Origin of the sequence: Streptococcus sanguinis (assembly GCF_008329445.1) — a bacterium.
Classification (GTDB): Bacteria; Bacillota; Bacilli; order Lactobacillales; family Streptococcaceae; genus Streptococcus; species Streptococcus sanguinis_O.
The window spans coordinates 173,014-370,163 of record NZ_VIBR01000003.1 but is presented as its reverse complement, the minus strand read 5'-3'; the positions used below and the strand labels follow the sequence as shown (position 1 = coordinate 370,163).

Below are 197,150 nucleotides of genomic sequence, written 5' to 3'. Positions count from 1 at the left end.
CTTTCGCGACAACTATATTAGTATATCACCTATACCTACTACCTGTCAATACCTTTTTTAATCTTTTTTGATTTTTTTTAAAGTTTATTTTTCAGTTCTAAGTATAAAGTTAATTTCTTTGTGAGCAGGAAGCTGGTTTATGTCACCTGAGTGTATGACTTTCTATAATCTAAAAAGGTTGAGAAAACTGCTCTCAACCCTCTTTTCTTACTTTATTTAACCTCTAAAAGGCCAATATCTCCATCCTCGCGACGATATATAACATTTGTGCTGCTGTCCTCAGCATCGGAATATATGAAGAAATCATGACCCAATAAATCCATCTGCAGAATCGCTTCTTCCAAGTCCATCGGCTTCAAATCTATGTGTTTTGAACGGACAACTTTTGACGGAACTTCTTCTGCTTCTTCAGCAAAGGAATCTGTGAAAAGCTGGCTTGTAGCAACTTTATTGCGATTCTTTCTTTCAATCTTGGTTTTATTTTTGCGGATTTGGCGCTCAATCTTATCTGTGACCAAATCAATTGATCCATACATGTCCTGAGAGATATCTTCTGCACGAAGAGTGATGGAGCCTAGCGGAATTGTTACTTCCACTTTCGCAGTTTTTTCACGGTAAACCTTGAGGTTCACACGCGCATCAAGTTCTTGCTCTGCTTGGAAATACTTCTCAATCTTCTCAAGTTTAGAAACTACGTAGTCACGGAGAGCATCTGTTACTTCTAGGTTTTCACCACGGATACTATATTTAAGCATATAAGTACCTTCTTTCTAAACATAAATGTTTTATTTATAATATCATTATAACGCTTTCATTCTTTTTTTGCAAATTTTTTCTTATCTTGCGATTGAAAATGTCAAAATTTCTTTCACTCCTGCTTCCAGCAAGATTTGCTTAGCCAATTGCAAGGTTTTTCCAGTCGTATAAATATCATCAACCAGCAAAATTTTATCTGGTAAATCAACTCCTTTCTTAACTTTAAAAGCCTGCTGCGTTCGCAGACGCTCCTCACGTGTCTTACTCGACTGTGCTAGGGTGTCTTTTTTCTCTAAGATATTTCTATATGATAAGTTTGCAGCATCTAAAATCCCCTGCACTTGATTAAATCCTCTTACTTGAAATTTTTTGTTACTCACTGGAATTGGAACAATGGTATGCTCTCTAAACATTTTGACTGCTTTTTTAGTTGCTTTTGCAAATACAAAACGCAATGCATAGTCTCCCTGAAACTTGTATTGACTGAAATAATCCTTCATTGCATCATTATAGGTAAATAGTGACTGATGCTGGACTTGATTCCCCTCTTCCTCCCACTTTTTGCAATCTGTACATAAATCTGATTGCGCGTTGCGAAAACAGCATGGGCAATGCTCTTCAGATATGCGTTCAAAATTTTGATAACAAGTGGAGCAGCAGCTTGGTCCTTCTTTTTTTAATAGAAAAAGCCGTAAAAAACTGCCTTTCTCCTTAATTTGCTCCTTACATAAAAGACACTCTGTCATAATCCCGCCTCCTTATTCATATCTCTCATTTCCCGAATTGCCTTTTCCATAGCAAGGGTAGTCCCATCATGAAAAAATAGCAACTGTCCAGTCGGTCTATCCATACTACGGCCAACTCGGCCTGAAATCTGAACCAGAGCACTACGAGTGAACAGGCGATGATTGGCTTCCAAGACAAAAACATCTACGCCAGGAAAGGTTACTCCGCGCTCTAAGATAGTCGTTGTCACCAAAATAGTAATCTCCTTGCGACGAAACTGCTCGACAATCTCCAGGCGATTTTCTGTTGTGGAGGCGACAAAAGCTAGCTTTTCATCTGGCAGAGCTATCTGCAAAGTCTGAGAAAAATCCTCTCCTCTTTGAATTTCTGCAGCAAATATTAAGAGAGGAAATTGGGTCTCCCTCTGTTTTTCTATATAGTTCAAAAGTTTAGGTGCTATTTTCTTCTTCTGAAGATGTTTTTGAAAATCGGATAACCAAACTTTCTGAGGGATGGTCAAGGGATTACCATGAAATCTTCTGGGAAGACTCAGGCGTTTCAGCTGGCCTTTTTGAACTCTTTTATCCAGTTCATCTGTGGAAGTGGCTGTCAGAAAAATAGTTGTAGCATCCTCTTTCACAGAATGCTCTACAGCGTGATACAACATGGGATTATCCACATAAGGAAAAGCATCTACCTCATCCACAATCAGCAAATCAAAAGCCCGATAAAATTTTAAGAGCTGGTGGGTGGTGGCAATCACCAAGGGGCTGCGAAAATAAGCTTCTGATTCCCCATGCAGAAGGGCTATTTCACAAGAAAAATCTTCTTTAAGGCGCCGATAAAGCTCTAAACAAACATCAATCCGCGGACTGGCTAGACAGACAGAACCTCCTCTATCAATAACTCTTGCAAGCACTTGGTAAATCATTTCTGTTTTTCCAGCGCCAGTAACAGCATGCACTAACGTATTCTGTCTTTTCTCTAAGGCATCAAGTAAGCCCTCGGAGACCTTTCCCTGAAACTCTGTCAGTTGCCCCTGCCATTTAAGCACTTGGTTTTTAGGAAAATCCTCTTGGGGAAAAGAGTAGAGTTTTTGGTCACTCCGTACCCGGCCCAATATTAAGCATTCTCTACAATAATAAGCTCCAACAGGTAGCTGATTTTCTCGTTCAATCAAGCTGTTGCAGCGTCCGCAGCGGAGCTTGCCTTTTTCTTCTCGGATACTGGGAATTTCTTTTGCTTGTGCTCGCAAGCTAGGCTCTAACTGATTTTCTGTAAATATCCGTCCTAAACAATCTTGTAACTCTAACATACTTATTTATTCGTAATTTTTTGGCAAAATTCGTCTTTTTTTGTAAAATATAGTTATGGAATTTAAGACAATTAAAGAAGATGGTATGGTTCAAGAGGAAATTAAAAAATCCCGCTTTATCTGCCATGTAAAACGAGTTTACTCTGAGGAAGAGGCTCGCGCTTTTATAGCTGCTATAAAAAAAGAACATTACAAGGCCACTCATAACTGCTCTGCTTTTATCATTGGGGAAAAGAGTGATATAAAGCGAACTAGCGATGATGGTGAGCCCAGCGGAACAGCCGGAGTTCCTATGCTGGGAGTCCTAGAAAAGCACAATTTGACCAATCTTTGCGTTGTGGTTACTCGCTATTTTGGCGGTATTAAACTCGGAGCCGGCGGTCTGATTCGAGCTTATGCCGGCAGTGTTGCTCTGGCTATTAAGGAGATTGGGCTGGTTGAAATAAAAGAACAGGCTGGCCTGCGCTTAAAACTGTCTTACAGCCAATATCAGGATTTTGCGAATTTTCTTAAGGTCCAAAACTTAGAAGAAACCGATACTATCTTTACAGAATTAGTTGATACAACCATTTATATTGACAAAAATATCAAAGAAACCACTAAGAGAAATTTAACAGAATTTTTCAACGGAAAAATAGAACTAACTGACTTAGGCTTGCGAGAAGTTGAGGTGCATGCTATACTAGATGAAGAAAATTAAAGGAGAAAATTATGGCATTTGGAAAATTAATGCAAGGATTAGCTGGAAATTTCAGCGAACAAAATGTTGATCAACTTTCAAAAGAATACGGACAATATTTACTTGAAGGTGAAGTTATCCAGAGCGGCTATACTCTGATTCGTGACTCTATCTTATTTACAAATATTCGTATTATTTTTACTGACAAGCAAGGAGCAACCGGCCGGAAAATGTCTGTGAAATCAATTTTTCTGATGAATATTATGGACGTTGATATGGAAACTGCTGGAGCTGGTATTGATGATAGTGAAATTACAATCACTTATTTAGACAATGCCTTTTTAAAAGCCCACAACGAGTTCCCTAAGAAACATAAGTTCGAATTTCCTAAAAAAGCAGATATTGCACCCTTATATAAATATCTATTTGAATTAGCCTATAATAATCGTTTGAAAATTAATGGTTTAATCTAATATAAAAAAATCCTATCACTTTGATAGGATTTTTATATTTTACAAAGCGCTTGTTTCATTTTATACTAATTCTATTAAATTATATTGAGGTATGTATTCTATGTCACGTATTTATCAAAACATTACAGAACTAATTGGGCAAACCCCCATCGTCAAATTGAACAACTTGGTTCCAGAAGGAGCTGCTGAGGTTTATGTGAAGTTAGAGGCTTTCAATCCCGGCTCTTCTGTCAAAGACCGTATTGCTCTCAGCATGATTGAGGCGGCTGAACGCGATGGCCTTATCAAGCCTGGCGATACTATCGTTGAAGCAACCAGCGGAAATACTGGTATTGGCCTTTCATGGGTCGGAGCAGCCAAAGGCTACAAGGTTGTCATTGTTATGCCTGAAACCATGAGTGTGGAGCGCCGCAAAATTATCCAAGCTTATGGTGCTGAGTTAGTCTTGACTCCAGGTAGCGAAGGAATGAAAGGCGCTATTGCAAAAGCACAAGAAATCGCACAAGAACGAAATGGCTGGCTGCCACTGCAATTTAATAATCCGGCCAATCCAGAGGTTCACGAACGAACTACAGGAGCAGAAATTATCGCTGCTTTCGGTGAAACCGGACTGGATGCCTTTGTAGGCGGTGTCGGAACTGGCGGAACTATTTCAGGTGTGTCTCATGCTCTCAAAAAAGTTAATCCGGACATCCAAATCTACGCAGTTGAAGCAGACGAATCTGCTATCCTTTCTGGTGAGAAGCCAGGTCCTCACAAAATCCAAGGACTTTCAGCTGGATTCATTCCAGAGACCTTGGATACAGCAGCCTACAACGGTATTGTCCGCGTAACTTCTGATCAAGCACTGGAATTCGGACGCTATATTGGCGGTCAGGAAGGCTTCTTAGTGGGAATTTCATCTGCTGCTGCTATTTTCGCAGCTATTGAAGTAGCAAAAAAACTAGGAGCTGGCAAAAAAGTCCTTGCTCTGGCACCTGATAACGGCGAACGCTACCTATCTACTGCTCTCTATGAATTTGATGCTTAGTTTTTTTGAAAAATATGTCCATTTCAACTTAGCAGTCGGCTATGAATTGAATAGCAATTCTATCTAAACAAAATATCCTGTTCTCTTATTGAACAGGATATTTTTTAAACTTTTTCTTCTTTTAAGAATTTTTTTGCCTCTTTGATCCAGATAGGCAGCTGTCTGCCTAAAGGCTCAAAACCAATTTTACAGCGGTCATTTGAAAAGCGGTGGCGTCTAGGGAGGCGGTGCTTTTCTTCTTCCAGGGTCCGCATGGACAGACTGGACTTCCCAGAAAATTCATCATAGTCCACAACCTGTACCAAGACTTGCTGGCCGATCTTTACACTATCATGGATATTTTCAATATAGCCTGGACGAATTTCTGAGATATGAATCAAGCCAATCGTTCCGTTTTCCAGTTCAACAAAAGCTCCATAAGGCTGAATCCCTGTGATTTTGCCTTTTAATTTATCACCGATTTTCATCAGTCTTCAACCTCAATCGTCTCAATCACAACATCTTCCACAGGCTTGTCCATAGCCCCCGTCTCAACAGCTGCAATCTTGTCCAAAACTTGGTAGGACGCTTCATCAGCCAGCTGACCAAAGACAGTGTGGCGCCGATCCAAATGCGGTGTTCCTCCCTGACTGGCATAGACTTCAGCGATAGCTTCAGGCCAGCCGCCGCGGCTCAACTCCTTAGCCGAATAAGGTAGATTTTTATTTTGAACAATGAAAAATTGACTGCCATTAGTATTTGGCCCAGCATTTGCCATGGAAAGAGCCCCACGAATATTGTAAAGCTCAGGTGAAAACTCATCTTCAAATTTCTCACCATAGATAGACTGACCGCCCATACCGGTACCAGTAGGATCACCACCCTGAATCATAAAGTCCTGAATAATACGATGGAAAATCACACCGTCATAGTATCCGACTTTAGCAAGAGCAATAAAGTTGGCTACTGTTTTTGGTGCCTGTTCCGGAAAAAGCTGAACTTTCATGTCACCATGATTAGTCCTGATAGTCGCTTTTGGACCTTCTGCTGCTGCAAGTTCTACTTGTGGAAAATGTAATTCTTTTTCTACCATACCTAACTCCTCTAAAGCGGCAAAAATACCGTCTTCTTCTACTGTTTTTGTAATATAATCTGCTCTTTTTCGCAGTTCTTCATGGGAAACGCCCATGGCAATGCCAATTCCTGCATAGTCAAACAATTCCAAATCATTGAGTCCGTCGCCAAAAACCATGACATTTTCAGGTTTGAAGCCCAGATGCTCGACAACCTTGGAAACTCCGGCTGCCTTGGAACCTTCTGTCGGCACGACATCTGACGAATGAGGATGCCAGCGAACCAAACGCAGATGCTCCGCTAACGCCTCTGGCAACTGCAGGCCATCTCCTCTATCCTCAAAAGTCCAAAGCTGATAAATATCCTTGTCTAAATGAAAGTCTGGATTTACAGGCAAATCTGGATAAACCACATCAATGGCCTCTGAAATCAGAGAATTTCGATTGGACAAGGCTGCTCCATGGCTGCCGACCAAACCATATTCAATTCCTTCCTCCCGAGCCCAAGCAATATAGGATGTCACTCTATCGGACGGGATAACCGTCTGAGAAATCACCTTCCCTTTGCTGTCTTCGACATAGGCTCCATTCAGCGTAACGAAAAAGTCTGGTTGCAAAGCTCTCAGCTCCGGCACGACACCAAACATTCCTCGACCAGACGCAATACCCGTCAAAATCCCTTTGTCTTTCAACTGCTTGAAAACTGTCTGGATAGAATCTGGGATAAAACCTGTATCCTTGACTCGCAGGGTATCATCTATATCGAAAAAGACAATTTTTATCTTTTTTGCCTTATACTTTAATTTCGCGTCCATATCTCCCCTTGTCCAATCTTAATCTTTTCTATTATACCATTAAAAGTCTTCTTGTGGGACAAGATGGTGCTGAAAAGCATAAACAACTGCCTGAGTGCGGTCGCTCACCTCCAATTTGGACAGGATATTGGAGACATGAGTCTTGACCGTTTTAAGGGAAATGAAGAGCTCATCCGCAATCCGTTGATTTTCATAACCCTTGGCCAAAAGCCCTAAAATATCACGCTCACGAGCTGTCAAATCCTCATGGAGCTCAATATGGTTACGATGATATTCCACCTTCTTGCTGACTTCTGTTTCAATGGCAAATTCTCCCTTGGCCACTTTTTTGACAGCACGGAGAATTTCTTCAGCGCTGGAAGTCTTAAGCATATACCCGTGAGCCCCTGCATCCAGAACAGGATAAATTTTTTCATTATCCAGATAAGAAGTCAAAATCAGAATCTTTGCTTCCGGCCATTCTTTTAAAATGGCCAGTGTCGCTTCGATACCATTCATCTCAGGCATGACAATATCCATGATAATCACATCCGGACGACTTGCCAAAGCCTGCTCAACTCCTTCTTTGCCATTAACTGCTTCAGATACTTCAGCTATATCCTCTTGCAGTTCCAGATAACTTTTCAATCCCAATCTGACCATCTGGTGGTCATCCACTAACAATATCTTCATGATCTTCTCCTTCTAGTAAAGGTATCGTGATTTCAATAGAAAGACCTTTTCTGGGGGCTGTCAAAAGCTTAAAAGTACCCGCCATATCCCGCACACGGTCTTCCATATTTTTCAAGCCGTAACTGAGTTCATCCTGGGCCAACGGATCAAAACCGACGCCATTATCAGATACCTTGATTTTAAGTTCATTAGGTGCCTGATAGAGGTAAATATCCAGCCGACTTGCCTGGGCATGCCGCAGTGTGTTGTTGATAATTTCCTGCATGATTCTGAAGACATGCTCCTCCATCTGTTTTGGTAGATGCCCAACCTGATGATTGAAGTGAACATCAATATCACTTTTATCAGTCAGCTCCTTGATAATCACATCCATACCTTCGACCAGAGTCTTATTTTCCAACTCTGTAGGCCGCAGGTGGAGCAGGAGAATCCGCAAATCCTTCTGGGCTGTGTCCAGAATATCTCCAATCCCCTTGAGCTGCTTTTGCAGTTTTTGTCCATCGAGCCGTTCTACATTTCCAGCCACTCCTGAAAGAATCATATTGGCTGCAAATAATTCCTGACTGACAGTATCGTGCAAGTCACGCGCAATCCGCCGCCGTTCTTTTTCGATAATTTTTTCTTCTGTCTGCAAGGTTTGGTTTTCAGACTTCTGGAGATTCTCTGTCAGACGATGCAGCCTTCTCTCGAGCTGATGCAGAGAGCGATCCAACTCGGGTTGGTCTGTCGGCTCCAGCCTCCGTCCATCCAGCAAACGCCGAAGATTTTTTTGCACATGGGCTACCGACAGATATTGGATCAAGCGAGCTGCTATCACAATCAGAATGGTCAGTGATAAACCAATAATCACAACAAAGAAAACGAAAGACTGCAACAGCTCCAAATCATTAAAGAGCTCCTGCCAAGTAAAATCAAAAATATTGAAAATATAATGAAAGATGATAAATAAGACAAAGAAAGTATAGAGGAGAATGAGAAAATAATTTGATTTCTTCACTTTCTGACAACCTCCACATTTCCTAAGAAGCTGACGAGGACAATCTTCACTGTCTTATTGGCCCGTTTATAGTCTGGTGTCGTCAGCGAAATGGTTTCATTGCGCAGCTTGCGGGATGGATGATGCAGAAAATTTAGCTCCCCGTAAAGAGTATTGATTTGCAGCTGAATTTCCACATCCAGCGGCACAATAATCTTGGTATCACCAAAACCTTTTCGAATGACAATGACGTTATCATGGTTGACTAAAATCACGTCTTCCAAATGAATGGTGTCTTTCCCAACAATGCGCAAGAGATTGATGTCGTGGAATTGACAGCTGTCCTTAGAAAAATGCTGCAGGTCCCCCAACCAGCGATTCTTTTCACTCTGAATTTCCACATCTTCTTCGTAAACGAGATGGGTTTCTTGATTTTCCTTATAGATATAAGGGTAGGCCACAATCATCCCATAAACCAGCGCGAATAAAAGGGCAGCAATGACGTAGGGATTGAGCATAATAATGAAAAACAGCATAATCATGGAAGCGACTAGCAGAAAATTCCCTTTTTGCTTGCCGAAGTAATAATAGAGCAGTAGCAAAAAAAGGACCAATATAATGACAACTCGTGAAAAATCAGCTGCCAACATGGTCACCAATGCCATGGATAATAAGACTGTTTCAACAAAGACAAATAATTGAACCTTCCACATAGCCGTTTCCTTTCTCTACCTTCCTATTTTAACAAAATTAGGCCAAAAAACCTCCGTCCAAGGCATGAAATGGGGAAATTTGTCCAGCAAAAAAGAAAAAACCATCCGTTTTAAGCTGAAAAACTTAAAATGGATGGTTTATTAATCAACCATCAGATGAGCTGGAACTAGTTCCATGTCCGCTATCTTCAGACGATGAGCTGCTCTTTGAGCTACTGCTAGACGATGATGATGACGAACTAGATGATGATGGTGTCGTTGCCTCTGTCACGTAAAGAGTGATCTTTTCATTAGACTTGAGGTCAATTGTCTGACCTGCGGCTGGTGACTGGGAAGTTACCAAATCTGCCTGAGTCGAAGTGACCGAACGGTCAACAACTCGTTCAATTCGAGAAGAAGAAATTCCCATTTGAATCAGGTAAGAACGAGCATTGGCGTAGGTGTACTGCATGCTGCCAAAGTCAGGCATGGACACACTAGTTACTTCTTTGGCCACTGTCAGCTTAATCTTATGATTAGAAGTCAAATCATAGGTCGAACCAGCTGCCGGCGACTGACGAATCACCTGACCTGGCTCGTACTCGTCCGATTCCTCCTCAACAATCTCAATCAATTTCTCAGGAACCTTAAAGTTTTCTTTCAAATCTTTGACGGCCGCATCTTTCAGTCTCTCAGTATAATCTTCCATCACAAAGGTCTTGGGCCCCTTGGAGATAATCAGGTCAATCTTGCTGCCTTCGCGGCGCTGACTATTAGCCTGTGGATCAGTTTTAATGACTTTGCCAGATTCGACATTGTCGCTGTATTCTTCCTTTTCCTCTCCGACAACCAGCTTCTTAGCTTCGATAGCGGAGCGAGCCTCTGCTACAGTCTGACCAGAAACATCTGGCACGCTGGTATTGGACGGGCTGTTATAGAGAAGGACGACAAAGGAGGCCAAAACCAATAGGACTGCAAAGAAAAGTACTTTGTAACGTGTTCTCAAACGACGTTTCTTTGGAACTTTCTTAACCGCATCAGCAGTCTCTTCCTTAACTTCATCCGCTTCCGTTTTAGCTGGAGTTGGCTTAACAGGTGGAACTGCCGGCTGCGATACAGGTGAGATTTTTGGCAAGGTCTTGGTGTCTGCTTTCGCAACATCATCAAAGACTAATTTCTTTTCATTACGGCGCTCATAAGATAAGCTGCTGGACAAATCGACATACATTTCTGCAACTGACTGATAGCGATCCGTCAGTTTTTTGGCTGTTGCCTTAATGACGACATTTTCCAAGGCCTGAGGAACATTAGGATTTTCAGAAATGATGGATGGCAGCGGCTTTTGGAAATGCTGCAGGGCAATCGTAACGGCACTATCCCCATCATAAGGGATATGACCAGTCAGCATTTCATAAAAAATAATCCCCATCGCATAAATATCACTCTGAACAGTCGCTTTAGAGCCACGTGCCTGCTCAGGCGATAGATAATGAACCGAGCCCAGCATAGAGTTAGTCTGAGTCAGACTAGTCTCTGCAAAGGCAACCGCAATCCCAAAGTCTGTTACCTTGGCATTGCCATCTGGGGTTAAGAGGACATTTTGTGGTTTCAGGTCACGATGGACAATGCCGCGTGTATGCGCCAAGCGCATCGCCAGCAGGATTTGTCCCATGATTCTGACTGCTTCTTCATTTGAAATCGGAGAATTCTCTTTGATATAGCGCTTGAGGTCAAGACCTGCCACGTATTCCATAGCCAGATACTGCTGGCCATCTTCTTCCCCAATATCAGTAATCCGAACGATGTGCGGATGGTCCAAGTCAGCCATCGCCTTGGCTTCCCGCTGGAAGCGCGCGACAGCGATAGGATCTGTCTGGTAATTGGTCCTAAGAACCTTTACCGCAACTTCCTCACCATCCAAAATCAAGTCCTTGGCCAAATAGACATCTGCCATGCCTCCGCGGCCAATCTGCTTGATGATTTTATATCGCCCGGCAAAGATTTTGCCGATTTGAATCATGCCTTATCCTCCTTGTCAAAGCGAACCAGAGCAACTGTGATGTTATCCAGTCCTCCAGCATTGTTGGCAAAGCGAATTAAGGTTTGTGTTTTTTCAGACAGGCTGATGTCGCTGGTGACAATGTCACAAATTTCACTGTCTGAAATCATATTGGTCAGACCGTCACTGTTAAGTAGAAGGTAGTCACCATCCTCCAAGGTAATCATGCCATAGTCAGGCTGTACTTCGTCTTTTTGACCAATAGACTGAGTAATTATATTCTTCTGCGGATGACGCTCTGCTTCTTCTGGAGTAATCTGTCCAGCTTTCAACAAAGCATTAACAAGCGAGTGGTCATTGGTCAGCTGACGGTATTCATCACCGTGAATCAAGCCGATACGAGAATCGCCGATATGAGCATAGATGGCTTGATTATCAATAATAGCCAAGGCTTCCAAAGTCGTTCCCATGCCCTTGTATTCTTCATCTTGACCAAATTGATGAATGCGCTGATTTTCCTCTTCCAAGTGCTCCGCAAACCATTCACGCACCTGATTCACCGAATCAATCTGTGTATCAACCCAGGCAGCTCCTAAGTCCGTCACAGCCATTTCACTGGCAATGTTTCCAGCTCTGTGACCGCCCATACCATCTGCCAAGATGATCAGGGTCTTGCCAGCCCGATTCACAAAAAGATTGGCATAATCTTGGTTATTTGTACGCTTTTGACCAACATCTGTTAATAATGAAATTTCCATACTGTCAGTTTCCTCCTCTTATTCCGATATCTTCCTAAATTGACTGATAAAAAATCCGTCGCTTTCATATAATTCCGGCGTAATTAAGATACAGCCGTCTTTGACGATATCTTTTCTTTCATGGTCTAATAAGACTTGCTCAAAGTTCGGATGACTGGCCAGAAATTTTTCGACAACCTCAAAATTCTCTTTGGCCATAATCGTGCAAGTACTATAAGCTATTATACCACCTTTACGTAGACTTTGACAAACGCTGTCTAGTATATCCAGCTGAATTTTTTGTAAATTCTCAAAATCTGCATTTTCTTTATTATATTTTATATCTGGTTTGCGGCGAATTAAGCCAATACCTGAGCAAGGAGCGTCCACCAAGATTTTATCGAAAGCATCTGGGCCAAATGTCTCAAACACTTTGGTCGCGTCCAGCTTTTTAGTGGTGATTTTATCTGCCAAGCCCAGTCTTTTTGCATTTTCTTCTACGAGTTCTAACTTATGATCATAGAGGTCCAAGGCTGTAATGTGGCCGCTCGTCAGATAGGAAGCCATGTGGACAGTCTTGCCCCCCGGTGCACTGCAAGCATCCAAAATCTGCTCCTCTCCTTCTATGGCCAGAGTAGGAGCCACAAGCTGGCTAGACTCATCCTGAATCGTAATCGCTCCTCTTTCAAAGAGCTGATGCCCAGCAAAATGTCCTTGTCTCTTAACCAAGGCTGACGGAGATAAAAGAGAGTCCTCAGCCCCTAAAAGCTGGCGAAGCTCTGCCTTGCGCGACATATCCGTCACGCGAATGCTGGCCTTACTTCGAACAAAGAGACTGGCAAAGATAGCTAGAGCCCTTTCTTCGCCAAACTCTTCTATCAGATCTTTGACCAGCCAGACCGGCAGAGAATACTGGATCGAGTAGCGCTTGTTTTTGCGCTTGATTGTTTCAAAATCAGACACACCCTCACGCTCAATCCTACGTAACAAGGCATTGACAAATTTCTCACTGCCACGCTTACGGATTTTCGCAATCTCAACAGCCTCATGAACAGCTGCATGTTGAGGGATTTTATCCAGATAGAGCATCTGGTACAGACTGAGCATAAGCAGAATGTAGAGCCAGTTATCCAATTTATCCCTATCCTCAATCAAATGGGATAGATACCACTCCAGTGTGATTTTCCGAGCAACTGTGCCGTAAACCAGCTCTGTTACCAGACCTTTATCTGCTTGACTCAGCAAGCTTTGATTCAGAGCCCGGTTTAAGGCGATATTGGAATAGGCTCCTTCTTCAAAAACTTCTTCCAAAATTTCCAAGACCTGCCAACGGGCCGTTTTTTGCTTACTTTCCAAAAGTATCTCCTAGGGACAGGCTGCGGCCCAGTCCATTCAAAAAATCAACGATAGCCATCTTGGGCTTACCAGCAGGCTGAACCGTCTTCAGCGAGAGGGCTCCCTTACCAGCTGCAACCACCAGTTCTTTTTTACTAATAGACAATATCTGTCCCGGCTGACCGCTGCCAGCTACCATATCTGCTTCATAAATCTTAAAGCGTTGTCCCTGCAGCAAGGTATGAGCTACTGGCCAAGGATACATGCCACGAATTTGATTGAAAATTTGTCGGTTTGTTTTGCTCCAGTCTATCCTCTCTTCTTCTGGGCTGATATTCGGAGAGAAAGTGACCTGACTAGGATCTTGCGGCTGAGGGATAATCTGCCCTGCCCTATAGGCTGGCAGCACATCCAATAACAGATCTCGACCAATAATCGCCAATTTTTCAAAGAGAGTTCCGACATTGTCAGTCTCTTCAATCTGCACCGCTCTGCTGGCTATCATGTCTCCAGCATCCATTTCCTTGACCATTTCCATAATCGTAACACCCGCTTGCTCATCACCATTGATCAGAGCATAGTGAATGGGCGCACCACCTCGGTATTTAGGCAGCAAAGAAGCATGAACATTCACCGCAAAGTCAACACTGTCCAGTAAGCAGCTAGGTAAAAACTGCCCAAAAGCAGCTGTGACAATACCATCTGCTTCTAAGTTCATCAACTCCTCTAAATCCGAGCTTTGAGCCAGCTTTTCCGGTTGATAAACTTGCAGCCCGTATTCCAAGGCCAATTCTTTTACTGGAGTCATGCGAATCTCTCTTTTACGGCCGACGGCACGGTCCGGCTGCGTTACCACTGCTAACACTTCATATTGACCGCTGTCCAGCAGCCCTTTTAGGACAGTCGCTGAGAAGTCCGGTGTTCCCATAAATATTATTTTCATCATTTTCAACTATTGATTCCTTCTTTGTTCCTTCCCTTATTATATCAGAAGTCGCCTGCAACAACCTTAATCTCGGCTAAAAAGCTTTACATAAAATTTTGTGGTTCATTATCAATTGTCAGACGTAAATCTTTATTGTCCCGATTCTGTGTCCAGTCCAAGACTTGATTTAGTGTCGCCTGCAGCTTGTCTTCAAAGCGATATTTGAGCAAAATCTGATAATGATAGAGATTGTGGGTACGAGCTATGGGCTTCGGCGTTGGACCCAAGATTTGCACTTTTTCTGACAGACCGCTCCGCAGAACATCCATAACCTCATAGGCTTTTCGCACTGCTGTCTCTTCATCCTTATGCGACAGAGTCAGGCCGACCGTAAAGTAATATGGCGGATAGCCTAGCTGCCGGCGGATTCCCATTTCATAAGCATAAAAGCCCTCGTAATCCTGCTGCTTGGCAAATTCAATGGCATAATGATGAGGATTGTAGGACTGGATAAAGACCTGACCAGCCTTTTCAGCCCGACCAGCACGGCCCGCCACCTGAGTCAGCAGCTGGAAAGTTCGCTCTGAAGAGCGAAAGTCCGGTAGATTAAGAGCAGTATCCGCATTGAGAACGCCAACTAGCGTCACATTTGGAAAATCCAATCCCTTGGCAATCATCTGGGTGCCTAAGAGAATATCTGCCTGACCCTGACCAAAGCTTTCTAAAATGGCTTCATGGCTGCCCTTCTTACGTGTCGTATCTACATCCATCCGCAAAATGCGAGCCTGTGGAAAGAGCTGAACTAACTCATCATAAGCTTTCTGCGTCCCAGTGCCATAATAGCGGATGCTGCGGCAGGCACAGTTTGGACAACTCTGAGGAATGTTCTTAGTAAAGCCACAGTAATGGCAGTTCATGGTCTTAGTGTCCATATGCAGGGTCAGAGAAATATCACAGTTAGGACAGCTGTCAACGGTCCCGCATTCCCGACACATAACAAAGCTGGAATACCCCCGCCTATTAAGCATGAGAACCGTCTGCTCTCCCTTATCCAGACGATCTTGAATAGCTTCTAGCAGGACTGGGGTGAAATTACTGGCCTCATGCTGTCCGATATAATCCCGAAAATCCACCACTTCCACTTGAGGAATCTGGGCCAGCGGATTTGCGCGCTTGCTGAGCAGCTGAAAATCATAGACACCACGGCTTGCTCGAGCACGACTCTCCAAGCTCGGAGTTGCCGAACCCAGCACTAGAACAGCTTGATTATACTGAGCTCGCAGGAGAGCAACCTCTCTAGCATGATAGCGAGGATTGGAATCCTGCTTATAAGAGGACTCATGCTCTTCATCAATGATAATGGCTCCAATATTTGTCAGCGGAGCAAAAATAGCTGAACGCGCGCCGACAACGACCTGAGCAGCTCCTCGCTCCACCTTGCGCCATTCATCATATTTCTCACCGTCAGACAGACCAGAATGCAAAATAGCAACTTGGTCACCAAATCTAGAAATAAAGCGATCTGTAACCTGCGGAGTTAGAGAAATCTCCGGAACCAGCATGATAGCGGTCTTGCCCTGGGCAAGTGCCTCTGCGATGACCTGCAGGTAAACTTCGGTCTTCCCGCTGCCAGTAACCCCTTCTAAGAGGACTGGCTGAGAATGACTCTGACCAATTTTCTGAGTGATTGCCGCAACCGCTGCGGCTTGTTCATCATTTAAGGTCAGGTTTTGCTGCTGCCGCTCCTTTTGGAAATAAGCAGCAGAACGGCTGATTTCTCTATCCTCAATGCTAATTAGGTTTTCTTTGATAAAGTAATTAATAATATCGCGCGAAAAGTTTTCTCGCAAATCAGCCAAAAGCTGGCTGTCCTGCTGCTCCAGCAAGACTTCTTTTAATGTTTGTTTTTTCTTAGCTTGTCGGGGAAGGTCATGATTTTGCAGAGCGGTATGATTGACCTGATACCATTTCTCAGTCTTAATATGTTTCTTGTCCGTCGCCTGATACTCCAGCCGAATACGGCCAGTTTGAGTCAGTCGCATCAGCTTGGCCTGGCTTTTCTTGTCCAAATCAGAAAAGCGAAGGCTGTCCTCCTGTCCAAAGATAGCTGAACGTTCCTCATCATTCAGCAGCTCCGTCGGATAGAGTAGTTTATCATAGCTGGAGTTGAGAAGACTAGGCAGCATGGCCTTTAAAAGGCTAATCTTATAGGAAAAGACTGACTTGCGCAGCTCGTCCGCCAGCCAGAGCTGTTCCTGATTCAGCACGGGACTGAAATCAAGGACTTCCGCAATCTCCTTTAGCTCTTCTCGGTCTCCCATCTCATCAAAGCCGACCACAATCCCCTGAATCAGGCGATTTCCCTGCCCAAAAGGGACATGGACCCGCATGCCAGCCTCCAGCATCCCTGCAAACTCTTCTGGAATAGCATAACTATAGGGCTTGTCCGTCTGCATCAGAGGAACATCCACAATAATCTTTGCTACCTTCAAATTCTCACCCCACTTTCCTCAACATCATTACAGAAAAAATAAGATTGAGCATCCCCAACCTTAAATCTTCTCACCTTCTTCTTTTTCTTTAGCGATTTGCTCTTTAATCTTGCGTTCTTCTTCTTCTTTACGAAGGCGCTCTTCTTCTGCCCGACGGCGAACAGCCTCGCGCTTGCCTTCTGGATCTGGATGGATAACAACATTACCGGATTCAATTTCTTCCAAAGCACGAAGAGTGGATTTGACAGACTTGAATTCCTGCGTAGCGGGAGCTCCAGCTTCAAGCTCATGAGCGCGCTTAGCTTCTAAAATAACCAAGGAATATTTTGACGGAACCTTGTCCAGCAAAGTGTCAATAGACGGTTTTAACATCATAATTTTCTACCTAATTTCTAACTTTCTATCGAATAATCGTTTCATTTTTTGGAAGCATGTCCTGATAACGGCCGATAACACGGTCTACTCGGAAATGCTCTGCTTCAATCACGCGCTTGACACGGTCGGCAGCTAGCGGCACCTGATCATTGACAATGGCATAATCATACTCGCGCATGAGGGCAATTTCTTCTTTGGCCTTTTCAATGCGTTGGGCGATAATCTCCGCACTGTCTGTTCCACGGCCGACCAAGCGGTCTTTAAGTTCTTCTAAGTCTGGAGGAGTCAAAAAAATAAAGACGGCATCTGGAACTTTTTTCTTGACTTGCAAAGCTCCCTGAACCTCAATCTCTAGGAAGACATCAATACCTTTATCCAGCGTTTCATTGACATAAGTCAGAGGCGTCCCGTAGTAGTTTCCTACATACTCTGCGTACTCCAGCATCTGGCCCTGACGAATCAGCTCTTCAAACTCCTCGCGAGTTCGGAAGAAATAGTCAACTCCATCCACTTCGCCTGAGCGCTGAGGACGAGTCGTCATGGATACCGAGTACTGAAATTGGTTATCAGTGCTTTCAAAAATTTCTCGTCTAACAGTCCCTTTTCCTACACCAGAGGGACCAGAAAAGACGATTAGTAAGCCTCGTTCCGTCATCATGTCTCCTTCACAGTCTTTCTATCTAGTGTAACAAAATTAGACTGATATTTCAAGAGGATAGGAAGAAATGTATGTGTCTAGAGTTTTGAGAAAATAGAAAAATAAGCAAGCAATCATACGGAAATCCAAATAGACCAGCAGAAAATTCAAGAAAAAAGCAATCTGTTACCAGACTGCATTTCTTCTTTATTTTGCGTAGTCAACGGCCCGCATCTCACGGATAACCGTTACCTTGATATTGCCCGGATATTCCAAGTTGTTTTCGATCTTTTCACGAACATCGTGCGCCAAAATCGTAATCTTGTCATCCTTAATCTTGTCCGGCTGAACCATAATCCGGATTTCCCGGCCGGCTTGTAAAGCAAAGCTGTTCTTGACACCCTTGAAGCTATTAGCGATTTCTTCCAAATCTTGGAGACGCTTGATATAGCTTTCCAGAGATTCACTGCGGGCACCTGGACGAGCAGCACTGAGAGCGTCTGCTGCAGCTACGATAACAGCAATGACACTTTCCGCTTCCACATCTCCGTGGTGACTGGCAATCGTATTAACAACAACTGGATGCTCCTTGTACTTACGAGCCAGTTCTGTCCCTATTTCCACGTGGCTGCCTTCAACCTCACGGTCGATAGACTTGCCAATATCATGGAGGAATCCAGCACGGCGAGCTAAATTGGCATTTTCACCCAACTCAGCAGCGATGATACCGGAAAGCTTGGCCACCTCAATAGAGTGTCGCAGGACGTTCTGACCATAAGAAGTACGGAACTGCAAGCGCCCCATGATTTTCATCAGATCAGGATGCAGGTTAGGTGCTCCGATTTCATAAGCTGCGGCTTCCCCGTACTCACGGATGCGATTGTCAATTTCCAGACGGTTCTTCTCAACCAACTCCTCGATGCGAGCTGGGTGAATACGGCCATCTTTCAAGAGTGCTTCCATGGTCATACGAGCAATCTCACGTCGAATCGGATCAAAACCTGAGAGAGTAACCACTTCAGGCGTATCATCAATGATGACATCAATACCAGTCAGACTTTCAAAAGTTCGGATATTGCGACCTTCACGGCCAATAATCCGACCCTTCATACTGTCATCTGGCAGATGCACCGTTGAGTTGGTTTGCTCAGCTACATAATCACCGGCAATACGCTGCATGGCTTGGACCAAGATATTCTTCGCAACCTTATCAGACCGCTCTTTGATATCTTGCTCAGCATCCCGAATTCTAGTCGCAATCTCTTTAGAAAGCTTGTCCTCGGTCTGCGTCAAAATAATATCACGCGCTTCTGTCTGCGATAGCGAAGCAACTCGCTCCAGCTCTGCTGCCTTCTGCTTTTCAAGTTCCGCTACTTGTTCTTCACGCGCATCAATGTGTTTAGATTTATCTGAGAGACTTTGTTCTTTTTGCTCCAAAGCCTTTTCTTTGTTGCTTAAATTATCGTCTTTGCGGTCAAGGGTAGAAGCACGCTCTGTCAAGCGGCTTTCGATTTGTTTTAACTCTTGACGTTCAGACTTAAATTCTGCATCAACTTGTTCACGATATTTTCTGGCTTCTTCTTTTGCCTCCAAAAGTGCTTCTTTTTTAAGCGAACTTGTTTCTCGCTTGGCTTCTTTGACAATCAAATCAGCTTCGCGTTCAGCCTGTCCGCGTAAATTGGTTGCTTCTTGTTCAGCATTTAAAAGAGTAAGCTCTGCAGCTTCTTTAGATGATTTCATCTTAGCCGAGACACTTACATATCCAATCACTAAACCAATGATGGCAGCAAAAACAGACATAATTATAGGAAATAGGTCCATGTTTTTACTCCAAATCTATTTAATTGTTGAATTCAAAATTCCATACTATTCTATCACAAATCTAAAAAATTCACAAACCTATTTTTTGAAAATCAAGAAAGCTTTTGTCCATTTTTTAGAGACAAAATCTTCGAAGTTTGTAGAAGCATGAGCACCAAAACCTTTTCAAGACATAAGTAGGATTATTCAAACTTTTCATTTTTCTAAGACGTAAACTTTATTCCCAAATAAAAATTTTTTATGCTATAATCAGAGAAGAAATTGTGTATATGAGACAGGCTTTTTCTTCGCTAACAAGACAAACCTTTGGCTTAATATCACTAGAAAAACCTTCTCGCACTCGCTACATTATAAAGGAGAAACCATGTCTAAAGAAGTTATCGTTGAAAGCTTTGAGCTGGATCACACCATCGTCAAAGCGCCTTATGTCCGCCTTATCGGAGAAGAAACCGGCCCTAAAGGCGACATCATTTCCAATTTTGATATCCGTCTGGTTCAGCCTAATGAAGATTCAATCCCGACTGCTGGCCTGCATACTATCGAGCATTTGCTGGCTATGCTGATTCGCAAGCGCATTGATGGTATGATTGACTGCTCGCCTTTTGGCTGTCGCACTGGTTTTCATATGATTATGTGGGGCCAACACAGCTCCAGCCAGATTGCTCAGGTCATCAAATCCTGTCTGGAAGAAATCGCTGAGTCAACTAGCTGGGAAGATGTCCCTGGAACAACCATTGAATCCTGCGGAAACTACAAGGATCACAGCCTCTTCTCAGCCAAAGAATGGGCTAAGCTCATTCTCAGCCAAGGGATCTCTGATGATGCCTTTGAACGCCATGTGATTTAAAACAATAAAAAGTTCTCGAAATCGAGAACTTTTTTTGTGCATGTATAATCAAATCCATCAACAGACTTGAAAGCCAGCTGCTGAAGAAATGTTCACAGATGACTAGAAATCAAGCGAATCAGCATGACCTGGTCCATTTCCAACAAAGTATCCAGTCTTACAGTTGATACTGAAAAGGTAGGTGCCGTCTGGCTTGAAGAGGTTATAGTAGCCGTTTCCTTTAATAATATTGACGCGTTCCAGGATATAGTTATCACCAGAAATATAACCACGCTCACGAGAAGTTTGCAAAATTTTCTCCAGAACGCCAGGGTTGAATGTCCAAGCTGGATTGTTGACGTCATCAATAGCCGCTTGGTTATAAGGGACTCGACTGAGATCTCTCTGCAGATTTACTCCATTGCTTGGAAGACCATAGCCAGAGTATGAGCTGGAAGCGCCTGAACCAGAAGCAGACGAGCTTGAACCGCCGCTTGTACCCGTACCGGTGCCTCCCTGATCAGTAGCAGGAGCCGGTGTTGGAATCTGTTGGCCGCGTCCTTGGGCAATCGCTGCTTTTAGAACTTCATCTAATTTAGCATTGCCACTTGATACATCTGAGAAGGTCGCATTGGTATTGGCCTTGGCTTCCTTGTTCAAGACGCCGTCAGTGATCGCTCCGCCATCAAACTGCGAATTGACACTTTGGATAGCTGAAATTTGTTTTACTAGGGAATCATACTTGCTCTTGGCTGCATCATAGTCTTTGCTGCCTTTTAGCTTTTCAAGTAAGGTTTTTAATTTTTCCAAGTCGCCAAATTTACTATTTTTGACAGCTGTCTGATTGCTATCTGTGAAGAATGCAGCATACTCATCATTAAAGGACTTCAAATCCTTGGCAATATTATCAGAGCTAGAGGAAGACGAGCTCTTTTTGCTGGACTGCGATGTTGAAGAACTGGAGCTTGTAACGGTCTTGTGGCCCCAATTATGCCCCAGAGCAAAGTAAAGCCCTGTGCCCGCTACAGCAATCCCTAAAAGTCCTAAGACTGGATAAAGGAAAGCTTTTTTCTTGTAGAAAGGCGTCTTAGGAACCTGTAATTCCTTCTCATCAAGCGGTTCTGGAATAGGACCGTAAGATGTCTTTTGAACGGGAGCAGCGGGAACCGCATCTTCCTGCTCTGAGCGTTGACTGCGAGAACCTAAGGGGTTTGGAGCTGCTTCTGGTTCACTTGCTGTCTCAGTGCCGGGCGACTGTGCTGTTGGAATCTCCTGCTCACTTTCAACCTCTTGCCGTCTTTCTTTGATGAAATCGGTCAAATCAGAAGTGGCTTGCTCAGCTTGAGCCGCTTCCTGCTCCTGCAGCTTTCTGATTTTCTGGGTTTCAAATTTTCCAGCTTCGATTTCCTGACGGTGCTGCTTGATATACTTATCCAGCACATTGTCGCTTTCATTCACACCGGCTTCCAGCTCCTCTTTTTTACGAGTAGCTTGACCGACTGTCATTTCCTTGGCCTCTTCAAAATCAAGGACCGACTCTTTCTTTTCTTCTTCCGGTGAGTAGTTTTCTTCTTTCGTCACGGCAAATCCTTTCTAATCTAACTGACGTTTAACCCGCTGGCCAAAATACTGATACAAATCAACTTTTAAAGTTCCATTATAAAGTTTGCGTTTTTTATCGGCCTGACTACCATATTTGCTTTCAAAAGCTTCATCGCTAGTCAGGATAAACTTGCTCCAGGTTTTGAGCGGAGCAAAAGTTTCTCCCATCTCCTGATAAAGACGAGTCACAGCCTCATCATCTAGGAGGCGCTCCCCATACGGCGGATTAGAGATAATCACACCATTAATCTTATCTGTATGCAAATCCTGCAGACGCATCTGCTTAAAGTGAATCTGCTCTGCTACTCCTGCTTGCTCAGCGTTTTTTTGAGCTAGCTCTACCATACGGCCATCGATATCCGATCCAGAAATATCCAGCTGGATGGTCTGATCAATCTGACTGAGTGCAGTCGAGCGAGCCTGAGCTACCAGGTCTTTATCCACCCAATTCCAGTCTTCAAAGGCAAAGGAACGATGGAGTCCCGGCGCTATCTTCATCCCGATCATGGCTGCCTCGATACAAAAAGTACCAGAGCCGCAAGTCGGGTCTATCAAAGGCTTATCTGGATACCAATTGGACAGGAGTAAAATGGCCGCTGCCATATTTTCCTTAATCGGTGCACCGCCTTTATCGACACGATAGCCACGTTTGAAGAGGCTAGACCCTGTTGTATCAATCATGACCGTCGCTACATCTTTTAGAATAGAAACCTCTATCCTAAACTCAGCTCCATTTTCCTGCAGGGGCACCCCTTCCGGACGTGCATAATGCTTCTGCAGCTTCTTGACAACTGCCTTTTTAGAAATAGCCTGAACACTAGGCTCATTGTGAAGTTTTGACTTGACACATTTGGCCTTGGAAATAGGAAATTTAGCTCCCAGCGGTAGATAATTCTCCCAATCCAGAGCAAAAACTCCCTGAAAGAGCTCTTCAAAAGTCTTGGCTGGAAAACTGCCAACTACAATCTTAATCCGATCGGCCGCGCGCAACCAGAGATTGGTTTGAATAATGGAACTGACATCACCCTCAAAGCGAACCCGGCCATTTTCGACCTGACAATCAAGTCCCAGCTCTCTGATTTCACGGCCGACGACAGCTTCTAGCCCTGCCGCTGCGGTCGCAATTAAATTAAATTTTTCTTTCATATTGGCTTTTTTAATGGATTCCAATCTATACAAACAAAGGGAGTGAGACAAAAATCGTGATTTCGTCACATCGATTTTCCTCACTCTCCCTTTTTAAATTTTGGGCTGAGAAGGTTTCGCTACCATTTATCAGCTAGCTCATTCCTTGAAATATCCATCAGACAAATGAAGCAACAGCTAGTTGAACTTGGCAGAGAATAGAGCGCTCAGCCACTCTCTTGCTATTCTATTATAAAATTTAAAGAGGACAGGACTTGCCGTCCCAGCCTCAGCCTATATGCAATTTTCTGTAAGCCATGTTTTGTTCCGGAAATGACTAGGTACCATTTCCTTCGATAATCATCTGTCTACTGTTTCCAGTCAGAGTGCTATGTTCGCTTCCACGCACTCCATGCCCCGACCAAAGTTTGGGTTGCTAGCTTGAGGGGTTTACCGCGTTCCACTTCTTCTGTTTCCAAAAGAACTACGTCACTGTGGCACTTTCAGACCTAATCAGACATATCCAAAGACTTAGCCTTTTCAGTCGCCGTAACGGAAAAATCCGTCCCTAGGCTTATTTCTTCGCCCAGCACAAACACTACCGGCATCACAGCCAGTGCTAGCATGGACTTTCCTCATGAAAATCTAAAATTTCCACGCGATTATCCAAAAATTGCACTGTTCTAAAAAGAACCATTATTCACGATCCAGAATTTGTTTTCCGAATACTTCCTTTTCAAGACGGTTCAAGCGCTTCAAGATATCAAAATTAGTCGCAGAAGTCATCTGAGGGAAGCTTTCTGCAGTTGACTGAGTCGCTTGTGTTGATTGGACAGGCTGAGTCGGCTCAACCGGTGCTTTTTCAACTGGCTTCGCAGCTAACTCTTCCTTGAGACGGCGATTCTCCTCACGCAGCTCCTTTACCAAGGCTGCATAAGTCTCATAATCCTTGATAATATCATCCAAAAACTCATCCACTTCGGACTTACTATAGCCGCGTACTTCGCGTTTAAAATCCTGATCAAAAATATCTTTTGCTGTAAAAATAATACTTGTCATCTTCTCTCTCCAATCTAGTTTATCATATTCAATTATAAACAAAATGCACTATAAAAATCAAGATTTATCATCTAATTTCCCGAAAAATTTTCGGCCACTTCATTCAGGTCATCAAATGTTAATTTTTTGATAAAATATTGTTCTTGTTTTTTCATTTCTTGGTAAAGATATTTCAGTTTTGTCTCCTGTTCTTCATCGTAAAACAGGTAGGCTCCGTCCGTATTTTGAATAATGAATTGATTGTAATCACGAAACTGGCTGGGATTTTGATAGGTCGGATAAGCATACTTGACGAAATCCGTCTGCTTAAAAGCAGCTAATTTTGCTTGATTGGCTTCGTTCCAATTTTCACCTTGATTCTCAAAGAGAAAGATGGTTGCCGTCTGAAATTCATAGTCCTTTTTTAGGTCATCAACAAGCTCCAAAACCCAAGACTCAAAGCCCAGATTGCCCATAAAAACCAGCCAGTCCACTCCATCCTCCAAAAAACGGATTAAGTCCCTTTTAGCGGCTTCTTTTATGATGTTTATTCTCATATCTTTTCCCGTCGAAATACCGATTTCAAAGGCTTTGTAGCCTGTAATTAGTAGACTGGTCATTTATTCTCCCTTAAAAAAGTTTTTTGTGGTATAATAGAGTGATGCTATTGTACCAATAAGGAGTTTTATGGTCAACTATCCGCATAAGCTAAAGGCAAAAAGCAGTATCAATAGGCCGGTTTCCGGCATGATTAACTTTGCCAACCGTGGGATGTCTTTTGAAAAGATGATCAACGAATCCAACAACTACTATCTTAGCAGAGGACTCGCTGTCATCCATAAAAAGCCCACCCCCATTCAGATTGTCAAGGTTGATTATCCACACCGTAGCCGAGCCAAGATTGTAGAGGCTTACTTTCGGCAAGCTTCCACAACAGACTATTCTGGCGTCTACAAGGGCCATTATATTGACTTTGAAGCCAAGGAAACCCGACAGAAAAAATCGATGCCCATGAAAAATTTTCATTCGCATCAGATTGAGCACATGGAGGCAGTCCTTGAGCAAAAGGGCATCTGCTTTGTCTTACTGCATTTTTCCAGCTTAAGGGAGACTTACCTGCTTCCCGCTTCTTATTTAATTGAGTTTTACAAGATCGACAAGGGAGGGAAGTCCATGCCTCTAACTTACATCCAAGAGCATGGTTATCCGATTGAAATGCAGCAGCTTCCCAGCATTCCTTATCTTGAAATTATCGAACAAAAACTACTAGGTGGTATTATAAATGAATAAACAAACTCTTATGCAGGCTTTAAAATATCTTGCAAGTGCACTTATAACCCTGCTTATGATTGGATTCGTGATTGGCTGTTTGGTATTTACCTACTATGCTGTCAAGGCTCCCAAGCTTTCTGAAAAAGACCTGATCGCAACCACATCCAGTAAGATTTTTGACAGCAATAACAATTTGATTGCGGACCTAGGCGCTGAAAAGCGGGTCAATGCTGAAACAAGTGAAATTCCTACGGATTTGGTTAACGCCATTGTCGCCATCGAAGACCATCGCTTCTTCAATCACCGCGGGGTGGACTTTATTCGGATTGCAGGTGCCCTTGTTAGCAACATCCGCGGAGGTCGCCAAGGGGGATCAACTCTGACCCAGCAGTTGATTAAGCTGTCCTATTTCTCAACTTCTTCTTCAGATGCGACTCTTTCACGTAAAATCCAAGAAGCTTGGCTGGCCGCTCAGCTTGAGCGTAAAGCGACCAAGCAGCAAATCTTGACCTATTATGTCAACAAAGTCTACATGTCTAACAGTAACTACGGTATGCAGACAGCAGCCCGAAGCTACTATGGCAAGGACCTAAAAGATTTGAGCTTACACCAAACGGCTCTGCTGGCAGGTATGCCTCAGGCACCGAATCAATACGACCCCTACACCCATCCAGAGGCTGCAACCAATCGCCGTAATCTGGTACTTCGTGAAATGCATGATCTCAAATACATCACAGATGAACAATATGAGCAAGCCAAAAACACACCTGTAACCGATGGACTTCAAAGCCTGAAAGCTTCCACTAGTTATCCCGCTTACATGGATAACTATATCAAAGAAGCAATTGAACAGGTTGAAGAAGAAACTGGTTATAATGTCCTGACAACTGGTATGGAAGTCTATACAAACGTCAACACAGAGGCTCAACAGAAACTCTGGGATATTTACAATACTGAAGACTATGTAGCTTATCCAGATGATGAAATGCAGGTTGCCTCTACAGTTATGGATGTCCAAACTGGTAAAGTCATTGCCCAACTCGGTGCCCGTCACCAGTCTACCAACGTATCCTTTGGGACCAACCAAGCTGTTGAAACCAACCGTGACTTCGGTTCATCTATGAAACCAATCACCGATTATGCTCCAGCTCTTGAAAATGAAGTCTATACTTCAACTGCTGCTCCTATCACAGATGCTCCATATAACTTCCCGTATTCCAGCACACCAGTTTACAACTGGGATAAGAAATACTATGGCGGGATGACCATTCAATACGCGATTCAGGAATCCCGGAACGTTCCTGCCGTGAAAACGCTGGAAGCCGTTGGTCTGGATGAGTCCCTCAAGTTCCTAAATCGTATTGGGATTAACTATCCTGAAATGTTCTATGTTAATGCCATTTCAAGTAATACCAGCAAATCCGGCAACGAGTACGGAGCCAGCAGTGAAAAAATGGCTGCTGCTTATGCTGCTTTTGCCAATGGCGGTACTTATTACAAGCCTCAGTATGTCAATCGCGTCGTCTTCAGTGACGGAACCGAGAAGACCTTCTCCAATAATGGTTCCAAGGCTATGAAGGAAACGACAGCCTACATGATGACCGATATGATGAAAACAGTCTTGCAGTCTGGTACAGGTACAAACGCTGCTATTTCTGGGGTTTATCAGGCCGGTAAGACCGGAACCTCCAACTATGCTGATGATGAATTAGCCAAGCTGACCAAGCCTTACTACTACTCTAGCATTGTCACACCAGACGAGCTCTTCGTTGGTTACACGCCTAAGTATTCAATGGCTGTTTGGACAGGCTACTCTAACCGCCTGACACCTATCCTTGATGACGGGGTTAAGGTAGCAACAGATGTCTACCGCGAAATGATGCTCTACCTAGCTCAAGATGGCTCTGCTTCAGAAGATTGGGAAATGCCAGATGGCCTCTACCGCAGTGGCTCTTATGTCTACCTCAACAGTGGTACTGGCTATAACCGTTACTACAATAACCAGCAGTACTATAACTATTCTAGCTATAGCAGTTACAGTACAGAAGCTAGCTCTGACACATCAGCTTCCAGTGAGCATTCTGGTGATTCAAACAATAGCTCTTCTAGCCACAATGACTCATCTTCCGGTGACGGTGGAAATGACTAGGGTTACGAAGATTAGAATACAAACTAAAAGAGTAAGAATTTTTTATTCTTACTCTTTTCTTATTCTCTCATCAAAGTTTACTTTGCCAAAGCCCCCATGGGATCCCATGGTGCTAGCACAAGTGGCTCTGCTTCATAAGCAGCTAATTCTGCGGCTGTCAGAAATTCTTTACGAACGACGATTTGATAGGTATATTCGTCCATCCAAGCGTCAGAGGCTACGAAATAGCCCTTGTTACCAACCTTTTCACCCCAAGAGTTTTCGACCTTCCATTTCTTATCCTTACCATTTTCATCCAAGTCTACCCCTGTCAAGACCATGGCGTGGGTCATGAGGCTTTCGCTATAGTCCAAGCGGCCAGCCTTGTCCTGAGTTAGTCGAATATCCATGCTGGCAGTGAAATCGTGCATCCCCTCAACCATAACACCAGCCTTACGATTGCTAGACTGAGCAACATCCGAACCAAACCAAACGGTCTCACCAGCCTGCATTTGCGCAATAGCCAGCTCTTTTAGTCGATTCATTTCAACATTCAAATAACGGACTGGCTTACTGCCAACGACATTGCCCAGCATCTCAACTGTATAGGACCTACCATAAGGCTTGTCTGCAGTCGGCGCATTGATGATAGAGACATAGTCATCTAGCTTTAGATCGACATATTTTTGATAGAAAGTCAGAGGTGTCAATCCGCTCTCGCTATGGAAATGATTGTCCTTATCGCGATAAGAAAAGTCAAACTGGCGAGGCGGCAAGCCTAAATTCATAGCTAGAAAGTTAAAGACTTCCTGTAGGAGTTCTTCTTTTTTAGTTTGAAGTTCAGCCGATTCTGCCCCTTCCGCTCTTAATTCTCGCAAAATCTGCGCATCTTGACGCAGGAGTTTATTGAGAATCTGATTGAGCTCGCGACTGTCACTGGAAGAGATTGACTCTGGATAGACCGACTTGGGTACGACCCCATATTTCTCAAAGAGGGAAACAACCATATCCCACTGACCGCCATCCTGCTGAGGCGTGTCTAAGAGAAACTTGACCTTGCGACTAGCCAATTCTTGGTCAGCTGTCGCCAGCACCTGCTCTAAGAACCAGTTGGATTTTTCATATTTATCCCAAAAGAAGGTATGGGCCTGAGATAGCTCAAAATCTTCCAATTGGAAGTTCGCAATCATCTTGTGGCGGAAGGTATTAAGAGCTGCAAACATCCAACAGCGCCCTGAAGCTTTCTGGTCACTGACCTTATCTTTCGTGAGATCTAGTGAAAAAACTGGTGTATTTTCCACGGCAGCGCTTCGCTTCTCCAAAGAAGTCAAAAGGCCATTGTGACTGATAGCATTTTCCATTGCTGCAAACTTGGGATTGGCCTCATAAGCAGCATACAACTTATCTGTAAAATCTTGTTCTAACGAATGCATAGAATCCTCCTTGTCATTATACATCTATTATAGAACTTTAAAAAAGGAGCGCAAGTAAAAAGGCTGGACAAAAGAGTCCTAGCCTTTTTCTAAATCGGATCTTAGGATTCCATAGACGGAAAAATCTTTGACTTGTCCTTTATGAAATACAGCCTGACGGAAAGAGCCTTCATAGCTCATGCCAGCTTTGGCCATGACACGCCCAGAAGCTGGATTGGCTGTTACAAATTTTGCTGTGACACGATTGAATCCTGCGTCTTGCAAGAGATAGATTAAAACAGCCTTCAAAGCTTCTGTCATCAGCCCTTGCCCCCAATAGTCTTTACTTAAAATATAACCGACCTCGCAAGCATTGACTGCCTCATCTCTATCTACCACACTAATATCACCAATCACTTGTTCAGTTTTTTCCTTCAGGCAGATGGCCCACTTGTAAAAATCCATGTTTTGATAGTTCTCAACCCAGCGAGCAATGGATTGTTGGGTGACTTCAGGACTCTCGTGAGCATACCAGGTCACATGCAGCAAATTATCCGGACGAGAAGCCCAGTTGTCGTACATAGCTTGAGCATCCGATTCCAGAAAAGGTCTTAGCAAAAGACGTTTGGTTTCAATGGACTGTGTACCTATCTTTTTCATAGCTTCCTCGTTTCTTAGCTCAAACTAAAAAGTTTCAATAGAGATTTTCACTTCCAAAATTCATCAAAAATCGTAATCGGCAAATGGCGTTTGTGCTGGCCTTTATGCCACCAAGATTCGATAGTTTCTTGGGCTTTGGCTGAAACGGACTTGCCTTCGAGATAATCGTCAATTTCATTATAGGTCACTCCCAGAGCGACTTCATCCGCAATCCCAGGCTTTTCTTCTTCCAAATCAGCCGTCGGCACCTTTTCATAGAGAGCCGGATCCGCTCCCAAGGCGGCCAAAAGCTGCTTGCCTTGACGCTTATTGAGACGGTAAAGTGGTAAGATATCTGCTCCGCCATCCCCAAACTTGGTGAAAAAGGCGGTGACATTTTCTGCTGCATGATCGGTTCCAATGACAGCTCCACTGTATGAACCGGCCAAAGCATACTGGGCAATCATACGGCTGCGAGCCTTGATATTGCCCTTGTTAAAATCAGAGACTTTGGTCCCCGTTGCCTCCACAGCCCTTGTCATGGCATCAGCAGATTCCTTGATATTGACTGTCAGACTGACATCAGGCTGGATAAAAGCCAGAGCTTTTTGCGCATCATCTTCATCTGCTTGGATACCGTAAGGCAAACGAACTGCGATAAAGCAATAGCTATCATCCCCAGTCTCAGCCCGCATTTCCTCTACAGCCAGCTGAGCTAAGCGGCCAGCCAAGGTTGAGTCCTGACCACCAGAAATTCCCAAAACATAACTTTTCAAAAAAGGGTGCTTTTTCAGATAGGCCTTGAGAAAATCCACCGACTTGCGGATTTCTTCCTCCGGATCAATGATTGGTTTAACGCCCAGTTGAGCGATGATTTCTTCTTGTAGACTCATTTTTCTGCTCCTGTCTGGTAGGCTTTCTTGCGCATCTGGTCAATCAAATCCATCTTATCCTGCCAGATATCTCGAGCCAGGTCAACTGGATAATCCTGTGGATTGAGAACTCGTTTGTACTCGTCCCAAAGTTTATCAAATTCCTTACGGGCATAGGCTTGAATCTCGGTCAGGCTCGGCTGAGAATAGACCAAATTTCCTTCTTGGAAAATATCCACCAAAAGCGGTACGGCATCAAAATTTTTGACCGTTTTATTGATGTAGGTATAGGTAGGATGGAACATTTCCAGCTCTTCCAAGCTATTGACATCAATGCCATCATAGGTAATGTAGTCTCCCTCAGACTTCTCTTTTTCGCGGCTGGTAATACGCCAAACCTGCTTCTTGCCTGGGGTCGAAACCTTTTCAGCATTATTGGACAGCTTGATGGTATTGCGCAATTCTCCAGTCTCATCTTCAATAGCAACAATCTTATAAACTGCTCCTAAAGCCGGCTGGTCGTAGGCCGTAATGAGCTTGGTTCCCACACCCCAGACATCTATCTTGGCCTTTTGCATTTTCAAGTTGAGAATGGTATTTTCATCCAGATCATTGGACGCATAGATCTTAGCATCTGGGAAGCCAGCTTCATCTAATTGCTGCCGAACTTTCTTAGAAATATAAGCAAGGTCTCCCGAATCAATGCGGACACCCAGAAACTTAATCTTGTCTCCTAGCTCACGCGCCACCCGAATGGCTGCCGGAACACCTAGGCGCAATGTATCATAGGTATCTACTAGGAAAACACAGTTATGATGAGTCTCAGCGTAAGCTTTAAAGGCTTCATAATCATTTCCATAGACTTGAACGAGAGCATGGGCATGCGTTCCCAAGACTGGAATATCAAAGAGCTTGCCAGCCCGGACATTGCTGGTGCCGTTCGCTCCGCCAATCACCGCTGCCCTAGTCCCCCAAATAGCAGCATCCATTTCCTGGGCCCGGCGCGTACCGAACTCCATCAGTGGCTCATCTTCGATAACAGAGCGGATACGGGCTGCCTTAGTGGCAATCAGGGTCTGAAAATTAACGATATTGAGCAGGGCAGTCTCAACCAGCTGACACTGAGCTAGAGGGCCTTCCACCTGCACGATTGGCTCATTGGCAAAAACCAAATCACCTTCCTGAACAGATCTTACTGTCAAGCTCATCTTGAGATTTCGCAAATAATCCAGAAACTCTCCATGATAGCCCAAGGTTTGCAAATAATCTAAATCGCTCTGGCTGAACGTCAGATTATTGAGATAGGAAATAATTCTTTCTAAGCCCGCAAAGACAGCGTAGCCGTTATTAAAAGGATTCTTACGGAAAAAAACTTCAAAAACTGCATGCTTGTTGTGAATATTTTGCTTGAAATAAACCTGCATCATGTTGATTTGGTACAAATCAGTGTGCAGCGTTAAACTATCATCTGGGTACATCTTCTTGCTCCTTTATGCTAGATACCTTATATTATATCATAATTCCAAAAAAGCTAAGCAAATCCTGTCAACTCACTTGAATAGACACACTTGCTTAGCTTATATTTTTATGCTTGCTCTGTAAGGTATTTGTAGGCTTCCTGACTGGCAATGGCACCATCGCCAACAGCTGTCGTAATCTGGCGCAGGTCTTTCTGGCGAACATCACCAACAGCGTAGATGCCAGCTACAGATGTCTTCATCTGATGATCCGTCAGAATCCAGCCAGCCTCATCAGTGATGCCCAAGTCCGCAGCAAATTCACTAACTGGATCTAGGCCAACATAGATAAAGATACCGCCAAACTCTGCCTGACTAACCTCACCTGTCTTGACATTCTTGAAAGTTACACCAGTCACCTTACGTTCATCACCATGGATACTTTCCACCACAGAATCCCAGACAAAGCGAATCTTTTCGTTGGCAAAGGCGCGATCCTGCAGCACCTTTTGTGCTCGTAGCTCATCACGACGGTGAACAATGGTCACACTTTTTGCAAAGCGCGTCAGGAAAATAGCTTCCTCTACCGCTGAGTCGCCACCACCGACAACCAGCAGGTCTTCATCACGGAAAAATGCGCCATCACAGACCGCGCAGTAAGAAACCCCGCGGCTGTTGTAGTCTTCCTCGCCAGGAACCCCCAGATGACGATGATTGGCACCAGAAGCAATGATGACTGTTTTAGCTTCAAAACGCTCATCCTCTGTGATGATTTCCTTGAAATCACCTCGGTCTTCAATTTTTTCTACTAGGCCAAATAAATGTTCAACCCCTAGATTCTCAAGAGGCTCAAACATTTTCTCTGCTAGCTCAGGACCGCTGATATTAGCATAGCCTGGATAGTTTTCAATGTCAGCAGTATTGTTCATCTGACCACCAGGAATACCACGCTCCAGCAGGGCAACTTTTAGGTTGCTGCGGGCTGCATAGAGGGCAGCGGTCATGCCGGCAGGCCCAGCTCCAATAATAATTGTATCGTACATAACTCTTCTTTCTCCTTGTTGTAACTAGAATTATTCTAACAACTTTTCTACAGTTTTACAAGCATTTAAGCTTTTAGGACAATGAGCAGGCCCAACGTCGCAAAAGACAGGACTGGAATCGTCATAATGACAATCAGAAGGACATCGTACAGATGGCTCTGGCGCTCCTTGGCTGTCTTGTCCTTGCGGCGAATCATCCGCAGTCCAATCCATAAACCCGCAATGATCCCTACACCGACTGCAGTATAAATCAAGCTCTCGATATAAAGTGCAAATATTTGATCTAACATGTCAACTCCTCAAAGGTCAATCAGCCTCATAGTGCAAAGAAAGGGAACAACTCCAAATCTAGCTGTCAGCATAAAACACCAACTAGATAAGAAAGTCTGCTCCACAGTATGCTAAGACTGAAAACAAACTCAGCTGGTCTAGCCAACTGAGCCTTCACTGTCTCTATTATATCAAATATAGGTCCGTTTGTAACTAGCAAAAAACTCCTTGGTTCTTTCTTCCTTTGGATGATGGATAATCTTATCTGGTGTCCCAGACTCTATGATTTTCCCCTTGTCCAAAAAGAGTACTCTATCCGCAACCTGAGCGACAAAGGACATATCATGACTGACCAGAATCATGGTCTGGCCAGACTTGGCTGCATCAGCGATCGATTTCTCTACTTCTCCGACCAACTCAGGGTCCAAGGCTGAGGTCGGCTCGTCTAGTAAAAGAACATCTGGCTTCATAGCCAAAGCCCTTGCTAAGGCTACCCGCTGCTTCTGACCGCCTGACAAATGTCTAGGATAGTGAGTTTCTCGGTCTGACAAGCCAACTTTTGCTAACTCTTCTTTGGCTATCTTAGTCGCTTCTTGGTCTGACAGTTTCTTAACTACCAACAGACCTTCCTTGACATTTTCCAGAGCCGTCCGACGGGAAAAGAGGTTAAACTGCTGAAAAACCATGGCTAGCTTGCGGCGCAGCAGCAAAATCTCATCTTTGGAAATCCTTGAAAAATCCACTTTGAAGCCGTCAATAGTAATCTTTCCGCTATCAGGCTGTTCCAGATAGTTGAGACTGCGGAGAAAGGTTGATTTCCCAGCACCCGAAGAGCCAATCAAAGCTACCACTTCGCCTTTTTGAATGTCCAAACTGAGATCATCCAGAACCTTTTGACCTGAAAAAGTCTTACTTAAATGTGAAATATTAATCATCAGATTCCTTCTCCTTCTGCTTGCTGAAGCGATTCAAATTTATCCGGCTGCTTGATATCCATCATCTTTTCGATCCAGCGGCCAAGTTGCTCAATGAGAATATTGACTGCCCAATAAATCAGCGACACCGAGATAAAACGCTCAAAGTAACGGTAATCTGCCCCCGCGATAGCCTGTGCCTTGGCAAAAATTTCCACTACACCAGCACTAAAAGCCAGAGATGTTCCCTTGGTCAAGCCAATCAGGGAATTAATCAGACTAGGTGTCGCGACTACTGCTGCATTGGGGATAATGACACGCATATAAACCTGCTTGTTGGTCATTCCTAAGCTGCGAGCAGCCTCGATTTCTCCCGGATCTACGGACAAAATTGCTGCCCGGATGGTCTCACTGGCATAAGCCGCTTCGTTGAAAGCAAAGGCAACAATCGCAAAGACAGACGCTGGAATCTCGTTGATATTAAAGCTTGTGCCATACTTCTGATTGATGGCCTTGAGCAATAAAGGAATCCCAAAATAGGTCAGCATGAGCTGGACCAGCAGCGGTGTTCCTCTCAGAAAGCTGACAAAGAAAGCCTGAATCGGATACAGGACTTTAACCCGATTAATCTTGACGATAGCAAAAACCATGGCAAGCAGAATACCAAAGACTGCACCACCCGCTGTCAAGAGAAGGGTGATTGGCAGATTTTGCAAAATGCCCGGAATGGCCTCAAAAACAGCCCTTAAACTAAATAATTTACCATCTGGAATGAACTTGAGGAACTCCTCATACCAACCAGTTGTCAGAAGATAAGTTGTAACCACCATTATTACTTCCTTTTCTTGATAATGAAATATTTTAACACAATTCTGGAACAAAACAAAGAATTTGCTTCGCTTTTATTGTCTTTTAGCAGTCAAAACATGAGTAGCTAGTGCAAATCTCGTGTTCCTTAATATCAAATAAGTCACACTAAGCCCAATATAAAAATAGACTAGTTTCACTAGTCTATCATATCTATCTCATAAAGACTAATATATTTTTCTTATCACAGCGATAAGAAAAGTATATCACTAAAAGCTTTGACGCTTAGCCTTACGCTCTGCCCGGCCACGTGCACGATTCTCTGCTCGCTTAGTTTTGCGGCGCTTTTCGTTCACTGCCCACTGGATTTTTTTCTTGTAACCTGGTTTGATTTTTTTCTTTTTCTTCTTGACCAGCCCCAGCATTTCCGTGTCCAGCTTCTCCCGGCTCTTTTCCCGATTGGCACGACGGTCTCGGTCATAGGTATCCTGAAACTCATCATCCTTTATCATCTTGGGAGTGAATTTGATCCCCATCTTTTCCAGTTCACGAATTTCTGAGTCATCACTCGGCTGGTAGAGGGTAATGGCTGTACCGTGAAGACCATTACGGCCGGTTCGACCTACCCGATGGACAAAGAAAGACAAGTCCTGAGGAATGGCATCATTGATAACATGGCTGACACCTTCGATATCAATTCCCCGCGCAGCCAAGTCAGTAGCGACAATATACTCAAAATCCAGATTCTTGACCTGATTCATGATGCGCTTGCGCTCCCGCGGAGCAATATCTCCATGAATTTTAGCAACTTTGAGCCCTTGAGCTGTCAGATAGCTGTGTAGCTCATCTGCCCTCATCTTGGTATTGACAAAAATCATAGCCAGATAAGGCTGCAGGAGCTGACTGATTTGATAAATCTGGGCATTCTTGTCTCGCCCCTTGGTTGACAGAAGCCAGTTTTCAATGGTGTCCGCAATGACCGTCTTGGTCTTAATCTGCTCAATGACTGGATTAGACAGGTATTTTTTCAAAAAAGGCTGAAGCTTCTGTGGAATGGTCGCTGAAAAAACGAGAAACTGCAGGTCTTTTGGCAGCCGGCCCGCAATCTTATCAACCGTCGCCAAAAAGCCCATGTCCAGTGTCATATCTGCCTCGTCAACGACAAAGGTCTTGGCCTTGTGAATAGCCAAATCGCCAGACTCTACCAAGTCATAAATCCGCCCAGGCGTTCCGATGACGATATGAGGCTGGCTAGACTCTAACTTTCCAATCTGACGAGCCTTGTCCGTCCCACCGACATAGTTGGCCACCCGAATCTCTTTTTCAGAAAAACTAGCTAACTGGCGAGCAGCCTGATAAATCTGCGCTGCTAGCTCCCGACTTGGGGCTGTAATGACAGCCTGCACACTGTCTGCCTCCTCATCCAGCATTTGAAAGATCGGCAGCAAAAACGTGTGGGTCTTACCAGAGCCTGTCTTGGACTCGCCGACCAAATCCCGACCTGACAATACCACTGGAATCAGCTTCTCTTGGACTGGAGTCGCTTCAACGAAGTTCAAATCCCTGAGCGCTTCCTGAATATAATCTTTAAACTTAAATTCTGTAAATTTCATCTTGTCCTCTATTCTATTATCCTAACTATTATACCAAAAAATTGACCATCCTGCTTACCCTCAAATCTAAGAAGCAGAAAAGCGAGCCAGAGACTCGCTTCTTGCTATAGATATAGGATAGCTAGGGTCAGGAGACTACCCACGATACCGATTCCCCAGAAGAAGAAATCGACTTTCCATTCGCTCCACTCCTTGCCGTGGCCAGTTAGGCCTCCCAACTCAAAGTGGTGATGAACCGGAGTCATCCGGAAGATCCGCTTGCCACCGGTCAATTTAAAGTAAGTTACCTGCATCATGACTGAGGTCGTTTCAAATACATAGACGATACCAATCAAGAGCAAAGTCCACTCTTGATGAAGGGAAATGGAGATAGCAGCCAGCATACCGCCCAAAGCCAAGCTTCCCACATCCCCCATGAAGATTTTAGCAGGCTTATGGTTGAAAACAAAGAAGCCTAGCAAGCCGCCAATCATGCTAATGATGATAATCAGAATATCAAAACGCTTCTGCTCAACAGCAATCACAGCATAGGCCACCAAGCTGATGACTACAGAAATGCTGGCCAAACCATCAATTCCATCCGTCAGATTGACAGCATTGGAGAAGCCAATCAGCCAAAAAAGGACGAAAAAGACATAGAGGAAGCCTATCTGGACAGGAACGGTGAAGACATTCAGCTGGTCACCTGCACCGTGCTGATTATAAAAGAAGTAAAAGACAACTCCGCCAACCAGCTGCAAAAACAGTTTCTGCTTGGGATTTAGACCCTCGTTGATCTTACGAAACACCTTGAGGAAGTCGTCTAAAAATCCAACAACACCGTACAGGACCAAGATAAAAAGAATCATGATGAGGCCGTTGGACAGCTGATGCGAAAACAGACCGATAACAAAGCTGGCCAAAACGGATGTCAAGAGAAAGACAGTACCACCCATGGTTGGTGTTCCGGCCTTGGCCTGATGCTGCTTGACATCTTCGTGCATCTGTTGACCTGTGATACGAGCCTTATGGTAAAAACGAATAAAGGCAGGAATGCCGATGATAGTTAGGATAAAAGTTACGATTCCTGCAATAAGAGCAATAAGCATATTAGTCTCCCATTGTAATTGTTATTTTCTTGAGATTTTTCAGCGAAGTATTGGTCTTCTCGCTCTGCTTGACGACCTTGGAGCCCTCTCCTTTGAAAGTGACTTCAATGCCCTGCCACTTCGCAAAACGTTCAACATTGCCCTTGGTCCAGCCGTACATATCGGGCAGACTTTCTAAATCATCTGACAAGATCAAAATCTGCTGATTGGCCTTGAGATTCTTGCCCTCTTTGACAGATACTTTTTTAATCTTGCCACCTGTTCCCAGCACAATTGGTTGGACTAGGTTGCGACGCAATTCATCTGCCAGACCGTCAGGACTGACTTGATGTTTCAGACCTAGTTGCTTGGTCAGATCTTCCAGTGATGGCATTTTATAGCTGGTTTCTTCAGTGACTGTTTCAAGAGCTGGAGTTGTCTCTGTCGTCAGATTAAGACTGTCTTTGAGAGCGACAGCTTCTTCCAAGACCGGATTGACCACTTCCTGCCAGAATATAGGCTGGAATTTTTCCTCAGGCTGCTGAACTGTCACATACATGATAAATTCAGGATTTTCTGCCGGCGTCATGACAACAACTGAATAGATATTGTCATTCTCACCCTCTAGATAACCATTTTCAGAAGCGATCTGAGCGGTCCCTGACTTAACAGCTACATTCTGACCAGCCACTTGAATAACAGGCTCGCCACCGACATTCAGGGTTCCTTTGTAGGGGTCTGTTCCGACTTGAACCATATAATCCCGAGTGGTTTGAGCTACTTTTTCTGAGACAGGATTTCCGATAATTTCCGTCGCAGTCTTACGAGCTGTATTGGTTTTAGGATCATGGATAGCATTGATAAACTTAGGCTCAACCATGACACCATCATTGGCAACGGACGAGAAGGCGCGCAGCATCTGCACCTGGGTCACACCAATCCCTTGACCGAAAGAACTCATGGCAATAGTTACATAGTTATCACCTGGCAAGGAGCCATAGGTTTCATTACCCATACCAAAACTAGTCGGCAGACCAAACTTAAACTTACTCAAGTAGTCCAGCCACTTGTCATTGCCCATTTTCTGCTCCAGGATAGTCATACCGACGTTACTGGAATAGGTAAATCCTTGGGCAAAGGTCAGGGTTTCCCCTTCTGAAATCCCCATGTTGACGTTCCAGTCTCGAATGGTCGCATCCATAACCTTGTACTCTCTACTGTCAAAAGTATCATGAGGATTAAAGCTACCATTTTCAATAGCTGAAGCCAGGGTCATAACCTTCATAGTAGATCCAGGCTCATACTGGCCTTGGTAAAGCATGGTGTTCCAGTTGCCCAGATTTTTCTCATTCAAGCCTTCCTTGGTATCTGCATTATAGGTCGGCCTTTGAGAAGTGGCTAGGATTTCACCGGTCTTAGCACTGACCAAGGTCGCATTGACAAACTTACCTTTGACTTTTTCCTGGAAAGCGTTCATACGTGTTTCCAGGTAGGTTTGCAAATCAGCCGACAGCGTTGTATAGACGTCCTTGCCGTCTTCTGCTTGTACAGAGACCTTTTCTGAGCCAGGTACAACATTACCATTTCGGTCTTTTTCATAGGTCACAACCCCATTCTGACCAGCAAGAATCCTATCCAGTGCCTGCTCCATGCCAGAAGTCCCTTTCAGCGTCTTATTGCCTTCCTTATCCTCCTGCAGCTGGGCAAGACCGATAAACTGGGAGGCAAAGACACCGTTACTATAACTGCGGTTGGGACTAGTAGTAAAGTCAATTCCTTCAATACCAGCAGCTTCAAAGGCTTCCCGCATGGCATTCATATTACTGTAGGTAATGCCATTACCCTGTGCCCCGAAGGAAACCTGCTTGAGATTTTTCTGAGACAGCTGGGTTTTGACGTAGTCCTTGTCCAGCTCTAGGTATTGATTGAAAATCTCTGCCACCTTATCATACTGGGATTCTTCTACGTAGAGAATCTTGCCGGTAGCTGACTTGTAACTCTTGTCAATAATGGCATAGACATTATAAGTCGTGGCATCCTCTGCAATGGGAACTCCATTTCGGTCATAGATTGTTCCCCGCCGAGCAGCGACTGTGACCGTCTTTTGATGGACCACTTCTGCACCCTTTGATAGATTAACACCGAACTTCTGGTCTGTCCCGATAATGATGGCAAAATTAATCAAGAAAACGAAAAAGAGAAAGATAGCTAAGATGCTCATGCTCTTTCCCACTTGCCGCCGATTGTATTCAGGGGTTTGCCTATTTTTCAGGGCGTATTTTTTAATTCTTTCAAAAATTCTATTCTTCATCCGTTGAACTCACTGTTTTACGATTTCCCTTCTGGAGTTTCATATCCTGAGAGCTGGCCAGCTGGGACAGCCTTTCATAGCGGGTCAGTTCATTGACTTCCTGCTTGATGTCGGCCAGTTCTGTCTGCTCCGCTTCAATCTGTGTATTGACTTCCGTCAAATCCCGATCCACCTGCAATAGCTTGGTCTGCATAAAGACGATGCTGACTGCTAAAATAATGGCAGTCAAAACGATAGAGCCGTAAAAAGCCTTCTCAACTCGGGAAAATTTTCGCATCTGATCTTGAAGCGGGTTTGGTCTTTTTTCTGACATTTCTTCCTCACTTGTGTATCTTACGGGCCACGCGCAGCTTGGCGGAATGAGCCCGGTTATTGCTTTCTAATTCTTCTTTGCTTGGTAAAATTGGTTTGCGGCTGACCAGCTCCAGCTTAGGCTGCAGCTCATCAGGTATAAAGGGCAAGCCTTTGGGAACATCCACTGTCGACGCCTCCTTGAAAAGCTGCTTGGTCAAACGGTCTTCCAGCGAATGAAAAGTAATGACCGCAATCCGGCCGTCCACCGCTAGCAGATCAATGGCCTGCTGAATGGACTCATCCGCTGCGCCCAATTCATCATTGACTTCAATCCGAATAGCTTGAAAAATCTGCTTGGCCGGGTGGCCTTTCTTCTTCAGCTCCTTAGCTGGCTTAGCTGACTTGATAATTTCAGCCAATTCTGTCGTTGTTTCAATAGGCTTGATACTTCTAGCCTGCTCAATCTTGCGAGCAATCTGCTTAGAAAACTTATCTTCGCCGTATTTAAAAAAGATTCGTACTAAATCCTGATAGCTATAATGATTGACAACATCAAAAGCTGTCAAGGCAGCCTCGCGGTTCATGCGCATATCCAAAGGCGCATCCTGTTTATAGGAAAAACCACGCTCACGCTGATCCAGCTGTGGGCTGGAAACGCCTAAATCATAACAAATTCCATCAATTTCTTCCACACCGGCTTCTTGCAAACGGCTCTTGAGGTGGCGGAAATTGTCCTTGATAAAGGTCACCATCCCCCGCTCTACATAAGGAGCCAAACGCTTTTTAGCATTGTCAATAGCCGTCTGGTCCTGATCAAAAGCATAAAGATGCCCCTCATCTCCGAGCTGGCTCAAAAGATATTCGCTGTGACCAGCACCGCCAAGGGTCGCATCGATATAGATGCCGTCAGGCTTAACCGCCAACTGGTCAACCGTTTCATGAAGAAGAACCGTAATGTGATGAAATTCGTTTGTCATATCTTACTTATTATATCACATTCAAAAGCAAAAAAAAATTTAAAAGAAAAAGTAAGCGGATGAAATCCTTTTTAAAATTTTTTTGTCAGATATACTTGACACTTTTTCTAAAAAGTATTATACTAGCATAAAATAAAAGTCAAATATAACTGACAAACTTGCTGAAAGTTATCAGTTATAGTATTAGAAAGGAAGGGTGTAATGAATCGTGTCAAAGAATTTCGAAAAGAAAAAAAGATGTCTCAGCTAGAGTTGGCCAAATCTATCGGGGTATCGCGGCAAACTATCAATATGATTGAAAATAACAAATACAACCCCACCCTCGAGCTCTGTATCAATCTGGCTAGAGCGCTGGATACTGACCTCAACGCCCTCTTTTGGGATCCCCAGCTGACAGATGAAGATTCAGAGGACTAAGAATTCTTCCCTGTAGCAAATTTCATACCTAAAGAAAGGACTCAAACATGAAAAAAGAAACATTCTCAGACAAGATGATCAAACGATTTTACGGCATTACCGGACCTTTGGACGAGCAAAAGCGCCAACAGGCTGAGCATCTAGGAAATATAGGCTTCATTTGGCTTTTCTTTATTCTGATTTTTGGCAATGCCATCGCCTTTCCCCTAGCCTTTCGCTGGCCCAAAATTATCGCTGTTGCCTATCCTATCCTGCTGGAAATCCTTATCCTCGGCTTCTGTGTCTATATAGTCATTCAAGCACGGCGCAAAGGAATTGATGACCTAGAGCTAGGACTTCAGGATGAAAAAGAAGAAAAAGCTATGAAACATGCTGGTCTCAAAGCAGGTTTCTCCTATTGGCTGCTCTTTTACCCTCTCTTCGGCATCATGATAGCTGTCATGGAAAAGAAAGATATCCTACAAGTTTTGCTTCAGCCTAAACTCATTATAACTGGATTAGCCGCAGGCCTTGGATTTGGACTGATGATGCATTTTATTTCTAAAGGAAAGATTCGTCAAGCACAAAAAAAGGAGGAAGAAGACCTATGAGACTCAATCTCAAAGAAAAAATGGATCTAGGGATTCTGTCCCTCATTACTGCCATCGCTGCTTATTTCTTTTTCCGTATCACGGAGCCTTGGATTTTCTGGCTGGATGTAGCAATCATCGCTAGCTGCATCTATGTAGCTCTCCGTATTTTGAAAAAACGTAAACAAGAATAAAAGAATCCCTCGACAGGAACTTTCTAGCTTCCTAGCGAGGGATTTTTTTATATTTTTACTTAAGACTCTGGGTCATCCAGACTACGGCCGTGAAGGCCTTTCTCGCGCTGAACTTGACGCAATTTTTCAGGCGTCACATCATTGCCATCCTCATCAACAATCTTAATGCCTTCGATGTGATGGCGAACAGAACGACGGTAGCCTTCGATGTACTCTTCACGAAGCTTGGCTTGTTCCACTTTTTCCTCAGCAGTTAGACCTTCAGCTTTTTTCTTTTTAGCCAGTTCATTGATACGTTCAATTTTTTTAGGATCCATGATTCTACCTCTCTCTTACCTTTTATTTGGTATTAATCTGATTAAACTGCGCCAACTGTCCCGCTTTAGCCGTCAAAGACGCCAGAAGAGCTAGACGATTATTACGTACAGTCTCATCTTCAGCCATGACCATGGTATGGTCAAAGAAAGCATCGATAACTGGACTGAGTGTAAAGAGTTGGTCCAGATTGGCAGCTAAGTCAGGCGTCAGCTCCACTTCTTCAATAGCAGCTGCCAAGTCTTTTTCCTCTTGATTTTCAAAGAGTGCTGGATTGACAGCTGTCTGCCCTTGGGCTTTCTCAGCTAGATTAAAGACCCGAGACAGGCTTTCGACTGCTGACTTGAAGTTGTCTTCCTGAGCTTTTTCTGCTAGGAGTGCAGCTGTTTCTACCAAATCGCGTACGACAAAGTTAGTGCTTTGAAGAACAGCCGTCACGATGTCTTTGGGAATGCCTCGATCCATCATTTTCTCAACACGAGCACGGAAGAAGTCCAGCACGGCCTCTTGATTGTCATAGCTTAGACTATCAAACTTGAGTTCGTAAAGTCGACCAAGAAGCTGAGCCAAGTCGATGTTCCAGCCAAACTTGTCCAAGATACGCACAACCCCCTGAGTCGCACGGCGCAAAGCATAAGGGTCATTGGAACCGCTCGGAATCAAGCCAACTGAGAAGAAGGACAGAATGGTGTCCAGCTTATCAGCCAGCGCCAAGACCGCTCCGACCTTGGTATCAGGCAATTCGCCATCAGCTGAAGTCGGCATATAGTGCTCCCGAATAGCAGCTGCTACCGCAGCATTCTCATCAGCCAGAAGAGCATACTTCTCACCCATGATACCTTGCAGCTCATCAAATTCACCAACCATGCCAGTCAGCAGGTCAAACTTATAAATAGCCGCTGCGCGAGCCAAATCAGCTGCCTCATCAGCATCCAATCCTGCTTCTTGCGCCAAGAGAGCAACAATCTTACCAGTCCGCTCCATGTGCTCTGCCAGAGAGCCAATTTTTTCATGGAAGGTCACATTGCTCAGTTTGTCAACCAAGTCGGCAATAGCTAGTTTTTGGTCTTCCCGCCAGAAGAATTCCCCATCTTCCAGACGAGCTACCAAGACTTTTTCGTTTCCTTTTATGACATTTTCTAAATGCTCTGCATTTCCGTTACGGACAGAGATGAAGTGTGGCAAAAGCTTGCCTTCACTATCGCGCACAACAAAGTAACGCTGGTGCTCTTTCATGGAAGTCACCAAAACTTCTTCTGGCACCTCTAAATATTTAGCATCAAAATTACCTAGGAAAGCAGTTGGATATTCTACCAGATTCAAGACTTCATTGAGCAAGTCTTCGTCAATCTCGATAGAAACCCCGCGCTCCTCTTCCAGTGCTCGAATCTGCTCGACAATCATATCTCCCCGCTCAAGAGGATTGGCAATGACAAACTGAGCCCGTAGATCGTCTTCATAGGAATCTGCTGAAGCAATCTCTGTTTCTTTCCCCAAGAAACGGTGTCCACGGCTAGTACGGCCGCTCTTGATGTCCAAGAAATCCAAATCAAAGGCCCGCTCATCTAAGAGTACAGTTAAGGTGTGGACCGGGCGGATGTATTCAAAGGTGTTGTTGGCCCAGTGCATGCTGACAGGGAAGGTCAAAGCTTGCAGAACTTCCGTCACCGCTGGGATAATCTCCTCTACCGGACGACCGACCTCTTCCTTGGTTACATAGACGTATTCCTCACCCTTAATTTCGCGGAAAGTAATGTCCTCAACTGTCAATCCCTTGCCACGAACAAAGCCTTCTGCAGCCTTGGTAAAGTTGTCGTCAGCGTCCAGAGCAATTTTCTTAGAAGGGCCTTTGAAATCTTCGGTCAAATCAGACTGCTTATCCGCCAAGCCAACCACGCGCACCGCCAAACGGCGAGGCGTAGAGAACATTTCAATTTTCTCAAAGGTCAGACGATGGTCTGTCAGGAAGGCTCCCATCTTGTCGCGCAACTGCTTCATGCTCGGTGTCACGACATAGGCTGGCATTTCCTCCAAGCCTAATTCAACTAATAAATTTTTTACCATGATTATACTCCCTCCTCACAGCGTTGTACTATAACTTTTATAATTTTAGTTAAAGTATAGGTGGGAGTTGATACCTCCTGATTATCATTTTTATAGGGAACAAAAAAATATTCAGCCTCTAAATTCTCAAGATTTTTTTTGCATGCTTCCCAATCATTACGAGAAGAGACTGACCATTTAAACGAGATTGTTTTATTGGTAATATGAGGGAATGTAGTATAAATTTGGATTTTCCTTGGCATTTTTTCCTCTTTTAAATTTTTATCAAGACTTTCGTGATCAACTTTACCTTCTAATTTTTCTAACTCTATGTCAAATATTAATGGAATTGAGGGCTCTGGAAATTTAGGAAATTTATCAGTAGTAATCATTATTCTCCCTCCTCTGCCAAGAGTTTCTCGCGAGTCTCTGCATCCAAAAGCGGATAGCCTAGACGCTTGCGCTCAGCCACAAAGGTCTTGGCCACAACACGCGCCAGATTACGAATACGGGCAATATAACCAGCCCGTTCTGTCACAGATACGGCTCCACGCGCATCCAAGAGGTTAAAGGTATGCGAGCATTTGAGAACATAGTCATAGGCTGGGTGCACCAGATGCTCGTCCAGACAGCGCTTAGCTTCTGCTTCAAACTTTTCAAAATTCACCAGGAGCAAGTCTTGGTCGCTGACCTCAAAACTGTACTTGGAATGCTCATACTCAGGATGAGTGAAAATTTCGCCGTACTTAACGCCATCAGCCCACTCAATGTCGTAGACTGAGTCCACTTCTTGGATATAAGAAGCCAGACGCTCCAGACCATAAGTCACCTCAGCAGTCACCGGCTGAGTTGGTAGACCTCCGACCTGCTGGAAGTAAGTAAATTGAGTGATTTCCATACCATCCAGCCAGACTTCCCAGCCCAGACCAGCCGAGCCAGTTGACGGATTTTCCCAGTTATCCTCAACAAAGCGGATATCGTGCTCCAGCGGATTGATGCCCAAGAGCTCCAAAGACTGCAAGTAAAGTTCTTGGATATTGCTTGGTGATGGCTTCATAACCACCTGAAATTGATGGTGCTGGTAAAGACGGTTCGGATTTTCCCCATAACGGCCATCTGCTGGCCGGCGAGACGGCTCTACATAGGCCGCATTCCAAGGCTCTGGCCCAATAGCCCGCAGGAAGGTATAGGGACTCATCGTTCCCGCCCCCTTCTCATTATCATAAGCCTGCATTAGCATACAGCCCTGATCATTCCAGAACTGCTGTAAAGTCAAAATTATTTCTTGAAAGGTAAGTTTCTTAGACATTTGTTACTCCTTAATTTGTTTATATTTCTTTGTCTATTATTTTCTGTTCTATGAACCAATCCAACAAGGGAAGTGTTTTATCTGTGTTTGCCCACCGATGATAAGAATCAAAGACCGCTTGCACACTGCCTAGATTTTCTACTAGCTTGTCGACGGTCAAAAAACTGCGCCAGTATTCGTAAAAAATACTAGCATAATTCCCTTGATAAGTTGAAGAGCCGAAATCATTCAATGAGTGCCAACCGTACTTTTTCTGAAAGAGCTCAACAAGAGACTGATTACAAGCTTTTTCCACTCGAAATTCCTCATCTGTAAAGAAATACTTGCGGCTAATATACTCAACCATCCCTTCTTCAAACCAGATATAGGCACCGTATCCATCAAAGTCATCTAAAAAATGCTCCGACCAATGAGCTAACTCATGGCCCACAATCTGCAAGAGGGAATTTCCTGACAAACACTGATAGTGGTTTGCTATTGCTTGAGTTTGGTGAGAGGACTCGTAATTCTCCAACTGAAGAAGATATAAATCTTTCCAAACCGTCAATTCGGGAGTCATAACCATCCGCTTATCATTTGTATAGGCCGGCACAGGAATTTCACGAATGATCTGCGTAGCAGAATCAAAATCGGACCAAATGATGGCTTGCGGCAAGTCATAAACCGCAAACTCGTCTTTTAAAAATGTTAGATAATCCTGCAACCTTGCGGCATTCTTTACGACGAAATCTCGAAAAGCTGCTAATTGGTTCTCGTCTTTTACAAGATAAAGGTTCTCCACGAATCTCCTTTCTTTCGAACAATAGACTCAGTACGCAAAAGAACCACATCCGACACTCCTAAGCTATTTCACCTAGGGGCGTCAAGACGCGGTTCCACCCTAATTTATTACTTCATTACTTTAAAAATTATAACCGAAAGCGCCATCTGCACTGCTTCCCTATCCGGCTCACACTATCCCGAACTCGCTAAAAAGTAGACAATGAGAATTCTTTCTAAAAAAGATTATATCAGAAAATAGGGCCAATGTAAAATACTTATCGAAAAATCCCTCAAGTTTCAACTTAAGGGATTTTAACTGACTTGAAAACCAATTAGACTTGTTTAGGTTTTTTCGGTTTAACTACTCTTGGCTTTCTGCCATCAAGCTTTCTCTTGGCTGCTCTGAGATTGGCAATGGCTTCTTTGACATCTTCCTGGCTGGCACCTGGATTATCCAAAACTTCCTTAGCCTGTGCATAAGCTTCTAGATAAGCCGCCTTAACCGCGTCAGTCGCATAGATAAACTTATTGCTGATGGCTTGGTAATGCACTTCATCATCGACTAGCTTCTTGAGATTGGTAAAGTTAGTCGCCTTACCGTCCAGCTTCTTCTCTGCTGTAGTCAGCTGAGCCAGGGCTGTATCAATTTGCTCCTGGGTCACCTTGTCCTGTACCAAGAGCAGAGCCACTGCTTGGAAGGCCTTGTCATAAGCGCGACGAGTCCTATCCTTAGCATTGGCATAAGCTCCTGTCTTAGTAGTAGCTGCATAAGCTTCCACAGCCGCCTTAACCGCAGCAATATCAGAGTCCTTGCCGTCTAGATCAGCAGATGCTGTTTCTAGTTTTGCTCTTACGGCATCGACTTGCGCTTGGGTCAGTTTGCTTGTCAAGGCTTCCTTGGCTGCCTGATATGCTTGGTCGTAGGCCGTGCGCTTCGCTGCAGAAGCATTGTAATATTGAGCAGTTCCGACCAGACTAGACTGCTGATTGACAGCTGCCAGCAAGCCTGACTTGACGATAACTCCTAGCTTCAGCAGGTTATTCTTGCCTTCTTTGACCTCGACAGTCGGCTCATTTTCCCAGAGCTCATAGCCAGTCGGCAGGTTAACAAAGACTGAGTAGAATCCAGCTGCTACGGATCTTCCGAAAGCATGCTTGCCAAACAGTTCTGCTGGAAGCGTATAGGCATCGCCATTATTATTCTTGAGAACCACTTGGGTATTCTTCGGAACAGCTTGATCAAAGGCAACGCTGACCGGTGCAAAGACCAGCTTCTTGACTAGAAACTCAATCGTCTTAAAGCTATCTTGGGCTGTCAGCTCAAACTCCTGAGTCAGATCGCTGTAGAAACGAAGCCCATCCTTATCATAAGTAAAGATCTCTGCTGTATAGCGGCCAAATGGCAGAGCGTTGATTTGCTTGCCCTTGTCCAGTTCGACATACTTGCCCTTGCTATCCTTGATTCGATAGACAAAAGTTGACGATACATCCTGACGTGTATTAGCATCTACCAGAGCGACACGGATGCGACCATCATTTTCAGCACTGACTAGCTCTGACAAAGCTATGGAATCACGGTTCCCCGCATAGTCCTCTACCACATAGAAAATCTTAGACTTGTCCACTCCTTTTGGCAAGGTGTAGCTGCCATCCGCATTGGCTGAGATGTAAACTCGACGCTCGTAATCACGCTCAATGCCAAAATCATCCACGGCTTTATAGGTCTCTTTCCCTTTTTCATCTGCTTGAAGATAGAAGACCTGTTCTCTCAAAATACCACCGTTGCCGACATCTTTTGGCTTTCGAGCCGTAAAGGTTTCCGCACCATCCTTGGTACTTATATAACCTGAACTAATCAAAGGTTTCTGCGTATCGATCTGCAGCTTAAAGCTAATCTGCTGCTCTTTAGCACCTGGTACATCTGGAGTATAGCGAACCACATAGGTATAGAGGCCATCTTCCAACTTCTCACCCTTGCTATCACGACCATCCCAGTATGTATCTTCTAGTAGGTAGGACTTAGGATTGTCTGACTGACCACTATAATAGTTCTTACGGCCTTCTCTAATCGTGCTGCTCTGCCAGATTGGGAAGCGATAGTCCCTATCATCTGCCGTATAGACACTAGCTGTCAGATTATTGATATTGCGATAGAGAACTGTCCGATACTGGATGCTGTCTTGATTACCATCTCCATTAGGTGAAAAGGCCAGGCGAATCTTGCCATCCGCTCCTAGCTGCAACACATGCTTACCATCCGCATTTTCTGCAGTTCCCAGTACAATTGAGCTGCGAGCAGCTGTTCGACCGGTAGAGTAGAGTGTATCATTTGACTCTGTCACAAGGGAAGAGACATTGTCATCAGACAGAATACTCTTGTCCTCTGGCACTGGGTAATAGAAGCCTGACTTGCCTTCTTGGACCAGATCATAGATTGGTCTTTCTACAGCTGGCAGATCTTGGAATTGCCCGCGGAAGCCCATGAATGGCAGACTAACCACATCGCCGTCATCCGCTGGATCCACAAACCGGACAAAACCTTCTAAGAAATAGCCATTTGGCATCTGCTTAAGCAGCTCTTCCGCAAACTTAGCAGTATTTACCTTGACCGTTACTTTCTGGCTGCTGTGAGCCTTGACAGTAACTTCTGGCCAGACCGTTTCAGTTAGTTTGCGAGGTGTCAGGGTAAAGTAGCCATCCTTGACCGCATCCGTGTTGGTATTGACAATCATCTTCAGCGTCCGGTCCTTATCAGTGATATTATGAACCGTAACATCAAAAGTGAAGCTGTCTTGAACATTGCCCAAGGAAACGCTAGGATATTGGTTATCCCCTGTCACATAGAGGCCGGTAGAAATAGCCGCTGCCGTATCTACGATACCAGCTCCCTGCTGACGCGGAGAGGTATAGACACCAGTTTCCTTGTTGATGTGCAGCTTGGCTGTTGACATGATGAGGGCTTTGACCAAATCAGCATTCTGGGCAGGTGTTAAGTCTGGATAGTGCTGAAGGAGATATTCCTTGACCAGAGCCGCTACACCAGCCACATGAGGCGTAGCCATACTGGTGCCCTTCATAGAGCCATAGGTATTGTCATTAAGCGATGAGTAGATATCGCCACCTGGCGCTGTCACATCTGGCTTGAGCAAGCCATCTGTCGTTACACCCCAGCTAGAGAAGTCAGACAGACTACCTGCTCCTGGATGCGGCCGATTGACCTTAAGGCCATTAAAGACCACCTTGTAATTACCAGCTGCCAAAGCCTCTCCATATTCCTTACTGATAAAGGCTGACGGAACCTTTTTAGATTCACTGTCCAGGCTCATAGTAAGGTTAGCTCCGTCGACATTATTGTAGATTAGAGCACCAACAGCACCATGGCTAATGGCATTTCTGACCTTTTCAGCAAAGGTAAAGGAACCACGCTGGATAAGGGCCAGCTTCCCTGTCAGATCCTTACCAGCAAAGTCCTCTTCACGACCAAGACCAACATGGACATACTCATATTCCTTGCCCTTTTCAAAGGTTGCATTTGTTTCACCCATGGAGTAGCTGAAATGACCGTTCAAAAGCTTATCGTTCTTTTCCAGACCACGAACTTCCATGACTTCCTCTGTCAGAACAGTGTTATTGACAGAGGCGACTGAGATAGAGCTTTCTGCTGTTGAAGGATTGCCAACTAGACCATAGTCTGGATTTTCAACCAGCGGTTTAGAGTATTCACTTCCGAAGGTGTTATCATTACCCGCCGCAATGATCACACTCACTCCCTTAGCTCGAGCGCGCTCAATAGCAGCCTGCAGACTAGGGCTGACATCAACCGTCGAACCTGTTGCTGAGCCTAGACTCATATTGATGGTATCAGCTCCCAAAGCCACCGCATCATCAATAGCCTTGATATAGATAGCGTCGCTAGTTGTGCGTTGACGGTCTGAGAATACCCGCATAAACATAACTTGTGCTTCTGGCGCAACACCATAGACATACTCATCATTAGGAGCTTTCTTGTTGGGATTTCCCGCTGTAATCCCTGTCACGTGCATACCATGTGAGTAACTGTTCTTTTCCTTGACATTGTCATCACCGTCGATATAGTTATAGGCATAGACAACCTTGTTGTTGTACCATTTCCCGTAGTCAATACCGGCCTTTTTCTTAGCCTCTTCCAAAGCCGCCTCTGTCTGATACTTGGCCTTTGACGGATCAGAAATCTTCAGAACCTCGTGATGGACATCCAGACCTGAGTCGATAATGGCTACCACACGGCCTTGACCTTTGTAGCCTTGAGACCAGGTTTGAGGAACCTTAATAATCTCATTGGTACTGATGCTGCTTGGCTTAGCATCGCGAGAAGTTGGTGACTCTGCTACTGCATCAGGATTAGCAGCAGGCTTTTCTGAGTTTGCGGCTGACGGAGACTCTGCTGTCGGACTAGCTGGAGCTGTTGGCTTGGTCTCTGTGGTAGATGGCTGAGTTACCTTCTCAGCACTTGAAGAAGCCTCTTCGGATGAAGAAGTCGCTCCTTTCTCTACAGGAGCTGCAGCTGCTTCCTTAGCCTCTGCCGTAGAAGGCTGGCTTGCCTGCTCTGTACTTGAAGCAGCCGATTCAGAAGAAGCTGGTGCTGCTTTCTCCACAGTAGCTGGAGTTGCCGGCTGACTCTCAGGTGTAGATGATTGAGAAGCAGACTCAGTCGCTGATACCACAGCGGCAATCGGCTGACCTTGCCCTGACGAACTAGCTGTTGCCTGCTCATCTGCCCGAGCCTGTCCAGCACCAAAAACCAGAGCAGTCCCCAGCAGAACTGAAGCTAAACCGAACTTGTATTTACGGAGTGAAAAACGTTGTCTTTGCATAGAAGTCTCCTTACTTTATTTATAAACCATATTATAATAAAAATTTTCTGACAATTCATACACTCCTAACAAATGTAACAAAAATGTAATAATGACGAACGTTATAGTCAAGAATAGCTATATGATAAAGTTTCAAGTCTCTATTTATTTGAAATACAGAACAAATACATCTTAAAATCCGGAAAAAACAAAAACCAATCAGAACAAGCGCGAAATACACCAGTTTGATTGGTTTGTTATAGGATGTTTATTAGATATTATTTCTCAAACTCAGCCAAAAACTTCTCTAGTTCTTCCTGAGCTTCAGGCGTTGTGCCTATGGGCAGACCCAGCATGTCAGCAAGTTCAGCTGTTTTACTTTCAATCTCCTTATTAGTACGATTGATATTGGCGACAATCTTTGTTAGTGGGTACATCCGCCGAATTCCAGAGATACTGATAAAACCCCTGGGATATTTGAATTGTTTTTTGTGTCACTGTTCTCTTTTTAGTTATTGGGTTTGTGAAACAGCAGAGCGGTTATCAATAGCCCCTGCTTCTAGAAATGCCTTGCGGATCTTGCAAGAGTTTTTTTTATAAAGTAAATAATATAGTTCTCCTTACACAATTTAATATTCTATTTTTTGTTGAATTGCTTCTATTTTCTCTACTATTGACTCATCAGTAGTATTTGATACTTGTTTGATTAGTTGATTGTAAAATTTTTTAATATCTAGATCATTCAAAATATGCCACACCTGAGTATTTTCTAGTGCAATTTCCAAAAGATCTTCTATTTCTTCAGACTTCCAAATAGTATATTTTGATAATTTCTCAACAATAGCATGAGTATTTTTGAAGCTACCGCTACTTTCTAGTGAGTTGATTAAGTCTAACTTTTCCTGCTCTTCTTTGGGTTTTTCTTGCTCAATAGCTTCTTTTAGGTTATTATACTTTTTTTCATATAGTTTTTCGTTATATACAGTTTTATCAATAATCATTTTTACTAGTTCGTCAAGTTCACTGCCTTCTGAATAATCTGCAGGAGCAAAATAAGAAATACGATTATCCCTCATCATTTTATAGACTTTCTTCTTAGCCTTCACTTCATCTTTTTCATTTGGATTAAACACACCAACAGAATATCCACCTTGAGAATTCACCAATTTCATACAAGGAATATCTGTATCACTGCCCCCTAGATAAACCATATTCCGAAAAGGAACTCTGATTTCATCAGGTGCAAAGGAATCATTAACAGCCTCATCGTTAACATCAAGAACACCCTTTGAAATGCGAAAAAGAAACTGCGTCTTATTAGTATAATTAACTACTTGAGCAGGCCAAACAGCTACCCCATCCTCATCAAAATAGAACGATGTTGCGTATAGTTCTTTAAACTCTTTCGCAATTGATGTTCCTTCTATCATCTCTTTTAATCCTGAAGATATAATATAATGTTCGATAATAATCCCTTTTTCTGCTCCATATTCTCTTATGCGATCAAACCATTTCTCCACACCTGGGAAGAGTGCTACTTTAGATCCATAGTCAGCTAACTTTTCTTTTGTAAAGACGATTTGCCCACGTGCTTTTTTCTTCATGGTATACATATAAGCAAGATTTCTATCCATATTATTTGCTGTAGCGCGACCATTTGACTCTGTCCAGAAGTCTCCAATCATATCGGTCCCTTCTGGTTGTACCGCTTGAATATATCCTTGGGCTTGCATATCATCTGGAGAGAGAGTTTTATCAAAATCATAGCAAAGTGCAATAACTGGTCTTTCTGTTTTCATTTCGCGTTTAAAAACTTGATCTGACATGTTCATACCCTTTCTAATTCTAAAATTGATTAATTACATTTTTTGAAAAAGTTTGGATTTTATGTAACTAACTTATATCATTGATTTTTTTGATTTTCACTCTTTAACAAATTTACTAAATCTAAATTTAGAAGTACTATTTTCATTTATCTACTCTCTACAAAAAATATAGTCATCAAAATCATCTATGTTAAAATTATAATTCATTGAGAGTTCAGACATCTTAGTTTCATTAATCAGCATACTCTCATCCAGTCTTTTCTCTAAACTTAGCCATTGAGAATTCCAAATTAATTTCTCCGGATTAACGACTTTTTGACAAATAGGGCTTCTGAACTTCTTATCCCTATTATTTATTACAGAAATATTTTGTAGCCAAATCTCTACAAAATCTGCATTAGGTAAGGAACTACATTTAGAAATGATTAAGTCAATTATTTTTTCTATCTCGTCAATATCATCTAAGAACGAAAGTAGCTTATGCAGAATTGCTACACAAATTTGAATAGTTCTAGGGTTTTTAATCATTATAGAGGTAACAATACTAATTAACTGCGGGATGTCATCTAGTTGATTTTCATCAACATTCAGTTTCATTACCCTATTCTTATAGAAATCTTTTAAAGCAACCAACAATTGGCCACAGTTTGGAAACTTATCACCTAATATTTTTATTTGGAGCAAATGCTTCTGAAGAGTTAATTTATAATAAAATTTCCTTTCAGTATAAGTCTTTTCTGCGATTATATTATCTAGTTCTCTTATTATTTCTTTAGTAACTATTGTTTCCCGCTCTATTAAATTGGAACTTTGAACTGTCCAATATAGTTTGTCAGGCTTAATTCCATCAATTATAATGTCTGTGCATAAAAAGGTCTTTTTTGAATTTATTTTTAAATTTAAATCCAATAAAACTTCTGAAAGTAATTTCATTATTTTTTCAGCAACATCTAAGTGATTAGAAAAGATCCGATAGTCATCTCGATATCTCAATATTTTAAATTCTTTTTCAATTTTAGCCTTCTCTACTAATTCTAAGAGTTGCAAATCAGCATACCCTAAAACCATTTCAGCAATAAAATCCATTAGAACACTCCCTTGAGGAATCCCATTGGTTTGGCCGCCTTGAAGAGATTGGATTTTAGTATCAATCATATTTCCTATTCCATCTTTAGAATGTCTATGTACCTTTGCCCATTCTTTACCATGTAGAGCCCATGAAATTGTATGTGTATAAATTGAAGGGTAGCAATCAGTTATATCTGATTGTATACAATACTCAAAATCTAAAGACATTTTTATTTGTGCCTGTTCTAAATTCTTCCACCACGATAAAATTTGTACCGTCTGATCACTTTTTTGAACAGTTGATTCTATAGGAATTGATGTACAAATCACTCGATCATCTTTTTGAAATTCTTTAAACCTTTTTACTATACCATCCCAATTTTTTTCCAAAGTAATTTGATTCACTAAATCCACATAAATTATCGGGTGAATTAATGTCAGCGGCCTCCAAGAGTACTTCGCATCTTTATTAGACATTATTTTAATATTGGCATCTACGCAATCTTTTAATAATTCTCCATCAAAGTTAGGATTTTTACTTCTTTCTTCTTGTATAGTTTTTAAACTATATGAAATATCTTCTAATTTTGAATTGCCAAGCATTTTTTGCGCTTCTCTTATCATATTAGATAACTCAAAATATTCGGGTAACTGAGTACTAAAATAAGAATTTGCTTTTAAAAAATATTTTTTGGCCTCTTCTCCGCTCATTTCTAAAATAGTCTTACTTGGCATAACTTCTCTACTCTTTTTAACTGGATACAATAAACACACATGAACATAGTCAATATCTCAATGAATCTATTATACCAATTATTTCACCATCTTTAAAGCTTCTCTACAACGAAAGGATAACTATCCAGCATTGCTAAGTCTATAAATGTTCAACTTCTCACACTCTTATCTCGTAATTTTATGAGTTATGAAATCTTCTGAATAAAACGACTGTTTTTTGCTTTAACTCTTTCACAAATTCAGAAAAGATTTGCCACCTATTTTTATACCAAAAGATTTGAATAGAATCTTTTTCTTCGCCGGCTTTATTGTAGAGTTTTAAAACTTCTTTGTCGCCCTGAATTTTCTTTATATCAAAATCAATGTTTCTTGTTTGATCTTCAAAATATAAATCAAATTCACTTTTATTCATCAAAGGTGTAAAACTGATAGATTTTTGTTTACCATCTTTTTTTATAAAAATGTAACTATCATAAAATTTCCCAAATCTCTTCTGAATTATTGAAATTGAGACTATAAATAGTATAAATGCTACCATCAAGGACACATAATAGTCTATAAATATTAATAATAAGTTAATAAAAATAATAATTCCTATATCAATACAAATTGTATAAAGCATACCTCGAATGGTATAAATTCTTGTTATGGTCCAAACTATTCCCCATAAAATGAATAATACGATAGCAAAGAAAGCTAAGTATACATCCTCCAACTGAGCTTCCGCATTTTTTCCAATTACAAATTCATAGTAATTTTTTTCAGATAACTCAGCCGGATGATGAATGCTAAAGCTCATTTTACTAGGCAAAACTAACGAAGATTTGCTAGGTATCGTTTTAATCGTGTAATGGTATTTACTGTCATTTCTATAAAGATTCCTATCATATACTCGCTCAAAAAATAACTGACTGCCCTCTTTTAATACAATCTTCTGATTTGGTTCTATTCCCCATTTACTATCATAATAGGAGGTAAAGAACTCATTTGTAATTAACTTATCTTTTTTCTTATTTTCAATATCAAATTTCTCACCCTTATGTATAGAGAAGATGGTTCCTGCAGGTAATGTAACTGGATTTCCAGATTCATCTACTAACTGATCTGTGAGTTCCTTATTAGAAGAAAGATAAATTTTTTCATTTGCTACAAAAGGATAATCAATATCATACGATGAAGTCATCTGTCTATATATAAGCTGAATTGATAGTAATACCATTGAACAGCTTAATAAGACAAAAAGTCTTAAAATAAATGAAAATAACCTAATTTTCTTATTTTCGCTTTTATTATCAGTAATATAAGATTCTGTCACTTCATAACAAAACTGATACCTTTCGCATTTCTTTATATTGTATTTTCCATCAATAACCGTAACTTCTCCCATTTTGTTTATCATTTTTGAAAAATAGAAACTTGTAATCAAACCCGAAATTAAAAATACTGATAAAAATATCCAAAGCCGGAATTCATCCGCAGGAGAAAATCTGATAATTTTAATTAACACAAAGACGATAGAAAGGAAAGCGAACAAAGATCCGCTCCAGAACAATGATGATAAAAATTTGGAAATCTTCTCTTTATTTGAATCTCCTTCAACAAAACGATTATCAATAAACATTATCTTAATGAGAGTAATTGATGACACAACTATACCAGGCAATGATAACCAATTCATTTTCCTTCTCCTATTTCTTAATTTTTTCTATTTATTATATCACTTTCTTATAGATAGAATAATTACGCCTAAAATAAAAAAGCTAATGAAATCTTATATCTCATTAACTTTTATTCTTTATCCTGCTACTTTCGGTGCTTGTTCCGGTTTGGTTTTTTTATTTGGACTGGCCAGGCGGCGCTTGCTGTCTCGGATAGTATTGAGATCCTTGAGGAGTTTGGCAAAGTGAGTCTTCTCTGGATAGGCTTCGCAGTATCGCGCATAAAGAGGTCATAAGTGCGGGAGATTTCCGTACGCAGCTGCTTGGTCTTACCGACTTCTTTGCTGGACTTGGCTGCACGCGCTAGGGCTTCGGCCTTATCATAGTCTTCCTGAGCAATCGTCACTGCGCTAATCACAGGTGAGAGTCCCAGCGTAGTCACTGCCGCATTGTAAGGCTCTTCCTTGAGGGTTTTGAGGAGACTCTTAATCTCAGCAGTGGCGACATCGTTATTATGCTTGGTGATATCCTTGTACTTAGTCAGGACTGTAGCCAGTGTCTCATGCGCTTCCTTAAACTTTGCTTCCTTTATCTTGGCAAATCCCCTATGCAGGGTAAAGAGTCCGACCAGAGCGCTATCCCGCTCCTTGTCTACCTCTGCTAGACTTGTGGTCTGTTTCTTTTCCACGCTGGCTAGCTGTTTCTGGAACTCTTCTAGCTTGCTCGCAAAGGGCTCCAAGTGCGCGCCATACATCTCTTCGTTCTTGTTTGACTTGACAAAGTCTGTGATGATTTGACGAGAATCTGTCATCAAACTTTCAAACTCACGGTGAGTAAAGTTGCTATAGGTCAAGGGACGAATGGTGTAGTTAGTAGTCATAATAAAACCTCTCCAATAATTTGATAAACTAAGTATAGCATGTGGCAATAAATCTTTCGCATGGCTGCCCTGAAATGTCATTTTTTATCCCTGAAATAGCACCTTTTCAAAATCAAAGACATAAAATATCCCATTTGATGATTTCTTTAACTTCGGATGGGGATTGTTTCTCTTAAAAAATGAATTATCAAGGCATTTCACGCTTAGAATTCTTTAAAATTTTAACAAACGCTGGTATTCAAACTTCAGAAAACCTGTAAATTATAGCAAATCGTATCATCTGACAGATAGAAAGCACGTATTTCTTCACAAACAGGACTATTCGAAAGCTAGTTTATCTAAATATTTTAGTAAATACTCGTATTCGGCCTTTTGATTGATTAGATATTTAGCCAGAGTTTACTCTTCGAAGTTTTGATAATTATCTTTCAGTTTTATCTCCCTACTCTCAAGGACTCGATACCTTCTTCAATCAGTAGGGTGTAATTTCCAATTCTTGGATCTTCTTCATCTAACTCCCCCATCTTAGTGTTTCGTTGGATATTGGTCGTACTTTACACCTCTCATTATAGCACAGAAGCACCTTGTTTTATAGTTTCTTCCGATAGTAGATATAAAAATCCCCAGCTCTTTTCAAACCGGGGATAGCTTTAGATTTTTAATTCATACACTTCCTGCCAGCCGGCTGGTCCTAATATCCGCTGGGGCTGTTTGCTAAAACCAGTCTCTCGGTAGAGATAGGAAGCGACTTGATTCCTCTCATTGACGCCTAGTATGATACTTTTATACATAGGCAAATATTCTCTTATGAAATCAGGCAAGAGCTTCAGCGTCTGACTACCGTACCCTCGCATCTGAAAGTCTTCATCCGTTGAAAAGCTGCGAAGTAACAGGCTATCTGACTGACCGCCATAAGTAAACTTCTTTTCTCCAGCATCCAAGATCAGAAAGGTTACGATTTGATGTTCTTCAAGACCCAAGATAGCATAGCGATTTTCTAAGTCAGCAACAGCCTGACTAGGATGATTGGTAAATCTCAAGTCGGTTAAATGGTAAGACTGCAAGGCTTCTCTATCTGAACTTCGATAGAATCGGATTTGCATCTAAAAATCCATCCCATCCGGATTTGGAGCGCCACCGGTCAAACCGCTGACATTTTTGAGCACTTCCAAGTCTGCATCATCTAGCTCGATGTCAAAGCAGTCTAGATTGCTGGCGATCCGGCTCGGAGTGACCGACTTAGGCAGGGGCAGGAAGCCTTCCTGCAAGCTCCAAGCTAGCGCGACTTGAGCAATAGTCTTACCATACTTGTCTGCCACAGTCTGCACGGCTGGATTTTGGAAGAGTTCACCTTGGCCAAATGGTCCCCAAGCTTCCAGTAAAATCTCATGCTCACGGCAGAAGTTCACCGCCTCTGTCTGATAGACACCTGGAGCCAGGCGGATTTGATTGACAGCAGGAGTCATACGTGCTGTTTCAAGCAAGGCTTCTAAGTGATGAGGCAGGAAATTGCTGACGCCAATCGCTCGAATCTTGCCGAGATTATAAAGCTCTTCCATAGCCCGCCAGACTTCGGCATTGCGCTTTTTCCAAGCATCGTTTTCCCTCAGGGGTTTGGGATTCGGCCAGTGGATGAGGTAGAGATCCAGATAGTCCAGTCCCAACCGCTCCATCGAGGCAGCAAAGGCCTCTTGAGCTTCCTCGTAAGTATGAATGTCATTCCAAAGCTTAGTCGTGATGAAGAGCTCCTCCCGCGGAATGCCGCTGTCCTTGATTGCCCGTCCGACGCTCTCCTCGTTCTTATAGATAGCTGCCGTATCAATGTGCCGATAGCCTGCCTTAAGAGCGGCTAATGTTGCCTGATAGGCTTCTTCGCCATCCTGAGCCTTCCAAGTACCGAAGCCCAGCACCGGAATGCCAACACCATTGTTCAAAAGATATTCTCTCATCTCATGTCTCCTTTACAAGTTCCATCTACTGCCTTCAGCAAGGCAGCTGCTACAGTGTTCACAAGAGCAGAACTGCTCACTTCTTTTCCTTTTTCTTCAGTATTGGCTTAGGCTTGAAGATATTTTCCTTGGTCGGCTCCATGCCTTTACTGAAAAAGCTATAGATAATGAAAGCAACTCCTGCAACAAGGATCAAGATTCGTCCAAAAATCAGTCCCGCCAGCAGCAAAACAAGTCCCATTATCAAAAATTTCGCATCAATTCGTTTCATAGTCTACTCCTGTTTACATTATAGTCTCATTATAACACGCCTAAGAAAGCAATTCAAATCTAGAAGAAGGCTATCAAGTAGCTTGACAAGCAAAAAGAACAGGTTGCCCTGCTCTTTCTGAAAAATATAAGGAGACTAATTTAAAATACCTGCGGTTCTCATACATGGAATCGTTCTTGACCATCAAGATAAGTAGCTACCAGCTCTAAATCTTTATCTAAAACGATAAAGTCAGCATCGTAGCCTTCCTTGATCTGTCCGCAGACATCATCAATATGGACTGATTTTGCTGGAATCAGGCTAGCCATCATGACTGCCTGATGAGGATTGGCAATGCCCCATTTGACCACATTTTTCAATCCGTCCTTGAGCTTGAGGATAGAGCCAGCTAGATTGCCCGTTGACTTGAGCCGAGCTGTTCCATCCGTCACAACCACTGGAAATTCTCCCAGCATGTAGTCACCATCTTCAAGACCTCCTGCGGTCATACAGTCTGTTATGAGGGCAATATTTTCATGTCCCTTCTGCTTGAGCAAGATATCACAGGCCTTAGGGTCCACATGGTGGCCGTCACAAATCAATTCTGCATAGGTGTGGGGCAGCTCATACATGGCACCAACCATGCCCAGCTCCCGGTGGGTCAAGCCCCGCATACCATTGTAAGCATGCACCCAGACACTAGCACCTGCTTCGACCGCAGTTTTGGCTTCATCAAAGGTCGCGTTAGAATGCCCCAAAGCAACGGTCACGCCTTCATCAGTCAGCGTGCGGACAAATTCCTCTACGCCATCACGTTCTGGCGCGAGAGCAATCTTATTGAGCAAGCCATTTGCGGCCTTTTGCCAAGCACGAAACTCATCCATGCTAGGATCTTTCATATAGGCCGGATTTTGAGCGCCTTTATACTTCTCGGTGAAGTAAGGTCCTTCAAAATAGAGACCGCGAATCTTGGCCCCACTGGCTTCTTGATAGCGTGCACCGATATTTTCAGTTACTGCTAAGAGCCGCTCATAGGATGAAGTCAGGGTTGTTGGTAAAAAGCTGGTCACACCGGTAGTCAAGAGACCCTCACTCATGGTATGAATAGTTCCTTCGATGTTATTATCCATAACATCAACACCGCCGAAGCCGTGAATGTGAGTATCCACCAGACCCGGCGCAATTGAGTAGCCGCTGTAATCTATAACTTCTGCATCCTGCGGAACAGACTGCACCAGCTTGCCAAACTTGCCGTCAGTCAGCTCTAAATAACCGCCCTGACGGATTCCCTGAGGATAGAAAAATTGATCTGCTTTGATATATGTAGGCATAAGACTGCCTCCCTTGTTCTTGAATGCTGTATTCTCGGCCATTCAAAGTGGAAGTCTGTGATAGAGCTAGCATCTTTCTATAGCTGCTTTCTAACTCCCGCTTTTGAATCTCTGAGTTTTCTTGACTATATTATAACTCTTTCTTTTTTATTTGTAAATGGTATATACCTATTTTTGCGAAAAATTGTTATATTAAATTTAAAAAAAAGAAAACCCAGCCATGACAGCTGAGTTTCTGCTTTATTTTTTCTCTAAATCACGCAGCATCTGGTCGATTTTATTGCCATACTCAATGGATTCGTCCTTGACAAAGGTCAAATCTGGAATCTTGTACATTTTCAGATTGTGACCCAGCTCACGCTTAATGGTACCAGTCGCTTTTTCCAGACCGGTCTGAGCTTTTTGATTATCAGAGGCCAGATTGCTCATAATCGTGTAGTAGACCTTGGCCATGGATAGGTCGCCCAGCATTTGGACATCGGTAATGGTCACTCCCTGCACCCTCGGGTCACGAACTTTCTTCTGCAAGATTTCATTGACTTCGCGCTTGATTTCCATACCCACACGGTCTGTACGAAAATTATTTGCCATGAGATTTCCTTTCTAATTTTTCTTTTCTGCAATATAAGCTAGGCCTAGCCTAGCTTATATGTTTTGTTTTAGTTGAGTAAGATTCGTTTTAAACTTTTTGTGAAAAAGGATGTGGAACTAAAAATATAGACTTCCACCAAAAATGATTTCACTGCGAGTTTTTAACCTATTTCTTATCTTATTTCTTAATTTCTTCCATGATGTAGGCTTCGATCGTGTCATCTACTTGGATGTCATTATAGCCATCAATCATGAGTCCACCTTCACGGCCGTTAGTAATTTCCTTAACATCATCTTTGAAGTGCTTGAGGCTGGCAAGCTCCCCATCGTAAATCACGACGCCGTCACGGATAACGCGGACCTTAGAATCACGGGTAACTTTACCGTTGATAACCATAAATCCACCGATAGTACCAACCTTGGAAACCTTGAAGGTCTCGCGGATAAGAGCTTCCCCTATGATTTTTTCTTCGTATTCTGGATCCAGCATTCCCTTCATGGCATCTTCCATTTCTTCGATAACCTTGTAGATAATGCTGTGGAGACGGATTTCGACATCGTCAGCTTCTGCCTGTTGGCGAGCTTGAGATGTTGGACGAACGTTAAATCCGATGATGAAAGCATTTGAAGCTTCTGCCAGTGTCACGTCAGATTCATTGATAGCACCAACTGCTGAGTGGACGATTGTAATCTTAACGCCTTCCACTTCAATCTTCTGCAGAGAAGCAGACAGGGCTTCTACAGAACCTTGCACATCAGCCTTGATGATAACATTAACAGACTTAACTTCACCAGCTTTGAGGGTATCAAAGAGATTTTCCAGACTAACGCGGTGAGTAGCTTGACGCTGTTTGAGAAGGGCACGTTTGGCACGTTCTTCACCGGCTGCACGCGCAGCTTTTTCATCTTCATAGACCGCAAAGTGGTCACCAGCCATCGGAGTTTCATTGAGACCAGTGATAGAAACCGGTGTAGATGGTCCGGCCACTTTAACGCGACGGCCCAGGTCATTGGTCATAGCACGAACCCGACCGAAGGTATTACCAACAACGATTGGATCCTGCACATTCAGAGTTCCCTGCTGAACCAGAAGGGTTGCGACAGCACCTTTTCCTTTATCCAAACGGGCTTCAATAACTGTACCAATCGCTCGAACAGTCGGATCTGCCTTGAGTTCTTGGATTTCAGCCACCAAGAGGACTGTTTCCAGCAAGCTATCGATATTTTGATTGAATTTCGCTGAGATTTCTACAAATTCAGAATCTCCGCCCCAAGCTGTTGACATGACACCATGCTCAGCCAATTCACCAATCACGCGCTCAGGATTCGCTCCTGGCTTATCAATCTTGTTGATGGCTACGATGATTGGGACATCGGCCGCCTTGGAGTGGTTGATAGCTTCAATCGTTTGCGGCATAACACCGTCATCAGCCGCTACGACCAGGATAGTGATATCCGTAACAGAGGCACCGCGGGCCCGCATAGAAGTAAAGGCCGCGTGTCCAGGCGTATCCAAGAAAGTAATCTTCTTGCCGCTTTCCTCAATCTGGTAAGCACCGATGTGTTGAGTAATACCACCTGCTTCACCTGTAGCTACGCGAGAGTTACGCAGGGTATCCAAGAGGGTTGTTTTACCATGGTCAACGTGTCCCATGATGGTGACAACTGGCGGACGCTCTACCAAAGCATCTTGGTTGATAAAACCTTCTTCTACGAAGAAGCGCTCAATGTCAGCTGTGTCAACTTCCACCTTCTTCTTAGCTTCGATACCGTAGTCCACCATGAGGAGCTCAATAGTATCACCGTCAAGAGATTGGTTTTGCGTTGCCATCACGCCCATCATAAAGAGCTTCTTAACAATTTCAGCTGGCTCGCGCTTGATCCGTTTTGCAATTTCTGCAACGGTCATTCCGTCTGTATATTCAAATTCAGTTGGCAACTCATGGAACTTACGTTCTGTAACAGGTTTTGGTGCCTGATTATTGTTGCCCTTTCCTTTTTTATTTTTCTTGTTTTTATTCCAATTACTATTTCTTTGATTTCTCACTTGATTTTGACTGCTTCGATTCTTTTGTTGTTTTCTTGGACCTTCTTCTTCGCGATCAAAATCATCGCGCTTCTTATCTGGTCGAGCTTGCTTCTTACGACGCGTATCCACAGCGGCTGGCGCTGGGCTTGGATTCGCTGCTGGCGCAGATGGAGCTGGTGCAGGCTGAACTGGTACACTTGCTTCTGCCTTAGGCTGCTCCTTACGGCGATTTTGCCGTTCCATAACTTCTTTTGCTTCCTGAGCTTGCTTAAAGCGTTCCTCGCTGGAGCGAGCGTATTCAGCATTCTGCTCTGCTTTCAAAGCTGCTGCCCGGGCCTTAAAGTCAATCTTGGGTCCTTGAGGCTGTTGGCGGTTTTGACCATTAAATCCTTGATGATTCTGACCATTGCGGCGGCCGTCTTGACCACGATTATCGCGACGGTCATTTGGACGATTGCCCCTATCTCGGTCGTTGCGGTTTCCGCGATTCTTATTTCGATTATCGCGATCCTCGCGCTTGCCTTGCTCTTTGTTTTGCGGTTTGCGGTTGCCTTGCTGCTTACGACGTTCTGCCTCTTCTTTGGCTCTCGCTTCACGCTCTGCCTTAAAGTTCCGGCTTTGCGGGCGCTTGACAGGCGCTGCCGTTTCTGCTTTCGCTTCTGGCTTAGCAGCTGCTTTTGCTTCTGTCTGTTCTGCCTTGACTGGTGCCGCCTCTTTGGCAGGAGTTTTTTGCGGTGATGGCTGAGCTGCTGTAGGCTTTTCTGCAGTAGCTTGAGGTGTGGCTGCTTTTTTCGTAAAGCTGGATTTGATTCGTTCACCAGCGTCAGCTTCTACGCTGGATGAATGACTCTTGACATCCAGACCCAGCTCCTTCGCACGAGCCACTACCTCCTTGCTTTCTTTTCCCAGTTCTTTGGCGATTTCATACAATCTTACTTTAGACAAATCTTGTCCTCCTCTTCTATTACATAAGAGACCTCATTTTCTTTGTAAAACCAGCATCTGTCACGGCGAGCACTTTTCTGGCCTTGCCAATGGCAGAGCTTAATTCCAGTGTTGAAAACACGGTTGATACTTCTACTTGGTAGTAACGACTTTTATCAGTGATTTTCTTGCTGAGATTAGGAGCTGCATCCTGGGCCAAAAAGACCAGATCTGCTTTTCCCTCCTGAATAGCCTTGACGGTCAGCTCTTCACCAGAAATGATGCGGCCGGCCCGCTGAGCCAGTCCCAGCAAATTTGCAAGTTTCTCTTTATTCAAGACCTAACTCTCTTCTTTTGACCTTATGATCGACATAAGCGATTAATTCATCATAGAAAGCCTCATCCACTTCCATATTAAAGCTGCGGTTAAAGACCCGCTTCTTCTTAGCTTGAAGGGCTTCCTGATTATCCAGCTTGATATAGGCTCCACGGCCGTTGGCCTTGCCTGTCGGATCGATAAAGACTTGACCTTCCTTGTTCTTGACAATCCGCAACAAATCACGCTTGTCAATCACTTCATTGGACACCACTGATTTTCTTAAAGGGATTTTTCTTGTTTTTGCCATTCCAGCCCCCTTAGTCTAGTTCTTCAGCTTCGCTTTCTAAACCAGCTGTTTCTAGTACAGTTTCCTCTGCAGCTGCGTCAAATTCTGTTGCTTCTGCTGCTGAAACTTCTGTCTCTAGGACATCTGCATCCGCAAGAATTTCTTCAGCCTCCTGAGCAAATCCGCCCAGTTCATTGGCTGCTTCCATTTCTTCAAACTCTGTGGCAGACTTGATATCGATTCTAAAGCCTGTCAAATGAGCTGCCAAGCGTACGTTCTGTCCGCGACGGCCGATAGCCAGAGAAAGCTTGTTGTCCGGTACGACAACCAAGGCCCGCTTGTTATCTTCTTGATTAAAGATAACCTGGTCGACCTCTGCAGGAGCAATAGCGTTGTAGATAAATTCAGCTGGGTCTGCTACCCACTCAATGACGTCGATATTTTCTTCAGTCGGTACCATACGGCCACTCTTCGGATCGTATTTGGCAGGATGGAACTTGCTAGTAATTTTCTTGATATTGGCTCCACCGCGTCCGACGATTGTACCGATGGCATCCACATTAGGGTTGTGACTGCGAACGGCTACCTTGGTCCGATCGCCCGCTTCCCGTGACACGCTCATGATTTCTACAGTTCCGTCATAGACTTCAGGGATTTCCTGCTCCATCAAGCGCTTGATCATTTCTGGATGGCTGCGGCTGACAAAGACATTGACACCGCGAGGATTGTCTTCTACCTTGTATACAAAAACTTCGATACGGTCATGAGAGGCAAAAACCTCACCAGGAATCTGGTCTTGTTTCGATAACTGCGCTTCAATGCTGCCAAGATTGATATAGATAAAGCGATTGTCAAAGCGCTCCACCGTTCCTGACATGATTTCATTTTCATGCTCTTTATAGGTATTGTAGGTGATTGCTCGGGTCTGCTTACGCATCTTTTCCATGATGGTTTGCTTGGCAGACTGAGCAGCGACCCGGCCAAATTCAGCTGGCGCTTCTTCAAACTTGATTTTATCTCCCAATTCATAAGCTGAACTGATAGCCAAGGCATCTTTGAGACTGATTTCCAAACGGCTGTCAAAGACCTCGTCCACGACTTCGCGAACAGTATAGACACGGAAATCTCCTGACTTTTCGTCAAACTCAATGGCTGCGCTGTCTGCCTGACCATAGCGACGACGATAGGCTGAGCGGAGGGACTCGGTCACTGCGTCAATGATATCTTCTTTCTTGATTCCTTTGTCTTCTTCCAGAATGCGGAAGGCCTCTAGCATTTCTTTACTCATTTTCATATAACTTTTGCCGAAACAAAAGTGTTCCTTTCTTTTCTATATTGCTTCTGCGGCTAAAACTTAACGGCTAATCTGGCTTTGGAAACCAGACTGTAGGGAATTTCGACTTCTTTTCTGCGAGTCTTGTCCAGATATTCCATGTGCAGAACTTCCTCTTCAAAGCTCAGCAAGGTGCCTTCAAAGACTTTCTGCTTATCAACAGCCTTATAGAGACTGACATGGATATAACTTCCGACTGCATCGGCCAGCTGTTCCTTGGTCTTGAGCGGGCGCTCCAAGCCAGGACTGGTCACTTCCAGAAAATACTGTTCCGGGAAAGGATCTGGCTTGATTTGATCCAAGAGCGGACTGATAATATCCGTCAAATCCGCTGTATCATTGACCGTAATGCCCTCAGGCTTATCCACAAAGACACTGAGAACGTAGTCTCCGCCCATCTTTCCGTACTCAATATCGACTAACTCATAGGGAGCCAGAATAGCTGGTTCAATAACCTCCCTCACCAATTCAACAATCGTTGCGATATGACGACACCTCCTCACAGATAAGAGGCGAAGATACTTCCTCGCCTCTCTTTCCTTATTCATTATTAGTATTATAGCACGACAAGTCCCAGAATGCAAGGGAAATGTGCCATGCAAGCTTGTTAAGACGGAATTCCACTTAAAACGATCTTATTTTTAAGCAAAATTCTTTCCTAATAATAAAGTCTTCAAGGAGTATTTCCTCAAAGACTTTTTCTTATTCAAACGCTGCTTCCACCCGGTAGATAACTTGTCCTTTGTTAGCAAATTTCTGCTCATACTCAGTCAGGACATTGTCCTCGAAGTCGCTGGCATGCAAATCCAACCACACACCCTTTAACTTCATACCATACTGAGAAAAGCTTACTAGGCTATATTCAAAAAGGCCACGGTTGTCCGTTTTGAAGTGGATTTCTCCATTTTCTGGCAAAATCTGCTGATAGGTCGCCAGAAAGGACTGATAGGTCAGACGGCGCTTTTCATGACGTTTCTTGGGCCAAGGATCCGAGAAGTTCAGATAGAGGCGGTCAATCTCGCCCTCTTCAAAATAATCAGTCAGATCCGAACCGTCCACCCATAGAAGCTTGATATTGGGCACATCCGTTGCTAGCACCTTGTCCAAGGCATAGCTGAGAACCGATTTCTGAATATCAATCCCGATGTAGTTGATCTCAGGATTGGCCTTGGCCATACCGGATACAAAAGCTCCTTTACCGCTGCCAACCTCTACATGAATGGGATGGTCATTGCCAAAAATCTCCTGCCAACTGCCCTTGGCGTCTGCCGGATTTAAAATCACATACTGGGGATGCGCCTCTAGCAGTTCCGTCGCTCCCTTACGATTCCTTACTCTCATTGTCCTCTTCCGTATTTGGAACGGAAGTTTCGTAATGCGTAAATCTCCCGGTTCACATTTTCTAAATCATTATTTTCATAGTATTTGGCAATCTGCATCAGATAAGAATACTGACCAAACCAGTATAGCTTATTGAAAACAGTCTGATTATACTTATATCCATAAGCGCTCAGCCACTCTTGCCAGCCTGAATCGGGCACATAATGGCTCAAAATATGAGCCACATCCATCATCCTGTCTGTCAGACGTACAGAATCCCAATCCACTAAGTAAATAAGCCCGCTGTCGGTCTCTACCCAGTTACTGTGGCGCACATCTCCGTGAACGATGGTCGCGTAGTCCTCACGAAAGGCAGGCACAGTCTGGCGTAGGTCGCGGATAACAGATTGCAGATATTGATTATTCCTCAAAGCAAGTGGCACTTGATTGAGCCATGCATTCAGCAAATCAGTTGGCGTTTCCAAAGTATAGCCCAGCTTGGTCAGCTGCGTCATCAATGGGCGCGAGCGATGCAGCCGTGTCAAAATATTGATTACTTGCTTTTTGGACATATCATTTGGGGTCAGAATAGTGCCTGAAAGCCATTCCTGTCCGCTCATAACGTTGCCGTCCGGCATCCGGCGGCTCCACAAAAGCTGCGGTGCGATTTGTTCTCGAGCTAAGCCTGCTAAGATAGGGGTTGTATTCATCTTGACGAAAACGCGCCCCCCGTCCGGATAAGTCCCCATATAGGCCTTTCCGCTCTTACCAGCTATCGGTGTCAGGGTCAGCTCGTTATCAACCAAGTCCATATTTCCCCTCCGTAAAAAGTTTCTTTATCATTTTACTAATTTTACCTCTTTTAGTCAACCAATCTCCGTAACTTAAACGGCAGATAGAACAGATAGAGTAGGGCAGTCGCTCCCAGCATGGCCAGCACTGCTGTCTTGTCTTGAAGAAATAGCAAAGCAGTCATCACTTCAGCCAAGAGAACGCTGCTGCCAATAGATGTGATAATTTGTCTTGCTCCCTTCAGCTTTTCCCCTCTTTCTATCGGAAAAAGCTGGGTCAAAAACTGATAATCAAAAGCTTCGTACAAGGCTGTCAGCTGGAAGAGCAAGAGGTAATTGAACAAGACCGCAAAAGCTGCAGCAATCCAAGCTTGACTGACAAAAACCAAGGCCAAAAGAGCCAAAAAGAGCAGTCTTAAGGTCAGAGCAAAGAAGTCTCCATTTCGCAAGTAAGAACGCAAAAAGAGATTCTGCCAGGTCTTGTTATGCTGCTTGCCCACAAGTCTCGTCAAACCATCCAGATAGGCCCGGCGCTTGACACTGTTTGAAATGCCTTTAACATTGGTAAAGAGAGCAAAGAAGCGCAGAATCGTCTGCTTTCGGGCTGCTTCATAAGCCACCAGCGCTTGCCAATCTATGCCATTTTCAGTAAAGAACTTCTTGGCCTTAGCCTGAAACAAAAACCATTTCAAGACTAGCATAAGGAGACAGTAGAGCACGAAGCCCCAAACAGGCAATCCCAGAGCCAGAAAAAGCGGGGCTAACAGTAGCAATAGCCCAGTCTGTAAGACTGCGTACAAGAGATAGGAACGTAGAATCTGAGCCTTGATAAAAACCCTGACTTCTGCTTCTCTGACCAAGAGAAAAAGAGCATCCGGCTTTTCCAGATAGGTCGCAATCCGTCCAAAAGGCAGGATAAAGAGCGATAGAATAACCAGACTAGCAATAATGGGGAGGTGATTGGTCGGAAAATGCCGCAAAAGCTGACTGTACTGAACACCTAAAAATCCCATAAAAATCAGAAGAAAGAGCACGAAATGATCATTAAAAACATAACGCAGGTACTTCAGGCACTGCTGACGAAAATCCTGCTTTCGTTTGGCAAATAATTCTTTCATAGCACTGCCTCTTCTGTCAGGGCTAGATAGATGTCATTCAGACTAGCATCCGGCATTTGAAATTGAGCCCGCAACTCAGTCAAGCTGCCCTTGGCACGTACTTGACCCTTGTGCAAGATTACAAAACTATCGCACATCTTCTCAGCAGAGTCCAGAACATGGGTGCTCATCAGAATGGACTTGCCCTTCTTCTTCTCATCATCCAAGAGCTGGATAAGGTCTGCAATCGCTACCGGATCCAGACCCAGAAAAGGCTCATCTACAATAAAAAGGCTGGGATCAACTACAAAAGCACAGATAATCATCACTTTTTGCTTCATCCCCTTTGAAAAGTGAACAGGGAACCAATCCAGTTTTTCCTTGAGTCGGAACATTTCCAGTAGCTTATCCACGCGTTTAAAAGCTGTTTCCTGCTCAATGTCGTATGCCATAGCTACCGTTTCAATGTGCTCGCGCAGGGTTAATTCTTCGTAGAGACTGGGCGTTTCCGGAATAAAACCGATTTTCTTGCGGTAATCACTGGGATTAGTCCGCAGCTCCAGTCCATCAATCTGAATCTGCCCCTTATAAGGGGTCAAAAGACCGATAATCTCATTGATAGTCGTGGACTTGCCCGCACCGTTGAGACCAATCAGACCAACCAGCTGGCCATTGCCCACTTCAAAGCTGACATCCTTTAAAACCGGGATATTAACATAGCCGCCCGTAAGCTCTTTGATTTCTAACATATTTTCTCCGAATTCTGGTATAATGGTTCTTATATTATAACAAAATCTAGCGAATAGAGGTACCATTTATGGCTGATTGTATTTTTTGTAAAATTATTGCCGGAGAAATCCCTTCTTCTAAAGTCTATGAAGACGAGAAAGTCCTTGCTTTTCTGGATATTTCCCAGGTAACACCAGGTCATACCTTGGTTGTCCCTAAAGAGCATTTCCGAAATGTGCTGGATATGGATGCCGACAGCACCAGTCAGCTCTTCGCTCGCGTACCTGACATTGCTCGAAAGGTCATGAAAGCCACAGGTGCAGCTGGTATGAATATCATCAACAACAACGAAGAAATTGCTGGACAAACTGTCTTTCATACCCATGTGCATTTGGTACCGCGCTACAGTGATGCAGATGACCTCAAGATTACTTTCGCAGCCCACGAACCAGACTTTCCATCTCTGGCCGAATTAGCTGAGAAGATTGCGCAAGCTTAAGGAGAGAATATGAAACTTTCAAATATTTTCCTATTTATCGGTGCCGCAGCAGCCAGTTACAAACTGGTTGAAAACCGACAAAAAATTCAAGAAGAAATCATTGAAACAACAGATAGTCTAGACAAAGTAAAGGACAGTCTAGCAAATATTCAAAGAAATATTGCCATCATTCAAGAGCAAAAAGAGCAAGTCAAAGACATCGCTCAAGATCTTACTTATAAATATAAAGTCCTTGAAAACCAAGCTCAAGTGCAGATCCAGCAAGTCAAAGACATCTGGGAAAAGTACGAGTCGTGATAGAGAAAAACTCCAGCTAAAAACTGGAGTTTTTCTCTATCAAAAGGTGCTGTTTTTGAAATACGAAGTGGTTCTCTGAAAATTTTTTCTACATCTATTTATCGCAACTTATTATTCCTAATGAAACAGAGATTATTTTCCTTTACGGATATTTCGAAAAAGGAGGATTAGCATAAGGACAAATAGTCCTTCTAGAAAGAAGAAAGCAACCTCACTATTCATTATAAGGGAGTCAACTTCAATATTATATCGGCGTAACCCTGCTATATTGAAAAATAGAATCCTAAGAAATCGTCGAAGAAAGATAAACAGCTGCAAACTATAAATTATGAAGACCTTTTTAACTCCAATTATTAAACGTTGTTCTTTTGTAAAATAAGACATAGCAACAGCATTTAATAGCAGCATGACTGTTAGGCTAAGGGTGTCTTGCCGAAGAATCATAGGATCAAAGTAACTAAGTCTAAAGTGAATGAGAGGAGAAAATTGAAAAAGAAGAATCCCTATTAAACTTGGAAAGAAAATTTTCTTAAGCGAAGGCGGAAAGTCTAGACTCAATCTCGTAAAGGACAAAATAATGAGCAGGATAATCAGAATAATGCTATAGAATATGACAACACCTGAAACCAATTGGCTTCTTTTTGCCAAAGCAGAAAGAAAACCAGCAGAAAGAAAAATACCAACAGGAGTAAGCCAATCTAGTGAATAATTCCATTTTGGACCCTTATTAACCTTAAATCCATCAATAAAGCAGAAAAATGTTATAAAAGAGAGTCCAACGATAAGTCCAAGAGGTAAAAACGGAATGGCTAAGAAAAGGAATAAAATTCCCATAACCCACATATTGAGATTGTAGTAAAGTTTGGGCTTCATACCTCGAGCAAAATCCCCTTCTTCCATGGGTGTTTGTCGCATTCTCAATATATAATAGTAAAAAAGAGATACCATTCCTACATAAACCCAAGAATTTAATCCAAGATGTTGCTCTTGGATACTTTGTATGAGGCTAAATACAGTCAAAACAGCAAATACAAACTGCAGAAATTTATTGGTGAATATCTGTCTTTTTTTCCAAGATGAATAGGATAGTTTCGACTTCGGATAACTGAGCTCATAGGCATAGGCTGTCATCTCTTCAAGTTTCTTGTCCGTCTCCTCTGTCATCATATGTGGAGCAATTTTAGAAGTAGTAAATCTTCCAAGAACAAATCTCAAGACTTCTCCATCTGTGAAGCGTCGATACTCCTTGTATATCTGTTCAAACAAGACAGTTAGAATACGAGGCTTTTCTTTAAAATATTGCTTCCACTCATCCCAATCATTGATGAGTTCATCACTTTTCGTTAGTTTTTCAACATAAAGATAGCCTTCGTAATACCAATATTCAAAATTCTCCTTATTATCTAGTTCAAACTCTTTTACAACAGAAGGATAGGACTGAACAATATTCCAGAATTGTAGCTTTTTCAGATAGGGATTTGACTCCTCGTCACTTGAACGCTCTACAAATTGGAGTATCAGGGTTAAAACCTTTTTATTCTTTAAAGGATAGACATCCACTTTTTCTAACAAAGATAGTAAAAGTGATTGATCCTTAACCCTTTCAAAAAGAAATTGCCAATCACGCAATAGACTATAGTCGTCTTCATAATGAGCGTTTAGCAGTTCATAAAAAACTACCTCAACCTCATCAGGGTTATCTAAAGAGTATTGATTAAAGTCAACATTTTCACCAAGTTTTACCTTTAATTTCTTTAAGTACTCAGCTAGGTCATCAAACTGTTCACGATCCTCTTCAAACATTACTTGTCGCACCTTTTCAAGGATATAAGTTAAAGTAGGGACACTCTTAATTATGTGACGCTTCTGACTCACTTGAAACAGCACGACAAAAGCAAGATGCGGGTGCTTAAAAAAATCTATCCAAGATGTTAGTTGATTTGCTTTTTTAGAATCTTTGAGAATTTCTTGGCATAAAAGATATGAAGCGTAAAATTGCTCAGTCTCTTCTTTTGCACTTGCAATAGATTTCTGTTGTTCTACTGCCTCTGCCCTTTTGATTTCCCAATGATTCAGTTTGTAATAGTAACTCCAGTTGCGAAAATCAGGGACATAGTCCTTCAGTAAAGGTATGATGATAGAGAATTGTTCAGACTTGTTAAAAATATAAACATCCATTTCCTCTAGGACAGTTTGAACAGCACTCATGTCATATCTATACTGACTAAAGAACTGGCTCCAAAGATTTTCTTGCTCTTCAAAGCTATAATCAGCATTGCCGATTATACTTTCAATCGAATTCCGAATTATATACGAAGTTTCATTATAGCCGCTAAAATCCAGGGTAGACTTTGCGGTTTCTTCTTGTAACTGCGCTTCCTCCACCTTCAACGTTTCAAAGTTTAGAGAAGTCTCTGGTTCTTCATAGTTTCCGATTGAAGCAGTTGAGCTTTTATAGTCACTAAAGTCAAGTAGAGACTTTGCACCTTCCTCTTGCGACTGCTCCTCTTCTATATGTAAAGTATCAAAATCAAGGGAACTTGAAGCAGAGTCTTGGGTTTCCTCACCTGTCTGACTTTCTTGCTGATGGGAAATCGGTTTTCTTAGACCAGTCTCTGAGCTAGCATTGATTGATCTTGCATAATCTAAGGCTACTTGATAGGCTTCAACAATTTGCTGATAGATTTCTGGTTGGTCTTCAGGATGATAATGTCGAACCAGCTCAGCATAACGTCTCCGAATTGCTTTGACATCATGAGTTGGCTCAATACCTAAAGTTTCCCATATACTCATATTTTCTCCTCTCTTACAACCCTCGTTCTAGATAATCTAAGTAACGAGAAAATGACTGGTAAACCTTAGGTAATTGATAGACAGACGCCTGTTTGATCTCTTCCTCAAATCTCTTTGTTTCCTCCATCAGATTATCTCTTCTCCTGCCGAGTAGCATACTATAGACGCGATTGGCCTTCTCAATCAAGAAGCGGTAGACCTCTGTCTCCTGTGCATTAATCTTATAGCGAGATAATTCAGATTGTTTGACCTTGATTTCCTTTTCTGTCAGCGTAATACTATCTTGCAAGATGACATGGCTAAAGATTTCTTGAGTTGAGTCAATTTTCACTTCCACATCCAATATTCCATTAAGATCATAGGTGAATCGGACTGTAAAACCTTCATTAGCTCGATAATTTACAGGAACTGGAACTTCCAGTTCTCCTAAGAATAAGTTTTGGGTCGCCTTCATCATCTCGCCTTGGTAGACCTTTATCTTCACCTGGCTCTGTCCCACTTCAGCAGTATAGTAATGCTCCAACCGCGAAGCAGGGAGGGTGGAATTTCGCTCTATTATTGGTGAAAAATGATCACCGACTACCTTAATACCGAGTGTGAACGGGCAGATATCAGAAAGCAACAGGTCTCGTATCTCTCCTTGACGTTGCTTGATTCCTGCAAGGAGCGCACATCCTCTTGCAATCATCAGATCAGGATCATCAGATACTTGCACCTTTTGATCAATACAGTAAGATAGAAAATCCTGAACCAATCTCAATTTTGAAGTTCCTCCAACTAGGACAAAATTATCAGAGGTTACATAGCTAAAACGTGCATCCATTAAAGCGCGGTCTAAAACTGCCTTAACACGGGCTAACAGAGGTTGACAAAGCTCATAAAAACGCTGATAGGTCAAATTTAAAGAATATTTCTGTTCCTGGTCAAGTACTGACATTTTCACTTCTTCTTTGTCATTCAAGTCCAACTTAGTTTTCTCAGCTTGCACCAAAATTTTGCTATAGAATTCGCGCGAAATGGAGTCCTTGGTCAATTGATTGAAGACTAAAAATTCCTCAGCAATAGCTGCAGTGAAATCCTCTCCTCCCAAACGATTGTCACCTGCTATAGACACAATCTCAACAATATTATCAAACAACTCTACAACTGAGATATCCAGAGTACCTCCACCAAAATCGACTACAATGAAAGATTGATCCTCTTGATGACTCATGGAGCTTTTAGCAAGGGCAGCTGCAGAAGGTTCATTGATAATACGATCAATCTTAACCCCTGCAAATTTGCCTGCTAGTTTTGTCGCATAGCGCTGAGCATCATTGAAATAGGCTGGTACACTAACGATAACTTCATCAACTTTCTCTCCAAGATAAGTTTCTGCATCATCTACCAACTTTCGAATCACAAAAGAGCTTAATTCTTCAGCCTTATAAGTTCTATTTCCTAGTCTTAAGTCGTGCTTAGTTCCCATAAAGCGTTTAAATTGAGAAACAGTCTTGTCAGAATGAGTGACCAAGCGCTCCTTAGCGATTTTCCCAACTATGATTTCGTCATTATCGTCTAAGGCCACAACAGAAGGAGTCAAAAACTCTCCAAAAGCATTTGGGATCAGCTTAACCTGACCGTCTTGATAAACTCCAACCAAAGAATTTGTTGTTCCTAAATCAATACCTACAATCATACTTCTTCTAACTCCAAATTTTTATACATATTCCCATTATACAGGAAATATTCTATTTTTTTAAGAAAAATCTGCTAGTCATACAACACAGGCACGAAAAAATGTATGCAACTTTTTCTAGCTACATACATTTTTCAAGATATTTTTGTTTTTACATTCAAACTTGTTCATTTTTACTATTTCGGTTTGATTATACTATGAAACTTTCAAATAATATTATAGTAAAAAACTACTGTCAGAAAACATTATTTCTTCATATGCTTGTAGTGCATCACTTGCTAGATTCAATTCAATAATAACAAGAGAAGTTTGATATAATTGACAAATGTTTTAAAAAGAGAGAATCAATAACAACTTCGCTTGATGTTACTTTTCGTCACCAACTACAATTTACAAAGAGCTGGCCTCTTTTTATATTTAACTTTTTTACTCTGTAGTCGTATTGACTACTGGCTGACTTTGCGGGGTGCTGACACTGACATCTGCCGCTGGGGCAGAGGAAGCCGCTGGAGCAACTGGAGTTGTATTCGTCGTTCCAACTGTTGTATCTGTCGTTGGATAAGAATAATTCTCATAACCATTATTATAAGTAGGCTGACTATAAGAATTCTGGTAACTGCTATAGCTTTCTGTGCTACTAGATGTACTACTGCTATTGCTGCTTCTTAGACTGTTGCCGCCCATAATATCTTCATAGAGAACAGCATTGGTCTTCAGACTCTTAACTGTGTCCAAGCCCAGAGACTTTCGGATTAGATTCTGCATGCTCAGCAAATGCTCTGACGTCACCAGCTGATAGCTTCCGCCGTCAGGCAAGGTCGCATCTTCTCCACGCAGCTGCTCAGACTTGATGTTCTTAAAGGCATCCTGATAGCCTAGCAATTGTGGAATGCTTTTTGAATCAAGCGCGATATTGGTCTGCATATTGCTGCTGACAGCTTTTAAAATAGCCTGATAATGGCTGACACTGTTGAGACTGAGAACTTTTTCAACCACTTTCTTAATTACTTCACGTTGACGCTTTTGGCGGCCATAGTCACCCTCTGGATCCTGATAGCGCATGCGAGCATAGACAAGCGCCTGATCACCATTGATGGTTTGCTTGCCTGGCTCAACCTTGGCAGTATACTCAGGCTCATTATCCTCAATAGAAATTGGGAAGTCAAAGGTATTATTAACCTCAATACCACCTACTGCGTCTACTAACTGAACCAAGCCCTGCATATTAATCATCACATAGCGGTCAATGTGGATATTCATCAGGCTCTCAATAGTCGAAATGGCTAACTCTGCTCCGCCATTCGCATAGGCAGCATTCAGTTTGGCTTCAACTGTCTGACCGTTCTCATCAATCTGAGTCAAAATATCACGTTCCAAACTCATCATGACTGTTTTCTTGGTCTTTGGATTGACACTCAGGAGAATCATGGTATCACTGTTCCCGACCCAAGTATCCTCGCGGGAGCCGCTCCCTGTATCTACACCCATCAGCAAGATAGTCATGGGTTTAGTCGCAGAAATGACATCTGTCTCATTTCCCAACCCCTTATAAGTCTTGGACAATTCATCTGTCGACTGACCATAGATTGTCCAAGCATAAGTACCGATACCAGCTGTCGTTACGACAAGGAGGCTGAGAAACATCATTATAATCTTTTTAAACATATCTTTTTTAGTCTATCAGTTTACCCATCAGGTAAACATCAAGAAATATCCCTTCTTTTAAATAGGCTCCTCTTTTTTGTAAGCCTTCAATTTCAAATCCTAAATCTTTATAGAGATGAACTGCTCGTTCATTTCTAACCTGAACGCTCAATTCCAAACGTCTAATAACTTGAGAATCTTCTGCCCAAGCCAGTGCCTCTTCCAGCAATATGCGTCCAAGTCCTTGATTCCAGAAGCTTTCTTCACCACGACAAAGACTTGACCAATATGGCGAATTCGCTCATGGAAATCAGCTGTGATGCTGACAAGACCGGCAATCTCACCATTTAAAAGAGCCAACAGATAAAGCTGATTACTAGAAGCAGCCTGATGCTCAATGAATGAAGCCATCTCCTCTTGATTCATCAAAATTCCAGCTTCATCCAGCGTCATATAATCTGACTCAGACCCGACCTGATTGAGGAAGGAAATCAGCTCAGCAGCATCTGTTTTTTCCGCTTCTCGCAAGCACAATTCATATTCAGTCATTCTGCAGTTCCTCAAGCAACTCTTGGGCTCGTGTTCCTTTGGCTTCAAAAACCAATTCACGCCCGTCTTCCATTTTCAAGAGGCTTAATTTGAGATAGTCTTCAGGTAGATTTTCTCCCAGCAGCTCCCCCCATTCAATGACCGTCACACCCTCCCCAAAGAGAAAGTCATCCAAATCAATGGAATCTGGATCGTCTCCGATGCGGTAGACATCCAGATGATAGAGCGGCAAACGCCCCTCGTATTCCCGAACAATGGTATAGGTTGGGCTTTTAATCATCTGACTGATGCCCAAACCTAGAGCCAGACCCTTAGTAAAGGTTGTCTTCCCTGCCCCTAAATCTCCCGTTAAAACCAGTACGTCCCCTGCCTGAAGCAATTTGCCCAGGCGCTGACCCCACTGGATTAATTCTTCCTCATTATGACTAAACATTCTCTTATTATACCAGAAAAAAATTTTTTCTGCTTAATTTTGCAAAAGAAAAATCAGCCGCAAAAAGCTGATTTTTTATACTTATCCAAACTTCACTAGACATGAGGATCTCCAGCAATGTTTAGACCTAATTTAAAGCTAGATTTACGAAATTCAAAATAAAGAGAAGATCCAAAATCCAAATCATAGAATGCACATCCTTGGCTTGACCTTTGAAGATTTTGACCAAGGTGTAGGTAATAAACCCAGCTGCTATCCCGTGAGTGATAGAATAGGCAAATCCCATAAAAATAGAAGTAAAGAAAGCTGGAATGGCTTCTGTCATATCATCCCAATGGATATTTTTTAAGCTAGCCAGCATCATAATCCCCACGATAATGAGAATCGGTGCAGTTGCAGCATTAGGAACAATAGCCAAGAGTGGGCTAAAGAAGCTTGACACCGCAAAACAGATGGCTACGACCAAGGCGGTCAGACCTGTTCGGCCTCCAGCTCCGATACCAGCTGCAGACTCCACATAAGTCGTCACGTTAGAGGTTCCAGCAATGGCGCCAATAGAGGTTCCGATGAGGTCCGAGTAAAGCGCCTTATCCAAGCCTTCTGATTCATGATTTTCCCCAGAAGTCGCCACAATCCCGACCTTTTCGCCTGTACCGATTAAGGTACCAATGGTATCAAAAATATCTGTCAAGGAGAAAGCCAGAATGGCCATACATGTCTGAGGCCAGCGAGCTGAATCTGCTAAAAGGGCACCCAGACCTTTCGGTCCTACTGCCACCCCAAAAATCTGTCCCAGTTCATTAACAGCAGTACCAATGTTATTCTGCACAAAGTCAATGGCTGACAAATCAACCAAGCCAACCAGAATAGCTACCACTGTTGTTACTAGGATGGATAGGATAACACCACCCTTGATATTTTTCACGATAAAGAAGATTGTGATGGCTAAACCGACCAAGGCTACTAGAACTGCCGGATTGTTAAAGTCTACCAGACCTGGAGTTGCTGCTGAATTAGCCGTAATAGCTGCTGCGGCCTTATCTGCCCCCTTGCCAGCTACTGTATAGTTTCCCGGATCGATTGAAAACTTGAGCAAGCCAGCATTTTTAATACCTACATAAGCCAGAAAGACTCCGATCCCTGCTGAAATAGCTGCTCGCAAGGAGCCTGGAATTGACTCAATGATCATCTTACGCACCTTGGTCAAAGTGATAATGAGCGAAATAATCCCGCAGATAAAGACCATAGCCAAGGCTTCCTGCCAAGTGTAGCCCAAGGCAAAGACGACCGTAAAAGTGAAAAAGGCATTCAACCCCATGCCCGGTGCCTGCGCATAAGGCAAGTTGGCAAAGAAAGCCATCATCAAGGTACCTGCAACAGCCCCGATAATCGTAGCTAGGAAAACACCCTGCTTGGGCATACCTGTCTGAGCCAGCATGGCCGGATTGACAAATAAAATGTAGGACATGGCAAAGAAAGTCGTCAGACCAGCCAAAACCTCTGTCCGGACATCTGTCCCTTTTTCGGTCAGTTTGAAAAATTTATCCATTTTTCAATAAATCTCCTTTTGAGTAAAATTTCTAATATCTAGTTCAATAACAAAGAAAAACAGATTTAAATCTGTTTATTTGCGAACGATACTTTAAATTATAATAAAAAACATTCACTTTTTCAAGATGAATGTCTCGCTATTCTTATTTTTTATTATCTTTCATCAGAAATACCAAACTCATAAACTGTAAAAAAGTAAAACCAAGAATGAAAGGCAGTCGATCAGGCTGCAAAGTTTGCAAGAGCTTCTGTAGAACCAGCTGAGGATGAAGCAATAAATCCCAGCTATTGAGGCGATCATAACGTCCTATATAGATAGCCAGACTGGACACAACAGACAGAGCTGCCGTCAGCAATAGATCCAAATACCAGTTAAGCTTCCAGCCTTCCTTGATGACATACCAGCTCTCCATACCACAGAAAATCCCGAATAAAATACTGGAAACAAAAGCTAAAAAGAGCAGGAAAACACTTGGCTTACTCAGAACGTCTGTCACCCAAGTCATATGAATCAAATCAGTAATCATATAGAAAGTGTTGGGGAAGAAAAGCAACCACAACAGGAAAAGAAGAGGATAGGTCCATTTCTGTTTCTTGAATAAAAGTGTCAAGACAGCTACATCATAGCTGATTAAGGCCAAGGTCATATTCCAGATGAGATAGGTCGGACCGCCATTTAGAGATTGGATATAGATAAAAAAGGCAATCATCAGAAAAAGAGCATGAATCATAATCGGTTTACGCATACGAAAAGCTCCTCCTTGCTGTGTCATAATTGTGACTGATTAGAGCACCATTATAACATAAGTCGTGTTATTTACACTGAATTCTGTTATAATAGTCTGTATTATCACTGAAAAGAGACTCACATGACAAAAAAAGTAATCGCTGTGGACTTGGACGGAACCTTGCTGGATTCTAATAGCAATCTGTCTGACTTCACTAAAGAAACTATCAAGAAAATTTCCCAAAAGGGTCACAAGGTCATTATCACAACAGGACGCCCCTACCGCATGGCTTTGAAATATTATAAAGAATTAGAGCTCAATACGCCCATGATCAACTTCAATGGCTCTCTGACTCACATTCCAGAAAAGAAATGGGACTTTGAAAAATCGCTGACGCTGGATAAGTCCTTTCTGCTGGATATGGTTAAGCGCAAGGATGAGATTGAAGCGGATTTCATTGCTGGCGAATACCGCAATAAATTTTATATCACCAATCCCAATGAAGAAATCGCTGATCCCAAGCTCTTTGGCATCGATGCTTTCAAGCCAGAAAACCAGTTTCAAGCCAATCTGGTAACGGAGAATCCTAACGCTATTCTCCTGCAGACACGAGCAGCTGACAAATATGCTCTGGCAGAGGAAATGAATGCTTTTTACCAGCATGAACTTGCTATCAACTCTTGGGGCGGGCCGCTCAACATTCTCGAATGTGCTCCCAAAGGGGTCAACAAAGCCTTCGCCCTTCAGTACCTGCTTAATGTTCTCAATGTGGATCGCAAAAATCTGATTGCCTTTGGCGATGAGCAAAACGATACTGAGATGCTGTCCTTTGCTGGCACTGGCTATGCCATGAAAAATGCCAATACTGACCTGCTACCCTACGCCGACCAGCAATTATCTTTGACCAATGACCAAGATGGTGTCGCCCACGAACTTAACAAACTATTTTTATAAAAGTAGACAATTTGGCAAACTCTGTTTGAGAGTTTGTCTTTTCTTTTGTGTCTTCTCTCGACCATCTTCAGGCTCAAAAAACTTTAAAAATAGGAGCTTATCAGCTATTTCAGAATATTAGAGTGAATTTACGCTTAGATTTATAAGCGCTTACCATTTGTTTGAGTTTGTGATATAATTAACATAATCAAAAACTAAATAACAGGAGGAAACTACTTATGAAAGCAGTTGTTGTAAATCCAGAGGGAACCAATGTCCAACTCATCGAAAATAAGGAACTTCGTCCTCTTGAAACAGGGGAAGCTCTCGTTGACATTGAATACTGCGGTGTCTGCCATACTGATTTGCATGTAGCACACGGCGACTTTGGCAAGGTACCGGGCCGCGTTCTCGGACATGAAGGTATCGGTATTGTCAAAGAAATCGCTCCAGATGTAAAAAGTCTCAAAGTCGGAGACCGCGTCAGTGTTTCATGGTTCTTTGAAGGCTGCGGCGCTTGTGAATACTGTACAACTGGCCGCGAAACCCTTTGCCGTACAGTAAAAAATGCTGGTTATTCTGTTGATGGTGGAATGGCAGAGCAATGTATCGTAACAGCTGACTACGCTGTCAAAGTCCCTGAAGGTCTGGATCCTGCTCAAGCTTCTTCTATCACTTGTGCCGGCGTGACTACCTACAAGGCTATCAAAGAAGCTCAGCTGCAACCAGGCCAATGGACAGTTATCTTTGGAGCAGGTGGATTGGGTAACCTAGCGGTTCAATATGCCAAGAAAGTCTTTAATGCCCATGTAGTCGCTGTTGATATCAACAATGACAAGCTCGCTCTGGCCAAAGAAGTTGGTGCTGACATCGTCATCAACGGTCATGAAGTTGATGATGTCGCTGCTCTTATCCAAGAAAAAACTGGCGGTGCGCATTCTGCCGTAGTAACAGCCGTTTCTAAAGTTGCCTTCAACCAAGCTGTTGACTCTGTTCGTGCTGGCGGTCGGGTAGTTGCCGTTGGATTGCCATCTGAAATGATGGACCTCAGCATTGTCAAAACCGTTTTAGATGGTATCCAAGTCATCGGTTCCCTCGTTGGTACTCGCAAGGACTTGGAAGAAGCCTTCCAGTTTGGTGCTGAAGGATTAGTGGTTCCTGTCGTTCAAAAGCGCCCTGTTTCAGATGCAGTGGGTGTCTTTGACGAAATGGAAGCGGGTACCATTCAGGGACGTATGGTACTTGACTTCACACACTAATGCTTTAAAGCATTTCAGTCCCAACATTTACCAAGCTCTTGGAAACGTATGATGGACAGACTTGATATTATTTAGAAACTTTTGCCATTATAGAGGGAGACTAAAGACATAAGATACGATTTTTTGTCTTTGGTCCTCCTCTTTCTTTTTTGATAAATAAACACTTTCTCAAACACGATTCTTTTCTTTCATTTCAAAAGTCTCTTTCATATTATTTCAACATTTTTCATATATTAATCTGTTGTATTTTCTGTTTTCCTAATTTATTAAAACATTTCTACAGCTAAGGTTTGCTTATACCTATATTTATCAGGCATTCAGTGAATACTGACATTATTGAAAGAAAAAGTCGTTTTTAGGAACAAACGCTTGCATTTTTCATGAAAACGTTTTATAATAAACATGCCTTAAAGTTTTCTTAAAACTTAAGTCAAACATTTTATAAGGAGGAATGTCAATAATGAGTATCGGAATCATTATTGCTAGCCACGGTGAATTTGCTGCTGGTATTCATCAATCAGGTTCTATGATTTTCGGTGAGCAGGAAAAAGTACAAGTTGTTACTTTTATGCCCAACGAAGGACCAGATGATCTCTATGCAAAGTTCAATGACGCTGTGGCTTCGTTTGATGCGAACGATGAAGTGTTGGTCTTGGCTGACCTTTGGAGTGGCTCTCCATTCAACCAAGCTAGCCGTGTCATGGGTGAAAATCCAGACCGCAAGTTCGCTATCATTACAGGCTTGAACCTGCCTATGCTGATTCAAGCTTATACAGAAAGGATGATGGATGCCAACGCCGGCGTTGAAGCTGTTGTTGCTAACATCATCAAAGAAGCCAAGGAAGGAGTCAAAGCTCTGCCTGAAGAGCTGAATCCTGCTGCTGAAGAAGCAAATGCTCCTGCTGCAGCTGCTCCAGTTGCCCAAGCAGCTATCCCTGAAGGAACTGTAATCGGTGACGGCAAGCTCAAAATCAACCTTGCCCGGATTGACACACGCTTGCTGCACGGTCAGGTAGCAACAGCTTGGACGCCAGATTCAAAAGCAGATCGTATTATCGTTGCTTCTGACTCAGTAGCCCAAGATGAACTTCGTAAAGAGTTGATTAAACAAGCTGCACCAGGTAATGTCAAAGCCAATGTTGTCCCAATCGACAAATTGATTGCTGTTTCAAAAGATCCTCGCTTTGGCAACACACATGCCTTGATTCTATTTGAAACTCCTCAAGATGCCCTCCGTGCTATTGAAGGCGGTGTGCCAATCAAGACCCTTAATGTCGGTTCTATGGCTCACTCAACTGGTAAAACAATGGTCAACAACGTACTGTCAATGGATAAGGAAGACGTTGCTACTTATGAAAAGCTGCGCGACCTTGGCGTTGAATTCGATGTACGTAAAGTACCAAATGACTCTAAAAAAGATTTGTTTGATTTGATTAAGAAAGCCAACGTGCAGTAGAATCAAACGTTTTGCTTCAATTAATTTACGAAAGGATTTAGAACATGTCTATTATTTCTATGGTTTTAGTAGTCTTTGTTGCCTTCTTAGCCGGTCTAGAAGGTATCTTGGACCAATTCCAATTCCACCAACCGCTGGTTGCTTGTACCTTAATTGGACTGGTAACTGGTAATTTGGCTGCTGGTGTTATGCTGGGTGGCTCTCTCCAGCTGATCGCTCTTGGCTGGGCTAATATCGGAGCTGCTGTAGCACCTGATGCTGCCCTCGCTTCTGTTGCCGCTGCTATCATCATGGTACTGGGTGGAGACTTCTCAAGCAAAGGAATCGCTGTAGCACAAGGTGTTGCTATTCCACTTGCTGTTGCTGGTCTCTTCTTGACTATGATTGTCCGTACTTTGTCAGTCGGTTTGGTTCACGGTGCAGATGCTGCTGCGAAAAAAGGAGACATTAAAGGAGTTGAACGCGCTCACTTTATCGCTCTTTTCATGCAAGGAGCACGTATTGCTATCCCTGCAGCACTTCTTTTGATGATTCCTGCTGAGTCTGTTAAATCTGCTCTTGAAGCTATGCCAGCTTGGCTATCAGAAGGTATGCAAATCGGTGGTGGTATGGTCGTAGCCGTTGGTTATGCCATGGTTATCAACATGATGGCAACTCGTGAAGTATGGCCATTCTTCGCTATTGGTTTTGCTTTAGCTGCTGTCAGCGAACTCACTCTGATTGCCCTCGGTGCAATTGGTGTCGCTATTGCCCTCATCTACCTTGCCTTGTCTAAAAAAGGCGGAAATGGTGGTGGCGGAGCAACAGCTTCATCTAACGATCCAATTGGCGACATCCTAGAAGACTACTAAGAAAGGAGACACACTATCATGACAGAATTAAATACTGTAAAACCTGATGAGTCAGGAAAATTGACTCTTTCAAAGGCTGACCGTCAAAAAGTTTGGTGGCGTTCTACTTTCTTGCAAGGTTCTTGGAACTACGAACGTATGCAAAACTTGGGCTGGGCTTATTCACTGATTCCAGCTATTAAGAAACTTTATACTAAAAAAGAAGATCAAGCTGCTGCTCTTGAGCGTCACTTGGAGTTCTTCAACACTCACCCATATGTTGCAGCTCCAATCATCGGAGTTACACTTGCGCTTGAAGAAGAAAAAGCAAATGGTGCAGCAATTGATGATGCGGCTATCCAAGGAGTTAAAATCGGTATGATGGGACCTCTGGCTGGTATCGGAGACCCTGTCTTCTGGTTCACAGTTCGTCCTATCCTTGGAGCACTTGGGGCATCTCTTGCTTTGACTGGAAATATCATTGGTCCACTTATCTTCTTTTTAGCTTGGAATGCTATCCGGATGGCTTTCCTCTGGTACACACAAGAATTGGGCTACAAGGCTGGTTCTGAAATCACTAAAGACATGTCTGGTGGTATCCTCCAAGACATTACCAAAGGTGCTTCAATCCTAGGTATGTTTATCTTGGCTGTTCTGGTTGAGCGCTGGGTATCTATTAAGTTTGTCTTTAACGTTTCATCTGTTAAGCTAGATGATAAAGCATATATCCATTGGGACAAATTGTCTAGTGGTTATAAGGGTATCCAAGAAGCCTTTGCCCAAGTAGGTCAAGGACTATCTCAAACCCCTGAAAAAGTTACAACTTTCCAACAAAACTTGGATTCCTTGATTCCTGGTTTGATGGGACTGCTTCTAACTTTCGCTTGTATGTGGTTGCTTAAGAAGAAAGTGTCCCCTATCACGATCATCATCGCCCTCTTCGTAGTTGGTGTACTAGCTCACGTTGCTGGTTTGATGTAATCAAAAAGAAGGTTTCGGCCTTCTTTTTATTGTGGTATAATAGCTATATTATTTAAAAGGGAGTTACTCTATGGCACAGTCACAAAACAAAACAGTTGAGTTTAATACCACTGGCGTATCCTATCTTGGATTAGGCGGAAAGGTTGGGAAATTTCTAATCGGCGAGACAGCTCTGGAGTTTTATGCTGATGCCAATGTAGAAGATTATATTCAGCTGCCCTGGACTAGCATCACTGCTATCGGTGCTAATGTTTCTGGCAAAAAAGTCAGCCGCCATTTTGAAATCTGGACTGACAAAGGAAAGTTTCTCTTTGCCTCCAAAGATTCTGGTAAGATACTCAAAATTGCGCGGGAGCATATCGGCAACGACAAGGTCGTTAGATTGCCGACTCTGTTACAAAAAATTGTTGGAATCTTTAAGAAGAAAAAATAGGGTTGAAAAAGTTTCAACCTTATTTTTTATATTTTCGACTAAGACAAAAGCTGCTTGTATCAGCAAAATGGAGCTAGCACAAAAAATTGAAAAGTGAAACAGGTTTGAGAATGCACTATTTCAGTCCCTTGAAATGATTGGGTGGGGTAAGCTGATATTATCAATGCAAGACCGCATCATTAGATCTTCAAAAAGTATAAACATCAGCTAATTTTTTCTCGAAAGTCCATGTCTTGACACCTTCAACATCACGGACATCTAACTGCTTAAATCCGTTCTTTTTGTAAAAACGACAGTTGCTTTCTGTATGAGTAATCAAAGTAAGCCGCTGGCATTTCTCTTCTTTTGCAAGCAACTCAAGTCCTTTTGAGATAAAAAGACCGCCAACTCCCTGCCCTTGATAATCAGGCAGCACACCCAGTAGTTCAAGATAAAGAGTTGAAACACTCCTTTTCTTAGCTTCTTTACTGCCCTCCCCAAAGACTTTTTGAAAAGCTAAAAGCTGAGGAATATATTGCCACATCCTCCATGCTCCTGCCCGCAAAAAGGAAAGTATACCGACAGGATGGCTACCGAGCTTATGAATAGTAGCGACTGCCATAAGACGCCCGTCCACTTCAGCAAGCAGACAAATATGATGACGCATCGCTGCCTTAACCATAACTGCATGCAATCTATTTAGAAAATCAATATAAGACTGGCTACTGCCAAAGAGAGGGCGGAATTTTTCTCTGTAGATCTCATGCTCAGCAAAAGCAGCAGTTAAAACCGAGACCGCAGCAGCAAGATCCCTTTCATCCGCTCTTCTAAAATGAATCATGATAGCTACCTCTTCAAATCTTTTCTGCTAATTTTTCTAAGAAAGCCTGCCGTTTTTCAGCTGTAGACTGAGAAATATTCCCGAAATTCAACCAACGGCGCTGTCTAGCACCGATAGACTTAAAGGTATGGCCCAACATGGCTTTCTTGACAACATCACCACAGAAATACTTAAGATAGAAGGTCGGTGCTGCAGAGGTAGTAATAGCTAACACCTCTTTAATATTGGTCAGACGACCAACTAACTGGCGAGTTTTGCTCTCCTCGTAAATTTTATTTTTCAAAAATACCTTATCTTCAAAGCCCTTGACAATAGCTGGCATATCCGCCCACCAGATAGGAAAAATCATGATAAGGCGGTCACAGGACGCAAGAGCTTCCTGATATTTTAAAACCAGTGGGTCTAGTGCCTGCCCTTTATTAAAAAGCGCTAGCTCTTCCTTGGTATAGACAGGATTAAAACCATCCTCATAGAGATCGATCAGTTCATAGGTCTGACCTTTCTTCTCCAACAAGTCCTGAACCTGCGCTAAAATAGCATGGTTAAAGCTTTTATCATAGGGATGTGCATAAACAATGAGATTTTTAAACATGTTTGTAACCTCCTAGTAAATCATTGAACATTGAGCGATAGACTTCCTCATCAAAAGGCTCCAAGCCTTTAGCAATAAAATGGCCATAGCCTGTGATGAAGGTATCCATCTTGAGCAAGAGAATCTTTTTCTCTTTCTGACTCTCAATAGGCAGCCGATCCAGATAAACCACTGTCTTATTCCCGATTTCCAGAAGCTCACCTTTCCGGTAAGCCTCTGTCGCCACAGGGCTGAAAAAGAGAAAATCCATCATCTGACTGTTAGTCTCATATTCCGATAAAAGAAAGAGTCCTATCTGCCAAATGCAATCCAAAGGATCAGATACTCCGTCTAAATACTGTTCCTCTAAACGCTTAATCTGCCTCTGGTTTTCCAAAAGACAGACCTGATAGTAAAGTTCCTCCTTATTCTCAAAAGCCTTGTAAAAAGCACCAGTCGTAACCCCCAGCAGAGATGCCAGTTTCCTCAAGGGGATATTCTGATAGCCATACTCTCTGATAAGCTGGCTTGCCTTTTCAATCATACGGTCGCGCGTTGTTTGTTTTACCATAAGAACTCCTTTGGATAACTATGTTACCTTTATCTAAAGATAACATAGTTATCTTTTTCTGTCAAGATTTTTCCCATCCTGGGATTTACATTTTCCGGAAAATCCTGTATAATAGTCGAAACGGATAAGTACTATTGGGCACTTTTCAGAAAGTCTGCGGTGGCTGTGAGCAGATAAGGAGAAAATAGGAAATTCTACCGTTAGTTTAAAAATGAATAATTAAGCAAGTGCACTTTTGTGAAGTTGGATGGAACCGCGGCTCTGTCGCTCCAACAGTTTCATAAAGTGCTTTTTATTTTTGGAGGTACCTATGTTAGATTTAAAACGCATCCGTACAGATTTTGATTCTGTAGCTGAAAAATTAGCTACGCGAGGTGTTGACGCTGCTACCCTTAACCAAATGAAAAGCATTGACAAAGAACGTCGGGATTTGTTAGTCAAGGTCGAAGAACTCAAGGCTGAGCGCAATACTGTTTCTGCTGAAATTGCTCAAGCTAAACGCAACAAAGAAAATGCAGATGACAAGATTGCTGCCATGCAAAAACTCTCTGCTGAAATCAAGAGCTTAGACGCAACCTTGGCTGAGCTGGATACTAAGTTGACTGAATTCACTACCACTCTGCCTAATATTCCACACGAAAGTGTTCCTGTGGGAGCAGATGAGGACGAAAACGTCGAAGTTCGTCGCTGGGGTACACCGCGCCAATTTGACTTTGAAGCTAAAGCTCACTGGGATTTGGGTGAAGATTTGGACATCCTAGACTGGGAGCGTGGAGCAAAAGTTACTGGTGCTCGCTTCCTCTTCTATAAGGGCTTGGGAGCAAGACTTGAGCGTGCTATCTATAACTTCATGCTGGATGAGCATGGCAAAGAAGGCTACACAGAAGTCATCACTCCCTACATAGTCAACCATGATTCCATGTTTGGGACTGGGCAGTATCCTAAGTTCAAAGAAGATACGTTTGAGCTAAGCGATACCAACTTCGTTCTGATTCCGACTGCTGAAGTTCCACTGACCAACTACTACCGAGATGAAATTTTGGACGGAAAAGAATTGCCAATCTACTTCACAGCTATGAGCCCATCATTCCGCTCCGAAGCTGGCTCTGCCGGTCGTGACACGCGCGGTCTCATCCGTCTGCACCAATTCCACAAGGTTGAAATGGTAAAATTTGCCAAGCCAGAAGAATCTTATCAAGAGCTAGAAAAGATGACTGCCAACGCTGAAAATATCCTGCAAAAGCTAAATCTGCCTTACCGCGTTGTAGCACTCTGTACTGGAGATATGGGCTTCTCGGCCGCTAAGACCTACGACTTGGAGGTTTGGATTCCGGCTCAGAACACCTACCGTGAAATCTCTAGTTGCTCTAACACAGAAGATTTCCAAGCTCGTCGAGCTCAAATCCGCTACCGTGACGAAACAGATGGCAAGGTCAAACTCCTTCATACTCTCAACGGTTCTGGACTGGCCGTCGGACGCACAGTGGCAGCTATCTTAGAAAATTACCAAAACGAAGATGCCTCTGTAACTATCCCAGAGGTTCTACGTCCGTACATGGGTGGATTAGAAATCATCACGCCAAGATAATTCACCTCGTCTAACAGATAGTTTGTACCAGGAATATCAGCCCACATCACCAGCCAGCGCCTAAAGACGCTGGCTTTCATTTTTGGCTTGAACACCTTTATTGTATCGCGTTTGGAGTTTTTTTGGGTATAACCTTCGATGCGCTGCCGAATAGTGGGTGGTTTATTTATCTTGCACCTAACGAAGTGAGACAAACTGAATGTCACAAATCAAAAAAAGCCAAGACACTTGTCTCGACCTTCATTTTATTCAACGATAAATTGACTCAAAATCCCATTAATGAACTTACTGGACTTTTCGTCAGAGAATTGCTTGGAAAGCTCAATGGCTTCATTGACTGCTACCAGCTGTGGGGTGTCAAACTCTGTAATCTCAAAGATACCCAGACGCAGGATATTTTTCTCTACCAGCGTCAGACGATCCACTGTCCAACCCTTTTTGAGGTGCTGGGCAATTTTCTTGTCCAAGTCGTCCTTGGACTGGACCACACCAGATACCAGATTGAGCAGGAAGGCTGGAATATCAGCTTCCGCCGCTTTGTCTGCCTCTTCGTCCTTATCATAAGAATAGGCAAAACGACAAGCTTCTACAAGATCCCCTTCATACTCTAGGCTCATCAGGGCCTGAAAAGCCCGCTGGCGCAGACCTCTTCTGGATTCCAACAGTATATCAGTCATTGAGGAAGTCCTCATCAAATAGATCTTTCAAGTCTGGCTTCGGTGCCTTTTCTGGAACAATGCCTGCCACATGGATATTGACAGCAGACAGCTCTACCTCAGCCATGTCAAAAACAGCACTTTTTACAGCCTTCTGGATTGCTACTGCAACAGTTGGAACGCTGACACCGTATTCCAAATACAGGTAGATATCTACAGTCACATCACCTGTCTCATCGGTATGGAGCGATACTCCGCGACCGAGTGAGCGCATAGAAAGACTGTCTGACATACTCTTATTTGCGAAGGAATAAACACCTTCTACCTTTGCCGTTGCAATGGCAATGATTTTTTCCAAAACACGTGGCGCAATGACGATTTCACCTAATTGTTCAGCTGCCATAGTTATTACCTCTTCTATATTATGCGCGAGAAACGTAAGTTCCTTCTGCAGTATTGATGATTAATTTTTGTCCAACTTCGATAAAGTCTGGTACGTTGACAACAAGACCTGTCTCAAGTGTAGCTGGCTTACCAGATCCGGTAACAGTAGCTCCCTTGATAGAAGGCTGAGTATCTGTCACGACCAATTCAACTGTTGTCGGTACAGTCACACCAATCACTTCTGTTCCGTAAAACTGGATTTTCACATCAGAGTTTTCAAGGATGAATTTCAATTCTTCTTCTACATTGACTACTGGAATTTCATATTGATCATAAGTCTCAGTATTCATGAAATAAGCAGTGTCATCCATTTGGTACAAGTATTGAGCTGGAACAGTTTCAATAATAGCTTGTTCAAATTTCTCTTCTGGACGGTAGCTGGTATCAAAGGTAGAGCCAGTACGAACATCACGCAGTTTCATCCGCATAATCGTATTTCCCTTACCTGGCTTGTGGTGGCTCGCTTCCAAAACGCGGATGAGTTTTCCATCAGCTGTTTCGAAGGTCATTCCAGCTTTCAGCTTACTTGCTTCAATCATTCTATATTACCTCTTTTTAAAATTATATTTCTACTTATTCTATCATAAAGCCTGATAATTCTCAAATAACAATCAACTCTTTCGGCGCAAGAGTTAGGACTTCGCAGCCTGTTTCTGTGATGAGGAGATCGTCTTCGATGCGGACACCGTATTTGCCGTCCAGATAGATACCCGGCTCATCAGTCAGGACCATGCCGGCCTCAATCGGATCTTCTGACTTGCCAAAGTAAGGAATCTCGTGGATATCCAGGCCGATACCGTGGCCAATCCCATGGCTAAAGTAAGGACCGTAGCCAGCATCGTTAATAATCTGCCGCGGAATTCGGTCAAAATCGATCCGACTAAGCCCAGCCTTAGCAGCTTCTATCAGAGCTTGATTACTGCGCAGGACAATATCATAGATTTCCCGCTCTTCATCTGTCACTTGCCCCACATGAACAGTTCGCGTCATATCGCTGACATAGTGCTTGTAGTAGCAACCAAAGTCCATGGTCAGGGTTTCACCTTTTTGAATGACCTTGTCACTAGCCACACCATGCGGCATAGCAGAGCGGTAACCCGAAGCGATGATGAAGTCAAAAGAGGCTCCTGAAGCACCTAGCTGCCGCATACGGGCATCTAAAAAGTTCATAACAGCTAGCTCTGTCGTCTCACCAGGCTTGATAAAATCCAGCACATCTAGGAAGGCTTGATCCGAAATCTGACAGGCCTTGCGAATGGTCGCGATTTCGTGCTCATCTTTAATCATGCGCAGATTTTCAATAAAGGCTGTCATGGGAACCAGCTCGTAGGCCGAGAAGACACTTTCCAGCATTTTAAAGTAGGCATAGGAAATTTCATCCTCAAAACCGATTTTTTGCAGCTTGTCGTCCGCAATAATCTTGACAATCTCCCCAATCGCGTCGCGCGTTTCGACAATATCAAAACCTTGGACTACTCCCTTGGCAATCAGCGTATAGCGCGCATCTGTCAGGAAAATCCGGCGTGTTTTGCTGATAAAAACTGTCGCTTCTGTCCCGCTAAAACCAGTCAGATAGTAAATATTTTTCAGATTGGTTACTAAAACAGCATCGCATTCTGTCTGAGCCAATGCTGCTTCAAACTTTTCAACTCTTGATAACATGAGGTACCTCCATGAAATAACTAAGCTTATTATATCAAAAAACCAAGTCAAATAGGACATTTTTTTACAAGTCATATCTAAGACTTAAATCTGACGAGTATTCTCCGACACAAAAAATCCCTGTTTTTAATATCAAACGGGGATTTGATGAATCATTTCACGTGCAGCTTGCCTTTCAAATACTGGCCGGTATAGCTGGCTGGATTAGCAGCGACTTCTTCCGGTGTACCCGTCGCAATGATCGTACCGCCACCGACACCGCCTTCCGGTCCTAAGTCAATGATATGGTCAGCTGTCTTGATAACATCCAGATTGTGCTCAATAACGAGTACTGTATTGCCATCGTCCACAAAGCGTGATAGCACTTGAAGGAGCTTGGCAATGTCTTCAGAATGCAGACCCGTGGTCGGCTCATCCAAGATATAGAAGGACTTACCAGTCGAGCGCTTGTGAAGTTCGCTGGCCAGCTTCATCCGCTGGGCTTCACCACCTGACAAGGTCGTGGCTGGCTGCCCCAGAGTCACATAGCCTAGCCCCACGTCCTTGATAGTCTGGAGTTTGCGGGCAATCTTGGGAATATGCTGGAAGAATTCTACCGCATCATTAACCGTCATGTCCAGAACCTGAGCGATATTCTTCTCCTTGTAATGAACCTCTAAAGTCTCGCTATTATAGCGGGTGCCGTGGCAAACCTCGCAGGCCACATAGACGTCAGGCAGGAAGTGCATCTCAATCTTGATAATCCCATCACCCGAGCAGGCCTCACAGCGACCGCCCTTGACGTTAAAGCTGAAACGGCCCTTCTTATAGCCGCGAATCTTGGCTTCGTTGGTCTTGGCAAACAGATCGCGAATATCGTCAAAGACTCCAGTATAAGTAGCTGGATTAGAGCGCGGTGTCCGGCCAATCGGACTTTGGTCAATATCAATCAGTCGATCCACATGCTCAATACCACTGATTTTCTTGAACTTACCTGGCTTAGCTGAGTTGCGGTTGAGTTTTTGAGCAATGGCTTTTTTGAGAATAGAGTTGACCAGCGTTGACTTACCGGATCCAGAAACTCCAGTCACAGCGATGAATTTGCCCAAGGGGAATCTAGCCGTAATATTCTGCAAGTTATTTTCCTGAGCACCAGTCACTTCGATAAAGCGACCATTGCCTACACGGCGTTCCAATGGTACTGGGATTTCGCGCTTACCTGACAGGTATTGGCCTGTGATGGATTTCTTGCTCTTAGCTACTTGCGCAGGAGTACCAGCTGCGACGATTTCACCACCGAAAACACCGGCTCCTGGTCCCACATCAATCAGCCAGTCAGCCTCCCGCATGGTGTCCTCGTCGTGTTCAACCACGATGAGGGTATTGCCCAGGTCACGCATCTTCTTGAGGCTGGCAATTAGGCGGTCATTGTCACGCTGGTGCAAGCCGATAGAGGGCTCGTCCAGGATATAGAGGACGCCACTCAAGTTAGAACCAATCTGAGTCGCCAAGCGAATCCGCTGACTCTCACCTCCTGATAGAGTCCCAGCCGAGCGAGACAAAGTCAGGTAATTGAGGCCAACGTTATTAAGGAAGGTCAGGCGGTCATGAATTTCTTTGAGAATAGGCCGCGCAATTGTAGCTTCATTGTCAGTCAACCTAAGCTTATCCAACTGAAGCAAATGATCTGCAATAGACAAGTCTGAAATCTCACCGATATGCAAGCCATTTTCGCCACCAACCTTGACAGACAAGGCCTGAGGGCTGAGTCGATAACCATGGCAAGCCGCACAAGTCAGCTCATTCATATAAGCCCGCATCTGCGTCCGAGTAAAATCACTATTGGTCTCATGGTAGCGGCGGTTGATATTGGTGACAACCCCCTCAAAAGGAATATCAATATCGCGCACACCGCCAAATTCATTTTCATAGTGGAAATGGAACTCTCGTCCATCTGAGCCAAAGAAAATCAGCTGCTTTTCTTCCTCCGTCAGCTCCTCAAAAGGCTTATCCATATCAATGCCAAAGGCTGCCATGGCCTGTTCTAGCATCTGCGGATAGTAGTTGGAGGAGATGGGATTCCAAGGCGCTAGTGCTCCTTCGCGCAAGGTCTTGCCAGCTTCTGGCACAACCACATCTAGATCCACCTCCAGCTTAACCCCCAGACCATCACAGTCCGGACAGGAGCCAAAAGGCGCATTGAAAGAGAAGAGTCGTGGCTCTAACTCCGGCACTGTAAAGCCACAGACTGGGCAGGCATAGTGTTCAGAAAAGAGTAGCTCTTGACCATCCATAGTGTCAATCACCACATAGCCCTCAGCAATCCGCAGAGCTGCTTCAACCGAGTCAAAGAGGCGGCTGCGCACCCCTTCCTTGATAACAATTCTGTCTACTACGACCTCAATATCATGCTGCTTGCTCTTAGAAAGCTCTGGCACTTCCGTCACATCGTAAATATCTCCATCCACGCGCACCCGGACATAACCGTCCTTCTGAATCTTGTCAAAAACGGTCTTATGCTGGCCCTTTTTCTTACGGATGACCGGCGCTAATATCTGTAAACGCTGACGATCTGGCAATTCCAAGACCTTGTCAACAATCTGCTCAACAGACGAAGCTGTAATAGCCCCATGACCGTTGATACAGTATGGCGTTCCAACACGAGCATAGAGCAGGCGCAGGTAGTCATTGATTTCGGTGGCAGTTCCCACCGTTGAGCGGGGATTTTTACTGGTCGTCTTCTGATCGATGGAAATAGCCGGGCTGAGACCATCAATCGAGTCCACATCAGGCTTTTCCATATTGCCCAAAAACTGCCGAGCATAGGCCGACAGACTCTCCACATAGCGGCGCTGCCCCTCAGCATAGAGGGTATCAAAAGCCAGACTGGACTTGCCCGAACCGGACAGCCCCGTCACCACGACTAGCTTGTCCCGCGGAATTTCTACATCAATATTTTTTAAATTATGAGCTCGCGCTCCGTGAATCACAATTTTATCTTGCATTTTGACCTCGTTTCACTTATAAACCTTCTCCATTATAACAAATTTTTCTGCAAACTTTTGCCCCAAAAACCCGAATTTGTAGTATAATAGTACGGTATGCAAAAAACTCTGGAAAGGAAAATGATTATGAAGCAAGTCTTTTTATCAACTACGACAGAATTCAAAGAGATTGATTCGCTCGAATCGGGCACCTGGATCAATCTTGTCAACCCTTCCCAGAGTGAATCAATCGAAATTGCCAACGCCTTTGGTATTGACATCGCCGACCTGCGAGCACCGCTCGATGCAGAAGAAATGTCCCGACTTACGATCGAGGATGAGTATACACTGATCATCGTTGACGTGCCCATCACTGAGGAGCGGAATAACCAGACTTACTATGTCACGATCCCCCTTGGTATTATCATCACGGAAGAGGCTATTATTACCACTTGTTTGGAAAAATTACCTCTGCTGGACATCTTCATTCACAGGCGCCTGCGCAACTTCTATACTTTTATGAAGTCCCGTTTCATCTTTCAGATTCTCTACCACAATGCCGAGCTGTATCTGACAGCCCTGCGCTCCATTGACCGCAAGAGTGAGCAGATTGAAAGTCAACTGCACAAGTCCACGCGAAATGAGGAACTGATTGAGCTTATGGAGTTGGAAAAGACCATCGTCTATTTCAAGGCCTCTCTCAAAACAAATGAGCGCGTGATTAAGAAGTTGACCAGCTCCACCAGCAATATCAAGAAATATCTGGAAGACGAGGACTTGCTGGAAGATACCTTGATTGAGACCCAGCAGGCCATTGAGATGGCTGATATCTACGGCAACATCCTCCACAGTATGACAGAGACCTTTGCCTCCATCATTTCTAATAACCAAAACAATATCATGAAAGCCTTGGCTCTGGTGACCATCGTCATGTCTATCCCGACCATGATTTTCTCGGCCTATGGGATGAACTTCAAAAATAACGAACTGCCTCTCAACGGTGAACCACATGCCTTCTGGATTATCATGTTCATCGCCTTTGCCATGAGTGCTTCGCTCATGGCCTATCTCATGCACAAAAAACTATTTTAACCTTTAGAAAGAACGCCTATGTCACAAGTATCCCTCGACAAACTCAGCAAAAAAAACAAAGAATTTATCCATATCGCAACTAACCAACTCCTACAAGACGGCAAATCCGATCAGGAAATCCAGACTATCTTAGAAGGTATTCTACCGGAAATTCTGGAAAATCAAGCCAAGGGAATCACTGCCCGCGGCCTTTACGGAGCCCCAACTACTTGGGCAGCTTCTCTGACTGCAAAAGAGCGCTATGATGCCGAACATCCAAAAGAAAATGACGATCCTAAATGGATGATGCTGGACTCTGTCCTCTTTATCCTTGGTTTCTTTACCCTCCTGACCTCAATCGTCAATCTAGCTTCCTCTCAGCCATCTGTCTATGGACTGACGACTCTCGTACTCGGAAGCATCGTCGGTGGCCTTTCTTTCTATGCCCTCTACCACTTTATCTACCGTTTCTACGGACCAGATAAGGACCGCAGTCAGCGCCCTAAGCTGCTCAAGTCCATCCTTACCATGGCAGCGGCTATTCTCCTCTGGAGCATGTCCATCGTATTGACCAGCCTCCTGCCTGAGTTCCTCAATCCCCGCCTGTCCAATATCGTAGTTGCTATTGTTGGTGCTATTACCCTAGCCCTGCGTTTCTATCTCAAAAAACGCTTCAACATCAAGAGCGCGACTATGGGACCGACGAGATAAGAAATCTTTAAATCAAAGAAAAACTAAAAAGACAGTCCTGATGAACTGTCTTTTTAGTTTTCTATTCTTCTATTATCTATTTTTTAAAAAACCCTGCCAAGGCAGGGAATCTAATTAGTCTTCATTTACGAAAGGCATCAAAGCCATTACGCGAGCGCGTTTGATAGCTGTTGTTACTTTACGTTGGTTTTTAGCTGAAGTTCCTGTTACGCGACGAGGAAGGATTTTCCCACGTTCTGAAACGAAACGGCTAAGAAGCTCAGTATCTTTGTAATCAACATATTCAATTTTGTTCGCTGCGATGTAATCAACTTTTTTACGGCGTTTGAATCCGCCACGACGTTGTTGAGCCATGTGTTTTCTCCTTTATATTATAGTTAGATTCGATCCTTAGAAAGGTAGATCGTCGTCTGAGATATCCATTGGGTTAGAATTGCCAAATGGACTCTCATCACGAGAAAAGTTCGGTACTTGGTTAGACGAGTCTGCACTGCCATAACTTGGAGCAGAGCTGCCGCCGAAGCTGTTTCCACCGTATCCGCCAGATGACTGACCTTCACGATTAGAGCGGCTTTCCAAGAGTTGGAAATTGTCCGCAACAACTTCTGTGACATAGACACGTTGGCCTTGCTGATTCTCGTAGTTACGCGTTTGAATACGACCTGTAATTCCGATCAGGGCTCCTTTTTTAGCCCAATTTGCAAGATTTTCTGCCTGCTGACGCCAGATGACAACATTGATAAAGTCTGCTTCTCGCTCGCCACTTTGATTTTTAAAGTTGCGATTGACAGCCAGAGTAAATGTTGCGACCGCTTGGTTCTGCGGAGTATAGCGAAGCTCGGCATCACGGGTCATGCGACCCACCAGTACAACGTTATTAATCATAGTCTACCTTCTTAAGCGTCAAGTTTGACGATCATGTGACGAAGAATGTCAGCGTTGATTTTTGAAAGACGGTCAAACTCTTTAAGAGCTGCATCGTCGTTTGCTTCAACGTTAACGATGTGGTAAAGTCCTTCACGGAAATCTTGGATTTCGTATGCAAGACGACGTTTTTCCCAGTCTTTTGATTCAACAACAGTTGCACCATTGTCAGTCAAGATAGAGTCAAAGCGTGCTACCAAAGCGTTTTTAGCTTCTTCTTCAATGTTTGGACGAATAATATAAAGAATTTCGTATTTAGCCATTGATTTTTCCTCCTTTTGGTCTAATGACCCCGAGACTTTGCAAGGGGTAAGTGAGGTTTGCTCACAAATAACTATTATAGCAGACTTCCAGCAGAATGGCAAGGGAAAGTTTTGATATAAAGAAAACTCTCCCTGTCACCAGAGAGAGTCCGAAAAATACGATTCGTTTTTAGAAAGCTTAAACAATTCTTCCTTGATCGACAACCAGTTTTCCAGCCTTGTAGACCTGATGGGTCAGGTTGGTGGCAAAGAAATAAAGTGGATAGTCGATATTCTTAGCGTCTAGGATGGTAATGTCAGCCTGCTTGCCAGTGTCAAAGCTGCCAATCTTATCTTGACGGTTAACTGAGTAGGCTGCATTGATGGTTACAGCGTTGAGTACTTCTACTGGCGTCAGACGCATCATAAAGCAGCCCAGCTGCATAACAAACTGCAGGTTAGCTGTTGGACAAGAGCCTGGATTGCTGTCAGTAGTCAGGGTGATGGCCATACCAGCTTCCAGCATCTTGCGGGCTGGTGCATAGGTATCTTCCATCAGACTGAAGGTAGTCGCTGGCAGGAGATTCCCGATAACTTTGGCTTCCGCCATCTTGCGAATGCCCTCATCTGTCGCTACCATCAAGTGCTCTGCACTAGTTGCTCCTAGCTCAGCTGCTACATCTACTCCACCGATAGACTCGATTTCATCAGCATGGATGCGAAGCTTGAAGCCCATTTCCTTAGCCTTAGAAAGTAAGTAGCGTGACTCGTCAGCTGTAAAGACACCTTTTTCACAGAAAATATCACAGAACTCAGCTAGATTTTCTGCCTTTACCCGAGGCAGCATTTCCTCGACGATGAGCTCCAGATATTCCTGAGAGCGTCCCTTGTATTCTGGTGGAACGGCGTGGGCAGCCATAAAGGTCGAAACCAAATCAATATCGTGGTCACGGTCCAAAGCCCCAACGACATCCAGCTGGCGCTTCTCTGTTTCCCAGTCCAAACCATAGCCACTCTTGGCCTCAACCGTTGTTACCCCATGCAGCAGCATATAGTCCAGCAGTCTCTTAGACTTATCATAGAGAGTGTCAAAAGAAGCTTCTCGAGTTGCTCGGACTGTACTGAGAATACCGCCGCCTTGGGCAAGAATTTCCAGATAAGGGACACCGGCTAACTTCTTAGCAAATTCATGCTCCCGGCTGCCACCGTAGACCAAGTGAGTGTGACAGTCGATTAAGCCAGGTGTAGCAATCTTGCCCTCATAAGACTGAATCTTAGTATCCGGTCCAACCAGACTGGAATCCGGCTCTCCGCTTCCAACTGCTAGGATTTTGCCGTCTTTGACTGCAATGTAGCCGTCTTCCAAAACCTGAGCTTCTTTCATCTCCTCGCCAAAAAGGGGATGCCCGAGATCCTTGGGACAGAAGACTTGATTAAAGTGAGTTAATAGTAAATCAGCAGTCATGCTTGTTCCTCCATTTCATTTTCCGACATATTTGCTTTTCATCATAATACACTATCGTCAAATTATAGTCAAAAGCTTGTAAAAGATAGGAGCCCCACTTTTTTTACTGTTTTTGTCATTTTCTTGACTCTTTATGGACGGGAATCTTATAGAATGTAGGAGAAAGATATTTTACACTTGACTAAAAGGAGGATTTTTCATGTCATACTTTAGCGAAAATGAAATTGCAGCAGCAATGACCGTCAAATTAGACGATGTACTGCCTGAAAAAACAGTTTTCCAAGAAGGCATCCGACGAGCACCTGACCGGGGCTTCCGTTTGACTCAAGCTCAAACCGAAATTGCTCTTAAAAATGCCCTTCGCTATATTCCAAAGAGATTCCATGAGGAAGTAATTCCAGAATTCTTAGAAGAACTGAAGACTCGCGGACGGATTTATGGCTACCGCTGGCGTCCAAAAGAACGCATCTACGGCAAACCAATTGACGAGTACAAAGGGAACTGTACTGCAGCCAAAGCTATGCAGGTCATGATTGACAACAACCTGAGCTTTGAAATCGCCCTTTATCCATATGAATTGGTTACCTACGGAGAAACTGGATCTGTCTGCGCTAACTGGATGCAGTACAACCTGATCAAGAAATACTTGGAAATCATGACCGACCATCAAACCTTGGTCGTGGAATCTGGCCATCCACTTGGACTTTTCAAATCTAAACCAGAAGCTCCGCGTGTTATCATCACCAATGGCCTCTTGGTCGGTGAATATGACAATATGAAAGACTGGGAAATTGCAGAAGAAATGGGTGTCACCAACTACGGTCAAATGACAGCAGGTGGCTGGATGTACATCGGCCCTCAAGGTATCGTCCATGGTACTTTCAACACTCTCCTCAATGCTGGACGCTTGAAACTAGGCGTAGCTGATGACGGCGACCTGACCGGCAAACTCTTCATCTCTTCTGGTCTGGGTGGTATGAGTGGAGCTCAAGGGAAAGCAGCCGAAATTGCTAAAGCTGTGGCAATCGTAGCTGAAGTAGACCAATCTCGGATTGAAACACGCCACTCCCAAGGCTGGATTAGTCAATTAGCCGAAAGTCCAAAAGAAGCAATCGAGCTAGCTCAGAAAGCTCTGGAAGCTGGTGAATCAACTTCCATTGCCTATCATGGTAACATTGTAGATCTCTTGGAATACGTCAACGAGAACAATATCCATGTTGATTTGCTGTCTGACCAAACTTCTTGTCACAATGTCTATGACGGTGGCTACTGTCCGGCTGGCATCAGCTTTGAAGAGCGGACTCGCCTCCTAGCTGAAGACAAGGAAACCTTTGTTAAGCTGGTTGACCAAACCTTAGAACGTCACTTCAAGGCGATCAAGACCTTAACTAGCAACGGCACCTACTTCTTCGACTATGGTAATGCCTTCATGAAGGCAGTCTATGACTCTGGCATCAAGGAAATTTCTAAGAATGGCTTTGACGACAAAGACGGTTTCATCTGGCCATCTTATGTAGAAGATATCATGGGCCCAATGCTCTTTGACTATGGTTATGGTCCTTTCCGTTGGGTATGTCTGAGCGGCAAACACGAAGACCTAGTCGCTACTGACCATGCAGCTATGGAAGTGATCGACCCTAACCGCCGCTACCAAGACCGCGACAACTACAACTGGATCCGCGATGCAGAAAAGAACCAGCTGGTTGTTGGAACTCAGGCTCGGATTCTCTACCAAGACTGTATGGGACGCGTCAATATCGCCCTCAAGTTCAATGAATTAGTACGCGAAGGCAAGATTGGTCCTGTCATGATTGGCCGTGACCACCACGACGTATCTGGTACTGACTCTCCATTCCGTGAAACTTCCAATATCAAGGATGGTTCTAACGTTACCTGTGACATGGCCGTGCAATGTTACGCTGGTAATGCAGCTCGCGGTATGAGTTTGGTAGCTCTCCACAACGGTGGCGGAACTGGTATCGGTAAAGCAATCAACGGTGGCTTTGGCTTGGTACTGGACGGCAGCGAACGCATTGATGAAATCATCAAATCTGCTATCGCTTGGGATACGATCGGCGGAGTTGCACGTCGTAACTGGGCTCGCAATGAGCATGCTATTGAGACAGCTATCGAGTACAACCGTCTCCACCAAGGAACAGACCACATTACCATTCCATACTTAACTGACGAAGATTTGGTCAAAGAATCTGTTAAGAAATTGTTCGAATAGGAAAAACTTGTCCCCCAACTTCTGAGCTGAGCTAGGCCTCTCTCCTAGCTCAGCTGGAAGTTCCACTTTATTCACTCTGTAATTTTAATAACATATAACACGAGGTAATATCTTATGGCAAAAATTGTTGAATGTATTCCTAACTTTTCTGAAGGCCGCAACCAAGCGGTCATTGACGGTCTAGTTGAAGTAGCTAAGAGCGTGCCAGGCGTAACACTTTTGGACCACTCTTCTGATGCCAGCCACAACCGCAGCGTCTTTACCTTGGTCGGCGATGATCAAAATATTCAGGAAGTGGCCTTCCGTTTGGTTAAATACGCTTCTGAAAATATTGACTTGACCAAGCACCAAGGTGAACACCCTCGTATGGGCGCAACTGATGTCCTGCCTTTTGTACCAATCAAGGACATCACAAGTGAGGAATGCGTCGAAATTGCGAAGACCGTATCTGAGCGGATCAACCGTGAACTCGGTATCCCTATCTTCCTCTATGAAGATGCAGCGACTCGTCCAGAGCGTAAGAACTTGGCTAAGGTCCGTAAAGGACAGTTTGAAGGCATGCCTGAAAAACTCTTGGAACCTGACTGGGCGCCTGACTACGGTGAAAGAAAGATTCACCCAACTGCAGGTGTTACTGCTGTCGGTGCTAGAATGCCGCTCATCGCCTACAATATCAACTTGGATACAGACAATCTGGAAATTGCCAACAATATTGCCAAAATCATCCGTGGATCAAGCGGTGGTTACAAGTACTGTAAAGCGATCGGCGTTATGCTGGAAGACCGCAACATTGCTCAGGTTTCTATCAACATGGTCAATCTGGAAAAATTCCCACTCTATCGTGTTTTTGAAACTGTTCGCTTTGAAGCCAAGCGCTACGGAGTTGGAATCCTCGGCTCAGAAGTCATCGGTTTGGCACCAGCCAAGGCTTTGATTGACGCAGCAGAATACTATCTGCAAATCGAAGACTTTGACTACGGCAAGCAAGTTCTGGAAAACCATTTGCTGGGCTAGGAGGACAGAAACCTATGAAATTAGTAGATTTAAGTTTGACAGCATTTGCCCAAGTCCTAGGCTCAGATGCTCCTGCACCAGGAGGTGGCTCTGCCGCTGCTCTTTCAGCAGCGAACGGTATTTCCCTAACTAAGATGGTCTGCGAATTAACCCTTGGCAAGAAAAAATACGCAGAATTTGAAGCAGAAATTGCTCAAGTGCACGCAGAAAGTGCCCGCTTGCAAGAAAGCCTGCTCGCAGCTATCGACAAGGACACTGAAGCCTTCAATCTGGTCTCCGCCGTCTTTGATATGCCTAAAGAAACAGACGAAGACAAGGCTGCCCGTCGAGAAGCTATGCAGCAAGCCCTCAAGGAAGCGACCAAGTCCCCTTATGGCATGATGGAAGACATCTTGGCTGCCCTGCAAACAACTCAAAAGGCTGTCGGAAAATCCAATATCAATGCTGCCAGCGACCTGGGAGTCGCAGCTCTCAATCTTAAGGCTGGCCTGCAAGGGGCTTGGCTCAATGTCCTCATCAACCTGTCAGGCGTCAAGGATGAAGCATTCGTCGCTGATTACCGCAGCAAGGGTGAGGACCTCCTGCAAAAAGGCTGCGCCCTAGCCGATGAAATTTATCAAGAAATTTTGAAAGTTGTCTAATAGATAAACGGAAGAGAAGTCTGCTCTTTCCCATGAATGGGCTTCCTTTTCTCAAGAGGTAACAATATGGTTTTATCAGATATTGAAATTGCGAATTCGGTTCAAATGAAGTCCATCAAAGAGGTGGCAGAAAAGCTAGGAATTGCTGAAGATGCCTTGTCTCTTTATGGAAATTACAAGGCAAAAATCAGTGCCGGCCAACTGGAAGCCTTAAAAGACAAGCCTGACGGCAAACTGATTCTCGTGACAGCTATTTCTCCAACACCAGCCGGAGAAGGCAAGACCACGACTTCTGTCGGATTGGTCGATGCTTTGGCTGCTATCGGTAAAAAAGCCGTTATCGCTCTGCGGGAGCCTTCACTCGGACCTGTCTTTGGTATCAAGGGCGGAGCTGCTGGCGGTGGGCACGCTCAAGTTGTGCCCATGGAGGACATCAACCTCCACTTCACTGGTGACTTTCATGCCATCGGTGTTGCCAACAACTTGTTGGCGGCCCTCATTGACAACCACATCCACCATGGCAATGCCTTAGACATCGACTCTCGTCGCATCACTTGGAAGCGGGCAGTGGATATGAATGACCGGCAATTGCGCCACATCGTGGACGGCTTGCAAGGCAAGGTCAATGGCGTTCCACGTGAAGATGGGTTTGATATTACGGTCGCTTCTGAGGTTATGGCTATTCTCTGTCTGTCAGAAAATATCACTGACCTCAAGAACCGTTTGGAAAAGATCATCATTGGTTACAGCTTTGAAGGTAAGCCAATAACTGCTAAGGATCTGAAAGCTGGTGGCGCTATGGCTGCTGTGCTCAAAGACGCTATCCATCCAAACTTGGTTCAAACTCTGGAACACACGCCAGCCTTGATTCACGGTGGACCTTTTGCCAACATTGCCCATGGCTGTAACAGTGTCCTAGCTACCAAGCTGGCTCTCAAATATGCCGACTATGCAGTCACAGAAGCTGGTTTCGGTGCTGACCTAGGTGCTGAAAAATTCATTGATATCAAGTGTCGTACATCTGGACTTCGTCCAGCAGCTGTAGTTCTAGTTGCTACCATCCGCGCTCTCAAGATGCATGGTGGTGTTGCTAAGAGCGATCTGGCTGAAGAAAATGTCCAAGCCGTTGTAGATGGTCTGCCAAACTTGGAAAAACATCTAGAAAACATTCAAGATGTTTATGGTCTTCCAGCAGTCGTTGCCATCAATAAATTCCCGCTGGATACCGAAGCAGAATTGAAAGCAGTTTATGACGCCTGCCAAAAACGCGGAGTTGACGTCGTGATTTCCGACGTCTGGGCCAATGGCGGAGCTGGCGGTAAAGAGTTGGCTGAAAAAGTCGTTGAACTGGCCGAAGGAGACAATCACTTCCAATTTGTATATAATGAAGAGGACTCTATTGAAACCAAGCTGAACAAAATTGTTACTAAGGTCTATGGAGGCAAGGGCGTTCGCCTGACTCCTGCTGCTAAACGTGAGCTCAAACAACTGGAAGAGCTGGGCTTCTCCAACTATCCTATCTGTATGGCCAAGACTCAGTACTCCTTCTCAGATGATGCTAAGAAACTGGGCGCACCTAAAGACTTTGTTGTGACTATCAGCCAGCTCAAAGTTTCTGCTGGTGCAGGCTTTATCGTTGCTCTGACTGGTGCAATCATGACCATGCCAGGGCTGCCTAAAGTACCAGCCAGCGAAAAGATTGATGTTGACAAAGACGGCAATATCAGCGGTTTGTTCTAACAAATATCAAAAATGACAAATGTAACCCTTTTAAGAGTAAATGATCTTCAAGTTTCCGATTGGTCGGGGGGAAAGACAAAACAGCTTTATCTTTCCCCGCCAACTGGCCACTATGGCAAGCGGGACTTTGACTATCGGCTATCTACAGCGACTGTGGAGTTGGCTGAAAGTCAATTTTCTGACCTCAGCGGCTTTCATCGCATTCTCATGAGCCTGGACCACACACTTCATCTCCACAATGCCAGCCGGCAGGAGGAAACGGTTCTAGCTCCCTTTACTCCCTATGTCTTTGAAGGGAGTGATTCTATCACAAGTCGGGGAACTTGTACCGACTTTAACTTAATCTACAGCGACCATTATCAGGGACAGATGATTGCCATCTCGAATGGGCAAGAGCTTAGCCGAGATGACGAAATTCAATTTATCTATGCCTTAGGTGATTTAACGGTGACGGGAACAAACCTGCCAGTGCTTAACCTAGAGGCAGAGCAGCTTCTGATAGTGGAAAAAGAGACTCAGGAAACTGAGCTGCATATAATGTTTTCGAGTAACCAGCCAAAGGGAACGCCCCTTGCTATATGGGCTGGTTTGACCCACATCCCTACTAAGTAAAGATACATGATGTCTTGTCACCATTCTATCTTTACTTGGAAAGGATCCCATATCTCTAAAGGAGAAACATTATTATGGATGCAACTAAACTCACCGCACAAGAACAAGAACAGGAAAAAGCGAAATTCAGCTTTTCCGGTGCAACTCTCTACGGTATCAATGCCGTTATCGGATCAGGGATTTTCCTCCTACCGCAAAAGATTTATAAAGGACTTGGCCCTGCCTCTCTAGCTGTCATGCTTGGAACTGCCCTCCTCGTTATTCTCCTAGCCGTCTGCTTGGCAGAAACTGCTGGTTATTTTAATAAAAACGGCGGAGCTTTCCAATATTCCAAAGCAGCCTTTGGAGACTTTGTCGGATTTAATGTTGGCTTCCTAGGCTGGGCAGTTACCATCATCGCTTGGTCTGCTATGGCAGCAGGATTTGCGAGACTTTTTGTCATTACTTTTAAATCCTTTGCCCCCTATGAACTTCTGCTCAGTGTGAGCCTGATTATTTTGCTCAGTCTAATGAATATATCAGGTCTTAAGACTTCCAAAATGTTCACCTTGACCGCAACCGTAGCCAAGCTCATCCCAATTGTCGCTTTCAGTCTATGTGCGATTTTCTTCATCAAAGGAGGAATTGACAAAGGAAACTTCACTCCGTTTCTTCAGCTAGAACCTGGCGTAGATATCATGAAAGCTATCTCTAGTACAGCAATTTATATCTTCTACGGATTTATCGGATTTGAAACCATGTCTATCGTTGCTGGTGAAATGCGCAATCCGGAAAAGAATGTACCTCGAGCTATTTTGGGCTCTATCAGTATTGTCTCTGTTCTCTATATGCTGATTATCGCAGGAACTATCGCCATGTTAGGCAGCCGTATCCTGCAAACAGATGCTTCTGTACAAGACGCCTTTGTCGAAATGATTGGCCCTGTTGGAGCATGGATTGTTTCTATCGGAGCGCTGATTTCTATTGCTGGACTTAACATCGGGGAATCTATCATGGTTCCACGTTATGGTGCAGCTATCGCAAATGAAGGCCTGCTTCCTAAGAAAATTGCAGAAACCAACTCTAAAAATGCCCCTATAGTTGCCATTATTATTTCAGGAATCCTGGCCATCGTCCTGCTCTTCTCTGGTAAATTTGAAGAATTAGCAGCTCTCAGTGTGGTCTTCCGCTTCTTCCAATACATCCCAACTGCTCTAGCTGTACTAGTATTAAGAAAGAAATATCCGGATAAAAAAGTGGTCTTCCGCGTTCCATTTGGTCCAGTAATTCCAATTTTGGCGGTTCTAGTCAGCCTTGTCATGATTTGGGGTGAAAACCCAATGAACTATGTTTACGGCCTCATCGGTGTCCTTATCGCCAGTGCAGTATACTTTATCTATATAGTACTGATTTGTAAAAATAAAGTTCTTGAACAAGAAGGAGAATGAATCTTATGACACATGTAATCAATTTGGATGGCGAACACCTTACTTTAGAAGACGTCATCGCAGTAGCCCGTTATGGAGCCACCTGCGAAATCGACCAAGAAGCTAAAAAAGCAGTAGAAGCTTCCCGCAAAATCGTAGATGACATCGTCCGCGAAAAGCGGGTCGTATACGGTGTTACAACTGGCTTTGGCTCTCTCTGTAATGTCAGCATCTCACCAGAAGATACGACTCAACTGCAAGAAAACCTAATTCGGACGCACTCCTCAGGCTACGGTGATCCCCTGCCTGAAGATGCAGTCCGTGCGATTATGCTAATCCGGATTAATTCCTTGGTAAAGGGCTATTCTGGCATTCGGCTCTCTACTGTCGAAAAGCTCCTAGAATTGCTCAATAAAGGTGTCGTGCCATTTATTCCTGAAAAGGGCTCTCTCGGTGCTTCTGGTGACTTGGCACCGTTGGCTCACATGGTTTTGCCTATGCTAGGATTGGGCCGCGCTTACTATCAAGGCCAATTGCTCTCTGGACAAGAAGCTTTGGATAAGGCCGGAATCGAGAAAATTGCTCTAGCAGCCAAGGAAGGACTGGCGCTGATTAACGGAACGACTGTCCTGACAGGTATCGGAGCTTTGGCTACCTACGATGCCATCCAGCTTCTTAAACTGTCAGATGTCGCTGGCGCTCTTTCCATGGAAGTCCACAATGGTATTACCAGTCCTTTCGAAGAAGACTTACATACCATTCGACCTCAGAGCGGTCAGCTAGCTACAGCCCGCAATATCCGCAACCTTCTAGAAGGCAGTGGCAACACAACCGTAGCCACTCAACAACGGGTCCAAGACCCTTACACCCTGCGTTGTATTCCGCAGATTCACGGTGCCAGCAAGGACTCTATCGCTTATGTGAAAGCCAAGGTTGAGATTGAAATCAACTCCGTTACAGACAACCCTATCATCACTAAGGAAGGTCATGTTATCTCAGGTGGTAACTTCCACGGTGAACCAATGGCTCAGCCATTTGACTTCCTCGGTATCGCTATTTCTGAAATCGGAAATGTATCCGAGCGTCGTGTAGAACGTCTGGTCAACAGCCAACTAAGCAAGCTTCCATCCTTCTTGGTCAAACACCCAGGACTCAACTCTGGCTTTATGATTACCCAGTATGCTTGTGCTTCGCTCGCTTCTGAAAACAAGGTTCTGTCTCATCCAGCCAGCGTAGACTCTATCCCATCTTGTGAAAACCAAGAAGACTTTGTCAGCATGGGAACTACTGCAGCACGCAAGGCAGCTGAAATTCTCAAGAATTCTCGCCGCATCGTGGCAACAGAAATCATGGCAGCCTGCCAAGCTCTGGATCTGAAACCAGAAAACCATGAACTTGGTAAAGGAACCAAGCCAGCCTACGACCTCTTCCGTCAGCATGTCCGCTTTATCGAGTTTGATAAGGATATCGAAATCTATGAAGAACTCAACAAGGCTTCTGAGCTGATTGAAAACGAAGAATTCCTAGCAGCCGTTGAAAAGGCTGTGGACTTGAGCATTCAGTTCTAAAGCTGATGCCTCTGTAAAAAGCTAACCTAAGAAGCCCGCTCTCATGCAGCTGGGCTTCTTTTCCCGCCAAAAGTCATTGACAGGCTTGGTGGAAACTCTTATAATAAAGTCGCAAGTATCGTTATGGAAAAGGACAAATTCATGTTAGAAGATTACTATCAGCTAGATAACAGCTACTATCATAAGAGACTAGATGATGATTTATATGCTGCCAAATGGGGGATGGTTATTGAGTTTTTGGACTTAAATGACCCTAACTTAAAATCCTTTGATGGCGTCAACTTTGCCTTGATTGGCTTCAAGAGTGATAAAGGGGTTTATATCAACCACGGCCGAGTAGGGGCAGTCGAAGGACCACAAGCTATCCGAACTCAGCTGGCCAAGCTTCCTTGGCATCTTGGCAGAAACGTTCGCGTCTTTGATGTTGGCGATATTGACGGCCCTAACCGCTCTCTGGAGCAGCTACAGCAAAGTTTGGCTCGAGCAGTCAAACGCCTGCGAGCGCTCAATCTACGGCCTATTGTCCTAGGGGGCGGCCACGAAACAGCCTACGGCCACTATCTGGGACTTAAGTCGTCACTAGCTCCTGACCAAGACTTGGCCGTTATCAATATGGATGCCCATTTTGATTTGCGCCCTTATGACCAGACTGGTCCTAACTCTGGTACCGGTTTTCGCCAGATGTTCGATGACACTCTGGCTCAGAAGCAGGCCTTTAACTACCTCATTCTAGGGATTCAGGAGCACAATAACAATCTCTTTCTCTTCGACTTTGTGGCAAAATCCAAGGCTATCCAGTTTCTGACTGGAATGGATATTTACCAAATGGGTTACAAGGAAGTCTGCAAGGCAGTCGATGCCTTTTTGGCCGGCAAGGAGCAGGTCTATTTGACCATTGACATTGACTGCTTTGCAGCTGGTGCGGCGCCTGGTGTCAGTGCCATTCAGTCGCTCGGTGTGGATCCCAATCTAGCTGTTTTGGTCTTCCAGCACATCGCTGCCTCAGGCAAACTGATCGGCTTTGATATCGTCGAAGTCTCTCCGCCTCACGATATAGACAACCATACGGCTAATCTGGCAGCCAGCTTTGTCTTTTACCTGACCCAAGTCTGGGCGCAAGCACATGACTGATAGGCATTTAAAAACTTCATTACAAACATCAAAAGAGGATGAACATTGCTTTCATCCTCTTTTATTTTGTGCTTAATGCCTGATACAGACCTTGGCGTAAGTTTTCTAATTCCTTGAGTTGGTGCCGATCTCGGTAGGGATTGAGCTGGCTTTTGGCCGTTTCATAGTAGGTGTCAAAGTCCTGATCCAGCAAGACTTCAAAGCCTGCTTCCTGCAAGCTGCCAGTCAGCAGTCCATACTTAATCACAGCCATCAGATAGTAAATCAACCCCTTGTCCCGCGGATTGCCATAGCGACTAATGAGGCTATCCTTTTTCCGCAGAAGATCAAGCACAGGCTGGTAATCTCTCTTCTCACAGCCAATCAAGGCCAAATACACTTCCAACTGGGTCTCTTTCCAGGGAAAGCTAAGGGACTTCAGAGCTGTTTTCGCCTTAAGGAAAATCCGCTCCGCCTGTTCATAATCTTTTAGCTGATAGTAAGTCATACCCAAGCCGATATAGAAAGCAAAAATCGAAGGCTCTGCTGTTTTATTTTCCGTCAACTTAATGGCCTCCTTCTGGTGGGCCAGCGCTGTCGTGAAATTTCCGCGAATCTGCTCAATCTCCGCCAAATAGTCTAGAGCCGCCGCAATCTGAATCGAGTACTTGGAACGCAGCGAATCCGTCAGACTGAAACAGTCAATGGACTGGTAGAGATGGTGGAGCGACTGTTCCTCATCCCCAATCATGAGATGATAGAGCCCTTTGAGCCGGAGGTTGATAGCAATGGCCTCGTGATTGTTGGCCTGAACTGAAGCATCTAGAGCCAACTCCGTATAGTAGCGCATCTCAGGGATATTTTCCGTCTGGATGCAGTAGTAAATCATCTGCCGATAGCCTTCTAGGAGAAAATCCATCTGCTGCAGCTCCTTGGCCGAAGCAATCACCCGCTGGATATTGTCCATCCCCTGCTGGTAATTCCCCGTCCGAATGGCATAGCGCCCTTCTAGATAGAGAAAGCGGAGAACCAAGAGCTGAAAATCCTTGTGATTCTGGTGTTTTCTCTCTAAGCTCTCTATCTCCCGACGGATACGGTCAAACTGGTCTAAAACCGCGGACTGATTGCTATCATCCGTCTTTTCGATAAAGCCAAACTCCCGTGAGTAAATCGGAAAGAGCTCGTGATGAAACTGCAAGGTAGCCTCAAGATAATGCAGCTCGTACTCCAGAGACTTAATGGGCTGCTTGGACATCTTGTAGTGATAGGCGATTTCATTGAGCAGCTGGGCATGCTGGAGAGAGTCTCCCAGCTGGTCTTCCATGCCTTGGGCAATCTGGTGATGCAGCATTCGTTTCTTGGCAAGTGACAAGCGCTCATAGGCGTAGATTCTCAAAAGCTCCTGGCTGAACCGCACTACCAATTCCTCGCCCTGCTCCTCTTCCATCAATAGCTGCTTCTGTCCAAACTCCTCAGTGATTTCGACTACTTCTTCCATCGGCAGGCCTAATAACCTAGCTAAGAGCGAAACCGAGGCAGGAGCCCTAAAACAAGCCAGATAGTCCACCAACTCTTCCTCTTGACTGCTCAAATAATCCAGCTTCAAGGATAGCTTGGCCTTGATGGCCGGAGTCAGCGGATGAAACTTCTCCCCTCGCAGAAGCTGCTCAGCATACTCTGATAGGAAGAAAGGGATGCCTTGACTGACCCGATAAATATCCTCAAGGCCTTCTTCAGATATGGATAAATGCCCCGTCTGGGCTTGCAAATAAGCAACACTATCCTTAAAATTCAGCGGCTGCAGCTCAATAAAGCCTAGCTTATTGCGTACTAGCAGGTGATTGAAAAAATGTTCCAAATAAGAAGGGGTGCTTAGATGCTTGGTCAGCACAAAGGCCACAGGATAGCCGGTCAAATGATTCATGACCTGCTCTAAGACAGCAACACTGGCCTTATCCATCCAGTGACAGTCCTCAATCAAGACAATCAAAGCCTTTTTCTTAGAAATCTTCTGCAGAATACCCACCACAAACTGAGCCAGCTTGTCCGCATCCAAGTGAAGACCAGAAGTGCCGCTTGTCAAAATAGGAAAATAACTCTCCAAAATAACCTGCCACTGGTTGATAGAGAGAATCTGGTGCTGAATGACCAAGTCGCCCAGGCCGTCCAGCAAGCCACGCCAAGGCTGCAGCTCTGCCTTCATCTCTTCCTTAAAGCACTCAGCCATGACAATCTGGAAATACTTGGTCTGATTGGCCAGTACTTGACGAGTCACTGTTCGCTTTCCGATACCAGTACCACCGACTAGGACCAGAGCACGCGCCTCCTGAGTCTCTATCACTTTGGAGAAATAAGATTCCAAACGCTTGATTTCATCGACCCGCCCGAAAAAGTGGTCCGTATTGCGCAGAAATTGCTTAGTCTTACGCTCGCTCCGGTCCTTGGCTAGCACCTCATGGTATAGTTGCTGGATAGGTTCCGTAGGACTAATGCCCAGTTCCTTATCCAAAATATTGACCAATTTATAATAAGTCTCTATCACCTTGCCAGGCCGATCATTATCCTGATAAAGCTTCATAAGCAGATGATAGTTCTTCTCATCAAACTCATCAATGCTAATCAAACGGCGCAAATTCCGCTCAGCCTCTTCCAAATCTAGCTGGTCTTTTTCCGTTTCAAGCTGCTGGTAGCAGGCTTGGATATAAAGCTGCTCATATCGCGTCCGCATCTTGGACACCCAGTAATCAAAAGCCTCGCTATCCTTGAGATAGAAGCCCTGCAGAAAATCACCCTGATAGAGCGACAGATGCTCTGCAGGATGATCAGTGAAAAGTTCTACATCACTTTCAATCGCACACTCGGGATTAAGCGACAGCACAGTCCTGTTGGGAGCGACAACCCATTCCCCACCTAATAGCTTGTTAGCTTGATAAATGGTATTGCGCAGATTCTTTTTGGCGGTCTGATTATCCTTGTTTTCCCAGAGGATTCCTGCAATTTCCTCCCGATTGACTGCTCCATTGATGTGGAGATAGTAAAGCAGAGCATTGATTTTAGCAAAAGGAAAAAAGACTTCCTCCTGATTGAGAAAGACACTCGGACTTCCCAGTAATTTCAACCTCAACAGATCTTTCGTCATGCAAACGCCTCCAAGAAACCTTATAGAACTAATATAAACAAAAAGAGACAGTTTGGCAAGTAAAGTATTATACTAGCCCTTAATTTCCAGTTTTTAAATTGGTTTTATTTAGCATTTTTCTGTTATACTAAGATGAAAAATAAAATTTTAGAAAGTTACTTATGAAGAAAAATATTGTTCTTTTCACTTTTCTCCTTCTGAGCGCGATTGGCTTAGAATACGAGACACAAGCCTATACCACAGGCACTATGTCAGGCACTTCCTATGGGATAGTCGGACTATCAGCCCTCTTGGCCCTGCTCTATATCGTCCCCGCCCTGCTCTTGATTCGTCAACTGGGTAAAAAATGGCAGACTCCTGCACTTAGCCTTGGGGTAGCTCTGCTAGGCGGCCTTTTCATTTCAGGCTGGACTTCTGGCTTGGCCAACACCTATATCCACGAATGGGTCAGCACCAGCTTCCCAAACACTTTGCTCAGCGACCTAGAAAATGCCATCGCAGCTCCGCTGGTTGAAGAACCACTCAAGCTGTTGGCAGTTGCCTTCGCTGTCTACCTAGTCCCCGTCAAAAAGTTCAAATCCTTCTTGATGCTGGGTATTACGGCTGGCATGGGCTTTCAGATTAGCGAGGACTTCTCTTATATCCTCTCTGACCTGCCCGAAGGCTTCTCCTTCACTATCTCTGGGATTCTAGGCCGCATCACTGGCGGCGTTGCCTCTCACTGGCTCTACACCGCCCTGACCACTCTCGGTCTAGCGCTCATGCTACGCTATGCCAAAACTCAGAAAAACTACTTCCGAGTGGGGCTTTTCTACTTCCTAGCAGCCTTCGTTCTCCACTTCTTCTGGAACTCACCACTGACTGCTATCGAAACAGATATCCCAATCATCGTACCGGCTATGACGGCTCTAGCTGTCTTTATCTTTTACCAAGCCTACCGAACAGCCCATAAAATTGATCAAGAAGAATTGGAAGTGGAATAATGCAAAAAAACGACCGTTAGGGTCGTTTTTTTGGGGTATTCAGGAATATATTTTCTTAACATTCTACATTTAAGACATACCAAGCAATTGCGAAAATAGTTATGACCTATTTTTAGAGATATCTACATAACCACTTTGCTATACTCTATCATCCATTTCACAAAAAACACCTCTAATCCTCTCCCCACCAACATCTTCCATCCTCTTCTTTCTCTGCTCTTTCCTTAAAGAAATGTTAACATTTTCTTAAAACTAACTTATATTAGGAATTTTTAAGCCGCAGTCTGTATACTTTCTACAAATCATCTAAGAAAGAGGTATGGATATGGATTATCTAGTGATTCTGGCCTATGAGCCTGATTATAATCTTATTAAGCTGATAAAAAAAATTCACCATAAAAGTGATTTTCATATCATTGTTATCGATGACGGCAGCTCTTCCAAATGCCAGATAGTCTTTGAGCAGGCAGAGCAATACGCGACCGTGCTCCGTCATCAGGTCAATCAAGGCAAAGGGCAAGCGCTGAAAACTGCTTTTACCTTTATCCAGACACTGAAGAACTATGGAACGGTTGTAACAGCAGATGCGGATGGCCAGCACAAGGCCTGGGATATTTTCCGTGTAGCGACCAAGGCTTCTGAAAATCCCAATCAGCTGATTCTGGGAGCACGCGCCTTTACTGGCAAGGTGCCCCTACGCAGCCGCTTCGGTAATAGTCTGACTCGGGCTCTCTTCAAGCTTCAGACTGGCGTGGGTGTCTCCGATACTCAGACAGGCTTGCGAGCCTTTACGACCAACATGATTCCATTTATGCTAAAGGTAGAGGGGCAGCGCTATGAGTATGAAATGAACATGCTCTTAGAAGCCAGCAAGGAATATCCCATTTTGGAAGTGCCTATTGAGACGGTCTATATCAATGACAATCAAGGCTCGCACTTCCGGCCGATTCGGGATGGGCTCATGATTTATAAAAATATATTCAAATTTGCCCTGACTTCTCTCAGCAGCTTCGTCGTGGACTACATTGTCTACGCACTGGCTCTCTTGTTTTTAGCTGCTGTGCCGACCAGCCTGAGAATTCTTCTCGCAAATGGGATTGCTCGTGTGACCAGCTCAATCTTTAACTATTCGACTAATAAAAAGCTGGTCTTTAAGAACGACGACAGTATACTCAAGACAGGAACTGGCTATTTCAGCCTAGCTGTAGTGCTCTTTATCCTAGACACACTGCTGATTCGCCTCTTCTATGCTGTCTTTGGTCTCAATCTTCTGATTGTCAAAATCATCGTCGGCATCTTACTCTTCACCGTCTCCTGGATGGTCCAAAAGAGATTTATTTTTAAGGAAAGGACACACACCGCATCATGAAATTTTTAAAGAAACGCTATGCCTACGCCTCCATTTTCGGGCTGCTTCTGACAGCTTCCTTCAGCTACTCCATGCTGAAAACCTTTGTCATCGCAGAGACCATTTCCACGGTTTCAAGTACGAGTTCGTCGTCCAATGCCAAGGCTGCCAGCAAGGCTGCCGAAACAGCGACTGTGACGGATACCAGCTATTCAGACGACAACATCTCGGTTACGCTAACTAAAAAGACCGTCAGCAACACCCAAGTCTACATCGCTGATGTGACCGTTAGCTCATCAGAATACCTAAAAACGGCCTTTGCCCAAAACACTTACGGAAACAATGTCACCGCCAAGACCTCAGAAACGGCCGCCAACAACAATGCCATCCTAGCTGTCAATGGCGACTACTATGGAGCCAACACAACTGGCTATGTCATCCGCAATGGCGTCGTCTACCGCGATACCGTCCGAGAAGACTCCAGCAATGGTGATTTGGCTATTTACAAAGACGGCTCCTTCAAGATTATCTATGAAGACCAAGTCTCTGCTGATCAACTGGTCAAAGACGGCGTGGTCAATCTCTTGGCCTTCGGCCCATCTCTTGTAGAAAATGGTGAGATTGTCGTTGATACCAACTCCGAAGTCGGCCAGTCCATGTCTTCCAATCCTCGGACAGCTATCGGTATCATTGATGAAAACCACTACATCATCATCGTTTCAGACGGACGCACCTCAGAAAGCGAGGGGCTTTCCCTCTACCAGATGGCAGAAATCATGAAATCTTATGGTGTTAAGACCGCATACAACCTCGACGGCGGGGGGTCCTCTACACTTTACTTTAACGGTCAGGTCATTAACAAACCTACAACCAACGGAAATACTATCTCAGAAAGGTCGGTGAGTGATATTGTCTACATCGGTTACTAATCCCAGCAAAAAACGTTTTAGAAAAACAGCCCTTATCTACACACTATTAACTATTTTCTTCTTTGCTTTCAGCAGAATCTATGAATCTTTCAGCTTCGGCGAAACATCTAGCCACATGCACTACCTCTTTGCCATTCCTCTAGCAGGCGGCATTCTCCTCCTGCTCTTTATGAAGGTCATCCCTAATCTCTCTCGGCTCAGCCTCAATCTCTGGAACTCAGCTGTAGCCATTATGACAGCCGGCATGCTCTTTCGTGGCATCGTCAATCTATCTGGCCGATCCACGACGCTGGATATGCCCTACTGGTACGTAGGAGCAGCCTTTGCGGCTCTGGCACTACTCTCCATGGTCTTTACTCGAAGTGAATGGAATAAAGAAATCCAGGCACAGCCAATATCCAGCAAAAAAGAAGATACAAGACTAAGTCGTCGTGAAACCTACAGTCAAGTATAAACCAAAAAACCTCAGAAAACCTGAGGTTTTTAATGTAGTGATAATCTTTCTGAACTCTCATTATGATGAATACTCTGCTTCTTCATTCACACTCATACACACTACCCGTCAGCGGATCAATGACTTCTGCCAGCTTAAAGTGTCCCTGCTCATATTGGTAATGGCAGATGGCGCAGTTGCCAAAGCGCACCTTAGGATCCAGAGCTTGGGCTGCAATCTTGAGATAGAAGGCCCACATGGCACCGCCGTGGCTAACAGCTAAGACTGGCTCTGCTCCTGCCTTCTCCATAACCTCAGTCAGAGTGATTAGCACACGCTCACCGACTTGGTCCACACCTTCTCCACCGTAAGGGACGAATAGGTCTTCAAATGAGGTGGCTCCTGGTCGAAATTTCGGCTGCAGGCGTTCAGGCTGGGCTTCAAAGAGACCAAAGTTCCATTCTTTAATGCCCTTAAGGCGAGTATAGTCGGACCGGCCGGAGACAAGTTCCAAGGTATCAGAAGCTCGCTCCTGGGTGGACGAGTAGAGCTGACCAAAACGAATGCACCGCTCTTTCAAATAAGCTCCTGCCTGCCGGGCCTGTTCCTGCCCCAGTTCTGTCAAAGGAGAATCGCAAGCTCCCTGCACCAAGCCTTCTTGGTTGAAAAAAGTCTGGCCGTGCCGCATTAAATATAAATCTTTCATTTTCCCTCCCAATCGCTAAAATCGTGGCCAATGGCCTCTTCTAGGTAAAATTGGTCATCTTCAAAAGTAAACTTCAAGATACCACAGTTGGTCATGTGACCCAAATCATCCAGACGCCAGTTTTTCTGCCAAGCTCTGGCAAAATTGGCCATAGCTCCGCCATGGGAGACCATGAGCACAGACTGACCATCCGTCTCCTGCATGAGCTGAAGAATGGTCGTTGCCATACGCTCCTGCACTTGATCTTGTGATTCACCCCCATAGGTAACAAAGAAATCTCCATAAGGCAGGGGTGGATTGAGGTCTTCGCTTTCCCCTTCAAAGGTGCCGAAGTTCCACTCCTTGAGTCCCTTGACACGTTTATAGGGAATCTTACCGTCTGTTACCAATTCCAAGGTATCACAGGCTCGCTCTTGAGTAGAGCTATAAGCATCGTCAAAAGTAATTCCTGCATCCTTAAAATATTGCCCTGCCACCTTGGCCTGATAGATGCCAAAATCGGTCAGAGGAGCATCACACCAGCCCTGCACCTTATGGCGTAGGTTGAAAAGCGTTTGGCCATGCCGCATCAGATAAAGAGTTTTTGCCATCATTCATATCTCCTTTAGATGAGTTCTAACTTTTCAAAGGCCTTGTAGAGACCGTCCTGACTGACCGAATCTGTCACCATATCGGCCATGGCCTTGATTTCCGCTCCGCCATTTCCCATAGCAACCCCGACCTGACAATAGTTCAGCATAGGAATATCAACCTTGGCATCGCCAAAAGCCAGAGTATCTGCTCTGTCAGCATGAAGATGCTTCAGGAGGACCTCAATGGCATGCGCCTTGGTAATATCTTTGACTCCTAAATCACCAAAGAGAGCATGCTCACCCTTGCCTCCCCAAGTACCCGCCTTGAGCTCAGGAAAAGCTACCTTAGAGTCCAGATGGTCTTGGTAGCTTCTGAGAATAAAGCTGACTTTGTTCAGGTCGTCCCGATAGAGCTCTCCTCCATAGACCAAGCCGTGAAGAGCTTCTTCGGCCTCCATATTTACTACTTCTTCTGGCTTGGCACCTTTTCCAAGTACATAGGTCCGAAGCACTGGTCGTGCCGCTTCACGGAAGCCCCTGCTTGCAAAGAGGCCGTTATTACTCTCTAGGTAAAACTCTAGCCCCCGCTCTTGAAGCCAGTCAACTAGCCTTTTAGCGACATCTCGCGGAATCAGCTGGTGCAGAATAACCTGACCCTTATGCTCCACATAAGAACCGTTGCCACCAATCATGCCATCAAAGCCAATATCCCAAATTTCCGGCGGCATCTCAGCCTTGCTGCGACCTGTGCAGACATAGACCAGATGTCCCTTTTCCCGCGCCCGTCGAATGGCAACCACAGCAGACTCCGGTATATGATTATCATAGTCGATGAGGGTCCCATCCACATCCAGAAAGATGATTTTTCTCGTCATAAAACTTCCTCTTCCTCGCATTTGCTGAATGCTTTCTTCAATTATTACAAATTCTCCCATTATGACCCAGCTTTATTTTATAAAAGCTTCACCCTATTATATACCTTTTTGAAAGCCTTTTCCTATAGAATTATCAGAGATAATGGTACTATCCTTTTTTTCTCAGAGGAAAAAGCAAGAAGGACAGCTTTTAATCAGCTTGTTCCTTCTGCTCTTTTTATTCCCCATCTTATCTACTCATCTTCTGCTTCAAATAGCCAGAGTTTAGAATCAAAGTCATAGCTCGGCTTTTGCTCAGAATCCTCCAGAAGCTGACCGCTGGAAGCGTCCGTGGTGACCAGCCCAACTCGCATAAGCTCAGCCCCCGTATAGGCACGCCCCTCTAGCCGATAGACCTTATCCGCAGCCAGTCCTTTCAGTTGCAAACGCTGATGAGAGCGATTGACTTGATTGAGGGCCTTGAAAGTGCCTAAAAGTGCAGTGTTCTGATCCTGACTGACAACCATCCAAGCTGTCTGTCCATCTCCCTTAAATGGCGACCGCAGTCGATAAAAAGTTCCATTATGAATCAGATCTCGATGGCGCTTGTAAAAAGCTATCTGTTCCCTGACTTCAGCCAATTCCTCTGGGCTTAGCTGATTAAGATCCAGCTCATAGCCAAAGGAACCGAAAAAGGCGACATTGCCCCGCGTCTTCAACGGAGTCAGACGGTTGGTCTGGTGATTGGGCACGATGGAGACATGAGCCCCCATAGACGAAAGCGGATAGAGAAGGCTAGTCCCGTACTGGATTTTCAAGCGCTCGATAGCATCCGAATCATCACTAGTCCAAGCCTGAGGAGCATAATAGAGCATACCTGGATCAAAGCGGCCTCCACCTGAAGAGCAGGACTCAAATAACAGTCTCGGATACCGACTGATTAAACGCTCATACAAGTCATAAACACCCAAGACATAGCGGTGAAAAATCTCCCCTTGCTGATCGGCTGGCCAGGCAGCTGAGAAGACATCCGTCAGAGGGCGATTCATATCCCATTTGATATAATCCAGCTGCGCTTCTTCGATAACCGCCGATAGACGCTCAAAAATCTCATCCACTACTTCCGGCCGAGAATAGTCCAAAACAAACTGGTTCCGACCATGGTGGGGCTGTCTATCTGGCACTGCCAGCAGCCAGTCAGGATGAGTTCGGTAGAGTTGGCTGTCCTTATTGACCATTTCCGGCTCAAACCAAAGACCAAACTGCATGCCCAAACCGTGAATACGCTCTGCTAGCGAGCCCAGCCCCTTCGGCAGCCTTTCTGGATTGACAAACCAATCCCCCAGCCCAGCGCGATCGTTAGTCCGCTGGCCAAACCATCCGTCATCTAGCACAAAGAGCTCCACTCCTACATCTTGAGCCTTTTCAGCAAGCTCCAGCAGCTGATTCTCACTAAAGTCAAAATAGGTAGCTTCCCAGTTATTGATGAGAACAGGACGCGCTCGCTCGCGCCAGTAGCCCCTAGCTAGGCGTCGACGAAATAGCTGATGAAAGACTTGACTCATGCCGTTGAGGCCCCGCTCAGAATATACTAGCAGAGCTTCTGGACTGGTAAAGGACTGGCCTGCAGCCAGCTTCCACTCAAAACCAAAAGGATTGATGGCTAGCTGCAACCGGGTCACATCATAGGTATCCACCTCAGCCTGAATGAGAAAATTACCTGAATACACCAAGGCCGTTCCTAGTACTGGACCTGAAAATTCAGTCGTTTCCGGTCGCTTAAGAGCCACAAAAGGATTGTGGTGGGGACTGGAAATGCCGCGGGTTGACTCAATAGACTGAATCCCCTGCTGAAGCGGGCGCTCCTTGATATGGCGTTCCCGAGCCCATGCCCCTGATAACTGCAGCCAGTCATAATCAGCATCTGGCAGATCAAGCGACAGACTAGCTAGGGATTCCAAGTAGCAAGTTTCCCTGCCTTGATTAATCACTTTGCTGGAGCGAGTGATAACCGGCCAATCAGCAAAAATCGTATAAAACAGCTGAACTTCTACTTCTGTCACCTCATCTCGTAGGGTTAGAATAAGAGTCTTAGCCTCCGTTTGAGTCTCTGTATAAGTAGCGGGCAGCCCCTCTAAAGCAGGCTTACCATCTACTATCTGATGACTGACATAGACAAAATCAGTAATACGCGAGCCATTTTCCTGCCGCAGACAGATAGCGGGATGACGAAAATCTGTCGTGCCGTATTCTGGAAATTCCTGACGCACATGCTCCAAAGAATAGCGTAAATCTCCTTCTTTCCGATAGGTCGTCATGGGCCGATGCTGCAGCTCCACCAAATAAGAATAATCCCGCTCTGGTACCACCGCTCCGTAGTAAAGCTGCAAGAGTTTACCATCCTCATAAACCCGAAAGATATAAGAAATCTCACCGTTAGTCAGATGAAATTGCCTGCACTCTTCCTTAAACCAAATACTCGCCTTATTCATGGTCTTCTCCTTTCACAGTCTGCAGTCAAACTTCCACTTTCATTATAAAAAAGGCCACCCCTTTTGGTAAGCCTTTCTTTCTAGTATTATTTATCCAAATGTGACTTTTTACAGCTCTTGCCCCAGATGAGAGCTAGCCTTGCGAAAGTTCAAAGGCGACTGGCCGCGCGCCTTCTTGAAGGCTTTTGAAAAGCTCTGTGTTCCGGCAAAGCCTGTCTTATTGGCAATCTCTTCCACCGAAAGCTGGCTGCCCGTCAGCAAATCAGCTGCCATATTGAGTCGCAAATCATTGCTGTACTCCTTGATCCCCTTGCCTACTTCATCCTTGAAAAGCCGAGATAGGTAGGAAGGGTGCAGCGCCAATTTCTGCGCCAACTCCTGCACAGATAAACTTTCTGGCAGATGACTGCTCAGTAGTTCCAAGACCTGCTGGACATAAGGATTGATCCGACGGCTTTCCGTGATTAAAGAGGTCTGCTTGAGACGCTGGGACAAGAGTTCTAAAAAACGATAAACTTGCCTTTGCAGAGCTAGTTCAGCTGTTATTCCGCTGCCCTCATAGGCCAAACTTTCAAAGACCAAGGCCTTAAATTCCTGCAAAGAAGTCAGCTCAAAAGACCACTGGTCAGACTGTAAGCCCAGATCCTGCAGATAGCGAGGCAAGAGATGCCCACCCAGTCCCATCCAGACATAAGACCAAGGCTCTTCTCCATCAGCCTGATAAAAGACCGACTGACTCGGCGGCACCACAAAGCCCTGCCCTTCCTGCAAATCATAGCGCTGATTGCCCACGGAGTAAGTCCCCCGTCCCTTCAGTACGATGTGAATGACATAAACATCCCGGACAGCCGGCCCAAAGCTATGATGGGCTTCCGTTTTTGAATAACCACAGAAGGCAAAAAAACAATCTTCTTGGCCAAACTGCATAGACTTAACCAAGGTCAGTGAATGCTCCATCAGCCCCTCCTTAGATTTGGATAAAACTTTTACCCTTATTATAAAACAAAAACCACTAAACAGCAACTGAATCTGATTAGTGGTTTCTTCATTCATCTTAAAAAGATTGGACGGATGGGTTATGATTAAAGAGAGCATGGGTAGCCTTATAGATATGATAGGCTGTTGCAGCGTTATTCATAGTATAAAGGTGTATGCCCGCCACATCCTGAGTCACCAAGTCAACAATTTGATCCACAGCATAAGCCAGACCAGCTGCTCTCAGAGACTCTGGGTCATGTTCGTATTTATCCAGAATAGCCCGGAATTTTCTTGGCAGCTTGATATTCTCACAGGTCTTGAGCAGGCGCAGAGCCTGATTGCGATTGAGAATCGGCATAATCCCAGCATGGATTGGCACTTCAATACCCGCTAAAATACACTTGTCCTGAAAATCATAAAAGCGCTCATTATCAAAGAAAAGCTGGGTCACCAGACTAGAACAGCCAGCATCCACCTTTTTCTTCAGATTTTGAATATCCGAAATCTGATTTGGCGAATCCGGATGGCCCTCCGGATAGCAGGCTCCGATGATGTCAAAGTGCGGTGCTTCTGTCTTGATGTATTCTATCAAGTCAGTCGCATAGGTAAAATCATCCTTAGGCGCCACATCTGGAAAAATATCCCCTCGCAAAGCTAAAATCTGATGGACACCAACCCGATCTAGAGACTGCAAAATATTGGACACCATGTCCTTGGTCAGATAAACCGCGGGTAGGTGAGCAATCGTCGGTATCTTGAGGTCGTTGGCGATGAACTCAGTCAAACGAACCGTCGTCTCCTCAATGTCAAACTTATTATTGCTGGCTGTCACACTAATAAAGTGAGGGGCCAGATCTTGCATCTCTCTCAATGCATGAAAAATCTTATCATTGCCTACTGCCGGATTGGGAGGAAATACTTCAAATGAGAGACTGGGTGTATGACGACGAACCATATAACAAAAAGTTCCTTTCAATGATGGTAGTGATAGCTGAGGACAATCCTAGGAGAACAGCTCCTACAGGATTGTCAGCTCCGCTTCAATTTTGGTATGTTCCTCCATCAAGATCAATTTTTGAGGTTCGAGGAGGATTATTGCAAATGTTGTCTAGCTGCTTTGGCTGCTTCTACTAAGCGCTCCAAGCTAGCCTTGGTTTCTGGGATACCACGAGTTTTAAGACCACAGTCAGGGTTGATCCAGACCTTGCTGCTTGGTACCTTAGCCAAGATGGCTTCAATCGTATGGTCGATTTCTCCTTCATTTGGCACGCGAGGTGAGTGGATATCGTAAACTCCAGGTCCTACTTCTGTCTGGAAGTTCTTAGCCTTGAGCTCATCCAGGATTTCCAAGTTAGAGCGACTAGCTTCAAAGGAAATCACGTCCGCATCCATGTTGTCAATAGCTGGGATGATATCGGTAAATTCTGAGTAACACATGTGAGTGTGGATTTGTGTATCTGGCGCTACTGTAGAGTGTACCAAGCGGAAGGCAGGGATTGCCCAGTCAAGGTAATCTTCATACCAATCACTGCGACGGAGTGGCAATTTCTCACGAAGAGCAGCCTCGTCGATTTGGATAATCTTCACGCCTGCAGCTTCAAGGTCAAGAACTTCATCCTTGATAGCAAGAGCGATTTGAAGAGTAGAATCCTTGATAGAGATGTCTTCACGTGGGAATGACCAGTTGAGGATGGTTACAGGTCCAGTCAGCATACCTTTGACAGGTTTGTCTGTACGGCTTTGTGCATAGCTAGACCATTTAACAGTGATTGGGTTGAGACGAGTAACATCACCCCAGATGATTGGTGGTTTGACTCCACGCATACCGTATGATTGTACCCAACCATTTTTAGAGAAGAGGTAGCCTGACAGGTTTTGACCGAAGTACTCAACCATGTCATTACGCTCGAACTCACCGTGCACCAGCACGTCAAAGCCGACTTCTTCTTGCCACTTGATCCATTCATCGATTTGCTCAGCCAAGAACTTGTCATAGTCTTCTGCCGACAGCTCACCCTTGCGGAAGGCCAAGCGCTTAGCACGGACTTCCTTGGTTTGAGGGAAGGATCCAATCGTGGTAGTTGGCAACGGTGGCAGATTGAGTGTCTTGTGCTGAATTTCCTCACGTTCTGCAAAGGCTGGCAAACGAGTGTAGTCAGCGTCAGTCAAACCAGCGATGCGCGCACGAAGTTCGGCATTTTCACCAACACGTTCAGTCGCAAAGAGTTCTTTGTTAGCAGCAAGTGCTTCTGCACCGCCACCATTGCGGATAGCATCCAAGTCACGGATTTCATCCAATTTTTCCACCGCAAAGGCAAAGTGGTTCAAGATTGTTGGTTCAAATTCTTCATTAGCCGTTGTAAATGGCACATGGAGCAGTGAACATGAGCTTGTCAAAACAAGATTTTCAGCTGGGATTTGCTCAAGCACCGCCAAGCTCTTTTCATAGTTGTTGCGCCAGATATTTTTACCATTGACAATCCCTGCATAAAGTGTCTTATCAGCTGGGAAGCCACCTTTTACAAGGTCAAGAGTTTTCTTGCCTTCGACAAAGTCCAAACCAATCGCATCTACCGGCAGCTCTACAAGATCCGCATAGATGTCACGAACATCACCAAAGTAGGTTTGAACCAAGACTTCCAAGCCTTTCTTGTCTGCCAAAAGCTTCTTATAAAGGTCCAAGAAGAGAGCTTTTTCTTCTGCTGACAGGTCTTTGACCAGACTTGGCTCATCCAGCTGGATACGCTCTGCGCCCAGCTCTGCTAATTTGGCAAAAACTTCTTGATAAGCTGCAGCTAGTGCATCTACAAAGTCAGCTGGCGCTACACCGTCTTCAAAGTCAGATACTTGCAGGAGAGTGAATGGTCCGACCACAACTGGACGGGTTACCAAGCCCAGCTCTTTCGCTTCTGCAAATTCATCAAAAATCTTATGCCCAGCCAGTTTGACTTGGGTTTCTTTTTCAAATTTAGGAACGATATAATGGTAGTTGGTGTTGAACCATTTCTTCATCGGAAGAGCACGGACATCCCCTTTTTCGCCCTGATAACCACGTGCCAAGGCAAAATACTGCTCCAAGTCAGTCAATTCCAAACCTTGAACAGATGACGGTACTACATTAAAGAGAAAAGCTGCATCCAGCACATTGTCATAATGAGAAAAGTCATTTGACGGAATCTCTGAAATTCCTTTTTCCTTGACAATATTCCAGTGCTTAGCGCGCAACTCTTTGGCCGCAGCCAGAAGCTCTTCTGCTGAGATTTCATGTCTAAAATATTTTTCAGTTGTAAATTTCAATTCGCGGAATTCGCCCAAACGTGGGAAACCAATGATAGTCGTTGACATAAACGTCCTCCAAAATTTTTCTTGATTTTATCTTATCAGAAAATCCCCCCTCTGTATAATTGGAATTTTCCAGAGTTTGATATAGCCTAAAACTATAACCTGTCTCGTCAACCAGTCCAAAATCCCCATTTTAGAAGCACCATTGACTGTAATTATTGTTTGCTATAGGTAGAAGTTATGACCTTGGAAAAAGAAAAACCAGCGAGAATAAAATCTCGTTGGTTTCTATAATATCTTGTCTTGTTTATTCTGTTTCGTGATAAACCTTCTTAGCCTTTTCAAGATCATAGTATCTGTCAAACTCTTCTTTGGAGTTGACGATGTGTTCTTGACTGTCGACAGACACCTCTGGAGGAATGGTCACAGCTTCATATACATTCACAGTATCCGGCATAAGTAGACTGTAGACAGCTGCTTCCCGACTAAAACCTTCTGCGCTGTTCTCTGAGTGTAATAAATACACTGTTGTTCCTTTTTTTTCTAAAAGCTTGTAAGCCTTCGAACTACTATCAAACTGAGTCTGTCCTAAAACGGATTTATCTATTCGAACTTCTCCACCAGGAGGAGTGGTATAAATGCCACTTGCTTTTTGGTCCCAGATAGTCGCTTGCTTTATAAAAGGTTTTCTCACGTAATCTTGAGCTAAAATCTCAATTTCCTCCATTTTTCTACTCTTTAGATTAAGGAAAAGCGGCCTTGTTTCCTGAGGATTCTTTAAATCTCGTATTTCTATCCATAAATAGTCTTGACCCTGCCAAGTGTAAATTCCTCCTAGCTCTGCTGGTAAATAATTAGAATTGTAATTCTCTACAACTTTGTAGAGATCTATCTCCTTTTCTTCTTCAAGTTTTTTGTCATTGATACGATAGATACTAAGAGTCCAATAGGCACCGTCAGATGGTCTTTCCATCAGACGATAGGGAAGATCTTTCAGTTTAACGTTCTGCCGCAGAATATAGCGAGAACTTTTTTGGTCAATTTTGTCACGAAAATGACTACCGAACTCATCCATCTTTTTATCTTCTTCCGGGGTTGTTGAAACCCAATGGACAATAGCGCCTGCACCATCCGCAATCATTTCATAATCATCAATCTTTGCTTTACCCGTATACTGAAAGAACTGTCCGTAATATTGTTCATTGTAGTAACGATAAAGGGTCCAAGATACCAAAGATAAACCAGCTAATACTAGCAGTGTAATAAGACTCTTTGTTTTACTCCATTTCATAATTAAGCTCCTATTTTGCAAATTTATCGTCTAAGTAATTAGGCAACTTCTCCACTTTCATTCCTCTCCTCCTTCTCCTCAACAAACTCTCTAACCAAGCGATAGATAACTGCAAAGATAGGCGTGAAGAAGATCATACCGACCAAACCGAAGAGATTACCCCCAATCAGGGCTGCGGCTAGGGTAAAGAGAGTTGGGAGACCAACCGATTGGCCGACCACGCGCGGATAGATGACATTGCCCTCAATCAGCTGTACTCCCTGAAAGACTGCGATTGAAAGAAGGGCTTTCCAAGGGCTGTCAGTGAAGATAAAGATAGCACCTAGAGCACAAGCTGAGAAAGGCCCGATGTAGGGAATGAAAGAGAGCACTCCAGCCAGAACTCCTGTCAAGGCCGCATAAGGCAGGCCTGTCAGAGAGTAGGCGATAAAGACTAAAACACCGACAATGACAGCCTCAATCATCTGCCCCATCAGAAACTTATCATAGGTCTCAACAATGACAGAACCTACATAGGATAGGCGTTTGACAGCCTTATCAGGAAGCAGGACCTGCAAGAGACGGCTAGTGATCGTCTGCAAATGCTCCTTGCTGCTCAAGAAAGCAAACATGAGAAAAATAGACATGATGACCGAGAAGAAATTGCCAAAGATGGCAGAGATATTGCCTGTCAGACTGCCCAGAAGAGAGATGGCTCGGTTGACAATGTCACTATTTTGCAGTTGCTTGGTCAAATCTTTCAGCTGGCTAGAGGAAAGCAAACCAGACTGCTGCAACCACTTAGCTACCTGAGGTGCTACCTTGCCGATTGTCGCACTCAGCTGATTGACCGCTGTGGTCAAAGTGGGCACGACGATGGAGACAATCCCTGTCATAATGAGAGCTAAAATCAGCACCTCTAAAACTAAGGCCAAACCGCGCTGCAACTTCTGAGGGACTCGGCATTTGTCCAAGAGGTCTTCCAGCTTTTTCATCGGAACATTAAAGATGAAGGCTAGGACTCCACCCAATATAATGGGTGAAAAAACCGAAGTTAGACTCTGCAGACCAGACCAGATGTTCCCGATATAGAGAACCAGAGCCAGAGCAAGCGCCGCAAAGACGATCAGTTTATAAGATTCATTTATTTTTTTCATAAGGCTTCCTTTTAAGGTTTTGTCATTTCCTTATTTTATCATAATTTCCGAGGGCTTTCGAGCAGGAGGAAGCATGGCAACACACAGGTCAGTCCGCTTTGTCATCGCTCTTGAATTTGGGTACATCTTGAAGATAAAAAATCCCCGATATGATAGCTAGAACGCCGGCCAAGTTCCCCAAAAATGGAATGATTCCTGCAAGAAAGGCGAAAAAGAGAAGCTTATGGCTCATCTTATTGACTCTTGGCTCTTCACTATAATGAGCCATTCCAGCCAGGGAAAGACAAAGAAACAGCAAGCTGATCAGTATGATCAGGACGCCCCAGTCAGACTTTTCGACCATTTTGGGAACTAAAGCAACTATTTCCCAGTGCCATCTCTGAGAAGAAGCGTAAAGGATGATGAGGCCTCCTAAAATTCCAGTAATTCCATTTACCAATAACAATTTCTTTGACTTCATAGCAATCTCATTCTTTCTTTTTTAAACATAGTATACCTAGCCACTTTCTAATCTGTCAACCTTTATAAAAGAATGACTGTCTCATCTGATAAATCCGTTTTCATTCATATTATCTTATGATAAAATAAGCTTATGCACAAGAAAACGATTATTGATTTTAAGCAGTTGGGTCAACGCCTAATTTTTACTCATCCTATCAAGGAACTGAAGACTCGTCGTCTTGACCAGGTAGAGGCGCTTTTGACAGAGGTTGAGGGCTGGCAGGAGAAAGGATACTATGCTGTCGGCTATGTCAGCTATGAAGCAGCTCCAGCTTTTGAGGAGAAATTTCAGGTCCATCCGGCTCCGCTCCAGAAAGAATACCTCCTCTACTTTACTATCCACGTTCAGGCCGAGGAGGCTGCCATTCCCTTGACCTATGAGGAAGTGGAAATGCCCGCAGCTTGGCGAGGGCTGACTTCTGAGCAAGAGTATGAAAAGGCCATCGAAACTATCCACCATCATATCCGTCAAGGCGATACCTATCAGGTCAACTACACGGTGCAGCTATACGCGGAGCTCAACCCTGAGGATAGCTTGGCTATTTACAACAGGCTGGTTGTTGAGCAAAATGCGGCCTACAATGCTTATGTAGAGCATGATGAGACCGCCATCTTGTCCATCAGTCCTGAACTCTTTTTTGAGGAGCACCGAGGTGAGCTGACAACCCGTCCTATGAAAGGCACGACCAATCGGGGACTGACCTTAGAGCAGGATAGAGAGCAGGCTGCATGGCTGGCTCAAGATGCTAAAAACCGAGCTGAAAATATGATGATTGTCGATTTACTCCGCAATGACATGAATCGCATTTCTCAGACGGGCAGTGAGCGGGTTGAGCATCTCTGTAGCGTCGAGCAATACTCTACAGTATGGCAGATGACCTCTACCATCAAAAGCCAGCTGCAGGAGAGAGTCGGGCTGGCAGAACTTTTCAAGGCGCTCTTTCCTTGCGGATCCATCACAGGCGCTCCTAAGATTTCGACCATGGCTATCATTAAGGCAACAGAAAAAACCGCCCGCGGGGTCTACTGCGGTACAGTCGGTATCTGCCTGCCAGACCAGAGACGGATTTTTAACGTCGCCATCCGCACCATCCAGCTGGAGGGAAAGAAAGCCATCTACGGCGTTGGCGGCGGCATCACTTGGGACAGCACATGGAAATCCGAATACACCGAAACCCAGCAAAAATCTGCCGTCCTCTATCGGAAAAATCCGCGATTCGACCTGATTTCTACAGGAAAAGTGACAAATAGAAAGTTAACCTGGCAAGAGCAGCACCTACAAAGACTGACAGAAGCAGCCGGCTACTTCGCCTATCCTTTTGACCAAGACAAACTGAAGCAAGAGCTAGAAGAAACCTGCACTCAGCTAGACAAAGAAAAAGATTATAGGCTACGTATAGCTCTAAAAAAAGATGGCAGTATTGAGCTAGAAACGACTCCTCTACTGCCACTGACGGATACTTTCAGAAAGGTAAAACTGGTCGAGCAAACAGCCAATTTAGCCCAGCCTTTCACCTATTTCAAAACCAGCCATCGACCTCATCTGACCTTGAAGCAGCAAGAACAGATTTACTACAATGCCCAAGGCCAGCTGCTGGAAACTTCTATTGGCAATCTGTTGTTGGAGCTAGATGGCAAGCTTTACACGCCTCCAGCTGAACTGGGCCTGCTCAAGGGTATCTACCGTCAGCAGTTATTAGATAAGGGCCAAGCTACTGAGAAAATTCTGACTCTGGCCGATTTGGACCAGGCTGAGAAAATCTACGCCTGCAATGCAGTCAGAGGACTGTACGAGCTGGAAATTGAAGATTAAGAGTTCCACAATTTGCCACTTGCTTTTAATCCTCATCAAAAACTTTAGAAATATTTGAGAAATTCTTTATAAATATTTGAAGGTTTGGCGCTATACTAGTTAATAAGAAGAGGAGTTTTCTCTCCTAACATCATAAAAAGGAGAATTGATCATGGAAAATGTTTTGGTTTTACAGCAAGTCAGCAAGAAATTCGGCCGGCAGTACGCTCTGACCGATGTGAGTCTGACGATAAAAAAAGGAGATATTTACGGTTTAATTGGCAAGAACGGGGCCGGTAAGACCACTCTGATCAAGGTCATTACCCAGCTCTTGGAAGCAAGCAGTGGCAATGTCTCCCTCTTTGGCTCTCAGAACTATCAAGAATGGACTCATAGTCTCAAACGGGTCGGATCGGTTATCGAAACCCCGGTTGCTCACAACCACCTGACAGCCTATGAAAATCTCAGCTACTACTGCAAGCTCCGCCATATTCCCCATGCGGACAAGGTCATCCGTGAAACCTTGGAATACGTGGACTTGACGGATACCGGCAAGAAGAAATTTCGCGACTTCTCACTCGGGATGAAACAACGGCTGGGTCTAGCTATCGCGCTTCTTACCAGACCTGACCTGATGATACTGGACGAGCCTATCAATGGCCTAGATCCAGTCGGCATCAAGGAATTCCGCCAGCTGGTGCAGCGGCTCAACGAAGAGTTGGGCATGACCTTTATCATCTCCAGCCATATCCTGTCTGAACTCTACTTGGTTGGTACCCAATTCGGTATTATCGAGGAAGGACGATTGATTCGCGAGATTTCCAAGGCGGAGTTTGAAGAACAGAGTGAAGACTATATCGTGCTTAAAACGTCACAGTTAGAAGAAGCCAGCCGGCTGATTCACGACCAGCTCATGCATCGCATCAAGGTGGTCAATGCTTCTGACGAGATTCATATCTTCACCCATTCGCATGAGATTAGCAAGATTGTCAAGGAACTTGCGACTGCAGATATACCAGTGCAGGAGATTTACTATGCACGACAAAACCTAGAAAACTTCTTTACAGACTTGGTCAAATGACAAAGGGAGGCTTATCATGATGGATTTCATTAGAGCCGATTTTTACCGGCTCATGCGTTCAAAAGGCTTTTGGATTACTGAGTTTTTACTATTCTGTGTGATTTTCTCAGCAACCTTCTTCCAAGCAAATATTCATTTAGGAGTAAATATCTCCAGAAATGAGGCTGCTACTCAAGCTCTAGGAAAACTAACCGGCCTTCAAGCTCTGGACTATTTTGCAGGCAATACAGACGGTCTGCTCTTTTTCACCATCATTGGTATCGGTATGGTCCTTGGAGTGGACCTGTCTCGGAAACTTTATAAAAACTGTCTGAGCTATGGCATCTCTAAGCTCAGCTATTATTTTTCTAAATTCTTTGTCTGCGTTAGCATCGCAGCCTTTCACTTCCTGATGATTTTATCTATCTCCTTTGTGACCGCTAGTCTGTCCAACGGAATTGGAAGTGCCCCCAGCTCTTTTTTGCCTCAGCTGGGAACTGCTCTCTTCATTCAATTTCTCAGCACGGTTGCATGGATTGCCATCATTTCTTTTGTACTCTATGCCAGCCACTCCATCGTGTCTATCTTTCTGACCTATTTCCTTGGTGGTACCTTACTGACTATTCCCCTCATCTTTTACCCGGACAATGAATGGCTGATCTATCTGACTCTGCGTTTTAACACAAATATGGCAGCAGATGGCGGGGCTGTTATCAAGGCTATCCTGACAGTGGTAACGGTCACCCTGCTCTTTCTAGGTGGCGGGCTGATGGTTTTCAAAAAGAAAGATTTATAAAAAGCAGGAACAATCTTAATCATTCAGAGGAGATTTCATGTTACATACTATTCAGGCGGAACTCTACCAGCTTGTCCGCTCCAAACCTTTTTGGCTAATAGAAGGCTTGCTCTTTTTTCTCATTTTCATCAACTCTATTGGTGAAAGCAACTTTAATTTTTATATTTCTACATCTTCTGATCCAGAAGAAATAGTCATCCAAAGTTGGACAGGATTTGAAGCTCTCGGGCAGCTTGCCAAAGAGTTCCTACCCTTTGTCATGATTACTGTCCTTGTGCTCATCATCTTTCTGCTAGGTCGTGACCTGACTAGAAAACTATACAAAAATATATTGGCTAGCGGGATTTCTCGAAAAGAATTTTACTTATCTAAAATAGCTGTTCTTGTCACAATTATCATCTTTCAACTAGTGGCAGCCTTTGCTGTAGCCTTTATCTTTGCAAGCCTCTTCCACGGACTTGGGACTATGCCAAAGAACTTTTTCTGGAGCTTTTCCTTTTCTTTCTTTCGCTCCTTTCTCTTTATTATGACCTGCAGTTCCGTAGTTACCTGTCTCCTCTATCTGACCCGCTCCACCCTAGCCAGCTATCTCGTCTTTTTCGCCCTGATTATGCTTCAGTCTAGCCTCGTCACCGTTTTCCCTCAGATAAATTCTGAACTATTCTTATTCCTTATCCTAGCTGGTTCTCTCTTAGGTGGTTACCAAGCCTTTCAGCACAGAGACTTATAAATTTAAGCAGTCAGCCCTTTGGCTGCTTTTTTATTGCTTTTGGATTGGTTCTGCATTTCTTTAGAAATATTTTAGAATTTCTTGAGAAATATTTGAAGTCTAGCTTGTATACTAAAATCAAACCTAAGAAAGCGAGAATATACCATGCAAACTGTTTTAGAAGTAAAGCAAGTTACCAAACAATATGGCCAGCAATATGCCCTTGACCATGTGAGTATTTCGATTCAGAAAGGCGATATTTATGGACTGATTGGCAAGAACGGGGCTGGCAAAACCACTCTTCTCAAGACCATTAGCCGGCTCATTCATGCCAACAGCGGAACCGTGTCTGTCTTTGGTTCGCAGAACTCTAAGGAATGGAATGAAGCCCTGCGCAAGATAGGAACCGTCATTGAAACACCGGTCGCTTACAATCAAATGACTGCTTATCAAAATCTCAACTACTACTGCAAGGTCCACCAGATTGCCAAACCTGACCAGCTCATCAAGGAAACTCTGGCCTATGTCGGATTGAGCAATACTGGTAAAAAGAAATTCCGCAACTTTTCGCTAGGAATGAAGCAACGCTTGGGGATTGCTATTGCCCTTATCAGCAAGCCTGAACTCATGATTTTAGACGAGCCCATCAACGGCTTAGATCCGCTTGGCATCAAGGAATTTCGACTGATGATTCAGCGACTCAATCAAGAGTTGGGAATCACTTTTATCATTTCCAGCCACATCTTGTCTGAGCTTTATCTGGTAGCCACCAAGTTTGGCGTGATTGACCAAGGACGGCTTGTTGCAGAATTCACCAAAGACGATTTTGACCGAGCCAGCGAAGATTATATCGTCCTCAAGACCAGCGATAGAGAACAGGCTGCCAATCTCATCCAAGGCAAGCTCCACTATCAGCTCAAGGACGCTGATAAATCTGACGAACTGCACATTGTCGCCCAAGAGCAGGAACTAAATGACATCAACAGGGAGTTGGTTCTATCCAACATTCATGTCAATGGTATCTATGCAGCTCACAAAGATTTAGAAAAATACTTTACAGATTTAGTCCAGTAAGGAGAAAAAACCATGTTACATACTTTTCAAGCAGATTTTTACCGTTTCTTTCGTTCCAAGGCTGTTTGGATTACCGAATTCATCTTTCTACTGACGACCTTGAGCGCAGTCTTTGGCAAATTAAATGCCGTCCAGCTTATACAAGCGGTGTCCAACGCTATCGGTAACAATACTTTTATCATCATTATCCTCTCTATGGTCGTCATCGGGACAGATCTGAACAAGCAACTTTACAAGAATACTTTAACCAGCGGCGTTTCCCGTACCAGTTTCTTCGTCTCTAAAGCCCTAGTCATGGTCTGCGTAACGTTCCTGCAGTTGGCTCTCTATTATAGCATCAACTTTATCCTAGCAGCCATTCTAAACGGTATTGGTGATTTATCCGCCACCTTCCTGCTTCAGTTTATTCTTCTATTCTTTGTGCAGTGCCTGACTGTCATTGCTTGGACAGCCATTATTTCCTTTATTCTTTATCTGAGTAAATCTATGATTGCTGCTCTGGGAGGTTACCTTTTCTGCGCATCCTTAACCGGAGCTCTTGCTCAATTTTATCCCAAATCTTTATGGCTGCAGCATTTAACCATGAGCTTTGATTTTGAGACACTTCAAAGCAACGGTGTAACCTTAAGAATTGTTCTAATCGCCTTGTTTTTGGGGACCGTCTTCACAGCAGCAAGCCTCTATACTTTCCATAAAAAGGATTTATAGTAGAAAATGAGCTAGTTCTTGACTGGCTCATTTTAATCTCTTCAATTACATATTTCTTTAGAAATATTTTAGAATTTCTTGAGAAATATTTGAAATTTAGTTTGTATACTAAAAGTATAAACAAAGTAATTAAAGGAGAAACATCATGCAAAATGTTTTAGAAGTGAAAGGACTCACTAAAAAATACGGAGATCAATATGCTCTGAAAGATGTCAGTCTTTCCATCAAGAAAGGAGAGATCTACGGTCTCATCGGAAAAAACGGTGCTGGTAAGACCACTCTGATCAAAATCATCACGCAAGTCATCTATCCTAGCGGAGGGACCGTATCTGTCCTGGGCTCTCAGAACCAACAAGAATGGACCAGAGCCCTCAGCCATACTGGATCTGTCATCGAATCCCCTGTAGCTCATGCCCACATGTCGGCCTATGAAAATCTGCGCTACTACTGTACCGATCGGGGCATTCCAAATGCTGACAAAGTCATCAAAGAAACCCTGCAATATGTCGGCCTGACCGATACTGGAAAGAAGAAATTCCGTAATTTCTCTCTGGGGATGAAACAGCGGTTGGGCATTGCCATTGCCATTTTGGGGCGTCCCGACTTGCTCATTCTGGACGAGCCCATCAATGGTTTAGACCCCGTTGGGATTCAGGAATTTAGAGAAATGGTCAAGCGCCTCAATCAAGAACTGGGCATCACCATCATCATTTCCAGCCATATCCTGTCCGAGCTTTATCTAGTCGCAACTCGCTTTGGTTTTATCAATCAAGGGCATTTCATCAAGGAGCTGTCTAAGGAAGAATTTAACCGAGAAAGCGGCGACTATATCATCCTCAAAACGGATAATATCAAGCAAGCTGCTCATTTAGTGCAAGACAAGCTAGGCTACCAGCTCAGACTAACCAACAAGGAAGATGAGCTACATATTTCCGGCCAAGTACAAGAAATTCGCAAGATTGCCAAGGAATTAGTCCTAGCCGACATCCCAATCGGGGAAATCTACTACGCCCACAAAGACTTAGAAAAATACTTTACAGACTTAATCAACCAACAAGGAGGAAACACTCATGTTTAATAGTATCAAGGCGGATTACTACCGTCTCTTCCGCTCCGTAGGATTCTGGGGAGTGCAGGCTTTCTGCATCAATGGAATTCTCCTCGCCATTTTCACTTCCCAAGTCATCAGTTCCGACAACGGTATCTTTTTTGCCATAGATGTCGTCTCCTACAACATTGGCATGATCTTTATTGCCTGCAATGTCATGACTAGCTTGCTTCTCGGTGTTGATCTCAATTACAAACTTTATCACAATAACCTGACTACAGGCAAGACTCGGACCCAGTATTACTTCTCTAAATCACTGACTATCGGTAGCTTACTTCCTCTACAATTCATATTGCTCTACATTTTTGGTATTGTCATCGAATTTGTCCGAACCGGCGGTAATATGGGAACCCTGCCAGCTAATTTCTGGGGACAATTCGCAATACTCTTTGTCATGCAGGTCATCTGTACCTATGCTTGGTACTGCATTACCAGCTTTGTCCTCTACTTGACTCGAAACTATAGTGTCGTCTTTATCACCTATATCATGACCTACATCTTACTCGGCCTCCCTAGTCAAATGGTTGATGCCAATAATGAATGGTTCAAGGCTATCAAGATGGAGTTCGTCTACGGAGACGCTTCAATACCAGGTGTCATCACCAGAACAGCTATCTTTGCTCTCAGTCTGATCACGGTCTTTAGCTTAGCAGGACTGGCTACACTGAAAAAGAGAGATTTGTAAAATAAAAACTCAGCTAATCACTAAATTAGCTGAGTTTTTTTGAGCGGATTTTAATTGGATGATGAGCAGATTTCACCTTTTCTGGTCTAGCCCTCTTTATCGGCTTTCTTTCACTGCTTCCAATCTTGCTTTTTCAAGAACAGACTGATGCAGACTCCTAGGATAAGGTAGAAAGTGACAAAGGTAAGACTGGCTGCCAGACTGGTCGGATATGGAAAGATCTTGCCCAGAGGAAAAAGAACATTAGATAGAAATCCGAGAGGAACAAAGAGCAAGAATAAAATCAAGGCTAGCTTAACCTGAAAAGAAGGTCTTACCTCGGATAGATTGCGGCCCGTTCCCCACACCAGCAGCCCTACTCCCTGAACGATCAGCACCGGCGTTAGCAAGATACTGATCTTGAGAAAATCAGCTAGGATAATGGAGAGGATGATGCCCAGACCGATAAAGCCAAGAGAGAGCTGATAGCAAATATTGCTGGCTATTCTCCTGTGCTTGATTGACTGCTCTTCCTCTTTCTGTACTACAGGCTCAATTCCCTTGAGCAGATAGTCTGTGGTCACCGCAAAATAGTCACTCATGGAAATGATCTTATCCAAATCAGGCATACTCTGCTCGCTCTCCCACTTGGAAACGGCCTGTCTGGACACACCGAGTTGGTCGGCTAGCCCCTCCTGCGAAATGCCCCGCGCTTTCCGCAGGTACTGGATTCTGTCTGATAGATTCATGGATTGTTTTACCTATTCTTTCTTATTTTTTATACTCTCTTTCATTGACACTTATTATAGCACAAGGCGGCGAGACTGCAAAGTCTGATTGTCATCTCTTCATAAAATGCTAGACTTCTTCTTTAGACGGAAGAGCTTTTTCCTCCCTCTCCGTCCGATACCAGAGATAGATACTATAAAGTGTCAGAAGAATCACACCTCCAAAGTAAAGGAAGGGATTGACTTGAGAGAAATCCAATTGATTGTTAGCTTGAGCTATGCCAACAAAAGTCGGGATGAGGGTGTTGGAGAGCGCATGAAAGATGTTACAAGCAAGGGCAGACTGGGTCTTCTTATAAAGTGCAGCAAGCCAGAAAGAGAGAAAGATACTGAAAATGATAAAAACTGAGAAAAGATCATGGCTTCGATCATAAAAGCGATCGTAAAACCATAGAGGAATATGCCAGATGGCCCAAATAATACCGGTCATCAAGGTAGAGACAAAAAAAGAAAACTTTTTCTCCAAGGCCGGCTGTAGAAAGCCGCGCCAGCCAAATTCTTCAATCCCGCCCGATAGGACAATACAATAGATAAAAAACCAAGGAAAGCTTACTAAAGCGCCGTCTACCAGCTTGCCGCCAGAAGCTAGGGCATAGAAGGCAGTCAGACCGCCACCATAGATTAGCAAGTAGAGCCAGGTCTCTTTCTTGCCTGAAAAGAGATAGGAGCAAATGGCCTTGAAGCCTTTCTTTTTCAGTACAATCAGGCTGGCCAGCATAGGCCCAAACATAGCAATGCCATTTAGAATAGCTTCAAGAGCTAGATAGGCTGTAGGTGGACTGTCTGGCCAAAGGTTTTTGAGGATAATGTCCAGCAGCCAGAATCCCCATGTCCAGCCAAAGTTCCAAGCCAGGAACGGCAAAATTAGTTTTGGTTGTGGTTTGATAGTTGTTTCTGTATTCATGAGAATACCTCCTTATAATATAATTAAACTCAAGTTTTTAATCCAAATCTTCAAAGACAGCGACTCGTTCATTCCGAAATCAAAAACTTGGCTTCTGCTTTCAGATTAACAAAAAAGCCAGTTGCCTTTCTAGCGACTGGACTTGGAATAAAGAAAAAATCTAGTTGCTTTTTGGGGGATTGAACTTGGAATCATTGTCAACTGTCAGTTGCAAGTCAGTTATATCAAGGGTTTAGAGTAGTTGGCTGATTTTTCACTTTGACTGTTAAAATGACCTCGCTGATATGACTTGCTTTTCAAATCACAAAACAAAAAGGCATCTTTATCATGCCTTTCTTCGACTTAATCTAAAAATAAACCTCCGCCAATTCAAAAATTAGCTGAGGTTTTTTGAGCGGATTTTGAGGCTAGCTGATAGAGCTGAGCCTTCCTTATTTTGCTTTTTCAAGTCTTTTTTACAATGTCACAACTAGTTCAAACCAGTCGTCCTCGGCTTTCATTGTCAAGTCCCCGCCTAGGATTTCGACTAACTGCTGGGTGATGTATAGCCCCAGCCCTGAAGACTCCTCGCTGCTGGATAGATTTTCTGAATAAAAGCGATTGGTCAGCTTATCCAGATATTGGATAGGCTGCTGGACGATATTTTTGACAGTAAAGATACAATGCTCGCCCTCTTTTTTCAGCGAAATACTGGCGGCCTTACGGCCGTGTTTGAGGACATTGCTTATCATATTTTGGACAATGCGCTCTAGAATTTCTGGGTCTGTCTCTAGCTCTAGACCTTCAGCCAGCTCTACCTGCAGGTCAATCTGGGCTTTCTGAAAGGCATCATAATAAGTAAAAAGCTGCTGAGTTACTAGCTGGGATATATCTGTCGGCTGGACATTGGCCCGAATGGCACCCTCCATCAGCCGGCGATACTCCATCAAAGCTTCCAGCCGTTTGGACACCATTCCCAGACTATCTGCAATTTTGACTAGCTGCTGACTTTCCTGACTATCATCCTTCAGCAGCTGCTGGGTATAGCCGCTGGCAATGGTCAGAGGGGTGCGGATATCATGGGCGATATTACTGATAGCCATATCCAGCGTCTTCTTTTCCTGCTGGACAACAAAGGTCGTCTTATCTAGCTCCCTAAAGAGCAGCTCTGCTTCCTCTGTCAGCTCCAAAATACTGGGGGCATGGGCAGCAGGAGCCAGACGATTCTGGCTCCCTGTCTGCCGCTTTCGACGAATCTGATGTGCCACATCCTTGACCGCCAGATGATAGCGTATGAAACCAATAGCCAGAAACAGACTGATAAGGGCAAATAAAATCACTAACACCAACATATCAGTCCTCCTTGAGCCGGACACCCAGTCCCCAAACAGTCTCTATGTATTCCTCTGTCGGGTCCAACTGAGCCAGTTTCTTACGTAGATTGCTGAGGTGGGTATTCAAGGTATTATCCCCAGGCAGATAGCTCTCTTCCCAGACCTGCTCAAAGAGCTCTTCCTTGGTGTAAATCTTCTTGGGATGACGAAGCAAGAGCTGGAGGATATGATATTCTTTCTTGCTCAGACGGACGCTTTTCTCACCGCAGACCGCCTCAAAGGTAGCCTTGAGCAGACGGATATTTTTAAAGGACTGGCCTTCTTCTTCGCCAGTCAAAGCCTGCTGGCTGCGCAGCTGCACGGTGATACGAGCAAAAACCTCATCCAGATTGAAAGGTTTGACGATATAATCATTAGCACCATTCAGCAGATACTGGCTAACCAGCGCTTTCTCACCAAGGGCCGTCAGCATAACCACAGGCACCGTAGCATTGCTGCTGCGAATTTCCCTCAACACTTCATCGCCGTTCTTCCCCGGCAGCATGATGTCCAGAAGGACCAAATCAATCTCCTCCCTCTCAAACAGCGAAATGCCCTCCGTCCCTGAATAGGCAGAATAAACCGTGTGTTCCTTCTGAAAAAGATCTTTTAGAATTTCATGAATATCACTATTGTCTTCGATGAGTAAAATATGAGCCATAAACACTCGCCTCCAGAAATTTCCTATCACTAGTGTAGCAAGGATAAGAGGCTAAGTCAATAAAAGATGGACTATTCGAAAAACTTTAGAAATATTTTAGAATTACTTGAAGGATATTTGAGAATCGAACTTTAAAATAGAAAGAAATAAGAAATGCATGTGCTATAAAAAGGAGGCTCAATATGTTTAAAATTTTTTGCAAAATCGTTTTTAAAAGTATTACTTTCGCCCTTGAGGGCTAAGGAAAAAAAGCTGAGACATTCATATCTCAGCCTTTTTTCTATTTCACAGATTCTCCGTTAGTCGCGATGACTTCCTTGTACCAGTCAAAGGATTTTTTCTTGGAACGTTTGAGTGTTCCCTTTCCTTCATTGTCCCGGTCCACGTAGATAAAGCCATAGCGCTTCTTCATCTCGCCAGTGCCGGCTGATACTAGGTCGATACAGCCCCAGGTCGTGTAGCCCCAAAGCACCACGCCGTCCTCATTGATGGCTTCACGCATGGCCTTGACATGGGCCGCCAAGTAGTCAATCCGGTAGTCATCAGCCACATAGCCATTTTCATCCGGAGTATCCACTGCACCCAGACCATTTTCCACAATAAACATGGGCTTTTGATAGCGATCCCAGATGGTATTTAGCGTAATGCGCAAGCCCAGCGGATCAATCTGCCAGCCCCACTCAGAAGCTTCCAAATAAGGGTTTTTGAGAGAAGCAAAGATATTGCCCTCGGTCAGCTCATTAACCTTAGGATCTCCCGAAGCTACCCGGCTAGAGTAGTATGAGAAGGAAATGAAGTCCACCGTATGCTCCTTGAGCAGCTGCAGGTCTTCTTCTGTCATCTCGACAGTGATACCCTCGCGCTCCCAAGCTTTCTTGGCATAGTTAGGATATTCTCCACGCGCCTGCACGTCGATGAAGAAATAGTTTTTCCTGTCTTCCTCCATACCAGCCCATATATCGCGTGGATGACAGGTATTAGGATAATTTTGACCCGCCGCTAACATACAGCCGACCTTATTTTCCGGATCAATCTCATGAGCCAGCTTGGTAGCAATAGCTGAGGCAACCAGCTCATGATGGGCTGCTTGGTACTTGACCTGCTCCTCATTTTCGCCTTCTTCAAAGCAAAGCCCCGCCCCCATAAATGGTGCATGGAGGATCATGTTGATCTCATTAAAGGTCAGCCAGTACTTGACCAAGCCCTTGTAGCGGGTAAAGAGAGTGCGGCAGAGACGCTCGTAAAATTCTAGCATCTTACGGCTGCGCCAACCACCATATTGTTCAATCAAGTGCATGGGACAGTCAAAGTGAGTAATGGTCACTAAGGGCTCAATACCGTACTTATGGCATTCCTTAAAGAGGTCTTCGTAAAATTTCAAGCCAGCTTCATTGGGCTCCAGCTCATCCCCCTTAGGAAAAATCCGGCTCCAAGCAATGGACAAACGATAGGTTTTAAAGCCCATTTCCCCAAAGAGCGCAATGTCCTCCTTAAAGCGATGGTACATGTCAATAGCTTCCTTGGCTGGGTAGAAATAGCCATCCTCAAAGTCAAACATCTTTTTCTTACCAGTGATGATGGCCAGACGGTCCTCACCAATCGGCACCACATCTACATTGGCCAGCCCTCGACCATCCGTATCATAAGCACCTTCACACTGGTTAGCAGCCGTTGCTCCGCCCCACAAGAAACCATCAGGAAAAGTCAGTTTTTCGGTCATCTCTCTACCTCACTTGATTTGATAGTCCTATTATACTAAAAAGAGGACAAAATGTTTGGAACTATCTGGGTAATGATAGGCCTAAGCTGGCTTATATGTTTGATTAAAAAAACAAGCAAGAGATTAAGAGTTTTGTTATAAAGTTGTAAACTATCACAATCTTGTGATAAGAAAGAAGAGTGAGGTTAGAAAAAGTATATAATCAGAAAAACGCATATTACTATGCATTGAAAAATCTTGATACTGGGTGTTTTATTGCTGAAATATTTACTTTATTTTCTGATAAAACTGACTTTTAAGCCAGATTCAATATTTTCCTAAATCTACAACTTGTTGATATCTACTTTCATCATCAATATGATGGGCAATTTCTAACATCATAACAGGAAGAGAAAATAGTAGTTCATGTACCATGAGGGCGTTTTCTTTATCTAGGGTTGCGGTCACTTCATCAGCCAATAACAGATTTTTTCTACGAAGAAGAAAACGTGCCAATTCAATCCTTACTCTTTGTCCCCCAGAAATATTCTCCCCGTTATTTTTGATAATAAAATCCATCCCACCCGTCAATTCAAAATCTAGTTTGACTTGTTTCAAAACAGCAAGCAACTCTTCCTCAGAAAATTCTTGTCCTAAGGTCAAATTATAACGCACTGTATCATTAAAGAGAAATGGATGTTGACTAATAATTCCTATACTGGATACAAAACTTGATGTACATTCATTAACAGTTGTAACGCCGATAATTTCTCCCTCATCTGCTATTTCTTCTCCAGTAATGAGTCGAAACAAGGTTGACTTACCACAACCACTCGGTCCTTTGATTAAAACTTTCTGACCTGCTTGAACATCCAAATTTAGATGAGTAAAAAGTTGTCTGTCACCATAGGATTTACTTAAATTTTTAATGTGTAGAGCATTCAATTCTTGCGCATCTTTTTTATCTATCTGTTTTACATCTCCAATTTCTAATACTCCAAAAATCTTATCTGCTGTCGTTTTTGCCCCTTGTATATCTACAGCATCATACATAATAGTCTGAATAGGGCTCACTAGCTGACCTGCTGCGATGTACATGGCAACAAGACTTGCCACTGACACTTTCTGCCCAGCCATAGCAAAGTAAAAACCTAAAACAAGTGGTAAAACTTGGCTTAAAAAGACCATGAAACCGTTGCAAAAGAAAATTATATTATGGGTAAAGCAAAATTTTTGAATGGCTAGTTGATAATGTCGATTAATCTTCCAAAATCTGTTCTGATTTTCAGAAATTGCTTGGTTCATGAGTAGAGTATGTGCTCCTCGGATACTATCAGATACTTGATTATGCACTTCTACTCTGCCTTGAGCCATGTCATCACCAGTATGTTTGAGTCTTTTACTCATCAAGAACTGAGGAATAGGACGTAAAATAGTGAAAAAGACAAAAATACTACCTAGTAACAAATTTTGCGAAATAATATAAATCGCTGTTAGTATTGCTACAAAGCTCCAGCAAATGATATTGACGTATTTTTCTAAGTAATTATCCCCCAAATACTCCATATCTTGTGTGAGCATGGTGATTTTTTCATCTTCGTTAAAATCTTTTTTTATCATCAGCTTGTCAAATAAATCTGCCCTCATATTCATTTGAATTTCACGTCGAAAAACATTATGTGTATGATTACAAAAGAGCATTAAGCTATACAAGACGAAGTATACTGTAAAGCCAAAAATAGCAAACTGTATGATTTTAGAATAAGTCAGTTCTCCTTGATTTAAGGACAAGGCTTGTGATACGACTAAGGGTTGAGCAAGAGCTAAACCTCCATTTGCCAGTGCACCGATGATAGTATAAAACTTCGTTTTCTTATCCAGATAGTGAAATATTTTATTCATAATGCCCTCCTAGAAAAAGAGAGAGGCTAGCACTCCTCTCCATTTTTATTATATAAACTTAACAAATATTACAATTATTGCTTACAACTTCAGGTTTTTTTACAACCTTTTTGTTTTTCTTGATAGACATTTTTGCTTACCCCTCTCTAGTCCACATCTAAAATATCTTCATAGCATCCGGAAATAGCATAAAGTGCTAGATTTTTACGAATTTTCTCTTGCATATTCTTACAAATCACAGAAGAGCTTAATTTCGTAATATGCTTGGCCATTGGACAAAAGCCTGATTTACAAACCAAAACAAAGGGACATGTTTTACAATCTTCTCTAACAGATAGAAACCATTCTTTCATATGAATCTTGTTTTCTACTGTTATATTTTTATTATAAGATTTTAGAAAAACGCTGTCAATTGTTTATATGTAATTGCGTTATATTAAAAAGACCGGATTGCTCCAATCTTTCAATAGTTCATATTCTCACATTCTGTTTTAAGAATAGCTAAGGTTATCTTCAAATGACTAAGCCCCTTATTTCATACGATAAAAATCAATCACTAGACCAGCAGGTCCTTTAACTAGCAACGATTCTGTTCCCCAATCAGTTACAGCTGGGCCGTGTAAAATCTCGGCACCAAGCTCTTTCAACCGTTTGTAGTTCTGCTCTACATCCTCAATCTCGATGTGAAGAATGATGCCTGACTGAAAATTTTCCAAAGGAATCAAATGATTTTGAGACAACATGAGACAGTGACTGCCAATCGTGAACTGAGCAAAACCATCATCAACATAATCGGCTTTTTTATCAAAAATACGCTCCAAGTCAGCACAGACTTGGGGAACATCTGAAACGATAATATCTAATTGATTTAAATTCATTTACTATTCTCCATAAAAAGACCGGATTGCTCCGATCTTTTCAAGTTCCGCTCTAAGAAAATCAAGTTATAAACAAGACATCGAAGCGCAGGCAGTACTACTGTACGGCAAGGTAAAGATAACACAGTTTAAATTTGATTTTCAACAAGAAGAATTATTTAATTGCGCGTGATTGCAATCCTTCTTCTTCCAAGAAGAGACGGAATGGTACGAGTTCTTCTGCTTCGTATTTTTCCTTGAAGGCTTTCATAGCTTCTTCTGAGTGAAGTTTTGGATCGAGTTCAAGTACTTCTACTGGAAGCGGACGGTGTTGAGTGATGCGGGCATCGATAACAACTGTCTTACCTTCTTTGTTGAGTTTTACAGCTTCTGCAACGACTGCGTCGATGTCTTCGATACGGTCAACTGTAAATCCAACAGCTCCTTGAGCTTCAGCGATTTTCGCATAGTCAGCATTAGGGAAGTCACAACCAAACAAGTGTTTGTTTGTGTCTTCGTATTTGTCCTTGATGAAGGCATATTTACCATTTGAGAAGACAACGTTGATAACTGGAAGGTCGTATTGAACGTTTGTGATAACGTCTGGGTAGCACATATTGAATGCACCGTCACCCATGATGTTCCACACTTGGCGATCAGGATTGTCTTTCTTAGCAGCGATACCACCAGGAAGGGCAATACCCATTGTCGCAAAGAGTGGAGATGTACGCCACATGTTCTTAGGTGTCATGTGAAGGTGACGAGTAGATGTTTGAGTAGTGTCACCTACGTCGATTGAGTAGATAGCGTCTTGGTCAGCATGTTTATTGATAGCATTGTAAACTTGGTACAATTGCAATTCACCCTCAGTTTTACCTTCGAGTTTGTTCATGTAATCGCGCCAGTTTTGGTTGTTCTTCACATTGGCACGCCACCATGGAGTAGACTCAACTGCATCTACCTTGTCAAGGATAGCTTTAGCTGCCTGACCTGCATCTCCAAGGATAGAAGCATCAAGGGCATGGCGTTTACCAAGTTTGTAAGGGTCGATATCCACTTGGATGAATTTTTCAGTATTCTTGAAGGCTTCGTACACTTCAGCAAATGGGAAGTTTGAACCAAGGAAAAGAACTGTGTCTGCTTCAAAGACCACTTCGTTGGCTGGTTTCCAACCAACACGGTAAGCAGAACCTGTCAAACCTTCGTAGTTCCATTCGAAAGCTTCAAAGTTTTTACCAGTTGTGATGATTGGTGCTTTGATTTTACGTGACAATTCCGTAATCACTTCACCAGCTTTAACACCACCAAATCCAGCGTAGATAACTGGACGCTCAGCCTTGTTCAAGATTTCAACTGCTTTGTCGATTTCAACTTCGTTCAAAGCAGGAGCGATGAATGAACGCTCGTAAGAACCTGATCCGTAATATGAGTTTTCGTCGATTTCTTGGAAACCGAAGTTTACTGGGATTTCAACAACAGCTGGACCTTTTTTAGAAACGGCAGCACGGCAAGCTTCGTCAATCACTTTTGGCAATTGCTCAGCGTAAGCTACACGTTTGTTGTAAACAGCAATACCGTTGTACATTGGGTTTTGGTTCAATTCTTGGAAGGCATCCATGTTGAGTTCGTTGACTGGACGTGATCCAAGAATAGCAAGGAATGGAGTATTATCCATAGCTGCATCGTAAACACCGTTAATCAAGTGAGTCGCACCTGGACCACCTGAACCAACTGCAACCCCGATTGAGCCGCCAAATTTAGCTTGCATGACCGCTGCAAGAGCACCTGTTTCTTCGTGGCGAACTTGCAAGAAACGGATATCTTTGTCTTCAGCCAAAGCATCCATAAGTGAGCTGAGTGTTCCTGATGGGATACCGTAGATGGTATCTACGCCCCATGTTTTCAATACGTTGAGCATTGCTGCAGATGCAGTAATTTTTCCTTGAGTCATAAGAATAACTCTCCTTCAATAAATTAAATTTTCAGTTATTGAAAACATTTCCATTTGTGAATGAAAACGCTTCAAGAAACTTTACTATATCAATTTACCATGTTTTTTCTCACTTGTATAAGAATATGCTCAGAGATGCTCAATCCCTATTACATGACAGATGTTCTTTTTGAGAAAATTTCACAAACTTATAGTAGAATAGGATATTTTATTATAATTTGCATGCACCTCTAAGACTTGTAGCTGTAGGAAATCGAACAAAAAGAGACTGGGACAAAAGTCCTAGCCTCTTAATTGTTTTTGGATTGTCGAGCAAGACGCAGTGGTTGAGTGGGCTCTACTACATTGATTTCATTAGCTTTTACAGCCCTACTCAACTGTGCGGAGGTGAGACGACGAAATCGAATTCTAACGAATTACCGATTTCTGCCCCACTCTCTTTTTATTTCATTTAATCAATTTTCGCAACATTGAGAAGCAGCGAGCTAGTCAAAACAGACACAGAACTTAAGGCCATGGCAAGACCTGCTAGTTCTGGATTGAGGGTCAATCCCAGTCCTGCAAAGACTCCAGCAGCAATTGGAATCCCAAGGATATTGTAGATAGAGGCCCAGAAGAGATTGAGTAAGATCCTGCGGAAGGTCTTTTGACTCATGTCAAAGGCGCGCACAACGCCAAGTAAATCATTTTGCGTGAGCACGATGCCACCGGACTCGATCGCAATATCCGTTCCAGATCCCATAGCGATCCCCACATCCGCGATCGAGAGAGCTGGAGCATCATTGATCCCATCTCCAACAAAGGCGACCTTGCTAGCTTCTTGCAGTTTTTGGATGGCGCTAGCTTTTTCTTGAGGAAGGACATCAGCAATGACGGTGTCAATTCCCACTTGCTTAGCAATAGCTTGGGCCACCCGTTCATTATCCCCCGTTAACATGACCGTTTTCAAGCCCCGTTCTTTGAGCTTTTTGATCGCTTCTTTTGAGCTGGCCTTCGGAGCATCTTGAATGGCAATCAAGCCAATCACTTGCCCATCCACAGACAAACTAATCACTGTTTTGGCCTGCTCTTGCAACTCTACCATCCGTTTTTCAAGCTCCGGATCCATCGCTGTCCCGTCATGAAGTTTGCCATTTCCCAAGGTCACCAACTGCTGGTCGATCTGACCTTGGACCCCTTTTCCTTCAATCGCTTGGAAGTTTTCCACAGGGAATAACACCAAACCTTTTTCTTCTGCTTGGGATAACACCGCTTGGGCTAGTGGATGTTCTGAAAAAGTTTCAAGACTAGCAGCCAGTGTCAAGACACGCGCTTCATCTCCTACAACATCGGTTACAAGTGGTTGGCCAATGGTAATAGTCCCTGTCTTATCAAACACAACGGTTTGAATCTTTTGCACTTCTTGAAGAACCGTTCCATTTTTAATCAGAACCCCCATCTTGGCACTACGGCCGGTTCCGACCATCAGGGCTGTTGGGGTTGCTAAACCAAGGGCACAAGGACAGGCAATAATGAGGACAGAGACTGCATAGAGCATGGCCTCTTGAAGCGACGCGCCCAGAAGCACGGACCAAACCCAGAAAGTCGCAATGGCCAAAATCGTCACCACTGGAACAAAGATACCTGAAATCTTATCCGTCAAATCTTGAATAGGAGCACGACTGGATTGGGCCATTTTGACAAAGTCCACAATTTGAGATAAGAGGGTCTCACTACCGACTTTTTCAGCCTTAAAGAGAATGGTCCCATTGCTGTTGATAGTGGAGCCGATAACTGCATCACCAACTGATTTTTCCACAGGCAAGCTTTCACCTGTCACCATCGACTCATCAATGGTCGTACTTCCTTCTACAATCGTCCCATCAACCGCAATCTTTTCCCCAGGACGGACCCGAATCAAGTCATCAATTTGGATATCTTCTGCCGCCACCTCGACATAGTTCCCATCACGGAGAACTTGAGCCGTTTTTGCCTGCAAATCCAACAACTTTTCCACAGCCTCAGAGGCATTGTTACGCATCCGTTCTTCAAAGATTTGCCCTAAGAGGATAAAGAAGATGATAAAACCCGCAGCCTCAAAGTATACTGGCTGACCAGTAAAAAGGGCAAATACACTATAGACATAGGCTACCAGGGTTCCAAGAGCTACCAAGGTATCCATATTGGAATGGTGCTTCTTAAATGAGGCCCAGGCACTCTTGATAAAAGGAACTCCTGCTACCAACATGATCGGCGTTGTCGCTAGAAAAGTCCCCCAGCGACTGACTGTATGGGATACAAATCCTGCCATCATCCCGATCATCAAGATCAATAAAGGAAGGGTAAAGATACTAGTAATCCAAAAGCGATCCCGTAAACTTAAGACACGACGGCGTTTTTCCACAACCGTGTAGGAACCCTTTTGCATCTTCATTCCACATGAAAACTCGAAGTCCCCTGTTTCTGTCGGGGTAAAGGATATCACCTTATCCACACCGACTTCCAAAGGCTCTAAAATCCCCTGATCTTCAAACAAAATTTCCTTGTAACAGCCGGAAGGATTGACCCGATGGAAGGTGATTTCAGCAGGGATCCCTTTTTGAAGTTGAAATTCTTTGGGACTATAGCCCTTTTCTGCTGTAATACGGATCTTTTGCACTCCGTTTTCCACAACTGCTTTTTGTTTTTCTACCATACCTACTCCTTTATTCCACAATCATGTGACCATGCATCATGTTCATTCCACATGAATACCCATATTCGCCCGCTTTTTCTGGCGTAATTTCAATGACATGTTTTTCACCTAAAGGCAAATCTTCATGAACGCCAAAATCTGGAAAGATCACTTGAGCCAGACATGAAGATGGATCCTTGCGATTAAAGATGATCCGGGCTGGAACATTCTTTTTCAGGACAATGGTTTCAGGCGAATAGCCCCCCATGACTTCGACTTCAATTTCTTGATAACCTGATTTCTGACGAGCGTGGCCGCTTACCTTTTCATGCTCTGCAAAGAACCACCAAGCAATAAAGACAACCACAAGTAAACAAACAATACTAATCAACAATCCAAACATGGAATTTCCTTCTTTCTACTACATACAATTGCAAGGGACTGTTTCGACAGCCTCTGCTTTCTTTTCTTCCAGGACCTGCTGCAGCTGATTAAGATCTGCAAGCGTAAAGTCACTCGCCTGAATCAAGTTTTCAAGCACCTGGACAATCCTTTTGGAGCAAACCTTGTCTTTCACATCCTCAACGACCAAGTCTAAACTCTGGTCCTGCTTCAACAAAGCCGAGTAAACAAAGGCTTTGCCTGATTTTTCTCTAGTCAAACATCCTTTCTCCACCAAGCGGGTCAAGAGAGTCTTGACCGTCGACTTCGACCAGTCAAAGCGCTCGGACAAGACGGCAATCAAATCCGTGCTGGTCTGCTTGCCTTCCATCCAGATAATCTTCATGATGCGCCATTCCGCATTGGAAATTTGCATGACCTCTCCTTTCTAAATCTACATTTGTAAATCTTATAATCCTATTTTACCCCTAAGATTTACATTTGTCAACCAAAAGTTTTAAAAAAATCTTCCTTTGAAGATTTGTCTGGTTGGGCTTTTTTCGCTCCCTATTTTTATCTCTATAACGTCTCCTGCAAAGCCTTGGACAGGGCTGCATAGCCAGAAATGGTCAGATGGAGGCCGTCAGTTGTGTAGTCTGGGCGCAGCTGACCTTCCTCGTCCAGAAAAGCAGCGTAGAGATTGATAAACTGGACGTTTGTGTAGGCGCTGGCCAGCTGGCGATAGGCCTGATTGAGTGCCTGAATCTTTTCATTGCTGCGGACATAGACCGTGCTCTTGTAGGCTGGAGCTTCATTGACAGGCAGGACCGACAGCAATTGGATCTGAGCCAGAGGATAGTCACGAGAAATCTCCTGAATAACGGCTTCTAAATTAGCTAGCGTTTCTGTCTGAGGCATCTCCTTGCCAATGTCATTGGTACCTATCAGGATAAAGACCTTATCCAGAGCCTGCCCAAAAAGATGGGCATCTAGATTGTCTAAAAGCAAATCAGTCTTATAGCCCCGAATGCCACGGTTGACCAGTCTTTTATCCGTCTGCAGGAGCTCATAGAGAGGATAGTATTCCACAATGGAGTCTCCGATAAAGATGATGTCTGGCTCCTTGACGGAGAGTTGATTGAGTTCTCTGTAGTTTTGCTGCAATTTTGCCTGCTCCTTGAGAAGCCATTCTTCTAATAATTGTACTGCCATTATTCTTTTTCCTCTTCTAAGTATTGCTCAATCACCTGTAGAACACCGGCTTCTGTATTGGCCGGTGCTAGGTAATCTGCTACCTTTTTGACCCGCTCATCCCCATTCTCCATAGCGTAAGAAATACCAGCTAATTCAAGCATTTCTATATCATTTTCACTATCGCCAAAAGCCATGATTTCCGAGCTTTGAATCTGCCACTTAGCCATCAGTTGCTGCAAGCCCCATGCCTTGTGCATCCCATCTTGGAGGATGTCAATGGCTCCATAACCACTAGCAACCGCGCTCAATCGGCCTGCAAAATGCTGATTAATCAGACGAGCATGCTCTGCTGCTGCAGCCTCTTCTACCATCATACTCATTTTCAAGACCTTGTCAAGGGGATAATCCTGAAGGCTTGGCACAAAGTTCATCCGCTTATGGAAAAGCTGGGCCATTTCCTTGGTCATGACTTTTTCAATCAAGGGAAACTCTGTCCCCTCTTGGACAAAGCCGCCTCTTTCAGAGGTCACAACCAGCTGAAGCTCCCTTTCACGCCCAGCAAAGTAAGCCAGCGCATCCCTAATCAATCCAGGTTCCCAGAAACTGCTCATGCTTAGCTGGTTCTTTTCAAAAATCCTCGCTCCGTTGGCGACTACCAAGGTCATGCGTTCTACCAAATCTCCCAATAGCAGTCGCATCCGTGGAATTTCATTGCCAGTAGCCACCACAAAGCGAATGTCTCTCTTCTCCAGCTCATCTAAAATAGTAGTCAGACGAGGCAAATCCAGCTGTCCCTGTCCATCCAGCAAGGTTCCATCCATGTCTGTCGCTATCATCTTTACAGTCATCTTTTTATCCATTTCTATCTTTATCATCTGGTTTTTACTGTTCCTTTTCCAGAAGACCTCTAACTTTTAGACATATTATACTACTTAAAAAAGTAAAAAGAAAGGCGAGAAGAGGCGGATAAGACGGTAGATTTTACAAAGGGCACTTTTCAATCCTCCAGTTTTATATTATAATCATAGCTATATTCCTGTCGTAAAATTGGAGGTCCTCATGAGCAAAAAAGAAGTCGCATTCCCACGCTACCAGCAGATTGCCGTCGCCATTGCCGAGCGAATCGTTGACGGCAAATATCCTATCGGCAGCAAGATCTATGCTCGCTCTACCTTAGCCAGCAACTTCAATGTCTCCCCTGAAACAGCCCGCAAGGCTATTAATGTGCTGGTAGATTTGGAAATCATGGAAGTCCGTCATGGCAGTGGGGCCTTCATTTCCTCCAAGGAAAAAGCTCAGCAGTTTCTCAAGACCTATAAAGATGTCAACTCTCTGCAGGACCTCAAAAGCAAGCTCCACCAGAGCATCCAGCGCCAAGAGGAAGAATTTGCAAACTTTTCCCAGCTCCTTAACCAGCTTCTCAGCCGAACTAAAGATGTCCAGCAGCGCTTCCCTTTTAATCCCTACGAGCTGCAGCTCTCAGCAGACGCTATCAACCTAGGAAAATCTATCAATGAACTCAATATCTGGCACTCGACTGGCGCTACCATTGTCGCAGTTCAGCAGGGCGACCAACTCCTAATCTCGCCTGGTCCTTATACCAAGCTAGAAGCCGGCAATACCATCTACTTTGTTGGCAACGAATTATCAGTCGGTTTGATGCATAATTTATTTTTTAATGAAATTGAAACAAACAAGTGAATCAGCGCTTGTTTTTTCTTTGTCAAAAAAACAGAATAGACAGGCAAATCCGCTGTCTGACAAGGTTTTTGCGGCTTTCAGAAATATTCCAGAAAATCACTGTCATTTTTTTATAATAGCCGAAAAAGGCCGGTCTGACAGTCTTTTGAGTTTGACAAAGTGACCACACAGTGTTATACTGTGATGGTCTTTTAAGTGACAACTCTATAAAATAAACATGTAGTCACTTGTGCAAAAGGAGAAATAAGTTGAATAAACTAGAAGTAAAACATTTGACTAAAATTTTCGGAAAAAGGCAAAAGCAGGCACTGGAAATGGTGCAGCAGGCCAAAAGCAAAACGGAAATTTTAGAAAAAACCGGTGCTACTGTCGGAGTTTACGATGTAAACTTTGAGGTTCAGGCCGGAGAAATTTTTGTCATCATGGGACTGTCCGGTAGTGGGAAGTCTACCCTTATCCGCCTGCTCAACCGATTGATTGACCCGACATCAGGCGACATTTACATCGACGGTCAGGATGTGGCCAAGATGAACGAAGAGGAGCTGCGTGACGTTCGCCGCCACAAGCTCAATATGGTCTTCCAGAACTTCGGCCTCTTTCCGCATCGGACCATTCTGGAAAACACTGAGTTCGGTCTGGAAGTCCGAGGTGTTGATAAGGAAGAGCGCACGCGCCTAGCTGAACAAGCTCTGGACAATGCTGGTCTCCTGTCCTTCAAGGACCAATACCCCGATCAGCTCTCTGGTGGGATGCAGCAGCGGGTTGGCCTGGCTCGTGCCCTGGCCAATAATCCTGATATTCTGCTCATGGACGAAGCCTTCTCAGCTTTAGACCCCCTCATCCGCCGAGAAATGCAGGATGAGTTACTAGATCTGCAGGCAGAGCATGAGCGTACCATTATCTTTATCACCCACGATCTCAATGAGGCACTGCGTATCGGTGACCGCATTGCCATCATGGCTGACGGTCAGATTATGCAGATTGGCACTGGTGAGGAAATCTTGACCAATCCAGCCAATGACTTCGTTCGAGAGTTCGTTGAAGATGTGGACCGCTCCAAGGTCCTGACCGCCCAGAATATCATGACAACGCCACTGACTACCAACATTGACATCGACGGACCAACCGTGGCCCTTAATCGCATGAAAAAAGAAGAGGTCAGTATGCTGCTGGCTGTGGATAGGAAGCGGCATCTCAAGGGTAGTCTGACTGCCGAAGCTGCCCGCGATGCCCGTAAACAGCATCAAGCACTGGCTGAAGTGATTGATAAGAATGTCCGCAAGGTCACTCAGGAAACCCTGATTACCGATATTTTCCCGCTGATTTACGATTCACCAGCGCCTCTGGCCGTTGTAGATGATAAGGACAAGTTAGTCGGCGTTATTATCAAAGGTCGAGTCATCGAAGCCTTGGCCAATACTACTGAATCTGAAGAATAAGGGAGGTTCGCATTTTGAATATTTTACAACAGCCAATCCCCGTTTCTCAATGGGTTGAGGCCTTTACTAACTGGGTAACCGATACCTTCTCCGGACTTTTTTCGGTCCTCCAGGCTATCGGAAATGCCATCATGAATGGGATGACAGACACCCTGCTCTTCATTCCGCCCCTGCTCTTTATCGTAGTCATCACTATTTTTACCTATTTGATTTCCAAGCGTAAGCTGGGACTGCCCCTGCTCACCTTCCTAGGCCTGCTCTTTGTTTACAACCAAGGCCTCTGGGAAAATCTTATGAACACTGTGACTTTGGTCATCGTCTCCAGTGCCATTTCCATTATCATCGGTATTCCACTGGGGATTTGGATGGCTAAGAGCAACCGCGTCGAAGCAGTTATCAAGCCCTTGCTGGACTTTATGCAGACCATGCCGGCCTTTGTCTACCTGATACCGGCCGTGGCCTTCTTCGGTATTGGTATGGTGCCTGGGGTCTTTGCCTCTGTCATCTTTGCCCTGCCGCCGACTGTCCGCTTTACCAATCTAGCCATTCGCCAGATTCCAACCGAGCTAATCGAAGCGTCAGACTCTTTTGGGGGCACTGGCAAGCAGAAGCTCTTCAAAGTCGAGCTGCCTCTGGCTAAAAATACCATCCTAGCTGGAGTCAATCAGACCATCATGCTGGCTCTGTCCATGGTCGTTACTGCCTCTATGATTGGGGCGCCAGGACTTGGCCGCGGCGTTCTTTCCGCCCTGCAGCATGCCGACATCGGTTCCGGCTTTGTCAATGGGGTATCTCTGGTTATCCTGGCCATTATCATTGACCGCCTGACCCAGAAGCTCAACCAGCCTCTGGCTAAAAAATCACCGGTCACTGCCAAGGAAAAACGCAACAAGATTATGCTCTGGTCTGCTCTGGCTGCTGTCATCCTGACAGCCTTTGTCGGAAATCAAGTAACCAAGCTTCAGCAAAGCAAAAAAGAAAAGGTCAACCTTGCCTATGTTGAATGGGACTCCGAAGTTGCCTCAACCAATGTCGTAGCGGAAGCTCTCAAGGAAATGGGTTACGATGTCACCATCACACCGCTGGACAATGCCGTTATGTGGAAGTCCGTTGCTAATGGCGAAGCCGATGCCATGGTTTCTGCCTGGTTGCCGACCACCCACGCTGCTCTCTATGAGGAGTACAAGGACAAGCTAGTGGACTTGGGGCCAAACCTTGAGGGCGTTAAAACAGGGCTAGTCGTACCAAGCTATATGGATGCCGACTCCATCGAAGACCTGTCAGACCAAGCCAAGAAAACCATCACAGGTATTGAGCCCGGTGCTGGTATCATGACCGCGACTGAGAAGACTTTGCAGGAATACAGCAATCTCAGTGGCTGGAATCTTTCTTCTTCCTCAACAGGAGCCATGACCACTGCTCTGGATCAGGCTATTAAGAACAAGGAAGATATCATCGTAACCGGCTGGTCACCACACTGGATGTTCTCCAAATACGACCTCAAATACCTCAAGGATCCTAAGGGAACTATGGGCGGCAAGGAAGCTATCCACACTATTACTCGGAAAAATCTAGACAAGGACTTACCAGAAGTCAACAAGGTCCTAGACAACTTCAACTGGACTCAAAAGGACATGGAAGAAGTCATGCTTAAGATTAACGAAGGCAGCTCACCAGAAGCTGCAGCCAAAGAGTGGATCAAAAACCACCAGAAAGAAGTCGAAAGCTGGAAGAAATAAAAGCATAGAAAAAAGGGATGAATCAAAAGATTCATCCTTTATTTTATAAGGAGCCATTCTATTTTGTTTAAGTCATTCAATCCTGATAGAGACTGTCTCCATTCGTCGCAATGACTTCTTTGTACCAATCAAAAGATTTTTTCTTGTAGCGGGCTAGAGTTCCGCTACCGTCATCCTTGCGGTCAACGTAGATAAAACCGTAACGCTTGCTGAGTTCTGCCGTGCTGGCTGAGACCAGGTCAATACAGCCCCAAGTCGTGTAACCTAGCAGTTCTACGCCATCTTCCAACGCTTCTCCTACCTGCTGCAAGTGCTGTTTGAGATAATCAATGCGGTAGTCATCTTCAACCGTTGGGCCAGTTGGACCATCCACCAAGACATCCTTGGCACCGAGACCATTTTCCACGATGAAGAGAGGCAGCTGATAGCGGTCATAAAAGCTATTCAGTACCAAGCGCAGGCCAACTGGGTCAATCTGCCAGCCCCATTCTGAGCTAGCCAGATGAGGATTCATAATACCACCTAGCAGATTGCCTCGGCCGGAAGAATAATTTTCCGGATCATGAGCCGCAACCACACTCATATAGTAAGAGAAGGAAATGAAGTCTACAGTATTTTCAGCCAAAAGCTCTTTGTCACCTGGCGCAAACTGAATCTCAATCCCATTCTCCTTGAAGAAACGATTGATATAGGCAGGGTATTTCCCACGCGCATGGATATCAGAGAAGAGGTAGTTTTGATTTTCAAATTCCCGTGCTGCTAGCACATCTTCAGGCTTAGGCGTCATGGGATAAGCCGGCATGGCAAGAACCATACAGCCAATCTTAAAATCAGGATTAATCTCATGACCGATTTTCGTTGCCAAGGCAGAAGTCACCAGCTCATGATGGACTGCTTGATAGAGGTCCTGCTTGGATAGTTCTTCAGCTGGCGTGGCAATGCCTCCGCTCATAAAAGGCGCATGGAGAACAGAGTTGATTTCATTAAAGGTCAGCCAATACTTGACCTTATCCTTATAGCGGGTAAAAACCGTGCGGACATAGCGCTCGTAGAAGCCAATCAAATCACGGTTGGCCCAGCCATTGTATTGACGCGCCAAATGCAGGGGCGTTTCATAGTGAGACAGGGTAATCAGCGGCTCAATGCCATATTTGGCCAGTTCATCAAAAAGATTGTCATAGAATTGCAGACCAGCTTCATTGGGTTCCAGCTCGTCCCCGTTTGGGAAAATCCGAGACCAGGCAATGGAAGTCCGGTAGACCTTGAAGCCCATCTCTGCAAAGAAGGCAATGTCCTCCTTATAGCGATGATAGAAATCAATCCCTTCCAGCTTGAGATTATCTGGTGTCGGCCCCTCAGTAATCAAAGGATTGCGGTCACCTGGCTTGGCTGGCACTCCGCCTTTTGGAGTCACATCCTGAACAGACAGGCCTTTTCCATCCAGATTATAGGCACCTTCATACTGGTTAGCTGCAGTTGCACCGCCCCAGAGGAAATTCTGCGGAAATTTACCCATTTGCATTTTCTCGCTTTCGTTTTTTTTATATTTATATTATAATAGTTGTCAAACATATTTTCTAACACAATTATCTTAATAAATTGTACTATTCTATGAAAGAGTGTCCCCATGATTGATTTAGGCCAACTACATAAAAATACCGTTTTTAAAAACCAAGGAACCCCTTATTCTCTGACCCGCACCATCACTGAAAATGGTCATCCAGATATTCTTTTCCACTGGCATACCGATGTTGAAATGATTTATGTCCACGAAGGAAAAGCACAATTTCATATTGACGACGACTACTTTAACAGCGAAAAAGGTGATATTATCCTGATTCGCCCTAATGCCCTGCACTCCATCCACCCCATCAACGACGAGCGCCATTATATGGACGCCATTAATTTCCATCTGGATCTGATGGGTTACTCTACCATGGATCAGGCCAGCATCAACTACCTGCAGCCCCTCTACAATGGTCAGCTGGACTTGACTCATGTGATCAAGCCCAAGGATACAGCCTATGCGGAGATTCGCCAGTGCCTCTTAGCAGCTATGGAAACAGGTTATTTCCGCAAAGCTCACTACGAGTTTCAGCTCAAAGCCCAACTCAACCAGCTCTTCTACCTGCTCTTTGAGAACGGCTATGTCATTTCCAAAGACCTGTCACCCGAAGGCTACCGCAAGGAAGAAAAGATTCGCTCCATCATCGACTACATCAATGCCCACTACCAAGAAGACCTGAATATTGACCAACTGGCTGGCATTTGTGGCTACAGCTCCACCCATTTCATGAACTTCTTCAAGAAGCATCTAGGCGTTTCCTGCATTGAGTACCTAATCCAATTCCGCCTGCGCAAGGCAGCCGAACTCCTGCAGCACTCTAATCTCTCTGTACTGGAAATCTCCAGCCAAGCAGGCTTTAATAATCTGTCCAACTTCAACCGCCAGTTTAAAAAATACTACCAAATGACACCAAGCCAGTATCGGAAGAAATGAAGCTCTAAATAGAAAATAAAAAACGAATACCTGCTAATCAAAATAAGCTAGAGGGTATTCGTTTTTTTATGCTGATTTCACAAGAAGGACAGAAATAATAGTATGTTTTTACATATAAGTCAGCTAAGACCTAAGTGTTTCGATCGTTCTCCTTACGACCTCATCGTTTCTATACTAGCAAGTTCACCAGAAGAATAAAAAGCCCCAGCAAAAAGATAGCTAGCAGCAAATAGCGCCCTTGCTTTTCTTTGAAGAAATTTCTCCGCAAAAACAGGCAGAAAATCATCAATACCAGGGAGCACACTAGCAACAAAAACAAGATAAACATGGGTATAAGATACAAAAGCAACCACAAACCAAAATACATTTCATTTTCTTTCCAATAAAATAATAGACGGACTCAAAAGCGGTCAGTTTCATTCATTAACAGTTCTATAATCCTTTTTAATTATAACAAAGTCCTCAATTTTAAAACAGCAAAAACCAGATTGGCAAATCCAATCTGGCTAACAATCATATCAAGCAATTTATTGCCCCGGCCAATTCAGTCCAACATGAGAATTCATTTCCTGATAGGCAGTATCAATCCGTGCTCTGGTTTCTTGATCCAGTTTGTCTCGATACTTGCCACCTTCGACAAAGTCGTCCAAAATCCAAGTCTGATAAGTGTATAAAGGAAGACCGTCTGCCGAAGTAGTGCCCTTTTCAACTCGGCTGACCCAGCTCGGATGAGCCTGAGCACTTTTTATCTGCGTGCCCTTTGATGTCTTTTCAATGATAACATCCATCAGCACTCCGCGCTCGGTCCAATGCGCATTTTCAATTCCCTCCATGGTTTCGATGCGCTGATTGGAAATAAAATTCCCCATAGAATACATAATCAGCTTCTTCTGGCCGTCTTTCTCTAAAATCTCTGCCGGCTCAACCACATGCGGATGGCCTCCAAAGACAATATCTGCTCCCCAGCCAACCATTTTATGATAAAGGGTCATCTGCTCCTCTGTCGGCTCCAGTTGGTACTCTATCCCCATCTGAGGCATGACGACTGTAATGTCTGCTTCCTTTTCTGCCCGCTCAATCTCGGCCCGCATCTTTTCTTCATCCAAATCGGATAGGCGAGCATCATAATCTTCCTGACTGAGAAGTCCCTCCATGCCATTGTAGCCATAGGAGTAAGCCAGCAGTGCAATCTTAATGCCTTTGACTTCCTTTATCAAAATTGGTGCCTGACTGCGGCTTTCATGCGGATAAACACCGATAGGAGTGATTCCCTCTTTTTCAAAAGCCTGAGCTGTAGTAAAAACTCCCTCCAAGCCAGAGTCTAAAATGTGGTTATGAGCCAGGTCCATCACCTGATAGCCGGCATCCTTGATTGCTGGAACTACGGCTTCCGGAGCATTAAAGAGCGGATAGCCATTCAAGGGATAGTCAGGCCGAATCGTGCCTTCAAAGTCCCCTAAGACCAAGTCTCCCTGCCGAAGCCATTCTTTGGCATAGTGAAAATTCTCAGAAAAATCATAAGTTCCGTCTTCTTTCTGAGCACTCAGATATAGGCCGTCGTGATAAAGCAAATCCCCAGTCGCCATGATACGAACCGTCTGATTCTGTGAGGAATCTGACTTCTGCTCTTTCTTACTAGGAGACAGAAAGGTAAAATCCTGCGCATGCTCTGACAGGAGGATTAAGCCGGCTGACAACCCTACTACGGTCAAAAGCACTCCGACAAACTGGCGATTGCTAAGCTGTTTTTGAAAGATTTTGGGACGAGGAAATGGAAGTCCCTTAAACCAGTCTCGCCAAGCATGGTAAGCATCCGCTAAAAGATTATGTTCCGCAGCAAAATTAGATATCTTCTTCCAAAGTTCTTGAAAAAAAGTCCGAATCTTCTCCCAAAGAAATTTTTTACTCATCACATCTCTCCACTTTTTCTTACTTGATAATAGTGCATCAATATTTACTATATTGTACTATTTTTACCGTCAAAAGGAAAGCGAAGCAAAAAGCAGGAGCGGGGAGAAGCGTGCTACAATCTCCAAATTGCGGCATGCTTCCACCATTCTCCTGCTTCATTTTCTATTTTTTCAATTCTAAGAGCTGATTGCCGAGCTGAAAATCGGCTTTCATTCTTATCCAAAACTTCCTACATCAACGGTCAGCACTTGGCCGTCTCGAACGACCTGCTGTCCTGCAATGTAGACATCCTGAACATCGCTGCCTTTGACTGCGTATACCAGGTGCGATAGCATATTTTCCAAAGGATAGAGATGGAGTCGTCCCTTAGGCTGAATGACAATGAAATCTGCTTGTTTGCCCGTTTCCAGACTACCGATTTTGTCCTCTAAGCCCAGCGCCTTGGCTCCTTCAATAGTCAAAGCTTTCAAAGCCTGCTCAATCGTAAACTGGGTCGCATCGCCTGCCCGCATTTTCTGAAGGAGAGCAGCTGTCCGACCTTCTTCAAACATATCCAGATTATTATTGGAAGCGACAGAGTCCGTCGCTAAGCCAACGGTTACCCCAGCGGCTAGTAAGTCCGTCACTGGAGCTACACCAGAAGCCAACTTGAGGTTACTGATAGGATTGTGGGCGATGCTGACTGGTGAAGCCGCTAAATCCGCAATCTCTGACGGATTCAGCTCAACTCCGTGAGCAAAGATAGCTGGCTGCTCCAAGTAGCCCAAGCCTTTTAAGAAAGCCAGAGGCCGTTTACCATAACGCTCAAGGATGATTTTATTTTCATCCTGGGTTTCAGCCACATGGATATGAAGCTTCAAGTCTAGCTCATGCGCTAGCTCAAGACTGCCCTTGAGCAAGTCTTCATCGCAGGCATAGGGCGAGTGAGGTGCCACCATGACCTGAAAATCTTCATCATCATAGGAGCGGATTTTCTCAATAATGGCACGAGTACGAGCCAGAGTCTCTTCTGTTGTTTCTGCTGCCGAGCTAAAGAGAGTTGGTGAGAAATAGCAGCGCATACCAGACTGCCGCACAGTCTGATAAATCCGGTCAATATCCACTCCCTGAGGATTATACATGTCGTTAAAAGTCGTTGTTCCTGACAGCATCATTTCAGCCAGAGCCAGCTGGACAGCCTCGGTCGTTAAATCCGCTGTGAACTGGCTTTCTGCTGGCCAGATATAGTCCTCCAGCCATTCATGCAGATTGCTGTCATCACGAATCCCGCGCAGCAAGGTCATGGCTGAGTGAGTATGACAGTTAACCAGTCCTGGCATGATCCAAGCACTTTCATAATCCACTGTTTCACTGCATTTCCCTAGCCAGTTTTCATCATAGGGACCGCAGTAGGCAATGCGGTCGTCCTCAACCACTAGCAGCCCGTCCCAGTAAACATGAAATGCGCTGTCACAGGTCACCAGATTGACATTTGTATAAGCTTTCATCCGCCATATCCTCACTTTCCCAACACTTGGTTTCAAAAGATTTTAGCTATTATAACAAGCCTAATCTAATTGCGCAAGTCTTTTTTGAAAATTGTACTAGTAAAAAAGAGCCCCAGCTGAGGCCCTAGTTGTCAATCATTATCTATGACTAATCTTCCGTGTCAGGAAATCCCCAACAAACTGAATAAAGAAGATGAGCAGCAAAATAAGAATGGTCGCAAGAATAGTCACATCATGGTTGAAACGCTGATAACCATAGGTCAGGGCAACATTTCCCAGTCCACCAGCACCAATCGCTCCGGCCATAGCAGTCTCACCAACCAGAGAGATGAGCGTAACAGTCGTCACTCGAATCAAGTCCGGCAGACCTTCCCGCAGGTAAACACCGACAATGTCCCAGAAAGTTGCTCCACTAGCCTGCGCCGCTTCAATGACTCCTCGGTCTAGTTCGGATAAGACCACCTGAACCTGACGGGCAAAGAAAGGAAAAACAGCCAGCGAAAGAGGCACCAAGGCCGCAGTCGGTCCAATCCCAGTTCCCACAATAATCCGAGTAAAGGGATTGATGAGGGCTAGGAGAATGATGAACGGAATAGCCCGGAAGATAGAGGTAACCTTGTCTAGGACAAAAAAGACAAGTCTATTTTCCAAAATACCTCTCGGCCCTGTCAAGACAAGCAAGAGACCTGCGATAAAGCCTAGAATCCCTCCGATAAAGAAAGGAATGATGGTCATATACAGAGTCAGGTAAATAGCTGTTCCCCAGCCAGCCTGCCCAGACCAGCCCATTCTATAAACATTGGGCATAAATTGTTGAATCAGCTGTAGCATTAGTTACTCCTTTCTTTCAGAACATGCAGCTCTACTCCTGCTTCGCGCAGACTTTCCTGCACCGCCGCCAGTTGCTTGGTCTCTCCAGATAAGATAACGACCATTTCTCCGACTGGTACATGGTCTAAAATCTCAATATTAGCGTGAAGAATATTGGCCGATATGTGATACTGCTTGTAAATGTCGTTTATAATGGCTGTGTCTGTTACCACACCAGAGTATTTCAGGTGGGCCAGAATGGAATTTTCTGGCAGGTTTTGCACAATCTTTTGCTGGTTGATTTTGATCATAGCCTCATTGATACCGGTTGCGGTCGTAATGAAGTCTTGGGTCAGCTCATTCTTGGGATTAGAGAAAATATCCAGAACTGAGCCTTCCTCAATCAGCCGGCCATTTTGCATAACTGCTACACGGTTAGCAATGTCCTTGACAATCTGCATTTCGTGGGTAATGAGGACAATAGTCAGACCCAATTTTTGATTCAAATCCTGCAATAGAGCCAGAATCTGCTTGGTGGTCTTAGGATCCAGAGCAGATGTGGACTCGTCCGAGATTAGGATTTTGGGATCATTGGCCAAGGCCCGTGCAATGGCTACCCGCTGCTTCTGACCACCAGACAGCTGAGCAGGATAATTATCCGCCCGATCCGCTAAGCCTACCAAGTCCAAAAGCGTATGAACTTTTTTCTCTTTTTCAGCAGCTGATAAAGGAGAGTGCTTGAGCGCAAAGGCAACATTTTCCTTGGCCGTCATCTGTGCCATGAGGTTAAAATGCTGGAAAATCATCCCAATATCCTTACGCTTTTGGCGCAACTGAGCTGCAGTAAGCTGAACCTGATGATAATCATAGAAAACCGTATCATCCACCGTAATCTTACCAGCAGACGGCACCTGCAGCAAGTTAATGACACGGACCAGAGTAGATTTCCCGGCACCAGAATAGCCTACAATTCCATAAATATCTCCCTGATTAATATGAATGGTCACATCTTCTACGGCCTTAATGTCTTGCTTTTTTTGATTAAAAACGACATCAATGTGATCCAATTTGATAATTTCTTTGCCCATAATTTCCGATTCACTCCTTGATTTGTCCAATATGTGATGTATCTCTGTAGCCTTTTAGTTTGATTTTCGTCTGTAGCTCGACTAGGGAAATGTAAAATCATAAGCTACAATCTATACCGACCTAGCTCAAAGCTAGATAATGATCAAACTAAATGACCATAATAGCAGATAAAGGGCTGGAGAAGCTAATCTCCGCCCTTCTTAATCATTTCATTTATTCAATACAATGACCTTCTGCAACTTAAAAATTACCAAACTGGTTGATCCATACCATCTGATGATTCTTCGATAACTTTTTTCACTTCATCAGTGTGGTAAGCCTTGATAATTTTTTCAATCGCGTCAGCCTTGTCTGATTTCTTCCAATCTGGTTTCGCTGCAATCAGGTTATACCATTGTTTTGAGTTTTCATTGGCTTCTTCTTTGAAGAGAGCCTTCTTGTAGTCAATGCCTGCTTCGCGGACGAAAGTATTATTGACAACCGCAGCATCTGCTGAAGTCAGAGAAGCTGGTGTTTGAGAAGCATCCAACTCAGAAATTGTCAGATTCTTCTTGTTTTCTTTGATGTTGGCAACAGTCGCAAGCTCGTTTCCTTTAACATCAAGCTTGATCAAGCCAGCTGATTCAAGAAGATAAAGAGCGCGGCTCTCATTTGTCGCATCATTTGGAACGGCAATTGTACCATTTTCTGGGATGTCTTTCACATCTGTATATTTATTTTTGCCGTCCTTTGTGCCAGAGTAGAGACGAATAGGTGCGATATAAGTATCCGCAACAGACACAAGGTCTGCTCCCTTCTCTTTATTCCAGTTCTCAAGGAAGTTGTAATGTTGGAAAGCATTGATATCGACATCACCGTCAAGCAAGGCCTGGTTCGGCTGAGAGTAGTCTGTAAATTGTGTATACTCTAATTTAACGCCTGCATTTTCTTTGTCAAGAATTTCTTGAACCTTGTTCCAGCGCGCTTCTTCTGTATCACTCAGGCTCATTACCCCAACCTTAACGGTTACAGGTCCGTCTGCTGATTTGCTCTCCTTACTAGAGGAGCCTCCGCAAGCTGCCAAACCCAAGGCTGCAAGGCCGACTAAGCCTACTGAAAAGATTTTTTTCAAATTCATCATTTATTCTCCTTTAATGGATAAAATTCTAAATCTTCTATTTTATAAGATTACTTCTCATTTTACCATGTTAAAGAAGACTTGGCTTATATAAATAATTTATCGCCGTGATAAAAAATTTATATGACTGATTGAAGCAATTGAGTTGATTTTATGCCCTTTTACTGCATGAAGGTCAGCAGATAGCCATATCCTTCTGCCTCCATTTTTTCTTTTGGAATAAATCGCAGAGCTGCTGAGTTGATGCAGTAGCGCAAGCCGCCTGCTGCTTCTGGGCCGTCAGTAAAGACATGCCCAAGGTGGGCGTTTCCTGAACGGCTACGCACTTCGATCCGCTCCATGCCGTGACTCTTATCTTCGTAGTATTTAAGAACATCTCTGGCAATAGGCCTGCTAAAGCTAGGCCAGCCGCAGCCAGACTCAAACTTGTCTCCGGCAAAAAAGAGAGGCTCACCAGTCGTCACATCAACATAAATCCCTTCTTCAAAAGTGGCATTGTAGGCGTTATGGAAAGGACGCTCTGTCGCACTATGCTGGGTCACCTGATACTGCTCTTCCGTCAACTGCTCTTTTAGTTCTACATCCGTAGGCTTCTCGTACTGTCCTGGATCGACCAAGGGCTGATAGGCATCATTGACATTGATATGACAGTAGCCACCAGGATTTTTCTTGAGATAATCCTGATGATAGTCCTCAGCTAGGACATAGTGGCGCAAAGGTTCTAGCTCAACAGCAATCTTTTGTCCCAACTGCTTTTCCTGCTCAGCAAAGACCTGCTCAATGACCGCCTTATCGGCTTGATTGGTATAGTAAACGCCCGTCCGATACTGACGTCCTACATCATTTCCCTGCTTATTGACCGACAGAGGATCAATGACTCGGAAAAAATAGAGCAGGATTTCCCGTAGGCTGACCCGCTTTTCGTCATAGACTAGATGAACTGTCTCTGCATGATCCGTCTGATGAATCAGCTGGTAGTTAGTTGATTCCACCTGCCCATTGGCGTAGCCCACTGTCGTTTCCGCCACACCCTCAATGCGAGAAAAGTACTCTTCCAAGCCCCAGAAGCATCCGCCTGCTAAATAAATTTCTGCCATAAAAACACCTCATTTCTTTGCGTCTATTTTCTCATAAAAGAAGTTGAAATTATAGCAATTTGATTGGAACTTTCTTCAAATTGATATGAAAAGCTGGGTCTTAATGACAATCAACCCAGCCATGTTCTTCATTTCAAATCACTACAACTCTTGTATAGAAGATTACTCCTCAATATACTTCAATTTTCCTCGAAAATCTTCTAAGCTTTCATAGCCTTTTTCTTCCATAATAGTCTTGAGTTCTGTGGTAATGCGCTCGAAGGCTGCCACTCCTTCTTTATGAAGGGTTGTTCCTACTTGCACCATACTGGCACCACAGAGGATATGCTCAAAGGCATCACGGCCAGTCAGGACCCCACCAGTACCAATGATTTGGATTTCCGGTTTCAGGCGTTGGTAAAAGGCATGGACATTGGCCAGAGCGGTCGGCTTGATGTACTGACCTCCGATACCTCCAAAACCATTTTTCGGGCGAATGACCACTGACTCATTTTCTACATAAAGACCATTTCCGATAGAGTTTACACAATTGACAAACTTGAGCGGATATTTGTTAAAAATCGCAGCGGCCTGGTCAAAATGCACGATATCAAAATAAGGAGGCAGCTTGATACCCAGAGGCTTGGTGAAATAAGCAAAAACCTCTGACAAGATCTTTTCCGTCGTTTCAAAGTCATAAGCAATCTGTGGCTTGCCGGGGACATTGGGACAGGAGAGATTGAGCTCAGTAATACCTTTAAAGTCACTTGCCTGCACTTTCTTCAGAATGGTGTGGGTTTCTTCTGGCGACATACCGACCAAAGAGAGGAAGAAAGTGCGATTTGGTTCGCTTTCCTGAAGTTCCAGCAGGTAGTCAAGATAGTAGTCTAAACCATTGTTGGGCAAGCCCATGGAGTTGATAGAGCCCAGCGGAACATCCTGATAGCGCGGTTCTGGGTTTCCCTGACGAAATTCCAGCGTCGCTGTCTTGGTCACAAACGTTCCCGCAGCAGAATCTTTGACCTCCGCCAGTTCCTCTTTTGTCATGCAAGCAACCCCAGCTGCATTCATCAGGCAGTTGTCAAATGCAAAACCAGCAATCTGTGTCGATGTCGAAACCATAGTAAAACGCTCCTTTTTCTTCTGAAGGCGAGTGCCTTTAGCTCATTTCCTCTATTATATCACCAAACTCCGCTTTTTCGTTTTTTAAACCGGCAATTCCTGACTAACGTTCGGAAAACATCCCGTCCGTTTGACTATTTTCTGGAATATTTCAGAAAACAAATTGTGGAAATTTTTAGAAAATTCAACTTTTTTCTTTACAAGAGAAAAAAAGTCTGCTATAATGTTCCATGTAATAAAATATGACATCTAAAAGATGCCTGTTTTAAAAATTTAAACACATCCTCGTCACACAAGCTGCAAGCAGCTCCCGACAGGATGGTTTACTATTTTATTTAAAGGAGAATGACAGATGACAACTGCTAAAGAATATATCCAAAGCACTTTCGAGACCGTAAAAGCCCGCAACGGACACGAGGCAGAATTCCTCCAAGCTGTTGAAGAGTTTCTCAATACTCTGGAGCCCGTTTTTGAAAAACACCCAGAATACATCGAAGAAAACATCCTAGCGCGTATTACTGAGCCTGAACGTGTAATCAGCTTCCGTGTTCCTTGGGTAGACCGCGAAGGTAACGTACAAGTCAACCGCGGTTACCGCGTACAATTTAACTCAGCAGTTGGCCCTTATAAAGGCGGACTTCGTTTCCACCCAACTGTAAACCAAGGGATCTTGAAATTCCTCGGATTTGAGCAAATCTTTAAAAATGTTTTGACTGGCCTGCCAATCGGTGGTGGTAAAGGTGGATCTGACTTTGATCCTAAAGGTAAAACTGATGCTGAAGTGATGCGCTTCTGCCAAAGCTTTATGACAGAATTGCAAAAACACATCGGCCCATCTCTTGACGTTCCAGCTGGTGATATCGGTGTCGGCGGACGTGAAATCGGATACCTCTATGGCCAATACAAACGCCTTAACCAATTCGACGCTGGTGTCTTGACTGGTAAACCCCTTGGATTTGGCGGCAGCTTAATCCGTCCAGAAGCAACTGGTTACGGCTTGGTTTACTACACCGAAGAAATGCTCAAAGCTAATGGTCAAAGCTTTGCTGGCAAGAAGGTGGTTATTTCTGGTTCTGGTAACGTAGCCCAATACGCTCTTCAAAAAGCAACTGAGCTTGGTGCAACTGTTATCTCTGTATCTGACTCAAACGGTTATGTGATCGATGAAAACGGTATTGACTTTGATCTTTTGGTTGATGTTAAAGAAAAACGCCGTGCTCGTTTGACTGAGTATGCAGCTGAGAAAGCAACTGCTACTTACCATGAAGGTTCTGTATGGACTTACGCTGAGAAATATGACATCGCTCTGCCATGTGCGACACAAAATGAAATCAATGGCGAAGCTGCCAAACGCTTAGTTGCTCAAGGAGTTATCTGTGTATCTGAAGGTGCCAACATGCCGAGCGACCTAGATGCTATCGCAGTTTACAAAGAGAATGGTATCTTCTACGGACCTGCTAAAGCTGCCAATGCTGGTGGTGTAGCTGTATCTGCTCTGGAAATGAGCCAAAACAGCCTTCGTCTGTCATGGACTCGCGAAGAAGTTGACGGCCGCCTCAAAGACATTATGACAAATATCTTCAACACAGCTAAGACTACCTCTGAAACTTACGGACTTGGCAAAGACTACCTGGCCGGTGCTAACATCGCTGCCTTCGAAAACGTAGCAAATGCTATGATTGCGCAAGGTATTGTTTAACTAGTCGATACATCCTATCGGAGGACTATCATGAACTTACGGCCAATGGAAGTGAGAGACAATCCGGCTGTAGCGCAGCTCATTCGAGCCAGCCTAGAAGAATTCGGACTTAACAAACCAGGAACTGTCTACTTTGATTCTCATCTAGATCATTTGGCCGACTATTATCAACATCAAGAGAGGGCAGCCTACTTTGTTCTGGAAGATGAAGGACAGCTCGTTGGCTGTGGTGGCTTTGCACCTGTGTCTGATAAGATTGCCGAATTACAAAAACTGTATGTCACTAAAAACAGTCGTGGCAAGGGGTATTCCAGTCGGCTGATAAAGCAGATATTCCAGGAAGCCCGTCTAGCAGGTTATGAACAGCTTTATCTAGAAACCACTACTGAACTGGCTACAGCCGTGGCCGTCTATCAACACTATGGTTTTACATCACTGCAACAACCACTTTCTAACGCTGCCGGCCACCCAGCTATGAATATCTGGATGATAAAATCCCTCTCATCAGATGAATAGATGTCAGTATACTCTGGCCGCCTCAAGGACATCATGACTAACATCTTCAACACAGCTGAAACTTACGGACTTGGCAAAGACTACCTGGCTAGTGCTAATATCCCTGCCTTCGAAAACGTAGCCAAAGCTATGGTATTGTTTAAGATTCTTTGCTCAATCCTCAATCACAACGATTGGGGATTTTTATATTGGTTTCAAAAAAGCTCACTATTTTTAATAGTAAGCTTAAAAATCAAGATTTATTTTACTTCTACTAAGGCAGAAGATAGGCATTCAACAATTTCGTTTACTGCTTCATCTATGTTCACATCTTCCTTATCATTTAACATCATTGGAATAACATAAGAAAGACTCAAGGCTAGAATATAACGAACAATTCTTTCATTTGACCAATCTCGGATAACACCATTTTCTTTAAACTGATTCAGAACTGGACTAATTGGCTTAATGATAGAGTGAATAATAACATTCCCTAACTGGTCAGAAATATTTTTATCAATAAAAGAACGACTCAAGAGAATTTTAACTTGCATTTGATTCTCCTGAATGAAAACTAGTCTATCTCGAACAATTCTTCTCAAAAACACTGGAAAACTCTCTTGGTTTGCTGTAAATTTCTTCTCAGAAAAATCAGCAATCACATCTGGAATAACTTGTTCGAGAAAAGTTGACAGAATAGCTTCTAATATTCCTTCCTTGGTTTTAAAGTAACTAAAAACTGTCCCCTCTGAAACCCCAGCCTCCTTGGCAATAAGGCTTGCTGTTGTGTTTTCAAAGCCAATTTCTGAAAATAGCTTTAGACTTGATAATAATACTTGACGTTGTTTTAAACTCAAGTTGCTATTTTCTAACGTCTGAGCATACTTTTGTTCTAAACTTTCCATTGCTGGTACCTCTCTGCTACTCTCTTACTTTTACAACTTTCTTACCTCGAGTGTGTCCCGACTTCAGACTACGATATGCCTCTCTAACAGACTTTAGAGAAAAATCATAAACCTGATCAATATTCAGCCGAACCTTCCCATCTGAGATCATTTCCGCTAGAATATTCAAATCATCATAAGTGGAATGTCTCGGACCCGTGAACTGGGCACCTTTTACCATAACATATGGTGAAGGTACTAGCGTTCCAATAGCCGTGCCCTTCAATCCCAAACTGAAAGCCAATTTAACATAATCACTTCCATAGCAATCCAAGAATTTTGTAATCGGCTTTGGACTTGCTGATAGAAGAGCATCCTGGATGTTCTCTTCGTAAGCTACTGGTATAGCACCTAAAGACTTCAGATATTCTGAATTTTTCTTACTTGCAATTCCAATAACTGTCGCACCTTTAGCAACCGCATACTGTACTGCGATACTTCCAATACCACCTGATGCTGCTGAAATAACTACAACATCTTTAGAATTTAGCTCAATCTTTCTAAAAGCACCTCCCACTGTTAAAGAGGCTACCCCCATAGTAGCAGCATGATTCATATCAATCATATCTGGTTTCAATACAATTTCCGATTCATTGACACAAACTTCTGTTGCCAAAGCTCCCCTCTTGGTTCCCAATCCAGGGTCACTGATCATTGTTCCAAAAACCTTGTCCCCTACTGCAAACCGACTTACTCCTTCACCGATTTCTGTGATAACTCCAGCAAAATCCCGACCAACACCTCTTGGAAAAAGAGATGATTTTGACTCAAACCAACGACTTGGCTTCCTTAGTTTCGTCATAAAAGATAGAAAACGAAGTGGCTTTGCACCCTCAAAAGTCTTATAATCAATAGGATTTAAACCAACTGCATAAACTTCAACCCTAACTTGATTCACTTCCAAAACATCAGATTTAATGTTCACCAAATCTAGTACTTCTTCATCACCGAAATGACTATATTGTATTGCTTGAACAACCATTTTATGAACTCCTTTACTTATCCATAAATTGAGTGAGTACTCAATCATTTTCTTGATTGTACGCTTATTCTTCAAAGATGTCAACTATAGTATTCCCACAACTTCTAACTAAGTTAGCTGTTCATGATAAAAATGGATCCAATTTCAGTATCTTGGTAAGTAAAAAAAAAACTGCCGGTTCAATAGCTCTATATTTCCTCATGAAAGATTATTAAACTATAACTTAAAGAAATCCGACTGCTTATCAAAGCAGCCGGATTTTTATATATCTAATTTTTCAAAAAATTTGCCTGCTGACTGCTTTTCTTTTAGCTTCTCAAGCAGCTCAGTCTCCAGAAAAGGACTTAGTTCGTCAAAATCTTGGCAAACCTTAAAGACAGTTTCTCTGTCCAACTGGCCATAAGCTAGTTCGTAATAATCCTTCTTATGATACCAGTTCTGGTCATAGTTGACATCTGCCCGTTGATAGTAAACAATGTTTTGCTTCGGTGTCAGATAAACCTTCTGCGTCAGAATGCTTTTCTGATCTTTGGACAGCTTGCTGCGGCTGAAAATCTTAACCCCTTGAAAAATCTTGCGCTCATGGATACCTTGATTTGTGACTTTCAATTCAACTCTTTTATAATGCATACTGATACCTCCAGAAATCACCTACATTATATCAGGTTCTGGTAGATTTTCAAGCAAAAATGTGTCATTTCCAAAAGTCTTTTGTCGCTGCTAAAATCTCTTCTGTCGGTGTTACTGTGGCCTCAATAATGCTCTTGCCAGTCTTTTTCAGATAAGCTTGTATCAGATGATAGCCATAAGCATAGCCCGCAGAATAAGGCATACCGACTGGTATTTGACCTTGAATCTCAGCGATTTCATCACCGTAGAGATAAGGAGCCATTTCCGCCATCCCCGTTAGCTGAAGCTGACTGGAGATGATAGGCTTAATCTCTTCTAACTGCTCTGGACTGGTTGAAGTAACCCAAGGCCCAATGAGATCTTTGCCATAGAGCTCAGCAGCAAAAGACTCTGCCAATCCTTCACTGACTACCCAGTCTGCTAGTGTCGTCTGCTGGTTCCATTTGATAAATTGGAAGCGGACATTATGGTTGCACTCGTGGGCCAGCGCCGCCTGCACACGTGGTAAAGTATAGTCATTTGGCAGCAGACTAAGCATGAGGTAGCCTGGAATTCCTCCATCTCCGCTATAACCCTTATTGAGCTGTAGCATGGGCTTTTCTGGATTGCCTAACAAAATAGTAAAATAGTAATCCTCAACCTCTAAATCATAGTCAGCTTGCTCAAAAAGACCAATACTCCTCTTGATGGTATCTTGACAATTTTGCCAGAGCTGATCAGAGCTCAGAGCATCAATAGCCGGTCTATCCTTTTCTGACAGAGTGCCGGGTAGCTGATTCATAAAACCAAGCAGGAACAAAGCATCAAATCCTCCAGGATACTTCGCTTTCAGAGGAATGTGTTGTGTTTGATATTTTGTTGCAAAAGGTGCTAAAATCTTAGCTCGAAAACAACCCTCTCTTTTTTCCAAGGGTAATTCGAGCAACTCCTGATAAACCTTATCAGAACGAATGATATTGATTTTCATGGCAATCTCCTTTTCTAATTTTCACCAGTATACACCCTCCTCTAAGGTCAGAGTCAAGAAAAAGATTTGAAACTTTTGCCTCAAATCTTCTTTTATCTATACAGTTTGCTGCCTCCATTTTCAAATCTAGTGCGGAAAGTAGCAAAGACATTAGAGTAATAGGTTAATTTCCCCTATTGCTCCTTCTTTTTCTCTTTCTGTGTCTTGTTTTTCTCCTTTTGCCACTTAGCATTTTCGTAGGTCACAGTATAGGTATCCTCATCGCCGCCTTCCCCGTCAAATACTAAGTCAAAGCGGATGGACTTGCCTGGCGCCAGATTGGTGCCGATTTGTGTATTGTCAAAGGTTGAGCCATCCAAAATATAGACATTTTCCTTCTTGTCATAGAGCCCAAAATCATAAGGACTGAGCAGAATGGGCTTTTTAGAAGTATTTTCAACCGTGATTGTCGCAACGACAGCTACACCTGTTGACTCATCGCTCATGACTTTCTTACTGTCTTCTACTGCCGAATGAACTGTCACCTTGAGTCCACTGGAAAATTCAACTGTTTTCTCAAAAGCATGGCTGTTATAGGACTCCAAAGGCGAGTTGTGATAGCCTGTGAGAGACTTGAGATGGTCATTTTCCTCCATAAGGCCAATCGTGGTGATGACGAGGAGAATGCTGAGCAAGGCCAGAAGAAAGATGATAATACCAGACACCAGAGCTGCCCAAAAGAGACCTTGCTTGTGGAGAGGACGTTTTAAACGGTAAACAAGATTGTCCTCACTGACAATTTCCTGCTGAATTCGCTGATTCATATGGACCTTTCTAATCAATAATTACATGCCTTTTGAAAGAGGTCCAAGCGTCGGAAGCTCAATCCCCTCTCGCAAAAGCGCCTCATGGTAAAGGCGGTAGAAGATATGGTAAATGGAAACCTGCATGCCACCTTGTACGATCATGCTGATGCGGAAGTTGAACTGGCCATTTGAAGCCATCTGCGGCCCCAAGACATCCGGTTCCTTGAGAATCTCGGGATGTTCTGGCACAGCTTCTTCATTGACCTTGGAAATTATACGGTAAATCTCATCCAAATCCGTCTGAGCATAAAGCGGAATATCAATCAAAACCCGCATATCTCCACGAGACAGATTGCTGACAACCATGATATTGCGGTTGGGCACAAAATGAAGTGTTCCATCTGCGTCCCGCACTTGTGTCGTCCGAATCCCGACACTGATTACTGTTCCAGCGATGTTGATAGGACCGTTAGTCAGGCGGACATTGTCACCGACATCTAACTGTCGCTCGAGAAGAATAAAGAAGCCATTGACTAGATCCGACAGGAAGCCCTGAGCTCCCATACCGATCGCCACACCGGCAATCCCCGCACCAGCCAAAAGACTGGAAACCGGCAGTCCCAAGATGGATAAAACCCAGTAAATCAAGAGGAAATACAAGACATAATTAAGCAGATTCTCAATCAGCCGAGTAATGGTTTTCTGTCTGGCTACATCCTGCTTGGATAGCTTGAGAGAGGGAGCAATGATCTTGGTCACTGACAAATGCAGGATTTTCTTAACGATGTAAAATAAGATAAAAAGCAGAAGTAAAGAGACCAGCTTGGAAAAAAGGTCATCTGCAATCTTGCTCCAGTCAAACTGCTGGATATAACGGGAAAAGACATTTCCGGTCTTAGACATAGGCTACCTCCAAAAAGATTACTACCATTATACCACAAAGACCAATCTGCATGGACATAGAATGGTTAGCATGACCTAGCATTGCTTTCACCCCCTTCCTATCGTATAATAAAATAAGTATCTAAGACAAGAAAGGAACTTACATGGTCCATCGCTTCATCACTATTTGGAATAAAACCAATCTAATCAAGCGGATTTCCATTGGTATTGGCATTGGTGTCCTGCTGGCTATCATCTTCCCCCAAGCACAGGCCATTGGACTTCTGGGCCAAATCTTCGTTGGCGGCCTCAAGGCCATCGCTCCGCTCCTAGTCTTCGCTCTGGTGGCAAACGCTCTTTCTCAGCAGCATAAAGGACAAAAGAGCAATATGAAAAAAGTCATCTTGCTCTACCTTCTGGGAACCTTTGCGGCGGCCTTGGTAGCGGTCCTGGTCAACTTTTTCTTTCCCATTAGTATAGAGTTGGCTTCGTCCTCCCAAAAGGTTTCTCCGCCAGATGGAATCGGACAAGTTCTCAGCAATCTTCTGCTTCAGCTGGTGGACAATCCCATCAACGCCCTCATCACCGCTAACTACATTGGTATCCTGTCCTGGGCTGTCATCTTTGGAATTGCCATGCGGGAAGCCAGCCACCACAGCAAGGAACTGTTGCAGACCTTGGCAGATATCACTTCTAAGATTGTCGAGTGGATTATCAATCTAGCCCCTCTGGGTATTTTAGGTCTGGTCTACACGACCATTTCCGGAAAAGGTTTCCAGGCTCTAAAAAGCTATGGTATCCTTCTGCTGGTCTTGATCGGCAGTATGCTGATTGTCGCTTTGATTATCAATCCTTTGATTACCTTTATCATGCTGCGAAAAAATCCTTATCCCTTAGTCTGGCGCTGTTTGCGGGTCAGTGGCGTGACTGCCTTTTTCACGCGCAGCTCTGCGGCAAACATCCCCGTTAACATGAAACTCTGTCGAGATCTGGGGCTCAATCCAGAGACCTACTCTGTCTCTATTCCTCTGGGAGCCACTATCAACATGGCAGGGGCTGCTATTACTATCAATACCCTGACCTTGGCTGCTGTCAACACGCTGGGTATCAGGGTTGACTTTGGCACGGCTCTAGTTCTCAGTATTGTAGCGGCAATTTCTGCCTGCGGGGCCTCCGGCGTAGCTGGCGGTTCTCTTCTGCTCATTCCGGTCGCCTGCAGCCTCTTTGGGATTTCCAATGATTTGGCTATGCAGGTAGTCAGCGTCGGTTTCGTTATTGGTGTCATTCAGGACTCCTGCGAGACAGCCCTCAACTCTTCTACTGACGTTCTCTTTACAGCTGTGGCCGAGATGAGCAGCTGGTCAAAAGAAAAACACTATTAATTTCGACAAAAAACCTCTAGACTTCCATCATTACGGAAAGCTAGAGGCTTTTTTACGTGCGAAAATTAGTTCTTTCGATGCTTGTCAAAGTATTTCTTTGTTTCACTGATGACAATAGGAGAAAGTACTAGAAGAGCGATTAAGTTTGGCAAGGCCATGAGGGCATTGACAATATCTGCAATAATCCAGACTGCCTCCAGACCCACAAAGCCACCGAGGACAATCATCAGGACAAAGAGCAGACGATAAACGCGGATATAGCGAACCCCAAAGAGAAACTCAAAACAGCGCTCACCATAATAGTTCCAGCCCAAGATAGTCGTAAAGGCAAAGAGAACTAGAAAGACTGAAAGCAGGACCGGACCAAAATTAGCAAAAACAGTCGCAAAGGCTGCCTGAGTCAGGGACACACCATTGAGATTGCCATCCCAGACCCCTGTGATTAAAATCGTTAATCCTGTCAGACTACAAATAATCAGGGTGTCGATGAAGGTTCCGGTCATGGAAATCAAGCCCTGTTCTACCGGTTCCTTGGTCCGAGCTGCCGCCGCTGCAATGGGTGCTGAACCCAAACCAGATTCATTGGAGAAAACTCCACGCGCGACCCCGTTTTGAATTGCCATCTGGATGGTCGCACCGGCAAAGCCACCGACAGCAGCTGTCTGACTAAAGGCTGAACTAAAGACCAGCCGGAGAGTGGGCAGCAGACGATCTAGATTGACCGCTAAGACAGTCACAGTGCCCAAGATATAAATAGCTGCCATAAAGGGCACAACCTTGGTCGATACTCGAGCAATAGACTGGATGCCGCTGAAAATAACCAGAGCCACCAAAATAGCCAAGATAGAAGCTGTCACAGCTGGAGGCAGCTGAATAGTATTCTGCATGGCCTCTGTGATGGAATTGACCTGCGTAAAGGTCCCAATCCCCAAAAGAGCCACCAAGATACCAGCTAGGGCAAAAAAGATGGCCAGCGGGCGCCACTTCTCGCCCATCCCTAGTAAGATATAGTGCATAGGACCGCCTGCCATGGCTCCATGAGCATCCTTGCGGCGGTACTTGATAGCCAAGAGACCTTCGGCATACTTGGTTGCCATTCCAAAGAAAGCAGCTACCCACATCCAGAAGAGAGCACCCGGTCCACCGGTTTTAATGGCCGTTGCCACTCCGATGATATTTCCCGTTCCCACCGTCGCGGCTAGAGCAGTACAAAGAGCCGCAAAGCTAGAGACATCGCCCTGATGCTCCTCGTCTGATACAAAAATTAGCCGAAAGGCACGCGGAAGTCGAAAAATCTGTAGCAAACCCAGACGCAGACTGAGATAGATACCGGTACCAACCAGCAAAATGAGCAGGGGCGGACCCCAAACCAAAGAATCCAGACGATTCAATATTTCCAACATGATATAAGCTCCTTTTCACACCGAGAAAAAGAAAGAGCACATGCAAAACATGTACTCTGGATGTGCTGGAGTAGGGAAAGCCCTGCCTCTTCGCTCTGTCCTTTTACCTGAGAGTTTGAGCGATTCTAAACCGCCTTGCCCCTTCGGTGCCATTCATGGTCTCTCCAGAGTTCCGTCCATTTCACAGTCAGAGGTGCCTGCCTCTTTCTGAAAAACTTCGTTCGGTGTTGATTATTAATTTTCTATTATTCTAAAAGAACATTCGCTTTTTGTCAATATTTTATAAAAAATTTTAAGGATGTAAACGTTTTTTGATGCAAAAAAGAAGCTCAGAGGCTTCTTACTTAGCTTAATTCAGCGATAATAGCCTTGAGCTGGTCTTTGGTGTGAACACCTGCGACTTGCTTAACAACTTGACCGTCTTTCTTGAACAGAAGGGTCGGAATGGACATAATGCCAAATTCGCGGGCAGTATTTGGATTTTCATCCACATCCATTTTAAGGATTTTCAGTTCGTCTTCATGAACTTCCCCTGCCAACTGCTCCAGAATAGGCGCTTGCATGCGGCATGGACCGCACCAAGTTGCCCAAAAGTCAATCAGAACCAATCCATCTTTTGTTTCTTCTGCGAATGTTGCATCTGTAACTGCTGCTACCATAAATCTTCTCCTTTAAATAGCTTACTTTTGATAACATTTTACAACAAAAGCAGGAGAAAGAAAAATATTTGCTACGGCTGCTACAATAGATTAAAATTCCTTTTTATATCTTATTCCACCCTATTTCCCTTTTTACAAAATTTGATTATTTCTATAAAACTTTTCCACATTCCTTTTTCTTTGGTAGACTGTAAAGAAGCATATTCAAATTTATATATTGTGGAAACTTTTCCAACTTCACTTTTTCCAAAGATTGTAGACTTCAAAATCACAATCAGCAAAATTATAAACGAAAATAATAAAAATAATACTACGCTCAAAGAAATACTTTTTACAAAATTAATTCTATCACTAGAAAGAGTTACAATACTCCAAGCATCAACAGCAGGAATTAATAGATATTCCAACATAATCATTTTTTTATCATTATCTCCACTACCAACTATTCGTTCTGGAAGAATTAGGAGAATGAAAATAGAAATAAGTAAGCAGTATGATAGAATAAGGATGGACGTTATCAGATTTTCATCACTTGTATTAGACCATTGTTGAAATAGAAAATAGCCTAATAAAAATTGAAGCAGCAACATAGAGTACTGTAAAAAATAGAACCAAAGTTGCGAACTACTAATCGACGAGACATCTTTCTCTATTTTCACATCTAATAATCTCTTCGACACTTGTATACGATGTGCTAATTCTTCTAAATCCTCAGACTCAACGCTCCCTTCCTTTATTTTCTTACCAATATCATCTATTTTAAACCAAATATAACCATCATCTCTTACCCATTGATATAATCCAAATGTTTTAATCCTTCGGCCATAAGGGTTTATCCTTTGAGAAATTTTAAATAAGAGTTTCTTGAACTTCTCAGAACTTTCTGGACTAAGTTCTGCAATTTCTTCAGCATAGACTGTTAGTTTTTTAAAATCCTCTTGCTTATTTTCGTAGACATATTTTCTATATTCTTCTTTTTTCTTTTGAAAGTATGCATATATTCCTGAAATTAGGGCTGTAACAGCCGTAATAATAGCAGGAGTTAGCAATTGTTTAAATAGTTCTTCCATAATAAACCTTTCCCTCTAAAACAACATCATAGTTTAACAACCATTGCCTATCAATCACTCAGTGAGAAATGGTTGGTCATGAGATTGCTGGCATCCAAGAGTACTTTCTCCAAGAGCTGGTCTGTCGCTTCTTGCACCTTGTCGCTCATGGCTTGATTTTCAGCTTCAAAGTCCACAGCCTCGCCCTTGGCCAGGGCTCTATCTACCCGACCGATCATTTCATGGCCCCAAGCCATGGTCTTTTCCTGATAATCATCCAAATCTCCGACATGACTGCTAAAATGAGCATCAGCCAGCCCAGCAATGAGTCGATTAGCCCAGTAGAAAGAATCCGTCGAAACCTTATCCGTCGTATTTGCAAAGTAGTCTGGCGTTGTTGAGACTTGAGTAAAGAAAGGAACGGCTGTATTGTAAGGCATGGAGCCGTAGGATAGCCACTGGATACCAGTCGTTTCCTGCGGTTGATTAGGGCGCAGCTGCAAGATGGCTGTCTGACTGGTCCGATTGATCCCAATAGTCCGAAAGGCCCGTCTGCTGTGGTGGTCCCCCTCTGCTCCGTAAGGATCATAAGGTGAATCCTGATAGTGACTGCTCAGGACATACTTGACATCTTCGATCGTAATCTTGCGGTATGGCTTGCGGCACCATGGGATGAAGAAGCTCCTTGGATCTTGCTCCACTTCTGGATTGAGAAAACGCTGGATATCCCAAGCTCGCGGCGTATTGTAATGGCGGTCCTTATCCTTCTGGCTACCAAAAGCATAGCGTGGATTGAAGCCCTCGTCCGAGTAATTAAGATTGAGATGATTTTCCTCGATAAACTTTTGGAGATTTGGATGACAGAGAAAATGCTCAGGATTGTCAAATTCAAAATGATCACTACCCAGCTGATTGGGATTGGTCACATAGGCATCATCTGGCACGCGCCGTGCCATCCAATGGTGGCCGCCAATGGTTTCCAGCCACCAAATTTCGTTGATATCTGAGATTGCAATTCCATTGGACTCATAAGTACCGTACTCTTCTAGGATTTTCCCTAGACGAAGAACCCCTTCGCGAGCTGTTTTGATATAGGGCAGAACCAGCGTAAGAATATCTTCCTCGCTGATACCTGACTCGACTAACGGATCAGCCCCCAGCACGCGGCTATTGGTTGTAATCGTTTCCGTTGCGCTGACAGCAACATTATAACTGTTAATCCCAGCAGCTCCCCAGATCCCATCTTTGGGAACTGCATCTGGCACTGCCGTATAGCGGACTGGATTATCTGGCAACTCCATCTCAAAAGATGTCAAAACTGACTGATAATGGCGTGGCTGGTCTTGTGGCTCCACTACGACAAATTTCTTGGGCGTAAAGACCCCGTTTTGTGAATCCTCTGTACGAGCCACAATGGTTGAACCGTCGTAACTGGCCTTCTTGCCTACCAAAATAGTCGTGCAAGAATCTGATGCGTGTTTTAATCTCATTATTTAATTTACCCTCCGAAACACTTTATGCTGCTTATATTATAGCAAAAAGCAGGCCCTCATAAAAGGACCTGCTGTTATCTCTTCGCTGAAACTTCCAATACCCTATTCGATTTTCAAGACATAGGTATGCTCTTTGTAAAGCTCATCAATATCAAAATGCTCTAAATCTTCTTTCCTTGAGACAATATAATGTCCTTCTCTTTGATAATAGCCTAAAGAATTTCCTGACTTGTCTGTCAGACAGATTGTCTGCTGCTTAGTATCAACGCTGAAAGAAAACGGTATTTGACCTTTGGGTCGCCCGACAACTAAATAATCTTGACAAATCAGCTTGCCGCCCCACTTCTGATAGAGATGATTTGCCTGCTCTCCGTCTCTGGTAAAGATGATCAAGGCCTCAACTTTCTTTTCATGCAGCTGATCCCAAGCAGTTTGAAAGAGTTGGCCGGCTATCCCTTGATTTTGAAAATCAGGATGGACAGCCAGATTAGCGAAGTAAGCTATCTTTTCTCCTGGATAATATGGATAAGAATGACTTGCTTCTTCGGTGTAAATCCCTACATCTAGAAGCCCCACAACCTGATTATCTTCCACCGCTATAAGCTCAACTGAATCTCGGTAAGGTTCTTCAGTAAACTCATCCTTGCTGCGACTCATATCATCAAAGAAAGGCGAAAAGAGATAACTCAAAGCTTTTGTATAAACCCAACTTTTCTCATAAGTCGAGTCATAGGTTTGTATTTTCATTTCTGGCCTCTTACTTAAAGACTACAATCGTTGCACCGCTGCCGCCAGCATTTTGCGGAGCATAGCCGAAGGACTTGATGTGCTTGTTGCGGCGGAGGTATTTTGTCACCCCTTCACGGATGACCCCGGTCCCGATACCGTGGATAATATCCACCTGAGCCATGTTATTTAGGAGGGCCTGATCGATAAAGGCATCAAGCTCTTCCATAGCCTCTTCATAGCGCTTGCCGCGCAGATCCAGTCTGGCTTTCGGTCCAGCAGTATTGGCCCGCTTGACCACATTGACCTGCTTGCGCTTAGGTTGCTGCTCCTTTTCAGCCTTGAGTAAGTTAAACTCCTGCTCTTCTAGAGTCATCTTGATAAGACCGACCTGAGCTTCCCAACGGCCGTCCTTGAGCTGCTTGACCAAGGTTCCCCGCTGACCATAGCTGGTGACTAGGATATCATCTCCCACCTTGGGCGCCCGATTTTTCTTAGCCTGCTTGAGCACCTTATTCTTTGATAAATCAACCGTTTCTGGTGCCAACTTTTTAAGCTGAGCCTTGGCTTCAATAATCTCATGCGGTTTAAGGCTGGACTTATCATGGAGATTTTTGAGAATGCTCTCACTCTCTGACAAAGCCAAATCAACGATTTCCTGAGCTTCCAAGCGTGCCTTATTGAGCTCGGTTTCCTTTTCTCGGTTAAACTCATTATATAGCTTTTTGAGAGCTCGGTTAAATTTGAGATTTTCCTGCTCCACCTCGCGGATATTATCCAAGCGCTTGCGGCTTTCCAGCGTCTGCTCCTCTAGGCGCTCAATGATTCGATTGACATCACTGTCTGTGTCAGTCTGCTCTTGGGCGTGGCCAACGATAACTTCCGCTAAGCCCAAACGCCGAGCAATTTCAAAGGCATTGGAGCGGCCAGGCACTCCCTGCATAAAGCGATAGGTCGGCCTTAAACTATCTGTATCAAATTCCATGCTGGCATTTTCCACCCAGTCCGTCTCAATCCCATAGGCTTTGAGCTCAGGATAATGGGTCGTTGCCATGGTTTTAATCTGCCTTAGCCGCAAATCTTCCAAGATAGCAATGGCCAGAGCTGCTCCCTCCTGCGGGTCAGTTCCAGCTCCCAGCTCATCCAGCAGAACCAGACTCTCGCTATCAACCTCCTCTAAAATAGATACGATATTGGTCATGTGACTGGAGAAAGTCGACAGGCTCTGCTCAATCGACTGCTCATCACCAATGTCTGCAAAAATCTGACTGAAAATCCCGACGCGGCTGCCCTTGTCCGCCAGAATCGGCAGACCTGACTGGGCCATGATCTGAGCCAGCCCCAAGGTCTTCAGCATGATGGTCTTACCACCGGTATTAGGCCCGGTAATGACAATCTCTGCCAAATCAGGCCCGAAATGCAGGTCATTAGCCACTGCATTTTCAATCAGGGGATGGCGGACACTGAGCAGTTGGATATCCTGCTCTTCTGACAGGTCTGGCACCACCGCTCCCGTCTCCTGCATGAAGCGGACCTTGGCACGCACCAGGTCCAGATGTCCGATAATCCAAGCATTGTTGGCAATTTCAGCTGCATGGGGACGGAATAGGTCCGATAATTCCTGCAAAATCCGCTGAATTTCATATCGTTCATCCGCCCGACTGCTGGCGATTTCTTCGTTGAGATTGACAACTGCTCTAGGCTCGATATAGACGGTATTGCCGCTGGCTGAAATATCGTGAACCACACCAGAAATGCGGTTGCGATAGGTATTTTTCACGGGCAGCACATTGCGGCCATTCCGGCTAGCCACTACCTGATCCGCCAGCATCTCTCCCTTGTTTTTGAGAATCTCCTGCAGAATCTCCCGCACCTGGTTTTCATTTTCTTGAATTTTTCGGCGGATACGGCTCAAACTTTCGCTGGCAAAACTTTCGATAAAGCCGCCATCATTCACAGCCTGCAGACTTCCTTGCAACTTAGGGAACACAGCTAGATTCTCAAACAGACGGTCCAGCTTTTCCAAGTGCACATTTTCTAAGTCATCATAAAAGGACTTGAGCTCCTGAGTCACTGCCAAAACGCGCTTGAGAGCCAAAAACTCCTCAATATTCAAGTCGCTTTCCAGCTCCAAGCGCTTGGTCAAGGCAGTAATATCCTGAGTCGCAGCTAGACTAAAGTGCGGATGCTGCACAAAAATCTGCTGCATATCCGTCATTTCCAGAAAACCCGAGGCCACCGTCTCCTTCTTGCTGGTCGGCAAAAGCAGACCCAGCTCCAGCTGCCCCTGCTCGGTCAAAAGATAGGGAGCAAAAAGTTCTTTTATTTTCTTAAATTCTAAGGTTTCTAAAATTTTTGTGTTCATAATTTTCTTTTCTAGTAAAAAAGAACCCAGCTAGCAGGCCAACTGAGTCGTCTTTTATCCGATAACTTGATTCACCCAGAGATCTTTGAGGATATTGGATGTGATAGGGGTATACTTGACAATAAAGCGAATCATGAAGCTGCTGTTGAGCCGCTCCTGAACCATCTCCATCGGCACCGTAGCTAAAATAGTTAGGCACATTCCCAAAACAAAAATAGAGATGCAAACAGCGATGGCTCCGCTGGTCACATTGTACCATTTGGTATCCAGCTTATTGGGGTAGGGAATCAGATTCGCAAAAATCCCAAAAAAGCGCCCAAGGATGTAGACAGCCGTAAAAATAATGAGATAGGCCAAACCAGCATAAAAAACCTGGTCCAACTGAAAGAGCTGGGAGCTAGGGAAAAAATAGGTCGAAGAGCCCTGAGTCGCACTGGCATAAGGCACCCAGAGGCTGATGAACTTAGCCAAGCTCTTATAAAAAGCTCCAGCTACCAGCATAGAAACCATAGTCGCAGCAGCATAATAGCCCTGCAGAACAATACCACGCGAGTAGCCAATATAAAAGCTCCAGGCCAATATTAGTAAAATAATAATAGAAAACATTATTTCTCCTCTATTTACCCGACTTTTCTCTCAAATCACTGAGCATTTTGTGACGAAAATCTTCTAGTTCTTTTTCCTTGTCGTCAAACTCAATCTCGCGGCTGAGCTGGGTAGATAGGCTATTGACTGCCAGCAAAATCGCCAGGACTTCATCATCTGCCGCAGGCATCTGCTCTTTGATAGCCTTGTATTTTTCCTTTGCTACCTGTTCTACCTCTTCCATAAAGAGATTATCATGTTCTGTTGTTAGAGTTAAGGTCTTGTTTCCAAATGTAAATTTATATCGATTCAAATTTGCCATAAAATCACCTCATTGTATTATATCAAAAAATAAGCCCTTTGTCAGTTATTAAAACACTTGGAACAAGATAGGGAGTTTCTTTTTCACCTTTTTTGACATTGCAAGCAGCGGTGCTCTCCTACAAAATTTTTGTAGGATTTTCAATCTTATGGCTTTCGACTTTTCCTTTTTATGGTACAATAGGGGGTATGGAAAGTATCACCCTCAGTCCCAAACAGCAAGAAATTCAGGCTTTTGCTGAGAAATATCAGGACCAGCTGGCTCCCAGCAAGAACCCACATATTCAATATTTCTTCCGGCTGAATCAGGCGACGGTCAGTATCTTTAGCTCCGGAAAAGTTCTCTTTCAAGGGGCAAAAGCTGCTCACTACGCTGGCTTTTTTGGCCATCAAGTGACCAAGACCAGTTCTAGTCCTGCTTCTCAGAATTTTGCCCTCATTGGGACCGATGAGGTCGGCAACGGCTCCTACTTTGGAGGTCTAGCCGTCGTAGCTTCTTTCGTCACTCCAGACCAGCATGACTTTCTCAGAAAACTGGGTGTCGGTGATTCTAAAACCTTGAACGATAACAAGATTCGCCAACTGGCGTCGGTCTTAAAAGAAAAAATTGCCCACCAAGCTCTGCTCCTATCGCCAGAGAAGTACAACGAAGTCATCGCTTCTGGCTACAATGCCGTCTCTGTCAAGGTAGCCTTACATAATCAAGCTATTTACCTACTGCTGCAGAAAGGCATCAATCCCGAAAAAATTGTCATCGATGCCTTTACCAGCCAGCAAAACTACAATAAATATCTAAAGCAGGAAAAGAATCATTTTCCAAATCCGGTAAGTCTGATTGAAAAGGCTGAAGGAAAGTTCCTAGCTGTTGCGGTCAGCTCTATTATCGCTCGTGACCTCTTTCTGGAAAATCTAGAAAATCTTAGTCAAGAGTTAGGCTATACCCTGCCTAGCGGAGCCGGAAGCAAGAGCGATTACGTTGCCAGCCAGATTCTTCAAGCCTATGGAATGGCCGGTCTGCAGCATTCTGCTAAACTCCACTTTAAAAATACTGAAAAAGCACAAAAACTTCTAGAAAGGTAACCTATGAAAAAATCAAATCCTGTCCTCTCATTTCTCAAAGAATGGGGCCTCTTTCTCTTCTTCATCTCTGTCATTATCCTGTCACGGCTCTTTCTCTGGTCCCCTGTAAAGGTAGATGGCCACTCTATGGACCCTACGCTAGCTAATGGGGAATACCTGCTTGTCCTCAAACATCAGTCTATTGACCGCTTTGATATCGTTGTCGCCACTGAGACAGATGATAACGGTACAACCAAGGAGATTGTCAAGCGGGTCATCGGTATGCCGGGCGACACTATTCAGTATGAAAATGATACTCTCTATATCAACGGCAAAAAAACAGACGAGCCTTACCTGACGGACTACATCAAGAAATTCAAAGAAGACAAACTCCAATCCACTTATACTGGGGACGATTATGATGACAATGGTGAGTTTTTCAGGAAACTCGCAGCTCAGGCTCAAGCCTTCACCGTTGACAAGGATGGCAGTCCTGTCTTCACCATCAAGCTTCTGGATGATGAATACCTGCTTCTGGGTGACGACCGGATTGTTTCCAAGGATAGCCGCCAGGTTGGTACCTTCAAAGCAGAACAAATCCAGGGCGAAGCCAAGTTCCGCTTCTGGCCGCTGCTGCCTTTTAAGACCTATTAAGCATACCGAACTCAGCTGAACGTCAGCTGGGTTCGTTTTAAAAGAAGAACCTATAAACTATGGAATTTTACTTTTCAGGAACGATTGAACGGATTATTTTTGAAAATCCCAGCAACTTTTTTCGTATTCTGCTCTTAGATATTGAGGATACAGATGCCGAGGATTTTGAAGATTTTGAAATCATTGTCACCGGCTCCATGGCAGATGTCATGGAAGGCGAAGACTACACCTTCTGGGGCAGTCTTGTCCAGCACCCCAAATATGGTCAGCAGCTGAAAATTTCCCGCTATGAGCGAGCCAAACCCAGCAGTAAAGGCCTAGTAAAATACTTCTCCAGTGACCATTTCAAGGGCATCGGGGTCAAGACTGCTCAAAAAATCGTCCAACTCTACGGAGAAGATACCGAAGACACCATTGACAAGATTTTAGCAGAGCCGGAAAAGCTGACTCAGATAAACGGCTTAGCAGCTAAGAACCGCGAGGCCTTTGTCGCTAAGCTCAGACTTAACTACGGAACTGAGATGGTACTAGCCAAGCTGGCAGCCTACGGCATTCCCAATAAGCTGGCTTTTCAAATCCAGGATACCTACAAGGAAGAAACGCTGGATATTGTCGAAAAATATCCCTATCAGCTGGTAGAGGATATTCAGGGGATTGGATTTAAAATCGCTGACCATCTGGCAGAAGAACTAGGCATCGAAAGTGATGCCCCTGAGCGTTTTCGGGCTGGCCTTGTCCATACTTTGCTGACCCAGTCTATGGAGCGGGGAGATACTTATGTTGAAGCTCGTGATTTACTGGAGCATACCATCGAGCTCTTAGAAAGCTCACGCCAAGTGGAGCTGGACCCTAGTCTAGTCGCTGATGAGCTGGCCCATCTGATTGAGGAAGATAAGGTCCAGAATGTAGAGACCAAGATCTTTGAAAACAGCCTATTTTTTGCTGAAGAAGGAATAAAAAGTAATCTGGTCCGTCTGTTGGAAAAAGGAGAGCAAGACTGCTTTGACGCAGATAACATTACTGCGGCTATCCAGCAAGTGGAAGAAAGCTCTGGCATCTCCTATGACAGTATCCAAAAAGAAGCCATCCGCCAGGCTATCAATCAGAAGGTCTTTATCCTAACCGGCGGACCGGGCACTGGAAAAACTACCGTTATCAACTGTATCATCGCAGTCTACGCCCAGCTTCGCGGTTTGGATCTTCGAAAGGTCAATGATCTGCCGATTCTGCTAGCGGCTCCCACTGGTCGTGCTGCTCGTCGCATGAACGAATTAACCGGTCTTCCTAGTGCCACTATCCACCGCCATTTGGGGATGACTGGCGATGATGATACCAGTCATTTGGATGATTATCTGGATGCTGATTTTATTATTGTGGATGAATTTTCCATGGTGGATACTTGGCTGGCTAATCAGCTGCTCAGCAATATCTCCTCTCAGACCAAACTCTTGATTGTCGGAGATGCCGACCAGCTGCCCTCTGTCAGTCCGGGTCAGGTTCTGGCAGATTTGCTGCAGATACCGACTATTCCACAGACCAAGCTGGAAACCATCTATCGGCAGAGCGAAGAGTCTACAATTGTCACACTGGCTAGCCAGATTCAGAAGGGCATTTTGCCTGCAGACTTTACAGACAAAAAAGCGGACCGCTCTTATTTTGAAGCTAGAAATGAGCATATCCCGCCTATGATTGAGAAAATCGCTAGCGCAGCCATTCGCAGCGGTATCCCAGCTCAAGATGTTCAGGTATTGGCACCAATGTATCGAGGACCAGCCGGCATTGACCAGATTAACAATCTTATGCAAAATCTCATCAATCCTGTAGAGAAAGATGAATTGACCTTTGAAGCTCCCGACTGTCAGTATCGCCAAGGAGATAGGGTTATCCACTTGGTCAATGATGCTGAAAGCAATGTCTTCAACGGTGACTTAGGCTACATCAGCGACCTGCTGCCTACTAAGTACACCGACTCCAAGCAGGACGAGCTGACCATCAACTTTGACGGTAATGAAATCATCTACCCGCGCAGCGAATGGTACAAGATTCGCCTGGCCTACGCCATGAGCATTCACAAGTCTCAGGGCAGCGAGTTTCCCGTGGTCATCCTGCCTATCACCCGCAGCAGCCACCGCATGCTCCAGCGCAATCTGGTCTACACAGCCATTACCCGGGCCAAGAGCAAGCTGATCCTGCTTGGGGAAAAAGCTGCCTTTAACTATGCCGTCAAAAACACCGGCACCGCCCGCAAAACCTATCTGGTCGAGCGTTTTGCTGACCTAGAAGCCCCGCAGGAACTTATCCACACTCCTGTGGATAGTTTGGAAAAAGCTGTGGAAAAATATGTCTTGACAGAAGAAAATTTCCTGAAAATCGACCCCCTAATCGGCCTGACCGAGGAAGATATCCGCAGTATATTTAGCACATAAATAAAAAGGCTGGGACAGAATTAAATTTTTTAGTTCTGTCCCAGCCTTTTTTTATGCCTTATTTCTCTGGCTAAAGAGCTGCATGAGCTCATCATTAAAGATATCCATGCCGACCGAGGTCATCATAAACTGCAGAAAATGGAAGCGTTCTGGCAGTTTTTCAGGATCGCTTTCAAAAACGGTCTCATTCATCCAGAAGTTCACCAGCAGCAGAAAGACTTCCGCAGTCTGGTCCGGATACTGAGTCTGGATAGACCCATCTGCCATGCCTTTTTTGATAATATCGCTGACCAGAGGGGCGCCTATCCGCAGATTGTCCCGCATCATGGTCAAAATAAAACCTGCATCCTGCTCGTACACATCCACAATGCCGTCTATGGCCCGGGCTGTCTGACTTTCCAGATTGGACTTGAGGATGGCTTGCAGCTGCTCCCTGCCGGTCAGATTTTCCGTAGCCTTGAGCCACTGCTTCATCTCTTCTTCCATCAGCTCCTGCCGGCTCCTAATCACCGCAAGGACAATCTCATCTTTTGACTTGAAATGATGGTAGATAGCCCCCTTGGAGATGCCCGCCGTCTGGGCGATGTCCTGCATACTGGTCTTTTCGGACCCCTTTTGGATAAAGAGCTGGGTTGCTGTATTTAAAATTTTTTCTCTCATGGCCTGGGATTTGTCTTTTCGCTGCGCCATTCTGTTCCCCTTTGTTTCTAATATAGCTTTATTCTACCAAAAAAGCCGGAGAAATACAAAATCATAAAAATATCTTTAAGCCTTGTCTTTCTAATCCCTTTGATACCAAAGATAGATACTGTAAGCCGCCATCAAGATATAGCCTAGGAAAAAGAGGGGATTTTCCGTTCCCTTGCCTACAAAGATGGCTTCGCCAATAGTATTAATGAGCCCATGAAAGAGGACACAATAGAGGAGAGACTGACTGACCTTGTAAAGAGCTGCCAGCCAGAAACGGCTGAGCAGGCAGGCGGCTGTAAAGACCAGAAAGGAGGTCCCCGCCTGACTGCTGCCGGGCATAAAGAAGAGGGGCAGATGCCAGACAGCCCAGATTAACCCAGTTGCTACAGTTGCCAAAGGGAAGGGCAGGATCTTCTCCATACTTGGCTGCAGGAAGCCCTGCCAGCCAATCTCTTCATTGCCGCCTGTCAGAAGAGTCGTTACCAGAGCCAGAACCAAGACATTCAAAAGATTCAAACCTGGCAGCGGCCTGGTCACAAAGGCAATGGAAATCGTGTATAGCCCCACAAAAATCAATAGATAAGGCCAGCTTCTTTTCCTAGTAAACTTGATAAAAGCCAGCATTTCTTTCAAAGACTTACCTAAGACAAGCTTGGCACTTATAGCAGGACCAAATGTTCCCACTATCATGAGAAGCGGATAAAGCAGCGGCACTCGTTCTTTCAGCACAGCTGAGAGAATCCACGCAGACCAGCTGATGCCAAAAGTCCAGAGCAGAAAAATTAGAATTTGCTTGACAGATGAGGAATCTTTATAGTTTCTAGCTTGCATCTTTCTCAGCTCCTTTCCGATTACCCTTCCAGTACCACCAGCCGACCAGCAGAGCGGTCATGAGCAGATTAGCAGCCTGGAAGCTGAGATACCTTCCGTCATTTGTAGCACTGCCGACAATCGTCGCCTGAGCAAAGTTAATGCAGCCGTGAAAGACCATGCAGGCAAAGACAGAGGCCGTCTGCTTGTAGAGAACCGCCAGACAGAAACTGAGCAGGATACAAAAGAAAATATAGAAAGGCAAAGAAACCTGACTTTGACTCGTTCCCGGAATCAGCCAGAGGGGCAGATGCCAGGCCACCCAGACCAGAGCCGTGATGACAGTTGCCAGAGGGAAGGAGAATTTTTTCTCCAGAGCCGGCTGCAGCACTCCCCGCCAGCCCAACTCTTCATTCCCACCCCCAGCAAAGGTGATAAAGGTCCAGCCCAGAGGAAACATCAGAATGGCATTCAGAGGCGGCAGGGCTGGATTGGCGATAAAAAGGGTCAAAACCCGAACCAGACAGAAGGCCAGCATATAAATCCACCAGCCCTTAGCATGAGAAAAGATAAAGTCCAGCATCTTCTTAGGATGAGAAATTTTGAGGCTGATAAAAGTTCCCAAGGCCGGTCCGAAGCCACCGATGATAATGAGAGCATAGCCCAAAGGCTCAGCCCCGCTGGTCAGCTTCAGGGCGGCTAAAATATACAGAATCAGCCAGGATCCCCAGCTAATACCAAAGGTCCAAGCTAAGAAAGGCCAAATATGCTTGGGTTCTGGCCGTACATGTGTTTGTGTGTTCATATGATTACTCCTTTTTCTTTGGCAGAAGAGCGATTGCCAAGATTTTTAGCTTGCATCTTTCTGAACTCCTTTCCGGTTGCCCTTCCAATACCACCAGCCGACCAGCAGGGCGGTCATGACCAGATTAGCAGCCTGGAAGCTGAGATACCTTCCGCCATTTGTAGCACTGCCGACAATCGTCGCCTGAGCAAAGTTAATGCAGCCGTGAAAGACCATGCAGGCAAATACAGAGGCCGTCTGCTTGTAGAGAGCCGCCTGACAGAAACAGAGCAAGATACCAAAGGAGAGATAGAAGGGCAAAGAAATCTGACTTTGACTCGTTCCCGGAATCAGCCAGAGGGGCAGATGCCAGGCCACCCAGACCAGAGCCGTGATGACAGTTGCCAGAGGGAAGGAGAATTTTTTCTCCAGAGCCGGCTGCAGGAGGCCCCGCCAGCCCAGTTCTTCATTGCCGCCTCCAGCAAAGGTGACAAAGGTCCAGCCCAGAGGAAACATCAGAATGGCATTGAGCGGCGGTAATACAGGATTGGCGATAAAAAGGGTCAAAACCCGAACCAGACAGAAGGCCAGCATATAAATCCACCAGCCCTTAGCATGAGAAAAGATAAAGTCCAGCATCTTCTTGGGATGAGAAATTTTGAGGCTGATAAAAGTTCCCAAAGTCGGTCCGAAGCCCCCGATGAAATTGAGAGCAAAGCCCAAAGGCTCAGCCCCGCTGGTCAGCTTCAGGGCGGTTAAAATATACTGAAGCAGCCAGGCTCCCCAGGTAATGCCAAAAGTCCAGGCCAGAAAGGGCAGGATATGCCTTGTCTCTGGCTCTACATGTGTTTGTGTGTTCATACGATAACTCCTTATCAAATGTAGAATAGTGAAAAGTCATCCGAAAACTGGACAAAGGCATCCTTTACTTTCAGTCTTTCAGATGATTGCCTGTTTTGAAACGCAGATTTTTAAAATCCGACCATTCGGTTTGTTTTATTATAAAAAATAAAGACCTACGCCAAATAGAAAACGTAGTCTTTTAGTCCTTGCCTAAACTAAAAAGCAAATATGGACTAATTGGTGCTAAAAGATACGTCAGCATCGTCTAGATACTACCTGCTGCTTTTAGTTTCTAAGTTGTCCTGACTCTGATGCTTAAGACAGGCCATTTCTCTGCTACTTGCTCCTTTCTTGATTTTGCAATCGCCGGATATGCCAGAGATTGGAGGCAAGGCTCAGACCCCCTACTGCCATGATACCCAGTCCTCGCCAAGGGCTAAAGATAGAAGTCAATAGGCCACCAGCAAGGACAGCATATCCAGCTTTGACTCCCCACTTAGAATAGCGTATGCAATTCTCACCCTGTGTCATCTTTTCCAGCTGCACCTTACGTTTTTCTGCCTGCTGCTGCAAAAACTCTTTCTGACCTTCCCGCTGTCGATCCAGTTCCTGATTCAACTTGAGAATGTGCTCGCTTGTTTTTTCTACTACAGATTTCTTCATTTCTGCTCCTTTCTTTTCAAAAACCGACCGGGCGGTTTTTTATTTTATAAATTCAGTATAACAGACACAGAAAACTTTGTCCAGTATTTTTTCAAAAAAGATTATTTTTAGTCAATGAAAATTATCAGACAACTTAGAAACTCGTCACAAGCAACCCTCTCATACTAAAAGCTATATCTAAAAAAGCCCGGTAATGAACCAAGCCTTTATCTTTATTCAAACCCCGTCACTGTCAACCCTAGCAGACGAATACCTCGTGGTTGTTCTTCCAAGCTATCGTAAATCTCATGAGCCGTTCGCTCGATTTGCTTCTTGTCTTGAGTGGCTAGAGCCAAACTTTTTCTTTTAGTCAAGGTGGAGAAATCGGCATAACGAATTTTCAGAACGATGGTTCGTCCTTTCTTATCATGCTTAGTCAGGCTATTTTCTACCTTCTGTGCCAGCAGGGTCAGCTCTTTCTTGATGTCCTCCTCACTATAGAGCAGTTTGGCATAGGTCCGCTCCTTCCCAATCGACTTACGAATACGATTGGATTTGACCGGACTATTGCTGATGCCACGCGCTTTACGGTAGAGATCAAAACCAAAGCGACCAAACTTATCAATCAGGGTCATTTCTGGTATCTTGAGCAGATCTGCACCAGTATAAACTCCCATTTCATGCAGTTTTTCAACGCTCTTCTTACCAACTCCATGAAACTTGGCAATATCCATAGGCGCTAGAAAGCCCTCAGCCTCTTCGGGTAGAATAACAGTCAGACCATGAGGCTTCTCATAGTCACTGGCAATCTTGGCCAGAAACTTATTATAAGAAACGCCTGCCGAAGCTGTCAGATGGAGTTCATTCCAGATATCGTGCTGAATCAGCTTGGCTATTTTGACTGCGGATTTAATCCCAAGCTTGTTTTCCGTTACATCCAGATAAGCCTCGTCGATACTCATTGGCTCAATCAAGTCCGTATAGCGTTTGAAAATTTCTCGGATCTGCAAGCCGACTGCCTGATATTTTTCGTAATTCCCCGATATAAAAATCCCCTGAGGGCAACGCTCATAGGCTTCCTTGGAGCTCATAGCCGAATGAACTCCGAACCTTCTGGCCTCATAATTGCAGGTGGAGACGACACCACGACCACCAGTCAAACGGGGATCGCTGCCGATAATGACCGGATGTCCCTTTAGCTTAGGATTATCCCGCTCTTCAACCGAAGCGAAAAAAGCGTCCATATCAATGTGGATAATCTTTCGAGATGTATCGTTAATCAGTGGAAAAATCAGCATGCCTCCTCCTTTCTCCTGCCATAAATTTCAGCTTATGAGCTTTCACAAAGTCGGCCCTTTTTGCTCAAATAAATCTGAAACAGTTTTTTGTTCTTGTAAAAAGTATTTTAAAAGTAAGATTCTTTGTCAGTAATTTTTATATGACATTTTAATTACTTTTATTATAACTTTTTTACCCATTTTTCCAAAATATTTGAAAAGAGTTATGTTTTTCAAATCTATAGTACACATCCGCGACTTTTTACTTTCTGTATTATAAAAGAAAGTCTTTCTTTCTGCCGAAAATGGTTTGTGAAACCGATTACCGTATGATATACTTTACTTATAAATGTAACAGTTTATGTTGCTAGAATAAAGAGGAAAATCAAATGGTTGTAAAAACAGTTGTTGAAGCTCAAGATATTTTTGACAAAGCTTGGGAAGGCTTCAAAGGTGAAGACTGGAAAGAGAAAGCAAGTGTTTCTCGCTTCGTTCAAGCTAACTACACACCTTATGATGGAGATGAAAGCTTCTTGGCAGGTCCTACTGAGCGCTCACTCCACATCAAGAAAATCGTAGAAGAAACAAAAGCTCACTACGAAGAAACTCGTTTCCCAATGGACACTCGTCCAGCATCTATCGCTGATATTGACGCTGGTTACATTGACAAGGACAACGAACTGATTTACGGTATCCAAAACGACGAACTCTTCAAATTGAACTTCATGCCAAAAGGCGGTATCCGCATGGCTGAAACTACTTTGAAAGAAAATGGATACGAACCAGATCCTGCTGTTCACGAAATCTTTACTAAATATGTTACTACAGTAAATGACGGTATCTTCCGTGCTTACACTTCTAACATCCGCCGTGCTCGTCACGCCCACACTGTAACTGGTCTTCCAGATGCTTACTCACGCGGACGTATCATCGGTGTTTACGCACGTCTTGCTCTTTATGGAGCTGACTACCTCATGGCTGAAAAAGTTCGCGACTGGAATGGTTTGACTGATATTGACGAAGAAACAATCCGTCTGCGCGAAGAAATCAACCTGCAATACCAAGCACTTGGTGAAGTTGTAAAACTTGGTGACCTTTACGGAGTTGACGTTCGCCGTCCTGCTTTCGACGTTAAAGAAGCTATCCAATGGACTAACATCGCCTTCATGGCTGTCTGCCGTGTCATCAACGGTGCTGCTACTTCTCTCGGACGTGTGCCTATCGTTCTTGACATCTATGCTGAACGTGACTTGGCTCGCGGTACTTACACTGAATCAGAAATCCAAGAATTTGTTGATGATTTCGTTATGAAACTTCGTACAGTGAAGTTTGCTCGTACGAAAGCTTACGACCAACTTTACTCTGGTGACCCAACCTTCATCACTACTTCTATGGCAGGTATGGGTAACGACGGCCGTCACCGTGTTACAAAGATGGACTACCGTTTCCTTAACACACTTGACAACATTGGTAACTCTCCAGAGCCAAACTTGACCGTTCTCTGGACTGACAAACTTCCATACTCATTCCGTCGCTACTGTATGCACATGAGCCACAAGCACTCTTCTATCCAATACGAAGGTGTAACAACAATGGCTAAAGACGGCTACGGTGAAATGAGCTGTATCTCATGTTGTGTGTCTCCGCTTGACCCTGAAAATGAAGAACAACGCCACAACATCCAATACTTTGGTGCTCGTGTAAACGTGCTGAAAGCCCTTCTGACAGGTCTCAACGGTGGTTACGACGATGTTCATAAAGACTACAAGGTATTTGACATCGAGCCTATCCGTGACGAAGTTCTTGAATTCGAATCAGTTAAAGCGAATTTTGAAAAATCTCTGGACTGGTTGACTGACACTTACGTAGATGCTTTGAACATCATCCACTACATGACTGACAAGTACAACTACGAAGCTGTTCAAATGGCCTTCTTGCCAACTTACCAACGTGCTAACATGGGATTCGGTATCTGTGGTTTTGCCAACACTGTTGATACCTTGTCTGCTATCAAGTATGCAACTGTTAAGCCAATCCGCGACGAAAACGGCTATATCTACGACTATGAAACAATCGGAGAATACCCACGTTGGGGTGAAGATGATCCTCGCTCAAACGAACTGGCTGAATGGTTGGTTGAAGCTTACACAACTCGTCTGCGCAGCCACAAACTTTACAAGAACGCTGAAGCAACAGTATCACTCTTGACTATCACATCTAACGTTGCTTACTCTAAACAAACTGGTAACTCACCAGTTCACAAAGGAGTTTACCTCAACGAAGATGGCAGCGTGAACTTGTCTAAATTGGAATTCTTCTCACCAGGTGCTAACCCATCTAACAAGGCAAAAGGTGGCTGGTTGCAAAACCTTAACTCTCTTGCTAGCTTGGACTTCAGTTACGCAGCTGACGGTATCTCATTGACAACTCAAGTATCACCTCGTGCGCTTGGTAAGACTCACGACGAACAAGTAGACAACTTAGTTACTATCCTGGATGGCTACTTCGAAAACGGTGGTCAGCACGTTAACTTGAACGTTATGGACTTGAAGGATGTTTACGACAAGATTATGTCTGGTGAAGACGTTATCGTTCGTATCTCAGGTTACTGTGTAAATACTAAGTACCTCACTCCAGAGCAAAAAACTGAATTGACTCAACGTGTCTTCCACGAAGTGCTCTCTATGGACGATGCTTTGAGCTAATAAACGACTAAGGACTTACAAACCATTTGAAAGAAGATTGGAAATCTCCAATCTTCTTTTTTGTATTTCAGACTTCAAATGGCTGCTAACTTGATGAAATTTTTAAGAGTCTTTATGGTATAATGGTTCTATTGCTATACTAGGAAAAGGACTGGGGAAATGACAGAGAAAGGTATCAGGGAAGAAGCCAAAGATTTCAAT

At 44.1% G+C, this 197,150-nt stretch carries 180 protein-coding genes, 1 other RNA gene, 2 pseudogenes and 1 riboswitch (1 of these 184 running past the window's edge); of the genes and pseudogenes, 52 read left to right on the top strand and 131 right to left on the bottom strand.

Going from position 1 to position 197,150, the window contains the following annotated elements:
* Positions 1 to 212: 212 nt before the first annotated feature.
* The 3 genes from hpf to FKX92_RS08770 form a co-directional block, all read right to left on the bottom strand.
* Positions 213 to 755 (bottom strand): ribosome hibernation-promoting factor, HPF/YfiA family, encoded by a 543-nt coding sequence (gene hpf / locus FKX92_RS08780; protein WP_002903257.1) that lies wholly within the window; start codon positions 753 to 755, stop codon positions 213 to 215.
* 81 nt (positions 756 to 836) lie between these two features.
* Complete coding sequence (locus FKX92_RS08775; protein WP_149566098.1) at positions 837 to 1,502, bottom strand: ComF family protein; 666 nt, start codon at positions 1,500 to 1,502, stop codon at positions 837 to 839.
* Complete coding sequence (locus tag FKX92_RS08770) at positions 1,499 to 2,797, bottom strand: DEAD/DEAH box helicase (protein WP_061602550.1); 1,299 nt, start codon at positions 2,795 to 2,797, stop codon at positions 1,499 to 1,501. Before FKX92_RS08770 ends, FKX92_RS08775 begins: the two co-directional genes overlap by 4 nt.
* 55 nt (positions 2,798 to 2,852) lie before the next feature.
* Between FKX92_RS08770 and FKX92_RS08765 the strand changes: the two genes are divergently transcribed.
* From FKX92_RS08765 to cysK, 3 genes are all read left to right on the top strand, one after another.
* The gene (locus tag FKX92_RS08765; protein ID WP_149566097.1) at positions 2,853 to 3,497 is read left to right on the top strand and encodes a YigZ family protein; all 645 of its coding nucleotides are present in this window, start codon (positions 2,853 to 2,855) and stop codon (positions 3,495 to 3,497) included.
* Between the two features lie 11 nt (positions 3,498 to 3,508).
* Positions 3,509 to 3,949 (top strand): PH domain-containing protein, encoded by a 441-nt coding sequence (locus FKX92_RS08760; RefSeq protein ID WP_061602552.1) that lies wholly within the window; start codon positions 3,509 to 3,511, stop codon positions 3,947 to 3,949.
* A 100-nt stretch (positions 3,950 to 4,049) separates the two neighbouring features.
* Positions 4,050 to 4,979, top strand: coding sequence for a cysteine synthase A (gene cysK / locus FKX92_RS08755; RefSeq protein ID WP_049553164.1), 930 nt, complete (start codon positions 4,050 to 4,052; stop codon positions 4,977 to 4,979).
* 104 nt (positions 4,980 to 5,083) lie between these two features.
* Here the strand turns inward: cysK and FKX92_RS08750 are convergent, their stop codons facing one another.
* The 13 genes from FKX92_RS08750 to FKX92_RS08690 all read right to left on the bottom strand — a co-directional run bounded on the left by FKX92_RS08750 (position 5,084) and on the right by FKX92_RS08690 (position 19,507).
* A complete protein-coding gene (locus FKX92_RS08750) occupies positions 5,084 to 5,446 on the bottom strand; it encodes a S1 RNA-binding domain-containing protein (protein WP_002901252.1) in 363 nt (120 codons plus the stop codon).
* Positions 5,446 to 6,846 carry a bifunctional Cof-type HAD-IIB family hydrolase/peptidylprolyl isomerase gene (locus FKX92_RS08745; protein WP_149566096.1) on the bottom strand — a complete coding sequence of 467 codons (1,401 nt, stop codon included), beginning with the start codon at positions 6,844 to 6,846 and terminating at the stop codon, positions 5,446 to 5,448. The genes FKX92_RS08750 and FKX92_RS08745 overlap by 1 nt, the downstream gene beginning before the upstream one ends.
* 39 nt (positions 6,847 to 6,885) lie before the next feature.
* Positions 6,886 to 7,518, bottom strand: coding sequence for a response regulator transcription factor (locus tag FKX92_RS08740; RefSeq protein ID WP_002920048.1), 633 nt, complete (start codon positions 7,516 to 7,518; stop codon positions 6,886 to 6,888).
* On the bottom strand, positions 7,496 to 8,515 hold the full coding sequence (locus FKX92_RS08735; RefSeq protein ID WP_149566095.1) for an envelope stress sensor histidine kinase LiaS: 1,020 nt from the start codon (positions 8,513 to 8,515) through the stop codon (positions 7,496 to 7,498). The genes FKX92_RS08740 and FKX92_RS08735 overlap by 23 nt, the downstream gene beginning before the upstream one ends.
* Positions 8,512 to 9,207 carry a cell wall-active antibiotics response protein LiaF gene (liaF, locus tag FKX92_RS08730; protein WP_002893496.1) on the bottom strand — a complete coding sequence of 232 codons (696 nt, stop codon included), beginning with the start codon at positions 9,205 to 9,207 and terminating at the stop codon, positions 8,512 to 8,514. The genes FKX92_RS08735 and liaF overlap by 4 nt, the downstream gene beginning before the upstream one ends.
* Before the next feature lie 145 nt (positions 9,208 to 9,352).
* Positions 9,353 to 11,206 carry a Stk1 family PASTA domain-containing Ser/Thr kinase gene (gene pknB, locus FKX92_RS08725; protein WP_149566094.1) on the bottom strand — a complete coding sequence of 618 codons (1,854 nt, stop codon included), beginning with the start codon at positions 11,204 to 11,206 and terminating at the stop codon, positions 9,353 to 9,355.
* The gene (locus tag FKX92_RS08720) at positions 11,203 to 11,943 is read right to left on the bottom strand and encodes a Stp1/IreP family PP2C-type Ser/Thr phosphatase (RefSeq protein ID WP_149566093.1); all 741 of its coding nucleotides are present in this window, start codon (positions 11,941 to 11,943) and stop codon (positions 11,203 to 11,205) included. Before FKX92_RS08720 ends, pknB begins: the two co-directional genes overlap by 4 nt.
* An 18-nt stretch (positions 11,944 to 11,961) precedes the next feature.
* Entirely contained in the window at positions 11,962 to 13,278 is a 1,317-nt protein-coding gene (gene rsmB / locus FKX92_RS08715; RefSeq protein ID WP_002926518.1) for a 16S rRNA (cytosine(967)-C(5))-methyltransferase RsmB, read from the bottom strand.
* On the bottom strand, positions 13,268 to 14,203 hold the full coding sequence (fmt, locus tag FKX92_RS08710; RefSeq protein WP_125341616.1) for a methionyl-tRNA formyltransferase: 936 nt from the start codon (positions 14,201 to 14,203) through the stop codon (positions 13,268 to 13,270). Before fmt ends, rsmB begins: the two co-directional genes overlap by 11 nt.
* A gap of 83 nt (positions 14,204 to 14,286) precedes the next feature.
* Complete coding sequence (locus tag FKX92_RS08705; RefSeq protein WP_149566092.1) at positions 14,287 to 16,674, bottom strand: primosomal protein N'; 2,388 nt, start codon at positions 16,672 to 16,674, stop codon at positions 14,287 to 14,289.
* Positions 16,675 to 16,734: 60 nt separating this feature from the next.
* Positions 16,735 to 17,049: a DNA-directed RNA polymerase subunit omega gene (gene rpoZ / locus FKX92_RS08700; RefSeq protein ID WP_002893503.1), complete on the bottom strand. Its 315-nt coding sequence runs from the start codon at positions 17,047 to 17,049 to the stop codon at positions 16,735 to 16,737.
* Positions 17,050 to 17,074: 25 nt separating this feature from the next.
* Positions 17,075 to 17,707: a guanylate kinase gene (gmk, locus tag FKX92_RS08695; protein WP_002918032.1), complete on the bottom strand. Its 633-nt coding sequence runs from the start codon at positions 17,705 to 17,707 to the stop codon at positions 17,075 to 17,077.
* 186 nt (positions 17,708 to 17,893) lie between these two features.
* Positions 17,894 to 19,507 carry a ribonuclease Y gene (locus tag FKX92_RS08690; RefSeq protein WP_002893506.1) on the bottom strand — a complete coding sequence of 538 codons (1,614 nt, stop codon included), beginning with the start codon at positions 19,505 to 19,507 and terminating at the stop codon, positions 17,894 to 17,896.
* Positions 19,508 to 19,871: 364 nt separating this feature from the next.
* Between FKX92_RS08690 and FKX92_RS08685 the strand changes: the two genes are divergently transcribed.
* Complete coding sequence (locus tag FKX92_RS08685) at positions 19,872 to 20,354, top strand: S-ribosylhomocysteine lyase (RefSeq protein WP_002893508.1); 483 nt, start codon at positions 19,872 to 19,874, stop codon at positions 20,352 to 20,354.
* Between the two features lie 102 nt (positions 20,355 to 20,456).
* On the opposite strand, the gene FKX92_RS08680 is transcribed toward FKX92_RS08685, so the two are convergent.
* From FKX92_RS08680 to FKX92_RS08655, 5 genes are all read right to left on the bottom strand, one after another.
* Entirely contained in the window at positions 20,457 to 21,914 is a 1,458-nt protein-coding gene (locus FKX92_RS08680) for a cell division site-positioning protein MapZ family protein (RefSeq protein WP_149566091.1), read from the bottom strand.
* A 12-nt stretch (positions 21,915 to 21,926) separates the two neighbouring features.
* Positions 21,927 to 23,081 carry a THUMP domain-containing class I SAM-dependent RNA methyltransferase gene (locus tag FKX92_RS08675; protein ID WP_149566090.1) on the bottom strand — a complete coding sequence of 385 codons (1,155 nt, stop codon included), beginning with the start codon at positions 23,079 to 23,081 and terminating at the stop codon, positions 21,927 to 21,929.
* A 285-nt stretch (positions 23,082 to 23,366) separates the two neighbouring features.
* Positions 23,367 to 23,734, bottom strand: an RNA gene (gene rnpB / locus FKX92_RS08665) — RNase P RNA component class B.
* Between the two features lie 22 nt (positions 23,735 to 23,756).
* Positions 23,757 to 24,119, bottom strand: a complete 363-nt coding sequence (gpsB, locus tag FKX92_RS08660; RefSeq protein WP_149566089.1) for a cell division regulator GpsB — start codon at positions 24,117 to 24,119, stop codon at positions 23,757 to 23,759.
* Between the two features lie 71 nt (positions 24,120 to 24,190).
* A complete protein-coding gene (locus FKX92_RS08655) occupies positions 24,191 to 24,718 on the bottom strand; it encodes a DUF1273 domain-containing protein (protein WP_002908159.1) in 528 nt (175 codons plus the stop codon).
* A 67-nt stretch (positions 24,719 to 24,785) separates the two neighbouring features.
* Between FKX92_RS08655 and recU the strand changes: the two genes are divergently transcribed.
* Complete coding sequence (gene recU, locus FKX92_RS08650) at positions 24,786 to 25,388, top strand: Holliday junction resolvase RecU (protein ID WP_111675390.1); 603 nt, start codon at positions 24,786 to 24,788, stop codon at positions 25,386 to 25,388.
* The gene (gene pbp1a, locus FKX92_RS08645) at positions 25,381 to 27,519 is read left to right on the top strand and encodes a penicillin-binding protein PBP1A (RefSeq protein WP_125341608.1); all 2,139 of its coding nucleotides are present in this window, start codon (positions 25,381 to 25,383) and stop codon (positions 27,517 to 27,519) included. Before recU ends, pbp1a begins: the two co-directional genes overlap by 8 nt.
* 77 nt (positions 27,520 to 27,596) lie before the next feature.
* Here the strand turns inward: pbp1a and pepC are convergent, their stop codons facing one another.
* From pepC to rsmH, 13 genes are all read right to left on the bottom strand, one after another.
* On the bottom strand, positions 27,597 to 28,931 hold the full coding sequence (gene pepC / locus FKX92_RS08640) for an aminopeptidase C (RefSeq protein ID WP_125408145.1): 1,335 nt from the start codon (positions 28,929 to 28,931) through the stop codon (positions 27,597 to 27,599).
* Positions 28,932 to 29,009: 78 nt separating this feature from the next.
* The gene (locus FKX92_RS08635) at positions 29,010 to 29,570 is read right to left on the bottom strand and encodes a GNAT family N-acetyltransferase (protein WP_125410728.1); all 561 of its coding nucleotides are present in this window, start codon (positions 29,568 to 29,570) and stop codon (positions 29,010 to 29,012) included.
* Positions 29,571 to 29,617: 47 nt separating this feature from the next.
* Positions 29,618 to 30,442 carry an ammonia-dependent NAD(+) synthetase gene (gene nadE / locus FKX92_RS08630; RefSeq protein ID WP_002918040.1) on the bottom strand — a complete coding sequence of 275 codons (825 nt, stop codon included), beginning with the start codon at positions 30,440 to 30,442 and terminating at the stop codon, positions 29,618 to 29,620.
* Positions 30,439 to 31,899 carry a nicotinate phosphoribosyltransferase gene (locus FKX92_RS08625; protein WP_149566088.1) on the bottom strand — a complete coding sequence of 487 codons (1,461 nt, stop codon included), beginning with the start codon at positions 31,897 to 31,899 and terminating at the stop codon, positions 30,439 to 30,441. The genes nadE and FKX92_RS08625 overlap by 4 nt, the downstream gene beginning before the upstream one ends.
* Positions 31,900 to 32,006: 107 nt before the next feature.
* Positions 32,007 to 32,921, bottom strand: a complete 915-nt coding sequence (gene trxB, locus FKX92_RS08620; protein WP_002926539.1) for a thioredoxin-disulfide reductase — start codon at positions 32,919 to 32,921, stop codon at positions 32,007 to 32,009.
* Between the two features lie 65 nt (positions 32,922 to 32,986).
* A complete protein-coding gene (locus FKX92_RS08615) occupies positions 32,987 to 33,211 on the bottom strand; it encodes a DUF4059 family protein (protein ID WP_002896945.1) in 225 nt (74 codons plus the stop codon).
* Positions 33,212 to 33,382: 171 nt separating this feature from the next.
* Positions 33,383 to 34,126 (bottom strand): amino acid ABC transporter ATP-binding protein, encoded by a 744-nt coding sequence (locus FKX92_RS08610; protein WP_002914276.1) that lies wholly within the window; start codon positions 34,124 to 34,126, stop codon positions 33,383 to 33,385.
* Positions 34,126 to 34,935 carry an amino acid ABC transporter permease gene (locus tag FKX92_RS08605; RefSeq protein ID WP_002893524.1) on the bottom strand — a complete coding sequence of 270 codons (810 nt, stop codon included), beginning with the start codon at positions 34,933 to 34,935 and terminating at the stop codon, positions 34,126 to 34,128. Before FKX92_RS08605 ends, FKX92_RS08610 begins: the two co-directional genes overlap by 1 nt.
* A 246-nt stretch (positions 34,936 to 35,181) precedes the next feature.
* Entirely contained in the window at positions 35,182 to 36,525 is a 1,344-nt protein-coding gene (locus tag FKX92_RS08600; protein ID WP_149566087.1) for a DEAD/DEAH box helicase, read from the bottom strand.
* 104 nt (positions 36,526 to 36,629) lie between these two features.
* On the bottom strand, positions 36,630 to 37,613 hold the full coding sequence (gene mraY, locus FKX92_RS08595) for a phospho-N-acetylmuramoyl-pentapeptide-transferase (RefSeq protein WP_149566086.1): 984 nt from the start codon (positions 37,611 to 37,613) through the stop codon (positions 36,630 to 36,632).
* Between the two features lies 1 nt (position 37,614).
* Positions 37,615 to 39,903 carry a penicillin-binding protein PBP2X gene (gene pbp2x / locus FKX92_RS08590; protein ID WP_149566085.1) on the bottom strand — a complete coding sequence of 763 codons (2,289 nt, stop codon included), beginning with the start codon at positions 39,901 to 39,903 and terminating at the stop codon, positions 37,615 to 37,617.
* Complete coding sequence (ftsL, locus tag FKX92_RS08585) at positions 39,893 to 40,216, bottom strand: cell division protein FtsL (RefSeq protein ID WP_002893529.1); 324 nt, start codon at positions 40,214 to 40,216, stop codon at positions 39,893 to 39,895. Before ftsL ends, pbp2x begins: the two co-directional genes overlap by 11 nt.
* Positions 40,217 to 40,223: 7 nt before the next feature.
* Positions 40,224 to 41,174, bottom strand: coding sequence for a 16S rRNA (cytosine(1402)-N(4))-methyltransferase RsmH (gene rsmH, locus FKX92_RS08580; protein ID WP_149566084.1), 951 nt, complete (start codon positions 41,172 to 41,174; stop codon positions 40,224 to 40,226).
* Between the two features lie 201 nt (positions 41,175 to 41,375).
* On the opposite strand from rsmH, the gene FKX92_RS08575 reads away from it, so the two are divergent.
* The 3 genes from FKX92_RS08575 to FKX92_RS08565 are packed head-to-tail and all read left to right on the top strand — an operon-like array spanning position 41,376 to position 42,354.
* Positions 41,376 to 41,591: a helix-turn-helix transcriptional regulator gene (locus tag FKX92_RS08575; RefSeq protein ID WP_002916318.1), complete on the top strand. Its 216-nt coding sequence runs from the start codon at positions 41,376 to 41,378 to the stop codon at positions 41,589 to 41,591.
* 47 nt (positions 41,592 to 41,638) lie between these two features.
* Positions 41,639 to 42,181, top strand: a complete 543-nt coding sequence (locus tag FKX92_RS08570) for a DUF3278 domain-containing protein (RefSeq protein ID WP_149566083.1) — start codon at positions 41,639 to 41,641, stop codon at positions 42,179 to 42,181.
* Positions 42,178 to 42,354: a hypothetical protein gene (locus FKX92_RS08565; protein WP_125346898.1), complete on the top strand. Its 177-nt coding sequence runs from the start codon at positions 42,178 to 42,180 to the stop codon at positions 42,352 to 42,354. Before FKX92_RS08570 ends, FKX92_RS08565 begins: the two co-directional genes overlap by 4 nt.
* Before the next feature lie 59 nt (positions 42,355 to 42,413).
* Here FKX92_RS08565 and FKX92_RS08560 read toward each other — a convergent pair whose 3' ends face one another.
* The 25 genes and pseudogenes from FKX92_RS08560 to FKX92_RS08440 all read right to left on the bottom strand — a co-directional run bounded on the left by FKX92_RS08560 (position 42,414) and on the right by FKX92_RS08440 (position 70,751).
* On the bottom strand, positions 42,414 to 42,671 hold the full coding sequence (locus FKX92_RS08560) for a DUF896 family protein (protein WP_004189791.1): 258 nt from the start codon (positions 42,669 to 42,671) through the stop codon (positions 42,414 to 42,416).
* 22 nt (positions 42,672 to 42,693) lie between these two features.
* Entirely contained in the window at positions 42,694 to 44,733 is a 2,040-nt protein-coding gene (gene glyS / locus FKX92_RS08555; RefSeq protein WP_149566082.1) for a glycine--tRNA ligase subunit beta, read from the bottom strand.
* A gap of 2 nt (positions 44,734 to 44,735) precedes the next feature.
* Positions 44,736 to 45,104, bottom strand: a complete 369-nt coding sequence (locus FKX92_RS08550) for a hypothetical protein (protein ID WP_149566081.1) — start codon at positions 45,102 to 45,104, stop codon at positions 44,736 to 44,738.
* Positions 45,104 to 46,021, bottom strand: coding sequence for a glycine--tRNA ligase subunit alpha (gene glyQ, locus FKX92_RS08545; protein ID WP_125378601.1), 918 nt, complete (start codon positions 46,019 to 46,021; stop codon positions 45,104 to 45,106). The genes FKX92_RS08550 and glyQ overlap by 1 nt, the downstream gene beginning before the upstream one ends.
* 19 nt (positions 46,022 to 46,040) lie before the next feature.
* A complete protein-coding gene (locus FKX92_RS08540) occupies positions 46,041 to 46,802 on the bottom strand; it encodes an elongation factor Tu (RefSeq protein ID WP_149566080.1) in 762 nt (253 codons plus the stop codon).
* Between the two features lie 313 nt (positions 46,803 to 47,115).
* Positions 47,116 to 51,636 (bottom strand): S8 family serine peptidase, encoded by a 4,521-nt coding sequence (locus tag FKX92_RS08535; RefSeq protein ID WP_149566079.1) that lies wholly within the window; start codon positions 51,634 to 51,636, stop codon positions 47,116 to 47,118.
* A gap of 257 nt (positions 51,637 to 51,893) precedes the next feature.
* A complete protein-coding gene (locus FKX92_RS08530; protein ID WP_187759413.1) occupies positions 51,894 to 52,052 on the bottom strand; it encodes a hypothetical protein in 159 nt (52 codons plus the stop codon).
* Positions 52,053 to 52,244: 192 nt separating this feature from the next.
* A complete protein-coding gene (locus FKX92_RS08525) occupies positions 52,245 to 53,441 on the bottom strand; it encodes an HAD family hydrolase (protein WP_149566078.1) in 1,197 nt (398 codons plus the stop codon).
* 150 nt (positions 53,442 to 53,591) lie between these two features.
* Positions 53,592 to 55,244, bottom strand: a complete 1,653-nt coding sequence (locus FKX92_RS08520; RefSeq protein WP_149566077.1) for an RNA-directed DNA polymerase — start codon at positions 55,242 to 55,244, stop codon at positions 53,592 to 53,594.
* Between the two features lie 178 nt (positions 55,245 to 55,422).
* On the bottom strand, positions 55,423 to 56,922 hold the full coding sequence (locus FKX92_RS08515) for a hypothetical protein (RefSeq protein ID WP_149566076.1): 1,500 nt from the start codon (positions 56,920 to 56,922) through the stop codon (positions 55,423 to 55,425).
* Positions 56,923 to 57,039: 117 nt separating this feature from the next.
* Positions 57,040 to 57,782: pseudogene (locus FKX92_RS08510) on the bottom strand (DUF6261 family protein).
* 650 nt (positions 57,783 to 58,432) lie between these two features.
* Positions 58,433 to 58,885 (bottom strand): N-acetyltransferase, encoded by a 453-nt coding sequence (locus tag FKX92_RS08505; protein ID WP_149566075.1) that lies wholly within the window; start codon positions 58,883 to 58,885, stop codon positions 58,433 to 58,435.
* On the bottom strand, positions 58,886 to 59,731 hold the full coding sequence (locus tag FKX92_RS08500) for an aldo/keto reductase (RefSeq protein WP_149566074.1): 846 nt from the start codon (positions 59,729 to 59,731) through the stop codon (positions 58,886 to 58,888).
* 76 nt (positions 59,732 to 59,807) lie between these two features.
* The gene (locus FKX92_RS08495) at positions 59,808 to 60,002 is read right to left on the bottom strand and encodes a hypothetical protein (protein ID WP_002903311.1); all 195 of its coding nucleotides are present in this window, start codon (positions 60,000 to 60,002) and stop codon (positions 59,808 to 59,810) included.
* Positions 60,003 to 60,160: 158 nt separating this feature from the next.
* Positions 60,161 to 61,312 carry an N-acetylglucosamine-6-phosphate deacetylase gene (gene nagA, locus FKX92_RS08490; RefSeq protein ID WP_149566073.1) on the bottom strand — a complete coding sequence of 384 codons (1,152 nt, stop codon included), beginning with the start codon at positions 61,310 to 61,312 and terminating at the stop codon, positions 60,161 to 60,163.
* A 240-nt stretch (positions 61,313 to 61,552) separates the two neighbouring features.
* Entirely contained in the window at positions 61,553 to 61,903 is a 351-nt protein-coding gene (gene rbfA / locus FKX92_RS08485; RefSeq protein ID WP_002893555.1) for a 30S ribosome-binding factor RbfA, read from the bottom strand.
* A 178-nt stretch (positions 61,904 to 62,081) separates the two neighbouring features.
* On the bottom strand, positions 62,082 to 64,877 hold the full coding sequence (infB, locus tag FKX92_RS08480; RefSeq protein WP_149566072.1) for a translation initiation factor IF-2: 2,796 nt from the start codon (positions 64,875 to 64,877) through the stop codon (positions 62,082 to 62,084).
* A 19-nt stretch (positions 64,878 to 64,896) separates the two neighbouring features.
* The gene (locus FKX92_RS08475) at positions 64,897 to 65,193 is read right to left on the bottom strand and encodes a YlxQ-related RNA-binding protein (protein WP_149566071.1); all 297 of its coding nucleotides are present in this window, start codon (positions 65,191 to 65,193) and stop codon (positions 64,897 to 64,899) included.
* The gene (gene rnpM / locus FKX92_RS08470; RefSeq protein ID WP_002923338.1) at positions 65,186 to 65,482 is read right to left on the bottom strand and encodes an RNase P modulator RnpM; all 297 of its coding nucleotides are present in this window, start codon (positions 65,480 to 65,482) and stop codon (positions 65,186 to 65,188) included. The genes FKX92_RS08475 and rnpM overlap by 8 nt, the downstream gene beginning before the upstream one ends.
* 10 nt (positions 65,483 to 65,492) lie before the next feature.
* Positions 65,493 to 66,749, bottom strand: coding sequence for a transcription termination factor NusA (gene nusA, locus FKX92_RS08465; RefSeq protein WP_262405264.1), 1,257 nt, complete (start codon positions 66,747 to 66,749; stop codon positions 65,493 to 65,495).
* Positions 66,750 to 66,808: 59 nt separating this feature from the next.
* Positions 66,809 to 67,297 carry a ribosome maturation factor RimP gene (rimP, locus tag FKX92_RS08460; RefSeq protein WP_032911855.1) on the bottom strand — a complete coding sequence of 163 codons (489 nt, stop codon included), beginning with the start codon at positions 67,295 to 67,297 and terminating at the stop codon, positions 66,809 to 66,811.
* Positions 67,298 to 67,496: 199 nt separating this feature from the next.
* Positions 67,497 to 68,135, bottom strand: coding sequence for a tRNA (guanosine(46)-N7)-methyltransferase TrmB (gene trmB / locus FKX92_RS08455; RefSeq protein WP_002926600.1), 639 nt, complete (start codon positions 68,133 to 68,135; stop codon positions 67,497 to 67,499).
* Positions 68,132 to 68,926 (bottom strand): cell cycle regulator CcrZ, encoded by a 795-nt coding sequence (ccrZ, locus tag FKX92_RS08450; RefSeq protein WP_002893562.1) that lies wholly within the window; start codon positions 68,924 to 68,926, stop codon positions 68,132 to 68,134. Before ccrZ ends, trmB begins: the two co-directional genes overlap by 4 nt.
* A gap of 50 nt (positions 68,927 to 68,976) precedes the next feature.
* A complete protein-coding gene (locus tag FKX92_RS08445) occupies positions 68,977 to 70,023 on the bottom strand; it encodes an ABC transporter permease (protein ID WP_002926602.1) in 1,047 nt (348 codons plus the stop codon).
* A complete protein-coding gene (locus FKX92_RS08440) occupies positions 70,020 to 70,751 on the bottom strand; it encodes an ABC transporter ATP-binding protein (protein WP_032908079.1) in 732 nt (243 codons plus the stop codon). Before FKX92_RS08440 ends, FKX92_RS08445 begins: the two co-directional genes overlap by 4 nt.
* A gap of 68 nt (positions 70,752 to 70,819) precedes the next feature.
* On the opposite strand from FKX92_RS08440, the gene FKX92_RS08435 reads away from it, so the two are divergent.
* Positions 70,820 to 71,230: an HIT family protein gene (locus tag FKX92_RS08435; RefSeq protein ID WP_002901341.1), complete on the top strand. Its 411-nt coding sequence runs from the start codon at positions 70,820 to 70,822 to the stop codon at positions 71,228 to 71,230.
* 9 nt (positions 71,231 to 71,239) lie between these two features.
* Positions 71,240 to 71,527 (top strand): hypothetical protein, encoded by a 288-nt coding sequence (locus FKX92_RS08430; RefSeq protein WP_002896907.1) that lies wholly within the window; start codon positions 71,240 to 71,242, stop codon positions 71,525 to 71,527.
* 132 nt (positions 71,528 to 71,659) lie between these two features.
* On the opposite strand, the gene FKX92_RS08425 is transcribed toward FKX92_RS08430, so the two are convergent.
* From FKX92_RS08425 to FKX92_RS08395, 7 genes and pseudogenes are all read right to left on the bottom strand, one after another.
* Positions 71,660 to 74,320 carry a J domain-containing protein gene (locus FKX92_RS08425; RefSeq protein ID WP_149566069.1) on the bottom strand — a complete coding sequence of 887 codons (2,661 nt, stop codon included), beginning with the start codon at positions 74,318 to 74,320 and terminating at the stop codon, positions 71,660 to 71,662.
* Between the two features lie 13 nt (positions 74,321 to 74,333).
* A complete protein-coding gene (locus tag FKX92_RS08420; RefSeq protein WP_149566068.1) occupies positions 74,334 to 75,998 on the bottom strand; it encodes a molecular chaperone HscC in 1,665 nt (554 codons plus the stop codon).
* Between the two features lie 426 nt (positions 75,999 to 76,424).
* The gene (gene lytR / locus FKX92_RS08415; protein WP_002908116.1) at positions 76,425 to 77,663 is read right to left on the bottom strand and encodes a glycopolymer--peptidoglycan transferase LytR; all 1,239 of its coding nucleotides are present in this window, start codon (positions 77,661 to 77,663) and stop codon (positions 76,425 to 76,427) included.
* Positions 77,664 to 77,670: 7 nt separating this feature from the next.
* Positions 77,671 to 78,191, bottom strand: a pseudogene (locus FKX92_RS08410) (N-acetyltransferase family protein).
* Complete coding sequence (tsaE, locus tag FKX92_RS08405) at positions 78,184 to 78,624, bottom strand: tRNA (adenosine(37)-N6)-threonylcarbamoyltransferase complex ATPase subunit type 1 TsaE (protein WP_149566067.1); 441 nt, start codon at positions 78,622 to 78,624, stop codon at positions 78,184 to 78,186. Before tsaE ends, FKX92_RS08410 begins: the two are co-directional and overlap by 8 nt.
* 127 nt (positions 78,625 to 78,751) lie before the next feature.
* Complete coding sequence (locus FKX92_RS08400; RefSeq protein ID WP_149566066.1) at positions 78,752 to 80,173, bottom strand: NCS2 family permease; 1,422 nt, start codon at positions 80,171 to 80,173, stop codon at positions 78,752 to 78,754.
* Between the two features lie 145 nt (positions 80,174 to 80,318).
* Positions 80,319 to 80,948 (bottom strand): DUF1361 domain-containing protein, encoded by a 630-nt coding sequence (locus FKX92_RS08395; protein WP_149566065.1) that lies wholly within the window; start codon positions 80,946 to 80,948, stop codon positions 80,319 to 80,321.
* A 96-nt stretch (positions 80,949 to 81,044) separates the two neighbouring features.
* Between FKX92_RS08395 and FKX92_RS08390 the strand changes: the two genes are divergently transcribed.
* The 6 genes from FKX92_RS08390 to FKX92_RS08365 all read left to right on the top strand — a co-directional run bounded on the left by FKX92_RS08390 (position 81,045) and on the right by FKX92_RS08365 (position 86,795).
* Positions 81,045 to 81,857: a Cof-type HAD-IIB family hydrolase gene (locus FKX92_RS08390; RefSeq protein ID WP_011837443.1), complete on the top strand. Its 813-nt coding sequence runs from the start codon at positions 81,045 to 81,047 to the stop codon at positions 81,855 to 81,857.
* Positions 81,858 to 82,075: 218 nt separating this feature from the next.
* Positions 82,076 to 83,095 carry an alcohol dehydrogenase AdhP gene (adhP, locus tag FKX92_RS08385; RefSeq protein ID WP_149566064.1) on the top strand — a complete coding sequence of 340 codons (1,020 nt, stop codon included), beginning with the start codon at positions 82,076 to 82,078 and terminating at the stop codon, positions 83,093 to 83,095.
* 460 nt (positions 83,096 to 83,555) lie between these two features.
* A complete protein-coding gene (locus tag FKX92_RS08380; RefSeq protein ID WP_185760074.1) occupies positions 83,556 to 84,551 on the top strand; it encodes a PTS sugar transporter subunit IIB in 996 nt (331 codons plus the stop codon).
* 44 nt (positions 84,552 to 84,595) lie between these two features.
* A complete protein-coding gene (locus tag FKX92_RS08375) occupies positions 84,596 to 85,402 on the top strand; it encodes a PTS mannose/fructose/sorbose transporter subunit IIC (RefSeq protein ID WP_002893578.1) in 807 nt (268 codons plus the stop codon).
* A gap of 18 nt (positions 85,403 to 85,420) precedes the next feature.
* Positions 85,421 to 86,362, top strand: coding sequence for a PTS system mannose/fructose/sorbose family transporter subunit IID (locus tag FKX92_RS08370; protein WP_002893579.1), 942 nt, complete (start codon positions 85,421 to 85,423; stop codon positions 86,360 to 86,362).
* Positions 86,363 to 86,432: 70 nt separating this feature from the next.
* Entirely contained in the window at positions 86,433 to 86,795 is a 363-nt protein-coding gene (locus FKX92_RS08365; protein ID WP_002923323.1) for a DUF956 family protein, read from the top strand.
* 187 nt (positions 86,796 to 86,982) lie between these two features.
* Here FKX92_RS08365 and FKX92_RS08355 read toward each other — a convergent pair whose 3' ends face one another.
* From FKX92_RS08355 to FKX92_RS08345, 3 genes are read right to left on the bottom strand one after another with little or no spacing between them, the layout of a single operon-like run.
* Positions 86,983 to 87,615 (bottom strand): GNAT family N-acetyltransferase, encoded by a 633-nt coding sequence (locus FKX92_RS08355; RefSeq protein ID WP_149566063.1) that lies wholly within the window; start codon positions 87,613 to 87,615, stop codon positions 86,983 to 86,985.
* Between the two features lie 13 nt (positions 87,616 to 87,628).
* The gene (locus FKX92_RS08350) at positions 87,629 to 88,207 is read right to left on the bottom strand and encodes an NAD(P)H-dependent oxidoreductase (protein WP_149566062.1); all 579 of its coding nucleotides are present in this window, start codon (positions 88,205 to 88,207) and stop codon (positions 87,629 to 87,631) included.
* Positions 88,200 to 88,757 carry a TetR/AcrR family transcriptional regulator gene (locus FKX92_RS08345; protein ID WP_149566061.1) on the bottom strand — a complete coding sequence of 186 codons (558 nt, stop codon included), beginning with the start codon at positions 88,755 to 88,757 and terminating at the stop codon, positions 88,200 to 88,202. Before FKX92_RS08345 ends, FKX92_RS08350 begins: the two co-directional genes overlap by 8 nt.
* 310 nt (positions 88,758 to 89,067) lie before the next feature.
* Between FKX92_RS08345 and serS the strand changes: the two genes are divergently transcribed.
* Complete coding sequence (gene serS / locus FKX92_RS08340) at positions 89,068 to 90,345, top strand: serine--tRNA ligase (protein ID WP_149566060.1); 1,278 nt, start codon at positions 89,068 to 89,070, stop codon at positions 90,343 to 90,345.
* A gap of 245 nt (positions 90,346 to 90,590) precedes the next feature.
* Here the strand turns inward: serS and nusB are convergent, their stop codons facing one another.
* The 5 genes from nusB to uvrA all read right to left on the bottom strand — a co-directional run bounded on the left by nusB (position 90,591) and on the right by uvrA (position 96,091).
* A complete protein-coding gene (gene nusB / locus FKX92_RS08330) occupies positions 90,591 to 91,022 on the bottom strand; it encodes a transcription antitermination factor NusB (RefSeq protein WP_002915907.1) in 432 nt (143 codons plus the stop codon).
* Positions 91,015 to 91,404, bottom strand: coding sequence for an Asp23/Gls24 family envelope stress response protein (locus tag FKX92_RS08325; protein WP_002896484.1), 390 nt, complete (start codon positions 91,402 to 91,404; stop codon positions 91,015 to 91,017). The genes nusB and FKX92_RS08325 overlap by 8 nt, the downstream gene beginning before the upstream one ends.
* Positions 91,405 to 91,423: 19 nt before the next feature.
* Positions 91,424 to 91,984, bottom strand: a complete 561-nt coding sequence (gene efp, locus FKX92_RS08320) for an elongation factor P (RefSeq protein WP_002896485.1) — start codon at positions 91,982 to 91,984, stop codon at positions 91,424 to 91,426.
* 61 nt (positions 91,985 to 92,045) lie between these two features.
* Complete coding sequence (locus tag FKX92_RS08315) at positions 92,046 to 93,107, bottom strand: M24 family metallopeptidase (protein WP_149566059.1); 1,062 nt, start codon at positions 93,105 to 93,107, stop codon at positions 92,046 to 92,048.
* Between the two features lie 152 nt (positions 93,108 to 93,259).
* Positions 93,260 to 96,091, bottom strand: coding sequence for an excinuclease ABC subunit UvrA (uvrA, locus tag FKX92_RS08310; protein ID WP_149566058.1), 2,832 nt, complete (start codon positions 96,089 to 96,091; stop codon positions 93,260 to 93,262).
* 126 nt (positions 96,092 to 96,217) lie between these two features.
* Between uvrA and FKX92_RS08305 the strand changes: the two genes are divergently transcribed.
* The gene (locus FKX92_RS08305) at positions 96,218 to 97,162 is read left to right on the top strand and encodes a magnesium transporter CorA family protein (RefSeq protein ID WP_149566102.1); all 945 of its coding nucleotides are present in this window, start codon (positions 96,218 to 96,220) and stop codon (positions 97,160 to 97,162) included.
* Positions 97,163 to 97,180: 18 nt separating this feature from the next.
* Positions 97,181 to 97,852, top strand: coding sequence for a DUF1129 domain-containing protein (locus FKX92_RS08300; RefSeq protein WP_149566057.1), 672 nt, complete (start codon positions 97,181 to 97,183; stop codon positions 97,850 to 97,852).
* Between the two features lie 114 nt (positions 97,853 to 97,966).
* Here the strand turns inward: FKX92_RS08300 and rpsR are convergent, their stop codons facing one another.
* The 4 genes from rpsR to hutI form a co-directional block, all read right to left on the bottom strand.
* Positions 97,967 to 98,206: a 30S ribosomal protein S18 gene (gene rpsR / locus FKX92_RS08295; protein ID WP_000068664.1), complete on the bottom strand. Its 240-nt coding sequence runs from the start codon at positions 98,204 to 98,206 to the stop codon at positions 97,967 to 97,969.
* A 36-nt stretch (positions 98,207 to 98,242) separates the two neighbouring features.
* Positions 98,243 to 98,737, bottom strand: a complete 495-nt coding sequence (locus FKX92_RS08290; RefSeq protein WP_002896496.1) for a single-stranded DNA-binding protein — start codon at positions 98,735 to 98,737, stop codon at positions 98,243 to 98,245.
* A gap of 11 nt (positions 98,738 to 98,748) precedes the next feature.
* Positions 98,749 to 99,039 carry a 30S ribosomal protein S6 gene (gene rpsF / locus FKX92_RS08285; RefSeq protein ID WP_002896497.1) on the bottom strand — a complete coding sequence of 97 codons (291 nt, stop codon included), beginning with the start codon at positions 99,037 to 99,039 and terminating at the stop codon, positions 98,749 to 98,751.
* A 178-nt stretch (positions 99,040 to 99,217) separates the two neighbouring features.
* Positions 99,218 to 100,483, bottom strand: a complete 1,266-nt coding sequence (gene hutI, locus FKX92_RS08280; RefSeq protein WP_149566056.1) for an imidazolonepropionase — start codon at positions 100,481 to 100,483, stop codon at positions 99,218 to 99,220.
* A 199-nt stretch (positions 100,484 to 100,682) separates the two neighbouring features.
* On the opposite strand from hutI, the gene FKX92_RS08275 reads away from it, so the two are divergent.
* The 8 genes from FKX92_RS08275 (at position 100,683) to hutG (ending at position 110,825) form a co-directional block, all read left to right on the top strand.
* Positions 100,683 to 102,713, top strand: coding sequence for a urocanate hydratase (locus tag FKX92_RS08275; protein WP_002926665.1), 2,031 nt, complete (start codon positions 100,683 to 100,685; stop codon positions 102,711 to 102,713).
* Positions 102,714 to 102,827: 114 nt separating this feature from the next.
* On the top strand, positions 102,828 to 103,727 hold the full coding sequence (gene ftcD / locus FKX92_RS08270) for a glutamate formimidoyltransferase (protein WP_002903832.1): 900 nt from the start codon (positions 102,828 to 102,830) through the stop codon (positions 103,725 to 103,727).
* Between the two features lie 14 nt (positions 103,728 to 103,741).
* On the top strand, positions 103,742 to 104,368 hold the full coding sequence (locus tag FKX92_RS08265) for a cyclodeaminase/cyclohydrolase family protein (RefSeq protein ID WP_149566055.1): 627 nt from the start codon (positions 103,742 to 103,744) through the stop codon (positions 104,366 to 104,368).
* Positions 104,369 to 104,434: 66 nt separating this feature from the next.
* Positions 104,435 to 106,108: a formate--tetrahydrofolate ligase gene (locus tag FKX92_RS08260; protein WP_149566054.1), complete on the top strand. Its 1,674-nt coding sequence runs from the start codon at positions 104,435 to 104,437 to the stop codon at positions 106,106 to 106,108.
* A gap of 12 nt (positions 106,109 to 106,120) precedes the next feature.
* A complete protein-coding gene (locus tag FKX92_RS08255) occupies positions 106,121 to 106,720 on the top strand; it encodes a HutD/Ves family protein (protein ID WP_149566053.1) in 600 nt (199 codons plus the stop codon).
* Between the two features lie 74 nt (positions 106,721 to 106,794).
* On the top strand, positions 106,795 to 108,147 hold the full coding sequence (locus FKX92_RS08250) for an APC family permease (RefSeq protein ID WP_002898305.1): 1,353 nt from the start codon (positions 106,795 to 106,797) through the stop codon (positions 108,145 to 108,147).
* A 5-nt stretch (positions 108,148 to 108,152) separates the two neighbouring features.
* A complete protein-coding gene (hutH, locus tag FKX92_RS08245; protein WP_187759412.1) occupies positions 108,153 to 109,694 on the top strand; it encodes a histidine ammonia-lyase in 1,542 nt (513 codons plus the stop codon).
* 141 nt (positions 109,695 to 109,835) lie between these two features.
* Entirely contained in the window at positions 109,836 to 110,825 is a 990-nt protein-coding gene (hutG, locus tag FKX92_RS08240) for a formimidoylglutamase (RefSeq protein ID WP_149566051.1), read from the top strand.
* A gap of 61 nt (positions 110,826 to 110,886) precedes the next feature.
* On the opposite strand, the gene FKX92_RS08235 is transcribed toward hutG, so the two are convergent.
* Positions 110,887 to 113,943 (bottom strand): AAA family ATPase, encoded by a 3,057-nt coding sequence (locus FKX92_RS08235; protein ID WP_149566050.1) that lies wholly within the window; start codon positions 113,941 to 113,943, stop codon positions 110,887 to 110,889.
* A 161-nt stretch (positions 113,944 to 114,104) separates the two neighbouring features.
* Here FKX92_RS08235 and FKX92_RS08230 point away from each other — a divergent pair, with 161 nt between their 5' ends.
* The 4 genes from FKX92_RS08230 to FKX92_RS08215 all read left to right on the top strand — a co-directional run bounded on the left by FKX92_RS08230 (position 114,105) and on the right by FKX92_RS08215 (position 117,657).
* The gene (locus FKX92_RS08230) at positions 114,105 to 114,926 is read left to right on the top strand and encodes a PrsW family intramembrane metalloprotease (RefSeq protein WP_149566049.1); all 822 of its coding nucleotides are present in this window, start codon (positions 114,105 to 114,107) and stop codon (positions 114,924 to 114,926) included.
* A 319-nt stretch (positions 114,927 to 115,245) separates the two neighbouring features.
* Positions 115,246 to 116,295, top strand: coding sequence for a bifunctional glycosyltransferase family 2/GtrA family protein (locus FKX92_RS08225; protein WP_149566048.1), 1,050 nt, complete (start codon positions 115,246 to 115,248; stop codon positions 116,293 to 116,295).
* Positions 116,292 to 117,203, top strand: coding sequence for a phosphodiester glycosidase family protein (locus FKX92_RS08220; RefSeq protein ID WP_111676448.1), 912 nt, complete (start codon positions 116,292 to 116,294; stop codon positions 117,201 to 117,203). Before FKX92_RS08225 ends, FKX92_RS08220 begins: the two co-directional genes overlap by 4 nt.
* Positions 117,184 to 117,657: a hypothetical protein gene (locus FKX92_RS08215; protein WP_172454765.1), complete on the top strand. Its 474-nt coding sequence runs from the start codon at positions 117,184 to 117,186 to the stop codon at positions 117,655 to 117,657. The genes FKX92_RS08220 and FKX92_RS08215 overlap by 20 nt, the downstream gene beginning before the upstream one ends.
* Positions 117,658 to 117,739: 82 nt before the next feature.
* Here the strand turns inward: FKX92_RS08215 and FKX92_RS08210 are convergent, their stop codons facing one another.
* From FKX92_RS08210 to FKX92_RS08165, 10 genes are all read right to left on the bottom strand, one after another.
* Positions 117,740 to 118,342 (bottom strand): histidine phosphatase family protein, encoded by a 603-nt coding sequence (locus FKX92_RS08210; protein ID WP_002929265.1) that lies wholly within the window; start codon positions 118,340 to 118,342, stop codon positions 117,740 to 117,742.
* Complete coding sequence (locus FKX92_RS08205) at positions 118,339 to 118,935, bottom strand: histidine phosphatase family protein (protein ID WP_111676452.1); 597 nt, start codon at positions 118,933 to 118,935, stop codon at positions 118,339 to 118,341. Before FKX92_RS08205 ends, FKX92_RS08210 begins: the two co-directional genes overlap by 4 nt.
* 11 nt (positions 118,936 to 118,946) lie before the next feature.
* Positions 118,947 to 119,849: an HAD family hydrolase gene (locus FKX92_RS08200; RefSeq protein ID WP_111676454.1), complete on the bottom strand. Its 903-nt coding sequence runs from the start codon at positions 119,847 to 119,849 to the stop codon at positions 118,947 to 118,949.
* 173 nt (positions 119,850 to 120,022) lie between these two features.
* The gene (locus FKX92_RS08195) at positions 120,023 to 122,260 is read right to left on the bottom strand and encodes an alpha-galactosidase (RefSeq protein WP_149566047.1); all 2,238 of its coding nucleotides are present in this window, start codon (positions 122,258 to 122,260) and stop codon (positions 120,023 to 120,025) included.
* 108 nt (positions 122,261 to 122,368) lie between these two features.
* Complete coding sequence (locus tag FKX92_RS08190; RefSeq protein WP_187759415.1) at positions 122,369 to 123,313, bottom strand: AraC family transcriptional regulator; 945 nt, start codon at positions 123,311 to 123,313, stop codon at positions 122,369 to 122,371.
* Between the two features lies 1 nt (position 123,314).
* Complete coding sequence (gene metF / locus FKX92_RS08185) at positions 123,315 to 124,193, bottom strand: methylenetetrahydrofolate reductase [NAD(P)H] (protein WP_004188674.1); 879 nt, start codon at positions 124,191 to 124,193, stop codon at positions 123,315 to 123,317.
* Positions 124,194 to 124,330: 137 nt separating this feature from the next.
* Complete coding sequence (gene metE / locus FKX92_RS08180; RefSeq protein WP_149566046.1) at positions 124,331 to 126,583, bottom strand: 5-methyltetrahydropteroyltriglutamate--homocysteine S-methyltransferase; 2,253 nt, start codon at positions 126,581 to 126,583, stop codon at positions 124,331 to 124,333.
* A gap of 244 nt (positions 126,584 to 126,827) precedes the next feature.
* Positions 126,828 to 127,811, bottom strand: coding sequence for a hypothetical protein (locus FKX92_RS08175; RefSeq protein WP_149566045.1), 984 nt, complete (start codon positions 127,809 to 127,811; stop codon positions 126,828 to 126,830).
* A 38-nt stretch (positions 127,812 to 127,849) separates the two neighbouring features.
* A complete protein-coding gene (locus tag FKX92_RS08170) occupies positions 127,850 to 128,947 on the bottom strand; it encodes an AI-2E family transporter (protein ID WP_149566044.1) in 1,098 nt (365 codons plus the stop codon).
* Between the two features lie 88 nt (positions 128,948 to 129,035).
* Complete coding sequence (locus tag FKX92_RS08165; RefSeq protein ID WP_002901428.1) at positions 129,036 to 129,407, bottom strand: hypothetical protein; 372 nt, start codon at positions 129,405 to 129,407, stop codon at positions 129,036 to 129,038.
* 132 nt (positions 129,408 to 129,539) lie between these two features.
* Here FKX92_RS08165 and pabB point away from each other — a divergent pair, with 132 nt between their 5' ends.
* The 8 genes from pabB to FKX92_RS08125 all read left to right on the top strand — a co-directional run bounded on the left by pabB (position 129,540) and on the right by FKX92_RS08125 (position 137,380).
* Positions 129,540 to 131,261 (top strand): aminodeoxychorismate synthase component I, encoded by a 1,722-nt coding sequence (gene pabB / locus FKX92_RS08160; protein ID WP_149566043.1) that lies wholly within the window; start codon positions 129,540 to 129,542, stop codon positions 131,259 to 131,261.
* Between the two features lie 151 nt (positions 131,262 to 131,412).
* Positions 131,413 to 132,321: an ATP-binding cassette domain-containing protein gene (locus tag FKX92_RS08155; protein WP_149566042.1), complete on the top strand. Its 909-nt coding sequence runs from the start codon at positions 131,413 to 131,415 to the stop codon at positions 132,319 to 132,321.
* A 16-nt stretch (positions 132,322 to 132,337) separates the two neighbouring features.
* Complete coding sequence (locus FKX92_RS08150; RefSeq protein WP_149566041.1) at positions 132,338 to 133,096, top strand: ABC transporter permease; 759 nt, start codon at positions 132,338 to 132,340, stop codon at positions 133,094 to 133,096.
* Between the two features lie 37 nt (positions 133,097 to 133,133).
* Positions 133,134 to 133,826, top strand: a complete 693-nt coding sequence (locus FKX92_RS08145) for an ABC transporter permease (protein ID WP_149566040.1) — start codon at positions 133,134 to 133,136, stop codon at positions 133,824 to 133,826.
* Positions 133,827 to 133,970: 144 nt separating this feature from the next.
* Positions 133,971 to 134,879 (top strand): ATP-binding cassette domain-containing protein, encoded by a 909-nt coding sequence (locus FKX92_RS08140; RefSeq protein ID WP_149566039.1) that lies wholly within the window; start codon positions 133,971 to 133,973, stop codon positions 134,877 to 134,879.
* A gap of 12 nt (positions 134,880 to 134,891) precedes the next feature.
* Positions 134,892 to 135,587: an ABC-2 family transporter permease gene (locus FKX92_RS08135; protein ID WP_125402290.1), complete on the top strand. Its 696-nt coding sequence runs from the start codon at positions 134,892 to 134,894 to the stop codon at positions 135,585 to 135,587.
* A gap of 145 nt (positions 135,588 to 135,732) precedes the next feature.
* Complete coding sequence (locus FKX92_RS08130) at positions 135,733 to 136,665, top strand: ABC transporter ATP-binding protein (RefSeq protein ID WP_125402288.1); 933 nt, start codon at positions 135,733 to 135,735, stop codon at positions 136,663 to 136,665.
* A complete protein-coding gene (locus tag FKX92_RS08125) occupies positions 136,658 to 137,380 on the top strand; it encodes a lantibiotic ABC transporter permease (protein ID WP_149566038.1) in 723 nt (240 codons plus the stop codon). The genes FKX92_RS08130 and FKX92_RS08125 overlap by 8 nt, the downstream gene beginning before the upstream one ends.
* Positions 137,381 to 137,490: 110 nt before the next feature.
* Here FKX92_RS08125 and FKX92_RS08120 read toward each other — a convergent pair whose 3' ends face one another.
* The 13 genes from FKX92_RS08120 to FKX92_RS08050 all read right to left on the bottom strand — a co-directional run bounded on the left by FKX92_RS08120 (position 137,491) and on the right by FKX92_RS08050 (position 152,576).
* Positions 137,491 to 138,108, bottom strand: a complete 618-nt coding sequence (locus FKX92_RS08120; protein WP_125402284.1) for a helix-turn-helix domain-containing protein — start codon at positions 138,106 to 138,108, stop codon at positions 137,491 to 137,493.
* A gap of 109 nt (positions 138,109 to 138,217) precedes the next feature.
* Positions 138,218 to 139,051 carry a CPBP family intramembrane glutamic endopeptidase gene (locus FKX92_RS08115; protein WP_125402282.1) on the bottom strand — a complete coding sequence of 278 codons (834 nt, stop codon included), beginning with the start codon at positions 139,049 to 139,051 and terminating at the stop codon, positions 138,218 to 138,220.
* A gap of 455 nt (positions 139,052 to 139,506) precedes the next feature.
* Positions 139,507 to 140,382, bottom strand: coding sequence for a sensor histidine kinase (locus FKX92_RS08110; RefSeq protein ID WP_125402280.1), 876 nt, complete (start codon positions 140,380 to 140,382; stop codon positions 139,507 to 139,509).
* A 1-nt stretch (position 140,383) separates the two neighbouring features.
* Positions 140,384 to 141,064, bottom strand: a complete 681-nt coding sequence (locus FKX92_RS08105; RefSeq protein ID WP_002907256.1) for a response regulator transcription factor — start codon at positions 141,062 to 141,064, stop codon at positions 140,384 to 140,386.
* A 280-nt stretch (positions 141,065 to 141,344) separates the two neighbouring features.
* Positions 141,345 to 142,784 carry a 6-phospho-beta-glucosidase gene (locus FKX92_RS08100; RefSeq protein WP_149566037.1) on the bottom strand — a complete coding sequence of 480 codons (1,440 nt, stop codon included), beginning with the start codon at positions 142,782 to 142,784 and terminating at the stop codon, positions 141,345 to 141,347.
* Positions 142,785 to 143,090: 306 nt separating this feature from the next.
* A complete protein-coding gene (locus tag FKX92_RS08095) occupies positions 143,091 to 144,665 on the bottom strand; it encodes an ATP-binding cassette domain-containing protein (RefSeq protein WP_125332610.1) in 1,575 nt (524 codons plus the stop codon).
* A 530-nt stretch (positions 144,666 to 145,195) separates the two neighbouring features.
* On the bottom strand, positions 145,196 to 145,543 hold the full coding sequence (locus FKX92_RS08085; RefSeq protein WP_149566035.1) for a VOC family protein: 348 nt from the start codon (positions 145,541 to 145,543) through the stop codon (positions 145,196 to 145,198).
* Between the two features lie 154 nt (positions 145,544 to 145,697).
* Positions 145,698 to 147,473, bottom strand: a complete 1,776-nt coding sequence (gene spxB / locus FKX92_RS08080; RefSeq protein ID WP_149566034.1) for a pyruvate oxidase — start codon at positions 147,471 to 147,473, stop codon at positions 145,698 to 145,700.
* A gap of 451 nt (positions 147,474 to 147,924) precedes the next feature.
* Positions 147,925 to 150,147 carry a heavy metal translocating P-type ATPase gene (locus tag FKX92_RS08070; RefSeq protein ID WP_061594988.1) on the bottom strand — a complete coding sequence of 741 codons (2,223 nt, stop codon included), beginning with the start codon at positions 150,145 to 150,147 and terminating at the stop codon, positions 147,925 to 147,927.
* Between the two features lie 10 nt (positions 150,148 to 150,157).
* Positions 150,158 to 150,529, bottom strand: a complete 372-nt coding sequence (locus FKX92_RS08065; RefSeq protein ID WP_002903781.1) for a cupredoxin domain-containing protein — start codon at positions 150,527 to 150,529, stop codon at positions 150,158 to 150,160.
* Between the two features lie 18 nt (positions 150,530 to 150,547).
* Positions 150,548 to 150,943 (bottom strand): CopY/TcrY family copper transport repressor, encoded by a 396-nt coding sequence (locus FKX92_RS08060; RefSeq protein WP_002901456.1) that lies wholly within the window; start codon positions 150,941 to 150,943, stop codon positions 150,548 to 150,550.
* Positions 150,944 to 151,086: 143 nt separating this feature from the next.
* The gene (locus FKX92_RS08055) at positions 151,087 to 151,719 is read right to left on the bottom strand and encodes an SGNH/GDSL hydrolase family protein (RefSeq protein WP_002907272.1); all 633 of its coding nucleotides are present in this window, start codon (positions 151,717 to 151,719) and stop codon (positions 151,087 to 151,089) included.
* Complete coding sequence (locus FKX92_RS08050; protein WP_187759410.1) at positions 151,719 to 152,576, bottom strand: Cof-type HAD-IIB family hydrolase; 858 nt, start codon at positions 152,574 to 152,576, stop codon at positions 151,719 to 151,721. The genes FKX92_RS08055 and FKX92_RS08050 overlap by 1 nt, the downstream gene beginning before the upstream one ends.
* Before the next feature lie 184 nt (positions 152,577 to 152,760).
* Here FKX92_RS08050 and FKX92_RS08045 point away from each other — a divergent pair, with 184 nt between their 5' ends.
* The 3 genes from FKX92_RS08045 to FKX92_RS08030 all read left to right on the top strand — a co-directional run bounded on the left by FKX92_RS08045 (position 152,761) and on the right by FKX92_RS08030 (position 156,580).
* The gene (locus FKX92_RS08045) at positions 152,761 to 153,402 is read left to right on the top strand and encodes a GntR family transcriptional regulator (RefSeq protein ID WP_002914397.1); all 642 of its coding nucleotides are present in this window, start codon (positions 152,761 to 152,763) and stop codon (positions 153,400 to 153,402) included.
* Positions 153,403 to 153,650: 248 nt separating this feature from the next.
* Complete coding sequence (locus FKX92_RS08035) at positions 153,651 to 154,841, top strand: quaternary amine ABC transporter ATP-binding protein (protein WP_149566031.1); 1,191 nt, start codon at positions 153,651 to 153,653, stop codon at positions 154,839 to 154,841.
* Between the two features lie 14 nt (positions 154,842 to 154,855).
* Positions 154,856 to 156,580 (top strand): ABC transporter permease/substrate binding protein, encoded by a 1,725-nt coding sequence (locus tag FKX92_RS08030; RefSeq protein WP_149566030.1) that lies wholly within the window; start codon positions 154,856 to 154,858, stop codon positions 156,578 to 156,580.
* A gap of 76 nt (positions 156,581 to 156,656) precedes the next feature.
* Here the strand turns inward: FKX92_RS08030 and FKX92_RS08025 are convergent, their stop codons facing one another.
* Entirely contained in the window at positions 156,657 to 158,102 is a 1,446-nt protein-coding gene (locus FKX92_RS08025) for a glycoside hydrolase family 1 protein (RefSeq protein WP_316250854.1), read from the bottom strand.
* Positions 158,103 to 158,207: 105 nt separating this feature from the next.
* On the opposite strand from FKX92_RS08025, the gene FKX92_RS08020 reads away from it, so the two are divergent.
* Positions 158,208 to 159,080 (top strand): AraC family transcriptional regulator, encoded by an 873-nt coding sequence (locus FKX92_RS08020; protein WP_149566028.1) that lies wholly within the window; start codon positions 158,208 to 158,210, stop codon positions 159,078 to 159,080.
* A gap of 152 nt (positions 159,081 to 159,232) precedes the next feature.
* On the opposite strand, the gene FKX92_RS12200 is transcribed toward FKX92_RS08020, so the two are convergent.
* From FKX92_RS12200 to FKX92_RS07980, 8 genes are all read right to left on the bottom strand, one after another.
* Positions 159,233 to 159,433, bottom strand: a complete 201-nt coding sequence (locus tag FKX92_RS12200) for a RhtB family transporter (RefSeq protein ID WP_149566027.1) — start codon at positions 159,431 to 159,433, stop codon at positions 159,233 to 159,235.
* A 174-nt stretch (positions 159,434 to 159,607) separates the two neighbouring features.
* Positions 159,608 to 160,990, bottom strand: a complete 1,383-nt coding sequence (locus FKX92_RS08010) for a CapA family protein (protein ID WP_149566026.1) — start codon at positions 160,988 to 160,990, stop codon at positions 159,608 to 159,610.
* A gap of 216 nt (positions 160,991 to 161,206) precedes the next feature.
* Positions 161,207 to 162,478 (bottom strand): TRZ/ATZ family protein, encoded by a 1,272-nt coding sequence (locus tag FKX92_RS08005; protein WP_149566025.1) that lies wholly within the window; start codon positions 162,476 to 162,478, stop codon positions 161,207 to 161,209.
* A gap of 138 nt (positions 162,479 to 162,616) precedes the next feature.
* Complete coding sequence (locus tag FKX92_RS08000; RefSeq protein ID WP_002898357.1) at positions 162,617 to 163,309, bottom strand: methionine ABC transporter permease; 693 nt, start codon at positions 163,307 to 163,309, stop codon at positions 162,617 to 162,619.
* Entirely contained in the window at positions 163,309 to 164,376 is a 1,068-nt protein-coding gene (locus FKX92_RS07995) for a methionine ABC transporter ATP-binding protein (protein ID WP_149566024.1), read from the bottom strand. The genes FKX92_RS08000 and FKX92_RS07995 overlap by 1 nt, the downstream gene beginning before the upstream one ends.
* Before the next feature lie 248 nt (positions 164,377 to 164,624).
* Positions 164,625 to 165,497, bottom strand: a complete 873-nt coding sequence (locus FKX92_RS07990) for a MetQ/NlpA family ABC transporter substrate-binding protein (protein ID WP_002907288.1) — start codon at positions 165,495 to 165,497, stop codon at positions 164,625 to 164,627.
* Between the two features lie 158 nt (positions 165,498 to 165,655).
* Positions 165,656 to 166,591, bottom strand: coding sequence for a peptide-methionine (R)-S-oxide reductase MsrB (gene msrB / locus FKX92_RS07985; protein ID WP_149566023.1), 936 nt, complete (start codon positions 166,589 to 166,591; stop codon positions 165,656 to 165,658).
* Between the two features lie 162 nt (positions 166,592 to 166,753).
* Positions 166,754 to 167,692 carry a dihydroorotate oxidase gene (locus FKX92_RS07980; RefSeq protein ID WP_149566022.1) on the bottom strand — a complete coding sequence of 313 codons (939 nt, stop codon included), beginning with the start codon at positions 167,690 to 167,692 and terminating at the stop codon, positions 166,754 to 166,756.
* Positions 167,693 to 168,044: 352 nt separating this feature from the next.
* On the opposite strand from FKX92_RS07980, the gene gdhA reads away from it, so the two are divergent.
* Entirely contained in the window at positions 168,045 to 169,391 is a 1,347-nt protein-coding gene (gdhA, locus tag FKX92_RS07975; RefSeq protein WP_149566021.1) for an NADP-specific glutamate dehydrogenase, read from the top strand.
* Positions 169,392 to 169,421: 30 nt separating this feature from the next.
* Positions 169,422 to 169,907 carry a GNAT family N-acetyltransferase gene (locus FKX92_RS07970; RefSeq protein WP_149566020.1) on the top strand — a complete coding sequence of 162 codons (486 nt, stop codon included), beginning with the start codon at positions 169,422 to 169,424 and terminating at the stop codon, positions 169,905 to 169,907.
* 239 nt (positions 169,908 to 170,146) lie between these two features.
* On the opposite strand, the gene FKX92_RS07960 is transcribed toward FKX92_RS07970, so the two are convergent.
* From FKX92_RS07960 to FKX92_RS07935, 6 genes are all read right to left on the bottom strand, one after another.
* Positions 170,147 to 170,791 carry a TetR/AcrR family transcriptional regulator gene (locus tag FKX92_RS07960; RefSeq protein WP_149566019.1) on the bottom strand — a complete coding sequence of 215 codons (645 nt, stop codon included), beginning with the start codon at positions 170,789 to 170,791 and terminating at the stop codon, positions 170,147 to 170,149.
* 16 nt (positions 170,792 to 170,807) lie between these two features.
* Positions 170,808 to 171,812 carry an NADP-dependent oxidoreductase gene (locus tag FKX92_RS07955; RefSeq protein WP_061594991.1) on the bottom strand — a complete coding sequence of 335 codons (1,005 nt, stop codon included), beginning with the start codon at positions 171,810 to 171,812 and terminating at the stop codon, positions 170,808 to 170,810.
* Positions 171,813 to 172,073: 261 nt separating this feature from the next.
* Complete coding sequence (locus FKX92_RS07950) at positions 172,074 to 172,442, bottom strand: EXLDI protein (protein WP_002903365.1); 369 nt, start codon at positions 172,440 to 172,442, stop codon at positions 172,074 to 172,076.
* 64 nt (positions 172,443 to 172,506) lie between these two features.
* Positions 172,507 to 173,409 carry a DUF2268 domain-containing protein gene (locus tag FKX92_RS07945; RefSeq protein ID WP_149566018.1) on the bottom strand — a complete coding sequence of 301 codons (903 nt, stop codon included), beginning with the start codon at positions 173,407 to 173,409 and terminating at the stop codon, positions 172,507 to 172,509.
* A 173-nt stretch (positions 173,410 to 173,582) separates the two neighbouring features.
* Positions 173,583 to 174,212: a DUF4352 domain-containing protein gene (locus FKX92_RS07940; protein ID WP_149566017.1), complete on the bottom strand. Its 630-nt coding sequence runs from the start codon at positions 174,210 to 174,212 to the stop codon at positions 173,583 to 173,585.
* 21 nt (positions 174,213 to 174,233) lie between these two features.
* Complete coding sequence (locus FKX92_RS07935) at positions 174,234 to 175,097, bottom strand: mechanosensitive ion channel family protein (RefSeq protein WP_101771788.1); 864 nt, start codon at positions 175,095 to 175,097, stop codon at positions 174,234 to 174,236.
* A 143-nt stretch (positions 175,098 to 175,240) separates the two neighbouring features.
* Here FKX92_RS07935 and sstT point away from each other — a divergent pair, with 143 nt between their 5' ends.
* Positions 175,241 to 176,458, top strand: a complete 1,218-nt coding sequence (sstT, locus tag FKX92_RS07930) for a serine/threonine transporter SstT (protein ID WP_149566016.1) — start codon at positions 175,241 to 175,243, stop codon at positions 176,456 to 176,458.
* A 65-nt stretch (positions 176,459 to 176,523) separates the two neighbouring features.
* On the opposite strand, the gene FKX92_RS07925 is transcribed toward sstT, so the two are convergent.
* From FKX92_RS07925 to FKX92_RS07890, 8 genes are all read right to left on the bottom strand, one after another.
* Positions 176,524 to 177,861: an alanine/glycine:cation symporter family protein gene (locus FKX92_RS07925; protein WP_149566015.1), complete on the bottom strand. Its 1,338-nt coding sequence runs from the start codon at positions 177,859 to 177,861 to the stop codon at positions 176,524 to 176,526.
* A gap of 85 nt (positions 177,862 to 177,946) precedes the next feature.
* Positions 177,947 to 178,039, bottom strand: a riboswitch (glycine riboswitch).
* 166 nt (positions 178,040 to 178,205) lie between these two features.
* Positions 178,206 to 178,520, bottom strand: a complete 315-nt coding sequence (gene trxA / locus FKX92_RS07920) for a thioredoxin (RefSeq protein ID WP_002898369.1) — start codon at positions 178,518 to 178,520, stop codon at positions 178,206 to 178,208.
* 110 nt (positions 178,521 to 178,630) lie between these two features.
* Entirely contained in the window at positions 178,631 to 179,590 is a 960-nt protein-coding gene (locus tag FKX92_RS07915; protein WP_262405262.1) for a hypothetical protein, read from the bottom strand.
* A 50-nt stretch (positions 179,591 to 179,640) separates the two neighbouring features.
* Positions 179,641 to 181,059, bottom strand: coding sequence for a C69 family dipeptidase (locus tag FKX92_RS07910; protein ID WP_149566014.1), 1,419 nt, complete (start codon positions 181,057 to 181,059; stop codon positions 179,641 to 179,643).
* A 105-nt stretch (positions 181,060 to 181,164) separates the two neighbouring features.
* Positions 181,165 to 181,809 carry a GNAT family N-acetyltransferase gene (locus FKX92_RS07905; protein ID WP_149566013.1) on the bottom strand — a complete coding sequence of 215 codons (645 nt, stop codon included), beginning with the start codon at positions 181,807 to 181,809 and terminating at the stop codon, positions 181,165 to 181,167.
* Positions 181,810 to 181,819: 10 nt separating this feature from the next.
* Positions 181,820 to 184,153 carry an endonuclease MutS2 gene (locus FKX92_RS07900; protein WP_149566012.1) on the bottom strand — a complete coding sequence of 778 codons (2,334 nt, stop codon included), beginning with the start codon at positions 184,151 to 184,153 and terminating at the stop codon, positions 181,820 to 181,822.
* 54 nt (positions 184,154 to 184,207) lie between these two features.
* Positions 184,208 to 184,759, bottom strand: coding sequence for a CvpA family protein (locus FKX92_RS07895; protein ID WP_002903748.1), 552 nt, complete (start codon positions 184,757 to 184,759; stop codon positions 184,208 to 184,210).
* Positions 184,760 to 184,769: 10 nt separating this feature from the next.
* A complete protein-coding gene (locus FKX92_RS07890; RefSeq protein WP_149566011.1) occupies positions 184,770 to 185,060 on the bottom strand; it encodes a hypothetical protein in 291 nt (96 codons plus the stop codon).
* A 188-nt stretch (positions 185,061 to 185,248) separates the two neighbouring features.
* Here FKX92_RS07890 and rnhC point away from each other — a divergent pair, with 188 nt between their 5' ends.
* The 3 genes from rnhC to recD2 are packed head-to-tail and all read left to right on the top strand — an operon-like array spanning position 185,249 to position 189,198.
* Entirely contained in the window at positions 185,249 to 186,139 is an 891-nt protein-coding gene (rnhC, locus tag FKX92_RS07885; protein WP_187759409.1) for a ribonuclease HIII, read from the top strand.
* A gap of 3 nt (positions 186,140 to 186,142) precedes the next feature.
* On the top strand, positions 186,143 to 186,772 hold the full coding sequence (gene lepB, locus FKX92_RS07880; protein WP_149566009.1) for a signal peptidase I: 630 nt from the start codon (positions 186,143 to 186,145) through the stop codon (positions 186,770 to 186,772).
* Positions 186,773 to 186,831: 59 nt separating this feature from the next.
* Entirely contained in the window at positions 186,832 to 189,198 is a 2,367-nt protein-coding gene (recD2, locus tag FKX92_RS07875) for an SF1B family DNA helicase RecD2 (RefSeq protein WP_149566008.1), read from the top strand.
* Positions 189,199 to 189,249: 51 nt separating this feature from the next.
* On the opposite strand, the gene FKX92_RS07870 is transcribed toward recD2, so the two are convergent.
* From FKX92_RS07870 to dinB, 6 genes are all read right to left on the bottom strand, one after another.
* Entirely contained in the window at positions 189,250 to 189,888 is a 639-nt protein-coding gene (locus FKX92_RS07870) for a TetR/AcrR family transcriptional regulator (RefSeq protein WP_149566007.1), read from the bottom strand.
* 90 nt (positions 189,889 to 189,978) lie between these two features.
* Entirely contained in the window at positions 189,979 to 190,719 is a 741-nt protein-coding gene (locus FKX92_RS07865; RefSeq protein WP_149566006.1) for a CPBP family intramembrane glutamic endopeptidase, read from the bottom strand.
* A complete protein-coding gene (locus FKX92_RS07860; protein ID WP_149566005.1) occupies positions 190,709 to 191,503 on the bottom strand; it encodes a CPBP family intramembrane glutamic endopeptidase in 795 nt (264 codons plus the stop codon). Before FKX92_RS07860 ends, FKX92_RS07865 begins: the two co-directional genes overlap by 11 nt.
* 45 nt (positions 191,504 to 191,548) lie before the next feature.
* A complete protein-coding gene (locus FKX92_RS07855) occupies positions 191,549 to 192,343 on the bottom strand; it encodes a CPBP family intramembrane glutamic endopeptidase (protein WP_149566004.1) in 795 nt (264 codons plus the stop codon).
* A 318-nt stretch (positions 192,344 to 192,661) separates the two neighbouring features.
* Complete coding sequence (locus FKX92_RS07850; protein ID WP_149566003.1) at positions 192,662 to 192,988, bottom strand: hypothetical protein; 327 nt, start codon at positions 192,986 to 192,988, stop codon at positions 192,662 to 192,664.
* Between the two features lie 212 nt (positions 192,989 to 193,200).
* Positions 193,201 to 194,265, bottom strand: a complete 1,065-nt coding sequence (gene dinB, locus FKX92_RS07845) for a DNA polymerase IV (RefSeq protein WP_149566002.1) — start codon at positions 194,263 to 194,265, stop codon at positions 193,201 to 193,203.
* Positions 194,266 to 194,633: 368 nt separating this feature from the next.
* Here dinB and pflB point away from each other — a divergent pair, with 368 nt between their 5' ends.
* Both pflB and FKX92_RS07835 read left to right on the top strand, forming a co-directional pair.
* Positions 194,634 to 196,949: a formate C-acetyltransferase gene (gene pflB / locus FKX92_RS07840; protein ID WP_002896602.1), complete on the top strand. Its 2,316-nt coding sequence runs from the start codon at positions 194,634 to 194,636 to the stop codon at positions 196,947 to 196,949.
* A gap of 159 nt (positions 196,950 to 197,108) precedes the next feature.
* Positions 197,109 to 197,150, top strand: partial view of a threonine/serine exporter family protein gene (locus tag FKX92_RS07835; protein ID WP_149566001.1) — the beginning only. 735 nt of this gene lie beyond the right edge of the window; the window shows 42 of its 777 coding nt (coding positions 1-42); its start codon is at positions 197,109 to 197,111; its stop codon lies beyond the right edge, outside the window.

Coding starts and splice junctions, on each gene's coding strand:
- hpf (WP_002903257.1), bottom strand. CDS start 755: ATGCTTAAATATAGTATCCGTGGTGAAAACCTAGAAGTAACAGATGCT.
- FKX92_RS08775 (WP_149566098.1), bottom strand. CDS start 1,502: ATGACAGAGTGTCTTTTATGTAAGGAGCAAATTAAGGAGAAAGGCAGT.
- FKX92_RS08770 (WP_061602550.1), bottom strand. CDS start 2,797: ATGTTAGAGTTACAAGATTGTTTAGGACGGATATTTACAGAAAATCAG.
- FKX92_RS08765 (WP_149566097.1), top strand. CDS start 2,853: ATGGAATTTAAGACAATTAAAGAAGATGGTATGGTTCAAGAGGAAATT.
- FKX92_RS08760 (WP_061602552.1), top strand. CDS start 3,509: ATGGCATTTGGAAAATTAATGCAAGGATTAGCTGGAAATTTCAGCGAA.
- cysK (WP_049553164.1), top strand. CDS start 4,050: ATGTCACGTATTTATCAAAACATTACAGAACTAATTGGGCAAACCCCC.
- FKX92_RS08750 (WP_002901252.1), bottom strand. CDS start 5,446: ATGAAAATCGGTGATAAATTAAAAGGCAAAATCACAGGGATTCAGCCT.
- FKX92_RS08745 (WP_149566096.1), bottom strand. CDS start 6,846: ATGGACGCGAAATTAAAGTATAAGGCAAAAAAGATAAAAATTGTCTTT.
- FKX92_RS08740 (WP_002920048.1), bottom strand. CDS start 7,518: ATGAAGATATTGTTAGTGGATGACCACCAGATGGTCAGATTGGGATTG.
- liaF (WP_002893496.1), bottom strand. CDS start 9,207: ATGTGGAAGGTTCAATTATTTGTCTTTGTTGAAACAGTCTTATTATCC.
- pknB (WP_149566094.1), bottom strand. CDS start 11,206: ATGATTCAAATCGGCAAAATCTTTGCCGGGCGATATAAAATCATCAAG.
- FKX92_RS08720 (WP_149566093.1), bottom strand. CDS start 11,943: ATGGAAATTTCATTATTAACAGATGTTGGTCAAAAGCGTACAAATAAC.
- fmt (WP_125341616.1), bottom strand. CDS start 14,203: ATGATGAAAATAATATTTATGGGAACACCGGACTTCTCAGCGACTGTC.
- rpoZ (WP_002893503.1), bottom strand. CDS start 17,049: ATGATGTTAAAACCGTCTATTGACACTTTGCTGGACAAGGTTCCGTCA.
- gmk (WP_002918032.1), bottom strand. CDS start 17,707: ATGATGACGGAACGAGGCTTACTAATCGTCTTTTCTGGTCCCTCTGGT.
- FKX92_RS08690 (WP_002893506.1), bottom strand. CDS start 19,507: ATGGACCTATTTCCTATAATTATGTCTGTTTTTGCTGCCATCATTGGT.
- FKX92_RS08685 (WP_002893508.1), top strand. CDS start 19,872: ATGTCTAAAGAAGTTATCGTTGAAAGCTTTGAGCTGGATCACACCATC.
- FKX92_RS08675 (WP_149566090.1), bottom strand. CDS start 23,081: ATGAAAGAAAAATTTAATTTAATTGCGACCGCAGCGGCAGGGCTAGAA.
- gpsB (WP_149566089.1), bottom strand. CDS start 24,119: ATGACAAGTATTATTTTTACAGCAAAAGATATTTTTGATCAGGATTTT.
- FKX92_RS08655 (WP_002908159.1), bottom strand. CDS start 24,718: ATGACCAGTCTACTAATTACAGGCTACAAAGCCTTTGAAATCGGTATT.
- recU (WP_111675390.1), top strand. CDS start 24,786: ATGGTCAACTATCCGCATAAGCTAAAGGCAAAAAGCAGTATCAATAGG.
- pbp1a (WP_125341608.1), top strand. CDS start 25,381: ATGAATAAACAAACTCTTATGCAGGCTTTAAAATATCTTGCAAGTGCA.
- pepC (WP_125408145.1), bottom strand. CDS start 28,931: ATGCATTCGTTAGAACAAGATTTTACAGATAAGTTGTATGCTGCTTAT.
- FKX92_RS08635 (WP_125410728.1), bottom strand. CDS start 29,570: ATGAAAAAGATAGGTACACAGTCCATTGAAACCAAACGTCTTTTGCTA.
- nadE (WP_002918040.1), bottom strand. CDS start 30,442: ATGAGTCTACAAGAAGAAATCATCGCTCAACTGGGCGTTAAACCAATC.
- FKX92_RS08625 (WP_149566088.1), bottom strand. CDS start 31,899: ATGTACCCAGATGATAGTTTAACGCTGCACACTGATTTGTACCAAATC.
- trxB (WP_002926539.1), bottom strand. CDS start 32,921: ATGTACGATACAATTATTATTGGAGCTGGGCCTGCCGGCATGACCGCT.
- FKX92_RS08615 (WP_002896945.1), bottom strand. CDS start 33,211: ATGTTAGATCAAATATTTGCACTTTATATCGAGAGCTTGATTTATACT.
- FKX92_RS08610 (WP_002914276.1), bottom strand. CDS start 34,126: ATGATTAATATTTCACATTTAAGTAAGACTTTTTCAGGTCAAAAGGTT.
- FKX92_RS08605 (WP_002893524.1), bottom strand. CDS start 34,935: ATGGTGGTTACAACTTATCTTCTGACAACTGGTTGGTATGAGGAGTTC.
- FKX92_RS08600 (WP_149566087.1), bottom strand. CDS start 36,525: ATGAAATTTACAGAATTTAAGTTTAAAGATTATATTCAGGAAGCGCTC.
- mraY (WP_149566086.1), bottom strand. CDS start 37,613: ATGCTTATTGCTCTTATTGCAGGAATCGTAACTTTTATCCTAACTATC.
- pbp2x (WP_149566085.1), bottom strand. CDS start 39,903: ATGAAGAATAGAATTTTTGAAAGAATTAAAAAATACGCCCTGAAAAAT.
- ftsL (WP_002893529.1), bottom strand. CDS start 40,216: ATGTCAGAAAAAAGACCAAACCCGCTTCAAGATCAGATGCGAAAATTT.
- rsmH (WP_149566084.1), bottom strand. CDS start 41,174: ATGACAAACGAATTTCATCACATTACGGTTCTTCTTCATGAAACGGTT.
- FKX92_RS08575 (WP_002916318.1), top strand. CDS start 41,376: ATGAATCGTGTCAAAGAATTTCGAAAAGAAAAAAAGATGTCTCAGCTA.
- FKX92_RS08570 (WP_149566083.1), top strand. CDS start 41,639: ATGAAAAAAGAAACATTCTCAGACAAGATGATCAAACGATTTTACGGC.
- FKX92_RS08565 (WP_125346898.1), top strand. CDS start 42,178: ATGAGACTCAATCTCAAAGAAAAAATGGATCTAGGGATTCTGTCCCTC.
- FKX92_RS08560 (WP_004189791.1), bottom strand. CDS start 42,671: ATGGATCCTAAAAAAATTGAACGTATCAATGAACTGGCTAAAAAGAAA.
- glyS (WP_149566082.1), bottom strand. CDS start 44,733: ATGGTAAAAAATTTATTAGTTGAATTAGGCTTGGAGGAAATGCCAGCC.
- FKX92_RS08550 (WP_149566081.1), bottom strand. CDS start 45,104: ATGATTACTACTGATAAATTTCCTAAATTTCCAGAGCCCTCAATTCCA.
- glyQ (WP_125378601.1), bottom strand. CDS start 46,021: ATGTCTAAGAAACTTACCTTTCAAGAAATAATTTTGACTTTACAGCAG.
- FKX92_RS08535 (WP_149566079.1), bottom strand. CDS start 51,636: ATGCAAAGACAACGTTTTTCACTCCGTAAATACAAGTTCGGTTTAGCT.
- FKX92_RS08530 (WP_187759413.1), bottom strand. CDS start 52,052: ATGTACCCACTAACAAAGATTGTCGCCAATATCAATCGTACTAATAAG.
- FKX92_RS08525 (WP_149566078.1), bottom strand. CDS start 53,441: ATGTCAGATCAAGTTTTTAAACGCGAAATGAAAACAGAAAGACCAGTT.
- FKX92_RS08520 (WP_149566077.1), bottom strand. CDS start 55,244: ATGCCAAGTAAGACTATTTTAGAAATGAGCGGAGAAGAGGCCAAAAAA.
- FKX92_RS08515 (WP_149566076.1), bottom strand. CDS start 56,922: ATGAATTGGTTATCATTGCCTGGTATAGTTGTGTCATCAATTACTCTC.
- FKX92_RS08505 (WP_149566075.1), bottom strand. CDS start 58,885: ATGCAAATCCGATTCTATCGAAGTTCAGATAGAGAAGCCTTGCAGTCT.
- FKX92_RS08500 (WP_149566074.1), bottom strand. CDS start 59,731: ATGAGAGAATATCTTTTGAACAATGGTGTTGGCATTCCGGTGCTGGGC.
- FKX92_RS08495 (WP_002903311.1), bottom strand. CDS start 60,002: ATGAAACGAATTGATGCGAAATTTTTGATAATGGGACTTGTTTTGCTG.
- nagA (WP_149566073.1), bottom strand. CDS start 61,312: ATGCCTACATATATCAAAGCAGATCAATTTTTCTATCCTCAGGGAATC.
- rbfA (WP_002893555.1), bottom strand. CDS start 61,903: ATGGCAAATAATTTTCGTACAGACCGTGTGGGTATGGAAATCAAGCGC.
- rnpM (WP_002923338.1), bottom strand. CDS start 65,482: ATGGCAAAAACAAGAAAAATCCCTTTAAGAAAATCAGTGGTGTCCAAT.
- nusA (WP_262405264.1), bottom strand. CDS start 66,749: ATGAGTAAAGAAATGCTAGAGGCCTTCCGCATTCTGGAAGAAGACAAA.
- trmB (WP_002926600.1), bottom strand. CDS start 68,135: ATGAGAGTAAGGAATCGTAAGGGAGCGACGGAACTGCTAGAGGCGCAT.
- ccrZ (WP_002893562.1), bottom strand. CDS start 68,926: ATGGACTTGGTTGATAACGAGCTGACCCTGACACCGATAGCTGGTAAG.
- FKX92_RS08445 (WP_002926602.1), bottom strand. CDS start 70,023: ATGAAAGAATTATTTGCCAAACGAAAGCAGGATTTTCGTCAGCAGTGC.
- FKX92_RS08440 (WP_032908079.1), bottom strand. CDS start 70,751: ATGTTAGAAATCAAAGAGCTTACGGGCGGCTATGTTAATATCCCGGTT.
- FKX92_RS08435 (WP_002901341.1), top strand. CDS start 70,820: ATGGCTGATTGTATTTTTTGTAAAATTATTGCCGGAGAAATCCCTTCT.
- FKX92_RS08430 (WP_002896907.1), top strand. CDS start 71,240: ATGAAACTTTCAAATATTTTCCTATTTATCGGTGCCGCAGCAGCCAGT.
- FKX92_RS08425 (WP_149566069.1), bottom strand. CDS start 74,320: ATGAGTATATGGGAAACTTTAGGTATTGAGCCAACTCATGATGTCAAA.
- FKX92_RS08420 (WP_149566068.1), bottom strand. CDS start 75,998: ATGATTGTAGGTATTGATTTAGGAACAACAAATTCTTTGGTTGGAGTT.
- lytR (WP_002908116.1), bottom strand. CDS start 77,663: ATGTTTAAAAAGATTATAATGATGTTTCTCAGCCTCCTTGTCGTAACG.
- tsaE (WP_149566067.1), bottom strand. CDS start 78,624: ATGTTTAGTCATAATGAGGAAGAATTAATCCAGTGGGGTCAGCGCCTG.
- FKX92_RS08400 (WP_149566066.1), bottom strand. CDS start 80,173: ATGGATAAATTTTTCAAACTGACCGAAAAAGGGACAGATGTCCGGACA.
- FKX92_RS08395 (WP_149566065.1), bottom strand. CDS start 80,948: ATGACACAGCAAGGAGGAGCTTTTCGTATGCGTAAACCGATTATGATT.
- FKX92_RS08390 (WP_011837443.1), top strand. CDS start 81,045: ATGACAAAAAAAGTAATCGCTGTGGACTTGGACGGAACCTTGCTGGAT.
- adhP (WP_149566064.1), top strand. CDS start 82,076: ATGAAAGCAGTTGTTGTAAATCCAGAGGGAACCAATGTCCAACTCATC.
- FKX92_RS08380 (WP_185760074.1), top strand. CDS start 83,556: ATGAGTATCGGAATCATTATTGCTAGCCACGGTGAATTTGCTGCTGGT.
- FKX92_RS08375 (WP_002893578.1), top strand. CDS start 84,596: ATGTCTATTATTTCTATGGTTTTAGTAGTCTTTGTTGCCTTCTTAGCC.
- FKX92_RS08370 (WP_002893579.1), top strand. CDS start 85,421: ATGACAGAATTAAATACTGTAAAACCTGATGAGTCAGGAAAATTGACT.
- FKX92_RS08365 (WP_002923323.1), top strand. CDS start 86,433: ATGGCACAGTCACAAAACAAAACAGTTGAGTTTAATACCACTGGCGTA.
- FKX92_RS08355 (WP_149566063.1), bottom strand. CDS start 87,615: ATGATTCATTTTAGAAGAGCGGATGAAAGGGATCTTGCTGCTGCGGTC.
- FKX92_RS08350 (WP_149566062.1), bottom strand. CDS start 88,207: ATGTTTAAAAATCTCATTGTTTATGCACATCCCTATGATAAAAGCTTT.
- FKX92_RS08345 (WP_149566061.1), bottom strand. CDS start 88,757: ATGGTAAAACAAACAACGCGCGACCGTATGATTGAAAAGGCAAGCCAG.
- serS (WP_149566060.1), top strand. CDS start 89,068: ATGTTAGATTTAAAACGCATCCGTACAGATTTTGATTCTGTAGCTGAA.
- nusB (WP_002915907.1), bottom strand. CDS start 91,022: ATGACTGATATACTGTTGGAATCCAGAAGAGGTCTGCGCCAGCGGGCT.
- FKX92_RS08325 (WP_002896484.1), bottom strand. CDS start 91,404: ATGGCAGCTGAACAATTAGGTGAAATCGTCATTGCGCCACGTGTTTTG.
- efp (WP_002896485.1), bottom strand. CDS start 91,984: ATGATTGAAGCAAGTAAGCTGAAAGCTGGAATGACCTTCGAAACAGCT.
- FKX92_RS08315 (WP_149566059.1), bottom strand. CDS start 93,107: ATGTTATCAAGAGTTGAAAAGTTTGAAGCAGCATTGGCTCAGACAGAA.
- uvrA (WP_149566058.1), bottom strand. CDS start 96,091: ATGCAAGATAAAATTGTGATTCACGGAGCGCGAGCTCATAATTTAAAA.
- FKX92_RS08305 (WP_149566102.1), top strand. CDS start 96,218: ATGAAGCAAGTCTTTTTATCAACTACGACAGAATTCAAAGAGATTGAT.
- FKX92_RS08300 (WP_149566057.1), top strand. CDS start 97,181: ATGTCACAAGTATCCCTCGACAAACTCAGCAAAAAAAACAAAGAATTT.
- rpsR (WP_000068664.1), bottom strand. CDS start 98,206: ATGGCTCAACAACGTCGTGGCGGATTCAAACGCCGTAAAAAAGTTGAT.
- FKX92_RS08290 (WP_002896496.1), bottom strand. CDS start 98,737: ATGATTAATAACGTTGTACTGGTGGGTCGCATGACCCGTGATGCCGAG.
- rpsF (WP_002896497.1), bottom strand. CDS start 99,039: ATGGCTAAATACGAAATTCTTTATATTATTCGTCCAAACATTGAAGAA.
- hutI (WP_149566056.1), bottom strand. CDS start 100,483: ATGACTGCTGATTTACTATTAACTCACTTTAATCAAGTCTTCTGTCCC.
- FKX92_RS08275 (WP_002926665.1), top strand. CDS start 100,683: ATGTCATACTTTAGCGAAAATGAAATTGCAGCAGCAATGACCGTCAAA.
- ftcD (WP_002903832.1), top strand. CDS start 102,828: ATGGCAAAAATTGTTGAATGTATTCCTAACTTTTCTGAAGGCCGCAAC.
- FKX92_RS08265 (WP_149566055.1), top strand. CDS start 103,742: ATGAAATTAGTAGATTTAAGTTTGACAGCATTTGCCCAAGTCCTAGGC.
- FKX92_RS08260 (WP_149566054.1), top strand. CDS start 104,435: ATGGTTTTATCAGATATTGAAATTGCGAATTCGGTTCAAATGAAGTCC.
- FKX92_RS08255 (WP_149566053.1), top strand. CDS start 106,121: ATGACAAATGTAACCCTTTTAAGAGTAAATGATCTTCAAGTTTCCGAT.
- FKX92_RS08250 (WP_002898305.1), top strand. CDS start 106,795: ATGGATGCAACTAAACTCACCGCACAAGAACAAGAACAGGAAAAAGCG.
- hutH (WP_187759412.1), top strand. CDS start 108,153: ATGACACATGTAATCAATTTGGATGGCGAACACCTTACTTTAGAAGAC.
- hutG (WP_149566051.1), top strand. CDS start 109,836: ATGTTAGAAGATTACTATCAGCTAGATAACAGCTACTATCATAAGAGA.
- FKX92_RS08235 (WP_149566050.1), bottom strand. CDS start 113,943: ATGACGAAAGATCTGTTGAGGTTGAAATTACTGGGAAGTCCGAGTGTC.
- FKX92_RS08230 (WP_149566049.1), top strand. CDS start 114,105: ATGAAGAAAAATATTGTTCTTTTCACTTTTCTCCTTCTGAGCGCGATT.
- FKX92_RS08225 (WP_149566048.1), top strand. CDS start 115,246: ATGGATATGGATTATCTAGTGATTCTGGCCTATGAGCCTGATTATAAT.
- FKX92_RS08220 (WP_111676448.1), top strand. CDS start 116,292: ATGAAATTTTTAAAGAAACGCTATGCCTACGCCTCCATTTTCGGGCTG.
- FKX92_RS08210 (WP_002929265.1), bottom strand. CDS start 118,342: ATGAAAGATTTATATTTAATGCGGCACGGCCAGACTTTTTTCAACCAA.
- FKX92_RS08205 (WP_111676452.1), bottom strand. CDS start 118,935: ATGATGGCAAAAACTCTTTATCTGATGCGGCATGGCCAAACGCTTTTC.
- FKX92_RS08200 (WP_111676454.1), bottom strand. CDS start 119,849: ATGGGAGAATTTGTAATAATTGAAGAAAGCATTCAGCAAATGCGAGGA.
- FKX92_RS08195 (WP_149566047.1), bottom strand. CDS start 122,260: ATGAATAAGGCGAGTATTTGGTTTAAGGAAGAGTGCAGGCAATTTCAT.
- FKX92_RS08190 (WP_187759415.1), bottom strand. CDS start 123,313: ATGAATGAAGAAACCACTAATCAGATTCAGTTGCTGTTTAGTGGTTTT.
- metF (WP_004188674.1), bottom strand. CDS start 124,193: ATGGTTCGTCGTCATACACCCAGTCTCTCATTTGAAGTATTTCCTCCC.
- metE (WP_149566046.1), bottom strand. CDS start 126,583: ATGTCAACGACTATCATTGGTTTCCCACGTTTGGGCGAATTCCGCGAA.
- FKX92_RS08175 (WP_149566045.1), bottom strand. CDS start 127,811: ATGAAATGGAGTAAAACAAAGAGTCTTATTACACTGCTAGTATTAGCT.
- FKX92_RS08170 (WP_149566044.1), bottom strand. CDS start 128,947: ATGAAAAAAATAAATGAATCTTATAAACTGATCGTCTTTGCGGCGCTT.
- FKX92_RS08165 (WP_002901428.1), bottom strand. CDS start 129,407: ATGAAGTCAAAGAAATTGTTATTGGTAAATGGAATTACTGGAATTTTA.
- pabB (WP_149566043.1), top strand. CDS start 129,540: ATGCACAAGAAAACGATTATTGATTTTAAGCAGTTGGGTCAACGCCTA.
- FKX92_RS08155 (WP_149566042.1), top strand. CDS start 131,413: ATGGAAAATGTTTTGGTTTTACAGCAAGTCAGCAAGAAATTCGGCCGG.
- FKX92_RS08150 (WP_149566041.1), top strand. CDS start 132,338: ATGATGGATTTCATTAGAGCCGATTTTTACCGGCTCATGCGTTCAAAA.
- FKX92_RS08145 (WP_149566040.1), top strand. CDS start 133,134: ATGTTACATACTATTCAGGCGGAACTCTACCAGCTTGTCCGCTCCAAA.
- FKX92_RS08140 (WP_149566039.1), top strand. CDS start 133,971: ATGCAAACTGTTTTAGAAGTAAAGCAAGTTACCAAACAATATGGCCAG.
- FKX92_RS08135 (WP_125402290.1), top strand. CDS start 134,892: ATGTTACATACTTTTCAAGCAGATTTTTACCGTTTCTTTCGTTCCAAG.
- FKX92_RS08130 (WP_125402288.1), top strand. CDS start 135,733: ATGCAAAATGTTTTAGAAGTGAAAGGACTCACTAAAAAATACGGAGAT.
- FKX92_RS08125 (WP_149566038.1), top strand. CDS start 136,658: ATGTTTAATAGTATCAAGGCGGATTACTACCGTCTCTTCCGCTCCGTA.
- FKX92_RS08120 (WP_125402284.1), bottom strand. CDS start 138,108: ATGAATCTATCAGACAGAATCCAGTACCTGCGGAAAGCGCGGGGCATT.
- FKX92_RS08115 (WP_125402282.1), bottom strand. CDS start 139,051: ATGAATACAGAAACAACTATCAAACCACAACCAAAACTAATTTTGCCG.
- FKX92_RS08110 (WP_125402280.1), bottom strand. CDS start 140,382: ATGTTGGTGTTAGTGATTTTATTTGCCCTTATCAGTCTGTTTCTGGCT.
- FKX92_RS08105 (WP_002907256.1), bottom strand. CDS start 141,064: ATGGCTCATATTTTACTCATCGAAGACAATAGTGATATTCATGAAATT.
- FKX92_RS08100 (WP_149566037.1), bottom strand. CDS start 142,784: ATGACCGAAAAACTGACTTTTCCTGATGGTTTCTTGTGGGGCGGAGCA.
- FKX92_RS08095 (WP_125332610.1), bottom strand. CDS start 144,665: ATGAATAAAATATTTCACTATCTGGATAAGAAAACGAAGTTTTATACT.
- FKX92_RS08085 (WP_149566035.1), bottom strand. CDS start 145,543: ATGAATTTAAATCAATTAGATATTATCGTTTCAGATGTTCCCCAAGTC.
- spxB (WP_149566034.1), bottom strand. CDS start 147,473: ATGACTCAAGGAAAAATTACTGCATCTGCAGCAATGCTCAACGTATTG.
- FKX92_RS08070 (WP_061594988.1), bottom strand. CDS start 150,147: ATGGTAGAAAAACAAAAAGCAGTTGTGGAAAACGGAGTGCAAAAGATC.
- FKX92_RS08065 (WP_002903781.1), bottom strand. CDS start 150,529: ATGTTTGGATTGTTGATTAGTATTGTTTGTTTACTTGTGGTTGTCTTT.
- FKX92_RS08060 (WP_002901456.1), bottom strand. CDS start 150,943: ATGCAAATTTCCAATGCGGAATGGCGCATCATGAAGATTATCTGGATG.
- FKX92_RS08055 (WP_002907272.1), bottom strand. CDS start 151,719: ATGGCAGTACAATTATTAGAAGAATGGCTTCTCAAGGAGCAGGCAAAA.
- FKX92_RS08050 (WP_187759410.1), bottom strand. CDS start 152,576: ATGATAAAGATAGAAATGGATAAAAAGATGACTGTAAAGATGATAGCG.
- FKX92_RS08045 (WP_002914397.1), top strand. CDS start 152,761: ATGAGCAAAAAAGAAGTCGCATTCCCACGCTACCAGCAGATTGCCGTC.
- FKX92_RS08025 (WP_316250854.1), bottom strand. CDS start 158,102: ATGCAAATGGGTAAATTTCCGCAGAATTTCCTCTGGGGCGGTGCAACT.
- FKX92_RS08020 (WP_149566028.1), top strand. CDS start 158,208: ATGATTGATTTAGGCCAACTACATAAAAATACCGTTTTTAAAAACCAA.
- FKX92_RS08010 (WP_149566026.1), bottom strand. CDS start 160,990: ATGAGTAAAAAATTTCTTTGGGAGAAGATTCGGACTTTTTTTCAAGAA.
- FKX92_RS08005 (WP_149566025.1), bottom strand. CDS start 162,478: ATGAAAGCTTATACAAATGTCAATCTGGTGACCTGTGACAGCGCATTT.
- FKX92_RS08000 (WP_002898357.1), bottom strand. CDS start 163,309: ATGCTACAGCTGATTCAACAATTTATGCCCAATGTTTATAGAATGGGC.
- FKX92_RS07995 (WP_149566024.1), bottom strand. CDS start 164,376: ATGGGCAAAGAAATTATCAAATTGGATCACATTGATGTCGTTTTTAAT.
- FKX92_RS07990 (WP_002907288.1), bottom strand. CDS start 165,497: ATGATGAATTTGAAAAAAATCTTTTCAGTAGGCTTAGTCGGCCTTGCA.
- msrB (WP_149566023.1), bottom strand. CDS start 166,591: ATGGCAGAAATTTATTTAGCAGGCGGATGCTTCTGGGGCTTGGAAGAG.
- FKX92_RS07980 (WP_149566022.1), bottom strand. CDS start 167,692: ATGGTTTCGACATCGACACAGATTGCTGGTTTTGCATTTGACAACTGC.
- gdhA (WP_149566021.1), top strand. CDS start 168,045: ATGACAACTGCTAAAGAATATATCCAAAGCACTTTCGAGACCGTAAAA.
- FKX92_RS07970 (WP_149566020.1), top strand. CDS start 169,422: ATGAACTTACGGCCAATGGAAGTGAGAGACAATCCGGCTGTAGCGCAG.
- FKX92_RS07960 (WP_149566019.1), bottom strand. CDS start 170,791: ATGGAAAGTTTAGAACAAAAGTATGCTCAGACGTTAGAAAATAGCAAC.
- FKX92_RS07955 (WP_061594991.1), bottom strand. CDS start 171,812: ATGGTTGTTCAAGCAATACAATATAGTCATTTCGGTGATGAAGAAGTA.
- FKX92_RS07950 (WP_002903365.1), bottom strand. CDS start 172,442: ATGCATTATAAAAGAGTTGAATTGAAAGTCACAAATCAAGGTATCCAT.
- FKX92_RS07945 (WP_149566018.1), bottom strand. CDS start 173,409: ATGAAAATCAATATCATTCGTTCTGATAAGGTTTATCAGGAGTTGCTC.
- FKX92_RS07940 (WP_149566017.1), bottom strand. CDS start 174,212: ATGAATCAGCGAATTCAGCAGGAAATTGTCAGTGAGGACAATCTTGTT.
- FKX92_RS07935 (WP_101771788.1), bottom strand. CDS start 175,097: ATGTCTAAGACCGGAAATGTCTTTTCCCGTTATATCCAGCAGTTTGAC.
- sstT (WP_149566016.1), top strand. CDS start 175,241: ATGGTCCATCGCTTCATCACTATTTGGAATAAAACCAATCTAATCAAG.
- FKX92_RS07925 (WP_149566015.1), bottom strand. CDS start 177,861: ATGTTGGAAATATTGAATCGTCTGGATTCTTTGGTTTGGGGTCCGCCC.
- trxA (WP_002898369.1), bottom strand. CDS start 178,520: ATGGTAGCAGCAGTTACAGATGCAACATTCGCAGAAGAAACAAAAGAT.
- FKX92_RS07915 (WP_262405262.1), bottom strand. CDS start 179,590: ATGGAAGAACTATTTAAACAATTGCTAACTCCTGCTATTATTACGGCT.
- FKX92_RS07910 (WP_149566014.1), bottom strand. CDS start 181,059: ATGAGATTAAAACACGCATCAGATTCTTGCACGACTATTTTGGTAGGC.
- FKX92_RS07905 (WP_149566013.1), bottom strand. CDS start 181,809: ATGAAAATACAAACCTATGACTCGACTTATGAGAAAAGTTGGGTTTAT.
- FKX92_RS07900 (WP_149566012.1), bottom strand. CDS start 184,153: ATGAACACAAAAATTTTAGAAACCTTAGAATTTAAGAAAATAAAAGAA.
- FKX92_RS07895 (WP_002903748.1), bottom strand. CDS start 184,759: ATGTTTTCTATTATTATTTTACTAATATTGGCCTGGAGCTTTTATATT.
- FKX92_RS07890 (WP_149566011.1), bottom strand. CDS start 185,060: ATGGCAAATTTGAATCGATATAAATTTACATTTGGAAACAAGACCTTA.
- rnhC (WP_187759409.1), top strand. CDS start 185,249: ATGGAAAGTATCACCCTCAGTCCCAAACAGCAAGAAATTCAGGCTTTT.
- lepB (WP_149566009.1), top strand. CDS start 186,143: ATGAAAAAATCAAATCCTGTCCTCTCATTTCTCAAAGAATGGGGCCTC.
- recD2 (WP_149566008.1), top strand. CDS start 186,832: ATGGAATTTTACTTTTCAGGAACGATTGAACGGATTATTTTTGAAAAT.
- FKX92_RS07870 (WP_149566007.1), bottom strand. CDS start 189,888: ATGGCGCAGCGAAAAGACAAATCCCAGGCCATGAGAGAAAAAATTTTA.
- FKX92_RS07865 (WP_149566006.1), bottom strand. CDS start 190,719: ATGCAAGCTAGAAACTATAAAGATTCCTCATCTGTCAAGCAAATTCTA.
- FKX92_RS07860 (WP_149566005.1), bottom strand. CDS start 191,503: ATGAACACACAAACACATGTACGGCCAGAACCCAAGCATATTTGGCCT.
- FKX92_RS07855 (WP_149566004.1), bottom strand. CDS start 192,343: ATGAACACACAAACACATGTAGAGCCAGAGACAAGGCATATCCTGCCC.
- FKX92_RS07850 (WP_149566003.1), bottom strand. CDS start 192,988: ATGAAGAAATCTGTAGTAGAAAAAACAAGCGAGCACATTCTCAAGTTG.
- dinB (WP_149566002.1), bottom strand. CDS start 194,265: ATGCTGATTTTTCCACTGATTAACGATACATCTCGAAAGATTATCCAC.
- pflB (WP_002896602.1), top strand. CDS start 194,634: ATGGTTGTAAAAACAGTTGTTGAAGCTCAAGATATTTTTGACAAAGCT.